Consider the following 222,352-nt stretch of genomic DNA (forward strand, 5'->3'; position numbering starts at 1 on the left):
GTCGGCGACCTCGTTGCGCAGGCGATCCATCGCCATCAGCAGGAAGCCGAAATTGAGCGTCATGGACAGGAACAACAGTCCGAGCACCAGGAAGCCATGGACCTGACCCGCGCCCCGCGCCGAGAAGTCGTAGCCGAACAGATTGCCCGCCGTGCGCAGCACGAACATGGCGATAATGGCGAGGATGACGGTGCCTGATAGCCGCGCCCCCGGACTGACGCGGCCTTCGGGCGGCGACAGCAACAGGGGCAGCGCCACCACCAGCGGGACGGCCTGCCCGAGCGTATAACTCAACATGCGCAGCAGCATGTGATCGGAGACGAACAGGAACGCCACGATGCCGGCGAAGCTCGACGCGGTCGTCGCGACCATGAGGCGCCACGACACCGGCTGGTCGTAGAAGCGCTGGATGCCCATGGCGGCCAGGCAGCACGCCGTAATGATGCCGACAGCGCCGGCCGCGGTCGGCACGGGGGAATCGACGAGCAGACGGATCAGCGCGGTCATCGCGCCGCCGGCGCCTACAAACGCTGATGCCATCCAGAATCGCGCCGCCGCGAATTTGGGATAGGAGCGCGCCACATAAGCCCAGATCAGGCCGAGCGCGAGAAAGTTGATGATGAACACGGTCCAGAGTGTCGGCACGCTCAACATGACGACGTCGGGACATGCCGCGTCCCGCCTCTTCCGATTGGCAAACGTCCGTCCATCACCGCCCCCGTGTTCTTGCGGTGAACCATGCGCGAGTTGCACTTAACGGAACCTCACTGCGACCGGCGAAAACGCGCCCTTGGTTTTGGATTCATGAATGCGGCCAACTCGATTATCGGATCGTTAGGCACGCCGCCGGCGGCGATGCACGCACATGGCGGCGCGCCGCGAAGCGGATTCGCGGCCCAAAATCACCTGAAAATGCATCTGAGCTGTGGATAAGGGCATGACACAGATGTGACGAGGCGGGGCAGCGAGGCGCGAATCTGCTGAGTTTGTCATCGAGGATGTTGCGAGGCTGGCCCTCCGCCGAGCGTTCCTCGTGTCGCGTTTCACCATTAACCCTTAAGAGGATCCTATGGCTAAGAAAGCGAAGAAGGCGACGAAGAAGAAGGCGAAAAAGGCCAAGAAGGCGAAGAAGAAGTAACGCGGCTTCTTTTTCTTTGCCCGGGTGGAGCACGCTCCGCCCGGGCGTCGGGTCGAACAGATTGAAGGTGGCGGGCGAGAGGCCCGCTTTTTTATTGGCTAGCGCTCGGCGAAGGCGAGCTTGGCGCCTAGCAGGGCAAAGCCGGTGGCAAAGGAGCGGCGCAGCCAGGCCATCACACCGGGGCGGGAGATGACGCGCTCCCGCACCGACGCCGCGCAGAGGCCGTAGACGACGAACACCGCAAAGGTCATCGCCATGAAGGCGCCGCTCAGCTCCATCATCCGCGCCAGCACATGCGCCTCGTCCGCCGCGATGAACTGCGGCAGAAAGGCGAGGAAGAAGATCGAGAGCTTCGGGTTGAGGATGTTGATCAGGAAGCCGGTGACGATGACACGGGCGCTCGAGCGCTCCTTGAAATCAGCCTCGACCGCGAGCGCCCCGCTCTCGCGCAGCGCCTGCCAGGACATATAGAGCAGATAGGCCACGCCGCACCATTTCAGCGCGGCGAAGGCGAGCGCGCTGGTGTGGAGCACGGCGGCAAGCCCGAGCATCGCAGCACACATGTGCGGCACGATTCCCAGCGTGCAGCCGAAGGCCGCCGCGACACTGGCGCGCGAGCCCCGCGTCAATGCGGCGGCCAGGGTATAGAGAACGCCGGTACCCGGTGAGGCAACGACGATCAGCGAGGTGAGCAGGAAGGACCAGGACATGTCGTGATCGTACCACCCCTGAGACGGACGGAGAAGTCACGACGCGGTCAGCGCAGCGCGCTCGCGCCTCAGTTCAGCTGGGCGATCTCGGCTTCCCGCAATACGTCGAGCGGCGCCCATGGCTTGGCCCAGAACTTTGCGCCGGCGGGCAAGGGCTGCATCAGGGGGCGGCCGGAGGTCACGACGACGTCGAGCTTCGGGTTGCGATCCTTGGCGACGTGCGCAAGCTCGACACCGCTCATCTGCCCGGCGAGCTGGACGTCGGTCAGCATCAGGCAGAGCGCGCCGGCATTCTTCTCCAGCACGCGCTCGGCGGCCTCCGCGCTTTCGCACTGGATCACCTCATAGCCACTTTCCTCAAGGAGGAGACACAGCATCTCCCGCTGCATGAGGTCGTCCTCAACGATGAGTGCCGTCGCCGTGAATGGCTTTGATTGTCCCATTGGTTGCTCCCAATGCTTGGCCTTGCCGAAGTAATTCATGTTAAGACGGGAACCGGACGACAGTTCTGTTCCAATCTGAAAAAATGTAAACTCTTGTTCCCCGCTCGGGGCTTGACGGGAGGTCTCATGACGGCGATTCGCGGCGCGGCCGCTATCACGGGAGCGGCGAGCGGCATCGGTCGTGCGCTTGCAATCGAGCTTGCAGAGCGCGGCTGCGATCTCGCGCTCGCCGATCGCGACGAAGCGGGATTGAAATCGCTCGCCGCCGAGATCGGCACGCAACGCAAGATCAGCGTGCATCGCGTCGACGTCGGCGAGCCCACCGAGATCGCGCAATTCGCGCGCGAGTCGGTCGCGGCGCATCCCGCGCTCAACATCCTCGTCAACAATGCCGGCGTGGCGCTGATGGGGACATTCGAGGAGATCGACCAGGCGCAGATGGACTGGCTGTTCGACATCAATTTCTGGGGCGTGGTGCACGGCACGCGCGCCTTCCTGCCGCACCTGAAGACGCGGAGCGAGGCGCATATCGTCAACCTCTCCTCGATCTTCGGCATCATCGCGCCGCCGGGACAATCGGCCTATGCGGCGGCCAAGTTCGCGGTGCGCGGCTTTTCCGAGAGCGTGCGCCACGAGCTCGCGGCCGCGGGCAGCCCGGTCAAGCTGTCGGTGGTGCATCCCGGCGGCGTCGCCACCAGCATCGCGCGCGCCTCGCGCACCGGCGTTGGCGTCACCGACAATGCGCGCCGCGCGCAGATGATCGACCGGTTCGAGGCTGCGGCGAAGACCACGCCGAAAGAGGCCGCGCTGCGCATCATCAGGGGCATTGAGAAAAACGAGCCGCGCATCCTGATCGGCAACGACGCAAGGTTCATGGACATCCTGCAGCGCTTCCGCCCGGGGACGTATTGGGCGCCGTTGCAGCGGCGGATCGAGAAGATGGCGAAGGGGACGTGAGAAGCGCGAGAGCTGCGCCTCACATTCCGCTGTCATTCCCCGCGAAAAGCGGGGAATCCAGTACGCCGCGGCTCCTCGGTTCTAGCCACGCCGCCTCTGGAATACTGGATCGCCCGCCTTCGCGGGCGATGACACCGAGTATGGGGCGACCTACTGCCCCACCAGCCGGTCCCCAAAATAGCCGATGGTCTTGCGGTAGATCACCGCCCTGTTCCATTCGCGCATTGCTTCGAAATTGGCTGAGCCTTCGCCATAGGGCTGGCCCATCTTGAAACCGTTCGAGTGCAACAGGTTCGCGGTCGAGGCGAGCACGTCGGGGACGCTGTGGCGGAGGTCGACATGGCCGTCGCCGTCGAAGTCGACACCGTACTTGATGTAGGACGACGGCAGGAACTGGGTCTGGCCGATCTCGCCGGCATAGGCGCCGATCAGGTCGCGCAGCGGCAGGTCGCCGCGCTGCACGATCTTGAGCGCGGCGAGCAGCTCGCCCTGGAACAGCTCGGTGCGGCGGCAGTCATGCGCGAGCGTCGCCAGCGTGCGGATCACCGGCAGCTTGCCCATGTCGCCCTTGCCGAAATCGCTCTCCAGGCCCCAGATCGCGACCAGGATCTGCCGGGGCACGCCGTACTGCTGCTCGATGCGCGAGAGCAGCGCGGCATGACGCTGCAGCAGCGCGCGCCCGCCATTGATGCGCCCGGCGCCGACGCGGGTCGAGACGTACTGCTCGAACGTCTTGTTGAAGGTGTAGCGCTGGCGTCGGTCGAAGGCGAGCACGGCCCCGTCAGGGGTGATGCCGCTGAACGCCGCGCTGGTCACGGCGGCCGAGACGCCCGCGGCCTGCGCTTCCGCCGTCATGGAGGCGATGAAGCCGTTGAAGTCGCCGCCGCAACGGGCGGCCTCGGCCGACCCGCCGGCCAGCGTGATGATGACGGCGGCGGCGAACAGCGATCTCAACATTCGAAAGCATCCTGATGACATGGGCACGAAGCGGAAGGCGATCATGCCCGGGAACGGGATTCGCGTCAAAGCGACACAGAGCTGATCCTGTCCGCTCCTTCCGACGACCTGGGCCAAACCAAAAATCGCAAAACAACCCCATGCACAGTAGCCGCACGGCGATGGCCGATTTTGCTTTTCCGAATTTTTCTTGACCCGTCGGGCAAAACAGGCCTAGGGTGCCAGCATCGCAGACTCCGGACCTCGGCACCCGCCCGCAACGCGCCCGTCGAAAGCGACCAGCGTCAAAGCTGGCAGGTTTGATCCGCATCAACGTGGCTCGCGGCCTCGTTCATAGACTGGGATCAACAGCAGCGCCCGCCCACGTCCGCGCAGGAGACCCACCCATGACCGGAATTACCCTCACCACCGAGCAGATCCGCAACGCGCCCGCACCGGTGCGGCAATGGATCGAGCAGGAGGTGATCACGTCGCTCGGGCTTGCGCCGCGCCCGCCTGTGGCCGCACCTGTTCAGACCGCCCATCTCGTCGCGTGCAGCGTCGACGACGTGGCCGGCGTGCTCGAGCACATCCGCGGCACGTTCCCGGCGGTCAACGTTCTCTTTGAATTCGGCCGGCCCGGCATCAGCTACGGCCAGCCGGCGGTGATGACGTTCCGCCTGATGGATATCCTGCATCACACCCGGCTGCATGAGATCGGCCAGGTGATGACGTGCCTGGAGATGATCAACCAGGCGCTGACCGTCGTGAGGAAAGACCCGTCCGCGCGGTTCTGCGGTTACGACAATGAGGGCCACTGCCTGATCGCGCCGCAGACGCAGGCCAGCATCGCGACGCTCTGGCAGGACATGATGGCGCGCCAGCAGGCGCAGCAGCCCAACGCGAACGACCGCATCGCGCCGGCGGCGTGAGCCGCGGAACGGACGACCGACCACCAAGAGCAGGTTTGCGGAGAAGGGCATGGTGCCGAACACCAGAAGACGGACCGGGCCGCGCTCCTTTCGCCTGCTGCGGGTGCCGCTTTTCCGCCTGCTCGTCATCAACCTCGCGATCGGCGCCTGCGCCGCCACGCTCCTCGTCGGCGGGCTGCTCTGGCTCGACCCCGGACATCTGCGTGAATTGATCTTCGCCGATCGCGCACCTGGCATCGGGCTTGCGTTGCTGCTCGCCTCGTTCGTCATCACCTTCGGCTCCGCCGCGATGGGCAGCGCGATCATGGCGCAGGGCCGCAAGGAGGAAGATGATCGAGACGGCGGCGGCCACACATCGCAAATGGCCGTGCAGGAAGTCCCGCGCCGCGCGCGTCCAACGTGAGGCGTGCAACGCACGAGTGATCCCGATGCTGATACGCCCGAGGTGATCCGGCGCACGCAGCGGGGAAGAGATGCAGGTTCACGCAGCTCCGCAGCAATTGCGCGCGCTCGTTGCGTCGCCAGCGCCGACAAGATGAACAAAGTATTTCGGATATCCAAGCATTTGCTTTTCAAAATCGCGGGAACTTAGATCGATGTTCGCCGCATATCTGATGCGCTCGCTGCGACATCAGCGCCACGATGATTCACCTTGCCATCACGGAGCGCAGGCGATAGCCTTCTATCTCAGGTTGTCGCCCCGCCAGCCCCGGGCGATGCTGTTGACCCAAGATAAACGGCGGGCTCCACCCAGCCCGCCGTTTATCGAGGGAAGGTCATCGCAGACGCCTTCGCGCCGCAGCCAAGCCATACCCGATACACCAGCTCAACCAGACAGTTCCACGCCCAGCTGCGCCGGCCCACTGGTCGGAACGCTGATCTTCATGAGCCGCGCGAAGTCATTTGACTGCGGCGCCCTGATCGACGACAAGCCGCCATGGCCAAAAAACCCGGTACCAATCCGAAGGGCGAATTCGCCTTTTTCAACGTCGTCTACGAAGACGGCTCCCAACGCTCCAACCGCCGCGTACCCACCGAGCTGCTCGGCGGCCTCGACGGCGACGAACCCGCGCGCAACTTCATCATGGAGCAGGACCGCGAGATCGCGGAAAAGAGCGGGAGGCCGGCGTTGGAGATCGAACGGATTGAAAGGGTGGGGGCGAAGAAGAAGTAAGCTTCGGCTTCCTCCACGCAGCGAAGCAACCGGAGATGCGTCCGCCGATATGGGCCCGTACCCAGAAATCAGCGACGTCGGATCTTGGGCAAGGCCGAACAATTTCGCCGGTTGAGAACATTGCCGATTTTCACCCAGGGCCGCCATGGCGGCTTCCGAGGAACTCTGCCAATTTCGATGCGTCTCCTCTGAGGAGGTGACCCATGTCCTACACGCGCTTTTTCGCAATGATTGCGGTCTCGACCGTCGTGATGTTCGTGTTGATGTACTTCAACACCTACGCCCTGGAACACGTGCGCTTCAGTGAGACCCGGGTCTATATGGCCCTGCTCATGGGAGCGGCGATGGCGATAATCATGCTCAGCTTCATGCTCGGCATGTACAAAAGCCGCGGGCTGAATGCCGCAATTCTCGCTGTCGCTCTCCTTGTATTCGGGGCTTCGCTGTGGCTCGTGCGCAGCCAGCAAACGATTGGCGACGTCGCCTATATGGAAGCCATGATCCCCCACCACTCGATAGCGATCATGACGAGCGAGCGGGCGCACATCAAAGACCCGGAAGTGCGGAAACTTGCCGACGGGATCATAGATGCCCAGGTGCGCGAGATCGTCGAAATGAAGCGCGACATTTCCCGACTGGAAGCCAACCCACCATCAGCAAATGCGTCGGATTTGCCATCTTACCGTGAGCGCGGCGAGAAACCTCCTCCCGCGGAGACCGATGAGACCGCCGGGATCGACACGACCAAAGTCCCACGCTGATGTTCGCCTTATGTACGCGGATCGAAGAGAGCGAAGAAGGCTGTTGGTCGATGACGTCCGCAAGGAGGAAACGAAGGATGACGAAGGCGCAAGTAATGGCGGAGACTTTCACGGCCCATTCTGGGCCGACGCAAAGGACCACGTCGCTGGCCTCTCAGACCTACGTATGCAGACCAAGCTTCGAATTGAAAGTAACAAAGCGCGGTCTCGTCTCTACCCTCTGCTCACGGAAAGCTTTCTTAGTTTGTGGAACGAGAAAGTTCGGTGGCGCAACGAGAAGTTCGAAGCTTATCCGACGAGCGTAAAAGCTCAATTCACCGTCGAAGAGTTAAACGCCACGATAAAGATCGAGAACTTGGTTGCGGTGAGAATCCCTGACGGATCTAGCCGGGTGATCTATCCTTATTTCAGCGAGACACCCATTCTCCCCGACGAAGGCGCCAGGCTTGGATTTTGGGCGCTACAACAAGCACTTCCCGATTTTCGCTATGAGGACTTTAGGATTATTGATTTGTTGCGCCGCGCATATTTTAGGCCAGCTGAAGTTGGCAGAGCTGGTGACGAACCGGATCTTTTCATCGCGAAGTACCGCCAAATACTCGATGAGTGGGCAAGAATCCGCGGGGAGCGTTAGGCTGGACTGGCCACCAAAAATAAACGGCGGGCTTTCGGCCCGCCGTTTTCGATTGGATGGATACCCGAGTCGGGCCCGGGCATGACGATCCGAACTAGTTATCCAAGAAGCTCCGCAGCTTCCGCGACCGTGACGGATGCTTCAGCTTCCGCAGCGCCTTGGCTTCGATCTGGCGAATACGCTCTCTCGTCACCGAGAACTGCTGCCCCACCTCTTCCAGCGTGTGGTCGGTGTTCATGCCGATGCCGAAGCGCATGCGCAGGACGCGCTCTTCGCGCGGGGTGAGCGAGGCGAGCACGCGCGTGGTGGTTTCGCGCAGGTTGGACTGGATCGCGGCGTCGATCGGGAGGATCGCGTTCTTGTCCTCGATGAAATCGCCGAGATGCGAATCCTCTTCGTCGCCGACCGGCGTTTCCAGCGAGAGCGGCTCCTTGGCGATCTTGAGGACCTTGCGGACCTTCTCGAGCGGCATGCCGAGCTTCTCGGCGAGCTCTTCCGGGGTCGGCTCGCGGCCGATCTCGTTGAGCATCTGCCTGGACGTGCGCACGATCTTGTTGATCGTCTCGATCATGTGCACGGGGATGCGGATGGTGCGGGCCTGGTCGGCGATCGAGCGGGTGATCGCCTGCCGGATCCACCACGTGGCGTAGGTCGAGAACTTGTAGCCGCGGCGGTATTCGAACTTATCGACCGCCTTCATCAGGCCGATATTGCCTTCCTGGATCAGGTCGAGGAATTGGAGGCCGCGGTTGGTGTATTTCTTGGCGATCGAGATCACGAGGCGAAGGTTGGCTTCCACCATCTCCTTCTTGGCCTGACGTGCCTCGCGCTCGCCCTTCTGCACGGAGTGCACGATCTTGCGGAACTCGACGATCTCGAGGCCGGTCAGCGCGGCGAGCTGATGCACCTCGTGACGGAGGTCCTTGATGCGGTCCTTCTCGTGGTGGACGAAGTTCTTCCAGCCCTTGGCGGAGAGTTTCGACACACGGTTGAGCCAGCGCGGATCCAATTCAGAACCGGTGTAGTTGCGCAGAAAATCCTCGCGCGCGACGCCGTGGCTGTCGGCGAGACGCATCAGGCGGCCCTCATGCGAGACGAGGCGCTTGTTGATGTCGTAGAGCTGCTCGACGAGTGAATCGATACGCGCCTGGTTCAGGCGCAGCGACTTCACCTCGACGATGATCTCGTCCTTGAGCTTGCGGTACTTGCGCTCCTGGTGCGGCGAGAGCGAGGGACCATGCGAGGTGCTCTCGAGCTGGTTCTGGATGTCCTGCTCCTGAAGCTTGCGCAGCTTCTTGTAGCTCTCGGCGATCTTGTCGAAGATCTCGACGACCTTCGGCTTGAGCTCGGCCTCGATCGCCGCGAGCGACATCTGGTTCTCGAACTCGTCGTCCTCGTCCATGTCGGCTTCGGCGGCGGCCTCGCCCGGATCCTTGTCCTCGCCACCGGCGGCGGCGGGCTGCGCCGCGCGGAACGGGGTCGGCGACGGCGGAGCTGCGGGCGGGGCGACATGCGCGGGCGCAGCCGCTGCGGCCGGCTGGCTGCCATCGGCCGCGGCCTCACCGTTTTCGCCGGCAGGACCTGCGATCATCGCAGTGTTCATGCCGCCCTTGGCCTCGGGGCCGGCATAGGTGGCTTCGAGATCGATGATGTCGCGGAGGAAGATCTTGCCTTCGTTGAGCTCGTCGCGCCAGATGATGATGGCCTGGAAGGTCAGCGGGCTTTCGCAGAGGCCCGCGATCATCGCCTCGCGGCCGGCCTCGATGCGCTTGGCGATGGCGATTTCGCCTTCGCGGGACAGCAGCTCGACCGTGCCCATCTCGCGCAGATACATGCGCACGGGATCGTCGGTGCGCTCGCCCGGCTCGCTCTTCTTGACCTCGGTGACGGCCTTCTGGGTGACCTCGACGAGCTCGTTATCGGTCTCGTCGTCACCCTCGTCCTTCTCTTCCTCGCCTTCAGAATCGTCGGCTTCGGTGACGTTGATGCCCATGTCCGAGAGCATGGACATGATGTCCTCGATCTGCTCCGGGGAGGTCTGGTCGGACGGCAAAACTTCGTTGAGCTGATCGAAGGTCACGAAGCCGCGCTTCTTGGCCTGCTTGATCATCTTCTTCACTGCCGCGTCGGACAGATCGAGCAAGGGAGACGGCGCGTCCTGGGAGTCCTTCTCCGGGGCGTCCGCTGCCTTGTCGTCTTTTTCCTTGTCCTTCGCCTGCAGCGTCTTTGCCTTGGTGGCCATCCATTGCTCCTAAACGCGCTTCATGCGGGAGGCGCAGCGGCCTGCCAGCGTGAATCCACTTGAACCTGTTGTTCGACGCTCTCGCTTCGTCAGATCTCGACACGGAAAGGGCGGCGCGCACAATATCTCGCCACCCCGACCTTTCTCTCGCCGGATTTGCCTAACGCTTCGTGAGCCTCTTTGTCGCGGCGGATGCAGGTGAAGTGCCAACAGCTGTTGCGCGGATTCATTCCTGACGCGTCTGTTCTGCCTGCGGCCGCGGGGGCCAAAGTGCTACAAGACCGTTAAGCCTCGATTAACCCTGTTTTTGCCGCCAAACCTTGGATTTGGCGAGTCTTTTAGCGGTTCCGGCCACCGCCGTCCGCATGATTCTTTCATCACACGCTCTTCTGGAACCGGCCGGACAGCTCGCCAAAACCCTCGATCAGGGCCTCGGTGCCGTCGACCTCTCCTATCCGAGCCTTGACGTCACGCAGCCACGCCAAATTGGCCTCGCTGGGGTCCTCCCCCAAGGCCAGCTCGGCGTCTTTCAGCTCTCTAAGTAGTGAATGCCATTGCCGATGCAAGGCAACGAGCTGGTGCCAGGTGGCAAGAACGTCGTCCCGCGCCGCGCCCTCGCGGGCGCCCCACACCGCCGCGGTGGTGATGGCGCTCTCAACCCTTTGAAGAACCTGCGAAAACCCGCCCTTTTCGAGGTCGCCGCGCATCTTCTCCGCCTGCTCCTCGGGGTCCGGGGAGTGGTAATGGTCGTTGACGAAAGCGCTGATAATGGCAGCCCGGAGCTTGTGGGCCTCGGGATGAGCCAGCTCCAGGGCGGCGACCTCCTCGAGGTGGTCATGCAGCAGCCAGGGGTGGTTGATCAGGCATTGCAGGATCAGGGCCTCGCGGCGGGAAATGGCGCTCCGCTGCCCACGCATGATCGGGCTCGCCGCCAGCTGCGGGCTCGCCGCCTGGTAGGGGCCTGAAGGTAGCGGGGTGGGGCCGGGCGGGCCGCCGCGGCGGCCTCCGCCGAACCCTTGGCCGAAGCCCTGGCCGAATCGATTCGCCTGAAAGCCGCGGGGCTGGAACGAGCGGCCGCCGCCGCCTCCCTGGCCTTGGCGGAAATTGCCCCTATTAGCAAAGCCGCCGCGCCCGCCGTCGGGCGAGAAGGTGCGTTGCAGCCGCTCGACGAAATCGTCGCGATAATAGCGACGCACGACTTCGTCACGGATGCCGTTCGTGAGCTCCTTGATGCGCGCTTCCAGTGCGGCGCGCCGCTCAGGCGTTGCGAAATTGCCGCCTTCGAGCTCGCGCGACCAGATCATGTCGGCGAGCGGGCGCGCCGCCGCGATCACCTCCTCGATCGCAGCGCGGCCACCGGAGCGCGCGAGATCGTCGGGGTCCTGCCCTTCCGGCAGCAGCGCAATGCGCAGGCTCTTGCCGGGGCTAAGAAATGGCAGCGCGAGATCCGCCGCGCGATAGGCGGCCTTCTGTCCGGCGCGGTCGCCGTCGAAGCAGAGGATCGGCTCGTCCGCCATCTTCCAGAGCAGCGCGAGCTGGTTTTCGGTGAGCGCGGTGCCGAGCGGCGCCACGGCGCCGGGAAAACCCGCGGTGACCATGGCGATGACGTCGACATAGCCTTCGACCACGATCAGCGCGCTGCCGTCATGGGTGGCTTTGCGCGCGGCCTGGTGATTGTAGAGATTGTCGCCCTTGTGGAAGAGCGGCGTCTCCGGCGAGTTCAGATATTTGGCCGGAACGTCCTTCTCCAGCGCGCGTCCGCCGAAGGCGATGACGCGGCCGCGCAGATCCGTGATCGGAAACATCACGCGATCGCGGAAACGATCGTAGGGCACCGGGATGTCGTTGCCGGCGACCAGAAGACCGGTCTCGATCATGTCCTCGACGGAGACGCCGAGCTTGCCGAGATGCTCCTTCAGCGCGAAGCGCTCGGGCGGCGGCGGCGCATAGCCGAGACGGAACTGCAACTGCGTCGCAGGCGAGATGGCGCGATCGGCAAGATAGCCGCGCGCCTTCGCGCCGACGCGCGAGGCCAGCGTCTCCGAGAAAAACTTGGCCGCGAGCTCCATGACGTCGTGCAGGGTGCGGCGGCGCTGCTCGTGCCGCGCCGCATCCGGCGTCACCACCGGCAGCGGCAGCCCCGCCATGCCGGCGAGCCGCTCGACCGCTTCGGCGAACGGCAGGCCGTCGGTCTCCATCACGAAGGTGATGATGTCGCCGTGCTTGCCGGAGGAGAAGTCGTGGTAAAAGCCCTTCTGGTCGTTGACGTAGAAGGACGGCGTCTTCTCCTGCTGGAACGGCGACAGCCCCTTCCACTCCCGCCCCGCCTTCTTCAGCTTGACGCGCTTGCCCACGACCTCGGAAACCGAAAGCCGGGCACGAAGCTCGTCGAGGAATTGGGGCGTGAAGCGCATGGCGTGGGTGTAGCGCAATCCGGGGTGAGTCGGGCGAAGGATCAGGGATATAGGTGCGGCGGGGCCAGAAGTCAGGTTTGGGCGGGTTATCCTGACTATTCGACCTATGCACAGGGCGTTCTGTCATTCCGGGGCGCGCCAAAGGGGCGAGCCCGGAATTCATCGAGCCGCCGGTATGCTGGGAGAAATGGATTCCGGGCTCGCGCTTCGCGCGCCCCGGAATGACAGAGAGCTTGCCCCCCGCCCGGTTCCACGCTTCGATAGGCCATGTTCAGGACCTTTCGGGGCGGCCAGAGCGGGGGCTGGCGCGTGACCTCGCTATCGCCTGTGACGGGCGAGCCCCTGCCCTTCATGCCGGCGCTGTCGGTGACCGACGGCGAGGCCGTCGCGCTGCCGCTGATCCCCTCGCGCAACGCCTGGCGGCTGGTCGGCGTGCCCAGCCATTTGCGCTACACCGAGCGGGGCGAGAAGCAGCAGCTCGAGAGCGTGCAGGCCGGCCTCGGCCGGCTGGAAGCGACCAGCGCGGCGCTGATCCCGATCCGCAAGTCGCAGGCCTGGTGGGACCTGACGCAGGAGGAGCGGCGCAAGATCTTCGAGGACAAGTCGCACCACATCGCGAGCAGCCTGCGTTTCCTGCCCGCCATCGCGCGCCAGCTCTATCACTGCCGCGACCTCGGCGAGCCCTTCGATTTCCTGACCTGGTTCGAGTTCGCCCCCGCGCACACCCCGCTATTCGAGGAGCTGGTCGGCATGCTGCGGCGGACCGAGGAATGGAGCTATGTCGAGCGCGAGGTCGATTTGCGCGTGGTGAAGGAAGTGCTGTCGGCTTAAAGCGCGATGAGATCGCGCTTTAAGCTCTTATTTGAGCATGATCTTGTCGGAAAACCGCTGCGCACTTTTCCGGATCAGGCTTAATGCTCGAGAAACCTGCCGGACTCGATGTGCGGCAGATCAGTCACCGGCCAATTGTAGACATAGGTCCAGGCCGGCGACGTCGTGCCATCAGCGCCTGTCACGTCGATCAGCCGGCGCAGATATTCGGTCGGCTCCGGAAAGCCCTCGCCGCAGGCCTCGTACATGTCGAGCTCGCGCAGCAGCTCATCGCCTGCCCGCAAGCGGAACAGCTCGCCATGAACGAGGTCAGAGGCCGCGTCCGACAGCAGCAATCCCGGATAATGCTTCACGAGGACGAGCCGGCCACGGCACGTCGCTTCGCCGAGGAAATCCGCATGCTGCGCCAAGAGCCGCGCCATCGGATGGTCGAAGCCGCGCATCAGGGTGCCGTAGACGAAGAGACGATCGAAGCTCATGTTGTCCTGACGTTGCGGCGCCGGTGCAATGGGGTTACTCCGATTAGACAGATTATCGTTTGATAGGCAATCAGGATGGACCTGCACACGGCCGAGACGACCGATCACCTGCTTGGCGAGGGCGATATTCCGCCAGTGCATGAAGTGAATGCGGAGGGCACATCGCCCTTCCTGCTCACGTCGGACCATTACGGCCGCGTCCTGCCGCGCGCGCTCGGTGATCTCGGCATTCCCGAGAGCGAGCTGTCGCGGCACATCGGCTGGGACATCGGCATCGCCGGCGTCGCCGAGCGGATGGCGCAGATGCTGAACGCCCATCTGATCGCGCAGCGCTATTCGCGGCTCGTGATCGACTGCAACCGCCCACCCGGCGTCGCGAGCTCGATCCCCGTCATCTCGGAGGCGACGAGGATCCCGTGCAACGAGGGCATTTCGGACGGCGAGCGCACGCTAAGGCGGCGCGAGATCTTCGAGCCCTATCATCACCGCATCGATGCCGCGATCGACAGCCGCCTTCGCGCGAAGCGGCCGACGGTGCTGGTGGCGCTGCACAGCTTCACGCCGGTCTATGCCGGCGTCGCGCGACCCTGGCACATCGGCGCGCTCTACAACCGCGACACCGTGCTGCCGAAGCTGCTGCTGAAACATCTGCGCAGCGAGAGCGATCTCGTCGTCGGCGACAACGAGCCCTATGCGGCGAGCGATCTCACCGACTACACCATCCCCGTGCACGGCGAGGCGCGCGGCCTCATCAATACCGGCATCGAGATCCGGCAGGACCTGATCGCCGATCAGTCCGGCCAGCAGCAATGGGCCGAGCGGCTGGCGCGGATTTTTGCGGAGATCGAGATCGAGCTGCGGGCGCAGCGGCTCGTCGACTAGCTGCGCCGCAGATCAGGGTTGAACCGGGAGCTCATTTCGCCCGGGTCAGCGCCAGCCAGATGCCGCCGCCGATCATGAAGCCGCCGGAGATGCGCGACATCAGGCGGGTGCGGCGAGCCGAGAAGAATTTTCGGGCGCGGCCGGCGGCGATCGCGTAGAGCGCGTCCGTCATCACGGCGGTGACCATGAAGGTGACGCCCAGCAGCGCCACTTGCGGAACGTGCGGCTGGTTCATGTCCATGAACTGCGGAATGAAGGCGCCGAAGAACACCAGCACCTTGGGGTTGGACAGCAGAACCAGGAAACCCTGGAGAAAGAATCCGCCGCGCGGCGGGGCCGGCGGCTCGTCGACCTTGACGCCTTCGATCGGTGCCCGGATCAGCTTGATGCCGAGCCACACCAGGTAGGCCGCGCCGGCAAAGCGGACCCAGTCGAACCAGTAGCCCATGGTCGACATCAGCGAGGTCAGGCCGATCGCGACGATGCCGATGACGATGGCAAGGCCCGCTTGCGCGCCGGCGACGTTGGTCAGCGCCGCGCGCGTGCCGTGGCGAAGGCCGTTGGCGATGACGAGCGTGACGATGGGCCCCGGCAGCAGCGCGAGCGCAATGCAGGCGGCGACGAAGGCGAAATAGGCTTGCATGGACATCATGGCGAGGACTCGAAGCTCGAAGCGGTTTGCGGCCATTAATGCATGGCACTCACTTGCCGTCCAGCGCGGCCATCGCCCACGATTTGATCTCCGGCGTCTCCAGAAACACGAGCGCCGCCTGCTGCATCGCGCCGGCGTCGCCGCGCCCTTGCGCGGCCGCGACAAAGAGATCGCAGCGCCGGGACACGGCAATGCCGACAGCGGCGTGACCGGCGCCATCATATGTCGCGAGATCATAGGCCCGCGCGCGACCGTGCATCTCACCGACATGCACCAGCTCGCCCGGCGCAGTCGGCCTGAAGCGCGGGGTGATCAGGTCGATATCGGCGACGCGATCGACCTCGTCGTCATCGGCGACGCCGCTGTCGCAATTGCAGAAGCCACGCTTGGCGCGGAGATAGAGCGCGGCGCCGTCGCAGGCCCCGCCCTCACAGCGAAACGCGCGGCCCGCAGGCCAGCCGTCGCGCGGAAACGGCCAGGCGATCTCGCGCCAATGCTCTGAAACTGTCGCTGGCTGCCCCGCGAGCTGATATGCGCCGACACCGGAGGCGCCGAGCATGATCACCGCCACCGCCCTTGTCGCCGCGCGCCGCATCGTCAATTCTTCGGAAGGCCGGCCACGGCGCGCGCGGCCCCGGTCAGTTCGAGAATGTGCAAGCCGGTGTTGGCGCGATCGACGATGTAGATATAGCCGCGGTCGTCGGTCTCGACATTGTTGGTCTGGATCGCGACCTTGCAGCGCTCGCCTCCCTCGACCGGAATGCAGCGCTTGTCGGTCGCCGGCGTGATGGCGGGAATGAAATAGCCGACCTCCTTGGGATGATAGGGGTCGCGGATGTCGAGCGCGCGCACGCCGGCATTGAAGAAGGCGATGAAGGCCATCTTCCTGTAATAGACCGGCGCCATGCTCTCGTTCGAGGAATGCGAACCGAACCGGCCGCCGCGCTGGCAGAACTGCCCGCTTGCCTCGGGCACCGTGTAGCTCGAAATGATCATCGGCCGCGTCTCGGTGGTGACGTCCGCGAACCACACCATCTGCCGCGCCTCGCCGCATTCGTTCAGGATGGCCTCGTCGACGATCATGACGATGTCGCGCGTCTTGCCCTCCTTGTCCTCGGCGAACTCCGCCACGGGCATGTCGAGCATCGGAAAGGTGGTGTGCGCGCCGTTGAACGCCGACATCGGCAGCCGCGAGATTTCGGGATAGCGCAGATTGTCCGGTGTCGGTTCCTTCGGCCCGTGCAGGAGCTTGTCGCGATCGACGATCTGCAGGATGCCGCCCTTGTTGGTGCCGTAGCCGAAATAGACGCGATTGCCATTGGGCCCCGTCGAGATCGGCCCGTGCAGCTCGGTCGGTACCGCGCCGGTCGATCCCGGCTCCTGCCCGGGCAGGCCGAAGTCGCGGATCTTCTGCGGATGCGCGGGATCGGACAGATCATAGACCTGCGTCATGCGGCGCGTGCGCCACTCCGGCGCGCCCGAGACGAGATAGGCGATGCCGGTGTCGCATTCCCACCAGCTCTTGTGCGTGTCCTTCAAGCCGCCGAGGCGCGTGAGCAGCACGGGGTTTGCGGGATCGGCGACGTTCCAGATCTCGTGCGCCTCGCTGCCGAAGGTGCGCAGCATGTAGACCGCGTTGGGATCGCCCTTCGGCACGGTCTTGCCGTCGCAGACCCGCACCATCTGCGCGCCGCCGGATTCGTATTTGCCCTCCTGCCCCGGCAGATGCTTGAGATATTTTGGATGCGCGGGATCGGTGACGTCGACGATCGAGGTCCCGCTCGGCTCCGCTTGCCCCGTCATCGGATTGACGGGAGCAGGCACCTCATCGGTGCCGCCGTGATGGCCGATATAGGCGATCCAGCGGTTGCCCTGATGGTGGATGGTCGGCTGATAGGCACTGCGCGCCTGCAGATCGTTGCTGCCCACCAGCTTCATGTTGGACGCCTCGGGCGGCGCGCCGATCGTTTGCTTCTGGGCGTGAACGGAAGTGCTGCCGGCAAAAAGAACGAGGGCGGCAGCAGTCAGGACGCAACGGAACATCAAAGTCCTCCCGGAACCAATCTGCGTTGGCTGAGCTTCAAGGCTAGCACAGCCACTCCCACGCGCCCAAGACACCATCTTGACATGCAACCATTTGGTTGCCTATTATCGCTTTCATGGATGAGGTCTTCAAAGCGCTTGCCGATGCCTCGCGACGGTCGCTGCTGGACAGGCTTCACGCCAGGAACGGCCAAACACTCAACGAACTCTGCGAAGGCCTCGCGATGACGCGGCAGGCGGTGACCAAGCATCTGGTCATCCTGGAGGAGGCCAATCTGGTCACGACCATCAAGCATGGTCGCGAGAAGCTGCACTATCTCAACCCGGTGCCGATCCATCAGATCGGCGAGCGCTGGATCAGGAAATTCGAGCGCGGCAAGCTCGCCGCACTGAGCGAATTGAAACGACAGCTGGAGAAGCGTGATGAGTAAACCGCAATTCGTCTATGTCACCTACATCGAGACCACGCCGGAAAAGCTGTGGCAGGCGTTGACGTCGAGCGAATTCACCAGGCAATACTGGTTCGGCGCCGAGGTCCGCTCCGACTGGAAGGTCGGCTCGCCCTTCGCGCTCGCACTCGACGGGGAAGTGACCGACTCAGGCGAGATCCTGGAGGCTGATCCGCCGCGGCGCCTGTCCTACAGCTTCAAGCATCACAAATACGAGGAGCTACGCGGCGAACCGATCTCGCGCGTGGTCTTCACCATCGAACCGTTCGGCTCGCTCGTGCGTTTGACCGTGTTGCACGACGGCTTTGTCGAGGGCGGCAAATATCTCGGCGCCGTCTCCAATGGCTGGCCGGCGATCCTGTCCGGACTCAAGAGCCTGTTGGAGCGCGGCCAGGTGCTCGCCATTCCGCGCACGGCGCTCAACAAGGGGTTCGACGCAAAATGAAGCTCGATCAGTTCAGGCCGCTCACGGTCTACACCATCTACATTGCCTCGACGCCGGAGAAGGTCTGGGAAGCGCTGACCTCGGCGGAGTTCAGCAGGCGATATTTCTTCGGCAATGCCGTCGAGGTCGAGCCCCGGCTGGGCGGCGCCTTCGCCGTTCGTACGCCCGACGGCGCATTGCACATCAGCGGAGAAGTGCTCGCCTACGATCCGCCGCGCAAGCTCGCGGTGACCTTCAACGTCAACTGGCCGGAATTGATCGAGAAGCTGGGCCCGACCCTCGTCACCTACGACATCGAGCCGGTCGGCGATGCTGTCAGGCTCACGATGAGCGAAGGCCACGACCGCGAGCTCAGCGACGATATCCTGTCCGGCGGGCGCTCGGGCTGGCCCGCGATCCTCTCGAGCCTCAAGAGCGTGCTGGAAACCGGCAAGCCACTCGCCGTCAGGCTCGGACCGCCGCAGCGCATGCTGGACGCGCTGAAGGCCATGGGCATCAAGACGCCGTAGGTGTTCGTCGTTCCGGCGAAACTATCGTAGGGTGGGCAAAGGCGCACATGCGCCGTGCGGCAACAGGCGCGTGGGCACGCTTCCGCCTTCGCTCTTCGAGCTACGGCGGACAAGTCGCTTTGCCCACCCTGCGGCACTACGGCAGCGGCACCACCAGCCGCCGGTAAAGATGCCACGTCGCGTGCCCGAGCACCGGTAGCGTCACGATCAGCCCGAGGAAATAGGGCAGCGCCGAGACGATCAGCAGCATCACGATCACCGCGGCCCAGCAGATCATCGGCAGCGGGCTGGTCACCACGGCGCGCACGCTCGTCACCATCGCCGTGACGAAATCGACCTCGCGGTCGAGCAGCAGCGGAAACGACACTACGGTCAGCGAGAACAAGATCAGCGACAACACGGCGCCAACCGCGTTGCCGATGGCGAGGAACATCAGCCCCTCATTGGTCGTCAGCACCACCGTGATGAATTCCTGCAGGCTCGAGAACGAGGCGTGCAGGCCGAGCAGCAGGGCGATCAACAGCCGCACCTGATACATCCAGATCACGAAGACGAACAGCGTGACGAAGGCCATCCAGCCGATCTCGCTGCGGGAGCGTATCGCAGACCAGATCGCGGCAAAGGACACCGGCTCGCCGCGCTCGCGGCGGCGGCTCACCTCATAAAGGCCGATCGCCACGAATGGCCCGATCAGCGCGAAGCCGGCTGCCAGCGGATAGACGAGATAAACCATGCCGAAGGCGGTGAGACAGAGCATGATCGTGATACCGCCGGCGGCGTAGAGCGCACCGAAAGCAATGCCATACAGCGGCAGCGCCTGGAAGTCGCGCAGGCCCTCGACCAGCGCTTCGGCGATGTCGGTCGCCGCAACGGGACGGATTACAGGATCGACCTTGCCCGAGATGGACATCAGCTTCCTCCCCATATCGGCGCGATCTCTCGTCGCGCGCAGACTGAGATATTAGCGCCGCCGCGCCCACGTGCAACTTTCCAGCATCGGAAAGATTGTAGCGGGGCTGCAATGCACGCGAGCGCGGAATCTTTGACCTTTGCTGCAATTTGCGCGCGTTGCCTATGGACTGCGCAGACGATCGTGCCGCAAATTGTACCTTCGATCAGACACGCGCGAACAGCGGACCGCCCCAACGATGAGCCTGCGTACCCGGTTACTGATCCTCGTCATCGCGGCGATGCTGGTGCCGGCGTGCCTCGTCGGCTTGCGATTCGTGCAGAACCGGATCAGCGAGATCAACGCGGCGCGGGCTGATCTGACTGCGTCCGCCGACGACATCGCGAGCGATCTGAGCGAGAAGATCCAAGGCACAGCCCAGCTCCACTATGGTCTGGCCCGCGCCCGCGACCTCGACACCCGCGACAAGGCGGCGTGCTCGGCATTTCTGTCTGACGTGCGGGAGGAATATCCGCAGTTCACGGGAATCCTGACCATCGATCCCGACGGCCGCCTGTTCTGCGACTCGCTTCGGACCAATCGCACGCTCGATCTGAATGATCGCGCCTACTTCAAGCAGGCAAAGGTCTCGCAGGGCGCCGTCGCTGTTGAGCCGGTGTTCGGCCGCCTCACCGGAATGTCGGTGCTCCAGATCGCCTATCCCGTGCGATCGGACGCCGGCGCGCTGAAATTCGTGCTGCTCGCCTCGTTCAACCTGAACAAATTCGCGGAATTTCACGACAAGCGCTTGCTTGCCGAGAAGGAGATTCTGCTGACCGACAGCAAGGGGACTGTTCTCGTCGCACCCAAGACGGGCAGCTGGAGTGAGCCCGTTGGTGCCTCGATCGCGGGCTCCGACCTGTTCCGCTTCGCCGTGGCGCCCGATGGCGAGGCGTCGCGCGAGGTGACCGATCGCAGCGGCCGCACCCAGGTCTGGGGCGTCGCCCGCTCGCCTTCGATTCGCGATGCCGGCCTCATCATCCTGGTCGGCCGGTCCAAGGACGGGCTGGTCGCGGCGGCGAACCGCCGGCTCTACGAGGACATGGCGATCCTCGCGGTCGCTTCGCTGCTGCTGCTCGCCGGCATCTGGCTTCTTGCAACCGTCAGCGTCGGGCGCCAGGTGGGACGGCTGGCCACAATGGCGAAGCGGCTCGAACTCGGCGACCTCAGCGCGCGCATTCCGCCGCCGCATCCGAGCGGCGAGCTTGGCGGACTGATGGCCCTGCTCAATGGCACCGCGGAGTCGCTCGAGCAGCAGCGCGCCGCCATCGCGGACCTCAGCCACAAGCTCAGCCAGTCCCAGAAGATGGAGGCCATGGGCCAGCTCACCGGCGGCGTGGCGCACGATTTCAACAATCTCCTCACCGTCATCCTCGGCAATTCGGAGCATCTTGCCGACCGGCTGGCGGGCAACAAGGAATTGAGCAAAATCGCCGGCGACATCGCGACGGCAGCCGAGCGCGGCTCCGATCTGACGCGCAGCCTGCTCGCTTTCGCGCGCAAGCAGCCCTTGAGGCCACGCGAGATCGACATCGCCAAGCAGGTCCTCGGCATGGAGCAATTGTTGCGCCGATCGCTCGGCGAGCACATCGAATGCAGTTTCGCGTTCGGCGCGGATTTGTGGCCCGCCAGCGTCGATCCCGGCCAGCTGGCGACTGCCCTGCTCAACCTCGTGCTCAACGCGCGCGATGCGATGCCGGACGGCGGCAAACTGACTGTCGAAGTCTGCAACAGCTCGCTCGGCGTTTCCGACCTCGACGTCAACGGCGAGCCGCGGCCAGGCGACTACGTCATGGTGGCCGTGACGGATACCGGATGCGGCATGGCGGCCGACGTTGCGGACCGCGCATTCGAGCCGTTCTTCACCACCAAGGAGGTCGGCAAAGGCACGGGACTCGGCCTGAGCATGGTTTACGGGTTCGCGCAACAGTCCGGCGGTCTCGTGCAGATGCAGTCCGCGCAGGGGCAAGGCAGCGTCGTCAGGCTGTTCTTCCCCCGTATCGCCGCGACGCCGAACGAGGATCCGGGCTCGGCGGAACGGAGCACTGCGCCAGACGGAAGCGAGACCATCCTGGTCGTCGAGGACGACGACATGGTCCGAGCCTATGTCGAGAGCGAGTTGAGAACGCTCGGCTACCGCGTGATCGCGACTTCGAACGGGCCTGCGGCGCTGGAAGTCTTGCGCGAGCCCGGCGACGTCCATTTGCTGTTCACCGACGTGGTCATGCCCGGCGGCATGTTCGGGCCGGAACTCGCGCTGCAGGCAACGGCCATACGGCCCGGTCTCAAGGTGCTCTTCACCTCGGGCTATAGCCAAGATCCGGTCAAGATGCCCGACGGGGGCGATGCCCGGGTTCTGACCAAACCGTTCAAGCGGCAGGATCTCGCGGCGACGCTGCGATCCGCTCTGTCGACGTCTAGCGATGTGCGGTGAAGCCTCGCGCTTGAGACGTCGTTGGCATGGTCCGAAGCTAACCTCGCTCCCGCAGCTCGCGCCGGAGCACCTTGCCTGTCGCGGTCATCGGCAGGGTCTCGGCGAATTCGACCAGGCGCGGATATTCGTGCGCCGCGAGCTGCACCTTCACGAACTCCTGGATCTCGCGGGCGAGCGCATCGCTCGCCGCAAACCCCGGACGCAAGACGATCCAGGCCTTGATCGATTCGGTACGGATCGGATCGGGAATGCCGACCACGGCCGCCATCGCCACCGACGGATGCTTCATCAGCGTATGCTCGATCTCGGACGGGCCGACGCGATAGCCCGCGGTGGTGATGACGTCGTCCTCGCGGCTGACGTACCAGAAATAGCCGTCCTCATCCTGCACGCCGAGATCGCCGGTGAGCAGGAATTCGCCGGCGTATTTTTTTGCCGTTGCCTCGGGATTGCGCCAATATTCGAGCATGGTGACGGGGCATGGCTGGCGCACGCCGATGATGCCGCGCTGCCCCCGTGGCTGCTCCTCGCCCTTGTCGTTGACGATGCGGACATCAAATCCCGGCGTCGCCTTGCCCATCGAACCCGGCCGGATCGGAAACAGATTGGAGTTGCTGCCGATCACGAGATTGCACTCGGTCTGGCCGAACACCTCATGCGCGTCGATGCCGAAGGTCTCACGCACCCAGCCGAGCAATTCGCCGCCGAGCGATTCACCGCCGGTGAAGATACTGCGCAGCTTGACGCCGGGATGTTTCACGCCCGCCTGCCGCATCAGCTTGAGCGCGGTCGGCGGCAGGAACACGTTGCGCACGCCGAGATCGGCCATCATCTGCATCGCGGCCTGCGGCTCGAATTTTCGCGCGCGATGACCCACCAGCGGAATGCAGTGATACCAGAACGCAAGCAGGCCGTTGATGAGGCCGCCGATCCAGGCCCAGTCGGCCGGCGTCCACATCAAATCGCCGGGCCGGGGCAAGAAGTTGTGGCACATCTCGACGTTGGGAAGATGGCCGAGCACGACGCGATGCGCATGCAGCGCGCCCTTGGGATTGCCCGTGGTGCCGGAGGTGTAGATGATCAGCGCGGGATCGTCTGCGGAGGTGTCGACATGGGTGAAGTCAGGCGACGCGCTCCTGACCGCGTCCCAGAACGATGCCGTGCCCACGGGCGCACGCTCGCCGACGATGTAGACCTTCTTCAGGTCCGGCAGCCGGTCCCGGATCTTGGCTAGCTTCTCCCAGCCGGCTTGGTCGGTGACAACGGCCTTGGCTTCTGAATTCGACAGCCGAAACTCGAGCGCGTCCTCACCGAACAGCGCAAACAATGGAATCGAGATCATGCCGGAACGAAACGCCGCCATATGCGCAACCGGCAATTCCAGCGACTGCGACAGGAACACCGCGACGCGATCGCCCCGAACTAGTCCGTCCGCCTTCAGCACGTTGGCGAAGCGGCGCGATGCGTCGGCGACCTCATCGAAGGAGGTGCGTGTGATGGCGCCGTTCTCGTCGACATAGACAAGTGCGAGCCGGCCAGCGCCGTCAGCGTGGCGGTCGCAGCAGGCCTCCGCGATGTTGAAGCGCGCGGGGATATCCCAGCGGAAGTTGCGATAGAGCTCGTCGTAGGTTGCAGCTTCGGTCAGCATGGCCTTGGTCGTCTTCCCGGTGTCTTGTTGTTATGGCGCAGTCTAGAGCCGGGAATACGCGGAACAAGCCCCGCGGGGTCATTCCGGGGCGCCCGCAGGGCGAGCCCGGAATGACGGCGGAGCTACCGCACCGTCGCAAAGAATTTCCTGACGTCGCGCACGAACAGCTCCGGCTGCTCGAACGCCGCGAAGTGTCCGCCCTTCTCCATCTCGCTCCAGTGGGTGATCTGGGAGAAGTTGGGCGCCATCCAGCGCCGCACCGGCGTGATGATCTCCTTCGGAAACACCGCCACGCCGGTCGGCACCGCTACCTTTGGCGTCGTCCGGCGCTTGCCGAAGCTTTCCCAATAGAGCCGCGCGGACGACGTCGCCGTCTTCGTGGCCCAGTACAGCATCACGTTGTCGAGCAGTTCGTCTTTGCTGAAGATGTTTTCGGGGTGACCGTTGCAATCGGTCCAGGCCCAGAACTTTTCCAGGATCCAGGCCGCCTGCCCGCTCGGCGAGTCCGTAAGCCCGTAGCCGAGCGTCTGCGGCCGCGTCGACTGCTGTTTCGAATAGCCGGAGTCGAAATCGACGTAGTGCTTGAGGCCGGCGAGTGCGCGCTTTTCTTCCAGCGTCGGCTCGCCCTCGACTTTCGGCGCCGAATTGAAGGCGAGCGTGATGTGGATGCCGGCGCAGTGCTCCGCATCCTGCGCGCCCAGCGAGGTCGTCACCGCCGAGCCCCAGTCGCCGCCTTGCGCGCCGTATCTTGTATAGCCGAGCCGGTCCATCAGCTTGGCCCAGGCCGCGGCGATACGGTCGACGCCCCAGCCGGGAGTCCTGGGTTTGGCGGAGAAGCCGAAGCCCGGCAGCGATGGGCAGATCACATGAAATGCATCCGCAGGATTGCCGCCATGGGCGACGGGATCGGTGAGCGGCGCGATCACCTTCTGGAATTCGACGATCGAGCCGGGCCAGCCATGGGTGATGATCAGAGGCAGCGCGTTCGTTTCCTTCGAACCGACATGCAGGAAGTGAATGTCGAGCCCGTCGATCTCGGTGGTGAACTGGTCGAAGCGGTTGAGCTTTGCCTCGCGCGCGCGCCAGTCGTAGTCATTCGCCCAGTAGGTGCAGATCTGCTGGATCCATTTCAGCGGCGCGCCCTGGCTCCAGTCGTCGACCAGCTCGGCGTCCGGCCAGCGCGTGCGCGCGAGGCGCGACTTGAGGTCGGCGAGAATGTCGTCGCTGATGGCGATGCGAAACGGCTTGATGGCTGTCATCGGCGGCGTCCCGATTTACTTATCGGGAGAGAGTAGACCGGATCGTAGCCGTGACAAGATGCACCTTCTCCTCTTGTGGAAGAAGGTGGCGCGAAGCGCCGGATGAGGGGTATCCATCCGCGAAATCGCTAGCGTTGAATGTGCGAGAGAGACCCCTCACCCGTCCCGCCGCTACGCGGCGAGCCACCCTCTCCCGCAAAGGGCGAGGGTAAGCACCTAGCCCGTCAGCGCAGCCTTCACGAGGCCGCTGGCCTTGCCGAAATCCATCTGTCCCGCGTACTTTCCGCGCAGCACCGCGATCACCTTGCCCATGTCCTTCATGCCGGCAGCGCCGGTCTCGCCGATCGCATCTGCGATCGCCTTCTTGACCTCCTCGTCCGACATCTGCTTCGGCAGGTAGGCCGAGATGACCGCGATCTCCTCGCGCTCCTGCGCGGCAAGCTCGGCGCGGCCGCCCTTGTCGTAGAGCTCGACCGCTTCCTGGCGCTGCTTGATCATCTTCTGCAGCACGGCGAGCAGGTCGGCATCCGACAGCGGCGGCTTGCCGTTGCCGCGGGCGTCGATGTCGGCGTTCTTGATGGTCGAGTTGACCATGCGCAGCGTGGACAGCTTGCGCTCGTCCTTGGCCTTCATGGCCTCCTTGACCGCATTGTTGATGTCGTCGCGCAGCATGGCCGGGGTCCTCTGGTTCGATCTGGCCTGATCTAAGCCGTTCGCCGGAAAGAGGCCATACCGGACCTTCCCCTCGGCGCATTGTTTCCCCATCGGGGTCCCAAACGGCTCAAAATTGCCGGTTCCGGCTCAAGGGCCGGTCAGGCGCCTTGGCCGGCCGTCAAATATGCAAAAACGCATGTGAATCGGTCCTTCTCTGCTTTGACGGGCGCGCGCGGGGGGACTATGAAACGCGCTCATGACACAACATGACAACGATCCCGCCTGGCCGGACCACAAACCGACCGCGCTCTTGGTGCTTGCCGATGGCACGGTGCTGGAAGGCTTCGGTCTCGGCGCCGAGGGCCACGCCGTCGGCGAGGTCTGCTTCAACACCGCGATGACCGGCTATGAGGAGATCCTCACCGATCCCTCCTATGCCGGCCAGCTCATCACCTTCACCTTCCCGCATATCGGCAATGTCGGTACCAACGAGGAAGACATCGAGACGGTGAACATGGCCGCGACGCCGGGTGCGCGCGGGGTGATCCTGCGCACCGCCATCACCGATCCCTCGAACTACCGCGCCACCAAGCATCTCGACGCCTGGCTCAAGGCGCGCGGTATCATCGGTCTCTCCGGCATCGACACGCGCGCGCTGACCGCGCTGATCCGCAGCAAGGGCATGCCCAATGCCGTGATCGCACACGCCAAGGACGGCGAGTTCGACCTGCATGGCCTGAAGGAAGAAGCGCGCGAATGGCCCGGCCTCGAAGGCATGGACCTCGTGCCGATGGTCACCTCCGGCCAGCGCTTCACCTGGGACGAGACGCCCTGGCTGTGGGACAAGGGATTTGGCCGCCAGGACAAGCCCGAGTTCAACGTCGTCGCCATCGACTACGGCATCAAGCGCAACATCCTGCGACTGCTCGCCGGCGTCGGCTGCAAGGTGACGGTGGTGCCGGCGACGACCTCGTCGGAAGACATCCTGGCGATGAAGCCGGACGGCGTCTTCCTGTCGAACGGTCCGGGCGATCCGGCCGCAACAGGCAAATACGCGGTGCCTGTCATCCAGGACGTCATCAAGTCGGGCACGCCGACCTTCGGCATCTGCCTCGGCCATCAGATGCTGGGCCTTGCGGTCGGCGCCAAGACCAAGAAGATGCATCAGGGCCATCACGGCGCCAATCATCCCGTCAAGGACGAGACCACGGGCAAGGTCGAGATCACCTCCATGAACCACGGTTTTGCCGTGGACGAGGCGACGCTGCCAAAGGGCGCAACGCAGACCCACATTTCCTTGTTTGATGGGTCCAACTGCGGCATCCAGCTCGATGGCAAGCCGGTGTTCTCGGTGCAGTACCACCCCGAGGCCTCGCCGGGCCCGCGGGACTCGCACTATCTCTTCCAGCGCTTCGCCGATCTGATGCGGCAGAAGAAGAGCGCGTAGGAGCCAAGGACGCCGGCGGACATGGCCGCCGGCGATTACCCCGTCACGGACGCATGAACATGAAGTCCGTGTCGGGATCGCAGTTCTCGGCGATGAAGCGCAGCTCGGCCTGGATGTCGGCCACGGACCTCGTCTCCAGATATTTCGAGATCACGAGATTGAGCAAGGCGCGGCACACGGCTTCGTGCCCAAGGCCGCTCGTCTCGGCCTCATCGATCGCCGCTGAAAAATGGCGCTGCGCAACATCGGAAGCATACATGGCGTTCCATTCCCTTTCCCGTTGACTTGCTGCCTCCGGCTGCCGGTCTGCGCCTTGATCTCCGTCAAGTCGCGTGCGGGCTCAGGAACAAGGGCGCGCGCGCCGTTTTGATTCCCTGAATTGTTTTCTGCCGGAGTCTCCCATGTCCGTCGTGCGCGACCATGCCGAACCGCTCGCCATCGTCTTCGAGGATGACGGGCTCGTGCCGAACAACATTCTCCCCTTCCTGGTCTACCAGGGGGCGCTGACGCTCGATCCAAAGCAGCCCGAACAGACCATCGAAAACCTGTTCGAAACGAACGATTGGGGCGGCACGTGGCGCAACGGCATTTTCGATTATCTGCACTACCATGCGACCGTGCATGAGGTGCTCGGCGCCGCGCGCGGTCATGCCCGCGTTCGCTTCGGCGGCGATCGCGGTCAGGAGCTGGAGATCAAGGCGGGCGATGTCGCGATCCTCCCCGCAGGCACCGGGCATCAGTGCATCAAGGCGAGTGAGGATTTCTGCGTGATCGGCGCGTATCCGCCGGGCGCGAAGATGGAGATCACGCGGCCGACGCCGGAGAACCACGCCGAGGCGTTGGAGACCATTCCGAAAGTCGCGCGGCCACCCGCCGATCCGGTCACGGGCAAGCACGGCGCATTGATGCGGTTGTGGCGGTAAGCGACAGCCACGGGTGCCGTATGGTGGGCAAAGGCTTGCGCGCCGTGCCCACCACATCTATCGATCGCGAAAAATGCGTGGGCACGCTGCGCTTTGCCCAACGGCAGTGTGCCCCTACGCCTCGTTGCCGCCTTCCTGTCGCGTCGCTTCGAACAGGAACCAGGTCCGACGCTCGGTCTCGTCGATGAAATTCTCCAGGATGCTGGCGCTGGCGACGTCACCGGCGTCGTCACAGACCTCGTGGGCCTTGCGCATGGCCGCCGCCACGTGCTTGTTGTCCTGCATCAGCTCGCGCAACATCTCGCGCGGCGGAACGTAGTCCTCGTTGTTGTCCTTGATGGTCTGGAGCTTGGCGACCTGGCCGATCGACTTCAGCGTGGTGCCGCCGATCTTGCGCACGCGCTCGGCGAGCTGATCGGTGGTGGCGAAGATCTGCTCGGAATGCTCGTCGAGCAGCAGATGATAATCCCGGAAATGCCGGCCGCTGATGTGCCAGTGGAAATTCTTGGTCTTGAGGTACAGCGCGAAGGCATCGGCCAGAAGCACGTTAAGCGCCTCGGAAACCTTGCTGACCGCCTGGGGCTGCAGATCGGTGGGGGTGTCGAGATCGGGCGAGACCTTGCTGGGGGCTTTGCTCACGGGAAACCTTCCTGTTAGGACGCGGACATTGACGGCGCGCCGTCGCAGCCCTAACGCAAGGCGGGCAATGCAGTTCCGTGATCGGAACCGCCGGGCGGGAACACCATGGACGATTGGATCGACTATTACGACTCGACGCATACGATCTATGTCAGCAAGCTGCATCGCGATCTGCACTTCCAGATCATCGCGCGAGACATCATCGGCTACATCACCTCGCCCGACGCGACGGTGCTCGACTATGCCTGCGGCGAAGCGCTGTCGGCGAGCCAGGTGGCGTCCGCCTGCGGCCAGCTGATCCTGGCCGAACCCGCGCCCGGTGTGCGCGGCCGGCTGATCGCGCGGTTTGCGCCCAATACCAAGATCCGCGTCCGCTCCCTCGACGACGTCCGCAAGATGCAGGATCAGTCCATCGACCTCGTCGTGATGAACTCGGTCGCGCAATATATGTCGGCGGAAGAGCTCGATGCCGCGCTGCTCAATATCAGGCGGATCTTGAAGCCATCAGGCAAGCTGGTGCTCGGCGATATCCTCCAGCCGCATGTCGGCATGTTCAGGGACGTGGCGGCACTGCTCTCCTTCGGACTGCGCAACGGCTTCTTCAAGGACGCGCTGATCGGCTTGATCAGCACCGCGCTGTCGGATTACCGCCATCTGCGCACGCGCATCGGGCTCCAGCGCTACAGCGAGGAGGAGATGACGGCCAAACTGAAGGCGGCGGGGTTCGCCAGCCAGCGCGCCGCCACCAATATCGGCCACAATCGCTGGCGCATGACCTTCATCGCCCGGCCGCCGCTGGTGCGTTAAGCATAAGGACCGCCTGTGGTGGCTTGTCGCATTCCGATCGGACATGATCGCTGCGGCCCGGTGGCGGAAGCGTCTACGCGGGAGCGGTGCATCGCTCTTCATCCTGGTTCAAATCCAGGCCGGGCCTCCAGCCTTCGCTGGCTCCGCCAGCTTCGGCTCGGCAAGCCGCATCGTAGCGAAGGCTGCCGCGGCGAAGCCCGAAGGGCGAAGCCGGGCGTGGCGCAGACAGATTAGCCCACCTCAACCACGTCGCACGCCGGCAGCAGCTGCAATCGCTCTGCATCCTTAGCCGCTGACTTCAGCACCGCATCGAGCAGACCTGGAAAGCGCGCCTCGAGATCCTCGCGGCGCAGCCGCATGAAGCGGTTGGTGCCCGCGACGCGCGTCAGCATCAGACCGCATTCACGCAGTTTGGCGAAGTGATAGGCGAGGTTCGACTTGCCGGCGAGCCCATTGAAGTCGCCGCAGCACAGCTCGCTGCTGACACGTTCCTGCTGAGCGAGCTGATACACGATTGCCAACCGGATCGGATCGCTCAGGCAATCCAGAACGAGGGGCAGCTCGATCTGCTCACGCGTGGGGTGGGGAGGCGTGCGGCTCATGATCCGGACATCATAACCGTCCGCTCGAAATGTTCAATAGTTCTTGAACCAATTGACTTCTAAATCGCCACCTTCGATAGTTCAATAAACATTGAACATAAGGATTCCGTCCCATGAGCGTGTTCTGGCTGGCCCTTGGGGCCTTCGCGATCGGCACTGAAAGCTTTGTCATTGCTGGGCTTTTGCCGGAAATCGCCAATGACCTCTCGATTTCGGTCTCGGCCGCCGGTCAGTTGGTCACCGCCTATGCCCTCACCTATGCCGTGGGCTCGCCGATCCTGGCCGTGGCGCTCAACAACATCGACCGTCGCACCGTTCTGGCGCTGGCACTGTCGACCTTCATTGCCGGAAACCTCGCGGCGATGATCGCGTCCAACTACGCCCTGCTGCTGGCCTCGCGCATGCTGATGGCGCTGGGCTCCGGCCTTTGCATGCCGACGGCGCTCGCAGTCTCCGTGGCAGTCGCCTCTCCGGAGCGGCGCGGCCGCGCGGTGGCGCTGGTCACTTCGGGCCTCACGGTCGCGACGGTCGTCGGCGTTCCCTTCGGCAATCTCGTCGGCAGCCTGCTCGGCTGGCGTGCGACCTTCGCCATGGTCGCAATGCTCGGCGCTGTCGCCCTCGCCGGTCTGCTGCTTGGCCTGCCCCGCGGCCTGCCGCGCAATACGGCCTCGCTCGGCGAAAGGCTGGCTGTCGCGCGCCACCACAATGTCCTGGTCGCGCTTGTGATCACCATCTTATGGGCGCTGGGTGGCTTCACCGTGTTCACGTATTTCGCAGTCCCGCTGCGCGGTCTCGGCTTCGACGCCTCGCGGATCAGTCTTGCGCTGCTGGTGTTCGGCGCCGCGGCCGCGATCGGGAACATGCTCGGCGGCATCCTGGCGGACCGGCTCGGCACGGTCGCGACCGCAGCCCTGGGCCTCGCCGGCATGGCAAGCGCCTTGATCCTCCATTCGCTGGTTCTGAAGCTGATGCCGAGCCAGGCGCATTATGCGGTGCTCGGCGCGATCTTCCTCTGGGGCCTCTCGGGCTGGGCGTTCTATCCGGCTCAGATCGCCAGCATCATCAGGGTCGAGCCGCAGGCCTCGATGATCGCGCTCTCGCTCAATGCCTCCGCGATGTACCTGGGCTTCGCCATCGGTGGCGCCTTGGGCGGGGCGGTACTGGCCGCGCTGTCGCCAGACGACCTCGGCTGGATCGGCGGAACGAGTGTTGCAGCCTCACTTCTGGTGCACCTCGCCCGTGGCTGGCAGGCGCGGCCGAAACCGGTCAAAATTGCCGGTTGATGGGCGTTTTTCGGGGTTTCGCCGCCCCGAAAACTGGTCTAAGACCCACCCGCGCGCGAGGGAAGACCCCGCGCTCTCGCACAAGGGGACGCGCGGCAAGCGCGCCCTTTTTTTGTGCCCAGATTCCAGCCCGCGAGCGGTGATGCCTAAACGAACCGACATCTCGACCATCCTTATCATCGGCGCCGGTCCCATCGTGATCGGCCAGGCCTGCGAGTTCGACTATTCGGGCACGCAGGCGGTGAAGACGCTGAAGGAAGAGGGCTATCGCATCGTCCTCGTCAATTCCAACCCGGCCACGATCATGACCGACCCGGAATTGGCCGATGCGACCTATATCGAGCCGATCACGCCCGAGATCGTCGCCAAGATCATCGAGAAGGAACGTCACGTCGTGCCCGGCGGCTTCGCGCTGCTGCCGACCATGGGCGGCCAGACCGCGCTGAACTGCGCGCTGTCGCTGCGCCGGCAGGGCACGCTCGAGAAGTTCGACGTCGAGATGATCGGCGCGACGGCCGACGCCATCGACAAGGCCGAGGATCGCCAGCTGTTCCGCGAGGCCATGACCAAGATCGGGCTCGAGACACCGAAGTCGCGCCTCGCCAATGCCTCCGAGCTGAAGAAGTCCTTCCGCGACAAGTACCACGCCGAACGCGAGAAGCTGTCGGGCGCTGCGCTCGAAGAGCTCGACCGGCAATGGGCGCTCGGCGAGAGCGACCGCCGCAAGCGCTACCAGGAATACGCCTTCGGCCAGGCCATGATGGCGCTGTCCGAGATCGGCCTGCCCGCGATCATCCGCCCCTCCTTCACCATGGGCGGCACCGGCGGCGGCATCGCCTACAACAAGGAAGAGTTCCTGGACATCATCGAGCGCGGCCTTGACGCGTCTCCCACCAACGAAGTGCTGATCGAAGAATCCGTGCTCGGCTGGAAGGAGTACGAGATGGAGGTGGTGCGCGACAAGAACGACAATTGCATCATCGTCTGCTCGATCGAGAACCTCGATCCGATGGGCGTGCACACCGGTGATTCCATCACGGTGGCGCCGGCGCTGACGCTGACTGACAAGGAATATCAGATCATGCGCGACGCCTCACTGGCGGTGCTGCGCGAGATCGGCGTGGAGACCGGCGGCTCCAACGTGCAGTTCGGCGTCAACCCCGAGGACGGCCGCATGGTCGTCATCGAGATGAACCCACGCGTGTCGCGTTCGTCGGCATTGGCCTCGAAAGCCACCGGCTTCCCGATCGCGAAGGTCGCCGCAAAACTCGCGATCGGCTATACGCTCGACGAGATCGCCAACGACATCACCGGCGGGGCGACCCCGGCCTCGTTCGAGCCGACGATCGATTACGTGGTGACCAAGATCCCGCGTTTCGCCTTCGAGAAATTCCCCGGCGCCTCTTCCACACTGACGACCTCGATGAAGTCGGTCGGCGAGGTCATGGCGATCGGCCGCACCTTCCAGGAAAGCCTGCAGAAGGCGCTACGCGGGCTCGAGACCGGGCTGACCGGCCTCGACGAGATCGAGATCGAGGGTCTCGGCCGCGACGACGACAAGAACGCGATCCGCGCTGCGCTCGGAACGCCGACCCCGAACCGCATTCTTCAGGTCGCGCAAGCCATGCGTCTCGGCTGGTCGAACGAGGACATCTTCAACTCCTGCAAGATCGATCCGTGGTTCCTCGGCGAGATGCGCTGCATCGTCGACATGGAAGAGAAGGTCCGGAAGCACGGCCTGCCCGGCAATGCGTTCGGAATGCGCACGCTCAAGACCATGGGCTTCTCGGACGCGCGGCTGGCCGTGCTGGCCGAGACGACGGAAGCCGAGGTCACCGCCAAGCGTCACGCGCTCGGCGTCCGCCCGGTCTACAAGCGCATCGACACCTGCGCGGCCGAATTCGCCTCACCCACCGCCTACATGTACTCGACCTACGAGTCCCCGTTTGCGGGCAGCGCCGCCGACGAGAGCACGCCGTCGGACAAGAAGAAGGTGATCATCCTCGGCGGCGGCCCGAACCGCATCGGCCAGGGCATCGAGTTCGACTATTGCTGCTGCCACGCTTGCTTCGCGCTGCACGACGCCGGCTATGAATCCATCATGGTCAACTGCAATCCGGAAACGGTGTCGACCGACTACGACACCGCCGACCGGCTCTATTTCGAGCCGCTCACCGCCGAAGACGTGCTGGAGATCATCGCGAAGGAGCGCAGCAACGGCACGCTGCATGGCGTGATCGTGCAGTTCGGCGGCCAGACCCCGCTCAAGCTTGCCCGCGCGCTCGAAGCCGCCGAAGTGCCGATCCTCGGCACCTCGCCCGACGCGATCGATCTTGCCGAGGACCGCGACCGCTTCAAGCGCGTGCTCGACAAGCTTCGCCTGAAGCAGCCGAAGAACGGCATCGCCTATTCCGTCGAGCAGGCGAGGCTCGTCTCCGCCGATCTCGGCCTGCCGCTGGTGGTACGCCCGTCCTACGTGCTCGGCGGCCGTGCGATGCAGATCATCCGTGAGGAGAACCAGCTCAACGATTATCTGCTCGGCACGCTGCCCGAGTTGGTGCCGGCCGACGTCAAGGCGCGCTACCCGAACGACAAGACCGGGCAGATCAACACCGTGCTCGGCAAGAACCCGCTGCTGTTCGACCGCTATCTATCCGACGCGACCGAGATCGACGTCGACTGCCTGTGCGACGGCAAGGACACCTTCATCGTCGGCATCATGGAGCACATCGAGGAAGCCGGCATCCATTCCGGCGACAGCGCCTGCTCGTTGCCGCCGCACTCGCTGGACGCCAAAATGATCGAGGAGCTGGAGCGACAGACGCGCGAGCTCGCGCTCGGCCTCGACGTCGTCGGCCTGATGAACGTGCAATATGCGATCAAGGACGGCGAGATCTACGTGCTCGAAGTCAATCCGCGCGCCTCGCGCACGGTGCCGTTCGTCGCCAAGGTGATCGGCACGCCGGTCGCCAAGATCGCCGCGCGCATCATGGCCGGCGAGAAGCTCGCCGACTTCAAATTGAAGAAGGGCGACTTCAAACATGTCGGCGTGAAGGAATCGGTATTCCCGTTCGCCCGCTTCCCCGGCGTCGACACGGTGCTTGGTCCGGAGATGCGCTCGACCGGCGAGGTCATGGGCATCGACCGCTCCTTCGCGGTGGCATTCGCCAAGAGCCAGCTCGGAGGCGGCACGCGAGTACCGCGCAAGGGCACGGTGTTCGTCTCGGTGCGCGAGAGCGACAAGGTCCGCATCGCCGAAGCCGTGCGTCAGCTGCATTCGCTTGGCTTCAAGGTGCTGGCGACCTCGGGTACGGCGCGCTTCCTGACCGATCAGGGCATCCCGGCTGAGAAGGTAAACAAGGTGTTGGAGGGACGGCCCCATATCGTCGACGCCATCACCAATGGGGACGTCCAGCTCGTTCTCAACACCACCGAAGGCCCGCAGGCGCTCGCCGACAGCCGATCGCTGCGGCGCGCGGCCCTCTTGCATAAAGTACCGTATTACACCACTCTTTCCGGGGCCGTGGCGGCCGCGCAGGGCATCCGCGCCTATCTGGGTGGGGACCTTGAGGTTCGGACCCTGCAGAGCTACTTTTCGGGAACCTGATCGCGCGCGGGAGGCCAGCCCCTGAGGGTCAAGCCTTGCGCTAAGTGATTGGCAATGAAGCCACAATGGCCGGAGGAACTGTCCGGCCATGTGGTTGTTCTGTTCCGGCGCCAGACCCACATAACGCCGGCGGCGGCGTTTTCAGCCCCGGACTTACTGACGAATCAAGGTCGCCGCGCCCTTCTGTCGGGACGCGGGGTCCGAAGGACGAGAGAAGAGATGGAAAAGGTTCCGATGACTGCGAGCGGCTTTGCCGCACTCGGGGAAGAATTGAAGAAGCGCCAGTCCGAGGACCGTCCGCGCATTATCGAGCATATCGCCGAGGCGCGCTCGCACGGAGACTTGTCGGAAAACGCGGAATACCACGCCGCGAAGGAAGAGCAGTCCCACAATGAGGGCCGCATCGCCGAGCTCGAGGACAAGCTGGCGCGCGCCGACATCATCGATATCTCCAAGCTTTCCGGCGACACCATCAAGTTCGGCGCCACCGTGACGCTGGTCGACGAGGATACCGAGAAGAAGACGGTGTGGCAGATCGTCGGCGAGGTCGAGGCCGACGCCAAGAAGGGCCGCATCTCGATCACCTCGCCGCTGGCGCGCGCGCTGATCGGCAAGAAGAAGGGCTCGACCGTCGAGGTCAACGCCCCCGGCGGCGCCAAGGCGTACGAGATCACCAAGGTGGAGTGGCGGTAACACGCCGCTCACGAATAAGCGATCGGGGCCGCGCCTTGCGCGGCCTTTTTCGTGTCGCCCGCGCGAGGACCTTCAGCCGCCATTCACCACGGAACCGCCAGGGTGCGGGCGTGATCCGCGCGATGCGCGGCTGGAATTGGAATTGCGCCGATGCGGCGAGCAAGTCCACATACGGTGACGGGTTCTTCGGGGCACGCATCAAGATCGCCGACATCAAGGGTCTCAACAACGCCGTCTGGCTCACGACTGCCGACAATTTCGAGATCGACATCGCCGAAGCCCGTTATCCGAGCTACGTCCATCTCGGTCTGCAGTACTGGCCACCCGCAAACGCGGGTCAGCACGCCGGGATGGGCTGGGGTGCAACCTTCAAGGAAAATCTCGCAGCCGGTTTTCATGACGTCGGGCTGCTGCGGACGCCGGCCGATTTGGTTTACGAGATCGATGGTGCGCCGATCGCCGCCGTCCGCACCCTGGCGCCGTGAACGGAGCCGCAACCATCCGCCTCTCCACCGCACTCGGCGACTGGGCGGGCGGGACAGTGCCGGATCATCCCGAAACCCACGACATGCTGGTGCAGTCGCTCCGCGTGGTCGCGCCGTGAAAACCAACTGCGAATGCACGCGATGAACAGAATGCGCGTTCCCCACGTCGCTCTTTTCGCGGCCCTGGGCCTATTCCTGAGTACCGACATCCAGGCGGCCGCCGCTCAGGCGCGCGACGTGCTCCGCGGCGTCGATTTCGTCCGTCCGATCCAGTTCAGCGTGGAGGAGCAGAACGCGAAGCTGAGCGAGCTGCAGTCTGCCGGCGTACAAATCATCCGCTTCGGCATGTATGCGCAGGATGAGGACAAGAACCTCGACTTCATCAAGCGCGCCCAGGCTCATCGGATCTCAGCGGTTCTCATCCTCCACGGCCTCTACACGCCCGGCGCGCCCGAGCGGCCGTTTCGGCCGAAGGAGTTTCCGGGCATGTGGCCGGGGCCGCCATTGTCCGCGCTCGATCCCGAGCGTTCGGCCCAGTACTTCCAGGACTTGCTGGGCAAGCTGGACGCGAGCGGCCTAACACTCGCCGGCCTGGAACTGGAGAACGAGATCAACATGGCCGGCAATGATCCGGATTTCCGCCTGCCCGGCGGAGGTCGCGTGCTTGGGCTCGCCGATCTGTCGAGCGATCCCGAAGGGCAGCAGGTCGCCAAAGGCTATCTGCAATATCTGAAGGTGCTCGAGGCGCTGAAGCAGGCGCGGGATCGCTCACGCCTGAACAAGCGAACGCCTCTCCTGCCGACGAGCCTCGTCGACATCGAACAGGAAGGCCCCTGGCCAACGCCGAAGCCCTATGACGGCGTCAGTATCGGAGCGATCATGGCCTTCTTGCGTGCGCATGGTCTCGACCGGCTTGTCGACGCCTACAATCTGCACACCTATCCCTGGGGTGATCATCCCGGCGACAAGGCTTCTGCCGTCCATCGCATGCGCGCTCTGCGGGCACTGGTCGATCCGATCTGCTCCGCCAGCGGCAAACCTTGTTGGATCACGGAATGGGGCTTTGCCTATGCGAGCAGGGCCTGCCCCACTCCCGAGGAGAAAGATCACGCCCTCCTCGTGCAGGAGATGATGGGCGATTTCGCCCAGCTTGCGCGGGAGGGACGTCTGACCGGGTTGATCTACTATTCCTGGACCGGCGATCCGCAATTCGACCTCACCCGCTGCGGCAGCGTGAGCGAGGCCGGCAGGCGGGTGCTGGCACCTTTTTGAGGAGTTTCTCGTGATCGGCTCAAGACGGTTCCGGTTAGGCGCAATCGCAACCAGCTTCGTCTTTGGCATCACGTTGGGACATACGTCGCTAGCCGCCACGCTGCAGAAGCTGACCTGGGGCAATCCCGACCAGCCATGGGGAACGCGACGTCCCGTGACGGAGGCCGACCGAAAGGCGATCGCGCAATTCCGAGAAGGACGCGTCAAGCCTGTCGTCGCGACCGACTTCACAGATCCAGGGGCACTCAATTCCGACTGGCTGCGGCAATCGGACGATTACCTGAAGTCCTGCCGGCGTCCGGACAATGTCGTTGCCACTGCGGCCGGCCTGTTGCTCCGGACCAACGCGAGCACCGGCTGCCATGCGCAATGGTCGACCGGCTTCATGATCAGTCGTCAGCATTTCGGCTACGGCTACTACGAGGCAAGCATCAAGGCGGCCGACATCGACGGACTCAACAACGCCTTCTGGCTGGTCACAGAGGATCATTTCGAGATCGACATCTGCGAGGTGCATTTTCCCAACATCGACCGGATGACCCTGCACAACAACAACAGGATCGACGGCAAATTTCCGATCGCGGTCGGTTTCGACAGCCGTTTCGCCGAGAGCTTCCCCGACGCGTTCCACGACTTCGGCGTGCTGTGGACAGCGAGCGACGTCGTGTTCGCGGTCGACGGCGAGCCGGTCGCCGCGATCCACACCGACGGCTCTATCAAGGGCCGGACCGACATCCGCTTTTCCACGGCGTTGATGGACTATGCCGGCAAGATCCCGGCCGATCCCGCCGGCCATGGCATGGCCGTACGACGACTGCGGGTCTATGCGATGCCGTGACCGTGCGGCAGCCCTACCGTCTTCCCTTCACGTCCAGTGGCACCGCCGCCTCATACTTTGAATTGTGCAGCACCAGCGATGTCCTGACGTTGCGCACGTGAGGCGCGGCGGTCAGATGCGTCACGAAATCCTGGAAGGTCGCCATGTCGGGGGCGACGCATTTCAGAATGAAATCGACCTCGCCCGACAGCATCCAGCATTCCCGCACCAGGGGCTCGGCGCGGACGAACTCCTCGAAGGCGCGCAAATCGGCCTCGGCCTGACTGGAGAGATGCACGGCGGCGAACACCGTGACGTCGAAGCCGAGCTTTCGCGCATCCAAGAGTCCGCGGTAGCCATGGATGTAGCCCTCCTCCTCCAGCGCCCGGACCCGGCGCAGGCACGGCGGGGGCGAAATACCGACCCGTTTGGCGAGCTCCACATTGGTGATTCGGCCGTCGGCCTGGATCTCGGCGAGAATTTTGAGGTCGATCTCGTCTAGGTTCCGCGACACGTGATTGGAACTCCTGGCCTTCATGGCGGTATCGGGTTGGTCTGATGCAATCCTCATAACCAGTCCCGCCCGTCTGCGCAATTTTATTGCGTGTTCAGCCCGACCGACTTTTGTTCCTTGTTGGAAAAATCCGCCGATTGGGAATGCAATTCTTGCATGGCTCACCAGAAGGCTTAGATTAGCTCTGATATTTCAGCGCCTCCGCGAGGCCTCCCGGCACGTTCCGCGCCCGCGCTGCAAATCCCCCGTGAAAGGCGTCCATCGAAATGTCCGCTCCTGTTCATGCAAAGGTCGTCATCATTGGCTCCGGCCCAGCCGGCTACACCGCCGCGATCTACGCCGCGCGCGCGATGCTCGAGCCGATCCTGATCCAGGGCATGCAGGCGGGCGGCCAGCTCACCATCACCACCGACGTCGAGAACTACCCCGGCTTCGCCGACGTGATCCAGGGTCCCTGGCTGATGGAACAGATGGAGAAGCAGGCGGTCCATGTCGGCACCAGGATCGTCACCGACCTTGTCACCAAGCTGGAGACCTCGCAGCGGCCGTTCCGCCTCACCTGTGACTCGGGCGATGTCTATCTCGCCGACACCGTGATCCTCGCAACCGGTGCGCAGGCGCGCTGGCTCGGATTGCCATCGGAAGTGAAATTCCAGGGCGGCGGCGTCTCGGCCTGCGCCACCTGCGACGGCTTCTTCTACCGCAACAAGGAGGTCGTGGTGGTCGGCGGCGGCAATACGGCGGTCGAGGAAGCCCTGTACCTGACCAATCATGCCTCTGAGGTCACCATCGTGCATCGCCGCGACCACTTCCGCGCCGAGCGCATCCTGCAGGAGCGCCTGTTCAAGCACCCGAAGATCAAGGTGGTCTGGGACTCCGCCGTGGACGAGATCTGCGGCACCGAGAACCCGAACAAGGTCACCCATGTCAGGCTGAAGAACGTCAAGACCGGCGCGCTGACGGACCTGAAGACCGACGGCGTCTTCATCGCGATCGGCCATGCGCCGGCGACTGAGCTCGTGAAGGACCAGATCAAGCTGAAACCCTCGGGCTATGTCGAGGTCGCTCCGAACTCGACCGCGACCTCCGTGCCCGGGCTGTTCGCCGCCGGCGACGTCGCTGACGAAACCTACCGCCAGGCCGTGACGGCCGCAGGCCTCGGCTGCATGGCCGCCCTCGAGGCCGAACGATTCTTGGCCCTGCGCGCCAGCGAGCGCGCGGCAGCGGAATAACGATCATGCCTCGAACACGCGACGGATTTACGGACATGGACTGGGACAAGCTGAAGGTGTTTCACGCGGCGGCGGAAGCGGGCAGCTTCACGCATGCGGGAGAGCAGCTCGGCCTGTCGCAATCGGCGGTGTCGCGCCAGGTTTCGGCGCTGGAGCAGGAGCTTTCGGTTTCGCTGTTCCACCGCCACGCCCGCGGCCTGATCCTCACCGAGCAGGGCGACCTGTTGTTCCGCACCGCGCATGACGTGTTCATGCAGCTGCAGGCAGCGCGCGCCAAGCTGACCGACAGCCGCGAGCGCCCGAGCGGCGATCTCAAGATCACCACCACGCCCGGCGTCGGCATCAACTGGCTGATCCCGCGCCTCGGCGAATTCACCGCGCTCTATCCGGAGATCCGGATCTCGCTGATCGTCACCGACGAGGAGCTGGATCTGTCGATGCGCGAGGCCGACGTCGCCATCCGCACCCGCAAGCCGACGCAGCCGGATCTCATCCAGCGCAAGCTGTTCGCGATGGGCTTTCACGCCTATTGCTCGCCGGAGTACATCAAGCGCTTCGGGACGCCCCGCACGCTGGAAGAGCTCGATGCCCACCGCATCATCTCGCTCTCGGACGGCAACTTTGCGCCGCATTTGCAGAACCGCAACTGGCTGGTCGAAGCAGGCCGCAACGGCTCGGGCCCGCGCGAGGCTTACTTCAAGGTCAACAACATTCTCGGTCTCGTGCGCGCCTGTCAGCAGGGCCTCGGGATCGCGGCGCTGCCCGATTATCTGGTCGAGGAGCAGAGCAAGCTCGTGCAACTGTTCGGTGAATCGGATTCGATCCAGCTCGACACGTACTTTGTCTATCCCGAGGAGCTGAAGACGGTCGCGCGCGTGCAAGTGTTCCGCGACTTCGTGGTGAGCAAGGCGCAGCGCTGGCCGTCCTGATTTCCGCATGTCTGACATGCGGCCTCGGCTGTTGCTGCATGGCGCTCGTCAAGCTCATACTGTTTGCACGCTGAGCCTTCGCGTTGCGCATTTGTCCCCCTCCTCCAGTGGCGCGGGAGTTCAGTAATCCCTCTTGGAAGGTGATTGTGTCGGCCTCACGTGGCCAATACCTAAGCCGGGCCCTTCGGGTCCGGCTTTTTTTCTGTCCAATCAGGCTTTCGCCCTCCGCGTGTATTGACAGTTTCGGGTGTACCCCGCATCATTTCCAAATGATCACGAAGTCGTGCGCACTCGTCTCGAAAAAAGGCCCCCATCCGGGGACCACGGATGCTTGCGCGCTGAGCTGACTTCGTCATCGCGAGCCAATCCCGAAAACCCCGCCACCTGGACGGGGTTTTTTCATGTGCCCTCCGTCTCAGGTTCATCTTGAGAAGGAGAAGGAACATGACTGATTTGCGAACCCATCTGCACGGGCTCTGGCTGCCGCTGGTGACGCCGTTTCGCGATGGCCGCCTCGACGAAGTGTCGCTGCGGCGGCTGTCGCGGCACTACTGCACGCAGGCGATCGACGGCTTCATTCTGGGGGCGACCTCCGGCGAAGGCATGACGCTGCGCGATGCCGAGCTCGAGCGCCTCGTCGCCATCGTCCGCGACGAGATCGCGGCCGTCCGCCGCAACGTTCCGATCGGGCTCGGACTCTCGGGAGCGGACACCTCGCGGCTGAAGGACCGTCTCGACGAGACCGCGGACTGGCCGATCGACTTCTATCTGATCGCGAGCCCCTATTACGTGCGACCCTCGCAGCGCGGCATATCAGCCCATTTCGAGGCGCTGGCCGATCATGCCGCCTGGCCGCTCGCGCTCTACAACATTCCCTATCGCTGCGCGGTCGGCATCACCAACCAGACCATGCTGCGGCTCGCGGAGCATCCCAACATCGTCGGCTTGAAGGATTGCGGCGCGAGCCGCGAGCAGTCGATCGCGCTGCTGCGTGACCGGCCGCAGGGCTTCGCCGTGCTCACCGGCGAGGATGCCAATTATTTCGAGGCGCTCAGTGATGGCGCCGATGGCGGCATCTTGCTTTCCGCGCATCTCAAGACCGCGACCTTCGCGGCCGTTCATGCCGAGCTGAAGCGCGGCAACGCCGCAGCGGCAGAGGCGCGCTGGCAGGAGGTCGCGGAGCTGACGCGCCTGCTGTTCACCGAGCCGAGCCCGGCACCGGCGAAGTACTGGTTGTGGCGGTCAGGCCTGATCGACAGCCCCGAGGTGCGCCTGCCCATGGTGGAGGTGAGCAGCGAACTCGCCGCGATGCTCGACCGCGAGATCGAGCGGCGTGTGAAGGTCGCGGCGTAACGCTCGGCCTCACCTCTCTCCGTAACAACGGGGAGAGGCGGTGAGAGCGTCGCCTTGGTTAACCGGTCGCGAACGGGCTTCGCATCCGCCGCATGACGCATCCACGTCTCGTTTACGCAATGGCGCCTATCGTTCCCCCTCGATGTCGATCAAAAGGGGGAATGACCATGGGGCAACGCGTTCGCCCGACCGCGGCGGAAACCTTCGCGCCTTCCGATCTTTGGCAGGGAATCCTGCTGGTGTCGTCGTTCGGCTTCTGGGCCGTGATGCTCGGCCTGATGCCGGCGCTGCTGTTTCGGGTCTGGCTCGCCGGCTGAGCGGATAGTTAAGCCGGCGTCACAAATGCGCTCAAAATGCGAGCGGCGCTGCAAGCCGGAATCTTAAAATATCCTGCGTATCGTTCGTCCCCATAAGCGAAGAAATCGCGGGGGCGATCATGAATAATCAGAATGATATGGCGTCGCATTACGGCGCCACGCAGTACGGCCTTGACGACACCGAGCGGCAGGGCTTCTCCACCGAAGACATCATCTGGGCCGTCGGCATCTGGTCGGTGATCCTGACGCTGTCGCCGGTGATCGTGTTCTACATGCTGATGGTGGCGTAACTCACCGTCAGTCCCTGAAAACGCAAAACGCGCGGGATGCCGCGCGTTTGTCGTCCGGGGAATGATTGAATGAAATTATGCCGCCTGCTTGTGCATTGCGCCGGAAGCCGACGCCGTGCCGCGAATTGCTTTCACTGAACGCTCGATCGCCGCCCACAGTCTTGCAATTTCCTGGGCCGCACGGCTTTCGGCCTGATATTCACGCGCGCCTTCGCCATGGCTGAGTGCCATCAACAAATCCGAACGATTGGTGATCTGACCGCCCCACACCGGAGCGCGGAACTTGGCCAGCGCCTCGCGGGCGATGGTGACGATCGGGCTCTCGGCTTCGTCGCGCTTGGCCGGCGCACCGTTGAGCACCACCGCGTAGGGCTTGCGCGCCGCGCGGCACATCTGGATGGTTTCCTGCACCGCGTTGACGTCGAACACCCCGGGACGTGCGGGGATCACCACCATGGTGGCGTTCTTGATCGCGTCGTCGACGACGGCCGACAGATTCGGCGGCGTGTCGATCAACACCCATTCATAACCGTCGCGCTTGGCCGCGGAGACGATGCCGCTGACCGAGTTCACGGCCGCCTTGATCGGCGGTTCGTTGGTGCCGCGCAGCTTGTGCCACAGCGTGAGCGAGCCCTGCGGATCCGCATCCACCAGCATCACCTGCTTGCTCGCCTTGATCTGCGCGGCGAGATGTGCAGCCAGGGTACTCTTGCCCGAGCCGCCCTTACGCGATGCAAAAACAATAACGTTCATACCTCTGGCCTCCAGATTGACCCCAGGCCGCGAAAATGAATCACCGCGCTGATTCGGGAAAGAAAAATTTGCCGGCGGGTTCCTCGCCCTCACGAAATAACAGGACATGGCGCATTTGAGTCACACTGCTTCGCGCGACGACGGACCTGAACAGTCATCAATCGCTGTGCACGCGGGCAATCTGTAATGTTTTCGATGCAATCGCGCGGAAAAGTCAGGGCTACAACCTCGCCGCGCAAATCCTTACGGCCGCCTTTTTCATCGCAGACGCGCCATCGCTGCGCGCCGCGCGCTAGCGGCGCGAACAAAACGAGTCCGGTGGCTGTCCTGTGGCTGGTGTGCCCCTCTGTCATTTTGACGCAAGGGGCGCGCGGAGGTTTCAGGCAGGGAACGCGGCGCTAGCCGTCGTCGGTCTTTTTCTTCTTGGACTTCGGCTTCGTCTTCTTGGCGGCGACCGGCTTGATATTGGTCGGCCGGCCGGCGCGGACCTCGCCCGGCTCCGGCCCGTGGCGGAAGAACACCGCGCATTGCGGCGACAGCTGCGCCTTCTTCTGGATCATGCAGGCGGTGATGGCATCGACGTTGGGAACGAAGTCGCCGCACAGCCGCATCGCATCAGGCGTGCAGGCCTGCTGCTCCTCGGGCGTGTAGGCAGAAGCCGTCCCCGGCAGGACCAGAGCGGCGAGCGCGAGCGAGAGGCCGGCGGCGGCCAAGGACGTCGTGACGCGAGATACCGGCATCGATCCCCCCAAATGACGAGTCGGAGGCGAGTGTGGGTGAATGGGCGTGCGTTGGCAACGAGGGCGGAGGCGAAAGGTCGGACCTGTGCGGTCTCGGCAACAGGGAGGGGAGCCGCAGGTCCGGCCCAAATCCGCAAAACAACCCCATGCACAGTAGCCAAGCCGCGACGTCAGCCCGGCAATCGGAAAAATTAGGATTTGTCGAATTCGAATTGACTCGTCGGGCAAAACAGGGGCATCATGTCAGCATCAACGACGCGTGGGCGGTCGGCTCGTCTGCTGCGCCGGGTCAAGAAAAATCAGCTGGAGTGGAGGCGATCGCATGGAGGGGAATGGGGCGGAGCTGCCGCTGTCGGGAGTGACGGTGGTCTCGCTGGAGCAAGCGATCGCGGCGCCGCTCGCCAGCCGGCACCTTGCGGACTGGGGAGCCCGGGTCATCAAGATCGAGCGGCCGGGCCCCGGTGATTTCTGCCGCGACTACGACCATGTCATGAACGGCATGTCGAGCCAGTTCGTCTGGACCAACCGGTCGAAGGAGAGTCTGGCCATCGACATCAAGAGCGAGGCGGGCCGCAAGGTGCTCGACGCTCTTTTGCCGCAGGCCGACGTGTTCATCCAGAATTTGGCGCCCGGCGCGGCGGAGCGGCTCGGCCTCGATGCCGCCGCGCTGCTGCGCAAATATCCTGGCATCATCGCCTGCGACGTGTCGGGCTATGGGAGCGGCGGCCCTTACAGCGACAAGAAGGCCTACGACCTGCTGGTGCAATGCGAGGCCGGCGTGCTTGCCGTGAACGGCACCGAGGCCGAGCCCGCCAAGGTCGGGCTTTCCGTGGTCGATATCGCCACCGGCATGTACATCCTCAACGGCGTGCTGATGGCGCTGTATCGCCGCGAGCGGACCGGCAAGGGCACCGCCTTCCAGGCCTCGCTGTTCGACTCCATCACCGACTGGATGAGTTATCCCGCCTTCTACACGCGCAGCACCGGACGGCCGCTGCCGCGAACCGGAGCAAGGCACGCCACCATCGCGCCCTATGGCCCGTTCCAAGTCGGCGACGGCTCTACGATCTTCTTCGGCATCCAGAACGACCGGGAATGGCGCGCGCTGTGCCGCATCGTTCTCGGCGACGAGGGCCTCGCCGACGATCCGAGTTTCCGCACGAATCCGCTGCGCATGCAGAACCGCGACGCGCTGCAGGTCCATATCGAACAGCGCTTTGCTTCCCTGACGGGCGACGAGGTGCTGCGGCTGCTCGATGCGGCCTCGATCGCCAACGCGCATCTGAATTCGGTCGAGGCTTTCCTCGCGCACGAACAGCTCCACGCCCGATCGCGCGTGCAGACGGTCGGCTCGCCCTGCGGGCCGGTGATGAGCTTCCTGCCCGCCCTCACCATTCCGGGGCTCGCCCCAAGGATGGATCCTGTCCCTGATGTCGGAGAGCACAATGACGCCATCCTCGCCGAACTCGGCCTGACGAAAGGAAGCTAGAAATGGTCCGTGCTCGGCCGACGCGGGCTTACCTGGCCGTTCCCGCCCACCGCGCCCGCCTGGTCGAGAAGGCCGCCGCTTCGGCGGCCGACGCGGTGTTCATGGATCTCGAGGATGCCGTGCCGCCGTCCGAGAAGGCCGCCGCACTGGACGAAGCGGTGCGGTCGCTCTCCACGCTCGATTGGGGCACCAAGACCGTCGCCGTCAGGCTCAATGCGATCGACAGCGCCTTCATCGATCAAGAAATCCGCGCGCTCGCGTCGCTGGCGAGGCTGGATGCGGTGATCGTGCCGAAGGCGGAGCGTGCGAGTGATGTCTGCGCGATCGCCGATCGGCTGCGGGCCGCGGGCGCGGATCGGCCCGCGCCGGTCGCGCTGGAATTGCTGATCGAGACGGCGCTGGGGCTCGTCAATGTCGACGCGCTGGCCGCATCGCACGAGAGCGTCCGAGCCTTACATCTCGGCGTCGGCGATTTCGCCGCCTCGATCGGCGCACGCTGCTCCGACGTCGGCATCTCGCCGGATGGCTACCGCCAGACCGGAACGGCGCAAACCGGCTACGCCTCCGCGCCGCTCGACCTGTTCGCCTATCCGATGATGCGCGTGCTGGTGGCGGCGCGCGCGTTTGGCCTCCGCGCCATCGACGGTCCGTGCGGCGCGTTCCGCGATGCCAGATTGACCGAGAGCACCGCGCAGAAGGCCGCCGCGATGGGTTTTGACGGCAAGCAGGTCATCCACCCTGATCAGATCGAACCGACCTTGCATGCATTCATGCCGTCCGACGCCGAACTGGCCCAGGCCCGGCGCATCCTCGAGGCCATGGCGCAGGCCGAAGCGCAGGGACAGGGCGCCGTGACGCTGGACGGCAAGATGATCGACTATGCCAATGTGCGCATGGCGCGCAGGATCATCGAGCTGGGGTCCTAGCGCGCATGGCCACCCTGTTGATCGTCGCGCCGGTGTTTGCGCTGATCGCGGCCGGCTATGCCTCGGTGCTGTTTCGCTTCGTCTCCGAAGGCGCGCACAAGGGCATCTCCGAATTCGCCTTCAGCATCGCGATCCCCGCGCTGCTGTTTCGCACCATCGTCGTGTCGGAATTCCCCGACGTCAGCCCCTACAGGATGTGGGGCGCCTATTACGGCGCGCTGGCGCTGACCTGGATCGCGGCGCTGCTGATTTCGGCAATCCTGCGCGAGGAGCGCGAGGACGGTGTCGTGTTCGCGTGTCGTTCGGCCTGCAATATTGACCCCCTAAGCCGGGGGATCGGCGTCCAAAATTGACCCCCTACAGATTGGTCTGTTGCGTTGCCTGCTTTGGAACGAAGCAGGTGGTGGGGGATGCTGATCGTGGAGACGATTGCCCGGATCCGGCGCGAGCACTTCATCAAGGGCAAGACGATCAAGGAGATCGCCCGTGACCTGAAGGTATCGCGGAACACGGTTCGGAAGGTGCTGAGGTCGGGAGAGACCTCCTTCGAGTACGAGCGGCAGGTGCAGCCGCGGCCAAAGCTGGGACGATGGGCAGCAGAGCTTGATGGATTGCTGGCGGCGAACGCGGCTAAATCGGCTCGCGAACAGCTGACGTTGATCCGGATCTTCGAAGAGCTGCGCGGCCGCGGCTATGACGGCGGTTACGATGCGGTGCGGCGTTACGCCAGGCGGTGGAGCAAAGAACGCGGGCAATCGACCGCGGCCGCTTATGTCCCGCTGAGCTTTGCCCCAGGCGAAGCCTACCAGTTCGACTGGAGCCACGAGGTGGTCTTGCTGAGCGGCACCACGGTGATGGTGAAGGCCGCCCATGTCCGGCTCTGTCACAGCCGCATGCTGTTCGTGCGGGCCTATCCGCGGGAGACGCAGGAGATGGTGTTCGACGCCCACGACCGGGCGTTCGCCCTGTTCAAAGGCACCTGCACCCGCGGCATCTATGACAACATGAAGACCGCCGTGGAGACGATCTTCGTCGGTAAAGGGCGTCTCTACAATCGCCGCTTCCTGCAGATGTGCAGTCACTATCTGGTCGATCCGGTCGCCTGCACGCCAGCGTCGGGCTGGGAGAAGGGGCAGGTCGAGAACCAGGTCGGGCTGGTGCGAGAACGCTTCTTCACGCCGCGGCTGCGGTTCAAAAACCTCGACGAGTTAAACGCCTGGCTGCTCGACAAATGCATCGCCTACGCCAAGGCTCATCGCCATCCGGAGCTGGTCGATCAGACGATCTGGGACGTGTTCGAAGCCGAACGCCCCAATCTCGTTCCCTATGCCGGCCGCTTCGACGGCTTCCATGCGGTGACGGCATCGGTCTCGAAGACCTGCCTGGTGCGCTTCGACAACAACAAGTACTCGGTCGCAGCCAGCGCAGTCGGACGCCCCGTCGAGGTTCAAGCCTATGCCGATCGCATCGTGATCCGTCAGGATGGACGCATCGTTGCCGAGCACCCGCGATCCTTTGGCCGCGGCGATACCGTCTACGACCCCTGGCATTATGTGCCGGTGCTCGCCCGCAAACCCGGCGCCTTGCGTAATGGTGCTCCCTTCAAAGACTGGGTGCTGCCGGCCGCGATCGAGCGGATCCGGCGCAAGCTTGCCAGCACCGACGATGGCAATCGGCAGATGGTCGACATCCTCAACGCGGTGCTGACTGACGGTCTGCCCGCGGTGGAAGCGGCCTGTGCCGAAGCGCTCAGTCACAGCGTCCATTCCGCCGATGTCGTGCTCAATATCCTGGCCCGTCAACGCGAACCCGCCCCACCGGCCAACATCATGACGCCGGCCGCACTGACGCTCCGTCATGCACCGATCGCCGATTGTGCTCGCTACGACAACCTCCGGAGGACCATCTGATGGAACGAACCCAAATCTTCGACCTCATGGGCGAACTCAAGCTCTACGGCATGAAGGCTGCCTTCGACGAGATCATGGCGACTGCCGTCAAGCGCCAGCACGAACCTCAGCGCATTGTCGGCGACCTGCTCAACGCCGAGATCAACGAGAAGCAAGCCAGGTCGATCAAATACCAGCTCACCATTGCCAAGCTGCCGCTCGCCAAGGACATCGCCGACTTCCAGTTCGACGGCACGCCGATCAATCAGACTCTCGTCAATGATGTCGCTGGCGGCGGCTTCATCGCCCAACAACGCAACGTCGTGCTGGTTGGCGGCACTGGCACAGGCAAAACCCACCTGGCCATCGCCATCGCCAGAAGCTGCATCCGATCCGGTGCCCGCGGCCGCTTCTTCAACGTAGTCGACCTCGTCAATCGCCTCGAGACCGAGACCCGCAACGGACGGCAAGGACGGCTCGCCGAGCATCTGACCCGGATGGACTTCATCGTGCTGGATGAACTCGGCTATTTGCCCTTCGCGCAGTCCGGTGGCCAGCTTCTCTTCCACCTCGTCAGCCGGCTCTATGAGCGCGCCTCCGTCATCGTGACCACCAATCTCGCCTTCGGCGAATGGCCGAGCGTGTTCGGCGACGCCAAAATGACCACCGCGCTGCTCGACCGATTGACCCATCACTGCGACATCGTCGAGACCGGCAACGATAGCTGGCGGTTCAAGAGTCGAGACGACGATCACGCCACCCGCGCTCGTCTCGCCTCCGCTATCCCGGCCAGCTCCGACGAGACGAGCGCTACCAGCAAAACCCGCCGCACGAAGGGGTCAAAATTGGACGCCGATGAGGGGTCAAATTTGCAGGCCGATTGACAATCAGCCTCAACAGACACCACCGAGCATTCCTTCCTTTCCTTCGAACACGTCACAACCTGCGTATTGTTTGGATAGGCAACGCCTGCACCCGTCAGCGTACCGGACACCTCTATTAGCTCGGGGCCATCAGAGAACATCTTCGGCGCGAACTTGATCAATCCTTCGGCCGCCTGTGCTGGAAAGGAAAACCCGACAATCAACCCGACGAAAAATATCCGCATTGAAGCCTCACGTTTAAGTCCGCGCGAGCGTACATCCTGACAGCCCGCGACATCTATCCCTAATACATGAACGGAGATGGGACGCTTATCCCTATAAGCATAGTTAGCCCAATAGTGGTCCAGCGAGCAGCTGCTTCGTGGAGTTAACCCCAGCCCTCACGTGAGAGAACGGCCGCACCAAAGGTTTCCGTCAGGACCCCTCGGGTGCGGCCTTCTCTTCCTGAAACGCAGCACATTGTCCGCTTAGAGGTGAACAGCGGTCTACGCGCGGACCCGCTGGAATGATCGCGATGGGCCAGCAGCAGACTCTGGCGCCAAAATGGGACAGTACACTAGTTCATCTTGGATTTTAGCTTTTCAACGAGCTCGCGCTGCTCCTCTATGTCCGCACGGATCATTTCACGCATCTCCTCTTGCGGAGAGAGCTTGTTGTTGTCGGCAATCGGCTTCTTTGGCGGCCGCTTTTCGATCATGGAAAACCCTTTAGGCTTACTTCGCCTTTACGTTCCGAGCCAAGTCGTCCTGGCCTTCCGCTAGCTTGTCATAAGCGTCTGCCATCCGGCTGTATTGAGCACTCGTCTCCGGGTCTTTCATCAGATCGCTCTTGGCTCGGAATTCTTCGGCTTGGTCGCGGTACCGCTTTGCGTTCGCTAAATAGTCCATTTAATCGCGATCTTCCCGGTACGCTTTGATTTCCGTCCGATACATCGCGTTCTCCATCACGCTGAGGCGAAGTGCCTCGCGACGATGCAGCTGTTCGGCCTGCAAGGCGAGCTTTGTCTTTTGAAGAGCTTGGCTCTCCTCGATGGCCAGCTGAGCACGATCAAGCAGCGGATCATTCATCCTGCGATGATGCCTGCGGCAAACTTCCGTTGCTATGTCCTATGTTATCTTCCTTATTTTGTCTCGGAAAAGGCTTGTAGGTCTCACGGCCGAGGAAGGTATCGGGCGTCGACTGCCTCAACACCTCCATAGCCTCGCGAACGGCCTCTCGCGCCATTTCGATGTGCGCGGCATCGCTTTGCAATGGGTAATGAACTCGACGGATCGGCATGGCGTGCTCCCTGTCTTGCAGGCGGGAGCACAGAAGCGTCTCTCAGCCATCGACGCCTACGGGCAGAGCCACGGCCGATGATGGGGAACAATTATCACAGCGGTCTAAAGGTTCCACGGAATCTCTATCCGGCACGGCGGCATCACGGCGTATTCCGCTTGGGGTCACAAGTAGACCTGCCGATCTTCTCAGGTCACGTCCGCTTCTCGCACATCAGCCGACATGGGTTAGATCCTGCCCCTCATGGATTTCCCTTGGGCCCATGCGAGCGCCTCACAGGACCGATGTTCTCACGCGCGACGCTATCCAGCAAACCCCATCAATCGAGCTTGTACCGAGGAAACTTCTTTAGCGCCTCGGCCATAGCGGCCGCGGTAGGCGCACCGTACTTTCTGCCTTCCGTGGCTTGAGTGTGCCCGGTTATCGCATCGTTCATCTTCTCAGGCATTCCAATCTCGTCAGCGCGGCGTTTGAAAGTATGTCGCCACGCATGGTTCGGACTGAGTTCAGGGTCATTGACGCCCAAGCCACGGACCCATTCCCCGAGGTGGGCTCGGGCGGTGTCGGCGCGCGACCGCGAAGGCTTCAACGGATTATCGCTCACTCGCTGCGGTGTCTTGTCGTTGTAGAACAGCGCGCCCTTCCCAACTTGCTTCACCATCTCAATGAAGCCTTGCCTGACGAGGTGCTCGTGAATAGGGACCGTGCGAGCCTTCGCTGTCTTGATCGTGCCTGCATCTGGCGTGAGCTTCATCACGAACAAGCCCTTGCGGTCCTCCACGTCGACGCCCCGCAGCTGCGTGATTTCTCCAGGCCGCGCTCCCGAGTATGCACACAGCCACGGCACCCAGCGGCGCGCCCGCTCAGTAGGCGTGGCTGGCTTCTGAATGGACAGGCTCGCTTTGAGGATAGTGCTTGCCTCTGAATCGGTGAAGCTGCGGCCCTCCTCGCGGGTCTGCACCCTTCGCGGAACATCCACCCGCACCTCCTTGAAGGGATTCTGCGCAATGCGCTTGTGTTCACGAGCCCAGCCAAAGACGCGCCGAGAGGACGACAGCCACACCTCGCGTACCGTGATTGCCTGACGCTCCTCAGTAATCAGGCCGTGCACCCATTTGCGCGCGGCGTCCTCCGTGATCCCATTTGCCCCCACGTCGGCAAACTCTCGCTGCATCTCAAGGAAAACCGCGCGCCATCGAGACACCGTTTTGGGTGCAGGCTTCGTTGCGAGCACAAAGGCCTCGAAAAGCTCCCAGCAACTCACTCCTGATGAGCCAAGCCGGGATCCATCTGTGAACGGCGGGAAGGCGTCTGGGGTGTTATCGCGCGAGTAATCACCTTCCGCCCGTCTCTCAAGGAGCGACAGGGCGGGTAACAGGTTGTCGCTAACGGCGTCCACGAAGAGCGCGTACGCGGTAGCATTCAAAGCCCTACCCTCGCTGGCAAGGAAACTTGCTGTGCGCGCCAGCTCAGCCACATGCGGCCGCACCGCCTCACGAACCTCGGGCGCCTTCTCCCAGTCGCAGTGCGGGTCTGAGCCGGGGTCTTCCTCATAACTTTGAGGGGCCTCATCCCGCAGCACATCCCACACGAAGTAGTTGGCCGTTTCTCGCCAACGGCTCGCCGGCCCGGGATCATCCTCGTACTGCTTCACGAACCAGTTGTACCATCGTCCGGCAAGCGCGATTGCGTTGAGTTTGGTGAGAGGCTGGCCCTTGCCATTGCGCTGGGCTCGGAGTGTGGCAATGCGCGTCTCTACCTCCGCTTCCCACTCGGCCTTGCGCATCTTTGCCTCGTGCCAAGGAGTGTCCGCAGGAAGCTTGAGGTGAGCTTCACGTTTGACGCCGTAGAGGCGGTGGTACTCGACACGAACATCCTAGGGGATGCCTTTGCGGGCAAACCATCGCCCATCCGAAGCACGACTTAACGCAGCCATTCGCAATGCCATTTGTGACGCCTTTTGTATTTTAGGCGGCGCAAATACATCAGGTCTATCAGTAAGATGCCGGGATTGCAGGGCAATTCAACTGTGCTGGTACAGTTGGGTGGGCTCGAACCACCGACCTCCTGTTCCACAGACAGGCGCTCTAACCAACTGAGCTACAACTGCATCCTTGCGAGCCGCGCCTTGGGGCGCCCTTGAAAAGGGGCTGATGCCGAGGGGGCTGGACGGGGCGGAAACTAGGTGCAACGGGGGTTTTTGGCAAGGCCGCAAAGGGCGTTATTTGCCTCCAAAAGCGCGATGAAAATCGCGGGATTCGAGCGGCTGGCGGTGGTTTACCTCGTGGGACCTGAACCCCTCACCCGGATCCCGCCGGACGATGCTTCGCATCACCGGGCGGACGATGCTTCGCATCGCCGGGGCCGTGCCGACCTCTCCCTTTGGGAGGGGTGAAGAAAGAAAAACCCGGGCTGGTGGGCCCGGGTTTCCTGATTGGGTCGATCCGCCGGGTTGATCAGGCGGCGGGATTGTAGAGCTTGGAGGCGCCGGCCTTGATCGGCTCGGCGGTCTCGGCGGCGACGCGCTGGGTCAGCTCGACGAGCTCCTTGGCCTGGGCCTGGAAGGTCTCGAGCTGGGTCTTGGCGTGGCCGGTCCAGAGCTGGAAGGCGTCGGTCGGCGATTTGGTGCCGAGCAGCTCCTGGGCGAAATCGAGATGGGCCGTGGTGTTGGCCTTGGCGAATTCCATCAGCTTGGCGGTGTACTCGCTCACGCCCTTGCTCGCCGAGGCGAACACGGCTTCGACGGTGCCGTTGTGGGTTTCGGCGGCGTCCTTGAACTTGGCGTAGGTCTCGCGGGCCTGCGACACGCCCTTTTCGGCGAACGCACGCATCTGCTCGGGAACCTCGAACGGGATGATCGAGGCAGAAAACGGATCAGTCGCACCTGTCATGGTTGGTCCCTCTCGATAATGAAAAAATGGAGTGAGCCTTCTGGCGCGCCCGCCGGCCCAACCGGGGGCCATTTCTTGTTACGAGGTGGCGGGTACGAAAGACTGGATACGCAAAACAAACGAGATGTCTCGTCCAGCGCCCAGCAATATGGCTGCCTAACATGTCAACATTGTGCAGCGCAATGCGTGCGCGGGGTGCGTTGCGATAATTTAATCTCAAGGCGAGGTTCCTGCGGTGAGGAACCGGGGGTTGCGGATTTCGCCTGCGGGCCCGGACTCCATTGAGCGGCAGCGTTCTCTCGGTTGACCTGCTGCGTTCTATCCATCGACCACGGATACCGATTGCTGGGCCACCCCTCTCCCTAGCCCTCCCCCACAAGGGGGAGGGAACGCACTTTTCTCCGGGTGGCCATTGCGCCCTGGAATGACGGCCAGCGCGTAGGAGAGCCCCGCGGATTCCTGCGGATGCAGCGGTCGCGCGGCTTGCGGGTTCAGCCGCATTAAGGTTATCGCGGCATTAGGACACCCCTCATAGGCTGCGGCCGTGGACCTGCCCGCGCCCACGGGCGATACTAACTCTTTCTTAAGGCTGCCATTCCGGTCAGCCCGGCGTGACGCGTGACAGCGAGACCTGAAGCCTTCCCGATGACCAATTCGGATTTCCAGTTGCGAGGCGTCGGCGATCCCAGGCTGTCCGTGCATGCGACCTCACCCCTGCCGGCCTGGCTGTGGTCGCCCGACGGCACGCGGGTGCTGTGGGCCAATCCGGTCGGCGCGACATTCTTCGGCGCGGCCAATGCGGCTGCGCTTGCGCAAAAGACCTTCGGCCCCGCCGACGTCCATCGCCGCCAGGTCGCCCGGCTCGGTCGCCTTCTGTCCGCGAGCGGCGCCGCCAGGCTGGAGCGGCTGCGCGGCTTCGGTGCGAAGCTTGGTGCGCTGATGACCTGCGCCTGCGCACGGCTCTCCTTTGCCGACGGGAGCGAAGGCGTGCTGGTCACCGCGATGGATGCAGCCGCGCGCAGCATGCCGCTGGTCGAGCGGCTGCATCGCCTGGTCGACGGTGCTGACGTGCCGATGGCGGCGTTCGCGCCAGATGGCATGTTCGCCGGCGCCAGCGAGGCGGCACGCGCCCTGCTCGGCTTTCGCGATCTCGGCGACGCCGGGCTCGAGCAGGCGCGCAGCGACGCACTGAGCAAAGGCCGCGTCGAGATGCCGATCGGCATCGGCAAGATGGTGCTGCAACGGGTCGGCGCCGGCGCCGATGTCGGTCTGGTCGCGCTGATCGAGCCCGCGGTGGCGCAGGCTGCTGAGAGCGTGCCCGAGGCTGCGCCCGATGCGCCGCCCGAGCCGGCGCAACAGGAGATTCCAGCGGCGGACGCGCATGATTCCGGGATCGCGCTGTTCGACCCGTTTGCCGAGCCGGCCGAGACGCCCGCGCCCGCCGAGACGCCGGTCCCCACAGAGACGCCGCCCGAACCGGCAGTCGAAACGGTAGCGGAAACGCCGGTTGAAAACCCGCCTGAAGCCATCGTGCCGCCGCAAGCTGCGCCGATCACCTCACCCATGGTCGAGCCGCAGCCCCGAGCGGAGACACCGCGCCAGCATCCGCTGCGTTTCCTCTGGCAGATGGATGCGGAGGGGCGCTTTATGCTGGCTCCGGGCGAATTCATCCGCCTGATCGGTGCGCATACCGCGGCCCGCTTCGGCCGGCCCTGGCGCGAGATATCGGAGGATTTTTCGCTCGACCCCGACGGGCGCGTCGCGCAGGCGCTGGCGAGCCACGACACCTGGGCTGGCATCACCGTGAACTGGCCGGCCGACGGCGGCGAACATCTGGCGGTCGAGCTGGCCGGCCTGCCGGTCTATGATGTCGAGCGCAACTTTGCCGGCTTCAAGGGTTTTGGCGTCTGCCGCGATCTCGATGCGCTCAACCGGCTCGATGCGCTCCGGCGGTTTGAGCTGCTCGCCGCTGAGCACGGCCCTGCCGCCGATGTGGCCGAGCCTGAAACCGAAGCACCTGCGGTCGAGGCATCGCCGCCGCCGGAGCCTGAACCGCCGACTGCAATTGAGCCCGAACCGCCCGCACTTTTCACCGAAGCGAATTCACACCCAACCGAGCCGGAAACATCAGTGGAAACGCCTCCAAATGTCGTGCCGTTCCGCGCACCCGGTGATCTCAAGTCACAAACCGACCAGAGACCGCCGACGCTGACGCCGGTCGAGAACAGCGCGTTCAACGAGCTGGCGCGGCAATTGTCCGAGCGGCTCGAACGCGAGCGCGAGCAGATGGCCTCCGTTGCGGCCGAGCCGCCGGCGGACGAGATCGCGCCTGAAGCGGTGATGCCGCATGATGCGGTCATCACGGAGCCCGCGATCTCGGAGCTCGCCGCGCCGCCCGCCGCCGCGGCCGAATGGCTGACCGAGCCGGCGCCGCCCGCGCGCGGCGACAGCGCCCGCGACCGGACGCTGCTCGATCTGATGCCGACGGGCATCCTGATCTACCGGCTCGATCGCCTGCTCTACGCCAACCCCGCCTTCCTCGCGCGCATGGGCTATGCCGACCTCGCCGCGCTGGAAGAGGCCGGCGGGCTCGATGCGCTCTATGTCGAGCCGGGTGTTTCCGCGGCCAGCAGCACGTCGCAATCGGGCACGCCGGTGACGATCAGCGCGACTGTCGCTGACGGCGAAGCGCCGCTGGCGACCACGGATGCGCATCTGCACACGATCGACTGGAACGGCGAAAGCGCGCACGCGCTGATCTGCGCGCTGCCGCAAGTAGCGCCCGTCGTCGTGGCGCCGGTGGCTGCGCCGCCCGTCGCCGCCGAGACCGAGGTCGACGAGCCCGTCATCTTCGCGCCCGAGCCGGAGGCGGGCGAAGCCGAGGCGGAAGATCTCGCCGCGATCCTCGACACCACGGCCGAGGGCATCGTGATGTTCGATGCCGAAGGCAACATCCACGCCTGCAACCGCAGCGCCGAGGCGCTGTTCGGCTATGACGGCGAGGCGCTGCTGCAGCAGAATTTACTGACGCTGTTCGCGCCCGAGAGCCAGCAGGTCGTGATGGATTATCTCAACAGCATCAGGAGCCAGGACATCGCGAGCCTGCTCGACCACGGCCGCGAGGTGCTGGGCCGCGAAAAGAAGGGCGGCGTGCTGCCGCTCGCCATGATCATGGGCCGCACGCGGCCCGACGGCCCGAACTTCTTCGCCGTGTTCCGCGACCTGTCACACGCGAAGAAGGGCGAGAGCGAGCTGACGCAGGCGCGACGCCTGGTCGACGGCGCGGCGAATGCCAAGGCCGACATGCTGGCGCGGATCAGCCACGAGATCCGCACGCCGCTCAACGCCATCATCGGCTTTGCCGAGGTGATGATCTCCGAACGCTTCGGCGCGCTCGGCAACGAGCGCTACGGCGAATACATGAAGGACATCCGCGCCTCCGGCGAACGGGTGATCACCATCATCGACGATCTGCTCGAGCTGTCGCGGATCGAGACCGGCAAGCTCGATCTGAATTTTGCCAATGTGAATCTCAACGACCTGGTCGAAGCCTGCGTCACCGTGATGCAGCCGCAGGCCAATCGCGAGCGCATCATCATCCGCACCTCGCTCGCGCATGCGCTGCCGCAGGTGACGGCGGATGCGCGCGCGCTGCGTCAGGTGACGATGAATCTGATCTCCAACTCCATCAAACTGGCGAGTGCCGGCGGCCAGGTCATCGTCTCCACCGCGCTCAACGACCGCGGCGAGATCGCGCTTCGCATCCGCGACACCGGCCACGGCCTCAGCGAGACGGAAGTCGCCGCCGCCATGGAGCCGTTCCGCACCCCGCCGCCGGGGGACGCCGCCGACAGTTCCGCGCTCAGCCTGTCGTTGACCAAGGCGCTGGTCGAAGCCAACCGCGCCCAGTTCAACATCAAGAACGCCGGCCAGGGCACGCTGATCGAGGTGACGTTCGCGCCGGTGACGGCAAGGGCGTAGCAAGAACCTAGCGCTTCGCCGGCGGGCCGCTCTTGTTGCCGGGCAGGCCCTTGATGTTCGACGGGTCCTGCTCCTGCACGGTGGGATTCTGCGTGGCCGCGCCGACGGTTCCCGACTTCGCGGGCGGACCGTTCTTGTTGCCGGGCGCTCCCGCGATTCCGGCGCCTGAATTCTGCGCGCTGGGCGATGTGGCAGCACCACTGGTCTTGTCAGCGCTGCGGTCTCCCGGCATGGACGTCGCCGCACCCGGCTTGTCCTGGTCTCCGACATAGCCCGAGGCGCCGGAATTCTGCGTCTTGATGCCCTTGTCGGCCTCGTTCTGCACGTTCTGGTTCTGCGCCATCGCCGGCCCGGCCAGCAGCGGAGCCGTCAGAAGGATAGCTGCCATTATCGTCCGCATGAGCGTTCTCCTCGACCTCGCCCCGTCGCGCTTAACGCCCGGCGACGCAAAGATTTCCGAGCCGACGCGAATAAGCTTGGCGCCTATGCCGCGCGCACCGTCTCGAGGAACTTGCCGACCTCGAACTTGAGGCGGTTGCTGTCGCCGGACAGGGATTTCGCCGCCGACAGCACCTGCGTCGACGCCGAGCCGGTCTCGACCGCGCCCTGCCTGACATTGCTGATATTGGCGCTGACCTGCGTGGTGCCGGCCGCCGCGCTCTGGACGTTGCGCGAGATCTCGCTGGTCGCGGCGCCCTGCTGTTCGACGGCGGATGCGATGGTGGACGAGATCTCGGACAGGCGCTCGATCGTGCCGCCGATCGTCCTGATCGCACCGACGGACTCGTTGGTGGCGCCCTGGATGCTCGCGATCTGCTGACCGATCTCGCCGGTCGCCTTCGCGGTCTGCTCGGCCAGCGCCTTGACCTCGGACGCGACCACGGCGAAGCCGCGCCCCGCCTCGCCGGCGCGCGCGGCCTCGATGGTGGCGTTGAGCGCCAGAAGGTTGGTCTGGCCGGCGATGGCGTTGATGAGCTCGACCACGTCGCCGATCCGCGCGGCCGCCCTCGACAATTCGCCGACGCGATCGTTGGTCTGGCCCGCCTGGCTGACGGCCTCGCCGGCGATGCGCGCGGACGCCTGCACCTGGCGGCTGATCTCGTTGACGGAAGCGGTCAGCTCTTCCGCCGCCGATGCCACCGACTGCACGTTGGTGGCGGCCTCTTCCGAGGCGGCCTCGACCAGCGTGGCAAGCTCGGTCGACCGGCCCGCGGTCGAGGTCAGCGAGGTCGCCGACGCCTCGAGCTCGGTGGCAGCGGAGGACACAGTCTCGACGATCTCGCCGATTGCGCCCTCGAAATCATCGGCCATCCTGATCATGTCGGCGCGGCGGCGCTCGGCGGCGAGCCTGTCCTGCCTGATCTTCTCTTCGGCTTCCGCGCGTGCCTTCCGCTCGGCGTTGATCTTGAACGTCTCGACGGCCTGCGCGATCTCGCCGATCTCGTCAGGGCGGCCGAGGCCGGGCAGCACGATGGCGAAATTGCCCTTGGCCAGCTCGATCATCGCCGCCCGCATCAAAGCGAGCGGTTGCGAGACCGAGCGGCCGATGAAGACACCGAGACCCAGCACGGCACAGGCAATGAGCGCGATCGCCACCGCGATCCAGAACTGGATGCTGGCGCGCTCGGTCTCGTTGAGCCGGTCGGCCTCGACGCGCATGCCTTCGACCGATTGCGAGACCTGCTCGATGACGGGCTCGACCGCCGCGAACGCTTCCGACATCGCCTTCAATTCCGTCGCGAGCTTGAGCGCCGTCTCCATCCAGGCGGAGAAGTCGCGTTGATAGTCCGACAGCTTCGCGCGCAGCTCGGCCTTGGCGGCCTCGGGAACGGCGGCGGCGTCGACGGTACTTGCGAATTCCGAGGCGCGCTTCTTCATCTCGCCGCCGTATTTGGCATCGCGACGCAGCATGAAATCCTTCTCGTGCCGGCGCATCATCAGCATGATCACCTTGAGCGGCGCATCATGCAGCTGATCCACCTTGCTCTCGATGTCGTGGACGGAAGCGCGCAGGCGCCCCTCGAGGCCTGAATTCTCGTCGAGACCGAGACGCTGCCGCTGCTCCACCACCGCGTCGAAGCGGGCTTGATAGGTCTTCAGCGACGACTTCATCGCGTCGATCTTCTGCACCAGCTCGACGTTGCCGAGGGCCGCAATCCTGTCGCGAAGCTTCTCGATGTCGAGGGCAACCTGCTTGCCGATCTCGATCTGGCGCTGGACCTTGCCTGCATCGTTGCGCAGCAGGAAATCCTTTTCGGCGCGGCGGCCTTCGAGCAGCTCAACCGCGATCCGGCCGTTCAGCTCGGAGATCCCGCGCGCATTCTCGGCGACGGCGCGCGACAGGCCCATCGCCCGCTCGCCGTAGAGATGAATACCGCCGATGAGGAGGACACCGACGAGGCCGATGACGCCGATCGCCGTGATCTTGTGGGTGAGACGAAGAGAGAGGAGCCGCATCTTGGTCGCCAAGCCGGTTGGGATGGATGCGGTCGATGAGACGCTAACCCGTAAAAGCTTCCGTTAATTTGCGGACACGTACTAATACGTGCATTCCGCCACAAATACTCCCTTTATGCACGGCGGCGTGCACAAGAGTGGTCGCAAAAACACGGCGCTCATGGCGCCGTGTTCCCATCTTGAAAGGTCCGGTGAGGCAATCGCCTCAGCTGTAGATCTCGAACAGGCCGGCGCCGCCCTGGCCGCCGCCGATGCACATGGTCACGACGCCCCACTTCGCCTTGCGGCGCGCGCCTTCCTGGAGGAGGTGGCCGGTGAGGCGGGCACCGGTCATGCCGAACGGATGGCCGATCGCGATCGAGCCGCCGTTGACGTTGTACTTGGCCGGATCGATGCCGAGCTTGTCGCGTGAGTAGAGGCACTGGCTGGCGAAGGCTTCGTTGAGCTCCCAGAGGTCGATGTCGTCGATCTTCAGGCCGTGACGCTTGAGCAGCTTCGGCACCGCGAAGATCGGACCGATGCCCATCTCGTCCGGCTCGCAGCCCGCCGCCGCCCAGGCGACGAAGCGGCCCATCGGCTTGAGGCCGCGCTTCTCCGCGTCCTTGGCCTCCATCAGCACCACCGCGGCGGCGCCGTCGGAGAGCTGGCTGGCATTGCCGGCGGTGACGAACTTGCCCGGTCCCTTCACCGGCTCGAGCTTTGCCAAGCCTTCCAGCGTGGTCTCGGGGCGGTTGCATTCGTCGCGATCGACGACATAGTCGACGATGCTCTCGGCCTTGGTCGCCTTGTCGACGACCTTCATCTTGGTCTTCATCGGGACGATTTCGTCCTTGAACTTGCCGGCCTGCTGCGCGGCCGCCATGCGCCGCTGCGATTCCAGCGAATATTCATCCTGGTATTCGCGGCTGAGCTTGTAGCGCTCGGCGACGATGTCGGCGGTGTCGATCATCGCCATGAAGATGTCGGGCGCGGTCTTGAGCAGGTCCGGATCGACAGCTTCCTTGGGCAGAGGCCCGCCCGGAATCGAGATGCTCTCGACGCCGCCGGCAACGATGCAATCGGCGCCGTCGGAACGGATCGAGTTCGCGGCCATCGCGATGGTCTGCAGGCCCGAGGAGCAGAAGCGGTTCACCGAGACGCCACCGGTCGACTTCGGCAGGCCCGCGAGCAGCGCCGCCTGGCGGCCAATGTTCGGCGCGCCATGGGCGCAATTGCCGAGATAGCAGTCCTCGACATAATCCTTCTCGACGCCGGCGCGGTCCACCGCATGATGAATGGCGTGCGCCGCGAGCGACATCGGCGGCGTGATGTTGAACCCGCCGCGGCCGGATTTCGCCAGGCCCGTGCGCGCATAGGAAACGATGACAGCTTCACGCATTGTTTTCTCCCTTGTCGAATGTCTTGAACGGAGCGTTCTGGCGCCATTGGTACACTGAGATAGCCGGCTGCGGAAAACAAAAACGCCGCCTCCGATGAAGGAGACGGCGTTGTTCCGCGGGTCGGAATATATCGGCGACAGGCAATATGGAATCCCGCTCTGCCGGCTCGCTGTGTCACCTCTCCCTTCGGGAGAGGTGAAGGATCAGAACGTCAGCGCCTTGACCTGCTTGACCTGCGGCAGGGTCGCCACCTTGGCGAGCAGGTCGGCCGGCACCGCGCCGTCGACCTCGACCAGGGCAATGGCATCGCTGCCGGGCGCGACGCGGCCGAGATGGAAGGTCGCGATGTTGAGCTTGGCGTCGCCCAAGAGGCTCGCGAACTTTCCGATGAAGCCCGGCTTGTCCTCGTTGGTGACATAGATCATCGACTTGCCGAACTCTGCGTCGACGCGGATGCCCTTGACGTCGACCAGCCGCGGCTTGCCGTCGTGATAGACGGTGCCGGAGACCGAGCGCTCCTGGCGTTCGGTCGCGACCGTGACGGTGATCAGGCTCTCATAGTCACTCTGCGCGGCGCGCGTCACCTCGTCCACCACCATGCCGCGCTCCTTGGCGACGACGGGCGCGGACACGACGTTGACCTCACCCAGCATCGGCCGCAACAGACCGGACAGCACCGCGGAAGTCAGCGCCTTGATCTTCATTTCGGCGACGTGACCCTCATAGGTGATCGTGACCTTCGAGATGCCGGTGTCGGTAAGCTGGCCGGCGAACGAGCCGAGCTTCTCGGCGAGCGTGATGAACGGTTTCAGCTTCGGCGCTTCTTCCGCGGTGATGGACGGGAAGTTGATCGCGTTGGAGATCGCGCCGGAGATGAGATAGTCCGACATCTGCTCGGCGACCTGCAGCGCGACGTTCTCCTGCGCTTCCGTGGTGGAAGCGCCGAGATGCGGCGTGCAGATCACGTTGGGGTGGCCGAACAGCACGTTCGATGTCGCGGGCTCCTCGACGAAGACATCGAAGGCGGCGCCGGCGATGTGCTTGGCGTTGAGCGCATCGACCACGGCCTGCTCGTCGACGAGACCGCCGCGGGCGCAGTTGATCAGGCGCACGCCCTTCTTCATCTTCGCGATCGCGGCCGCATCGATGATGTTCTTGGTCTTCTCGGTCAGCGGGGTGTGCAGCGTGATGAAATCGGCGCGCTTGAGCAGGTCATCGAGCTCGACCTTCTCGACGCCGATGTCCTTGGCGCGCTCCGGCGACAGGAACGGATCGAACGCGATCACCTTCATGCGCAGGCCGAGCGCGCGGTCGGCGACGATCGAGCCGATATTGCCGCAACCGACCACCCCTAACACCTTGCCGGTGATCTCGACGCCCATGAAGCGGTTCTTCTCCCACTTGCCGGCCTGGGTCGAGGCGTCGGCCTGCGGGATCTCGCGGGCGAGCGCCAGCATCAGCGTAATCGCGTGCTCGGCAGTCGTGATCGAATTGCCGAACGGCGTGTTCATCACGATGATGCCCTTGGCCGTGGCAGCCGGGATCTCGACATTGTCGACGCCGATGCCGGCGCGGCCGATCACCTTGAGGTTGGTGGCCTTCTCCAGGATCTTGGCGGTCGCCTTGGTCGCGGAGCGGATCGCAAGGCCGTCGTAATTGCCGATGATTTCGGCGAGCTTGTCCTTGTCCTTGCCGAGGTTGGGCTGGAAGTCGACCTCGATGCCGCGATCCTTGAAGATCTGCACGGCAGCGGGCGAGAGCGCGTCGGAAATGAGAACTTTGGGTTTGGTCATGGGGATGTGTCCTTCACCGTCCCTAGGGGAGGATCGGCCCCAGGGGGAAAACATGAGTGACTTGGAAGCTTGTTGCTCTCCCTCTCCCCGTTGTTACGGGGAGAGGGTTGGGGTGGGGGCAGCCACAGGCGAACTGCTCGTGGAGAGAGCCCCTCACCCGGATCGCTGCGCGACCCGGCCTCTCCCCGTAAGAACGGGGAGAGGCGAAGAACGAAAACTTACGCCGCCTTGGCGAGCTGCGCCTTGGTCTCGGCAAAGGCCCAGTCGATCCACTGCGTCAGCAGCTCGACGTCCTTGGCTTCGACCGTGGCGCCGCACCAGATGCGCAGGCCTGCCGGCGCATCCCGGTAATAGGCGAAGTCGTAGCCGGCGCCTTCCTTCTCGACGAGGGCGACCAGCTTCTTGGAGAACTCGGCCTGCGCGTCGTCCGACAGCGAGGTGATCGCCGGATCGGTGAATTTCAGGCACACCGAGGTGTTGGAGCGGATCGCGGCATCCTTGGCCAGGAAGTCGATCCAGGGCGTCTTCGCCTTCCAGTCGGCCAGCACCTTGGTGTTGGCATCGGCGCGGGCGATCAGCGCCTTGAGGCCGCCGATCGACTTGGCCCAGTTCAACGCGTCGAGATAGTCCTCGACGCAGAGCATCGACGGCGTGTTGATGGTCTCGCCGACGAAGATGCCCTCGTTGAGCTTGCCACCCTTGGTCATGCGGAAGATCTTCGGCAGCGGCCAGGCCGGCTTGTAGGTCTCGAGCCGCTCCACCGCACGGGGCGACAGGATCAGCATACCATGCGCGGCTTCGCCGCCGAGCGCCTTCTGCCAGGAGAAGGTGACCACGTCGAGCTTGGCCCAGTCGAGCGGTTGCGCGAACGCGGCGGAGGTCGCGTCGCAGATGGTCAGGCCTTCGCGGCTCGCGCTGATCCAGTCAGCATTCGGCACGCGCACGCCTGACGTGGTGCCGTTCCAGGTGAAGACCACGTCGCTCTTGGGATCGACCTTGGAGAGATCAGGAATTTCACCGTAGCCGGCGTTCAGCTTGGTGACGTCCTTGAGCTTCAATTCCTTGACGATGTCGCTGACCCAGCCTTCGCCGAAGGATTCCCAGGCGAGTGTGGTGACGGGCCGTGCGCCGAGCAGCGACCACAGCGCCATCTCGACCGCGCCGGTATCGGAGGCCGGTACAATGCCGATGCGATAATCGGCGGGCACTTCAAGCACTTCGCGCGTCAGATCGATCGCGAGCTTGAGCTTGGTCTTGCCGACCTTCGCGCGATGCGAACGGCCGAGCGCTGCGTCTTTGAGATTTTGGGCGTTCCAGCCGGGGCGCTTGGCGCAGGGGCCGGAAGAAAAATGCGGCACGGTCGGCCGCGAAGCGGGCTTCGCTACAGTCATGATCTACCCTTCCAGATAGTAAGCCTCCCGTTGGGGGGAGGTGTCCCGCCGCGGCTGATACGGGAATCGGGTAGACCAGTCAAGAAACTTCCGGCGGCTCACGACGGAGTGAAGGTAATTCCGGCGCGATGTCAGGGCTTTCCACGGCAGCGAGCGCGTTCAGCAAGTCCGTGGCTTCGCTGATCAATTGCGCGGCGCGGCGGCGGCTGCCGACTTTCAAAATGCATTTGTCATTGGCCTGCACAACGTAATCGTTGCCGACCTTGATCATGGAATAGCTTGTCATCGAAATCCCCGAACCGCCCGAGCCGGGTGTCTGACGCTGCGTAGCACCGTTCGTTCCTGGTTCCACATGAAGGTCGAACGGGTAGTTTATCAGCTGTTAAGATGAACGAATGCGCGATCCGAATTCGCTGATGGCGCAACGGCCGCGGCGCACTGCCTCAAAAGCGGACAGTCATGCCGACATGACTCGCTGTGAATCCGAGCCGCTTGTAAAAACGCTGCGCATCCGTTCTCGTCTGATGCGTCAGCAGTTCGACGAGGTTGCAGCCGCGAGCCTTTGCTTCCGCCACCGCCCACCGCACCAGATGTTCGCCGATGCCGCGGCTGCGACAATCGGCGGCAACGCGGACATCCTCGAGCAGACCGCGAAGGCCGCCTTGCGAGCTGATGCCTGCGAGCACCGCGAGTTGCAGGCAGCCGACCACCCTGCCCTCGCTCTCGGCAACCACGAGCGTAAGATTGGGATCGCGCTCGACCCGCTCGAACGCCTGATCATAGACGGCGGGAAGCGGATCCTCGAGGCGCTCGCGCCCGCGCCCGAGGTGATCGTCGGCGAGCATCGCCACGATCGCGGGGACATCCCCGCGGCGCGCGGGGCGGATGGTGACGGACTTATCGTTCATCAGACAACTCCAATGCTCGGCACGAAAGGCTCGGCGCGAAAAGCTCGACGCGAAGGGCTCAGCGCGCCGGCGGCAGGCCGAGAAAGGCCTCGGCTTCGCCGATCCAGCGGCGAACGGCCGGATAGCGGCCGAGATCGAAGCCGCCTTCATGCGCAACGCGGGTATAGGCGAGTAGCGAGACGTCGGCGAGCGAAACCGTCTCGCCAGTGAAGAAACGGCTCGACGCCAGATGCTGCTCCATACGATCGAGCGCCGCATAGCCGCGCTTGACCTTGTCGGGATCGAGTTCGGAGGCATCCTTGCCGAGATAGACCATCTGGAAACGGCATACCGCGATGTAGGGCTCGTGGCTGTACTGCTCCCAGAACAGCCACTCGTCCATCTTGGCGGCGGCAAAGGCGTCGTGCGGGATCAGCGCGCTGTCACGGGCGAGATAGCGGATGATGGCATTGGACTGCGCCAGCGTGCGGCCGTCGTCGAAAGCAATTGTCGGCACCTGGCCGGCGCCGTTCATCTTCAGAAATTGCGGCGTGCGCGTCTCGCCTTTGCGCGTGTCGATCTCGATCCAGCGATAGGGCAATGCGAGATGATCGCAGACCCACTTCACCTTCAGACAATTGCCCGAATTGCTGTCGCCGAAAACCTGCATCGCCGCCGCCCCGCTTTGGGCGCCAGAGCATCAGGACGAAGGGAAGCTGTCAACAGGCAGGGGACGGCTCAGAACTTGTAACCGGCGCCGAGGCGAAAATTGTTCAGTCCGACTTTGATGTTCTTCACGTCCGAGAAGCCGACATGCTCCCATTCACCGCGAAGCAGGAAGTTGCCGCAGATCGCGTATTCGAGACCGATACCGGCGGTCCAACCGTACATGAAGGCGTTCGTGCGCTGCTCGACGCTCGACCAGGCGCCTGTATCGATCGTGTCCTGATGATGGGTCGTTGTGGCGATGCCGCCAACCGAAACCGTAGTGTCGTAGTCGTCGTGCTTGACGTAGGACACGGTCGCGAAACGCGACACTTCGGCGCGCCCAATGGCCAGGCCGCCGAAGGCATAAGGCATGAAGTCGCCGCCATCCCAACCGATCCGACCGCGGAACGTGGCGTAGTCCTTGAGCTTGAGCGAAGCACCGCCGCCGAGCGTGGTGACGTAGGTATAGGTATGGCCCGTCGGGCCCGCTTCGCCGGGGAGGATCCGCGTCATGGAGTCGCTGGCCGTACTAGAGACATCCTGTAAATAGGTGTAATTGGCTTCGACGCCCATCACGGCGTCGTAGAACTGCCAGTTCTTGCCTACAAAGGCGCCGAATCCGGTCGACTGCACGTGGTTCTTCGGCAGCAGCGACCAGCCGCCCACCGGAGCCTGCAGGATGCTATTGCGAAGCATGAAGTCGGTCATCGACTTCGGGGCGCGGCTGAAATCAATGTCGGTCGTGGCGAAGCCGAACTGGCCGCCGACATAGAAGCCGTCCCAATTTTGGGTTGTCTTGGACAGGCCGTCGGTGAAGCCGCCGCGCAGGACGGGCAGATCCGGCATGTCGGCCGCGTGTGCGGCGGACACAGATCCGAACACCACCGCCACCAACCAAAGCCTACGCATTGCAACGCTCCATCGAAACTCGAACTGTCGCGATGATCATGGCTCGTTAACCTTAACCAATGGTTGCGTCCGGCGTTTTCGTCGCCGCTCGCCATGAAAAATATGCAAAGCAAAACGGCGCGGGATGATCCCGCGCCGTTAAGAGAGGTTAAGCGATCAGGCTGCCGATCAGCCCTTGGTGACGAGCGGCGGCGGCGGCGCGTAAACCGGCGGGTTGTCGAGATTCCAGCGCACGCCGAGCTTCAGGTCGTGCGAGGTGATGTCCTTGAACTTGAAGACGTTGCCGGTGGTCCCACCGGTGTAGTCCGACAGAACGCCGGTCTGTCCCGGACCCAGGTCGACGTAGCTGTAGGCGAGTTCGAGGACGAGGTTCTGATTGACCTTGTAGGCAAGACCGGCGTGGGCCGCCCAGGCGAAATTCCACTTCGAGCCGGTGGGTGCGCTCGCGAAGCTCGTGTTTCCAACCGCCAGGTTGTTGATGCCCGTGTCGGTGAAGTTCGCGATCGAAACGCGCGCGCCGCCGACGCCCGCGCCGATGAACGGGGTGATGCACCACCAGGTCCCGAGGTCGACATACGCGTTGGCCAGGACCAGCCATTCGGATTTGCTGGCGCTGTAATTGTCGATGCCGCTGTAAGGCACCCCGCCTGCGGTTCCGGTGAAACGATCCGTTCCCTTGAAATTCGCATTGCCGCGGTATTGCCCGGTCACGTCGGCACGGAACCAGTTGTTGAAACGGTAGCCGGCGCCGACGCCATAGATGCCGCCGGTGTCGAACGACGTTTCCTGGTTGAACGAGGTGAGCTGCGAATAAGCCGACTCGCGGCCGTAGCGCAGTTCGCTCGTCTTCTGATTGCTGAAGCCGATATCGCCGCGCAGATACCAGCCGCCGAAGTCAGCCGGCGGAGCCGGCGGCGCGTACATGGGAGGGGGAGCGGCGATCGGCATATCGGCGGCGAACGCCATCGACGAGATCAGTGATGCCGCACCCGCGGCAAGGAGAGACTTAACGCTACGCATTGGCTTCGTCCTTATGGCCGGTGAGGCAAAATACGGGCGCCTCACGTTCTGGAAACTCACGAGCCGGACGATGGCAGCAAATGCTTAAGCGCCACTTAACCCTAATTTTTAAGGTTGATTTTTTCTCACTCCACACGCGGATGCGGCGCGAGCGTTGCAAAGATGCAGCAGCTGCGCGCCGCAATTCCTAACGATTGATGAAGCCGCAATGCAGCGAAACGGGATTTGTTAACGCGCGTGGCGGGGCAGCTTGGGCAGGAACACCGCCAGCAGCCCGATCGCGGGAAGGTAGGCGCAGACCTGGTAGACGAACTCGATCGAGGTGTGGTCGGCAAGCTTGCCAAGGACCGCGGCACCAAGGCCGCCGATGCCGAACGCGACGCCGAAGAACACGCCGGAGATCATGCCGAAGCGATGCGGCACCAGCTCCTGCGCGAACACGATGATCGACGAGGTTGTCGAGGAAATGATGAGACCGATGATCACCGACAGCACAGCGCTGGCATAGAGTCCGGCAAAGGGCAGCGCCAGCGTGAACGGCAGCGCGCCGAGGATCGAGATCCAGATCACGATCTTGCGGCCGAAGCGATCCCCTAACGGCCCGCCGAAGAACGCGCCGACCGCATTCGCGGCGAGGAAGATGAAGAGATAGATCTGCGCGGTCTGCGTCGACACGCCGAAGCGGTCGATCAGGTAGAAGATGTAATAGCTCGACAGGCTCGAGACGTAGAGCTGCTTCGAGAACAACAGCGCCACCAGCACGAGCAGCGCGATCGCGACGCGGCGCGAGTTCGGCGCATCGGGGTGGACCTCGACGGAGGCGGTCTTCTTCGCCTTGATCTGCGGCGCGTACCAGCGGCCGATGCGCCAGAGGATGACGATCGCAAGGCCCGCGATCGAGGAGAACCAGGCGATGCTGCCCTGCCCGAACGGCACGACGATTAGCGCGGCAAGCACCGGGCCCATCGAGGTGCCGAAACTGCCGCCGAGCTGGAACACCGATTGCGCAAAGCCGTAACGGCCGCCGGAGGCGAGCCGCGCGATGCGCGCCGATTCGGGGTGGAACACCGCCGAGCCGAGACCGACCAGCGCGGCGGCAATCAGGATGACCAGATATTGCTGCGCGATGCTGAGCAGCAACAGGCCGAAGAAGGTCGAGGCCATGCCGATCGCCAGCGAATAAGGCTGCGCCTTCTTGTCGGTGTAGTGCCCGACCAGCGGCTGGAGCAGCGAGGCCGTGAACTGGAAGGCCAGCGTGATCATGCCGATCTGCGCGAAGTCGAGCGCGTAGGTGTCCTTCAGGATCGGATACACCGAGGCGATCAGCGACTGCATGGTGTCGTTGAGAAAGTGCGAGAAGCTGATGCCGGCGAGCACGATATAGGCCGGTCCCGCGATCGTCTTGGCGGTGGCGGGCGCGACGTCGCTGACGACAACGGGCTCGGTCAGCGTTTCCTCTGAGACGACGACTGGCTTGTTCAATGCAGCGATCCCGGCGCGGCAGATTGCCGCGACCCCACAGCTACGATGGGAGCGGCCGCCAAACCAGCGTCAATCGCAAATGGCTGGGATGCACGGGTCTTTCACCTCTCCCCGCTGGGGAGAGGTGAAGGACCGCGTCTGCGGAAGCAGTCTCGGCTTACGCCGCGGCCTGGCCCAGCGCCGAGACGATGGTGTCGACGACGTCCTCGACCAGGATGCGGTCCTCGCCCTCGCCCATGACGCGGATCACGGGCTCGGTGCCGGAGGAGCGGATCAGGAGGCGGCCGTGGCCGTTGAGGCGCTTCTCGCCGTCGGAGATCGCCGACTTGACGTCGGAATCGTCGAGCGGCTTGCCACCCTTGTGGCGGACGTTCTTGAGAATCTGCGGCAGCGGATCGAAGCGATGGCAGACCTCGGAGACCGGGCGGCGCAGCTTCTGCACCACGGCGAGCACCTGCAGCGCGGCGACGAAGCCGTCCCCGGTGGTGGCGTAGTCGGACAGGATGATGTGGCCCGACTGCTCGCCGCCGAGATTGTAGCCGCCGTTCAGCATCTGCTCGAGCACGTAGCGATCGCCGACCGGCGTGCGCACGAGATCGAGTCCCTGCCCCTTCAGGAAGCGCTCGAGCCCGAGATTGGACATCACGGTCGCGACGATGCCCGGACGCGACAGCCGACCGTCGTCCTTCCAGCTCTGCGCGATCACCGCGAGCAGCTGGTCGCCGTCGACCACGTGACCGCGCTCGTCGACCAGGATGACGCGATCGGCATCGCCGTCCAGCGCAATGCCGATGTCGGCGCGCATCTCTCGTACCTTCTTCGACAGTGCTTCCGGCGAGGTCGAGCCGCAATCCTTGTTGATGTTGAAGCCGTCGGGCTCGACGCCGATCGGCACCACGTCGGCGCCCAATTCCCACAGCGCTTCCGGCACCACCTTGTAGGCGGCGCCGTTGGCGCAATCGATCACGACGCGAAGTCCGTCGAGCGAGAGATCGCGCGGCAGCGTGCGCTTGGCGAATTCGATGTAGCGGTCATGCACGCCGTCGATACGGCGGGCGCGGCCGAGGCTCGCGCTCTGTGCGAGCCGCTTCTCGATGGGCTCGTCGAGCAGCTGCTCGATCTGCTTCTCGACGTCGTCGGAGAGCTTGAAGCCCTGCGGGCCGAACAGCTTGATGCCGTTGTCCTCGAACAGATTGTGCGAGGCCGAGATCATGACGCCGAGATCGGCGCGCATCGACTTGGTCAGCATCGCCACCGCCGGCGTCGGCATCGGGCCGACCAGCAGCACGTCCATGCCGACCGAGGTGAAGCCCGCGACCATGGCGTATTCGATCATGTAGCCTGACAGCCGCGTGTCCTTGCCGATCACCACCCGGTGGCGGTGCTCACCGCGCTGGAACGCAAGGCCCGCGGCCTGGCCGACCTTGAGCGCGAGCTCCGGCGTGATCAGTCCGTTGGCGCGGCCCCGGATCCCGTCCGTCCCGAAATATTTGCGGCTCATATCGTCCCCCAGGCAACAACCAGGGATCCCCAACACAACCTGCGGGTGCCTTAGCGGGCCCCGCATCCCCTGATTTGCTAAGGCTCTTATAAAGCCATTGCGGATAAGTTGGCTTCAAAAAATATGATGAATCATTACGGAACCGAGCTGGAGGCCGGCACGGTAAGATATTGTTAATACTATGCTTCCAGCGCGAACCCGGGAAGCCGGGGGAACCGCTGCTAATCCGAGCGCTTCACATGGCTGTCGCCGCGGGTCGGCGCCGGCTGGGTGACGTTGACGGGATCCGAGCCCGGGAACGTCTCTTCCAGGCCCTCCTCCAGCGCGTCCTCGAGGGCCTGCTTCTCCTTGATCTCATCAGGCGAAGGTCCGGCGTGCGGCTTGGTCATGGCGTGCCTCCCGCAAACGATTTGGCTGCGCATCCAACCATGCTAGATGACCCTTCAATCTTCCGATGCAAGACTTCCGATCTGAGACGGGCCGGGGAAAACGTTCATGAAACACATCACCTGTATCGACGATCTTCGCGCGCTGCATAAACGCCGCGTGCCGAAGGCGTTCTTCGATTATTGCGACCGCGGCTCCTATGCCGAGGAAACGCTGCGCGCCAACCGCGAGGACATGCAGGCGATCAAGTTCCGCCAGCGCATCCTGGTGGACGTTTCGAAGCGCGACACCTCGACCACGATTCTCGGCGAGCCATCGACGATGCCGCTGATCCTGGCCCCGGTGGGCCTGCTCGGCATGCAGCACGGCGACGGCGAAATTCACGCCTGCCGCGCGGCCCAGGCTGCCGGCATCCCGTTCACGCAGTCGACCATGTCGATCTGCTCGATCGAGGATATCGCCGCCGCCGTCGACAAGCCGTTCTGGTTCCAGCTCTACGTGATGAAGGACCGCGGCTTCATCAAGGACCTGATCCAGCGCGCCATCGCCGCCAAGTGCAGTGCACTGGTGCTGACGGTCGATTTGCAGGTGATCGGCCAGCGCCATGCCGACATCAAGAACGGCATGACCGTGCCGCCGGAATGGTCGCTGTCGAAGCTGCTGGATTTCGCCAGCAAGCCCGCCTGGGTGTCCGGCGTGCTGCAAGGCAAGCGCCGCACCTTCGGCAACATCGCCGGGCACGTGAAGAACACCGAGGATCTCAACCGCCTCGCCGAATGGACCGCCTCGCAGTTCGACACCTCACTGAACTGGAAGGACGTCGAGTGGGTCCGCAGCATCTGGCCGGGCAAGCTCGTCATCAAGGGCATTCTGGACGTCGAGGACGCCGAAGAAGCGGCCAAGACCGGCGCGCAGGCGCTGGTCGTCTCCAACCATGGCGGCCGTCAGCTCGACGGCGCGCCGTCCTCGATCGAGGTGCTCCCTGAGATCGCCGACGCGGTCGGCGACAGGATGGAGATCATGTTCGACGGCGGCATCCGCTCCGGCCAGGACGTGATGCGCGCGCTCGCACTCGGGGCAAAATCCTGCATGATCGGGCGCGCTTACGCGTACGGACTAGGTGCCGGCGGCCAGGCCGGCGTCGCCAAGGCGATCGACATCATCCAGAAAGAGCTGTTGACGACCATGGGCCTGTGCGGCGTCAACCGGATCGACGAGATCGACGATCATATCATTGCGGAGGCGCCGTAACGACGGCGCCTCACATCGGCGGTGTCAGGCCGTCGCGGCCGACGCTGATGCGATTGGTCTCGAACGATCCGTCCGGCAGTTGCTTCATGAAGGCGATGACCTTGGCGCCGGCCTTCAATTCCGAGATGTCGCCGGGAACGAAAGTCACGACCGGTGTCATATCGGAGACGAACACCTTCTTCTCGCCGTCCTTGTACTTCACCAGCAGCGTATGGCCGTCATTGCCGACCACGCTCTCCGACACCGTGGCATTGGTCATGCTGGAATTGGGCTTGAGATCGTAGGGCCGCGAGCCTTCTCCGGTGCCGCGCATGCTCTCCGGAAACACGTGCACCTCGACGGCGTTGTTGCCGCCATCGGGCCCCGGCACCGTGGTCGCGCCGACGAAGGAGCCGACCTTGATGTCGGCCAGTGCGATCTTGGTGACACCGACGACGCGCGCATCGGAGGCGATATGGAGCTTGACGTCCTCGCCGCTGCGCGACTTGACCTGCATGGTGTCACCATCGACGCTCTCGATCGTGCCGCGCACGCGCGTCGGCACCGGAGCTCTTTGCGCGAGGGCTGCAAAGGTGGACGCAGCCACCATCGCAACAGCGATGAGCGGGCGCGTGAAATTGGCACGTTGGATCGTCATGGATGTCTCCGATTGTCCCCACGAGGGTAGAACGCCGGAGACCGCGCACTATTCTCTCAAGACTTTGTGAGATCGGCCTCGACCAGCGCGCGCAGCTCGGCGGTCACCTCGGGCCGCTGCCCGAACCACAGCTCGAAGCCGCGCACCGCCTGATGCAACAGCATGCCGAGCCCGTCGGCGGTCTTCAGCCCGCGATCCCCGGCCGCCGCGAGCAGCGGCGTCACGAGAGGGACATAGACGAGGTCGGTAACGACGGCGCCTATCGGCAGCCGCGCCACGTCGACATCGAGCGCTCCCTGGCCGTGCATGCCGAGCGAGGTCGTGTTCACGAGAAGTTTTGCCCGCGGCAAAATCCCGTCGATCGCATCCCAAGGCAGCGGGTGCACGTTCGGCCCGAACTGCGCCGCCAGCGCCTCGGCCCGCGCCAAGGTGCGGTTGGCAAGATGGATGCGCTTGACGCCGCGATCGAGCAGGCCGAACACGACCGCGCGCGAGGCGCCGCCGGCTCCCAGCACCAGCGCCTCCTCGGCCTCGTCCCATCCAGGCGTGCTGGCATCGAGATTGCCGAGAAAGCCCTCGACATCGGTGTTGGTCGAGCGCAGCTCACCATCGGCGAACCACAGCGTGTTGCCAGCGCCGACCGCCTTGGCGCGCGTATCGGGCGTCGACAGCGCCAGCACGGCTTCCTTGTGCGGGATCGTGACATTGGCGCCGACGAAGCCGCGCAGCGACAGCCGCAGCACGAAATCGCGCAGGTCCTCGGGCGGAACCGCCTCGATGACATAGCCGCCTTCGATGCCGAGCGTGCGCAGCCAGTAATGATGGATCAGCGGCGAGCGCGAATGCGCGGCCGGCCATCCGATCAAGCAGGCTGCGGGAGTTCTCGGCGCGCTCATCTGTCCCTCGGTGCGTTTCGAGGGCGATCCATTTCGCGTCCTGCCGCTCCTGTCAAGCAGGCCGGCTACAACGCGGATTCGGCTGCGCCCGGGCCTGCCTTGACGTCGGCGACCGCACGCTCGATGGTCTGGCGATAGCGCGCGCGTCGCGGGCTTACGCCATGCGTCAGCAGCGCGCGGCGCACCGCCGGCGAGGCGCCGGTGATGAACAGCCGGATGCCCTGGCGCTGGGCCTTGGCGGCGACGCGCCCCAGTACGTTCGCCGCGGTGGAATCCAGGAACGGCACGGCCGCGAAATCGACCACAAGCGCCTTGCGCTTGTCGTCGACGCCGTCCAGCACGCCGCCGATGACCGAGGCGGCACCAAAGAAGAACGCGCCGGTGATGCGATAGACCAGCACGTCGCGATCGACCGCAAGGGTGGAATCGTAAGGAACGCGCTCGCCATTGGCGTCGTCGGCACGATCGGCGGCGACCAGGGGCGTGCGTTCCTCGATGCCCGTCATCTCCGCCATGCGATGGATGAAAAGCACCGCACCAAGCGCGAAGCCGACCAGGATGCCTTCGGTCAGGTCGCGGAAGATGGTGAGCAGGAAGGTCGCGAGCAGCACGACGGCATCGCCCCAGGACGAGCGCAGGAGCGTTGCGAATTCGTGCTTCTCCGCCATGGTCCAGGACACCACGACCAGCACGGCAGCGAGCGCGGCGAGCGGGATGTAGCTTGCGAGCGGTGCTGCCACCAGCATGAACAGCAGCAGGAAGACGGAGTGCAGCATGCCCGCCAGCGGCCCGCGGGCGCCGGCGCGGATGTTGGTCGCGGTGCGCGCGATCAGGCCGGTGACGCAGATGCCGCCGAACAGCGCCGAGCCGAGATTGGCCGCGCCTTGCGCCACCAGCTCGCAATTGGAGCGGTGACGGCGTCCGGTCATGCCGTCGGCCACCACCGCCGACAGCAGCGATTCGATCGCCGCGAGCAGCGCAAAGGAGATCGCATCCGGCAGCACCGCCTTGGCCTTCTCGAACGAAAACGCCGGCAGCACCGGCGACGGCAGTTCGCGCGGGATGCCGCCGAAGCGGCTGCCCACGGTCTCGATCGGCAGCGACAGCACGGCGGTGGCGACCGCCGCGAGCACGACTGCGATCAGGATGCCGGGCCAGGACGGCCGCCACATCCGTAACGCTGCGATGATCGCGATGCTGACCAGCGCGACCGCGACGGCGGAGGGATTGATGGTATCGAGGCCGCCGGCGAGCGCCACGAGCTTCGGCACGAACTCGCTCGGCTCCTTCCCCGCCAGCGTGATGCCCGAGAGATCGCGAAGCTGGCTCGCAAAGATGATCACCGCGATGCCGGCGGTGAAGCCGACGGTCACCGGATAGGGAATGAACTTGATGTAGGTGCCGACACGCAGCAGGCCCGCGGCGATCAGCATCAGGCCTGCCATCAGGGTGGCGAGAATGACGCCGTCGGCGCCGTGCCGCTCCGCCGTCACTGCGACCAGGACGATGAAGGCACCTGCGGGCCCGCCGATCTGGAAACGACTGCCGCCGAGCAGCGAGGCGATGAAGCCGCCGACCACCGCGGTGTAGAGGCCGCGATCCGGCGTCACGCCGGACGCGATCGCGATCGCCATCGACAGCGGCAGCGCGACGATGGCAACCGTGAGGCCCGCGAAGACATCGGCGCGGAAATCCGCAAGGCCATAGCCCTCGCGCCAGACGGTGACGAGTTTTGGCAGATACAATTCGGCAAAGCTCGGCCGACGCAGCTGGTGCAGCCCGCTTGCTTGATCGCTCGTGATGCTCATTGTCCCACAATGCTCCGGCGCACCGTGCAGCGCGCGCGTGCGACGGTGCGTTAGTTCAGATTGTTCTCGCCCGGGATCACGCTTCCACCCGACGCGGCGGCCCCGGCTCCTTCAGGCGGACACCGCGTCCGCCGCTGTCGCTGCGGACCTGTTCGCCGATCAGCTCGACGCCGGCCCGATCGAACGCCTCGACCACCCTCGTCAGGGTCTCGACCACGCCGCGCACATTGCCGGTCGAGGCCTCCATCCGCTGGATGGTCGGCAACGACACCCCGGCGAGCTCGGCCAGCGTTTTCTGGTCAATGCCAAGCAGCGCGCGGGCCGCCCGCATCTGGTACGACGTGATCACCTCGACCTCATATACGAAGAGTTATAAATGATATTCAGCACGTATACAATTATGTAAAATACATCATATGGAGATGAGTGCAAGAGGGCCCCTGCTGCCTCCTCGGTCATTGCAAGCGCAGCGAAGCGATTCAGAATCCTCCTCGGAAAGACTCTGGATTGCTTCGCTACGCTCGCAATGACGCGTGGAGAGAGCGCGGGCCGCGTACAGCGCCGCAGTCGTGGATGTAGCCCACCCCCTCCCCGTGAAGAAGGGGAGGGCGTGACAGAAGTGCGCGCCTTCTTTGCCGCCGTCCTAGCCGATCACGCCGCGTGCTGATGCGCGGCGATGATCTGGTCGGCGGCGCGGCCCGTGACTTCGGCCATGTGGTCGAACTGGCGCGTGAAGCTGCCGGCGCCGGCCGTGGCGGAACGGAGCTCGACGATCAGTTCGCCGATCTCGGCTTCCGGCATCATCGCCCGCACGCAGTCCCAGCCGCTCCAGCCGTCGCGGGTATCGAAGCCGAGAATCTGGCCGCGCCGCGCCGACAGGATCGCATTGATCTTGGCGGTCGCGTCGGTCGGACAGACGATCTCGACCATGTGGATCGGCTCCAGCAGCACTGATTGGCATTGCGGCAGGCCTTCGTTGAGTCCGATCCGCGCCGCCGTGCGGAAGGCGAGGTCCGAGGAGTCGACGCTGTGATAGGAGCCGTCGGTCAGCGTCACCTCCACGTCGGTGACGGGAAAGCCGAGCGGACCACGGGCGAGCCCGTCGACCACGCCCTCTTCCACCGCGCCGATATAGTTGCGCGGCACCGCGCCGCCGACGACCTTTTCGGCGAATCTGAAACCTTCGCCGCGCGGTAGCGGCTTGATGTCGAGCACGACGTCGCCGAACTGGCCGTGACCGCCGGATTGCTTCTTGTGGCGGCCGCGCTGGACGATCGACTTGCGGATGGTCTCCTGGTAGCCGATCGCCGGCGGATGCGAGGTGATCTTGACGCCGAAGCGATCGCGCAGCCGCTCGCTGGCGACGCGCAGATGCATTTCGCCCTGCCCCCACAGCACGGTGTCGTGGGTCTGGGCGTTCTGCACGACCACCAGCGAGGGGTCCTCCTCGTGCAGCCGCATCAAGGCCTGGCCGAGCTTGACGTCGTCCTTGCGGTCGGTGGCCGCAACCGAAATGGCGAGCACCGGCGGCGTCGGCTCGATGCTAGCGAGTGCGGCGGGCGGGGTCTTGCCGCTGGAGACGGTGTCGCCGGTCTTGACCGGATCGAGCTTGGCAAGCGCGACGGTATCACCGGCTTCGGCCGAGGCACGCTTGCTGTCATAGGCACCGTTGACGGCAAGGATGCCGGAGATGCGGCTGGTTCCGCCGGAGGAGGATTGCAACGTGGCGCCGTCGTCGAGATGGCCGGCGAGCAGCCGGGTCAGCGACAGCTTGCCGCCGTGCTGCGAATGCAGCGTCTTGAAGACGAAACCGAGCGCATCCTTCGTGGAGGGCGCACCGAGACGTTTTGCGGTCTCGGCGATACCAGGCGCCTCGTGGCGCAGCGCCTTCATCAGACGCAGCACGCCGTTTTCGCGCGCGGCAGAGCCCAGCAGCACCGGGCAGATCAGCCCTTCGCGCAATTCGCGGGCGAGGTCGTCGAACACGGCATCGCGCGGCGGCTGGATGTCCTCGAGCAATTGCTCCATCAGCGCATCGTCGTGATCGGCAAGCTTCTCGAGCATCGAGAAGCGAGCCTCCTTTTCACGATCGAGATCGCCGCCTTCGAGCCCGATCACTTCGGAGGCCTTGTGCTCGCGATAGACGAAGGCGCGCTCGAGCGCGAGATCGACGAAGCCCTCGATCAGCTCGCCCTTCCAGATCGGGATCTGGCGCAGCACCAGCGGCACACGCGAGGCGGGCTGGAGCATCGCGAGCGTCTCGCGGATGCGCTTGTTGGCGCGGTCGATCTTGTTGAGGAACAGGAAACGCGGAATCTTCAGCTCCTCCAGCTCGCGCAGGATGATCTGAAGCTGCGGCAGCTTCTTCTCGTCGGCCTCGCAGACCACGATCGCAGCGTCGACGGCGGGAAGCGCGGCGCGCATATCGTGGGCAAATTCGACGGAACCGGGACAATCGAGGAAGGTGTAGCTGTCGCCCATGAAGCTCGCGGTGGCGGCGGTGAGGCCAACGGTCATCTTGTGATGACGGGCCTCGGGCGTGGCGTCGCCGACGGAAGTTCCGGCATCGACACTGCCGGCGCGCGGAATTGCGCCCGTCCGCGCCAAGATCGCTTCGAGAAGTGTAGTTTTACCTGATTGGAAAGGGCCCACCAGCGCGATGCACCGTGGACCTCGGGGACTTCTGACGTCTTGTCCCATTTCGCCGCCTCCTTGGTTGGAGCTCGGCCCATGATTGGGTCGGCAAACGCAGATGCTCTGCCCGTCCCCGAGATTTGGCAAGCATCAAACGTCGCTGCGGTGCGTCGTCAATTAGATCAAGTCTTATAATGCCTGATACGATCAGGTCGCCATCCGCGAGCTGTTCCACCTCTCCCCGACGGGGAGAGGTCGGATTGCCGAGGCGCGCAATTGCGCGCCTGAGCAGTCCGCGTGAGGGTCCGTAGCATACGGTAAGACCTAAACCCCTCACCCGGATCGCATCTTTGGTGCGATCCGACCTCTCCCTTCGGGAGAGGTAAAGCAACGCCTCCACTGGAGCGACTCAACGGCCGGGACGGAGTTCCAGGCTTTCGAGACCGGCGGCGACGTTGAGGCCGACCTGGCCCTGCACGCTGAGCGGCTGGAGCGCGATCGAATTGTTGGAGCCGCCCACCAGCACGTTGCCGCCGAGACCGACGCCGACCGATGCGCTCCCTTGCGCGCCTGCATAGTTGCCGGAGAGATCGCCGGGGCCGAGCCGGTCGACCGGCGCGAACACGCCCCAGGCGAGCGTGGTTTCCTGGGTGATGCCGATATCGAGCCCCATTTTGCGGATCGTCGCGACGTAGCGGTCTTCCGGCAGGCCATCGGCGCGCAGCACGCAGCCGAGATTGGTTACCGACCCCACGATGAATCCGACGCTGGCGCCGCCGCGGCATTCGAGCACGCCGACCCGGACCATCCGCTGCTGCTGTGCGCCGCTGCTTGCGACGGAGGCCACGAGGCTGACGGCGGCGAGCCCGGCAAGGATGAACGAACGGCGCATGAATGTCTCCGGCGATGAATGTGATGCGAGCAGGGAAGGACGCAGCTACCAAGTGGTCCGCGATGGTTTATGCCACAAGAGACGTGGTGGTGCCAGATCGGACGCGACTGCAATCGAACCCGCGGAGAGAGGCCCCTCACCCCACCCTCTCCCCGTAAGAACGGGGCGAGGGAGTGAGAGAGCGGCGCGTCCCTCACGATGCGGGCCTGCTCAACCTCCCCGCTCTTTGCGGGGAGAGGTCGGATTGCGAAGCAATCCGGGTGAGGGGCATGGCACGACATCGGCCCGAGCAATAGTCCATCCGACTCCACTATCGAAGCACGCACAAAAAGGCCCGCGCGAAGCGGGCCTTTTCGATTTGCACTGTCGCGATCAGCTCAGCGCAGATTGCCACAGAAGCGCTGGATGCGCTTGCAGGCGTCTTCGAGGTCCGAGGTCTTGGTCGCGTAGGAGATGCGGAATGCCGGGCCGAGGCCGAAGGCCGAACCCTGCACGACGGCAACGCCTTCGGTCTCGAGCAGCTCGGTGACGAACTGCTCGTCGTTGGAGATCACATTGCCCGACGGCGCCTTCTTGCCGATCGTGCCGGCACAGGACGGATAGACGTAGAATGCGCCTTCGGGACGCGGACACTCGATGCCGTTGGCCTGGTTGAGCATGGAGACGACGAGATCGCGCCGCTCCTTGAACACCTTGTTGTTGGCCGGGATGAAGTCCTGCGGACCGTTCAGCGCCTCCACCGACGCCCATTGCGCAATCGAGCACGGGTTCGAGGTCGACTGCGACTGGATGGTCGACATCGCCTTGATCAGCTGCGCCGGGCCGCCCGCGTAGCCGATGCGCCAGCCGGTCATGCAATAGGCCTTCGACACGCCGTTCACGGTGAGCGTGCGGTCGTAGAGGCTCGGCTCGACCTGCGCGACCGTGGTGAACTGGAAGTCGTCGTAGACGAGATGCTCGTACATGTCGTCGGTCATCACCCAGACATGCGGGTGCTTGACGAGGACGTCGGTGAGCGCCTTCAGCTCGGCCTTGGTGTAGGCGGCGCCCGTCGGGTTCGACGGCGAGCACAGGATGACCCATTTGGTCTTCGGCGTGATCGCGCGCTCGAGCGCCTCGGGCTGCAGCTTGAAACCGTGAGCTGCGGTGCAGACCACCGACACCGGCTCACCGCCGGCCAGCGCCACCATTTCAGGATAGCTGACCCAGTACGGCGCGGGAATGATCACCTCGTCGCCCGGATTGATGGTCGCCATGAGTGCGTTGTAGAGCACCTGCTTGCCGCCGGTGCCAACGATGATCTGGTTCGGCTTGTAAACGACGCCGTTCTCGCGCTGAAACTTCGCGATGATGGCGTCCTTCAACTCGGGGATGCCGTCGACCGCGGTGTACTTGGTCTTGCCGGCCTCGATGGCGCGGATCGCCGCCAGTTTGATGTTGGCGGGCGTGTCGAAGTCGGGCTCGCCGGCGCCGAGGCCGATGACGTTGCGGCCCGCCGCTTTCAGCGCGCGTGCTTTGTCCGTGACCGCGATGGTCGCGGACGGCTTCACACGGTCGAGCGCAGCGGCAAGGAAGGACATCGTCATCTCCTGACAAGCGTCGTGAACCCTTTGGCCACGACTCTGATTGTGGGAATGGAGCCACCCTAAAACGTGTGCCGCTGCACCGCAAGAAACTTCGGCCCGGTCTCGCAAAAGTTTGCGGATTTAGTGCAGCTCGAGGTTCGATTTTCCGCAACTTTGCCCCGCAATCCGCTCATATCCGGCAAGGCTTGTCCTCGGAGCAATCTGAGGCCGCTCAAACGCCGCAGAACCGACGGCCGGCTGAGGTGCGGCCCACCACCGCGCATCAGCCCGTGGCGAGATCACCCAGTCGGCGCTTCGCACACGATCGCGCGACGCGATGCGTCGTGCATGCTGACGCAAGCGTGATCTGATTTGCAGCCTCGCCGCGAACATGATCTTCCCTGGCGCTGCAGTGCAGTAGGGTTTTCGAGTTTTTCTATTGGCCGGACCTTGCGGCGGATTCGCATCGGCATCATTGTTTAGCCGCGGTCCGGGGCAACAAGCATCGCACCTTCCCAATCCTTTCGGAATCGAACTCCCAGAATGTACAAGCTCTATTCGATGCAACGCTCGGGCAACAGCTACAAGGTCCGCCTTGCGCTGGCGCTGTTGAACCAGCCTTACGAAGCGGTCGAGGTGGACATTCTGCGCGGCGAGAGCCGCACGCCCGATTTCCTGACCAAGAACCCGTCGGGCCAGGTGCCGCTGCTCGAGGTCGGCGACAACCGCTATCTCGCGGAGTCCAACGCCATCCTCTGGTATGTCGCCGTCGGCACGCCGCTCGCGCCGGAGAACCGCATCGATCGCGCCGAGGCGCTGCAATGGATGTTCTTCGAGCAGCACGCGCTCGAGCCCAACATCGGCGCCGCCTATTTCTGGCTCTCGCTGGTCAAAGGCGGCCGCGACCTGCAGACCCACGCGCTCGAGGATTGGATGGAGCGCGGCTATGGCGCGCTCCAGGTGATGGAGAACCACCTCAAGACCAATGCCTACTTCGCCGCCCGCCAGCTCACGGTGGCCGACATCGCTCTGTACGGCTACACCCACCTGGCCGATCGCTGCGATTTCGACATCGAACCTTTCCCGGCGATCCGGGACTGGCTGAAACGCGTCGAGGCCGCGCCCGGCTTCGTGGCGATGGACTGGCGCCCCGCCGATATCGAGGATCCCGCCAGCATCGCCGCTGGGGCCTGAAACCGGTGCAGCGTTAAGAAATAGCGGGCATAGCGTTAACCTTTGCCGCAATCCCGCCATTTTCAGCTGATCGCCGCCGCAATATTGCCGGTTGGGATTGTGAAGTTGTTCGACGTCGCGGGTGATTCGCTCGCACGTTGAAGGATTTAGACCATGACTCGGGCGTCCGGCACGGTCGGCTTTCAGGGCCAAACCGATACCGTCTCGTCTTCCCGGCTAACCAACGCGGTCGCGACCTCGCTCGCCGTCGCGGCGCTCTCGCTATGCCTGATCGTCACCCTCACGGTGCTGTCGACCAAGGCGACGATGGCGATGGGCCTGCCGATCTGATCCCCGTTTCATCCCTGACAGCCTTCAAGGTGCCGCGCGGTCCCGCGCCTGACAGTATCGCGACGGGACATCGATGAAATCGCCTGTGGTCATCGTTGCAATCACCCTGACTGCGGCCATCCTGGTCGCGGCATCGCTGTTGATTTTGGTCGGCACCCGCAAGGGACCGGGAACGTCGACGCTGAATGCGCCCGCACCCCAACAGCGCATGATGCTTACACATTTGGTCTAAAATCATCCGAAAGCTTTCAGCGCGCAGGCAAGCGCCGCTTAATCGCGCCGCACGAAACGGCATTGCACTTGTGCAACTATGGGTCAGTCTGGCGGCCTTATCTCGTTCAGGAAGGAACGAGGCCAGGCCCATGCGGTTCGGATGGCGTGCCATCTCCGGTCCCGTACTGACGGCAGCGATCGCATTGCTGGCGATCCTGCTCGACCGTCACGCTCCCGCGCTCTCGCTGGCGCCGCTGTTCGTCTGCGCCGTGGCGCTGGCCGGCTCGATCTCTGGCTTTGCATCCGCACTTGGCAGCACGGCCATCGCCATGATCGGCGCGACGCTGCTCACGCTCGGTCATCGCACCGCGCCCGGCATTGCGGGGGCCGATCTCGCACAGCTCGGCCTGCTCGCGCTGACGACCGTCGGCGCCGCCGCCATCACGGGCCTGATGCGCGAGCGTCTGCTCCACGCTTTCGCAGCCGAGCGGCGCAATCACGCCACGGCCGCCCGCCTGTCCCTCGCGCTCGACCAGGTCGACATCGGCATCGTGCTGCTCGACGCCGAGACCCGCGCCGAATTCATCAACCGCGCCTTCCGCGACTATTTCGCGCTGCCGGACGAAGTGGCCGACAGCAAACCGCCCTTCGTCGCGCTGATGTATCATGGACGCGACACCGGCGCGTTCGAGCTGCCGGAGGACGAACTCGGTGTCTTCATCGCGCAACGCATGGAGATGGTGCGGACCGGCGATGCGACGCCGATCAACATCGCCATGCGTGACGGCGAGGTGTTGCGGTTCGTCTGCACCGCGCTGCCCGACGGCGGCCGCATGCTGAGCTATACGCCGGTGACCGACCTCGTGCGCCACACCGATGCGCCTGAACGCGCCGACCATTATCGCTCGCTGCGCGATTCCGCCGGGCGGAAGCTGATCCGGTATTTGCGCGTCGCGGAGTGATGCGCGACGGCGCGATTGATCCACACCGCACTCATCCCGTATGAAGGACGCTTCATCGTCTCTTCGAACGCGGATTCCCAGATGTCGCTCACCGTTCGCTCCGTCATACGACAGGACTACGATCAATGGCTGACGCTGTGGGACGGCTACAACGCCTTCTACGGCCGCTCCGGTGCGACCGCGCTGGCACCCGAGATCACCAAGATGACCTGGCAGCGCTTCTTCGATGCCTATGAGCCGGTGCATGCGCTGGTGGCCGAAAGCGGCGGCAAGCTGCTCGGGCTCACGCATTACCTGTTCCATCGCAGCACCACGGCGATCGAGCCGTCGTGCTATCTGCAGGACCTGTTCACGAACGAGGCCGCGCGGGGCAAGGGGGTCGGCTCGGCGCTGATCTACGGCGTGTATGAGCGCGCCAGGCTCGCAGGCGCGCCGCGGGTCTACTGGCAGACGCACGAGACCAACACCGTTGCGCAGAGCCTGTACGACAAGGTCGCGGAGCGCTCCGGCTTCATCGTCTATCGCAAGATATTCTAATTCCTCGAGCCAGAGCCCTGTGGATAAGTCCTGATGTCACCGGCGCGTTACACACCTGGACTATGTTGCAGGTGCGTCTGATCAGGCCCCCCGTCACCGATCAAGCGCCCCAAGCGGTCCCCGTCAGTCGCCGCGTCTGACAGGGGCCGCATTTTTTTGTTCGTCTCACCTATCCGCATGGCAGCAGCGCGGCCAGAAGCTTGCCGGTGCAATGCAGCGCCGTCACAATGGACGCTGCTTTGTTGTGACGGGATCTCCCAATGGAAATTCGTAATCTCGGCGGCTCCGGCCTGCGCGTGTCCGCGGTCGGGCTCGGCTGCAACAATTTCGGCCAGCGCATCGACCTCGAGGCCTCGCGCAAGGTGATCCACCGCGCGCTCGATCTCGGCATCACGCTGTTCGACACCGCCGACATCTATTCGAACAAAGGCGGCTCGGAAGATGTGCTCGGCGCCGTGCTGGGCGGCCGCCGCAAGGACATCGTGCTGGCGACGAAATACGCCAAGCCGATGGCCGAAGACGGCACCAAGCAAGGCGCCTCGCGCCGCTACATCATGGAAGCGGTGGAAGCGAGCCTGAAGCGGCTGAAGACCGATTACATCGATCTCTACCAGCAGCACGATTACGACCCGCTGACGCCGATCGAGGAGAGCCTGCGCGCGCTGGACGATCTCGTCCGCCAGGGCAAGGTGCGCTACATCGGCAACTCGAATTTTCCGGCCTGGCGCATCGCGGAAGCGGAATACGTCGCACGCGCGATGAATGTCTCCAGGTTCGTGTCCTGCCAGGACGAATACTCCCTGGTCGTACGCGACATCGAGAAGGACCTGCTGCCCGCGGCAACGGAGTACAAGCTCGGCTTGCTGCCGTTCTTCCCGCTCGCCAGCGGCCTTTTGACCGGCAAGTACAAGAGGGGCGAGGCCGCGCCCGACAACACCCGCTTCGGCCAGACGCCGCGGCTGCGCGACCGCTACGTCACGCCGCGCAACGAGGACATCGTCGAGAAGCTGCAGGCCTTCGCAAAGGCACGCGGCCATTCGATGCTGGAGCTCGCCTTCTCCTGGCTCGCCTCGCGGCCGCAGGTGTCGAGCGTGATCGCGGGCGCCACCCGCGTCGAGCAGGTCGAGCAGAACGTCAAGGCGATCGCCTGGCAGCTTACGGCCGAGGATCTCGTCGAGATCGACAAGATCACGCTGGAATGATCCTGGCGCGCTATTTGGCGCCGCGCCCCACCGTCTGCACCACCTCGAAGCCTTCGAACTGGGGATGGCCGAGATAGAGCGGCTTGTTGTCGCCGGCCTTGTGATGCGCCGCGCGAAACGCCTCCGACTTGGTCCAGGCTTCGAAGGCGGCGTGATTGGCCCACACCGTGTGCGAGGCAAACAGCGTATGGTCCTCGAGCTCGGGCCCGCGCAGCAGATGGAATTCGACGAAGCCCGGCACCTTGTCCAGATGGGTGTCGCGCGACAGCCAGACCTGCTCGAAGGCAGCTTCCGAGCCCTTGGCGACACGGAAGCGGTTCATGGCGATGTACATGGGTGATGGTCTCCTGATTTGAGGGCAATGTCGCTCTCCCCCTCCCTCGCCCCGTTCTTACGGGGAGAGGGTGGGGTGAGGGGCTGCTTCCGCGAGCTCGGTCTCGATTGCACTAAGAACGCCATCGATGTTCCCGAGCACATCATTATTCCAGAAACGAAGCACCTTGTATCCCTTCTCTCTCAGGCGCCCATCACGAACAGCATCCGCCGCCGACTCATTATGTTGCCCGCCATCAACTTCGACGACGAGCCGCTTCTCTCTACAAACGAAATCGCAGATGTACCCGATGATCGGCTCTTGCCTAACGAACTTGTGCCCGTCGATTCGTCGATTGCGGATGCGATTCCAGAGGACCGTCTCCGCGTCTGTTTGATCGGCACGTAGTCGCCGTGCGAGTCGGATGGATTTTTCGTCTTGGCCACGCATTTGCCTTGCCCCTCACCCGGATCGCTGCGCGATCCGACCTCTCCCCGCAAAGAGCGGGGAGAGGTTAAGCCACCAGCCCCTTCATCGGCCTTGCGGCGGCGCTATCCGGGAACACGGTCTGGGCCAATACCTGATCCGAGAGGCCGAACTGCCCCTGCAGCACGCCCTTGATCACGGAGCGCAGGTCGGTGGTCGGCTTGAGGTCGCGCCCCTCGTAGAGATTGGCGGGCTTGAGTCCGGGCCAGTCGGAAATGACGCGGCCGCCCTTCACGGCGCCGCCGGCGAGCAGCGCGATCGTGCCGGTGCCGTGGTCGGTGCCGTCGGTGCCGTTGATGCGCGCGGTGCGGCCGAACTCGGTGGCGACGACGACGGCGGTGTCGCGCCAGCGCTCGCCCAAACCGCTTTCGAATTCGGCGAGCGCGCCGTCGAGACCGCCGAGCAGGAAAGCGAGACGTCCGACCGGGCCGCCTTCATTGGCATGGGTGTCCCAGCCGTCGAAGGCGAGCGCGGCGATGCGTGGACCATCATCGGCCGCCATCAATTTTGCCGCGCCGCGCGCGACCTGCCGCATCTGCGCGACCGCGTTGCCCGGCTTCGGCTTCATGTCGTCGCCGCTCGCGGCCTTCTCGAGCTGGAGGCCTTGCGTCAGCGCCGCGGCCAGCGCGGGATCGCGATGACGATAGAGATCGACCAGCCGCATCGCGGTGTCGTCGTCGGCCTGCGGCAGCGCGACCGGAGCCCAGCCGACGGTCGGCGCGTTGCCGCGCAGCACCAGCGGCGTGGTGGGGCCGACCGCAAGTCCGCTCGACACCCGCTCGCCGCGCGGCAGCGCTTCCAGCGCGCGGTTGAGCCAGCCGGACTGCACGCGGCCGGGACCGGCATAGCCGCTCTCGAGCACGTCCTGGCCGTCGAAATGCGAGCGATCGCGATACGGCGTCGCGACGGCATGGATCACCGCGGCATGCTGGTCGCGGTACATGCGCGCGAATTCCGGCATCGCCGGATGCAGCGCGAAGAAGCCGTCGAGCCTGGTCGCGGGATGCGCGCCATCCGTCGCGAGCGCGATCGAACCGTGCAGGCCGGCATAATCGGGGTCGCCGACCGGCGCGACGGTCGCGAGCCCATCGAGCGCGCCGCGCAGGATCACCACGACGAGGCGCGGGTCGCGCCCATCGGCGGCGCGTGCGAATTTCGGCAAATAGGCCCAGGCCGCGAACGAAGCGCCGCCGAGCAGCAGGCCGCGGCGCGAGGTGAGGAGCCGGTTTTCGACGCAGTCGATCATCTTCATCTCCTCTGTATCTCAGGCGACATCAGCAGCAGCGCCAGCGCCTGCTGGCGCGATTCCGCACGCTCGATGGTCCGCCGTGTTTCGGGCGAGGCCGCATCGCCGGCAGCGAATTCCAGGAGGTCGAGCGGATCGATGTTGGGCCCGAGCCGCGCCCCCATCTGCGAGGCGATGTCGAGCCGGAGCTTCATGCCTTCGGGCGCAGCCCAGGCCGCGGCCGTATCGGGGAAACCGTTCGGCCCGGCCGGCGTCCACAAGGGCTGGCCGAGCAGGTTCAGACTGTTGAGATAGAAGCCGGGATCTTCCGGCACGCGCGCCAGCAGCCGGCCGCTCGCGACCAGGAAATCGTAAGGACTGCGCATCTTGGTCAGCGGCGCCTTCCAGGCTTCGTCGGAATCGACCAAAGCCGTGGCGAGCGCCTTGAGATCGCCGTCGGTCTTGACGAAGACGTCGCGCATCCGCGCCACCAGCGCCGGCGGCGGATCGTCGGCGACGAAATGCCGGACGAATTTGGTCGCGACGAAATTCGCCGTCGACGGATGCCGCGCGATGTCGGCGAGCGCGGCTTCGCCCTGCGCGAGGCCATTCGCCTCATAGGTCTTGCCGAGCAGCACCTGCGGTCCGGGCTGATGCGCATTGGCGTTGAAGGCGAAGGAGCCGGGCAGCCCGATCTGGCCTTTGCGGCCGGCGAAGGTCCAGCCGGTGATGATGCGCGCCAACGAGGTGACGTCCTCCTGCGTATAGCCGCCACCGACGCCGAGCGTATGCAGCTCCATGATCTCGCGCGCGAGATTCTCGTTCAGCCCGCGCTTGCGGTTCTGGCCCGCGCGCGAGTCGGGTCCGAGCGATTGCTGGTTGTCGAGGAAGAACAGCATCGCCGGATGCTGCTCGACCGCCTTCAGCATGTCGGCGAAACGCCCGAGCACGTGCGGACGAATCGCCTCGCGCTCGAACGCGCCGGCCCACATCCGCGCCAGCTCGCCCTTGCTCGCGGAGATACAGAAATGGTTGGACCAGAACGCGACCAGGCGCTCGGTGAAACCGCAATCGACCATCATCGCCCGCTGCAATCGCGCCAGCGCCTCGGTGCGAAAGGTCTTCTGGATGACGTTGAGCGGCTGCGCCGGCTTTGCGGCCGCCGGCGGCGCAGCGCCCGGTTGCATGCCGTCAGGCTTCATCGCGCCGTCGGTCGGCTTCGCCTCGGCCATCGGGCCGGCGATCTCGGCGGTCACGGTGTTCAGCGAGAGGTTACGGCGCAATTTGGTGTCGGGCTTCTGGTCGGCCGGCGCCTGAGGCGGCGCCTCCGTCGGGGCGCCGGCCTTCGCCGCCTCGCGCGCCTGCTTGACCTGATCCTGATAGGCGAACGCGGCCTGCCCGAGCTGCGGCGTCGATTGCAGGCCAGGCGCCTCCAGCAGCACGCCGTAGGGACGGGCCAGCTCCGCCTTCACGAAGCCGCGCGGATCGGAGGCCGCATTGACGAGATCGCCGGACGCACCGCCGCGGGCACCGAGGCCGAAGCGGTTGAGCGCAACGAGGGCGGCTTGCGAGTCGCGAGCCATCGATTTGTTCTCCGCGTGGAACCAGCCGCTTTTCGAGCGTGTCAACGAGGCCTAATATACCGAGGCGGGAGATGAACCCGGCATGAAAATCACGGCGAAGCCTTAGCGCATATCATGACAATTTCGAAAGAATTCGCGTTGCAGGAACCGCCGGCCCGCCGCCTCACCTGCTCCCGCTGCGGCACCGAGTTCGGCTGCGATCTCTCGGGCAATTGCTGGTGCGCGGAGGAGACGGCGCGACTGCCGATGCCGGTCAAGGGCGAGGATTGCCTGTGCCGCGAGTGTTTGCGGAAGGCGGCGAACACTGCTCGTTAAGCGCGAGGCGACGGCCACATCCTCAGTATTGTAGGGTGGGCAAGGGCGCAGTTGCGCCGTGCCCACCGTCCCCATCCAACACGATCAGGTCGTGGCACGCTTCGCTTTGCCCAGCCTACGAAGTCTAAACTGGATGCCCCGGCGATTTCCGCGCCATGCCGTCGAACGCATCGAGCAGCCTGCCGCGCCAGGCATAGACCGGATCGTCAGCCTCGAGCAGCTTGAACGGGCTCACCACGCGCGCCCATTGGAAGCCGCCGAACACGATGTAGTCGGCATAATCAGGCGCGCGGCCGCCGATGAAGGGCTGCGTCTTGAAGGTCTGGCGCAACACCTCCAGCGATTTGCGGAATGCCACCACGCCGCTGTCGCGGTTCGCCATGATCTCTTCCAGCGGCTTGCCGAAGCGCGCTTCCCGCGACTGACGGAAATAGGTGGCGTCGGGCTCGCCGAGGTTGTTCGGAATGTCGGCGATGATGAGCGGAAAGATGCCGCCGACGATGGCGATGTCGCCCCAGGCGTTGATCATGCGCGCCATGGCGCGGCCGCCCTCGCCGCCGAACAGCGAGGGCCGATCCGGAAATTCGTCTTCGAGGTAATTCGCGATCGTCCAGGAATCGACCACCGGCTTGTCGTGATGCAGCAGCACAGGGACCTTCTCCGAGCCGTGCGGCGCGATCGTGCTCTTCTCGGTGAAACGCCAGGGCAACGATTCCGCCGAGAGCCCCTTGTGCGCCAGCGCCATCCGCGTGCGCCAGCAGAACGGGCTGAACGGGCGCGAGGCATCGGTGCCGACGAGTTCGTAGAGTTTGAGCGACATGGTGTTGTTCCGTCATTGCGAGCGCCAGCGAAGCAACCCAGACTGCCTCCGCAGTCACATTCTGGATTGCTTCGCTGGCGCTCGCAATGACGATGTCGAGGCAGAAGCGCCCTGCGTCTACCGCCCGTTGGTGCGCAGCAGCTTCTCGCCCGCTTCCGTCACCGCGATGACGAGGCCGATGCCGGGCAGCGTCTCGCGGGCGACGAAGCCGCGGTCGGCGGCGTCTTCCCAGATGGTGAGGCGCGGGCACGAGGTTTTCCAGGTCGCGATCACCTCGGCATAGGCGCGCGGCTCGCGCGCGACCCATTCGACGAAGTCCAGCACCAGCGGGTCGGCCTGACTGCTCATTGCAAACCTCCCTTGTCGATGGCGGCGAGCACCGGCGTGCGAACCAAGAGCCAGCCGCCATAGGCGATGTAGTAACAGGCGATGGTGGTGATCAGCTTGTACGACCAGGTGACGAATTGCTGGTCGGTCATGGCTTCGAGCAGGCGCCGCGCCAGCGTGGTGCCGAGCATCGAGGCGAGGATCGCGACGCCGGCGAGCACGGGATCGAGGCTCGCCGCCTGGTCGATGATGCCGCCGAAATAGATCAGCTTGGTGAAATGGCTGACGACCTGGCACATCGACTTCGTCGCCACCTTCTCGCGCCGGCCGAAATTGCCGCCGAGGAAGAACGTGTCGAGCAGCGGACCGGAGACGCCGGTCATCAGCATCAAGCCCATGCAGATCGTGCCGTAGACGGTGCCCTGCCAAAGGCTGTCAGGGTCGGGCTTGATGTTGGTCGGCAGCAGCCGGGCCATGAACGGCGTGGCGCCCAGCATCAACAGCGCGATCGGCTTGTCAGGCACGTAGCGGGTGACCGACCAGGCCGCGAGCGCGATCGCCGCGCCGACCAGATAGTTCGCCACCGCCCGCCAGCGGATATGCTGGCGCCAGAGCAAGGCACGCCAGCCATTCGAGGCCATCTGCGTGATCGCATGCAGCACCATCGCGGTCGGCAGCGGCATCAGCGCCAGCAGCACGCCGATCAGGATCAGCCCGCCCGCCATGCCGAACAGCCCCGACAGGAACGCGGTGGCCACCATCAGCAATCCGAGGGCAGCGATCATGATGGGCGTCAAGGGACGGTTCTCCTGTTCGGCAGCTAGGGACGCTTGATTCCCTCGTCTCCGCAAGCGGGGAGAGGCGAAGGAGAAGGTGCCTCGCTTGCGCCTGCTTCGCAAACTGAGTTATCTTGCCCTGGCATCAGCTTTCCTGAGGGTAGACTTTGCGCCGCCTGCTCTTTCTCAACGGCATCAAGGCATTCGAGGCGGCGGCGCGGACCGGCAGCTTTGCTGGGGCCGGCGTCGAGCTGAGCGTGTCGGCGGCCGCCGTCAGCCGCATGGTGCATCTCCTGGAGGAGCGGCTCGGCGTCGCGCTGTTCGAGCGCAAGGCCAACAGGCTGGTGCTGACACAGGCGGGCCGCGCCTATCAGAGCGGCCTGACGCCGATCTTCGATGCGCTCGCCAGCCTCACCGCGCAGGTGACGGCGCCCGCGAGCGTGCGCGTGCTCACCATCGGCGTCGGACATACGTTTGCGATGCGCTGGCTGATCCCGCGCCTGTCGGAGTTTCGCAGCGAGGAGCCCGACATCGAGGTGCGCTTCACCACCGGCGGCGCGTCGGTGCCGTTCGGCGAGGACTGGAGCTGCGGCATCAAGCTCGGCACCGGCGACTGGCCGGGGCTCGTCGCCGAACCCCTGTTCGCCGGTGATTTGACGCCGGTCTGCGTGCCCCGCCTCGCCACGTCATTGAAGCGCCCGGCCGACCTCAAAGGTCCCAGCCTGATCCGCGTGGAACATTCGCCGGAGGACTGGCCGCTCTGGCTGAGGGCCGCGAACCTGCCCCGCATCAATCCGCGCGGGCCGGAGTTCCAGTTCTACGGCCAGGCACTCCAGGCCGCCGTCGACGGGCTCGGCATCGCCATGGGCATCCGGCCCTATATCGACGACGATCTCGCCGCCGGCCGGCTCGTCGCACCGTTCGACCTTTCCGTTCCCAAGGGGATGCGCTGGTACCTGCTCTACCGCAGCTTCCAGACCGAACAGCGCGACTTCGCCGCGTTCCGCCGCTGGATCATGCGGGCGGCCGCGGAACCCGCGGCCCGTCCGCGCCGATCCGGACGCAGCACTGTGCGGAACTGATCTCAACCGTTCGGCTGAAAAAGCCGGGCGCTTGTGAACCGCTTCACAGTCCCAAACCCGCAACCGTGCTCCTCTAACCCTCCGACACGAGCGCATTTGGGGACTACCAATGACGACCCTTTACGATGGCTTTGACATCGAATCCTTCGAAGCTGGCAAGGGACTGTGGCACGCCCGGATCAGGCGCGCCGATTTGAGCCCGGTCGCCATCGACGGCGTGCTGTTTCCGACCATGGAAGTCGGCTTCGCCTGGCCCGATCCGGACGCGGCGATCGCCGACGCCAAGCATCACATCGACCGGTTCCGCCGGCACGCGGACGACAGCGACGACGAATAGACTCCGCGAGAGAGGACTGAGCGACAGCGCGGCATAACAGGGGGGACACCTGACCATGTCGGTCATCAACTACGAAGACGCTGCGCAGCCGAGAATCTATTCCCGCGAGGTGCTGGCAATATGCCCGGAATGCGACGGCGATCTCACGGTGCTCCGTGTGATCGGCGGCCGCGCCGGGTGCGAGTACTGGACCATGCGCTGCACCGATTGCGGCGGGATTCATCTCGACATCCTCGAGCCGCGCCTGACAGTCGTGGACGGCGACGGACCGCTGCCGGCGGCGTGACCGCGGGGCCTGCTGCCAACCTGCTGTCAGCAGCCTGCGCGGAGACGGCTATTCGCCCTTTTCTGAGGGGCGGACTCGTCCCATATTCGCCTCATGGCGAAGAAAGCTGCTCCCCCAAAATCCCCCAAAACCAAGGCACCGAATTCAAAGGCACATCGGCCTGATGTGCAGCCGATCGGGCCGGCGCTGGCCGAACTGCTGAATCCCGCGATCAACCGCGGCGATGCCGGGCTGGGATCGGGCACCGGGCTGCAGCCGCCGCCGGACAATTCGCGCGACCGCCGCGCAGGAGGCGAAGCTGCCGCGCACCGGGCGCGCGCCTCGACGCCGAAGGAGTTTCCGCAGGATGCGACACGGCCGATGCCGCTGCGGCCCAATCCGCAGCCGGTGGGGGCACGGGCTTCGACCGAGGGCTTCGAGGAGGCCCCTCAGGCCAATTACGGCACGGCTGCCACGATCCCGACGCTCGATCCGGAACTGGCGCGGCAGCTCGGCCTTCCCACCGAGGAGGACGATGCCGAGGCGCTGGCGCGCCCGCCGCGCAGCAAGATGGAGGCGCTCGGCGTCAAAGCGACGGCCGACGCACTGGAATCCCTGATCCGCGAGGGCCGCCCCGAGTTCCGCAAGGGCGACGGCTCGATGAAGGTGTGGACGCCGCACCGGCCGCCGCGCCCGGAAAAGTCCGAAGGCGGCGTGCGCTTCGAGATCAAGTCCGAATACCAGCCGCGCGGCGACCAGCCGACCGCGATCAAGGAGCTGGTCGAGGGCATCGAGCGCAACGACCGTTCGCAGGTGCTGCTCGGCGTCACCGGCTCCGGCAAGACCTACACCATGGCCAAGGTGATCGAGGCGACGCAGCGCCCGGCGCTGATCCTCGCGCCGAACAAGACGCTGGCCGCCCAGCTCTATGGCGAGTTCAAGAACTTCTTCCCCGACAACGCCGTCGAGTACTTCGTCAGCTATTACGACTATTACCAGCCGGAAGCCTACGTTCCGCGCACCGACACCTACATCGAGAAGGATTCGTCGATCAACGAGCAAATCGACCGCATGCGCCACTCGGCGACGCGCGCGCTGCTCGAACGCGACGACGTCATCATCGTCGCCTCGGTATCCTGCATCTACGGTATCGGCTCGGTCGAGACCTATACCGCGATGACCTTCGCGCTGAAGAAGGGCGAGCGCATCGACCAGCGCCAGCTCATCGCCGATCTCGTCGCGCTGCAGTACAAGCGCACCCAGGCCGATTTCACCCGCGGCACCTTCCGCGTCCGCGGCGACGTCATCGACATCTTCCCGGCGCACTATGAAGACCGCGCCTGGCGCGTGAATTTGTTCGGCGACACCATCGAGAACATCGAGGAGTTCGATCCGCTCACCGGCCACAAGCAGGACGAGCTCGAATTCATCAAGATGTACGCCAACTCGCACTACGTGACGCCGCGGCCGACGCTGGTGCAGGCGATCAAGTCGATCAAATCGGAATTGAAGCTGCGGCTCGACCAGCTCAACAACCAGGGGCGCCTGCTGGAGGCACAGCGGCTGGAGCAGCGAACCACCTTCGACCTCGAGATGATGGAGGCGACGGGCAGCTGCGCCGGCATCGAGAACTATTCGCGCTATCTCACCGGGCGCCGCCCCGGCGAGCCGCCGCCGACGCTGTTCGAATACGTCCCCGACAATGCGCTGATCTTCGCCGACGAAAGCCACGTCACCATTCCGCAGATCGGCGCCATGTTCCGCGGCGACTTCCGCCGCAAGGCAACGCTGGCCGAATACGGCTTCCGCCTGCCCTCCTGCATGGACAACCGCCCCTTGCGTTTCGAGGAGTGGGACATGATGCGGCCGCAGACGATCGCGGTGTCGGCGACGCCGGGTGGATGGGAGCTCAACGAGAGCGGCGGCGTGTTCGTCGAGCAGGTCATTCGCCCCACAGGCCTGATCGATCCGCCCGTCGACATCCGCCCGGCCCGCACCCAGGTCGACGATCTCGTCGGCGAGGTGCGCGCCACGGCGCAGGCCGGCTATCGCTCGCTGATCACGGTGCTCACCAAGCGCATGGCGGAGGATCTCACCGAATACCTGCATGAGCAGGGGATTCGCGTCCGCTACATGCACTCTGATATCGACACGATCGAGCGCATCGAGATCATCCGGGATCTTCGGCTCGGCGCGTTCGACGCGCTGGTCGGCATCAACCTGCTGCGCGAAGGCCTCGACATTCCCGAATGCGCCCTCGTCGCGATCCTCGACGCCGACAAGGAAGGTTTTCTGCGCAGCGAGACTTCGCTGATCCAGACCATCGGCCGCGCCGCGCGCAACGTCGACGGCAAGGTGATCCTCTATGCCGACCAGATGACCGGCTCGATGGAGCGCGCCATCGCCGAGACAAACCGCCGCCGCGAGAAGCAGGTCGAGTACAACACCGCCAACGGCATCACGCCTGAGAGCGTGAAGAAGCATATCGGCGACATCCTCAACTCCGTCTACGAGCGCGACCACGTGCTGGTCGAGGTCGGCGGCCACGACATGACCGACGACGTCATCTCGATCGGCCACAATTTCGAAGCGGTGCTGGCCGATCTCGAAACGCGGATGCGCGAGGCCGCGGCCGACCTGAACTTCGAGGAAGCCGCCCGCCTCCGCGACGAGGTCAAGCGCCTGCGCGCCACCGAGCTCGCGGTGGTGGACGATCCCACCGCAAAGCAGCGCACGGTCACGACCAAGGCCGGCGCCTATGCCGGCACGAGGAAATACGGCGACGCCGCGAACCTGCCGGTCAGCGCGATGAAGAACAAGAGCGCCGCGACCGCGCTCAAGGCCGGCGGGGCCAAGGGCTCACGCGTGCACAAGCCGCATCTCGACGAGATGCACGGTCCGGAATCGCTGCCCTATCGCACCAGCCCGACATTGCCGTCGAAGCCGTTCGGCGGAAACAGCCGGATCATCCAGCCGACGGACTCGCGGCAGTCAGGGCCGGAGTTCGGGCCCGCGCCGAAGTCGACGGGCGGGGCACCGGGGCGACGCGGTCGGTGGAAGAAGAGGTAGGTTATTGGCGAAGAGAGCCGGCGATGCTGCACGATAGATCCCGGTCTCGCGAGGTCACACGAGACCGGGATATCGCGTTCGCCAATCACCGCCGGCAGAACACCGCTACTCCCTGAAAGTAATAGCCGCGGTTGGAGCCGTCATAACTGCCTGAGCTCATGCAGCAGGCCTTGAAACCTGCGTCCGGAGCCGCATGGGCAGAGGTCGTTGCGGCCGAGCTTTTCGCTCAGCTCGACGTCGCCGTGAACGACGCGCGCGCCGCGTTTGACGTGGGTTTCCGAGGGGAAAGACTTCCGCCGCTTACGCGTGACGCTGAAAGCCAGGGAGGTTTTCGAGATCGCGGGACTTGCGCATGACGCCCTCCATCGGTTCGGGAAGCGCGGCCGATTGCCGCCGCGCTTCACTATCACGATGTCGGGTGCACGGGAAGACGCAGCGCCTGCGGGCCTACAGCTTGCCCTGCCCGGTCGTCTGGGTCTGTTGCTGCTGCTTCTCCTGCTCCTTGGCATGGTGGCGGCCGTAGAGGCAGCCGGCGGCGGCGCCTAACATGCCGTGATGGCCGGCATAATGGCCGGCGACGCCGCCGACGACGGCGCCCTTGATGCAGCCCTTGGCGTCGGCGGCGGAGGTGGCGCCGAGCATGAGAAGCGCGGCAGCGGCGGCGAGAAGCGGGGATTTCATGATCGATGTCTCCTGCGGGTGTCCGCGTCTCAACGAACACGGGCGGGCTGGGGTTCCACCGCGCGCTGCATGGCGTGAACCACCATGCATGGAAGCGCGACCCATCGCTGGATATCCCTGTGTTTTTGCGGATTGATGAAGCCGGGGGCCGCGCGATAGCGTTTGCAATCCACGGCCGGTGCGGGCGGGACAGCCTATGACGATCGAATCGTTGAACAAGCAACGCGTGCTGCATCTGCTCGACGCTCTTGCGCGCGGCGATCTCGATGACGCGCTGTCGTGCTGCACCGACGACGTCGACTTCCTCACTCACGCCCCGATCGACGTGCTGCCGCATATGGGCCCCCGCCACGGCAAGGCCGAGCTACGCGAGCTCTGGCGAACGGTCTGGTTGCGTTACTCCGAGATTCGTTACAAGGCGCCGCAGATCCTGGCTGATGGCGACGAGGTGGCGACCTACCTGCAGGCCCATTTCAAGAAGCGCAGCAACGGCCGGATCGTCCAGTTCGACATGGCGGTATTCTACAGCTTCCGGAACGGCCAGATCGCACAGATCCGCGAAATCATCGATTCCTACGATCTGGTGCAGCAGGTGCTGGAGAGGGAGATCGGCCCCATGATCGTGGCGGCGGAGGCGGACGGGCTGTAGCCCGACGGGCCGCCCCCCGGGAGATTACGGGGTTCTATTGTAAATCTCACAAAACGCCATCAATTGTGCATTGCAAAAACGTGAATTGCGTTTTGGCCGAAACCGCGTATTTTGTTCGCATACAAATGAGTTGAGCGACCCCGGGGCGCCTTTACGGCGCATGGGGTTGTTTTCCGTTTTTCTTTGCAAGCCAGCTTCAGGACTGCCCAAAATGACAGAGCACAGCCTCTGGCGTTTCTCGCGTGCATTGCATCGCGCGATCAACGACCGGCATTTCGAGGATATCGAGGCCCTGATCGACGAGGACGTCGACTGGGCGGTCTACGGCCCGATCGACATGTTTCCGTTCCTGGGCGCGCGCCAGGGCAAGGCGGCGGTGCTCCAGGTGATCCGCCAGCTCGCCGACAATTTCCACGTCCGCCGTTTCGAGCGGGAGAGCATCATGCTGGGCGTCGATTCCGCCTCGTCGATGCTGCGCTATTCGCTCACCGCCTTGGATTCGGACAAGCCGATCAGCCTGCGCGTCGCGCAATTCGCCCAGTTCAGGGCTGGCAGGCTCATCAACATGCGCGTGCTGATCGACACCTTCGATCTGGTCGAGCAGGCACTCGGCCGCGCGATTCATCTGCCCAAGATGACCCGCGTCGGCTGAGGGGGACACCAACGGGCTCCGCATTCCGGGACCGATCGACTGATGCTCCGGCGACCCGTCCCGGCCTCCAGCCCCGCCGGACGCGCAATCGTGGAGAGGCTCGTCATCGGGCGCGCGCGACTTGCGCGCGGCCCGTTGGTTCGTCATCCCAGGTGCCACAATTTCGCAACGATGGTTCCGCATCTTCCGCGCGAACTGGGCTCGCGGGCAAGGGCAATGGAATTCACGACAGGTTTTGGCTGGATCCGGCTGCCGCTGGCGGCCGCCTTCATTTTCGGCTCGGTTCTGACGGCCCAGGCGCAGATCATTCCGCCCTTCTCCCCGCCTCCCGCCGCCACCGCGCCTGACGACGAGGCGGACGAGGTCGCCGAGACGGCCCCCGACGTCAACGATACCGACGTGCTCAAAGGCATCGACGTCGACAAGCTCGACTGGAGCCAGCTCGCCATCGACGCCGGCACGCTCAACGACATCATCGCCGCCAAGAAGCGCGCGAAGGCTGCCGCCAATGACGGCATGAACTGGTCGTCCAACGCCAATGCCAACGGCTCCTCGGCCGTGACGGTGAAGCAGTCGGTGTCCCCGTTCTGGGATACCCGCATCGGCGCCGACATGACGGTGGCGAAAGAGCCGACCACGATGTCGGAGCTGCTGGCGGAGAAGGCCGCCAACGGCGGCAACCTGCCGCAATCCTCCGGCAGCGCCTGGGCCGCCGCGACCGCGCCGGGCGCGGGCGTGATCTGGGACAAGACCGCCGTTGAAGCCCGCGTCGATCCCGGCTCTGAGCAGAGCAAGCTCGGGGCGTCGCTGACCAAATCGATGCCGCTGTCGAGCGATACTTCGCTGACGCTGCAGAACGGCTACAGCGTCAACCAGCAGGGCACCACGGCGCTGCCCGGCGTCGGCGGCCACGTCATCCGCAATTACGAGACCGACCAGTCCGCCAAGGTTTCCATCGCCGACACCGGCACCAGCATCAGTGCCGGCCGAACGCTGTCGACCACCGACGACAAGTGGCTGGGCAAGGTCGGCGCCGAACAGAAGCTGTTCGACAACGTCACCGTGTCGGGCTCGGTCGGCGAGACCTCGCAAGGGGTGATCAACAAGAGCGTGACGGCCGGCTTCAAGAAGAGCTGGTGAGGCTCCTTCAGACTCTCCTAACCATACGCCACGGCAAAGCCCCCGAATCGTCCGCCCTTGCCGTATCTCGGCCCCGTTGCGGTCAAAATCCGACGCCCTAGTCGGATCACCGACGCCGTCGTGCGGGGGACACTCGCGCTGCGCTCAACGCGAACAGGGGAACCTTGATGAACGCCATTCGTCCGGAAAAGATCGAAGCCACCGAGACCGAGACGGTCGACAGCAACCTTGCCGCCGTGACCGAAGTCGAGGCCGGCATCCGCGATTTCGTCCGCAACGACATCGCATATCTGCGCCGGCCTGCCACTGCCACCACCGACGCGCCGCCGCTCGATCCGAGCGCGGAAGCCACCGTCACCAACGTCAACTCGCTGATCCAGCGCGTCGCCGGCACCTCGCTCGCCGAGATCGAGAACCTGATCTCCGAGCTCGAGAGCCTGCGCGACCTGCTTCATGCCGAAGGCCAGCGCGTCCAGCGCGAGATCTCGGGCTACGCCCAGCTCAGCCAGGCCGCGATGAAGTCGACGCGCATGATCGCCGACAACGTCGCCCAGTGGAAGCGCGCCGCCGACGGTCTGCGCAACAGCTGATCGGGCTATCCAAGCATCACGAACCGTCGCGTTCCGAGAAGGGGCGCGGCGGTTTTGATTCTGGGGGATGGGCTCACGCTGTTTCTCCAGGATAGGTGTCATCGCCCGATTCAATCGGGCGATCCAGTATTCCAGAGACGATAGTGATTGGACCGAGACGCCGCGGCGTACTGGATGCCCCGCTCAAGCCGGGGCATGACAGCGGTAGATATGGCTACGCGCGCGGCATGACAGGACGTGGATTGAACCCACCGCCCTATCCCCGCGACCAAAGCCTAGCGCCCGTGCCACTGACGGCCGGGACTCGGGGGCATTTCAGATGGAAAGCATTCGGCCCGACACCACGGACCCGATCCCGTTGCGGCCGGCGCCGAACCAGTTCGGCACTATCATGCTGCGCTTTGTCGGGCTGCTGGCGGTTGCGATCGCGATTTTGGCGTTCGTCTATAGCCGCTGAGGGCGGAGGCCACGACGCGGCCCCGCGCGGAGGCCAATTCGTGGCCCCGCGGAGTTAACGAGCGCTTAACGGCTCGCGTCGACGGTCGAGGCTTCCAGGGTGTAGGCGCCGTCGGCGTAACCCTTCACCACCATGCCGGCGACGAGCATCACGGCCAGCGTCGCAGTCGCAAAGATGAATCCGACCAACTTGAGTGCGCCGCGGTCTGCCATAGTCCTCGTCCCCTGTACTCTGCCAATTCGTTTCAAATAGACAGCGACAGGTTCATAATTGGTTAGCAACTCGATGGTTCCGGCAGCTGCGTCGTGAGCGGCCAGCCAACTCGCGAGGCTTATGGCAGCCGCCTGGAATCGCGTCCATAGCGCGCGGGCAACACTCGCGCGCTGTTTTGGGCGTTCATCCTGGAACTGGTCTAACCGCCCTTCCGCATCGGCACGAACGCGCTGGCGGTGATGGAATAGACGTCCTCGCCGCGCTGATTGGTCCCAGTGGTGCGGGCCGTCAGGATGCCCCAGCCGGGACGCGAGCCGGAGGCACGCTTGTCGATGACTTCGTTGACGTAAGAGATGGTGTCACCCGCAAGCACCGGCTTGATCCAGCGCAGGTCGCGAAAGCCCGGTGACGGGCCCCACACCGCGACCTCCTCGCCGCGGCTTGCTGCTTCGCGCGCCAGGCGCTGGCCATCGGCGACAAGCAGGCTCATGCAGGCCGAGCCGACATGCCAGCCGGAGGCAGCGAGCCCGCCGAACAGCGAATTCTTGCCCTCCTCCTCGTCGAGGTGGAAGCGCTGCGGATCGAACTTGGCGGCGAATGTCTTGATGGCCTCTGCCGTGAACGTATAGCTGCCAATCTCGCGGCGTTGGCCGATCTCGATATCGTCGAAGAACCGCATCAGACCGCTCCCTCGCGCCGCTCGATCAGGATCGGCGAGGTCATCTCGGCGAGCGCTTCGCCCCTGGCGTTGCGCACGGTGCATTTGAACTTGACGATGCCGAGGTTCGGCCGGCTCTTCGAGGTGCGTGCCTCGACGACATCGACGTCGAGCGTCAGATCGTCTCCCGGCCTGAGCGGCGAGAGCCAGCGCACCTCGTCGACGCCGGGAGATCCCAGCGAAGCGGCGCGGGCAATAAATCCGTCGGCCATCATCCGCATCATCAGCGAGCAGAGATGCCAGCCAGAGCCGGACAGGCCGCGCAGCATGCTCCGGCTAGCTGCCTCCTCGTCCAGATGCATCGGCTGCGGATCGAACTCGGCGGCGAAGGCCAGGATCTCGTCGCGGGTGACATGGCGCGGGCCGAACGTTCCGTAGCGGCCGGTCGGGAAATCTTCGAAGGTCAGGGTCATCTGGGAAAAGCTTTGCGGGAGGACAGATTGTGGCCGCACTTTGCGGCAATCTCAACCCGCCGGCTCGCATGGCTCGTGCTACATTCGGCGAGTCGGGCCAAACCTGCCTCATTGTCCGGATGATACGGTCGGCGGCACGATCTGCCCGGGGGAGAGAAATGTTTTCATTCAGCGATCTGTTTCAATGGGACCGCTTCATTACGCCGACGATCATCAAGACCTTCTACTGGCTGGTGATCGGCGTGATCTGCCTGTTCGGCCTCTCCGGAATCTTTGCCGGTCTCACCGCGATGGCGATCAGCCCGTTCGCCGGTTTCCTGATCGTGCTGGAATCGATCGCGGGCGTCGTCGTCGGGATCGTGTTCTCGCGCATCGCCGCGGAACTGATCCTGATCGTATTCCGCATCAACGAGCATCTCGGCGCGATCAGGGATCAGGGCGGCGGGATGCGGTGAGGCTCCGTCGTTCCGGGGCGCCTCGAAGAGGCGAGCCCGGAATGACAAGACTTACGTATGGAACCTAAAATGCATCACGTCGCCGTCGGCGACGACGTATTCCTTGCCTTCGAGGCGCAGCTTGCCGGCATCGCGAGCGCCGGCTTCGCCGTTGAACGCGACGTAGTCGTCAAAAGCGATCGTCTCGGCGCGAATGAAGCCCTTCTCGAAATCGGTGTGGATCACACCGGCCGCGCCCGGCGCCTTGGTGCCGCGATGGATGGTCCAGGCGCGCGCTTCCTTCGGTCCCACCGTGAAATAGGTGATGAGGTCGAGCAGCTTGTAGCCGGCGCGGATCAGGCGGTCGAGGCCGGCCTCTTCCAGGCCCAGCGTCTCCAGGAAGTCGGCGCGCTCCTCGCGCGAGAGGGTGGCGATCTCGGATTCGATCTTGGCCGAGATGACGACGGCGACGGCGCCCTCCTTGGCCGCCTGCTCCTGCACGGCCTTCGAGAACGCGTTGCCTGTGGCGGCGGAGCCTTCCTCGACGTTGCAGACATACAGTACGGGCTTGGACGACAACAGGCCGAGCATGCCGAAGGCGCGCTCCTCCTCCGGCTTGCGCTCGACGAGGCGCGCGGGCTTGCCGTCGCGCAGCAGCACCAAGGTGCGGTTGACGAGGTCGAGCTGCTCCTTGGCGTCCTTGTCGTTGCCCTTGGCCTTTTTGGTCAGGTTGTCGACGCGCTTCTCGAGGCTGTCGAGGTCCGCGAGCATCAGCTCGGTCTCGATGGTCTCGATGTCGGCGAGCGGGGCGATCTTGCCCTCGACATGGGTGATGTCGGAATCTTCAAAGCAGCGCACCACATGCGCGATGGCGTCGACCTCGCGGATGTTGGCGAGGAACTGGTTGCCGAGACCTTCACCCTTGGAGGCGCCGCGCACGAGACCGGCGATGTCGACGAAGGTCAGCCGGGTCGGAATGATCTGGCCCGATTTGGCGATCGCCGCCAGCTTGTCGAGCCTGGGATCAGGCACGGCGACCTCGCCGACATTCGGCTCGATGGTGCAGAACGGATAGTTGGCCGCCTGCGCCGCGGCGGTCTCGGTCAGGGCGTTGAACAAGGTCGACTTGCCGACATTGGGCAATCCGACGATTCCGCATTTGAATCCCACGAGCCTATTCCTTGCCGTTCTCGTCCTTGGTCAAAAATCCCTTCGCCTGCATCGCAAGATGCACCCTGTTGGCGAAGGTCGCGTCCGTGCCCGTGGCGATCAGGGCGGCGTGCTCGGCGACCGCGTCACACAGCGTCGTCACCCACTCATTGTCGGCCTTGGCGAAGTCCGACAGGACATGGCCGTGCACCAACTCCTTGACGCCGGGATGACCGATGCCGAGCCTGACACGGCGATAGTCGTTGCCGATATGCGCCGAGATCGAGCGCAGGCCGTTATGGCCGGCGATGCCGCCGCCGATCTTCAACCGCACCTTGCCCGGCGGAAGCTCGAGCTCGTCGTGAAACACCGTGGTGTCGCCTGGCGCGATCTTGAAGAAGCCTGCTGCTTCCTGAACGCTGCGGCCGGACTCGTTCATATAGGTCGTCGGCTTGAGCAGGATTACGCGCTCAGGTCCGAGCGTGCCTTCCGAAGTCTCGCCCTGAAACCTGCGGCGCCATGGTGCGAAACCATGACGCCGCGCGATCTCGTCGACGGCCATGAAGCCGATATTGTGCCGGTTACGTGCGTATTTCGCGCCGGGATTGCCGAGCCCAACAAAGAGTCGCATGACGCGGCGCGCCCCTCAGCCAGCGCGCGATCGGGGATCACGCGCCGGCTCTTTCGAGAGATTACTTCTTCTTGTCGCCGCCGGCCGGAGCCTTGGCCGCTGCCGGAGCCGCAGCACCCGCAGCCGGAGCCGCAGCACCTGCCGCCGGAGCAGCCGCGCCAGCCGCCGGAGCCGCGCCACCAGCAGCAGCCGCAGCCGCAGCCTTCTGCTCTTCAGCGTAGCCGGACGGCGGCACGATGGTGACGAGGGTCGCGTCCTCGCGGGTCAGCGCCTTGACGCCGGCGGGAAGCTTGACGTCCGACAGATGCAGCGAGTGACCGATTTCCAGCGCGCCGACGTCGGCTTCGATGTACTGCGGAATGCTCTCGACGCCGCATTCGAGCTCGATGGCATGGGCGACGATGTTGACCGTGCCGCCGCGCTTCACGCCCGGAGACGTTTCCGCCTTCACGACATGCAGGGGAACGCTGATGCGGATGGTGGCGCCTTCGCCGAGACGCATGAAGTCGACGTGGATCGGGAAGTCCTTGACCGGATCGAGGTGGTAGTCGCGCGGAATCACGCGGTGCTTCTTGCCCTCGAGGTCGATGTCCACCAGCGTGGTCAGGAACCGGCCGGCAAGGATGCGCTGGCGCAGTTCACGATCTTCGATCGAGATCGTCAGCGGGGGCTGGTTGTTACCATAGATCACTCCGGGCACTCTGCCGGCGCGACGCTCAGCCCGGGCGGCCCCCTTGCCGCTCTTCGGACGTGCGGTCGCCTTCAATTCCTTGACGGTCGTCGCCATAGTCTAAGTCCTTGTTTTTGCAAAAGTTAATGGGCCGCAAGGCGGCCCATGGCGTACGCCGCAGCAAGCCTCCAGGGGTGCGGGGGCCGCGGACGTGGCGGGCTTTTACCCGGAAGATGCGGAAATGACAAGGAGAATGGGCTGCCCGAGAAGACCGGGTCCTTACCCTCCCTCGGAGGGGGAGGGTAAGATAAAGGGCGCCTACCCGCCGAGCTTGGCCTCGAGCGCGGCGATGCGCGCCTTGAGGGCCTCGTTCTCCTCACGCGCCAGACGGGCCATGTCCTTGACCGCCTCGAATTCCTCGCGCTTGACCAGATCCATGTCGCGCAGGAATTTCTCAGCCTGGTTGCGCATGACGGTGTCGAACTCGCGCTTGACGCCCTGGGCCGCACCGGCGGCATCGTTCATCATGCGGCCGATCTCGTCGAAAAACCGGTTGGTGGTCTGGGTCATGTCGGTCTCCTGATCGGTCTTTTGGCGGCTCAATAAACTTTGCGCGAACGCGCAAAAAGACAATGGCAATCCGCGGTGACAGGTTCAAGGGCCGCGCGGCGGTATCCTTGTCACGCCCCGGTTTCCTTGCAATCGTATTCAACGTCCCTGCATAACAAGAATCACAAGCCGGAAACGCACGACATGATCGAGCAGCAGATCGCAATTCCCACCAAGGACGGCCACACCGCGACCTTCATCGTCCATCCCGAGCGGGGCGGACCGTTCCCGGTCATCCTGTTCTACATGGACGCACCGGCAATTCGCGAGGAGCTGCGCGACATGGCGCGCCGGCTCGCGACGTCAGGCTATTACGTGATGCTGCCGAACCTCTATTACCGCTCCGGCGTGATGGAGCTCGGCGCGCTGCCGGCCGACCCGAACGCGCCGGAGCGCAAGCGCATGTTCGCGCTGATGGGCTCGCTCACGATTCCGATGATCATGGACGACACGCGTGCGCTGCTCACCTATGCCGAGGGCCAGGCTGCCGCGAACACTGAAATCGTCGGCACGGTCGGCTATTGCATGAGCGGCCGCTACGCCATCAACGCCGCTGCGCATTTCCCTGACAGCGTCAAGGCCGCCGCCTCGATCTACGGTGTGCAACTGGCGACCGACCAGGCCGACAGCCCGCATCTCGCGGCAGGCAAGACCAAAGCCGAGCTCTATTTCGCCTGCGCCGAGACCGATGTCTACGCGCCGCCTGAAATCATCGAGAAAGTCAAGGAAGGCATCAAAGGCGCAAAGGCCGAGGTCGAGATCTATCCCGGCACCCATCACGGCTTCGCATTTCCCAAGCGGCCGGTCTATGACCGCGACGCCGCCGAGCGGCATTGGGAGCGACTGCTGGCGCTCTATCGCCGCAATCTCGTCCAGCAATAGCAGGCGCAATGCCCTTACTGCTCATCGACTTCCCGTCCTTCAACCCCATCGCGGTCGCGATCGGGCCGTTCGCGATCCGCTGGTACGCGCTGGCCTATATCGGCGGCATCGTCATCGGCTGGCTTTATGCGCGCTCCCTCCTGAAGAACGAGCGTCTGTGGGGCGGGCCCGCGCCGATGTCGCTGGTGCAGATCGACGATTTCATCCTCTGGGTCACGCTTGGCATCATCCTCGGCGGCCGCACCGGTTACGTGCTGTTCTACAATCTGCCCTTCTTCATCAGTAATCCGGCTGCGATCTTCAAATTATGGGAGGGCGGCATGTCCTTCCACGGCGGCTTTCTCGGTTGCGTCGTCGCGGTGATGTGGTTTGCCTACCGCAACGGCATCTCGATCCTGTCGCTGGGGGACATCACCACCGCGGTCGCTCCGATCGGGCTGCTGCTTGGGCGCATCGCCAATTTCATCAACGGCGAATTGTGGGGCCGCGCCACCGATGCGAGCCTGCCATGGGCCATGATCTTTCCCCACGACCCGTCGCATTTGCCCCGTCATCCAAGCCAGCTCTATGAAGCCGGCATGGAGGGCATCCTGCTGTTCACGGCGCTCGCGGTGATGGTCCGCTTCGGAGCGCTGAAACGGCCGGGCATGATCCTCGGAGCCTTCATTCTGCTCTACGGGCTGACGCGGATCGCCGGCGAGCATTTCCGCGAACCGGACGAGCAGCTCGGATTCCTCTGGGGCGGATTAACCATGGGCATGCTGCTATCGATCCCCATGCTTATTGTCGGCGGTATACTTATTGTATGGGCTGTCAGGCGCGGCTCGCCAAAGCCCACCGAGGCCATTCGTTAATTCACTTCGAGAATACAGCTCGTGACCGAACAGCCATTGCTCAACGAGATCAAGGCCCTGATCAAGTCCTCAGGCCCAATGCCGGTCTGGCGGTACATGGAACTGTGCCTGATGCACCCGCGCTACGGTTATTACGTCTCACGCGATCCGCTCGGGCGTGAAGGCGACTTCACCACCGCGCCCGAAGTCAGCCAGATGTTCGGCGAGCTCTTGGGCCTGTGGACCGCCTCGGTGTGGAAACAGATGGGCTCGCCGCCAATCTTGCGGCTGATCGAGCTCGGGCCCGGCCGCGGCACCATGATGGCTGATGCATTGCGTGCGCTACGCGTATTGCCGCCGCTCTATCAGGCGCTTCAAATCCACATGGTCGAGGTCAATCCCGTCCTGCGCGAGCGGCAGAGTGCGACATTGTCGGGCGTGCGCAACAACATCGCCTGGCACGACAGCATCGACGACGTGCCGGAGGGACCCAGCGTCATCCTCGCCAACGAATATTTCGACGTGCTGCCGATCCACCAGATGGTGAAGCGCGAGGATGGCTGGCACGAGCGGGTGATCGAGATCGATCCCAACGGCAAGCTCCAGTTCGGCGCGGCGGCCGAGCCGACGCCGCGCTTCGACGTGTTGCTGCCGCCCCTGGTGCGCGCGGCGCCTGTCGGCGCAGTGTTCGAGTGGCGGCCCGACACGGAGATCATGAAGCTCGCCACGCGCGTACGCGACCAGGACGGCGCCGCGCTGATCATCGACTACGGCCATTTGCGCAGCGATGCCGGAGATACTTTCCAGGCCATCGCGCGCCACAGCTTCACCGATCCCTTGAAGGCGCCGGGCCAGGCCGACGTCACCGCCCATGTCGACTTCCAGGCGCTCGCGCGTGCAGCCGAGGATGTCGGCGCGCGCGTGCACGGTCCGGTGACGCAAGGCGACTTCCTCAAGCGCGTCGGCATCGACACCCGCGCCGCCGCCTTGATGCAGAAAGCAACGCCTGAGGTCGCCACCGACATTTCCGTGGCGCTGAAGCGGCTGACCGATACGGGACGCAGCGGCATGGGCGCGATGTTCAAGGTGCTCGGCATCTCCGAGCCACGGCTGACGGGCATTGCGGGCCTCAGCGATCTCGAACAGGCCGGAGGCTATTGATGACGCTCACTTCGTCATTGCTGTCGGCGGTACCCGGGCTGCGCCATGCCTTCTTCACCCGCGAGGGGGGCGTCTCCGGCGGCATCTATGCCGCGCTGAACGGCGGGCTCGGCTCCAACGACGATCAGACCCTCGTCGCGGAGAACCGCCGCCGCATGGCCGAGCATGTCGGCGTCGCAGCCGACCGCTTCCTCAGCCTGCATCAGATCCACTCGCCCGACGTGCTCGTCGCCGCAGAGCCATGGCCGAGCGGCCCGCGGCCGAAAGGCGATGCGCTGGTGACCAAGACACCCGGTATCGCGCTCGGCGTCTCCACCGCCGATTGCGGCCCGGTGCTGTTCGTCGACCCCAACGCGCGCGTGATCGGCGGCGCGCATGCCGGCTGGAAGGGCGCGCTGACGGGCGTGCTGGAATCCACCATTGCGGCAATGGAGAAACTCGGCGCCACACGCGATGGCATCATCGCCGCGATCGGCCCCTTGATCCGGCAGGACAGCTACGAGGTCGGCAACGAGTTCGTGGCGCGCTTCATCGACGCCGATGCGGACAACGCGGTGTTCTTCATCCCGTCGGTGCGCGAGGGTCACGCGATGTTCGATCTCGCCGGCTTCATCCGCAAGCGGCTGGAAGCCGCCGGCATCCTGATGATCGACGATCTTGGTCTCGACACCTACGCCGACGAGCGCTTCTTCAGCTATCGCCGCTCGGTGCATCGCAAGGAGCCGGATTACGGTAGGCACGTTCACGCGATTGCGCTGGAAGCGTGAACACAACAGAAACCCCGTGTCATTCCAGGGCGATGCGAAGCATCGAGCCCGGAATCCATCGTGCAACAATGGATGCGGAGAAATGGATTCCGGGCTCGCGCCAAGAGGCGCGCCCCGGAATGACAGTGGCTGTGTCGCCTCTGCCCTAGACCTTAATCGATTTTAACGATATCGCTGCCCCTCAATGAGGGAAGCGTCATCATTTCTGCGCCGCGCGGGCTCCCGTGTGATGGCGGTCGTGCTGCTGGCGGCAGCGACCGTGCTGGCCGGCTGCGCCGGCGGCAACGCGCCCGCCAACTCCTACGCCATGGCAGCGCCGAGCGGCGGCTCCGGCGCGACGGTCGCTTTCGAATCCATCGACGGGCCGCCGCCGCAGGTGTTCGACCGCATGGTCGGCGTGCTCGACAGCGAGTCCAAGCTGCGTAGCCTCTCGATCGTCTCCCGCGAGGGGACGGCTGCCTACCGCGTGCGCAGCTACCTCTCCGCCCAGGTGGTGCGCGGCAAGACCGTGATCGCCTGGGTCTGGGACGTCTACGACGCCAACCAGCAGCGGGCGCTGCGGCTCTCCGGCGAGGAACCGACGGCGGCCAAGGGCGGCCGCGATGCCTGGCAAGCCGCCGACGACCTCGTGCTGCGGAAGATCGCCCAGGCCGGATTCAGCGGGCTTTCCAATATGATCAACGGCACGCCTGATGCGCCGAACGCCGCTCCTGGCCTCCGCGGACCGGCCGTGGCAAGTGCGACGCCGGAGGCTCCGGCGGCCGAGATGCCGGCTTCGGCGCTCGGCTACGCCCAGCAATAACCACCGCTAAACCACGGGCCCAGTTTGCGGCCAAGCCGTTGGCCCGACTCAGGATTTTCAAAGGGAAAACGTAGCATCCCGGGTTGCCAGCGCAGCCCCCGGCCTGATATTTCCTCGCCCGTCGTAACCGTGCTGCCAGTGGGTATCTTGAGATGTTGAACGTCGTATCCAGCAAAGCGCGGGAGGAAGCGTCCATGTCGGCCAAGAACGGCTCCATCAAGCTCGTCGCCGGCAACTCCAATCCGGCTCTCGCGCAGGCCATCGCGCAGGGCTTGGACCTGCCGCTGACCAAAGCGGTCGTCCGGCGCTTCGCCGACATGGAGATCTTCGTCGAGATCCAGGAGAACGTCCGCGGCTCGGATGCCTTCATCATCCAGTCGACCTCGTTTCCCGCGAACGACCATCTGATGGAATTGCTGATCATCACCGACGCGCTGCGCCGCTCCTCGGCGCGCCGCATCACCGCAGTCATCCCCTATTTCGGCTACGCTCGCCAGGATCGCAAATCAGGCTCGCGCACGCCGATCTCCGCCAAGCTCGTCGCCAATCTCATCACCCATGCCGGCGTCGACCGCGTCATGACGCTCGACCTGCATGCGACCCAGATCCAGGGCTTCTTCGATATCCCGACCGACAATCTGTTCGCCGCGCCCCTGATGGTGCGCGACATCCGCGAGCGTTTCGACCTCGGCAAGGTGATGGTGGTCTCGCCCGACGTCGGCGGCGTCGCCCGCGCCCGCGGTCTGGCCAAGCGCATCAACACCCCGCTCGCGATCGTCGACAAGCGCCGCGAGCGTCCGGGCGAATCCGAGGTCATGAACGTGATCGGCGACGTTTCCGGCTATAGCTGCATCCTGGTCGACGACATCGTCGATTCCGGCGGCACGCTGGTGAACGCTGCCGATGCGCTGATCGCCAAGGGTGCCAAGGACGTCTACGCCTATATCACCCACGGCGTGCTCTCCGGCGGCGCGGCCGCCCGCATCAGCGGCTCAAGGCTGAAGGAGCTGGTCATCACCGACTCGATCCTGCCGACCGAGGCGGTGACCAAGGCGCCGAACATCCGCACCCTGCCGATCGCCAGCCTGATCTCGGATGCGATCGCGCGTACCGCGGCTGAAGAGTCGGTCTCGAGCCTGTTCGATTGATTTGCTTTCGCCTCGCCCCGCTTGCGGGGAGAGGCCGGAATCCGTGCGAAGCACGGATTCCGGGTGAGGGGGACTCTCCGCGATTCCAACTCTCACCGTCCGCGCGGAGATTCCCCCTCACCCCAACCCTCTCCCCGCAAGCGGGCAGAGCGAGAGAGCCTACCCCACAATCCCCGCCGCGACCTGGCCCCGCAGGCGCTCGAGACCCAGCAGCGTCTCCGCACAGGCGGCCGCGACCTCGACGCCCTTGATCGCAAAGTGCCTGCGGAAGAAATCGTAGTGCACCTCGGTCTCGTGGAACTGCTGCGGCGTCAGCACGGCCGAGAACACCGGCACTTCGGTGCGCAGCTGCACATCCATCAGCGCCTTGATCACGGTGTCGGCGACGAACTCGTGGCGATAGATGCCGCCATCGACGACGAGGCCGGCCGCGACGATGGCGGTGTAGCGCCGCGTCTTGGCGAGGACCTGCGCATGCAGCGGGATCTCGAACGAGCCCGGCACCTCGAACACATCCACATGATTGAGATGGCGCGCCTCGGCCTCCTTCAGAAAGGCGATGCGGGCCTCCTCGACCACGTCGCGGTGCCAGCAGGCCTGCACGAAGGCCACCCGCTGCGGCTTGGCGAAGCGCGGGTGCTCCTTCATTGGATCCGATGGAACCGGCGGCTTGGTTTCGGAAGTTTGGAGTGGGGGATCTTGCAACATCTGATTCATGGCTTTCCTCTTCGGGACCAGAATCAGGGCATACGGAACGACAAACAGCCGCATCTTGCGATGCGTCTGCCACCGACCGTTCTCTTTCATCCGGACTTTAACCGTCGGCTTCGGAGTTGCACCGAATCTGCTGACCCCTCCCGTCGGAATAAACCCTGGGGAAGGCGCTCGCGGGCTTGGGCCTTTCGACCCTTACCGCCGGTGGGGACTTTCACCCCGCCCTGAGAACATCGGCCGCCCGGGATTGAGCGACCTGACTGGAAATATCCGCCGGTCCGGAGCAGCAAGCAAGCGTGTTCCGCAGGCCAAAACCGCATGGTCCCATGCCGCAGGGGCGGTGCGGCCCCCGCGCGGCGGAATTCACGATCGGCGGCTTTCGGGAATCCGATTCCGATTTGTTCTCGTTCGTTAACGATTGTGGCCGAGATGAGCTGTGGACGAACGAGTCCTGGCTTGTGGACGGACTCGGGACCCGGTTGCGCAGATTCCGCAAATCACATCACTTGATCCGCGACAGGCCGCGCCGGTCGGAAGGAGATCGCGAAAGCGAATCCCGAGATCGACGACGTTAGGGAGCGCGCGCCGGACCCAACCGCGTGCGTATCAAAGACAACAAGAAGGCAAGAGGTCGAGACGGCATGTCCCTGCTCGAAGGCAATATCGATTCCCGAAATCACCCGCTCGCGGTGGTGGAGGATATCGCTGCCAGCAATAACTGGCCGTTCGAACGTTCCGGCGAGGACGAGCTGACCATCGTCTCGAAGGGACAATGGACCGACTACCAGATCTCGTTCACCTGGATGGGCGAGATCGAAGCGCTGCATCTGGCCTGCGCCTTCGACATGAAGATTCCCGTCGCGCGCCGCGGCGAAGTGCAGCGGCTCGTCGCCGCGGTCAACGAGCAATTGTGGATCGGCCATTTCGATCTCTGGACCAACACCGGCATGATCATGCATCGCCAGGCGCTGGTGCTGCCGGGCGGCCTCACCGCCTCCACCGCGCAATGCGAAGCCATGCTCGCCGGCGCCATCCACGCCTGCGAGCGCTACTTCCCGGCGTTCCAGTTCGTGGTGTGGGCCGGCAAGACCACCGCGCAGGCGATGGACGCCGCCATGTTCGATACGGTGGGCGAGGCGTAGCCGCGCCTCACCCACAACTTCATCCCGGACGAGCGCAGCGAAGATCCGGATCCATACCGCGCGATGCCGCTTGTGGCACAACGCTTGTTGCTCTGCCATCCATCCACTAGAACCAGCTGTGGTTATGGGTCCCCGCCCCCCGTGCGCAATTGCGCACTAGGCGGGGACCACAGCGAACGTGTGGCAGCAGCGATGACAACCAATCCCCTCCAAGACATCACCGGCACTATCCTGCTCGCCGGCGCCGGCAAGATGGGCGGCGCGATGCTGAGCGGGTGGCTGGCAGGCGGGCTCGACCCGCGCCGCGTCGCCGTGGTCGAGCCGCATCTGTCACCCGAGATCAGCGCGCTGGCAGCCAAGGGCGTCGCGCTCAATCCGGATGTGACGGCGGCGGGCACCGTCGAGACGATGATCGTCGCGGTGAAGCCGCAGATGTTCCGCGAGGCCGGCGCTAAGCTGAAATCGTTCGTCTCGGAGACGACGTCCGTGGTCTCGATCATGGCGGGAACCACGATTGCTTCGCTCCAAGAGGTCTGCGGCGGCGCCGTGGTGCGGGCGATGCCGAACACGCCGGCGGCGATCGGCCGCGGCATCACGGTGGCCGTCGCCGCGAACAACGTCAGCGCGCGCCAACGTGCGGTGGCCGACGCGCTGCTGCGCGCCACCGGCTCGGTCGAATGGGTCGAGGACGAAGGCCTGATGGACGCGGTGACCGCCGTGTCGGGCTCGGGGCCGGCCTATGTGTTCCTGCTGGCCGAGGAGCTGGCACGCGCCGGCGTGGAAGCGGGATTGCCGGAAGCACTGGCGACCAAGCTCGCGCGCGAGACGGTCGCGGGCTCCGGCGAGCTGCTGCACCAGTCGGATCTTCCCTCGGCGACCCTGCGCCAGAACGTCACCTCGCCGGGCGGCACCACCGCCGCGGCGCTCGCCGTGCTGATGGGCGAGCCGGGCCTGCGCGACCTGATGATCCGCGCGATCGCAGCGGCGACCAAGCGGTCGAAGGAATTGGCCAAGTAGCGGCTATGCACCGAGCCGCTTGTTGAACATCTCGACATTGACGAGCCCGCGCGCATGGCGGCCTTCGCCGAGCTTGCGCGTGCCTTCGTATGCCTCGACCTCGAACCGGATGACCCGCCGCTCGACCGCGATCACTTTCGCAGTGGTCCGCACCGTTGCGCCGACGAGCGCGGCGGCGAGATGGCGGATGTCGACCTCGGTGCCCACAGTGACCCAGCCCGACTGAAGTGCTGGCCGGATGGCATCGCCCGACGTCATCTCCATCTCCAGGATCATCATCGGCGTCGCATAGACCATCGGCATGCCGGGCACGAAGTGCCCGACCGTGCGCTCGGCCGGCACCACCAGCGTGCGCTCGGCGCTCATGCCGATCTTGATGAAATCACGTGCGTCCATGGTACTTGCTCGTCATTCCGGGGCGCGCGAAGCGCGAACCCGGAATCCAGAGATTGTCGATCGAGATTCCCCGATGCGCAGTTGCGCATCGTGGTTCAGCCCTGACGGGCTGCCCCGGAATGACGCTAACGCGTCACTTCTTCGCCGCCGCAGCGCGCTCCACGAAGGTCTTGCCGCCCTTCATCTTGTGGCGAAGCGGGGCTTCGTTGATCTGGATGACGACGGCATCGGCGTCGACGCCGAGATTCTTCACCAGTGCCTGCGTGATGTCGCGCATCATGCCGGCCTTCTGCTCGTCGGTGCGGCCTTCGGCCATGCTGATGGTGATCTCAGGCATTTGTTCCTCCCTCTTCGCTCTCCGTCATGGCCGGGCTCGTCCCGGCCATCCACGTTCTTCGCCATCAAACAAGACGTGGATGCCCGGGACAAGCCCGGGCGTGAGGACGCCAGTGAATGGCTAGCCCCACTTTACGTCATGGCGCGCCAACACCTCGCGCACCTTCGCGACGAGATCGGCTTCGCTGCAGGAAAACTGCGCGGGGCGCGTCTCGCGCCATTCCTGGTTGGAGGCGATCGCAGCGGCGGCCTTGGCGCCCTCGATCAGATCCTTGACCTGCACCTCGCCGCGCGCCTTTTCGTCCGAACCCTGGATGATCACGCAAGGCGAGTTGCGGCGGTCGGCGTATTTGAGCTGGTTGCCCATGTTCTTGGGATTGCCGAGATAGAGCTCGGCGCGGATGCCGGCGCTGCGCAAGCTGGCTACCATCTTCTGATAGTCCGCAACGCGATCGCGATCGAACACAGTGACGACCACTGGGCCGAACTCGGGCTTGGTATTGAGCTTGCCGAGCAGCGTCAGCGCAGCCTGGAGCCGCGACACGCCGATCGAGAAGCCGGTTGCCGGCACCGGCTCGCCGCGGAAACGCGAGACGAGACCGTCGTAGCGCCCACCGCCGCCGACCGAGCCGAACCGCACGGGGCGGCCCTTTTCGTCCTTGGTGTCGAGCAGCAGTTCCACTTCGTAGACGGGGCCGGTGTAATATTCGAGACCGCGCACCACCGACGGATCGATCTTGATGCGGTCCGCGCCGTAACCCGATGCTGTGACCAGCTTGGCAATCTCCTCCAGCTCGCTCACGCCGGCCTGACCAACCTCGCTTCTAGCGAGGTAGGTCTCAGCGGCGGCGATCGCCTCTTTCCAGTCCTCGCGCGGCTTGGTGATGGCGAGAACGACATCGGCCTCCGCCGCACTTAGATTGGCGCCCTTGGTGAAGTCGCCCTTGCCTTCTTCGCCACCGTCCCATCGTCCGGGGCCAAGAAGCTTGCGCACTTCGTCGGCGGAAAACTTGTCGAGCTTGTCGATCGCGCGCAGCACGGTCAGCCTGCGGCCCGCGTTCTCCTCGCCCGCAAGCCCGATGGCTTCGAGAACGCCGTCGAGCACCTTGCGATTGTTCACCTTCACCACATACTGGCCGCGCGCAACACCGAGCGCTTCCATCGTGTCGGCCGCCATCATGCAGATTTCCGCATCCGCCGCCGCCGTCGCCGAGCCGACGGTGTCGGCGTCGAACTGCATGAACTGGCGGAAGCGGCCGGGGCCGGGCTTCTCGTTGCGGAAGACATAGCCGACCCGGTAGCTGCGGTAGGGCAGGACCAAACCATCGGTGCCGTAGCGCTCGCCGACATAGCGCGCGAGCGGCGCGGTCAGGTCGTAGCGCAGGCTGATCCACTGCTCGTCGTCGTCCTGGAACGAGAACACGCCTTCGTTCGGACGGTCCTGGTCGGGCAGGAATTTGCCGAGCGCGTCGGTATATTCCATCGCCGGCGTCTCCACCGGCTCGAACCCGTAGAGCTCGTAGACGGCGCGGATCTTCTCGACCATCTCGCGCGTCGCCCGGATCGCCGCGGGATCGCGATCCTCGAGTCCACGCGGCAGCCGCGCCTTCAGTTTCTGGGGTTTTTTGGGTTTTTCGGCCATGCGGGCGTTTACCAGCCGGGGCACGCGGCGGCAACCATTGCGGCCGTCATTCCGGGGCGATGCGAGGCATCGAACCCGGAATCTCGAGATTCCGGGCCTGGTCCTGCGGACCATCCCGGGATGACTGCATCAGCCTCAAAACACCTTGCGGATCCAGTTGTGCGGATCGTTGGTGCGGCCGTACTGGATGTCGACGAGCTGCTTGCGCAGGCCCATGGCCACGGGACCGGCGGCGCCGCCCGAAATCTCGAAATCACCACTCACCGAGCGCACCTTGCCGATCGGCGAGATCACGGCCGCGGTGCCGCAGGCGAAGGCTTCCTTCAGCCTGCCGGAGGCCGCGTCCTTGCGCCACTGGTCGAGCGAGTACGGCTCCTCGCGCACGGTCTTTCCGGCATCGCGGGCGAGCGCGATGATGGAGTCGCGGGTGATGCCGGGCAGAATCGTGCCGAGCGGCGGCGTCGAGAGCGAGCCGTCGTCGAACACGAAGAAGATGTTCATCCCGCCAAGCTCCTCGATGTAGCGGCGCTCGACGGCATCGAGGAACACGACCTGATCGCAGCCGTGCTGGATGGCTTCGGCCTGGGCGCGCAGGCTCGCTGCGTAATTGCCGCCGCATTTCACGGCGCCGGTGCCGCCGACTGCCGCGCGCGTGTAGTTCTCGGAGACCCAGATCGAGACGGGGGCGGGGCCGCCCTTGAAGTAGGAGCCGACGGGTGAAGCGATCACCGCGAAGATGTATTCCGACGACGGCTTGACGCCGAGGAAGGTCTCGCTCGCGATCATGAAAGGCCGCAGATAAAGGCTGCCCTCGCCGCCCGGCATCCAGGCGCGATCGATGCGCACCAGCTGCTCGACCGCCTCGATGAAGACGTCCTCGGGCAATTGCGCCATCGCCATGCGATCGGCGGAGTCCTTGAAGCGACGTGCGTTGGCATCGGGGCGGAACAGGTTCACGCCGCCGTCGTCACGCTTGTAGGCCTTGAGACCTTCGAAAATTTCCTGGGCGTAGTGCAGGACGGCGCCGGCCGGATCCATCTGGAAGTTGGCCCGCGCCTCGATCTTCGCCTCGTACCAGCCGCCCCTGGCTTGGTTGTAGCGGACCACAGCCATATGATCGGTGAAGACCCGCCCGAAGCCGGGATCCACCAGCTTGGCGACGCGGTCCTTCTCGGGTGTCGGATTGGATGCGGGCTGGATGTCGAATTTCATGCTCATGTCCTTGCCTCCCGCTGCCGATGGCGGCGCCGTTCTGGCGCCCCCTGCCCGTTTTCGGGCCCGGCTGGCTCGATGTGGTTTCTGGCTGGACCGCCGCCAGCCTTGTTACGGCCGGTTTCCGTGGCCAGCATGTCGCCTGAGGACATGCTTTTGCGGAAGGCGGAAGTCCAGTATGTTTTGTCGAAATGCCGCTCGACAATCGCACGGTAGATCTGATCCGGCCGTCGCCGCCTGTCCGGCACCTTCCGGCCGCTCTTGGAAATGCACCCGCCATGAAACGACCTAAAATTTCGTGCGGGTCGATCGTTTTGTAACATTGAACCCAAGATACGTCAATATGCCTGACATAAATTTCGCGACTTCCTCTCAGGACGCTGCCGCGTCACGGCCGGCAGCAGGCGATGGAGGCAATTTGCGCTGGGATATCATCGAGCTGCTGTTCTTCGCCTATCGCGATTTCGTCGGCGATCCCGACCAGGAGCTGGAAGCTTTTGGCTTCGGCCGGGCCCATCATCGGGTCATGCACTTCGTCTATCGCTACCCCGGCCTGAAGGTCGCCGACCTGCTCGATGTCCTGCGCATCACGAAACAGTCGCTCGGCCGGGTGCTCAAGCAGCTCCTGGACGAGGGCTATATCGTGCAGAAGACCGGCGACAACGATCGCCGCCAGCGGCTGCTCTACGCGACGCCGAAGGGCGAAGCGCTGGTGCAGAAGCTCGCCGGTCTCCAGACCACGCGGATCACCAAGGCGCTCGCCGAGATGGCGCCTGGTGACGCCGAGACCGTCAAGCGTTTCCTGCGCGCGATGATCGACCGCGACGATCCCGACAAGGTGCTCGAGACGATCTTCGCCTCCGTCAATGAAGACAAGGAGTGACCGTGCCGCTCGCTGCCACGCTCGCCCGCACGCCGGCGCAACCGGCCGACGACGCCCCGCATCTCTTGCTCGTCGACGACGATCGACGTATCCGCGATCTGCTGTCGCGCTTTCTCGCCGCTGAAGGCTATCGCGTCACCACGGCCGCCAGCGCCGGCGATGCCCGCGCGAAACTGCTCGGGCTGCATTTCGACTTGCTGATTCTCGACGTCATGATGCCCGGCGAGACCGGCTTCGATCTCGCCCGGTTCATCCGCACATCCTCCTCGGTGCCGATCGTGATGCTGACGGCGCGGCACGAAGCGGAGGCCCGCATCGAGGGCCTGCAGATCGGCGCCGACGATTACGTCGCAAAGCCGTTCGAGCCCCGCGAGCTGGCGCTGCGCATCAACAACATCCTCAAGCGCGCCGCGCCGCCGGTCCAGACGGTGGCGGTGGAGAAGATCGCGTTCGGCCCGTACGTCTATCATCTCGATCGCGGCGAATTGCGCCAGGGCGAGGAGGTCATCCACCTCACTGACCGCGAGCGCGAGATGCTGCGCATTCTCTCGGAAACGCCGGGCGAGACCGTGCCGCGTAGCGCGCTCACAGGTAACGGCAGCGTCAACGAGCGCGCCGTCGACGTGCAGATCAATCGCCTCAGGCGCAAGATCGAGACCGATCCAGCCAATCCGCTGTTCCTGCAGGCGGTGCGCGGCATCGGATACCGGCTCGTGGCCTTGCCATAGATCAAGTGAAGCGCGCTAGATGAGCACGATCGATACCGGCCTGACGCTGCTCAAGAGCGCCGCCGGCCGCGTGTCCGCCGCGAATGGCTGGATGGGCAATGCGTTCAAGGGCTGGATGCCGACCGGCCTCTATGCCCGCGCGCTCCTCATCATGATCGTGCCGATGGTGATCCTGCAGTCGGTCGTTGCCTTCGTGTTCATGGAGCGGCACTGGAACACGGTGACACGCCGACTGTCGGCCGCTGTCGTGCAGGACATCGCCGCGCTGATCGACGTCTACAAGGGTTATCCGCAGGACAAGGACCGCGACCAGATCCGCCGCATCGCCCAGCAGCGCCTCGGTCTCGTGGTCGATTTCCTGCCTCCCGGCGACATGCCGCCGCCGGGGCCCAAGCCGTTCTTCTCGCTGCTCGACCAGACCCTGTCGGTGCAGCTCGGTCGCCAGATCGGGCGCTCGTTCTGGATCGACACGGTGGGTCGCTCGAACCTCGTCGAGATCCGCATCCAGCTCGACGATGCCGTAATGCGCGTGTTCGCGCAGCGCAGCGCCGCCTATGCCTCCAACTCGGAGATTTTCCTGTTCTGGATGGTCGGCACGTCCTCGATCCTCCTGATCGTCGCCGTGCTGTTCCTGCGCAACCAGATCAAGCCGATCCTGCGGCTTGCCGACGCCGCCGAAAGCTTCGGCAAGGGTCGCGAGGCACCGAACTTCAGGCCCAGGGGCGCGCGCGAGGTGCGGCGCGCCGCGGTCGCCTTCCTCGAGATGAAGTCGCGCATCGAGCGCACCATGGAGCAGCGCACCGCGATGCTCGCCGGCGTCAGCCACGACCTCCGCACTATCCTCACCCGCTTCAAGCTCGAACTGGCGCTGATCGGCGATAGTCCCGAGCTCGAGGGCATGCGCAAGGACGTCGACGAGATGTCGATGATGCTGGAAGACTATCTCGCCTTCGCGCGCGGCGATTCCGGCGAGCAATCGCAGCCCACCGACATGGCGCAGGCGCTCGAGGAATTGCGCAGCGACGCCGAGCGCCATGGCCATACCGCGACGGTGACATTCACCGGCCTGCCGGTGGTGACGGTCAAGCCGGCCTCGTTCAAGCGCTGCCTCGCCAACCTCGTCACCAACGCCGCGCGCTACGGCAAGGCGATCGCCATCTCCGGCCAGCGCGACCATCGTTATCTGACCGTGACAGTGGACGACGACGGCCCCGGCATCCCCGCGCATTTGCGCGAGGAAGTGTTCAAGCCGTTCCTGCGGCTGGACAACGCCCGCAACCAGGACGAAGGCGGCACGGGCCTTGGCCTTGCCATCGCCCGCGATATCGCCCGCTCCCACGGCGGCGACATCACGCTGAGCGACAGCCCGATGGGGGGCTTGAGGGCGAGCGTGAGGATACCGGTATAAGCGGCGACGGGCGTCAGCCGACCTGCAGCCGGTCAGCGAGCTCAATGAAGCTGGTCGCATAGATGTCGAACCAGCTTTCCGGCGACACATCCGGCGTGGCGTCAGGCCCGAACTCCAATGGGCGCGGCACGAAAGCCGTCTTCATGCCGAATGCGCGCGCAGCTTTCAGATCGTATTTGTGGCAGGCGACCATGAGGATCTGATCCGGCCGATAGCCGAGATAATCGACTGCGAGCTGATAGACCGCCGACGAAGGCTTGTAACTTCTCGCAAGCTCCGCCGTCAGGATCGCATCGAACGGCAGACCGGCGTTCTTCACCAGTGCGATCACGCTGGCCATGCCCGCATTGGAGAGCGTCGCCGTGCAAAATCGCCGGCGCAGTCGGGCCAGGCCCTCGACGGCATCCGGCCAGGGATCGAGCTTGGTCCAGACGTCGTTGAGCTCGTCACGCTCGGCCGTCTTGAAGCGATCAGACAGGCCGCGTATCTCGATGAGCCTGTCCAGCGCTTCCCGATAAATGCGATCGACCCGCAACCAATCGCGACGGCCGGCGATCACGGCGTCCATCGATGCGCGATAGAGCTCGCGCCACTCCGTGGACAGGGCCGCCCAATCGATCTCGAGACCCTTGGCCGCGTTGATCGCGGCGCCCGCGCGCATCACGGGCTGATAGAAATCGACACAGGTGCCCTGGACATCGAAGGCGATGGCCCTGATCTCGGCCGCTCGATCGGAACTCACTGTCGCACCACCTATTTCGGCAGCAACGCCTTCAGCTTGTCGACGTCGCGCACGTTCATCTTGAAGCCGCCGGGCATCACGATGTCGCCGGGTTTCTGCTCCGGCTTGCAGGCGCCGAGCCATTTCGCCTCCAGCGTCATGGTGGTGTCGCGCCCCGCGGCCCCTGCCGCGCCGCCTTGCGCGTGCGAGGAGGTCTTCACCGTATAGGCCGAGTTGAAATCGCCCGTGATCTCGGCGTGCGAGGTGGTGTTGATGCCGGCGACGCTGCACTCGGAATCGCTGACATAGCCAGTCGCCGTCTTCTTGACCTCCTGCTTGGCACAGACCTGCTTGGCCATCGGCGAGATGTTGTTGCTCATTTCCTTGTCGACGCTCTCGTCGGTGCAATGCTGCATGGTCATCTCCGGCATCGCCGAGCCTGATCTGACCATCTTCATTTCCCACAGACCGGCCTTGCGCACCGGCAGATCGTCCGCGAGAGCGCTGCCGACGGACAACACGAGGCAAACGACTGATCCGAGCACAGCAAGCTTGCGCGTCATGGGAGAGCCTCCTGGCTGAGATGGAGCTGTCGTCCCGACAACGCCTCAGTACAGCGTGCGGATCGGCCGGTCGGCGGCGCCGTAGGGCACCCAGCGGCAGGCAAAGGAGATGTAGCCACCCTCATACGCCTGCACCGCGAGGAATTTCGCCACCTTCCCGTAGCGCGCACAATGATCGACGGCGACTTGCCGCGCATCGACCTGCGTCGCCATCGAATAGGCGATGATGCCGCCGGTGTCGTTGCCCTTGATGGGCGGCACCGGAAGGATGTCGGCGCGCGCCGGTTGGCTCGCCATCATCCCCGAAACAACCAGGCTGGCAAGAAGGCCCGCGGCCGCAATGATTCGCATTCCCGTCACTCCGTTGATGGCCGGCAGTTTACGGTGCCTGCGCGGCGGTGAAAAGAACGGAAGGCCGCTCGGCTGCGACGTTGTGATCAACTCCTGGCCAAGTGTTGCCGCGCTGCACTTGACCTCTCCCGACCTTCGCGGCACCGTCCTACCCTCGCAAGACCAGCTCTCCGGATTGCCCATGCGCGCCCCCTTCCTGAAATCGCTCCGCTTTGCCGCCGTTCTCGGCCTCATGTTTGGAGCGCTGTCGCTCGGCGAGGCCAAGGCGGCCAATCCGCTGGAGCTGAACTTCTGGCTGAGCGGACCGCGCTATGACGGCGCCGTTGCCGATTGCGACAAGGCGCTGCCGACGATCGCCACCCAGTTCTGGGAAAAGGAAAGCTCGTTCTGGAATTCGCCGTTGAAGATCACAGGCTTCGCCGCCGTTCACGAAGTCGCGTTCCGGCCCTGGGCATCCGACAACATTCCGCGCCGCTACTGCACCGCTGACGCCATGCTCACCGACGGTAAGGTGCGCAAGGTGCATTTCTCCCTCGTCGAGGACGGCGGCTTTGCCGGCTATGGCAATGGCGTCGAATGGTGTGTGGTCGGGCTCGACCGCAACTGGGCCTACAACCCGTCCTGCCGCGCCGCCAAGCCCTAAGCCGAAGAATTTGATTCGAGGCCGATCCAGCAGCAGATCGCCGATCCGCTCAAATTTTGTTCTTGAAATGTTCTTGTTGGCTGCTAGGCTGATTGCACAGTCTAGTTGAGAGGCGTTGCCATGGTTCATTTTAGATTGCGTTCGTTCTCCCGTCTCGTGACTCTCCCCCTGGTTCTTGCCGCCGGGCTGATCGCGCTGGCTGGCGGCGCGAAGGCGCAGGACAAGCGACAGAACGCGCCCGGCGAATTTGATTTCTACGTCCTGTCGTTGTCATGGTCGCCGTCCTTCTGCGAAGAAGCCGCCGAACGCGGTCGCGGCGGCGGGCGCTCGAACATCCAGTGCGAGGGACGCCCCTATTCCTTCGTGGTGCACGGGCTGTGGCCGCAATATGAGAACGGCTTTCCGGAGTATTGCCAGCGGCCCTCGCCGCGGCTCAACCGCAGCATCGTTTCCTCGATGCTCGATTTGATGCCGGCGCCGGGCCTGATCTTCAATGAATGGGACAAGCACGGCACCTGCTCCGGGCTTACCGATCGCAACTATTTCGAGACCATCCGCAAGGCGCGCGCGGCGATCAAGATCCCGGCCGAATATCTCGACCTGTCGGAGACCAAAACCGTGGCGCCGGGCGAGGTGGAGGAAGCCTTCATCAGGGCCAATCCCGGCCTGAGCAACGCAGCCGTCTCGGTCACCTGCAACCGGACCCGGCTCTCCGAGGTCCGCATCTGCCTCAGCAAGGACCTGCAATTCCGCGCCTGCGAGGAGCTCGAACGTCGCTCCTGCCGCCGCGACCAGGTGACGATGCCGCCGATCAGGGGTGGTTAGCTCCTGCTTCGTCATTGCGAGCGCAGCGAAGCAATCCAGACCGCCTCTGCAGCAAGATTCTGGATTGCTTCGCTGCGCTCGCAATGACAAGGGGATGGGATCGCGCAAGACAACGTGGTCCCCGATCATGAACTACCGCCACGCCTTTCACGCCGGCAATTTCGCCGATGTCATCAAGCACATCGTGCTGGCCCGCATCCTCACTTATCTGCAGGACAAGCCGGCCGCCTTCCGCGTCATCGACACCCATGCAGGCGCCGGCCTCTATGATCTCGACAGCGACGAGGCGCGCCGCGGCGGGGAGTGGCTCACCGGGATCGCCCGGCTGATGCAGGCGCGGCTCTCGAACGAGAGCGTCGCGCTGACCAGGCCGTACATGGATATCGTCCGCGCCTTCAATCCCAAGGGCGAGCTCAAGGCCTATCCGGGCTCGCCGCTGATTGCGCGCGGCCTGATGCGGCCGCAGGACCGGCTGGTCGCCTGCGAGCTCGAGCCGAAGGCGCGCAAGGCGTTGATCGACGTGCTGCGGCGCGACGAACAGGCCCGCGTCGTCGATCTCGACGGCTGGATGGCGCTGCCGGCGTTCGTGCCGCCGAAGGAGCGGCGCGGGCTGGTGCTGATCGATCCGCCTTTCGAAGCCAAGGACGAGTTCGAAAGGCTGGGCGAGGCCTTCTCCACCGCCTTTGCGAAATGGCCGACCGGTATCTATGTAATCTGGTACCCCGCCAAATCCAGGCGCGCCACCGACACGCTGGCGCAACTCGTGGCGCGCGCCGCAGCTGCAGCAAAGCCGCAGGGCAAATGCCTGCGTCTCGAATTCAGCGTGGCGCCGCAAGCCGACGGCGCGGCCCTCACCTCGGCCGGGCTCCTGATCGTCAATCCGCCCTACACGCTGCAAGGCGAGCTCAAGACCATCCTGCCGGAGCTGGAAATGCCGCTCGGCCAGGGAGGTGCTGCCAGATTCCGATTAGAGGTGCCCAAGCCTTAACGTGAGGCCGTAACACTCCGGCATTCTTGGGAAAAATATGCAGGGGCGGTAGTCAATCTGCAAAGAACCGTATTATGCTGTTTCCGTGACTGGCTTTACGTTCCGCTTCCGCGAATGGTTGCGGCGGAGTGAAGGCCTAAGAAAGATCCAGTCGGACCGATGAGGTCTGCCCAAGGATGGCCAGCTCCCGGGCTTCGTAATGCACGGTCATGTCGCGGCGCGCGTCTGCGTTGCGACGGAGGAGCAATGAGGGGGAGTTTCCCGATGGCCATGACGGGAACGGTCAAGTTCTTCAACGGCGAACGCGGCTACGGTTTTATCAAGCCTGACGACGGCGGTCGCGACGTCTTCGTTCACATCACCGCTGTAGAGCGAGCGGGACTGAAGGACCTTGCCGAAGGACAGCGTATCACATTCGAAGTCGAACCGGACAAGAAGGGGAAGGGCCCGAAAGCGGTCAATCTCGTGATCCTTTCCTAGCGGACCTGTCTCCAAACAATCGGCGCAAAAAAGTCCCGGCCGCGAGCGGCCGGGAGGTTGTAGTCCGGTACTTTCTTATTTGGCTATCAGAAGTGATAGTTCACGCCTGCACGCACAATGCTGGCGCTATAGCCGTTTGACACGCCTGTAATCGCGAACTGGCTCGTCGACAGATCGACGTAGAGATATTCGAGCTTGGCGCTCCAGTTCGGCGCAAGGCCGACTTCCGCGCCGACGCCGGCGGTCCAGCCGGCCGTGGTGTGCGACTCCGTCCAGCCGAAGGTCTGCGCGCGCAGCTCGCCGAAAGCGAGGCCCGCGGTGCCGTAGAACAGCACGTTGCTGAAGGCATAGCCGGCGCGGCCGCGCAGGGTGCCGAACCACGGATTGGAGAACTTCCAGGATGCGAACGTATCGTCGGCACCGGCGGCCTGGATATCGCCTTCGACGCCGAAGACCCACGGGCCGTTCTGGAAATTGTAGCCGGCCTGCACGCCGCCGACGAAGCCGGAGGGCCTCACGGACGTATTGCTCACCGAGCCCCATTCATAGCCGACGTTGCCGCCGAGATAGGGACCGGCCCAGCTATAGGCGTTGAGCGGCTGATTGACGGTATAGGGCGCACGCTGCCCGTAATTGAGATCGGCGGCCCCTGCCGAAGCTGTCCAGCCGGCTGCAACCAATGCGGCTGCGCCCACAACGAGCCTCTTCATCACATACTCCAACGCAACTCCCGCAACGCCCTGCGATGCCCGCGCCGCCGCGCCAGGACCGAACGCATGGTTACGGAACCACCATCTTTTCGCGTAGGATTTATCGAGAGTTTTAAGTTAAAGGCCTGTTAAGACCCGTTACCGCGCTGTTAACAGACTTAAGGAAGCGTTACCGGGAACTGCGCGCAGCGTCCTGTGCGCGCGGCACGGCCGGAACTTCAAATCGGTCCCCCCAGCGCCTAAATTCGCTCCATGGTTCACGATTCCTCCGACAATCCGGACGACGCGCGTACCGGCAAATCGCCGCACGCCGCGAAAGCCGATGCCGCCCTCGAAGGGCTGTCCCCGCCCGACCTCGATCCCGCCGCCGGCGGCGAGGAGGAAGACGAAGCGCGGCTGCCGGACATTCTGGAAGAGAGCGGCGCGATCGGTGCAGAGCCGCTGGCGAGCGGTCACGAGGCAATCGAGCGTGCGGTCCGGCTCGCGCCGACCTCGCCCGGCGTCTATCGCATGCTCAGTGCCAACGCCGACGTGCTCTATGTCGGCAAGGCCAAGAACGTCAAAAAGCGGCTGTCCAGCTACGCGCGCCAGAGTGCGCCCCTGCCCGCGCGCATCCTGCGCATGATCGCGGCCACGGTGACCGTGGAGATCGTCTCGACCACGACCGAGACCGAGGCGCTGCTGCTGGAAGCCAATCTCATCAAGCAGCTGCGGCCGCGCTTCAACGTGCAGCTGCGCGACGACAAATCGTTTCCCTACATCCTGATCACCGGCGACCATTGGGCACCGCAGATCCTCAAGCATCGCGGCGCGCAGACCCGCCCCGGTCGCTATTTCGGCCCGTTCGCCTCCGCCGGCGCGGTCAATCGCACCATCACCGCACTTCAGCGCGCGTTCCTGATCCGCTCCTGCACCGACTCCTTCTTCGAGAGTCGCACCCGGCCCTGCCTGCTCTACCAGATCCGCCGCTGCGCCGGCCCCTGCACCCGTGAGATCGACTTCGGCGGCTATACCACGCTGGTGCGCGAGGCCACCGACTTCCTGTCCGGCAAAAGCCATGCGGTGAAGCAGGAGCTTGCCGGCGAGATGGAGAAAGCTTCCGGCGAGCTCGAATTCGAGCGCGCCGCGCTCTACCGCGACCGCCTCGCCGCACTGTCGGCGATCCAGTCGCAGCAGGGCATCAATCCGCGCACGGTCGAGGAAGCCGACGTGTTCGCCATCCACCAGGAGGGCGGCTTCTCCTGCGTCGAAGTGTTCTTCTTCCGCACCGGGCAGAACTGGGGCAACCGCGCCTATTTCCCGCGCGCGGAGAAGAGCTTTACACCCGAGGAAGTGCTGGGGGCCTTCCTCGCCCAATTCTACGACGACAAGCCGCCGCCGAAGTCGATCCTGCTCTCGCACGAGATCGAGGAGATGGAGCTGCTCGCCAACGCACTCTCGATCAAGGCCGGCCACAAGGTGGAGGTCATCGCGCCCAAGCGCGGCGAGAAGAAGGAGCTCGTCACCCACGCGCTGACCAACGCGCGGGAAGCGCTCGGCCGCAAGCTCGCCGATACCGCAACCCAGAGCCGCCTGCTCGAGGCCATGGCCGCGACGCTGAACCTGCCGCATGCGCCCAAGCGCATCGAGGTCTATGACAACAGCCACATCCAGGGCACCAACGCGGTCGGCGCCATGATCGTCGCCGGCCCGGACGGCTTTGTGAAGAACCAGTACCGCAAGTTCAACATCAAGTCGGAAGGGATTACGCCGGGCGACGACTTTGCGATGATGCGCGAGGTGCTGGAGCGCCGCTTCAAGCGCCTGATCAACCCGCCCGAGGAGAGCGCGGCCAAGGCCAAGGACGACGATTTCCCGCAATGGCCCGACCTCGTGATCATCGACGGTGGGCGCGGCCAGCTCAACGCGGTCCGCGAGATCTTCGCCAATCTCGGATTGACCCAGGTGTCGCTGATGTCGGTTGCCAAGGGCCCGGATCGGGATGCCGGCCGCGAGACCCTGTTCATGCCGGAGCGCGAGGCGATCAAGCTGGAGCCACGCGACCCCGTGCTCTATTTCATCCAGCGCCTGCGCGACGAGGCCCACCGCTTCGTCATCGGCTCACACCGCAAGCTGCGCAAGAAGGACATCCGCGAGGCCGGTTTGCAGGAGATTCCGGGTATCGGCCCGTCACGCAAACGTGCCTTGCTGCATCATTTTGGAACCCTGAAGGAGATCGAACGCGCCTCGATCGCCGATCTCGGCAAGGTTCCTGGCGTGAGCGCCGAGAGCGCCCGCAGGATTTTCGACTATTTCCATCCCCAGCCGGGATGAACTAAAGGGGCTGTAGTCATATGGTCGTCGCATGCCGCACCTCAATTGAGGACGGACGGTTGACCTTCTGGCTTGAGCGGTATTGGTAGGACGGATGAACATCGCCACGACACGAGGGACGACCAGCCGCGCGATGTCCCTCCCGAACATCCTGACCTATGGCCGGATCGCGGCGATCCCCGTCGTGGTCGGATGCATCTACGCGCAGTCGATCCTGGATTACCCGTTGTGGCTGCGCTGGGTCGCGGTCGCGATCTTCATCGGCGCGGCGGTAACCGACTATCTCGACGGCTATTACGCCCGGATCTGGAATCAGCAATCGGCGTTCGGCCGGATGCTCGACCCGATCGCCGACAAGCTGCTGGTCGCCTCGTGCCTGCTGATGCTGGCTGCGGACGGCATCATCCATGGCTGGTCGCTGTGGGCCGCCATCGTGATCCTGTGTCGCGAGATCTTGGTCTCGGGCCTGCGCGAATACCTCGCCGCGCTGCGCGTCAGCGTGCCCGTCACCAAGCTCGCCAAATGGAAGACCACGGTGCAGCTCGTCGCCATCGGCTTCCTGCTCGCAGGTCCGGCCGGCGACGAGGTCATTCCCGTGGTTTCGCTGATCGGCCTCGTCCTGCTGTGGGCCTCGGCGATCCTGACCATGTACACCGGCTACGACTATTTCCGCGCCGGCATCCATCACCTCATCAAGGAGGACGAGGGATGAAGGTGAAGTATTTCGCCTGGGTGCGCGAGCGCGTCGGCAAGGCCGAGGAGACCATCGAGCCGCCCGCAAGCGTGCGCACCGTCGAGGAACTGATCGCCTGGTTGTCCGCCCAAGGGGAAGCCTATGCCTATGCCTTCGAGAAGCCGAAGGTGATCCGCACCGCGATCGACCACGCCCATGTCAAGGCGGACGCCGCCATCGCAGGCGCCCGCGAGATCGCGTTCTTCCCGCCGATGACCGGCGGCTAGGCCATGTCTTCCCCTGTCACCACCTGCCCCGTCGCCATCCGCATTCAGGAAGACGATTTCGACATTGCGCGCGAGATCGCGGTGCTGACCAGGAGCCGCACCGATATCGGCGCCGTCGTGAGCTTCTCCGGCATCTGCCGCGCCGATGACGACAGTTCGAAGATCGCGGCACTCACGCTCGAGCATTATCCCGGGATGGCCGAGGAAGAGATCAAGCGGCATGTCGACGAAGCCATGTCGCGCTGGCCGCTCAACGGGATCACCGTCATCCATCGCGTCGGGCGGTTCATGCCGGGGCAGAACATCGTGCTGGTGCTTACCGCCTCGCAACACCGCCGGGCGGCGTTCGAGGCCGCCGAATTCCTGATGGACTATCTCAAGACGAGCGCGCCGTTCTGGAAGAAGGAAGAGAGCGCCACGGGCACCGGCTGGGTCGAGGCCCAGGCCCGCGACGACGAGGCCGCCGCACGCTGGACCAAATCCTGATGGCAAAAGTTTCGAAAAAGACGACGCGCGGCCGCGCCGCACCCAAGCTCGCCAAAGTCGGGCGCGGCGAGCTGCTCACGCTGATCGATTACGTCCGTTATGCGGTCAGCCGGTTCGTCGAGGCAAAGCTTGCCTTCGCCCACGGCACGACCGATCCGGTCGCCGAAGCCGTCTTCCTGGTCTGCGAGGCCCTGCATCTGCATCCCGACCAGTTCGAGAGCTTTGCCCGGGCCCGCGTCACCGCGGCGGAAGGCAAGACGCTGCTCGACCTCATCCATCGGCGCGTGACGACGCGGAAACCCGCGGCCTATCTCGTCAACAAGATCTACATGCGCGGCCTGCCTTTCTATGTCGATGAGCGCGTCATCGTTCCGCGCTCCTTCATCGGCGAGCTGCTGGATTCGCATTTCGGCGGCGACGGCGAGCCGGGCTCGCTGATCGACGATCCCGCTTCCGTCGAGCGCGTACTCGATCTCTGTACGGGATCTGGATGCCTTGCGATCCTCGCCGCGTATCACTTCCCGAACGCGGCGATCGATGCCGTCGACGTCTCCAAGGATGCGCTCGCGGTCGCCGCGCGCAATGTCGGAGAGCATGGGCTGGACGAGCGGATCACGCTCTATCGCGGCGATCTGTTCGCTCCGCTGGGCGACAGCAAATATGATCTGATCATCACCAACCCGCCTTACGTCGACGCGGAAGGCATGGCGGCATTGCCGCCGGAATGCCGGGCCGAGCCCAAGCTCGCCTTCGACGGCGGCGCCGACGGCCTCGACTTGGTCCGCCGCATCCTGCGCGATGCGCCCGATCACCTGACGCCGGATGGCGGCTTGCTCTGCGAGATCGGCCGCGGCCGCGAACTGGTCGACGAGGCCTTCCCGGAACTGCCCCTGCTCTGGCTCGACACCGAGGAGTCCGAGGGCGAGGTGTTCTGGATCGCGGCCGCCGATCTCGGCTGATCGCGCGCGCCCGGCGGAACAAGTCAAATTCGGCCACGTTCATCCCCGGCGAATGTCTCGCTCTCGGAGGATGTCCTCATGCTCGCGCCATCGGGCGAATTGCTGCGCGCCGGCATGGCGCTGAAGCTCAACCACGTCAAACGCGCCGCTCAATCCTATTTGCGCGACCAGACCAGCAAGGCCACCGGCAAGGTGACATCTTACGCGGTAGCCGGCGGGCTATTCGCGGTCGCCGGGCTGTTCCTGATCGCCGCATTTTTCGTTGGACTGATCGCCCTCTACCGCTGGGTAGCGATCACTTACGGACAATTCTGGGGTTTTGGTGCCGTCGCGGCCGTGCTGCTGGTGCTCGCCGGCGCCTGCGCCGGCATCGCGATGGCGCAGATGAAGCGCAAGGCAAAGCCGGTCGTTCCGCTTGCGAGCCGTTTGCGCGTGGCGGTCGCGACGCCGCGGATCCCGCGTGGAACGGTCAAACAGGCTGTAAAAGAGGTCGCGACGACAATTCCCCTGGTGCCGCTTGCGCCGGGCGAACGCGGCCGCGGCAGAGCTTGGCCGGTCAGTGCCAACCGCCCCGTGCAGCTTGGCCTGATGCTCGCGGCAATTGGGCTGGCGGGGTTCACGGCGGCGCGACGAAGGCGTCACAGCCAAAGACTGGACGCCTGAATTGCGGCGCTCCGACCAAATCGACTCCCAAATCGACTCCTGGCTGCTGGTCGCCGCCACGGCTGTCTTCGTGCTGAGCGCCGAGCGCTACTTCCAGGAGGCCGGCTTGATTGCGTCGGGGCCTCCGCAAGACCACCGCAACCGCGAGGCAAATTCGCCTGAAACAAACCCGGCACGTGCGGCGACGCAGCCCGGCCATGGCCGGGCTGCGAAAAGCCCCTTCACGATTCCCTGGGCCGGCTGGAAGGATATTTTCTGGCGCACCTATCAACGCATCGGCGACGATCGCCTGCTCGCGACCGCCGGCGGCGTCGTGTTTTTCGGGCTGCTTGCGATCTTTCCTGCCGTGACGGCACTCGTCTCGTCCTACGGACTGTTCGCCAATCCTGCGACCATCAGCGACAACCTCCAGAAGCTGGCGATGATGCTTCCCGAAGGCACCTTCCAGATCGTCCAGGAGCAGGTCGGACGCGTCGTGTCGAAGGGCAATACGGCGCTCGGCGCCACCTTCCTGTTCGGCCTCGTCCTCGCGATCTGGAGCGCCAATGCGGGCGTCAAGGCGATCTTCGACGCTCTCAACGTCGCCTATGAGGAACGCGAGAAACGCAGCTTCATCAAGCTGAACATGGTGTCACTCGCCTTCACGGTCGGCGGCATCGTGGCACTCCTGTTGATGGTGGGAGCCGTCGTCGCTTTCCCGCTCGCACTGGATCACCTCGGCATGGCCCCCGAAAGCAAGCTGATCGTCGCGCTGGCACGATGGCCGCTGCTGTTCCTCATCCTGCTGGTGGCGCTCGCTATCCTCTACCGCTTTGCCCCGAGCCGTGATGCACCGCGCTGGCAGTGGCTGAGCCTCGGCGCGGTGACGGCCTCCATCCTCTGGATTGCGGGCTCGGCGCTGCTCTCCTGGTATCTCTCGTCCTTTGCCAACTACAACGCGACCTACGGCTCGCTCGGCGCCGCGATCGGCTTGATGATGTGGATGTGGATATCGGCGATCGTCATCATGTTCGGCGCCGAGCTGAATTCGGAGATCGAGCGGCAGACCCTGCGCGACACGACCACCGGACGGCCCAAGCCGCTCGGCAGTCGCGAGGCCGTCTCGGCCGACACGGTGGGCGCCGCTGCACCGTCCTGACCTCGCCGCTATCCCTCCGAATCAACAATGATGTTAAGCTCGCCTTGCTTAGGGGGGCATGAGGCGCGACGGGTGCGAATTGCGGCCCGTGTTTTCCCGGGTGAGGCAGTCAGCTCTTGAGGCATAACGCGCGGCATGATTCGCATTTCGACGATCTTCATCGCCATCTGCATGGTTCTGGTCGCGGCCTCGCTTGGGCTCGTGCTCTACGCGGTCGCCGGCATCAGTGGAACCGAATCCGCGATCGTGGCGCTGACCGCGCTGACCTTCCTGATCCTCTACAACGCGGTATCGATGCGGCTGCGCGACCGCAGCGACGTCGGCGGCCAGATCGCGGACCTGTCGCGCGGCACGGCCGACCTGGCCCGCCAGGTCGCCGAGTTCGGGCGCCGGTTGGCTTCGATCGAGGGCCGCATCGCCTCGTCCAATTCGGCCAATTCCGACCGTGTCCAGTCGGTGGTCGGCGAGATCAACGAGCTCGGCGGATTGGTCAGGCAGCTCGCCGCCACGGTGTCCACGCATGAGGACCTGCTGGCTGGTCATGCGCCGGCGCCCGCTCCGACCGAAAAGCCGGAGCCGGAAGTGCCGGTCGACCTGATTGCACCCTTCGAGGAGCGGCTGGCCGCTCCTCCTCCGCTTCCTGCACCGCCGCGGCCGACAGCGCCGGCGGCCAAGACCGCGAGCGCCGCTCAGACTGTCAACGGTCGTAACCCGACCCAGATGCTGGCGACGCTGCGCAACGCCATCGACGACAACCGCATCGACATCTTCCTCCAGCCCATGGTGACGCTGCCGCAGCGCAAGGTGCGGTTCTACGAGGCTGTGACGCGGGTGCGCGACGAGCGCGACCAGTTGATCGCCGCCGAGGAGTTCATCAGCATCGCCGAGGCGTCCGGACTGATCGGGCGCATCGACAACATGGTGCTGCTGCGCTGTGTCCAGGTGCTGCGCCGGCTGATGGTGCGCAACAAGGATGTCGGCGTCTTCTGTAACGTCGCGGCTTCAACGCTCGGCAATTCCACCAGCTTCGCGCAATGCCTCGACTTCCTCGAGGCCAACCGGGCGCTGGCGCCGTCGCTGGTGCTCGAGTTCAAGCAATCGACCTTCCGCAGTCTCGGCCCGGCCGAGACCGAGAATCTCGCGGCACTCGCGCAGCGCGGCTTCCGCTTCTCGATCGACCATGTCACCGACCTGCGGATCGAGCCGCGCGAACTCGCCGACCGTGGCGTTCGGTTCATCAAGGTTCCAGCCTCTCTCCTGCTCGACCCGAAGCAGGCATCGAGCTCGGACATTCACCCCTCGGATCTGTCTGATCTTTTGGGCCGCTTCGGCATCGACCTGATCGCCGAGCGGATCGAGGGCGAACGCGCGGTGGTCGACCTGCTCGACTATGACGTGCGGTTCGGCCAGGGCTTTCTGTTCGCCCCGCCCCGGCCATTGCGGCCCGAAGGGGCATCTGCTACCGGCGGGGCCGCGCCGCAACAGGCGCAGGACATTCAGGGATCCAATGGCCCCGGCATACCCAGCCAAGGCGCTACAACATCAGGCACGACGCCTGCCACCCCGTCATCACGCCTCACCGGCAACGCAGCGCTCGCGCGGCGCATCTGATCGGCCGCGCGCGTCATGACCACGCTGCATTTCGCACAGAGCCTGCGCGAACTCGTGGGCGGAGTCGAGGTCGTGCTCAGCGACATCTGGGGCGTGGTCCATAACGGTTTGGAATCGTTCCCCGAGGCTTGCGAGGCGCTGCACACCTATCGCAGCCATGGCGGTACGGTGATCCTGATTACCAACGCGCCGCGCCCTGCGGATTCCGTGCAGCGGCAGTTGCGCAAGCTGGGCGTCGCCGACGAAACTTACGACGCGATCGTCTCGTCGGGCGATTTGACGCGGCTCTATGTCGCCGAGCATCCCGGCCGCAAGATGTTCTGGCTCGGCCCCGAGCGCGACAACTCAATCTATCGCGGCCTCGATGCGACGACTGCTCCGCTGGAGGAGGCCGACTACATCGTCTGTACCGGCCTTTATGACGACGAGACCGAGACCGCGGAAGACTACCGCGGCATGATGCTGAAGGCACGCGAGCGCAAGCTCACACTGGTCTGCGCCAACCCCGACATCGTGGTCGAGCGCGGCGACCGGCTGATCTATTGCGCCGGCGCGATCGCGGAGCTCTACCGCGAGCTCGGTGGCGAGGTGATCTTCTACGGCAAGCCGCACCGGCCGATCTACGAACGCGCAATGGCGCTGGCCGGCGAGCGTCAGGGCCATCCGATCGACAGGAAGAAGGTGCTGGCGATCGGCGACTCCGTCCGCACCGACCTGACCGGCGCGCGCGAATTCGGCATCGACTGCCTGTTCGTCACCCGCGGCATCCACGCCGAGGAGTTCGAGGGCCTCGACCAGCTCGATCCCAAGTCGGTGCTGGAATTGTTCGGCCACCCGCCGAAAGCGCTGATGCGCGAATTGAAGTGGTGAACCCCGTCGTTCCAAACCGAACGACGCAGAAAGCAAAAAGCCCGGGACGAGCGCCCGGGCTTTCCAAATTCAGCTGATGGTTTGAAGCGCGCTTACGCGCTCGCCATGTCAGGGAACACAGCCTCGATCTTGGTCTTCAGCGTCGCCGCGTTGAACGGCTTGACGATGTAGTTGTTCACGCCGGCCTTCTTGGCCGCGATCACGTTTTCGGTCTTCGATTCCGCCGTGATCATGATGAAGGGCGTGGTGGCCAGATTGGGATCGGCCCGCACTTCGCGAAGCAGGTCGTACCCCGTCATCGGCTCCATGTTCCAGTCGGAAATCACGAGGCCGTACTTCTTGCCACGCATCTTGTTAAGCGCCGCCGAACCGTCGCTGGCATCATCGATATTATCGAAGCCAAGCTGCTTCAGCAGATTCCTGATGATACGGATCATGGTGCTGTAGTCGTCCACCACCAGAACCGGCATCGACAAATCAACCGCCATCTCGACTCCCCCAACGCATACCCAGGAATATTCAAAAACGGACCTGACAGGCCGGGGCCCCTCAGTTCCACCGTCCAAGCACTTAGCACCAAGGCGTTAAACAGCGCGTTAACTGGGGTACCCCGCGGCAGACCGAAATCCATGTTCCCTGCGGCCCTATCGGCCCGCTTGACTTCGACGGCCGGCTCAAGCCACGGTCCCGGCCGACCCCGCCGGCTCGAGAATTCCCCTGATGGCCCCGCAATTTACCGTTATCCGCGACAGCACGCCGGATTCTGCGATCCCCAAGGGCGCCGTGGTCGCCATGGGCAATTTCGACGGGGTCCATCTCGGCCACCGGGCCGTCATTGCCGCCGCCCTGGAGATGGGCCGGGCGAATGGCCGCCCTGCGCTGGCGCTGACCTTCGAGCCGCATCCACGCCGGTTTTTCAGCCCCAACACCCCGCAGTTTCGCCTGACGGACGAACGGGCAAAACTGCGGCTTCTGGCCGGGACCGGGCTAGCCGGTGCCGTGCTGATGACCTTCGACAAGGCCAGGGCCGGCACCAGCGCGCAAGATTTCATTCACCATGACCTGATCGAGCGCCTCGGCGTCAGCGGGATTGCGGTCGGCTACGACTTCCATTTCGGCAAGGGCCGGGTCGGCTCGCCGAGCCTCCTGGTCAACGAGGCGCCCCGGCTCGGCATCGAAGTCGACGTGCAGCCGCATGTCGATATCGACGAGCGGCCGGTGTCCTCCAGCGCGATCCGGATCGCGCTCGCCGAGGGGCAGCTCGACGAGGCCACGGCCATGCTGAGCGCGCCCTGGTTCATCACCGGCGAGGTCATCCATGGCGAGAAGCGCGGCCGCGACCTCGGCTATCCCACCGCCAACATCCGGCTCGACGCCAATTGCGGGCTCAAGCACGGCATCTATGCAGTGCGGGTCGGCCGCGGGTCCGAGCGTCTGAACGGGGTGGCGAGCTTCGGCCGTCGCCCGACCTTTGATAATGGCGCCCCGCTCCTCGAAATCTTCCTGTTCGACTTCAAGGGCGACCTTTACGGCCAGGTGCTGGACTGCGCCTTTATCGGCTTCATCCGCGAGGAGCTGAAATTCGACGACATCGAAGCCCTGATCCGCCAGATGGACGACGATTCCGCCCGTGCGCGCGCCATGCTGGCCGCCGCCCCGGATGCGTTTCCGCAGCTTGGGACCATCGATTGAGGGCCCAAGCCGGCCCGCCGGACCTTTGCGCTTCCCTTTTGCGCTTCTACCTTTTGCGCTTCCCTTGGCCCCCTGCTATGGAGAGCCATGTTTGCGCGGCGCATCATAGGGATTAGCGGCCCGGCTTCCGCCTGAGCCTAAAGGCTCGGCGCAAGACCGGGATTTGTCGTTCCACCCCGCGATTCCGCATCGCCATTCGTTCCCGCGCCATTCCGAGCCAGTCAGTCTCATGTCCGAAAAGCCGCAGAAGTCCGCAAACTCCGACGTCAAAGACTATTCGAAGACGCTGTTCCTCCCGCAGACCGAATTCCCGATGCGCGCCGGCCTGCCGCAGCGCGAGCCGGAGCTCCTGAAATACTGGAACGACATCGGCCTGTACGACAAGCTGCGCAAGGAAGCGGAGGGCCGCCCCAAATTCGTGCTGCACGATGGCCCGCCCTACGCCAACGGCAACATCCATATCGGGCACGCACTGAACAAGATCCTCAAGGACGTCGTGACCAAGAGCCAGCAGATGCTCGGCTTCGACTCCAACTACGTGCCCGGCTGGGACTGCCACGGGCTGCCGATCGAATGGAAGATCGAGGAGGAGAACTACCGCAAGAAGGGCAAGCAGAAGCCCGACTTCCGCGACTCCGCCGCGATGGTGGCGTTCCGGAAGGAATGCCGTGCCTATGCGACCCACTGGATCAACATCCAGCGCGAGGAGTTCAAGCGGCTCGGCATCATCGGTGATTGGGATCACCCCTATCAGACCATGAGCTATCCCGCCGAAGCCCAGATCGCCCGCGAACTGATGAGGTTCGCGGCCAACGGCACCCTCTATCGCGGCTCCAAGCCGGTGATGTGGAGCGTGGTCGAGAAGACCGCGCTGGCCGAGGCCGAGGTCGAATACGAGGACCATACCTCCGATACGGTCTGGGTGAAATTTCCGGTCACCTCGCCCGCGCACGGCGCACTCGCTTCCGCCAGCGTCGTGATCTGGACCACCACGCCTTGGACGCTGCCCGGCAACCGCGCGATCTCGTTCTCGCCCAAGATCGCCTACGGCCTCTACAAGGTGACGGACGCACCCGCGGACAATTGGGCGAAGACCGGCGATCTCCTGATCCTGGCCGATGCGCTCGCCGCGGACGTGTTCAAGCAGGCGCGCGTCACGGCCTATGAGAAGGTACGCGAGATTCCCGGCGACACGCTGGACGCCGTCGAATGCGCCCATCCGCTGCGCGGCCTCGATGGCGGTTACGAATTCATCGTGCCGTTGCTACCGGGCGATCACGTCACCGACGACACCGGCACTGGCTTCGTCCACACCGCGCCCGGCCATGGCCGCGAGGACTTCGATGTCTGGATGGTCAATGCGCGCGAGCTCGATGCGCGCGGCATTTCGACCGCAATCCCCTACACCGTCGATGAGAACAGCGCCTACACCGCACAGGCCCCCGGCTTCGTCGGCAAGCGCGTGCTCACCGACAAGGGCGAGAAGGGCGACGCCAACGAGGCCGTAATCAAGGCGCTGATCGACGGCGGCAAGCTGCTCGCGCGCGGCCGCCTCAAGCACCAATATCCGCATTCCTGGCGCTCGAAGAAGCCGGTGATCTTCCGCAACACGCCGCAATGGTTCATCGCGATGGACAAGGACATCAGCGAGGACGGCCAAGCGAGGAAGGGCGACACGCTGCGCGCCCGCGCGCTGCATGCGATCTCGGTCACCCAATGGGTGCCGCCGTCGGGCGAAAACCGCATCAACGGCATGATCGCCAATCGTCCGGACTGGGTGATCTCGCGCCAGCGCGCCTGGGGCGTGCCGATCGCCGTGTTCGTGCGCGAGAAGGCCGACGGTTCGGCCGAGATCCTGCAGGATGAGATCGTCAACCAGCGCATCGCCGAAGCCTTCATGGAAGAAGGCGCCGACGCCTGGTACGTGGACGGCGCGCGCGAACGCTTCCTCGGATCGCGTGCCGCCGAGGACTGGAAGAAGGTCGACGACATCTGCGACGTCTGGTTCGATTCCGGCTCCACGCACGCCTTCGTGCTCGAGGATCGCCAGAACTTCCCCCAGCTCGGCAACATCGTCCGCAAGGTCGACGGCGGCAACGACACCGTGATGTATCTGGAAGGCAGCGACCAGCATCGCGGCTGGTTCCACTCCTCCCTGCTGGAGAGCGCCGGCACGCGCGGCCGCGCGCCCTACGACATCGTGCTCACCCACGGCTTCACGCTGGACGAGAACGGCCGCAAGATGTCAAAGTCGCTCGGCAACACCGTCGAGCCGCAGAAGGTGATCAAGGATTCAGGCGCTGACATCCTGCGCCTGTGGGTCTGCGCCACCGACTATGCCGACGACCAGCGCATCGGCCCGGAGATCTTGAAGAACACCATCGAGACCTACCGCAAGCTGCGCAACTCGATCCGCTGGATGCTGGGAACGCTGCATCACTTCAAGGCGAGCGAGAGGGTGGCCCCTGCCGACATGCCCGAGCTCGAGCGGCTGATGCTGCACGAGCTGGCCGGCCATGCCGAAACGGTTCGCAAGGCCTATGCCACGTTCGACTACAAGACCGTGGTCGCAAGCCTTTCGGCCTTCATGAACTCGGAGCTGTCGGCGTTCTACTTCGACATCCGCAAGGACACGCTGTATTGCGATCCGCCGTCGTCGCAGGCGCGCAAGGCGGCGCTGACCACGATCGACATCCTGTGCGACGCGATCCTGAAATGGCTCGCTCCCATCCTGAGCTTCACGACCGACGAAGCCTGGCGGATGTTCCGGCCGGATGCCGCGCCTTCCATCCATTTGACCCTTTTCCCGGAGGGCCTCGAGCAGTTCCGCGACGACAAGCTCGCTGTGAAATGGGAGACGATCCGCAACGTTCGCCGTGTCGTCACCGGTGCGCTCGAGCTCGAACGCGCCGCCAAGAACATCGGCTCCTCGCTGGAGGCCTCGCCGGTGATCTATGTCGCCGAGCGTGACATGCTGGGGACGCTGTTCGACACTGATCTCGCCGAGATCTGCATCACCTCGAATTACGAGGTGCGCGAGGGCGAGGCGCCGGCCAATGCATTCCGTCTCGATGCCGTGCCCGGTGTCGCGGTTGTGGTCGAGAAAGCGGTCGGCACCAAATGCGCCCGCTCCTGGAAGATCTCGCCCTTGGTCGGCGAGGACGCCGAATATCCCGACGTCACCCCGCGCGACGCCCAGGCGCTACGCGAATGGAAGGCGCTCGGGGTAGCGGTCTGATAGGTAGCCATGACCCCGCTCCGCGCCGGCATCCTCGCGGCTGTGGCCACCCTCGTGGCGGACCAGGCCTCAAAACTCTGGCTGCTGAACGGCTTCGACCTCGCCCGTCGCGGCGTGGTGAAGGTGACGCCGTTCTTCGACCTGGTGCTGGCCTGGAACATCGGGATCAGCTTCGGCTGGCTCCAGAACGATAGTCAGGCCGCACAGCTGGCGCTGATGGCGGTGAAGATCGCCGCGGTGGTCGCGCTCGCAATCTGGATGGCGCGGTCTCAGACCCGGCTTGCCACCGTGGCGCTGGGGCTGATCATCGGCGGCGCCATCGGCAACGGTATCGACCGCCTCGCCTACGGCGCGGTGGTCGATTTCGCCCTGTTCCACGTCGAAATCGCCGGAAATACCTATAATTGGTACGTTTTCAACTTGGCGGACGTGGCCATCGTTGCTGGGGTGGCGGCCCTATTGTATGATTCCTTTCTGGGGATACCCGCCGCAAAAGCGCCCTGATCCCGGCTGATACGGGCCGGAGGCGGAACCTCGCTTAGCGAGGGTCGTCGCGCGAGACGCGACACGACTGCCACAATTTGGAACAGGTACAGGTATGCGCAGCTCCGAGACCAGCGGTTCGATGGATCGAAACCCCCGGCGGGGATTTTGGCTGGCGCTCAAATTGTCCGCCGTCGCACTCGGTGTCGGTCTCGTCATGTCGGCAGGCCCGGTCCGCGCCGGTGACGACGACGAAGAAGATGACGGGATGACCTTCGAAGAGAGGATCATCGACAATCTGATGTCCGGCATCGGCGCCAAGAGCATGGAGAAGAAGGGCATCGAATACCGCGAGCGCTCGCCGCTGGTGGTGCCGCCCAAGCTCGACCTGCCGCCGCCCGCCGGCACCGAAGCCAAGAACGCACCGAACTGGCCGAAGGATCCCGACGAGAAGCGCCGCAAGGAGGCCATCGCCGCTCGGAAGAAAGAATCCAAGGCGACGGAGAACTGGCAGGCGGCCCGGCCGCTGACTCCCGCCGAGTTGAACGCCGGCAGGACGGCCGCCCCCGAGCGGACCAGCAACGATCCGATCCAGCCGGGAACCAACAACAACCCGTCGCTGAGCCCGGCCCAGCTGGGATTCACCGGCGGTCTGTGGAACATGATGACGAACAACAAGGGCGAGGCGAAGCAATTCACCAGCGAACCGCCGCGTCAATCCCTGGTCGAGCCGCCGCCGGGCTATCAGACGCCTTCGCCGAACTATGCCTATGGCGCCGGCGAGGACAAGTCGCGGCGGATGTACTACGATATCATGTCCGGCAAGGAGAAGGAGCAATAGGCTCCTTGCCCGTCGCACGCAGGCGCGGACCCGCCGCAGACGTACGGCATAGGCCGGGCGCGGCAGATGACCTATTTTTAAGTACCAGTTGACCGCGTTCTCTGCTTCGTGACCCGAAGCTCATAGCCGCGCGGTGTAGCATGCCGCGCTTTTACGCCCGGACATCAGGGTCTGGGCTTTCACAAGGATCGTGATGCCCTCACCCCGATCGGTTGCCTGCCTTTTCGCCGCGCTGCTCTCGACATCTGGCTTAGACGTCGGTAGCGCATTCGCCCAGACGACGGTCACATCGGCGCCTCCCGCCAGCTTCACGCTCAGCAACGGCCTCCAGGTCGTGGTGATTCCGGACCATCGCACACCCGTGGTCACGGAGATGATCTGGTACAAGGTCGGCTCCGCCGACGAGACGCCGGGCAAGTCGGGTCTCGCCCACTTCCTCGAGCATCTGATGTTCAAGGGCACTTCGAAGCATCCGGTCGGCGAATTCTCCCAGACCGTGCTTCGCGTCGGCGGCAACGAGAACGCCTCGACCTCGGTCGATTACACCAACTATTACCAGCGCGTACCGAAAGAGCAGCTCCCGACCATGATGGAGTTCGAGGCCGATCGCATGACCGGCCTGATCCTCAAGGACGAGAACGTGCTGCCCGAGCGCGACGTCGTGCTCGAAGAGTACAACATGCGCGTCGCCAACAATCCGGATGCGCGGCTCAACGAGCAGATCATGGCCGCGCTCTATCTCAACCATCCCTATGGCCGGCCGGTCATCGGCTGGCACCAGGAGATCGAGAAGCTCGATCGCGAGGATGCGCTGGCCTTCTACCGCCGCTTCTATGCGCCCAACAACGCGATCCTGGTGATCGCAGGCGATGTCGAGGCCGCCGACGTGCGCCAGCTGGTCGAACGCAATTTCGGACCCATTCCGGCCCAGCCCGCGATCCCGGCGCGTCGCATCCGCCCGCAGGAGCCGGAACCGGCGGCGCCGCGCACCGTCACGCTGTCCGACCCGCGCGTCGAGCAGCCGGGCCTGCGCCGTTATTATTTGGTGCCTTCGGCGACAACGGCCGCTGCCGGCGAGAGCGCGGCGCTCGACGTGCTCGCGCAGTTGATGGGCAGCGGCAGCAACTCCTATCTCTACCGCGCGCTCGTGGTCGACAAGCCGCTCGCGGTCTCGGCCAGCGCCAGCTATTCCAGCATCTCGCTCGACCCGACCCAGTTCGCGATCTCGGCTTCGCCGAGGTCCGGTGTCAGCTTCGCTGACGTCGAACAAGTCATCGACGGCGTCATCACCGACGTCGCGCAGAACCCGATCCGCGCCGAGGATCTCGAACGGGTCAAGACCCAACTCATTGCCGAGGCGATCTACGCACAGGACAATCAGGCGGTGCTGGCGCGCTGGTACGGCGGCGCACTGACCACAGGCCTGTCGATCGAGGACATCAGGAGCTGGCCGGATCGCATCCGTGCGGTCACCGCCGAGCAGGTGCGCGCCGCCGCGCAGAAATGGCTCGAGAAGAAGCGCTCGGTGACGGGCTATCTGATCAAGGACACCAGTGCCGCCAAGCGCGAGGAGAAGCGTTCGTGAATAATCCCGTCCTTCGCGCTCGCCATTTCGCCTTGTCGTTCGTCACCGGCGCGACGCTCGCGCTCGCTTCGATCTCGCCGTCGCAAGCCGCAGCCAAGATCCAGCACCTGGTTTCGCCGGGCGGTATCGAGGCCTGGTTCGTTCAAGACGCGACCGTGCCGTTGATCGCCATGGAATATTCATTCGCCGGCGGCTCGGCGCAGGATCCCAAGGACAAGTCCGGCGTCGCCAATCTCGTCGGCGACCTGCTCGACGAGGGCTCTGGCGATCTCGATTCCAAGACATTCCATGAGCGACTCGATCGCCGTGCCATCGAGCTCTCCTTCAGCGCCAGCCGCGACACTTTCCGCGGCAGCCTGCGTATGCTGCGTGACAACAAGGATGAGGCCTTCGACCTGCTGCGCTCGGCACTGACCTCGCCGCATTTCGACACCGCCGATGTCGAACGCATCCGCTCGCAGGTCATTTCGGGCCTGCGCCGCGACACCACCAATCCGACCTCGCTCGCGAGCAAAAAATTCCTGGAGATGGCGTTCGGCGATCATCCCTATGGGCGGCAGACCAACGGCACGCTGGAGAGCGTGCCGACGATCACGGTTGCCGACATGAAGGATTATGTCAGCCGTGTGCTCGCCAAAGACACGCTGAAGATCGCGGTTGTCGGTGATGTCGATCCGGACACGCTCGGCAAGCTGCTCGATCACACCTTTGGGGCCTTGCCTGCCAAGGCCAATCTCGTGCCGGTCCCCGATGTCGAGGCCGCAAAGCCGCCGCAGCGCGCCTTCGTGCCGCTCGACGTGCCGCAGACCGTGATCACCTTCGGCGGCCCCGGCGTGATGCGCAGCGACCCGAATTTCATGGCCTATTACGTCGTCAATCACATCCTCGGCGGCGGCGGCCTGTCCTCGCGGCTCTACCATGAGGTGCGCGAGAAACGCGGCCTGGCCTATTCGGTGTTCGAATCGCTGCTCTGGATGGAGCATTCCGCAGTCTTCATCGGCAACACCGGCACCCGCGCCGACCGGGCCGGCGACACCATGGATGCGATCGAGAAGGAAGTACGCCGCATCGCCGACGAGGGGCCGACCCAGAAGGAGCTCGACGAGGCCAAGTCCTATCTCAAGGGCTCGCAGATGCTGGCGCTCGACACGTCCTCCAAGCTCGCGCAGGCGCTGCTGCAATATCAGCAGGACAAGCTGCCGATCGACTATATCGAAAAGCGCAACGCCATCGTCGATGCCGTGACGCTGGACGACGCCAAGGCCGCCGCCAAGCGGCTGTGGGGCCAAGGGCTCCTCACTGTCGTCGTAGGTCGCGCGCCACAGGCTGCGGCGCAGCCAGCCGCAGCACCGGTGACCAAGTCGAACTGAGATCTCTGACGCTTCCTGAAATGGCCGGGCTCGCCCGGCCATTTGCGCTTCCAGATGTACCATTGCCGAACATGGACGATCCGCGATATGTCGTGACATCGCAATTGGTGCCATCATGCTGCGGATATCCCGCGATCTCGTCATCGACGAGGACGACATCGAGATCGGCTTCGTCCGTGCCTCAGGTCCGGGCGGACAGAACGTCAATAAAGTCGCGACCTCGGCGCAACTGCGCTTTGATACCCGCAAGCTGACCTTGCCGGAGGACGCCGCGTTGCGCCTTGTCCGCCTCGCCGGCCAGCGCATGACCAAGGACGGCGTCATCGTGATCCAGGCGCAACGCTTCCGCACCCAGGAGCGTAACCGGCAGGATGCCATCGACCGCCTCACGGAGATGCTGCGCGAGGCCATGGTTCGCCCCACGCCACGGCGCGCAACGCGACCGACCTTCGCCTCCAAGCAGCGCCGGCTCGAGGGCAAGAAACGCCGCAGCGACGTCAAAGCCGGTCGCGGCGGCCGCTTCGACGACTAGGAGGGACCGACTCGGAACAAACTGAGCATGTGGGTAGCCGGGACTTGCCCCATGCAATTGCGTGTCAGCAGGACTAGATTGGGCGCTGAACGCGCCCTTTGAGTCTTTCCATGCCCGTCCGCCAATTACCAGAACAGGTCGTTAACCGCATCGCCGCCGGCGAGGTGGTCGAGCGGCCGGCGAGTGTGGTCAAGGAACTCGTCGAGAACGCGATCGATGCTGGCGCGAGCCGGATCGACGTCTTTACCGAGGGCGGCGGCCGGCGGCGGATCGGCATCACCGACGACGGCAGCGGCATGACCGCGAAGGATCTCGCGCTCGCGGTCGAGCGCCATGCCACCTCCAAGCTCGACGACGAGGATCTGCTTCAGATCCGCACGCTCGGGTTCCGCGGCGAGGCGCTGCCCTCGATCGGCTCGGTCGCGCGGCTTTCCATCACGACGCGCCATGCGAGCGAGCCGCACGCCTGGGCCCTCACTGTCGAGGGCGGCGAGAAGTCCGAGATCATGCCGGCGGCGCTGGCGCACGGCACCCGCGTCGAGGTCAACGATCTCTTCTACGCAACGCCGGCGCGGCTGAAATTCTTGAAGACCGATCGCACGGAAGCCGAAGCGATCCGCGAGGTGGTGCGGCGCCTCGCCATGGCGCGGCCCGACATCGCCTTCACGCTGGCGGGCGAGGAGCGCGCCCCCGTGACTTGGGCCGCGGCGCTGCCCGGCGCGGCCGGGCGACTGACGCGGCTCGGTGATATTCTGGGCGCGGAGTTCCGCAGCCATGCCTTCGAGGTTCATGCCGAGCGCGAAGGCGTCGTCGTCGCCGGCTATGCCGCGGCGCCGGCACTGACCAAAGCCAACGCGCTCGGCCAATATCTCTTCGTCAACGGCCGCCCGGTGCGCGACAAGCTGATCCTGGGTGCCGTGCGCGGCGCCTATGCCGATTATCTACCGCGCGACCGCCATCCGGTGCTCGCGCTGTTCGTCACGCTCGATCCGCGCGAGGTCGATGCTAATGTGCATCCAGCCAAGACCGAGGTACGCTTCCGCAACGCAGGCCTTGTCCGCGCGCTGATCGTGCACGGGCTGAAGGAAGGTCTTGCGCGCGAGGGCCGCCGCACTGCCGCCAATAGCGGCGAGAGCGCTTTGTCCTCGTTCCGCCCCGCTTTCGCGCCGCCGCGCCCCGCAAGCTGGGACTGGCGTGCTTCGCCAGCCGCCCCGGTTGCGCCGATGCCGTCATTCGAAGGCGCCGCCGCGCCTGCCTTCGCCGAGCGCGCGCAGGCCGCGTTCGATGTCGGCGCGCCGAGCGCCGACGTTCGGATCGAGACACTGCCGGTGGCCGACCTCGTCGACCGCCCACTCGGCGCAGCGCGTACGCAGATCCACGAGACTTACATCGTCTCGCAGACTCGCGACGGCCTCATCATCGTCGATCAGCACGCCGCGCATGAGCGCATCGTCTATGAACGGCTGAAGGCCTCGCTCGCCGAGAACGGCGTGCAGCGGCAGATCCTGTTGATCCCCGAGATCGTCGAGATGGACGAGGCGACGGTAGAGCGGCTGTTGGAGCGCAGCGAAGAACTTGCTTCCTTTGGCCTCGCCATCGAATCCTTCGGTCCCGGCGCGGTCGCGGTGCGCGAGACGCCGTCGCTGCTCGGCAAGACCAACGCGGGCGGCCTGCTGCGCGATCTCTCCGAGCACATGGCCGAATGGGACGAAGCGCTTCCTCTCGAGCGCCGCCTGATGCATGTCGCCGCCACCATGGCCTGCCACGGCTCGGTGCGTGCCGGCCGCAGGCTGCGTCCAGAGGAGATGAACGCGCTCCTTCGCGAGATGGAGGAGACGCCGAACTCCGGCCAGTGCAATCACGGGCGGCCGACTTACGTCGAGCTGAAGCTGTCAGATGTGGAGAAGCTGTTCGGGCGGAGATGAGCCGACAGTCTTGTAGGGTGGGCAAAGGCGCAACGCGCCGTGCCCACGATCTCTTCATGATTGCGAGAGAGGGTGGGCACGCTTCGCTTTGGCCACCCTACGGCGACTACGGCAGCTCGATTATGGCTTCCTCAAAAACACGAACTCCGTATCGTCATAAGCCCGCCGCTCCAGCTCCTCGTACCCCTCCGGCGTCGCGAACTGCGCGGCCTTCGCTTCTTCCACCACGAGCACCGCACCCGGCGTCAGCCAGCCGCCGTCGCGCAGGGACGCAAGCGCCTTCTCCGCAAGACCCTTGCCGTAGGGCGGATCGAGGAACACAAGCGAGAACGGCTCGACGGGATGCGCGGGCCCGAGATCGGTCGCGTCGCGGCGATAGACTTTTGTAACGCCACCCAAGCCCAGCGCCTCGACATTGTTGCGAAGCAGTGCGCGCGCCTCTGCGCCGTTGTCGACGAACAGCGTGAACTTCGCGCCGCGCGAGGATGCCTCGATGCCGAGCGCACCGGTGCCGGCGAAGAGATCGAGCACGCGCGCATCCTCGATCGGGTTGCCATAGGCGTGCACGAGGATGTTGAACACCGACTCGCGCAGGCGATCCGCGGTGGGACGGATGTCACGCGAAGACGGTGAGGCGAGGTTGCGCCCCTTCAAGCGACCGCCGACCACCCGCATGCTATTCGTCCCGCGGCGTCAGATCGCGCTTGCCGTGATAGCCGCGCTTGGGACGACGCGGCGGACCGTAGCCGTTGGCCTCTTCCTCGTTGCGCTCGCGCGCCTCGTCGCTGCCGGTGCGCTGCACCAGCACGCGGCGGCCCTTGCGGTCGGCGATCACCGCGCGCTTGGAGGTCTTCTCGCCCTCGCCAGACGATGACTTCTTCGGCACGTCGAACTGCGCGCCCGACTTCTCGATCACCTTGTCGCCGAGCTGCTCGCGCAGCACGCGCGCGCGGACCTCCTCGACCTGGCCCTCGGGAACCTCGCCGAGCTGGAACGGACCGTAGGAGACGCGGATCAGCCGGTTCACCTCGAGCCCGAGATGAGCGCAGACGTTGCGCACTTCGCGGTTCTTGCCTTCGCGGATCGCGAACACCAGCCAGACATTGGCGCCCTGGTCACGCTCCAGCGTCGCTTCGATCGGACCGTATTTCACGCCGTCGACTTCGATGCCGTTCTTGAGCTGGTCGAGCTGCGCCTGCGTGATGTCGCCATGGGCGCGAACGCGGTAGCGGCGCAGCCAGCCGGTGTCAGGCAGCTCGAGCGTGCGCGCGAGGCCGCCATCGTTGGTGAGCAGCAGGAGGCCTTCGGTGTTGAAGTCGAGCCGGCCGACGCTGATCAGGCGCGGCAGCCCCTCGGGCAGGTTGTCGAATACGGTCGGACGTCCCTCGGGATCGTCATGCGTCGTCATCAGCCCGCGCGGCTTGTGATAGAGGAACAGCCGTGTGCGCTCACGCTCCGGCAACGGCTTGCCGTCGACCAGAACGACGTCGTTCGTGGTGATGTCGAGCGCCGGCGAGTTGATAACGCGACCGTTGACGGTGACGCGGCCCTGCGTGACCATCTCCTCGGCGTCGCGGCGCGAGGCGAGACCTGCGCGCGCCAGAGCCTTGGCGATGCGCTCGCCGGCCTTCTTCGGCTTCGGCGCTTCCTCGCGGCGCGGCCGGCCCTCGAAATCGCGCTCGCGTTCGCGATATGCGCCGCGGCCACCGAAGGCGGGGCGCTTCTCGAAGATCCGGCTGTCGTCCTCGTTGTCGCGGCGGGGGCGGTCGCGGAAGCGGCCCTCGCTGCGCGGATGCTCCTGCCAGTCCATGCGGCCTTCCGGCCGCTCACGCGGCCGATCGAATTTCGGCCGGTCACGGAACGGACGATCGCCGGATGAGCGATCATCGCGGGAGCGCGAGAAACGCGGACGATCTTCACCGCGGCCCCCCTCGCGACGATCATCGCGCTGACGCCAGGGCTTCTCCTCGCTGCGATCGCGACCGCCGAAATCCTTGCCGAAGCTCTTGCGCGGCCGGTCGCTGCGCGGACGGTCCTCGCGCTTCTGCCACGGCTTGGAATCGCTCCGCTCGCCGCGGTCGCGCGAGAACTTCCGCTCGCCCTCGAACTTGCGCTCGGGACGGTCACCGCGCGGGCGCTTGTCGCCGAATTTCTTGTCGCCGAAGCGGCCGGCGGGACGGGCATCGTCGCGATCGCGGCTGCGCGATGGACGGTCGTCGCGGCCATAAGATGGACGATCCCCGCGTGGCTTGAACGAGCGCTTCTCGCCATCGCGCGATCCGCGATCGGAGAACGGACGGTCGCCGCGCGGCTTGAAGCTGCGCTCGCCGCGGCCCTCGCCGCCGCGCTCGTCGCGCTTGAAGCGGGGACGGTCGGAGAAATCGCGGCGCGGCGCATCGCCGTCCTCGCGGCGGCGGAAGGGGCGGCTGTCGCGGTCGCCCCTGCCCTCGCCCCTGGCTTCGAAGCCGCGCTTGGCGAATTTCTTCTCGGGGCCGCGGGGCTTGCCGCTGCGGCCGCCTTTGGGCGGGCCTCGCCTGCCGCGGGACTCGTTGTCTTTGTCGCTGTCGCGAGGCATGAATAATCTCACTTACGGGGGTGGCCGGAAAGCATTGTGCGCGCTCGTTCAGAGCCGCATGCTCAGGCAAAATCGGGTTAGCACTTCTGCTGAAGGCGCAGCTACTAGCAGGTTTCTTCGGATGATACGAGGCTTGAAAGCCCCCTCTTTCATGGATTTGGCGCTCAAAACGGCCGAAAATGCCGGAAAGGCGGGCGAAGTTCCGATCGGGTGCGTGATCGTCCGGAATTACGAGGTCATCGCCACCGCCGCCAACCGGACGCTGACGGATTACGACCCCACCGGCCATGCCGAGATCGTGGCGCTGCGCGAGGCGGCGAAGAAGATCGGCAGCGAGCGCCTGATCGACTGCGACCTCTACGTGACGCTGGAGCCCTGCACGATGTGTGCGGGCGCGATCTCCTTTGCAAGGGTCCGCCGGCTCTATTACGGCGCCGCCGACCCCAAGGGCGGCGCGGTCGAATCCGGCGTGCGGTTCTTTGCATCCCCGACCTGCCACCACGCCCCCGACGTCTATTCCGGCGTCGGCGAGAGCGAGGCGGCGCGGCTGCTCAAGGAGTTCTTTCGCGAGCGGCGCTAGGGGCCGGCGAAGAACGACAGCAGCGCCCGGGCGGTCACCTCGGGGTTCTCCTCGGTGAGGAAGTGGCCGGAATCGACCGGCATGCCCTCGACATTGGTCGCCCACTGCCTCCAGACGTCGAGCGGCGTCGCGGCGGCCTGGGCGATGCCGGCGCCGCCCCACAGCGCCAGCATCGGCACGGTGATCTTCTTGGCCGAGTCGAAATCGGCCTTGTCGAGGTCGTAGTCGATATAGGCGCCGGCGCGGTAGTCCTCGCACATCGCATGAATGCGGGCGGGATCGCGGAACGGGGCGATGTAGTGCTGGAGCGCGCGGGGGTCGATCGCATCGAGCGTCCGCGACTTGGTCTGGCTCGCCATCTTGAAGCGCAGGAAGAACTCGCCCTGGCCTGCGATCAGCGTTTCCGGCAGCGGCGCGGGCTGGGCCAGGAACGTCCAGTGATAGATCTTCAGCGCATAGGCGCGGTTCATCCGCTCCCAGTAATTATAGGTCGGCAGGATATCGAGCACGGCGAGCTTCGACAGCCGGCCGGGATGATCGAGCGCGAGGCGATACGACACGCGGCCGCCGCGGTCGTGGCCGGCGAGCGCGAAGTGGACGTGACCGAGGCGCTCCATCATCTCAACCATGGCCTTGGCCATCGCGCGCTTGGAGTAGGGCATGTGCAGCGCATCGCTCTCGGGCATGTCGGACCAGCCATAGCCCGGCAGGTCGGCGATGATCAGCGTGAACTGCTCGGCCAGCTCGGGCGCGACGCGGTGCCACATCACATGCGTCTCGGAGAAGCCGTGCAGCAGCAGCAGCGGCGGCCCCTTGCCGCCGACGCGGGCGAAGATGCGGCCGAACGAGGTGTTGATCCATTCGGAGGCGAAGCCGGGATAGAGGTCGGCGAGGTCGGACATCTTGTTGCATCCTTGTCTTGGTCAGTCCCGGGCCTGCCCCCGACAAAAAGTCGAAAACAACCCCATGCACAGTAGCGGTATTATCAGCGGGGTGACTAACCCCAACAGCTGATTGCGCATTTCTGGAATGTCGAGATGGCGCCGTGATGACGCCCGCGCATCGCGGCTCCGGACCGGCGCATGCGCGCGCCGGCGGGCATGACGCCCTAGCCCCGCGCCTTCTCCGCCTCCACCGCCTGCCAGCCGATGTCGCGGCGGCAGAAGCCTTCCGGCCAGATGATGCGGTCGACGGCCTGATAGGCGCGCGCCTGCGCTTCCGTCACCGTCGCCCCCAGCGCGCAGACATTGAGCACGCGGCCGCCATTGGCGAGGATGGCGCCGTCCTTGGCGACCGTGCCCGCGTGAAAGATCTCGACGCCGTCGACCTTGGCCGCGTTGTCGAGCCCCTCGATCCGCGTGCCCTTCTGGTAGTCGCCGGGATAGCCCTTCGCGGCCATCACCACGGTCAGCGCAGACTCCGGATACCAGCGGAGGTCAAAATTCTTCAGCTGGCCGTCAACCGAGGCCAGGAACGCCGGCACGATGTCGCTCATCATGCGCAGCATCAGCACCTGGCATTCGGGGTCGCCGAAGCGGACGTTGAACTCGAACAGTTTTGGGCCCTGCGTCGTCAGCATGATGCCGGCATAGAGCACGCCGCGGAACGGCGTGCCGCGCTGCTTCATGCCCGCGACCGTCGGCAGGATGATCTTCGCCATGATGGCGTCGTGGACGGCAGGCGTCACCAGCGGCGTCGGCGAATAGGCGCCCATGCCGCCGGTGTTGGGGCCGACGTCGTGGTCGAACACGCGCTTGTGGTCCTGGGCGGAGGCGAGCGGAATGGCCGTCTCGCCGTCGCAGAGCGCGAAGAAGCTGATCTCGCGGCCGGGCAGAAACTCCTCGATCACGACCTCCGCGCCGGCCTCGCCGAAGGCGCCCTCGAACATCATGGCGATGGCGTCCTCCGCCTCGCGCACTGACTTCGCGACGACGACGCCCTTGCCGGCGGCAAGGCCATCGGCCTTGACCACGATCGGCGCGCCCTGGCTGTGCACGTAAGCGAGCGCGTCCTTCGCCTTGGTGAAGCGCTGGTAGGCGCCGGTCGGAATGCCGAACTCGGTGCACAGCGCCTTGGTGAAGCCCTTGGAGCTCTCGAGCTGCGCCGCCGCCCGGCTCGGCCCGAACGCCTTGATGCCTGCCGCGGTGAGATCATCGACGATGCCGGCCGCCAGCGGCGTCTCCGGGCCGACCACGACCAGCTCGACCTTGTTCTGCTTGCAGAAGGCGATCACCGCGTCATGGTCGGCGACATCGAGCGCCACGCATTCCGCCTCCCGCGCGATGCCGGCATTGCCGGGCGCGCACCAGAATTTGGTCACCAGGGGAGAGGCTGCGATCTTCCACGCCAGCGCATGTTCGCGGCCGCCGGAACCGAGGAGGAGAATGTGCATCGAACGCTCAGAAATGAGGGGTTTTGCTGGGGCCGGAGGTCGCACGAATCGGGGTGGGGCTCAAGGGGGGACGGGGGCGGGCTCCCCGGCATTCCGGACGCAGCCCGCATCGCAACGGCTCCGGCTCAGCGGCGGAGCCATCCAAGAGCGTTGGCGCGCAAGGAGAGCAGCCAATTCCAGAGGCGAGCGAACCACGGCAGCGTGAGCAGCTTCGGGCGGACAATCCTGAACAGTCTTTCGACCAGAAACAGGCTGGCCGCGTAGGCACAAACGATGACGGCGGTACCGGTGATCCAATGCCCTTCACCCGCAATCGCGACGGCACCGAGCTTCAAGGGCTCGACGATACTGGCCGGGATCAGAAGCAGCACCAGGGATTGGTAAGGGCCCAATCCCTCGATGTGGCGACGTAGCCGCGATGGCCGATGTGACGCGGGCTGCGACATCGGACTATCGCCCCAGCCTCTTCTCCACCTGCTTTCTGGTGTTGCCGACTCTTCTGACCGCCATCTGGACGGCGGAGGCCGACCGTCCTGACTTCCGGGCCTCGTACCGGACCTCGTCCTCTTGCCCGCCGGCGACGCGGCTGCGGTCCTGCTTGCGCCCGCGGATGGTCTGTTTCTTTGCCGTCTTGGCCATGACACGCCTCCTCATGGCGCAACGCAGGGATAAGTCGCCAAGTTCCGCGCGCCTTTCCCCGCTTTGATGACCGCGCGCTGCGAATCCGCCGCTCGCGGCGAGACGCTGATAGGAACGACCAGACAGCGGAGGGCTTGATGGCTCGAAGGAGTGCCATCATGAACATCTCCCGTTTTGCCCTCGTCATGGCCGTTGTCATTCCCTGCTCCGCATTCGCTCAAGGCGGCGGTGGCGGAGGAGGTGGCGGCGGAGCTGGTGGTGGAGGCGCAGGCGGAGCATCATCTTCAGCCGGCGGCGCGGCAGGCGCAGCCTCCTCGTCAGGGACGGCGGGTGCAGCCGCAACATCTCCATCCGGTTCAGTCGGGACCGGCGCTGCAGCGACTGGTGTTGCAGGGACTGGTGCAAATGCGAACACGACGACGGCACCCAACCTCAACAATGGATCGGCCACTGGAAACGTTGCGGGCGAGAACGCCAACAGCCCCGCGCCCGCCCAATCAGGTGCAAATCGTCCAACAGGGAACGGCAATGGCCTGACAACGGGAGCGGCGCCCGGCACCAACACGGCCGGCACGGCAGCCCCGTCGGGTTCGCCCGCGAACGCACAAGCTACGGCCCCTGCAGGCGGCATCGGCAGGCCGATGACACAGGACGAAAAAGGCAGCGACGACAAGATCGATCAAGAGAACAACCGCGCCGACAAGATCGTGGGGAAGATTTGCAAAAACTGCTGAATTGCACCCTGTGCATCGCTTTCGTCGCAGCGCTTGCGTTGAACGAGCCTGCCGAGGCCAGACGCCACAGGCAGCATCCGCATCCCGTCGCTGCAGCGACAGGCGAGCCCAACGCGAGGAAGCCTGATGTGGATTCGCCTCGCGATCCCGCCGACAAAGCCCTGGATAAGAAGCTCAAGAGCATCTGCCGCGGCTGCTAGGCGCAATGGCTTTGGCCGAATGAGCTGCCGCGAGCTTAGGGAATTGCCAAAACAGGTTTAGTGCAGTGTCAGCGTCATTTCACGACAGCTCGACCGCATTCTTTTTGCAGAAGTCCATCACGACCGCATGATCGGCAACATCGAGCGCCACGCATTCCGCCTCGTGCGATGCCGGCATTGCCGGGCGCGCACCAGAATTTGGTCACGAGGGGGGAGGCTGCGATCTTCCACGCCAGAGCATGTTCGCGGCCGCCGGAACCAAGCAGGAGAATGTGCATCGAAGGCTCAGGAATGAGGGGTTTTGCTGGCGCGGAGGTCGCACGAATCGGGGTGTGGCTCAAGGGGGAACGCCCCACGCTCCCCGTCATTCCGGGGCGCGGCGAAGCCGCGCGCCCGGAATCCATCGGGCCGCGCCATGCGCAGAGCGGCCGGCACGCTACTGAATCTAGCTCAGCTTTCGCCGGAATGACGAACAATGCCGAAGCTGAACGCTGCAACGACCGTTAGATCAATTTGTAACAGCAGCTAACTTCCCGCTCCACGCACGTTTTGGAATCCGAGCGATTCCGTTTTGCATGGCTCGGCCGGTGGATCGTCGCGACGGATGGGCATGGTAGAATTTCAAGGATTCGGCAGAAGAGAGGCAAACCCAAATGTCAACGCGAGAGAGGGTCAGACTTCACGGCGTGATCTCAGGCCAAGGTCACGAGGCCAAATGCACCGTGTTAGCGACCAAGGTAACGCTGGAACCTAGCGGCCCGGTCGCTTATGCGGCCTATTCCGTGGAACGTGCATCCCAGGCGCTTCCGGAGGGGGACTATCAGCTTTTCATCTCGAATGGCGAGCTCAGCGTTGGCGGCTCCAAGGCGGACACTGGCTGTCTCGCGAATTGAGCTAGGGGTTCGCTCCCTTTGCCTTATGGCGACTACCAATTTGTTCTGAACCACATATTGTCCGGCGTCCTTATCTCACGTGCCATTTAGAGAGTGCTGATGCGTGCAATGATTGGAATAATAATTGGGTTCGCCGATTAAGTGCAGTCGGCGCGCGCGCAGCGCGCGAGCCCGGAATCCATTGAGCCGCAGCGTCAGTAGATGAATGGATTCCGGGCTCGTCGCTTCGCGACGCCCCGGAATGACGGGGGAGAGATGGGTGCGCCCCGGAATGACGGGCAGAGATGGGTGCGCGGCGGCACGACGGCCCGCGGCTAAACCTGCTTCCCCGCAATGATCTCCTGCAACGTCGCCACATGCTGTGCGAATGCGCCACGGCCGGTCGCGGTGGCGGTGACTGTCGTCTGCGGCTTCTTGCCGACGAAGGCCTTGTCAACAGAGACGTAACCCGCCTTCGCCAGCGTCTCGATATGCGCCCCGAGATTGCCGTCGGTAGCGCCGGTGAGTTTCTTCAGGCGGGCGAATTCGAGGCCTGAGGCCGCCGGCAATGCATTCAGGGCCGCCATGATCTTCAGCCGCAGCGGCTGGTGGATGATGTCGTCGAGCTCGGCCATCAGATCCGCCGCATCCACAGGCCGCCGACGATCAGGCCGCCGCCGTTGACGAAGGCCATCCAGAGCGGGAACGGCTCGCCGATAAAGAAATAGCCGATCAGGGTTAGCGCGGTGATGACGAGGCCGATGGCGACGAAGGCCGTGCCGAACCAGAGACCGGCGAGCGTGTAGAACAGCATGAAATAGATCGGCCAGAACGCGCCGAGCTCGCGCGGGCCGAAATGGCCGAGCACGCTGGTGCAGAGATTGCCGAAGGCGAAGAACAGCACGAACACCAGCACGAGCCTGACGTCGAAGCTTGGCGCATGCGGCTGCGACGGCGTGAGCAACCGGATCGCGATCAGGCCGCCGACACCGAGGATGTCGACGGCGGGCCAGGCGTAGCGTGCGTAGAACGGCCACAGCCACGTGACGAGATTGCCGGCGAAGACCAGCACGCCCCACCAGATGGCAGCAAGGCTGGCGAGCTCATAGAGCTGCGATTGCCGCAGGCGCTGGACGATGTCGTCGATGTCGGCGAGGGCTTCGGCGGCCTGCTTGCTGTCGATCATGTCAGGGCTCGTGCTGAGAGGGTTGGGGAGAGGGTGTGTCCGCAACGGGACAATCCCCGGTTGGAAAGAACCCTCACCCGCCACGCGCGGGTCGATGCTGGCGCATCGCCCGCGGCGTGTCGGCCTCTCCCGCAAGCGGGAGAGGCGGAGCAAGCCGACGGACCACCCTCGTGAAAACCATATGCGATTGCCCCGCCGCCAGCGGGTCGCATCATGACTGGCCGCTCCCGCGCGTGGCGACGTCCTCGGCGATGGCGTTGACCGCCTTCGGATTGGTGACGATGCCCATGTGGTTGATGCCCTCGATCAGCTTGACGTCGATATCAGGTTTGATCGCCTGCACCGCCGCGGCATAGTTTTCGGAGATCATCATCTCGTCGTCGGTGCCGCCGAAGATGGTGATCGGGCGCGTCGTGGCCGCGAAATCGAGGCGATAGCCGCGCGTCGCGAAGTTGCGCATCAGACGGTCGGAATAAACCGGCGTCAGGATCGCTTCCGAATTCACGGGAACGGCGAAGGCGAGCGCCGGAAGCTGCGCGCAGCAATCGATGCCGAGCTTGCGCAGCGCCGCGAGGCCGATGAAGCGCGGGACATCGGCATTGGCCCAGCCGCCGGAATGCGGCCGGTTGGTCGGCGCGTCATAGCCGAGATAGGGCGCGAGCAGCACGGTGCGCACGAACAGGTCCTGCACGATCGGCGTCGCGGCGACGCGCAGCGAGAAGCCGGCGCCGGCGGAATGGCCGATCAGGGTCAGCGGCAGGTCCGGCGCGCTCTTGCGGACATGGGCGACGAAGTCGACCAGATCGTCCTCGAGCTGGCCGACATAACCGATGTCGCCGCGGGTGCCGGAGGCGCCATGGCCGCGCATGTCGAGCGCCCAGGTCTCGACGCCGTGCGCCGCCAGCTCCGCGGTCAGGACGAAATTGATGGTCCCGCTCGAGCCGGACGAGCCATGGATGAAGATGGCGCCGCGGCCGGTGGCGGGTCCCTTCGGCTGATAATGGCGGTAGCCGAGCCAGGTGCCGTCACGGGCCTGGAACTGCTCGAGCGCCACCTGGCGCGTGAAGTCGATGCCCTTGACGGAGTCGGAGACCGAACGCAGCTCCGGCGGCCGCTGCAGCGGCGTCGCGATCAGGGCGGTCAGGGCAAGGGCGAGCGCGCCCACCGCGCACAGACCCCATTTCAACAGGCTCAGCGTACCTCGCAGCAACTGGATCGCCATGACGCAAACTCCTCGGGATGTACACTCGATAGAGAACTCTATAGTACAGAGTACTCTTCCGGTCAATCGGCTAGATGGCGCTCCCGGGCGAAAATCCTTAACGTCCCAGGCGACTCCAACATGCCGAATCGTTTGCCGATGCCGCCCGCGGAACCTCTTCACAACGCGCCTGAATTCACCGTCTCCGAGCTCTCGCAGTCCCTGAAGCGGACGGTGGAGGACACCTATGGGCATGTCCGGGTGCGCGGCGAGATCTCCGGCTTCCGCGGCGCCCATTCCTCCGGCCATTGCTATTTCGCGCTGAAGGACGAGAGCGCCAAGATCGAGGCGGTGATCTGGAAGGGCGTGCACGGCCGCATGCGCTTCAAGCCCCAGGAGGGGCTCGAGGTGATCGCGACCGGCAAGCTCACGACCTATCCCGGCTCGTCGAAATACCAGATCGTGATCGAGGCGCTGGAGCCGGCCGGCATCGGCGCGCTGATGGCGCTGATGGAGGAGCGCAAGAAGAAGCTCGCCGCCGAGGGCCTGTTCGACGAGGCGCGCAAGCAGCTCCTGCCCTGGCTGCCCGAGGTGATCGGCGTCGTGACCTCGCCGACCGGCGCGGTGATCCGCGACATCCTGCATCGGCTCGAGGACCGCTTTCCCCGCCGCGTGCTGGTGTGGCCGGTGAAGGTGCAGGGCGAAGGCTCGGCCGAGCAGGTCGCGGCCGCGATCCGCGGCTTCAACGCGCTGCCGGAGGGCGGCAGGATTCCGCGGCCGGACGTCTTGATCGTCGCGCGCGGCGGCGGCTCGCTGGAGGATCTCTGGTCGTTCAACGAGGAGATCGTGGTGCGGGCCGCGGCCGAGAGCATGATCCCGCTGATCTCGGCGGTGGGGCACGAGACCGACATCACGCTGATCGATTTCGTCGCCGACAAGCGCGCGCCGACGCCGACCGCGGCGGCCGAAATGGCGGTGCCGGTGCGCAGCGATCTGTTCGTCGAGGTCGCCGACCTCGCGCGGCGCACGCGCGCCTGCTGGCAGCGCGGCCATGAAAACCGCCGCAACGAACTTCGCGCCGCGGCGCGTGCGCTGCCTGCCGCCGGCGATCTGCTCGCGATCCCCCGGCAGCGGCTGGATTCGGCAGGCAGCGCCCTGCCCCGCGGGCTCAAGGCGAGCACGCATGCGCATTTCCGCAGGTTTACGGCCGCGAGCGCCAAGCTGACGCTGCGGGTGCTGCACGGCCAGATCGCGCAGGCCGATCATCGGCTCACCGTATCAGGCGAACGGCTCGGCCTCTCCGCGCGGTCGCTGCTGCGGCGACGGCGCGATCGCTTCGCTGGATTGGAAGTTCGCTTGCGCGCCTCGAAGCTCTCCAACGCGCAGGCGCAGCGCAACGCGATTCTCCGCCAGCGCGAGCGAACCCATCGCCTCGCCGAGCGCGCCGGCCGCGCGCTGCTCACGCTGCTGCAGCGGCTGGATGCCCGCGTCGAGAACAGCGGCAAGCTGCTCTCCGCGCTGTCCTATCGCGGCGTGCTCGCCCGCGGCTTCGCGCTGGTGCGCGACGAGGCCGGGCACCCCGTGCATTCGGCGGACGCGGTGGGGCCCGGAGCACGTGTCGAGATCGAGTTCGCGGATGGACGCGTCGGCGCGACCACGGATGCGGATCGGCCGGCGCCTGTCGCCAAGCGCGCGCCGAAGGCTGCGCCGCAGGAGACGAAGCCCGCGCCGAAGCGCGTGGCCAAGCCGGTGGATCAGGGCAGCTTGTTCTGAGGTGCGACGGCGGCGCTCCGCTCTCGCTGTCATTCCCCGCGAAAGCGGCGCTAAGGCGGGGAATCCAGTACGCCCCGGCCCATCGGTGAATCACAGCCGTCTCGGCGTACTGGATCGCCCGGTCAAGCCGGGCGATGACACCGAATGTGTGGAGACGGCGGGAAGGCAGCCACGTCCCACCCCCTACCGGCAGGACAAGCCCGCATCGATGGTGGTCCAGAAGCCGCAATGATCGGGTGCGCGCAGGGGCGAGCCGGCGTGGGCTTCGAACAGGAACACCGCGACGGTGAAGACGGCCAGTGCGGAGGAGAAGATGACGATGCGACTACGCATGAAGGATGCGTTTAGCCGACATCATGGTCGAACTAAGGCGCCCGCCTTCGCTTTATAGAGCTACCGCGCCAGCCACTCCGCGACTTCCTTCTGCGACTCCGCGCGCGCTTCCGAATCGGTGCCGAGATGGCCGTGCTCGGGCGAGGCGGCATCGGGGCTGCCGCCGGCGGCGTGCAGCGGCGTGTTGGCGCGGTCGAAATCGTGATAGGCGCCGGGATAGACCACGATGCGCGCGAGCGCACTGCGGCCGTGGGCGCCCTCGACCATCTGGCGGCAGGCCGGCGGCGAGGAGACGTCGTCATTGGCGCCGATCAGGAGCAGCGTCGGCACGCGCGTGCTCCAGCCGAGACCGGCGGAGATCCGGCAATCCGGATAGAATGCGATCGCGGCGCGGTAATCCGGGCCGGCATCGCGCGCCGCGGCCTGCGGACGCACCGCCCAAAGCAGAGCGCTGGCGCCGTTGGCCCAGCCGATCAGGCTGACGCGGTCGCGCTCCACCCAGTTCTGCTTCATCAGCCAGGCGCGCGAGGCCGCGATGTCGGTGACACGCTCGCGCCGCGCCTTGACGTGCATCTCCTTGACGCGGCATTGCGGCCCGAGCTCGCGCGAGCCGTAGCTGTCCGGCAGCAGGACGGCGTTCCCCGCCTTGAGCAGGCGCTCGGCCCAATCGCGATAGCGCGGCAGGACGGAATCGGACCGGCTGCCGAGGCCGCCGCAGCCATGCAGCGCGATCACGGTCGGGAAGGGACCCGCCCCCTCCGGCTTGAACAGCTGCGCGTGCAAGACGCCCGAGGACAGCGGTATCTCCACCTGCGCAGGCGCAGGCGCCTGCGCGGCTTGCGCAGCCGAGATCAAAAGCGTCAGGAACAGGGAGGAAATGACGGGGCGCATCTGACTCTGTCGAAAGGGTGCCGCAGGGCTTCAAGCACTATCATGCGTAAACGGTTGCAAAACATCACAAACCGGTGGGTTTGACGGGCGGACAAGCCTTCCTATCTATGGTACATCCACAGCAACACATCGTGCCCCTCGCGGGCCCTCCACGGAGACTTTCGACCTTGCTGAACAAGTTCGGCCCCTCGGGCCATGGCGAAGCGCAGGTGCAATATCTCGACGGCGATTTCCGCGTGATCTCGCCGGGAACGTTCGTGCGCTGCGCCATCACCGACACGCGGATCCCGCTCGACGAGCTGAAATACTGGAGCGTGGATCTGCAGGAGGCCTACGCCACGCCGGCGGCGGTGCTGCAGCGGCATTTTCCGAACGCGCCGAAGCCGCAGAGTTGATGTTGCGGCGAGATCAGCGCGTGCTGAAACGCCGCTCGCGGGCCTTGTAGAGCTGCTCGCTGATCAGCTGCTTGAGCCTCGCCGGATCGTCGAACTCGAGCTGGACGGCGAACGGCACGATGGCGTCAGGCGCGCCGTCGCTGCCGGAGAGGCGCGCGAGGTCCTTCTCCGTCGTCACCATCGTGAGCTGCTCGCGCTGCGCATCCGCGGCGAGCGCGGCGAGCTCGGCTGACGAAAACACGTGATGGTCGGCGAAGGACCGCGTGCTGATCACCTCGATGCCGCAGGCACGAAGGGTGCGGAAGAAGCGTTCGGGATCGCCGATGCCGGCGAAGGCCAGCACGCGCTTGCCGAACAGTTGCGCGAGCGAGGCCGCATCCGGCTTTAGGCGCGCCCGCAGCACCGGCTTGCCACGCGCGGAGATCTCCGCCGCGACTTGGTCCGCGGCATGGCCGTCGCCGATCAGCACCAGCGCATCGGTGCGCGCGAGCTGCGGCTTAAGCGGCGCGCGCAGGGGACCGGCCGGAAACACCTTGCCATTGCCGAGGCCGCGTTCGCTGTCGATCACGATCAGCGAGGCATCCTTGAGCAGAAGCGGATTCTGGAAGCCGTCATCCATCAGGATCAATGTGGCGCCCTGCGACTTTGCCAGCGCGACGCCGTCGATGCGATCGCGCGCCACCGCAACCTTGACATCGCGCGCCATCATCAGCGGCTCGTCGCCGACATCGGACGCGGTGTGACGTTCGCGGTCGACCATGACCGGGCCGCGCAGGCGCCCGCCATAGCCGCGGCTGAGCACGATCGGGGTCTCGCCGAGCTCGCGCAGCAGCTTGGTCAGCGCCAGCACGGTCGGCGTCTTGCCGGCGCCGCCGACATGGTAATTGCCGACGCAGAGCACGGGGATGCCGGCGTCAAAGCCCTTGCGCGCCATGCGGCGCGCGGTGATGGCGCCATAGATCGCGCCCAGCGGACTGAGCAGGAGCGACGTCGGAGAGCGCGGCCGGTACCAGAAGGCCGGCTCACGCATTGGCGGCTCCCATCTCGATGCGAAGCTGCATCAGATACGGCTCGAGTGCCGCCATGGTGCGATCGAGCGCGCCGCCGAGCTCCTCGACCACGCCGGCGCCCGCGCGCTGCATCTTGTCGCGCACGACGGGATCGGCGAGCAGCAGACCGAGCTGCTTGACCAGCGTCTCCTGCGTGTCGGCCACGCGCGCCCCGCCGCTTTGATCGAGCGCCTGATAGACGTCGGAGAAGTTGAAGACGTTCGGACCATGGACGATGGCGGCCCCTAGCTTGATCGCCTCGATCGGATTCTGGCCGCCATGGCGGATCAGCGAGCCGCCCATGAACACGATGGGCGAGAGACGGTAGAACAGGCCGAGCTCGCCCATCGTGTCGGCGATATAGATGTCGGTCGTCGCCGCCGGCAGCTCGTCGCGCGAGCGCAAGGCCGGCTTCAGGCCGGACGCCGTAATCATCCCTGCGATCGCGGAGCCGCGATCCGGATGCCGCGGCACGATCACGGTCAGAAGCTGCGGGAAGATGCCGACGAGGCTGCGATGCGCCGCGACCAGCATCTCGTCCTCGCCCGGATGGGTCGAGGCCGCGACGATGATCGGCCGTCCCCGCGTCATCGTCATCAGCCGTTCGAGCTTGGCCGGATCGGCCGGCGGCGCCGGCACGTCGAGCTTGAGATTGCCCGTGGTGACGACATCGCGGCCGCCGAGCGTGGCGAAGCGTTCGGCGTCGGTCCTGGACTGCGCCAGACAAATGTCGAAGCGCGACAGCAGCGCCGAGATGGTGCCGTGCATCCGCCGCCAGCGCGGGAAGGAACGCGGCGACATCCGCCCGTTGATCAGCACCATCGGCACCCGGCGCGCCGCGCCCGCGAGAATCAGGTTCGGCCACAGATCGGATTCGATGAACAGCGCCAGCGACGGCTTCCAGTGATCGAGGAAGCGCGCGACGTAGCGCGGGGAATCATACGGCACGTATTGATGGATGACGTCGGGCGGAAAGCGTTTTGCGACCACGGCCGCCGAGGTGACCGTGCCCGAGGTGAGCAGGATGCGCAAATTGAGTTCGCGCAGGCGCTCGATCAGCGCCGCGGCCGCCAGCACCTCGCCGACGCTGGCGCCGTGGATCCAGACCAGCGGGCCGTGCGGCCGCACGTCCTGGGACAGGCCCCGCCGCTCGCCGACGCGGGCGGGGTCTTCCTTGCCCTGCTTGAGCCGCCGCTTAATCAGCGCCGGCGCGAGCGGCACGAGGCCTTTGGCGAGGCGCCGGTACATCCGCAGCGTCATTGGCAGGGACTTCGGCAGCGAATTGGGCAGCGAGCTAGCCATCGGCCGGCCCCGGACGTCCGAGCTGCGCATAGGCGCGGCGCGTGGCTTCGTTCAGCGTCTCTTCCAGCTCCAGCCGCAGCGTTTCCATCATGGCGGCATCGGCATCGGCGGGAACGTGGATTTCCTTGATGCCGACCAGGGCGCCCCGCCCGAACGGCAGGTTGATGGTGGTACGGTCCCAGTTCTTGAGCCTGATGAAGCGACTGGTCGCCATCGCGAAAGGCATGATCGGCCGCCCCGATTCCCGTGCCAGCATGATGATGCCGAGCCCGGCCACGCGCGCGCGCTTGGGGACATCGGCGGTCAACGCGACATTACAACCGTCCTGGAGCGTACGCACCATCTCCTTGAAGGCGCCGACGCCACCTTTGCGGTGGAAAGCGCCGCCATGGTCACCGGAACCTCTGATGGTGCCGATGCCAAGCCGCTCCACTGCGATCGCGTTGAACTCGCCGTCGCGATGGCGCGAGATCAGGACCTTGGCGCGGTAGGAGTCCTTGTTCTTGATGAACGGCGTGAGGAAATGCTGGCCGTGCCAGAAGGCGAAGATGGCGGGGATCTGCGGCTCGACGCGTTCATAGACGTCGGGCGGATCGAAGGTGAATTTGTTGGTCCGCCAGACCAGGCGCAGATATTCGGCCGCCAGAACCCCGACGGCACGCTGAAACCAGCTGCTTCGCAGCGTATTGCGAAGCAGTTTTTTCAACGCGCCGGTTCTTGATTCGGGTCGAGCAGCCGGTGGAGATGGACGATGAAATAGCGCATCTGCGCATTGTCGACCGTGCTCTGCGCCTTGGCGCGCCAGGCGGCGTGCGCCGTCGCATAATTCGGGTACAGGCCGACGATCTCGACGTCGTCGAGATTCTTGAAGACGTTTTGCTCGAGATCGACGAGCTCGCCGCCGATCACGAGATGAAGCAGTTGCTGCGGGGCACTATCTGGCATGAGTTCTGTTCCTAACGGGCTGCCCGGCAAAGCAGTGGTCGACAAGCACGCCGACAAGCGCTTCAGGGCAAGGGACGGTTTCGAAAATGCGCGACAATGCTCGCATGACGATCGCGTCCCGCTGCCACCAGCACCCCGTGCGTCACTTCCCGACGATTATAAAGGATGGGATCTCCGGAGAGGTCGCTCATCCTACCATCCGCTTCCTGCACGATCAAATCGGCCGCCGCAAGGTCCCAATCATGGCTGTTGCCCCCCGCAAAGGCCGCATCCAGCCCGCCATGGGCGACCCGGCACAGGCGGAGCGCCAGCGAGCCGATTCGCGGATGCAGCTTGATCTCGCCCAGCGACGGCTTCAGCCGCTCGACCAGCGGCTTGGGGCCGGCAACGCGCGAGAAATCGAGCGCGGCTCCTTGCGTCGCCTGGACCGGGACGTCGTTGAGCAGCGTGCCCCGACCGCGGACGGCGAAGAAGAACTCGTTGGTGACAGGCGCGAACACCGCGGCAAGCACGGGCGAGCCATCCTCGACCAGCGCCACGCTGACGCACCAATCGTCATGGCCACCGAGATAGTTGCGCGTGCCGTCGATGGGATCGACCACCCAGGTGAGCCGCCGCGACAACCGCGTGGAATCGTCGGCGCTCTCCTCCGACAGCCAGCCATAATCCGGCGTGGCACCGCGCAGGCGTGCCTCGAGGAGATCGTTGACGGCAATGTCGGCCTCGGAGACCGGCGAGGATGCGCCCTTGGTCCACTTCTTCAACTCGGTGCGGAACATCGACTGCGCCAATGCGCCCGCCTCCCGCACCGTGTCTTGCAGCAGCGCTGCGTCGCGCATCAGAACGTTTGCGTCGGAAAAGTCAGCGTCCGCCAAGCGTCAAACCCTCGATGCGCACCGTCGGCGCATTGATACCGTAGCGGAACTCCAGATTGTTGGCCGGCTGCATCGATTTGAAGATCTCGAACAGATGGCCGGCGATCGTCACCTCGCTGACGGGATAGGTGAGCTCGCCATTCTCGATCCAGAAGCCGGAGGCGCCGCGGCTGTAGTCGCCGGTGACGCCATTGACGCCCGAGCCGATCAAATCGGTGACGTAGAATCCCTGGCTGATGTCGGCGATCAGCTCGGCCGGGCTCGGCGTGCCGGGCTCGAGATGCAGATTATACGGCCCGGGCGACGGCGAGGACGAAACGCCGCGATGCGCGTGGCCGGTGGTGGTGAGACCGAGCTCGCGCGCGGTAGCGCAGTCGAGAAGCCAGGTCGTCAGCACGCCTTCATCGACCAGCGCGGTGCGTTTCACCGCAACGCCCTCGGCGTCGAAGGTCTGCGACCGCAGCCCGCGCTTGCGCAGGGGATCGTCGACGATGCGGATGTTCCTGGCGAACAGCTGCTGGCCGAGCCTGTCCTTGAGGAAGCTGGTCTTGCGCGCGATCGAGGCGCCGTTGATCGCGCCGACGAGATGGCCGACCAGCGAGCCCGCGACGCGCGGGTCGAACACGACAGGCACCTTGCAGGTCTCGACCTTGCGCGGATTGTAGCGCGCCACCGTGCGCTCGCCGGCGGATCGGCCGACCGCTTGTGGCGACAGCAGATCGGCGCCGTGCGGCGCCGAGGTGAAGTCGTAGTCGCGCTCCATGCTGGTGCCTTCGCCGGCGATTGCGGTCGCCGAGATGCCCTGGCTGGAGCGCAGGTACGAGCCATGGAAACCTGTCGAGGTGACGAGCACCATGCCGCCGATGCCTGATGAAGCCGAGGCACCGCCGGATTTGGATACGCCCTTCACCGCAAGCGCAGCAGCCTCGGCTTCCAGCGCGCGGCGCTCGAGCTCGGCCGTTGCGGGCACGTTGGGATCGAGAAGATCGAGATCGGGGAAATCGCGCGCGAGCAGCGCGGGATCGGCAAGGCCGACATATTTGTCGGATGGAGCGACGCGTGCCATTGCAACGGCGCGTTCGGCAAGCTTGGTCACGGCATCGCCGCTGACATCGTTGGTCGAGACCACGGCCTGACGCTGGCCGACCAAGACGCGCAGGCCGACGTCATCGCCCTCGGACCGTTCGGATTCCTCGACGCGGCCGTCGCGCACTTCGACACCTTGCGAGATGCCGCGCACCGCGACCGCATCGGCCGCATCCGCGCCCGCGCGCTTCGCCGCCTCGACCAGACGCTGAGCGAGATCCGAGAGCGCGGACTGATCGAACAGGTCGCGGTTGGCTTTGGACGAATCCTGGGGCGAAAGCGTCGAGCTTGGTGAAGGGTTCACAAACGAAATCCTGTTGGGACGCGGGAGGTCTCGGGGCGACCTTGGGCCCTGCACACCAGATGTGCCCAAATGGTGCGGACTTCAAGCGTTTTCAGCCCGCAAAAGGCTCAGATTCGCGAGACCGGCGCAACGTCTCGTCAATCATGCGCGCCAAGGTCTTGTCAATCATGCGGCCCGGTGACGCTGGGTTAACCAGCCTTTTTAAGCGGTTTCGGAAAGGTCTGCGCTAAGGTCCTCGCATCGACCGGGAACATAATCCTGGCGGGGAGAATGAAAGCCGTGAGGCGTCAAACATCAACATGCGGGGTCAACCCCGCCGGGTCGAGCCGCAGCCTGCGGCTCGACCCTCATTCCCTTCCGGTCCGCTTCGATGCGCATGATCCGCGCGCCGACGGCTACACGAGGCAAATCGAGCTTCATCGCGAACGCGTCGTGCTGCGCCGTGCCGTCCGCGGCATGCAGATGGCGATCAACGTGCGCGTCAGCGACTTCACCGGCGTCGCGCTGCGCGGCGCCGACGAGGCGCAGGCCCTCGTGCTGGTCCATCGCGATCCTTCCCTGTCCGTTCCGCTGCTGGTCGGTGCCGATGGCGACGAACTCACGCAAGCCTGGGCGATGTGGAGCGAGATCTTCGCGCTGCCGCAGCTCGACGAAGGCGCCCGCAAGCCCGCGGCCCGCCGCCGCCGCGCCAATGCGATCCGCGCCCGCCGTCCGAAATTCCTGATGCGCCGCCGCACCGCCATGACGCGCGAGCTGCCGGTCCATCGCGAAGAGCGCGAGATCATCGCAAGGAATTGAGCGGATTCCGTAGGGTGGGCAAAGCGAAGCGTGCCCACGTCTTTTATCAATCCTTGAGAGATGGTGGGCACGGCGCAAGAGCGCCTTTGCCAGCCTACGAGAGCTGCGAATTACGCCGCCCGCATCACCGCATCGGCCAGCAATCCCGCAAACAGCAGCGCACCGGCGTGCTTGTTCGAAAAGAACAGGCGTTTGCAAAGTTCGGGATCGTTGATCTTCAAGCGCAAGATCTGTGACGCCAAATGCGCGCCGAACGCGGCAAGGCCGATCCACGCCGGCCAGCGCGCATCGCCTGAGGCAAGCGCGACGCCGATCAGCATCACCGACAGCCCGTAGAACAGGATCAGCGCCTGGTGCGTGTGTGCGCCCAACAGGCGCGCGGTGGACTTGATGCCGATCAGCGCGTCATCATCGGCATCCTGATGCGCATAAATGGTGTCGTAGCCGATCACCCACGAAATCGCGCCGGCATAGAGCACGAGCGCGGTGACATCGATGCGTCCGAAAGTGACGGCAAAGCCCATCAGCGCGCCCCAGGAGAAGGCGAGCCCGAGCACGATCTGCGGCCACCAGGTGATGCGCTTCATGAAGGGATAGATCGCAACGATCAGAAGCGAGGCAATGCCGGTCAGGACCGCGAAGCGATTGAACTGGAGCAGCACAACGAGCCCGATCAGGGCCTGCGCAATCATGAAGGTCAGCGCCTGCTTCGTGGTCACCTGCCCCGACGGCAGCGGTCGCGAGCGGGTGCGCTCGACCTTGTCGTCGAGATCGCGATCGGTGATGTCGTTCCAGGTGCAGCCGGCACCGCGCATCACGAAGGCGCCGATGAAGAACAGCACGAGGGTGAGCGGCAGGCCGCGGACGTCATGTGCCATGCCGCTGGCGAGCGCGGCCGACCACCAGCACGGCATCAACAGCAGCCAGGAGCCGATCGGCCGGTCGAAGCGGGACAGGCGCAGATATGGCCGGGCCCATTGCGGCGCGAGCGTATCGACCCAGTTGCCGGTGGAGTCGGCAACACGGGCTGATGTGTCACTCATCGGGTGAGGACGTTGCCGTTGAGCGTGTCGAAGGTGCTGCCGCCCTTCTTGCCGGCATTGACTTCCGGCGCCGAGCCCGAACCCACCACTTCGCTGAGCGACGGACCGGCCGGACCGCGCGGCTGGTTCGCCATCTGCTGCGCGACGTTACAGACTTTCGTCTGCATGGCCTCGGTGTTCTTGTGACCGTCCTTCATCTGCGCGCCGATCTGCGGCGGGATTCCGCATTTGGCCGCGTTGGCCTCGACATACTTGATCATCTTGGACTCGGCCTGACCGAAGCTCCTGATCAGCTTGCAGGCTTCCTCAGGCGAGGCATGGCGGTCGCTCGCCGCCTTGATCAGCTTGCCGCGCTTCTCGGCCTCCTCGCGGAGCGGGATGAACGCCTTCATGCAATCCTCGCCGGGACCGGCTTGCGTCGGCGGAGCCGCGCTGAAAGCGCCGCCGCCTCCCCCAAGGGGCGCGGCGCCGTTGACCGGGAAGGAAGCCTGCGGCGCGACGCCGACGGAGGCAACCGGCGCCCGGCCGTTCACGGGCGGAAACGCAGAATCGGTTGCGGGCTGATTCGGCAGCGGTGCCGGGAACCCCTGGGCATGCGCACCCGCAGCACCCATGGCGACCATGGCGGCAGTAATCGGAACCATCAAACGACGGATTATCAAGATAATCTCTCCGGCAGGAGCTTACGGGGTTCGGCGTCTTCCAATTGGAGCGCAACCAGCGTGCGCGCGATTTTACGATTCCCGCCGAGCCTTAACAACCCGTTGAATAGGGCAAGAGCGCGGCGCGCCGAGGCAGCATTTCGGCAATATTTACCCCGAAATGGCTGCTTTCGGTTAAGAACGGCGGCAAATCGGACCTTTGACCAATGCCCTCCCACGATTTTCGCGCCGCCCGCCTGTTCGTCGATGCCCCCCTGGCCCAGGACGCCAGGATCGCCCTCGACCGCGACCAGAGCAATTATCTCGGCAATGTGCTGCGGCTTTCCGCGGGCGCCGAGGTGCTGGCCTTCAACGGCCGCGACGGCGAATGGCAGGCGGCCATTGAAGGCCGCAAGCGGCCGGATGGCCTCGTGATCTTGCAGCAGACCCGGCCCCAGGACCGCCTGCTCGACCTCGCCTATGTCTTCGCCCCGCTCAAGCATGCTCGGCTCGACTACATGGTCCAGAAGGCCATCGAGATGGGCGCTGCCAGCCTGCGGCCTGTCCTGACCCGGTTCACCCAGGCCTCCCGCGTCAACACCGAACGGATGCGCGCCAATGTGGTCGAGGCGGCCGAGCAATGCGGGATTCTAAGCATCGCCAGTGTCGCCGAACCGGTGCCGCTGGAGCGTTACCTCAGCCAGCGCCCTGCCGACCGCCTGCTGATCTTCTGCGATGAGGCGGCCGAGCTCGAAAACCCCGTCCAGAGCCTGCAAGCCGCGCGCGAGCCCGGACGAGGTATCGACGTCCTGATCGGACCCGAGGGCGGCTTTGCCGAGGAAGAACGGGCCCTGTTGCTGCGCCAACCGAAGATCCTGCGGCTGGCCCTCGGCCCCCGGATCATGCGGGCCGACACCGCCGCCGTGGCGGCGCTGGCGCTCGTGCAGGCCGTGCTGGGCGATTGGGGCGGGGCGTCGGCCTAGAGACAGATCGAGCTGGGTCAACCGATCGCGCCACGGTTTCCCAAACTCTCCCGCTTGCGGGGGAGGTCGGCGCGAAGCGCCGGGTGGGGGCTCTCTCTACTCGGGATTTCTTCCGTGGGCCTCTGGCGATCCCGACGCGGAGGCACCCCCACCCCAGCCCTCCCCCGCAAGCGGGAGAGGGAGCGCACCGGTTTCGCGGCCGCGCGCCGGCGCCCGGCATTGCCCCGCCGTTAAGCGATTGATCCTTTGGAGGTCGAAACCGGTTTCGGGCCATGCTAAGGGCTGCGCCAACTCGCTTCCCACCTACCCCTGCCCGGCCTGCCGGGACGATGGACCCGTTATGACCGCGACTGCCACCTCAAATGCTGCCGGCTCCACCGCCTGGGCGGATACGCTGCTGTTGTCGTTTGCGCAGGCCGGCTACGTCAGGGCCGAGCCGGCGATCCTGCAGCCGGCCGAGCCGTTCCTCGATCTGTCCGGCGAGGACATCCGCAAGAGCCTCTATCTCACGACCGACCTGTCCGGCGAGGAGCTCTGCCTGCGCCCCGACCTGACGATCCCGGTGGCACGCGACTACCTCGCTTCCGGCCGCGCCGGCCAGCCCGCCGGGTTCAGCTATTTGGGCCCCGTGTTTCGCTACCGCGGCGGGCAGCCGAGCGAATTCCTCCAGGCCGGCATCGAATCGTTCGGCCGGCAGGACCGCGCCGCCGCGGATGCCGAGATGCTGGCGCTGGCGCTGGAGGCGACGGCCGCCTTCGGCGTGCGCGACGTCGAGATCCGCACCGGCGATGTGGCGCTGTTCAATGCGCTGCTTGACGCCCTCAACCTCTACCCGGTCTGGCGCCGCCGCCTGGTCAAGGACTTCAACCGCAAGATCAGCCTGGAGCAGGATCTGGAGCGGCTGGCGGCTGCGACCACCGCGACCCGCAGCGAATACGAGGGCGTGCTGGCCGCGCTCGCCGGCTCGGACCGCAAGGCGGCGCTGGCCTTCGTCACCGATCTGATGTCGATCGCCGGGACCACCAATGTCGGCGGCCGGACCACGGCCGAGATCGCGGACCGCTTCCTCGAGCAGTCGACGCTGAAGGGCGGCGCGTTGCCGCGCGAAGCAATCGCGGTGCTGAAGCGCTTCCTGTCGATTACGGGCAATCCGGACGAGGCCGTCGCGGAGCTGCGTGCGCTCACCGCTGACGCCAAGCTCGATCTTGCCGGCGCGATCGACCAGTTCGAAAGCCGGGTCGGCTTCATGGCCGCGCGCGGCATCGAGGTGAAGACCACGCGCTTCTCGACCGCGTTCGGCCGCGGGCTCGACTACTACACCGGCTTCGAGTTCGAGCTGCATCACAGGGGCAATGGTGCCGAACCGCTGGTCGCCGGCGGCCGCTATGACGGGCTGATGACCCAGCTCGGATCGCCAACTCCGATTGCGGCCGTCGGCTTCTCGGTCTGGGTAGACGCGCTGACCAGGATCGGCCGAAAGGTGGGAGCTTAAGCCATGAGCGCGCCATTCGTTCTGGCCGTTCCCTCCAAGGGCCGCCTTCAGGAAAACGCCGAAGCCTTCTTCGCCCGCGCAGGACTCAAGCTGTCGAAGGCCGGCGGCGCTCGCGACTATCGCGGCACGATCGCGGGACTCGACAATGTCGAGGTCACCTATCTGTCGGCGAGCGAAATCGCCTCGCAACTGTCGCGTGGCTTCGCGCATCTCGGCGTCACCGGCGAAGACCTGGTGCGCGAGAACATCGCGGACGCCGACAAGCACGTCTCGCTGATCGACGGGCTCGGCTTCGGCTATGCCGACGTCGTGGTCGCGGTGCCGCAAGCCTGGATCGATGTCCGCACCATGGCTGACCTCGACGACGTCACCACCGGCTTCCGCGAGCAGCACCACATGCGGATGCGGGTCGCGACCAAGTTCGTCAACCTCACCCGCACCTTCTTCCAGACCCACGGCATCACCGATTACCGCATCGTCGAGAGCGCCGGTGCGACCGAGGGCGCGCCGGCGGCCGGCAGCGCCGAGCTGATCGTCGACATCACCACCACGGGCGCGACGCTCGCCGCCAACGGCTTGCGGGTGCTCGACGACGGCGTGATGCTGCGCAGCCAGGCCAATCTGGTGGCGTCAAAGCACGCCGACTGGTCGCCGCAGGCCCTCGAGACCGCGCGCGTCATCCTCGACCACATCGCGGCACGCGCGCGCGCCAACAAATACCGCGAGGTCCGGACCCGCTTCCGGCAATGCGACGCCGCCCTTCTCGGCGAGGCCCATAGCCGGTTCGGCGTCGAAGCTCCGTTCGGCGGGCCGACCTCATCGGGTATGCTGACGCTGCACTGCCCGCCAGGGCAGCTCTATGCGCTGGCGAGCTTCCTGCGCGAACATGGCGCCGAGACCGTCTCGGTGGTCTCGCTCGACTACGTGTTCGACCGGGAGAACCCGCTGTTCGCCAAGCTCGAGGCTTTCCTGCGGCGGTGAGTCTCATGTTCGTTCAGCGTAGCGACAGCAAGCGGCAGCTACCATATGCTGTTGGATGACCTTGAACGCCTCTGGAACCTTGATCGATGACGCTGGGCTCTGACGTTTCCGCCCTGACCACCACCGCAGCGAATGCCGCTGCGAAGGGGCTGTCGATTGTCGTCCCCGTCTACAACGAGGCGGCAGGCCTCGCCGCCCTGCACCAGCGCATCTGCGATCTCGCCAAGACCTTGCGGCAGCGCTATCGGCTCGCCTGCGAGGTCGTCTATGTCGACGACGGCAGCGCGGACGCGACGCTGTCGATCGCACGCAGCCTGCCGGCCGACGCGATCGACGTTCAGGTGGTGTCGCTGTCGCGCAATTTCGGCAAGGAGGCCGCCCTGATGGCCGGCCTCGATCACGCCCGCCTCGGCGCGGTCATGTTCATGGACGGCGACGGCCAGCATCCGCCTGCGCTGATCGAGCAGCTGGTGCGTCACTGGATCGATGACGGCTATGACGTCGTCTATACCGCCAAGGCTCATCGCGACAACGAGACGTTCCTGCGCCGGGTCGCCGTGCACGGCTTCTACGCGTTGATCAACTGGGGCGCCCGCCAGAAGATTCCGGAAGATGCCGGCGACTTCCGCCTGCTCTCGCCGCGCGCGGTGACGGCGCTGCGGCAACTCCCGGAGCGCAACCGTTTCTTCAAGGGCCTCGCCAGCTGGATCGGCTTCCGCCAGATCCGCGTCGATTACGAGCCTGCGGCGCGCGCCCATGGCGTCACCACCTTCAATGCTGCGCGTCTGCTCGGCCTCTCGATCGAGGGCCTCACGTCGTTCTCGGTGGCGCCGCTGCGCTTCGCCAGCCTGCTCGGAGTCGCGCTCGCCGGAGTCGCCTTCCTGTTCGGCCTCTCCATCCTCTGGGAAGTTTTCACCACAGGAAAGCAGGTCCCTGGCTATCCCTCGCTCGTGGTCGGCCTGATGACGATCGGCGGCGTGCAGCTCATCATGATCGGCATCGTCGGCGAATATATCGGCAAGATCCTCTCGGAGCTGAAGGCGCGTCCGATCTACTTCGTCGCCGAGCACAGCGAAAAGCATTTTGACGCCGACACCGCCGGCGACGCATCCAACAGGACCGCGGCCGAATGAGCGCGGCCGCGAGCCTGCGGCGGATCTGGCTCTGCGCCGACGATTACGGCATCAGCCCCGGGGTCAACCGCGCCATCCGCGACCTGATCGAGCGCGGCCGCCTCAACGCCACCTCGGTGATGATGGTCGGCCCCGCGATCGAGCGCGGCGAGATCGAGGCGCTTCAGGCAGCAGTGAAGGCGAGCCCGCGCTGCGCGATTGGACTGCACGTGACGCTGTCGGCCCCGTTCCGCCCGCTCACCATGCATTTCCGTCCGCTCGACGGCGACATGTTCATGGCCTTTCCAAAACTGTTGCGCGCCGGCTTGATGCGGCGGCTCGACAGCGAGTTCTTCCGCAACGAGGTGAGAGCGCAGCTCGTGGCCTTCGGGGAAGCCTTCGGCCGCGCACCCGACTTCGTCGACGGCCATCAGCACGTGCAGCTGTTTCCGCAGGTGCGCGACGGCTTCGTCGAGGCGGTCAGCGAGGCCGCGCCAAAGGCCTGGGTCCGCCAGGGCGGCCGCAACCTGCCGCTGGCACAGCGGCTGGCTTCGCCAAAAGCGATGGTGCTCGATGTCCTCAGCGCGCAATTCCGCCGCCGCGCAGCGCGCGCCGGTCTCGCATTCAATCCGGCCTTTGCCGGCGCCTATGATTTCACGCGCGCGGCCGATTTCGGCGAGCTGATGCGGCAATTCATCGAAGGCCTTCCAGAGGGCGGCCTGGTGATGTGCCATCCCGGCTTCGTCGACGAGGTCCTGACCGGTCTCGACCCGATGACTGACGTCCGCGAGCGCGAGCACGCCTATCTCGCCAGCGACGCCTTTGCGCGGCTTCTCGCGACCAGCCATGTGACATTGGCATGAAACCGGTGAAAGCCGCCCCACCGGCCAGTCTGTCGCATACCGAAATTTAATCCGGCCGCCACTGTTGGGGCCACAATGGAACCCTACATCCCGCTTGCGCTTGTTTCGCGCGAGGGAGACAGACCATGACGCCGCAGGAACGCCAGCTCGTCGACGATCTTTTCGACCGGCTTTCGAAACTGGAAAATGCACCGCGCGATCCCGACGCGATCGCCGCGATTTCGGACGGTTTGCGCAAGGCGCCGGGCGCCGTCTACGCGCTGGTGCAGACCACGCTGCTGCAGGACGAAGCACTGAAGCGCGCCCACAACCGCATCCAGGAGCTGGAAGCGGCGCAGGCGCCCGAGAAAGCCCAGTCCGGCGGCTTCCTCGACACCATGCGCGACACGCTGTTCGGCGGAAGCCAATCGCGCGGGTCGGTTCCGAACGTGCCGCCGCGTGAGCAGCGGCCGGTCTGGAACAGTGGCCAGGCGATGCAGCAGACCCAGCCGGGCTACGGCCAGCCGCCCTATGGTCAGGCCTACGGGCAAGGCCAGGGTTATGGACAAGGTTATGGCGCACCTCCGGTCGGCGGTGGCGGCTCGTTCCTGGGTACGGCGGCAGCCGCGGCGGCCGGCGTGGTCGGCGGATCGCTGCTGCTCTCCAGCATCCGCGGCATGATGGGCGGCGGCTCGCATCAGGCTTTCGGCGACACCACCATCATCGAGGAGCGCGGCGGCGGCAGCCCTTGGGGCGGTGACCAGTCGAACAGCTCGCTCGCCCGCGATGCCGGCGTCGACGACATCGGCTCGAATCGCGACTCGCGCCAGAGCTTCTTCGATCAAGGCTCGAACGATCGCGACGACAACGATCAGGACTACGACAACAACGACAACGGCAATACGGACATGGCCGACGACAGCGACTTCGGCGGCGGAGATGACGGCGGCAGCGATTTCGCGTGAGGCTGCTCGACAGTGCCAAACAAGAACGGCCGCCGATGAGGCGGCCGTTTCACGTCGAACATCAGACGATCACATCACCACGACCTTGGTGCCGACATTGACACGGCCGTAGAGGTCGATGACGTCTTCGTTGCGCATGCGGATGCAGCCGGAGGAGACGTTGGTGCCGATGGTCCAGGGCTCGTTCGAGCCGTGGATGCGATAGAGCGTGGAGCCGAGATACATCGCACGCGCACCCAGCGGGTTTTCCGGGCCGCCCTCCATGTGCCTGGGCAGATCGGGACGGCGCGCGATCATTTCCGCCGGCGGCGTCCAATCCGGCCATTCGCGCTTGGCCGTGATCGACTTCACGCCGCTCCAGGTGAAGCCCTCGCGACCTACGCCGATGCCGTAACGCAGCGCGCGGCCGTTGCCCTCGACGAGGTAGAGGAACTTGTTGGTGGAATCGACGACGATCGTGCCGGCGCTTTCCTTGCCGGTATAGTCGACAAGCTGTTTCTCGAATTTCGGATCGAACGGACGCTGCCGCGGATCGATCGCCTCCTGCTGATAGCCTGCACCTTGCTGATAGCCGCCCTGCATCTGCGGCTCGCCCATTGGCGGCAGGCGGCGCGGATCGGCGTAAGCCGGCTGCTGCTGGTAGATCGGCTGCTGCGGCGCATAGGCCGGGCCGCGCCCGGGGCCGTCGCCGAACAGGAATTCGATGAAGCCGCCGCCCATATTGCCGTTGGAAGCCACGCGCACCGGGGCCGGAGCGACCTGCGGCTGATAGAGCACCGCGGGCGGATCGTTCGGAACGGTATTGTCGAATGCGCTGGCGCTGGGAGCGCCGACAATGAAGGCGCATGCGCTGCCGAGCAGCGCGACAGACATTTTCTTGAACATCGACGTACTCTGTACTGTTTCGTCTAGTTGCATTCGCCGCCGGACGCGCTGGCTGAATGTTCGCGCCCTCGACGTGGTCAATAAAGAGCAAACTCGGTTTCGTTTGGTAAACGGATCGGGCATTTCGATTCACCACGTCGCGAGCGGCGGCCCAATTCGGCGATCAGCGTTTATTTTCGGTGAAGGCGCGCGCCGCATGGTTAATCGCCCGTTTGCACGCCCTCGCGCGCGGCCGTTTCTCAGTTCCGGCTGTGAACCTCGTGTTAAAGTGCTTCTGCCTACAAAGACCCGTGAATGAGGTGGGGGGGAGTATCCTGATGGCTGTTCACCGCAAACGTTTTCGTGTCGAGGATATCGCCGGCGGCGAGATGCCCATTCTTGACGTGACTGAAGAGGCAGGTCCGATGCACAGCGAGATCATGGCAGAGCTACGCGCGATCCGCGCACAGATGGCGAAGGGCACGGCCCCGCTGTCCGGCAGCGCAGCGATGGCCGCGATCGACGCCTCCACGGCCCACGAGCTTTCCGAAGCACGCACGATGCTCGATACCTATCGGGCCCAGATCGAGCAGTGCGAGAAGCTGAAGGTCGAACTCGACCTCATCCACGACGCCATCGACCGCACCAAGCGCGAGATCGCGACCCTGCACGGCAAGAGCTTCGACGGCGGCGAGATGGCCAAGGTCAATGGCGAGCTCGGCGCGGTGGTCGGCGGCACCGAACAGGCGACCCAGCAGATCCTCGAAGCCGCGGAGTCGATCGACCAGGCCGCGAGCGCGATGTCCAAGGTGGACTCGGTGGATCAGCAGAAGCGGCTCGCCGACGACATTCAGGAACGCGTCATCTCGATCTTCGAGGCCTGCAACTTCCAGGACCTGACCGGTCAGCGCATCAGCAAGGTCATGACCACGATGAAGTTCATCGAGCAGCACATCAACGCGATGATGGAGATCTGGGGCGGCGTCGACGCGATCAAGGCTCACGTGCCGGCGCCGGTCGACAACCGCAGCGAAGACGAGAAGCTCCTCAACGGCCCGAAGCTCGCCGGCGATGCCGGCCACGCCTCGCAGGACGACATCGACGCGCTGTTCGACTGAGAGAGCGCGAATACGGACAAAGCAAAACGCCGGCCTTGGGGCCGGCGTTTTGTTTTGGCGTCATTGCGAGAAGCGAAGCGACGTCCAGGCAACCTCCGCGGAAACGGTCTGGATTGCTTCGCTACGCTCGCAATGACGAGTGGTTGGAGCGAAACCCGCCTCACGCCCGCGGGGCGCAGCGGACATACACCATGTTGCCGTACCGCGTGGCGGCGTCCTTGTCGACGAAGCGGGTGATCATGACGCGGCCGTCGAAGGAGACGATCTCGCGGTCCTGCTCGCCCGGCGTCGGGCCGGGTGGACCGATATAGTTCTTGCCGCTCGGCGAGCCCTTCAGGCGCAGTTCCTGCGGCGTGGCCTGGTCGGCCAGATGCATGATCACGCCGCCGGAGGAACCGGCGCCGATCACGTAGGGATTCTTGCACTGGGCCCGCGCAGCCGCCTCGGTGCGGGCGCGGTCGGCCGGGTTCTGGAACGAGGCAAGGCCCCAGCGGCCGACGATCTCGTCGGCGCGGATCGAGGCCGGCATTTCCGGCGCAGTGCCGGGCTCGGCCTCCGGCGCCGGCTGGGACGACGAAAAGGACGGCAGGCTCATGCCGCCGCCGCAGGCACCCAGCAGCAGCGCCAGGCAAGAGGCCGCCGCCAGATTGGCGACCGTGCGCGCGTGAGCTGAACTGATCATGGCATTCCCCCGAACAAGACCACGGCCGCACCCCACCCGCAGCCAAGCGCAAAACCGCTGCCGGAGCAATGACGTCCTTTGATACGCCGGCGCCCCGAACAAGTTTCCAATGCCACCATCCTATATCCGCCTCACCAATCGCTTAACCACCTTTGCTTGACAGGATCGCAGCCAAGCCATATCCCCTGCGCACTATTAGCACTCGGAAAGACCGATTGCTAAGCGCGCCGTTTGCCCTTCGGGAAGAGGGGGAACGGGAGCGCTGCCCTCATCCACTTCCGCTGCTTTCGGAAAAGCGAGCCTCCAAAGGGAAACGTCATGGCTAAGTCCAAATTTCGTCCGCTGCATGACCGTGTCGTGGTCAAACGTATCGACGCCGAAGAAAAGACCAAGGGCGGCATCATCATCCCCGACACCGCCAAGGAAAAGCCGTCCCAGGGCGAAGTCGTCGCCGTCGGCCCCGGCGGCCGCGACGAGGCCGGCAAGCTGATTCCGATCGACCTCAAGGTCGGCGACCGCGTGCTGTTCGGCAAGTGGTCGGGCACCGAGGTCAAGATCGACAACGAAGAGCTCCTGATCATGAAGGAGTCGGACATCATGGGCGTGATGGCCTAGGGTCATCCGCCTGAACGGCCGCTGAATACCATGCCCGGATCATCAGGTCCGGGCATCCATCATTCCGCCGCACGATAGCAATTACGACACATCACGACACAACAGGGATTGCAGACCATGGCTGCCAAGGACGTCAAGTTTTCCGGAGACGCGCGCGATCGCATGCTGCGCGGCGTCGACATTCTCGCCAACGCCGTCAAGGTGACGCTCGGACCGAAGGGCCGCAACGTCGTCATCGAGAAGTCGTTCGGCGCGCCGCGCATCACCAAGGACGGCGTCACCGTCGCCAAGGAGATCGAGCTCGAGGACAAGTTCGAGAACATGGGCGCCCAGATGGTGCGTGAGGTCGCCTCCAAGACCAACGACCTCGCCGGCGACGGCACCACCACCGCGACCGTGCTGGCGCAGGCCATCGTGCGCGAAGGCGCCAAGGCGGTTGCCGCCGGCATGAATCCGATGGACCTCAAGCGCGGCATCGACACTGCGGTTGCCGCCGTCATCAAGGACATCGAGAAGCGCGCCAAGCCGGTCGCCGCCTCCTCCGAGGTCGCCCAGGTCGGCACCATCTCGGCCAACGGCGATGCCGCCATCGGCAAGATGATCGCCCAGGCGATGCAGAAGGTCGGCAACGAGGGCGTCATCACCGTCGAGGAGAACAAGTCGCTCGAAACCGAGGTCGACATCGTCGAGGGCATGAAGTTCGACCGTGGCTATCTCAGCCCGTACTTCGTTACCAACCCCGAGAAAATGACCGCCGAGCTCGAGGACGCCTACATCCTCCTGCACGAGAAGAAGCTCTCCGGCCTGCAGGCCATGCTGCCGGTGCTCGAAGCCGTGGTGCAGTCGGGCAAGCCGCTCGTCATCATCGCCGAGGACGTCGAGGGTGAGGCGCTCGCCACCCTGGTCGTCAACCGCCTGCGTGGCGGCCTCAAGGTCGCCGCTGTCAAGGCACCGGGCTTCGGCGATCGCCGCAAGGCCATGCTCGAGGACCTCGCGATCCTGACCGGTGGTCAGCTGATCTCCGAAGACCTCGGCATGAAGCTCGAGAACGTCACGGTGAAGATGCTCGGCCGCGCCAAGAAGGTGGTGATCGACAAGGAGAACACCACGATCGTCAACGGCGCCGGCAAGAAGCCCGACATCGAGGCCCGCGTCGGCCAGATCAAGGCCCAGATCGAGGAGACCACCTCGGATTACGACCGCGAGAAGCTGCAGGAGCGTCTGGCCAAGCTCGCCGGCGGCGTCGCGGTGATCCGTGTCGGCGGCGCGACCGAGATCGAGGTCAAGGAGAAGAAGGACCGCGTCGAGGACGCGCTCAACGCCACCCGCGCCGCGGTGCAGGAAGGCATCGTCCCCGGCGGCGGCGTCACGCTGCTGCGCGCCAAGAAGGCGGTCGGCCGTCTCACCAACGCCAACGCCGACGTGCAGGCCGGCATCAACATCGTGCTGAAGGCGCTGGAAGCTCCGATCCGACAGATCTCCGAGAACGCCGGCGTCGAGGGCTCGATCGTGGTCGGCAAGATCCTGGAGAACAAGTCCGAGACCTTCGGCTTCGACGCCCAGAGCGAGGACTATGTCGACATGATCGAGAAGGGCATCATCGATCCCGCCAAGGTGGTGCGCACCGCGCTTCAGGACGCCTCCTCCGTGGCCGGCCTGCTGGTGACCACCGAGGCGATGGTCGCCGAGATGCCGAAGAAGGAAGCCGCGCCCGCCATGCCGGCCGGCGGCGGCATGGGCGGCTTCTAAGCCCGTCCTCACCTGACGATGTTAAGAAGGCCGCCTCCGGGTGGCCTTCTTTTTTGCCGATCATGCCGCACGCTTTCCGATTCAACCGGCGGCCAAAACCCACTACGGTGGCGCGCCGATTCTGATTTGAGGATTTCGTCAATGCGCGCGCTTTTTCCGACGGCTCTTCTGGCGACCCTGCTCGTCATGTCCCCGGGGCTCGTATCCGCCCAGATGAAGCTGTCGCCGAAGGCCACGGCACCCGGCGGCATGGAGACGCGCTATTTCACCTCGATCGACGGGCTGATGGACGGCAATGCCGACGTGATCCTGAAGGAGACGCGGCAGGGCAAGACGGTCACCGCCGCCGTGCTCGACGTCTGCTACCCCGTTGCCAAGAACTCCGACCGCAAGGACCGCTTCGTCGTCAACCTCCAGGTCTCCGGCCAGACGCTGACCGGCACGACCACGAGCATCGGCGCGAAGGCGCCCGTGACGGTCAAGCTCACCCGCAAGCCGACCGGCGACACCTTCGAGTTCCGCGGCCAGATCGGCATCGGCCAGAGCGTCACCGAAGTGACGTCGCCCGACAATGCCGACCTCAGCGAGAAGGAATTTCTGGACAACCAGACCACCGACGACGGCATCACGCCGCAGCCGAAAGATTTCACCGAAGTCTCGCCGGAGGCGATTGCGGTCAAGGTCAAGCTGGAGAACGCGACCGACTTCCTGAAGAGCCTCAAGGGCCAGGACGTCGAGGTGACGCTGGCAAGTCTCTCCGTCGGCTGCGACGCGCTGCGCGCCGGCGAGCAGACCATCAACATGTCGGTCGATCCGGAGCGCGCGGCCGCGCTGCTCGCGAAATTCAAGGCGATGCCGGGTGTCACGGCTGCCGGCTGGACCGCGGGGATCGCGGAGATGGACCGCACCATTCGTCTGCCCGCCGCCGACTGGCGCGACGGCGACAAGATCAACCGCGACAAGCTCGCCACCGCAATTGCCGGCGTGCTGAGCAAGACGCTTGCGGCCAAGCCGGTCTCGCAGAGCTTCAACGCCGCCACCGGCAAGCTCAAGCTGGTGTTCAAGCGGCCGAACCAGGATTTCCCGGCGCTCGAGCTCACCGACACGATCGAGGTCGCGGGCCTCGTCTCCGCCGACAAGCCGGGGGCATCAGACAAGTTGATGGTCTGGATCGGCAGCCCCTCGACCACCACGGCCGACGAGAGCAGCGGCGCAAAGCTCAACGTCTCGGACGAAGCGACCGCCGACGAAGAAGGTGATCAGCCCGACGACAACGGCTCGATCGAGGCACTCGCCAAAGAGCTGAAGGGCCAGCGCTGGGACGCCGACAAGTCGGTGTGGAAGTGAGCTGAGTACTCGTGCCCCGGACGCAGCGCGACAGCGCTGCAGAGCCGGGGCCATAAGCCACACGGTGGATCACGGATCGACTCTGGGTGCCGGCTCTGCGGCGCCGCGCTTGTGCGCTACGCCTTGTCCGGGACACGAGAACAGTGCTTGCCAGACGTTAATTCCCGTTCTCGCGAAACCGCAGCGTCTTCGGGCCGATCAGCGTGAGCACGTCGCCCTGGCGCTTCCAGGTTTCGACGGCGGCGAGCGCGGCGACGAGATCGTCATCGGCCTGAGCCTTTGCCGGCGGACAGGAGCGATCCTGAAGTGGGCCGGGGACGAAGATCACGGTGTTGCCGGCCACCGAGAACTGACCCTTGCCGCCCTTGCACCACAGCTCGAGCACGACCTCGCCATGGTCACCGATCTCGATGTTCGGGATTCGTTTCGAGCCGGGCTGCGGTACGGCCTCCAGCGTCATCTCGGTGCCGAAGGGAAAGCCCTCTTCCGCATGCGCAACGGCACACATCAAAAGCACCGCGGCCGCGGCACACACCACCTGCTTCAACGACACCATCAGACCTCTCGACCGACCGAATTGCCGGGTCTTCTATAAGACGGCAACGCCTTTGAGAAGGTTCGCCGGTTCAAGAGACAAAAATCCCCGCGGGGACGGTCCCGCGGGGATTGGCCTCGAAGCCTGGACTGGCCTCGCTACTTCAGGACGAGCTCCGTGAACGGATAGACATAGGCTTGCAGGGTCACGAGCACACCGACGAGACAGGCAAGCACGATCGAGTGCCAGAACACGAAGCGCAGGATGGATCCTTCGTGGCCGACCCAGTTGGTCGCGGTGGAGGCGACCACGATCGATTGCGCGTCGATCATCTTGCCCATCACACCGCCGGACGAGTTCGCCGCACCCATCAGGATCGGCGACAGGCCGAGCTGCTGGGAGGTGATCTTCTGGAGGTTGCCGAACAGGATGTTCGAGGAGGTATCCGATCCGGTCAGCGCCACGCCCAACCAGCCGAGCAGCGTGCCGAAGAAGGGATAGAGCACGCCGGTTGCGGCGAAGGCGAGACCGAGCGTCGCGTCGACGCCGGACAGCCGCGTCAGCGTACCGATCGCAAGCATCGCCGAGATCGTGATCAGCGAGATCGCGCAGAGCCGGATGGTGCGGCCATATTCGGCCACGAGTTTGCCGGGACCGACGCCCATCAGCAGGCCGGAGATGATCGCCGCGATCAGCATGCCCGTGCCGGTGAACGACAGATAGGTGAAGCTGAACACGGCCGCTTCCTTTGTCGGCCCTGGCGCGACCGGCGGCATCTTGTTGATCATCTGGTGCAGTTCGGGAACGGGATAGTTCCAGGTGAAGATGCCGTTCGCCCAGGTCTTGAAGGCGCCGTTGCCCCAGATCAGCATCACGATACAGACGATGATCCACGGCAGAAGCGCACTGAACAGCTCGCCTTGCGTCAAGGGCGTCTTGTCGAGCGGTTTTGCAGCCGCCATGGTGGCCGCCGATTCATCGCGGCCGCGCAGCGCCGGGGAAAGCCAGAGCTGCTTCGGCTGCCAGACTCGAAGGAACAGGATCAGCGCGCCCATCGAGATCAGCGATGCGCCGATATCGACGATCCAGGGATTGATGTAGTTCGAGATCACGAATTGCGGGATCGCGAACGACACGCCGGTGACGAGGATGGCCGGCCAGACGTCCTTCATTCCACGCCAGCCGGCGAAGGCCCACACGACCCAGAACGGCACGATCAGCGAAAAGAACGGCAATTGCCGGCCGACCATGGCACCCAGGATGTAGGGATCGAGCCCGGTGACCGAGGCAAGGCCCTGGATCGGCGTGCCCAGCGCGCCATAGGCAACGGGTGCGGTGTTGGCGATCAGCGAGAGCCCCGAGGCAGCCAGCGGCGAGAAGCCGAGCCCGATCAGCACGGCGCCGGTGATCGCGACCGGCGTGCCGAAGCCGGAGGCGCCTTCGAAGAACGCTCCGAACGAGAAGGCCACCAGCAGCAATTGCAGCCGCCGATCCTCGGTCACGCTGCCGATCGCACGCTTGAGCAGCTCGAATTTGCCGCATCCAACCGTCACCTGGTAGAGGAAGATGACGTTGAGGACGATCCAGCCGATCGGGAAGAAGCCGGTCACGATGCCGAGGATCGAGGCGCGGATCGACATGTTCGCGGGCATGGTGAAAACGAAGATCGTGATCAGGTTGGTCACGATCATGGCGATGACGGCTGCGATGTGAGCCTGAACGCGCCCGCTCGCGATCAGGACCAGCAGTGTGACGACGGGGACTGCCGCCGCGATCGTCGACAGCACCGGGCTGTGCAGCGGATCATAGATTTGATTCCACATGGTCTTCCTCCCCCACGCATGTGTGCGGCAGGCGGCCCGCGTGGACAGCCGATCCTGCTTGACGCTGAGCGATAACCCCCGAAGGGGACGCGAATTCCTCGCGAATGCAGCGGTTCCCGTCCGCTCACAAGCTCGCGAAATCCCGAAGGCCCCCACCCCGCGCCGTTGAGGCCCATGCTAGGGTTGCAAGCCGCGACAAGCCAACGCAAATTGCACCACTTGCGACTTTAGTCTAAGCGCACTGATTTCCGCCCTTGCCTCAATGGTTTGGCTTGAGACATTTGCGCACAGCCCTGCAGGAGATCCCGCTCTGTGAAGAACATCCGCGCCACGCTCGCGATTGTCTGGCGAATCGCCGGCCCATATTTCCGATCGGAAGACAAATGGGCCGGTCGCGGCCTGCTCGCCGTCGTCGTGGCGATGGAGCTGGCACTCGTCGCCATCAATGTGCTGCTCAATCAGTGGCAGAACCGGTTCTACAGTGCGCTCCAGGCCTACGATCTGAACGAGTTCGTGATGCAGGTCTGGATCTTCCTCGGCCTTGCCTTCACCTATGTCGCGATAGCCGTTTACAAACTTTACCTGAACCAGTGGCTGCAGATCCGCTGGCGGCGCTGGCTGACACAACACTATCTCGGCGAATGGCTGGACGGCGCCACCCATTACCGTATGCAGCTGAAGGGCGATGCCGCCGATAACCCCGACCAGCGTCTCACCGACGACGTCACGAACTTCGTCGAACAAACGCTGGTCCTCGGCCTCGGCCTGCTGTCGTCGATCGTGACGCTGGCCTCGTTCATCGTCATCCTCTGGGGCCTGTCCAACAAGGCGCCGCTGCACATTTACGGCACCGACATCGTCATCCCCGGTTTTCTGGTCTGGTGCGCGCTGGCCTACGCGCTCCTCGGCACCGCGCTGACGCACTGGATCGGTGCGCCGCTCATCAACCTTTATTTCGAGAAGCAGCGCTACGAGGCGGACTTCCGCTTCAACCTGATCCGCGTGCGCGAGAATTCCGAGCAGATTGCACTATTGAAAGGAGAGCGCGCAGAACAAGGCCATCTCCTGCAGCGCTTCGGCTCCGTCATCGCCAACTGGTATGCGATCATGAGCCGGACGAAACGCCTCACCGCCTTCACGGCGAGCTACGGTCAGGCTGCAACCATCTTTCCCTACGTGGTGGTCGCGCCCGCCTACTTTGCCAAGAGCATCCAGCTCGGCGACATGATGCAGACCGGTTCGGCCTTCGGCCAGGTGCAGGATGCGCTGTCCTTTTTCGTCTCGTTCTATCGATCGATCGCGGAATGGCGCGCGATTGTCGCCCGCCTCGACGGCTTCGAAATGTCGGTCGCCACGGCGGCAAACCTGCCGGCGCATGAAGCGACGATCGAGCTCAAGGCGACAGGCGGCAGCCGCAATATCGGCCTGGAAAAGCTCTGCGTGTATCTTCCCAACGGCACGCCACTGGTCGCCGCCGACGGCTTCGCCATCCAGACGCCGGAACGCGTGCTCGTGACCGGACCGTCGGGCTCCGGCAAGTCGACGCTGTTCCGGGCCATCGCCGGCATCTGGCCGTTCGGCACCGGCACCATCGTCGTCCCCGCGCAGGCGAAGCTGATGATGCTGCCGCAACGTCCCTACTTCCCGGTGGGTGCACTGGGTGACGCCGTGGTCTATCCCGCAGCCCCCGGCGCATTCCCGGCAACCCAGATCCGGGACGCGCTCATCGCGGTCGGCTTGCCCGACCTCGCCGAACGGCTCAGCGAGCACGGCCATTGGAACCGGATGCTCTCGCTCGGCGAGCAACAGCGACTGGGGCTTGCCCGCGCGCTGCTGCATGCGCCGGACTACCTGTTCCTCGACGAGGCCACCGCCTCGCTCGACGAATTGTCCGAGGCGAGGCTCTACCGGCTGTTGGCCGAGAGGCTGCCGCAGGCCACCATCGTCTCGATCGGGCACCGCTCGACGCTTGATGCTTTCCACACCCGCAAGGTGGCGCTGGCGGAGAGCGGCGAGATCCATGTGCTGGGCCATGGCGACGTGCCGGCCGAGCCGGAGGCGAGTGCGGCGCGCTGAGGCGAAAAGGCGCGGCCCGCCAACGGGACGGAAGAAGAACCAGACCCGGCTCTCGTTCCCGGACGAGCCGCAACGCCCTTCAGCGTTGCGGCGCAGAGCCGGGACCCTGGTGCTACGCCGCAGAGCGGCTGGGCCCTGGCTTTGCAACGCACCGCTGAAGAAGCGCTGCGCTGCGCCCGGGGCACGAGAAGCTTCTCAAAAACAAAAGGGCGGCAGATTGCTCTGCCGCCCTCGGAAGTACTCTCGGGACAAAACCTATTTCAGGTTGCTCATCGCCGTCAGGTCGAAGGACAGCTTGGCGACACCCGCCGCGCCGCACCAGTTGGAGCCAGCGCCGCCCGGATTGATCGGGGTGACGTTGGTGGTGCCGGTAGCGTTGAAGGCGCTGGTGAAGGCGTTGCAATCACCCTTGTTCAGGTCGGTGTCGGAGTAACGCAGATCCAGCGTGAACACCTTGTAGGTAAAGCCGATCCCGACGTTCCAGGTGTTGTAGTCCTTGTAGGGAATGCCATTGGCGAAGACGGTGCCTGCACCGGTGCCGTAGAAGGCATCCGAGGTGCCGAACCACTGCCGGCCGAACTCTCCCGACACATACATGCCGACGCCCGAAGCGCCGAACGTCGTGCTCGGCGCGATCCACTTCGCGGTCACCGAGGAGTAGTTGCCCCACGCACCCGAGTTCAGGAAGTTCGGCGAGTAGTACTCGTTCACGCCGACCGACCAGTTGTCGTTGATGGTGTAGTTCAGCTTGCCGTAGACTTCGAAGAAGCTGACGTCCTTCTTCATGACGTTGCCGTCGGCAAGGAAGATGGTCGTGGTGCTGACGGGGCAGACGCCGCCGCCGGGAATGCCGCCGGTCAGCACGTTGTCGGCGCAGCTTCCGCCCGGATACAGGTAGCCCCAGACGCCGATATCGAAGGCGAAGGCGCCGAAGGTCGGGCGGATACCGCCGTAGATGTCGACTTCGGCCGCAGCGCGGTTGGCGAAGGAGATGCTCTCAGCGGACACGCCGGCGTACAGCTGGAGGTCCTTGTTGATGTTGTAGCGCGGCTCGAAATAGGCGGCGACCGACGGCTTGTGGTTGGACTGGGTCACGCCGCGGAAGATGTAGTCGTTCATGATCGCGCCGCCGAAGGCGATATCCCAGGGATCAAAGGCGGGTGCCGGGGGAGCCTTCAGGGCCTTCAAGGGCATGTCCGCCGCGAAAGCCGAACCCGTCACCATTGCCAGCGCCGTTGCCAACAAAGTCACTTTCTTCATTTCGATCCCCATCACCAATTCTAGACCCCGGTCGAGCTCCGGAAGCCCCCCGGGGCCGCCCGACCTGATTGCAAATTTCGTAACTGGTCCAATCTGGATGGAGGAACTTAAACCGAGAAGCAAAAAACACGAGCATCTGCCGCCTTTTTGGGCGTTCTGGCGATTCCACGAAAGGTTGTCAGCCGGTGTTGCTTCTCGATCACATTATTTTCACGCCAAGGTGCAGAAAGTGACCCGGGATACTACGTAGCCGCGGGCACCGTGGCGCGCCTGCGACGAATCAAGTGACTCAAAAACGAGCAGCCATCGGCCGCCCATGCAAAAAGGCCGCAGCGTCGCCGCCGCGGCCTTACCGCTGTCGATCTTTATCAGGGGACAGACCCGGCGTTCGGTCTGGGCTTGTCCCCCTGCGGGCCTAACCTTGCCCCTCGGCCGGCGTCGCTTCCGCAGAAGACGAAGGCATCGCCCAGCTCGTCTCAGCCGCCGGCTCCGGCGCCGGCGCCACGGGGGCCGCTGGCTTCGCCGCGGGAGCTGCCTTCGCCTTCTTCGGCGCTGCTTTCTTGGCGGCCTTCTTCGGCGCCGCCTTCTTCACAGCCTTCTTGGCCGCAGCCTTCTTTGCTGACGTCTTGGCAGCTTTCTTCGGCGCGGCCTTCTTTGCAGATTTCCTGGCGGACTTCTTCGCCGACTTCTTGGCCGCCTTCTTCTTCGTCGCCTTCTTCGCGCTTACGACCTTCTTGGCCTTTTTGGCCTTCTTGCTTTTTTTCTTGCTCGCTTTCGCCATCGTGGTCCTCCTGTTGCCGCCGAACAATGGTCGATCGGGCTCTTCAGCCGTCACCTCCGGACGAAAGCTCAGCGCGACGGATTCAATGCCGGCCGCGACCCGCCCGTAGCCCAATCGAGAAGCTCAATCGTGTGTACGACCGGAACTGACGTGCCACTGGCAATCTGCACCATGCAGCCGATATTGCCCGCGGCAATCATGTCCGGCTTGACGCTCGCGATGTTGGCGACCTTGCGATCGCGCAACCGGCCCGCAAGCTCGGGCTGGAGAATGTTGTAAGTCCCCGCCGAACCGCAACACAAATGGCTCTCGGGCACATCTTTCACCACGAATCCATTCTTGGAAAGCAATTCTTTCGGAAGCCCCGTGATTTTCTGTCCGTGCTGCAACGAGCACGCGGAGTGATAGGCGACGACGACATCGCCCTGTTGCGTGCTCGGCGTGAGGGCAAGACCAGCGACGTATTCGGTGATGTCCTTCGCGAGCGCGGACACTTGCGCCGCGTCGGCTGCGAATGCGGCGTCCTCGCGCAGCAGGTAGCCATAGTCCTTGATCACCGTGCCGCAGCCGGAGGTCGTCACCAGGATGGCGTCGAGCCCCTCGCCTGCCGCCTCCTTCTGCCAGGCCCTGACGTTGGCGCGAGCCCGCGCCAGCGCATCATCGTCGTGGCCGAGATGATGGGTGAGCGCGCCGCAGCATTGCTCATCCTTGACCAGCACGACCTCGATGCCGTGGCGGGTGAGCAGATTGATGGCGGCCTGATTGATGCGCGGCGCCAGCACCTGCTGGGCGCAGCCCTGGAGCAGCGCGACGCGGCCGCGCTTCTTGCCGAGCGCTGCGAACACGCTGCCGGGAAGCGCGCCCGGTGACGGCAGCCGGCCAGGCGCCAGCGCCAGCATCGCCTTGAGGCGCTGGATCAGGCCCGGGGTGGCCGAGGGCCGCGGGGTCGGCAGGAAGACAGCGAGCGGCCGGGCAAGCTGCGCCAACCGCATGCTGATACGAAACCGTTGCGGATCCGGCAGCACGAAGGCGAGCACCCGGCGCAGCAGCCGCTCGGCGAGCGGACGCTCATAGCGCTGCTCGATCCTGACCCGGGCCTGATCGACGAGGTGCATGTAGTTCACCCCCGAGGGGCAGGTGGTCATACAGGCGAGGCACGACAGGCAACGGTCGACGTGCTTGACCACCTCTGGCGTCGGCGCCTGGTCCTTTTCCAGCATCTCCTTGATCAGATAGATGCGGCCGCGCGGGCTATCGAGCTCGTCGCCGAGCAGGACATAGGTCGGGCAGGTCGCGGTGCAGAAGCCGCAATGGACGCAAGCGCGCAGGATCTTGTCGGCTTCGGCGATATCAGGGTCGGCGAGCTGTGCCAGTGAGAATTCGGTCTTCATGCCGGAGCGCCTCGCGTCAGCCGTCCCCGGTTCAGAATGGATTTCGGATCGAAGCTGGCGCGGACCCGTTCGCTCAGGGCAGCAACACCTGGTGCTTGCGGGTGGAAGACATCGACTTCGCGCCTGACATCCTCGGCCGCCCGGATCAGCGTGGCATGCCCGCCGAACGCGTTGGTCCGCTGGCGAACGGCCGCGGCGTGCGCATCACCCGCGGGCGGCATCGCCGCCCAAATCAAGCCGCCGCCCCAATCGTAGATGACCTCGCCGCCCGTCTCGCGCGCCAATAGCGCCCCGAGCGCAGCGCCCGAAGCCGGTGGACAGACGATCCGCCACACCGGCCAGGCCCCGAGCGCGCCGCCGGCCGCGAAAGGCAATACGTCGCGAATGGTGGTCCACAGCGCGGAGGAGGCGGCATCCTCGATGACCTCAGCGGTTCCGAACGGCGCCAGCAATTCGCGCAAGGAGCCGGCGCGGTGGCCGGCAGAAGCGGTGATGCCCTCGAGCCGCAGCACCGTCAGCGCCTCGCCCTCGCCGGCGACATCGCCAAGTCCCTCGGTCTTGGCACGGAAAGCCGATTTCGGCAGATGCGCGGCGGCGGAGACGTCGAAGGGCGAGCCGAGCGCCGCTGTCATCGCCTTGTTGGCGGCGGCATCATCCAACCCGCGCAGCAACAGCGTCCGCTCGGCCTCCGGCTTCGGCATCACCTTCAGCGTCACCTCGGTCATGACGGACAGCGTGCCCCAGGACCCTGCCAGCAGCTTGCAGAGATCATAGCCCGTGACGTTCTTGACCACCTTGCCGCCGGTCTTGAAGCTGTCGCCAAAGCCGGAGACGGCATGCGCCCCCAGAAGATGATCGCGTGCGCCGCCCGCCCTGATCCGCCGCGGGCCGGCCAGGCCGGAGGCGATCATGCCGCCGATGGTGCCCGATGCGGACGTGCCGAGCAGCGGCGCGGTGTTGACGGGCTCGAAGGCAAATTGCTGGTTCTTGGCGTCGATCAGGGACAGCACGTCGGCCACCGGCGCGCCGGCCTGCAGCGTGACGATCAGCTCGTTGGGCTCATAGGAGGTGACGGCATTCAGCGCGGAGACGTCGAGCACCGCGTTGGTCGCCATCGCATGCCCGATGCTGCGCTTGCTGCCACGGCCGACGATCTCGAGCGGCTGCTCGCTCGCAATCGCCGCGCGCACCACCTCTTCGACGTCTTTGGCGTCTCTGACCCTGAGCGTATCCACGGGGAAAGGCGGTAGCGAAATTCGCGTCGGAAATCAATTCGCGCGGAGCTTTCGCGGCCTCATTCCAAAGGAGGTGCACGCATCGAACGGTCGCCGATCCGGCGAGCGCGGGCGGCAATCGAGCACGGCTCCTTCGGCACAATCGTGCTTCGATCGCCGTCGAATCATTTCCGAGCAAGCTTCGTTATTGATCGAACTGTTCCCTCTGCAATGGAGTTCCCTCATGAACGAGCACGCAATGACCCAGCAAGCCATCCATCAAGCCGTCGGCGGCGGCGGTCTTCTGGTCGTAGCGCAATGGGAAGCGAAGGCCGAGCAAGTGGACCGCGTGGCCGAGATCCTGCGCGGCTTCCTCCCACAGGCTCAAAGCGAACCCGGCGTGAAGCTGTTCCTGATCAGCCGCGCCAAGGACAACCCGGCCCAGTTCCTGTTCTACGAATTGTTCCGCGACGAGGCGGCGTTCAAGGCGCATCAGGAGAGCGCGCATTTCAAGAGCCACATCACCGGGCAAGCGCTGCCGCTGCTGGCGAGGCGCGAGCGGACGCAATACGCGCTGATGTGAAGAACAATGCCGGCTCGCCCTCTCCCACGAGACAAGGGAGGGCGAGCCAGCCATGGCTTCAGAACCGCGGAATATCCGGAAATGCCAGCTTGCCCGCGTGGACATGCATGCGGCCGAGCTCGGCACAGCGGTGCAGGGTCGGAAATACCTTGCCGGGGTTGAGCAGGCCCTGCGCGTCGAACGCGCATTTCAGCCGCTGCTGCTGGTTGAGATCGATCTCGGTGAACATGTCGGGCATCAGATCGCGCTTCTCGATGCCGACGCCGTGCTCGCCGGTCAGCACGCCGCCGAACTCGACGCAAGCGCGCAGGATGTCGGCGCCGAAAGCTTCGGCGCGCTCGATCTCGCCGGGCTTGTTCGCATCATAGAGGATCAGCGGGTGCAGATTGCCGTCGCCGGCGTGAAACACGTTGGCGCAGCCGAGCTGGTATTTTTCCGAGAGCTCGCGGATGCGCGCCAGCGCCTTCGGCAGTGCGCCGCGCGGGATGGTGCCGTCCATGCAGAGATAATCGGGCGAGATGCGGCCCACGGCGGGGAATGCCGCTTTGCGGCCCGCCCAGAACAGGTTGCGCTCGGCCTCCGACGTCGAGATCTGGCAGGTGGTGGAGCCACAGCCGTTGGCGATGGTCTCGACGCGACTGATCAGCTCGTCGACCTCGATCTTGGGGCCGTCGAGCTCGATGATGAGCAGCGCTTCAACGTCGAGCGGATAGCCGGCATGGACGAAGGCTTCGGCGGCGTGGATCGCGGGCTTGTCCATCATCTCCATGCCGCCGGGAATGATGCCGGCGCCGATGATCCGGGCCACGCATTCGCCGGCGGCCTCGACTTCGGCAAAGCCGACCATGAGGGCGCGCGCCGTCTCCGGCTTCTGCAGGATGCGCACCGTGATTTCGGTGATGACCCCGAGCAGGCCTTCCGAGCCGGTGATGACGCCCATCAGGTCGTAGCCGGGGTTCTCGCACCCCTTGCCGCCGATTCGCAGGATCTCGCCGCTCATCAGCACGATCTCGCAACCGAGCACGTTGTTGGTGGTCATGCCGTATTTCAGACAGTGCACGCCGCCGGAATTCTCGGCGACATTGCCACCGATCGAGCAGGCGATCTGCGAGGACGGATCGGGCGCGTAGTAGAAGCCGGCATGCGCGACCGCCTGGCTGATGGCCAGGTTGGTGACGCCGGGCTCGGTGACGACGACGCGGTTGTCGAAATCGATCTCCCGGATGCGCTTGAACTTGCCGAGCCCCAGCAGCACGCCGTCCTCCAGCGGCAGCGCGCCGCCCGACAGCGAGGTGCCGGAGCCACGCGGCACCACCTTGATGCCGTGCGCGGCACAATATTTCAGGACGAGCGAAACCTGCTCGGTCGTGTCGGGCAACACCACGACCATCGGCGGCTGCCGATAGGCCGTCAGCCCGTCGGATTCGTAGGCGCGCATCTCGGCAGGCGTATCGATCACGCCCTCGCCGGGCAAAATTGCGCGCAATGCAGCAACGATCTCCGCGCGGCGCGCCAGCACCGCCTGGTCGCTCGCGGGCATCATGATGGCCATATCAACAAACCTTCGTCCGGCATTGGAATTTGTTCCAGCAAATCAATCATGTCTCCCGCCGTTTGGGTAGGGTCGTCCAAAGGTCGCATTGCTTTGTTGCAGCGCAAGTTCTCTCTGGGGCAAGTCTGCTAGCAGGAAACCTGTCACAGTTTCGCGGCTTGTCCACTTGCACCGGACCTGCCAAAACGACGACCCACCATCTGACCCCCGGGAAGAGACGAAGAGCATCCTATGACAAAACTGACTTTCGGCGCGCTGGTTGCCCTTGCCATGACTGCCGCAGCGTCCAGTGCGATGGCGCAGGACGTCGCAGCCGGCAAGACGTCGTTCAACAAGTGCCTGGCCTGCCATGCGATCGGCGAAGGCGCCAAGAACAAGGTTGGGCCCGAGCTCAACGGTCTCGACGGCCGCAAATCCGGCACCGCGCCGGATTACAACTATTCCGAGGCCAACAAGAACTCCGGCATCACCTGGAACGAGGCCCAGTTCAAGGAATACATCAAGGACCCGAAGGCCAAGGTCCCCGGCACCAAGATGGCGTTCGCCGGCATCAAGAACGAGACTGAGATCAACAATCTCTGGGCCTATGTGTCGCAGTTCGACAAGGACGGAAAAATCAAGCAGTAACCCGCGCAAGAGCGGCCGCTGGAGCTTCGGTTCTGATCAGAACCGAAGCTCTGGCTTTTCTTCTGGCGCGTTTTAATCGGCGACCGCCTGTGCCGAGGCGATGTGACCGATCATCGTCTCGATCTCCGCCTTCACCAGATCCGGCACCGCGTTCTGCACCATGTGGCCGAGATCGGGCAGCACGATCAGCTTTGCGTTCGGCACCGTCGCGGCAAACGGACGCGCGTGGATGTCCGTTTTCACCGTCTTGTCGGGCTCGCCGGCGATGATGGTGACAGGCAGTCTGATCTCGCCATAGCGGGCAGCCTGGGCGGCCACCGACGCCTTCAGCGTCACCAGGTCAAAGGCATTGGCGATGAATTCGCGCGGGCGCAGCAACAGCGGCGTCGCCGAATCCCTCACGAAACCGTCCGGCATCGTCTGCGGCAGGAAGACGTTGCGCGCACCGGTTTCCGTGACGAAATAGCCCAGCGGCAGCGTGATGGTGTAGGCAAGCAGCGGGCCGATCACCGGCGTGGCGATGATCTCGTTATAGCGGCCGACGCCGCCCCGCCACGGATGGGTCACCGGCGCCAGCATCACGAGCCCGGCGACGCGGCTCGCATGATCGAGCGCCAGCCGCGCGCCAAGCGCACCGCTCCAGGAATGCACGACGAAGATCGCGCGATCGATCCCGAGCTTGCTTAGCGCTGCGTCGATCATGCGCGCCTGCACCTCCGGCGTCGAATCCTGCCGCAATGCGCGCGTGCTCCAGCCGTGGCCGGGACGGTCGATCAGGATGACGCGGTGCTGCCTGGCCAGAAGGTCGCCGAGCGGCCGCCGCATCACTTCGAGATTTGAGCTTGCGCCGTGCAGCATCACGATCGGCAGGCCCGCCTCGCGCGGGCCGATCTCGACGACGTGCAGCGTCGCCCCGTCGACTTCGACCATCCGCCCCTGCGGCGGAAAGGCGCGCTGCAAAGCAACAACGCCGGCCTGCGTGACCAGCGCCAGCAGCACCAGCGCCGTCACGGCTGAGAGCACGATCATGGAGAGGGTCCGGGCCATCCAGGGCACATCGCAGTTACGAGTTACGTGGGCAGCAGTTTCGCCCGGGGCAGCTCGGCGCTTCCACAGGAAATGCCACCCCCTGTGGATATGTGCATAATCGAAAATAAAAAAACCAACAGAAACAAGGCCCCTGCTTGATGCGCACAAGCTTCGGACCAGCTTCATGCGGTCGTCATCGCGCTGTCCATATAATCGCCACGGTCGGTTCCGCCATTTAGACGCGGATGGGCGCCGATCCCTCCTCGCAACCTCAGGGGATGCAGGAAAGACCGGCAGGATTGTCCTGGTTTGAACCGGAGGATTTTTCGATGCGCTTCAGATCGAACGACACCGCAATCGACGAGATCGTCGCCAGCTGCAACGGCGACTTGCGCGGGGCCGTGCGGGCTCTGCTCCTGATCAACGAGCACCTCGAGAGCGAGCTCGCAAAGGCCTACGCCGCAGCCGCCGATCGCGGTCTCGCCGAGCGCGGCACCAGCGCCCTGCACTAGCCCGCGCCGTCCTCGGCCTTTTCCTCGTCCGGCGTGGGCACGGGGCAGGCGCGGATGGTCGAGCGGGCCAGCTTGGCATCGGCCTTGGACTTGTAGGGGCCGTCGCCGAACCAGATGTCGCCGATGATGACCGGATTGCTGGTCACGATGTGGCATTTGCCGGTGGCGCGGTTGCCGACCACCCAGAACAGTCCGTCGGCGAGGCTCATCGTCCCCGACGCCAGCAGCAAGCTGCAAGCAAAGATCAAGCGCTTCATGGCTTTTGCTCCTGCCATGCAGGTAGACCTGCGGCGGCGCCGACAATAGTCGTTGCGGCCCGGTGCTTCCGATCGTGGTTAATCGGTCCGCGCCGCAACTGCTCGAAATATCGACTAGATGTCGCGGCCTTCGACCTTCTCGGTCAGCGCCTTCACCTGGTCGGGGATCTTCTCGAGATGCGGATTGATGGCCAGCGCCTTGCGATAGGCCTCGAGCGCGCGCTTCTCGTCACCGACATCCTGCATGATCATGCCGAGCCCCGCGAGCGCGCCGAAATGCCGGGGCTCGCGAATCAGCACTTCGCGGATGTCCGCGAGCGAACGGGCATAGTCGTTCTGCATGTAGTAGAGCGTCGCACGCCGGTTCCAGGCCTCGATATAATCGGGCCGCAGCTTGATGACGGCATCCAGCAGCTTGATCGCGACGTCGACCTTCTGCGCATCGACCGCGGCCTTGGCCCGCGCCATCAGCAGCGCCGCGGTGTCGCTCGGGGTCTGCAGCCAGATCGCCCAGATCCGCGCCTCGACATGCTTGGCGCTGTCCTCGTCCGGGGCGGCCTTCAGCGCGCCGAACAGGAAATCGAGGTTCTTGGTGCGGTCGGCCTTGGGCAGCTTGGCCGGGGCCTCCGGCAGCTTCTTCTGCTGCTTCGCCGGCGGAGCCGGATCATCCTGCGCCAGCGCCGGGGCGAGGCCGGCGGCTCCCAGAATGAGGGCCAGACACAGGGTGCGCGCGAAACAGAATCTCACGGTCATGGTGAAAGTCTAAACGCGCAAAGCCGCCGTTGCAAAGCAAAGGCGGCGTCAAACTCGTGTGAGCCGTGGTCTTGCGGGGCGCGCGAAGGCAACCGCGAGGGCAAACTCAGCCTTTGACTGATCAGCCCTGGCGAGCCTTGAAGCGGCGCTGCACCTTGTTGATCACGTAGACCCGGCCCTTGCGGCGGACCAGGCGGTTGGCGCGATGGCGACCGCGCAGCGACTTCAGCGAGTTACGGACCTTCATGGCAGAATCCTGGACGTTCGAAAGGCCGTGTTCGGCACACCCGTTTCGGCACGCGCGAATGTGGCAAAATGAGATCTTTCCCGCTGGCGGACCAGCCGCCCGGGACGGGGCGGTTCTTAGGGCATCGCGGGCGGTGGTGTCAATGTTAACTGCCGCCTTCCGCCCAGGCAAAATCGTGAAAACAACCCCATGCACAGTAGATCAGGCCGGATCGGCCCAATCCAGCCTATCCGAGGCCAACCCCGCCAAAGACTTTTGCGGCCTGCGGTTTCCCCTTCAGCAACGCCTTGCCAAATTCGTTATATCCTATAATCAATTTGACAACCCGTCGGGAGGACACAAATGCCGAAGCTGAAGCTGCCTGATATCGACAAAGTCGTCGCCATCGACATCCATACCCATGCCGAGGAGCCCTGCGGCTGCCATCCCGACGACGGCTATGACGACTTCCAGGCCCAGATGGCCGAGTACTTCAAGTCGCCCAACAAACATCCGCCGACCGTGCCGGAGACCGCGGCCTATTACCGCGCCAAGAACATCGCCGCGGTGATCTTCCCTGTTGATGCCGAGCGCGAGACCGGCTTCCGCCGCTACAACAATTACGAGATGATCGAGGCCGCCTCCGACCATCTCGACGTCCTCATCCCGTTCGCCTCGATCGACCCGCACAAGGGCAAGCTCGGCGCACGCGAGGCGCGCAAGCTGATCGAGGAATACGGCGTGCGCGGCTTCAAATTCCACCCGACCATGCAGGGCTTCTACGCCAACGACCGCATGGCCTACCCGCTCTATGAAGAGATCAACAATGGCGGCGCGATCGCGCTGTTCCACACCGGCCAGACCGGCGTCGGTTCAGGCATGCCCGGCGGCATGGGTATGCGGCTGAAATATTCCAACCCGATGTACATGGACGACGTCGCGGCCGATTTCCCCGACCTCAAGATCATCCTTGCCCACCCCTCCTTCCCTTGGCAGGAAGAGGCGCTGTCTGTCGCGACCCACAAGCCGAACGTCTACATCGACCTCTCCGGCTGGTCGCCGAAGTACTTCCCGCCGATCCTGGTGCGCTACATCAACTCGATTTTGCAGGACAAGATGCTGTTCGGCTCGGACTGGCCCGTCATCACGCCGGACCGCTGGCTGTCGGACTTTTCCAAGATCGAGATCCGTGACGAGATCCGGCCGAAGGTGCTGAAGGCCAACGCGCGGAAGATTTTGGGGATCTAGCGGAAGATTCTCGGGATCTCAGAAGTCCCAGCGACCAGCGCTGATGTCCGCCCATCTGCGGACGTCAGCGCGATCAGTTCACGCTTGCCAGATAGCCGGCCAGAATCGTCCGGCTCTGGCTGAGCGTCTCGATGCGCTCGTCGATCAGGCCGACCTGCTCGGTGAGTATTTTTCGCAACTCGTTGCACGGCGTGAAGGTCGGATCATTGTTGCGCACGCAGGGCAGCAATTGCTTGATCGTCTGGAGTGTCATCCCGGCCGCGCCGAGCATCTTGATCCGCCCCACGGTTTCCTCTTCGGCGGGGCCATAGTCGCGATAGCCACTATCGGTGCGCTGCGGCGCAAGCAGTCCTTCGCTTTCGTAATAACGCAGCATTCGAACGCTGACTCCCGTCCTCCGGGAGAGCTCGCCTATTTTCATCTGGAAACCTCTTGACCCTCACAGCGCTGTCAGACCTTACAGACTCTGCTCATCCAGGTGAATGCCACTTGAGAGGGAGCCACCATGAAAGCCTACCATTTGAACAGCCATGCCGGAGCTGCCCGCCTCGAACCCGTTGAGGTCGGCAGACCCGAACCCGGCGAAGGCGAGGTTCGCATCCGCGTCGAAGCGACCAGCTTGAACTACCGCGACCTGATCACCCTCGACCGCGCGGGACAAAGCGGGCTCAACGGCCGCGTGCCGCTCTCCGACGGCGCGGGAATCGTTGACGCGATCGGCTCCAATGTCGCGCAATGGCACGTTGGGGACCGCGTCGCCGCCTCGTTCTTTCGCGATTGGGTTTCGGGGCCGTTCAAGTCCAGCTACGTTTCGTCATCCCTCGGCGGCAACACGACCGATGGAATGCTCGCGGAGTATGTCGTGCTGCCGGCCGCGGCGCTCGTCGCCGTGCCGGCGCATCTGTCTCTGGTCGAGGCGGCAACCTTGCCCTGCGCGGCTGTCACAGCCTGGCACGGCCTGATCGCGCGCGGCGGGATGTGCAGGGGCGACACGCTGCTGGTCCAGGGAACAGGCGGCGTCGCGCTGTTCGGCTTGCAATTTGCGGCTGCGCTGGGCGCACGCGCGATCGTCATCTCATCCTCGGATGAGAAGCTCGCCCGTGCCAAGGCGCTGGGCGGCTCGACCCTGATCAACTATCGCGACACGCCCGACTGGGATGTCGCCCTGATGAAGGCGACGGACGGGAAAGGCGCCAGCCACATTCTCGAACTCGGCGGTCCCGGCACCTATGACAGGTCGCTGCGTTCCGTCGCGTCGGGCGGCAAGATCGTTCAGATTGGCGTCCTGACGGGGTTCGGCCCGAAACCGGACCTTGCCCGTCTGCAATGGGAGAACGCCGACATCATCGGAGTCACCGTCGGATCGGTCGAACATTTCACGGCGATGAGCAGCTTCCTGACTGAACATGCAATCCACCCGGTCGTGGATAGAATCTATGGCTTCGACGACCTCCTTGACGCCTATGAACACCTGCGGAGCGGCTCACGCTTCGGCAAGATCGTCGCGACGCTTTAGAAAACGGACGGCTTTGCGCCGAACCTGGTTCGCATGTTCGCGCCTTCGTAAGCTGGGCGGTGCTGGCCGTGCGAGCGCTTGCTTTGCTCGTCGTGCATGGCTGAACGCGGGACGGTCTAAAAGTGCACGTCAGTTGTGGCTGCCTACTCGGCGGCGTCCTGGAGGGTGCGGATTTGCTCAGCACGCCGTGCCAGTTCATCGTAACTCTTCGCCACCTTGCGCAGGGTATCCTTGGCTTCGCGATGCTCGGCGTTATCCGCCTTGGTTCGGAACTCTTCCGCCCGACTGCGGAAGGGTGTGTAGCTGCGCTCGATGCCCATGGCGCCAATCCGAATTGACTGGTTCATGTCATGAATCGACCGCCGGTCCAGGGGTTCCCGCCACACGCAGCGATACAGCTAAGGTCTAATGTCCGGCAGAGGTGGGCGCGAGGTGGGACAGAACAGAAGAGCCCTGCAGATTCGCGATCCAAGTCCGCCCTGGATCACAAGCCGCGGACCGCGTAGTGGCAGGCTTCCGCTGTGCTTTGGTAAGCTGACGATGATGCGCACTCCTCCCAGCGGAGCTCTTGTGACCACCAGCGCGCGAAAGGACAGCCCATGAGCATCAACGCCGTTGTCTTCGACGCCTACGGGACGCTTTACGACATCCAGTCGGTCGCCGAGATTACCGAGGAGGCGTTTCCCGGCTATGGCGAGATCATCACGCAGGTCTGGCGGATCAAGCAGCTCGAATACACCTGGCTGCGCTCGTTGATGCGGCGCTATCAGGACTTTGCTTCCGTCACCCGCGACTCGCTCGCCTATACGCTGCGCGTGCTCGGGCTTGCCTATGAGAACGAAGCCTTCGAGCGGGTGATCGAGAAATATCTGCATCTCGATCTCTATCCCGACGCGACGGCCGCGCTCGCGGCGCTGAAGCCGCGAAAGCTCGCCATCCTCTCCAATGGCAGCCCGGAGATGCTGAACGCGCTGGTGCGCAATTCCGGGCTCGACCGCCTGCTCGATGCCACCATCAGCGTCGATGCCAGGAAGATCTTCAAGCCGAGCCCGCAAGCCTATGAGCTGATCGGCGAGGTACTCGGCACCGCGCCTGATGAGGTGCTGTTCGTATCGTCCAATCCCTGGGACGTGGCGGGAGCAAAGTCGTTCGGGCTCAACGTCGCCTGGATCGAGCGGGTGACGCCGGAGGCGATGGCACTGGCTTGCGTCGAGACCGAACTCGTGGCACCGCTCACCATGTTCAAGGCGATCCGCACCCAGATGGACGAGCTCGGCTTTTTGCCGGATCATCGCGTCCGTTCGCTCTCGGAGCTGCCGGGGATCATCGCCCGCCCGTAAGTCTGGAATGAGCTGACTGGAATGAGCCTGGAATCCGTTCGCGCCTTCTTTGCCGAGAAAGCCCCCGACATATCAGTGATGGAATCCCCGATCAGCTCGGCGACCGTCGCGCTCGCCGCCGAAGCCTATGGCGTCGAGCCCGGGCGGATTGCCAAGACGCTGTCTTTGCGGATCGGCGAGCGCGTCATCCTGATCGTCGCCGCCGGTACCTCGCGGATGGACAACAAGAAAGTGAAGGCGCAGTTCGGCGGCAAGCCGAAGATGCTGGGGCTGGAAGAGGTCGCCGACATCACCGGCCACGAGGTCGGCGGCGTCTGTCCGTTCGGTCTGAAGTCACCACTGCCGGTCTATTGCGACGTGTCGCTGAAGGCGTTCGACGTCGTGGTGCCGGCCGCGGGCTCGACCCACAGCGCGGTGCGCATCACACCCGAACGAATGGCGGAGCTGACCGCGGCCGAGTGGGTCGATGTTTGCGAGCACAAGCCGTAGACGACGCTAGTCATCCTCGTCGTAAGGCCGCGGCTGCGCAGGTGGCGGCGGTGCGCTGTTATAGCGCGGCGCCGGCGCGGCGCGATTGCGCGGGACCTGCTGTTGTGGCGGCATCTGGTTGTTGGACTCGAACACAGCGCGGCAGCCGGTGGAGAGTTGCGGCGTATTCTGGCGCAGGCAGGCGGTGATTCGGCCGACATCCGGAATCTGATCGCTGCACAGGCGCCAGACGTCAGGCGTGCAGGCCATCTGCTGCTCCATGGTTCCGCGATATTCCTCGGCGGCGGCGCTCTGCGCGACGATGCCGCCGATCGCAAGCGCCACACCCAGCGCAATCCGCTCTGTTCGCATGGTTCTGATCCTTCCCGATGTCCCTCGAATTCTCATCAATCAATGAGACGCGGGCAGGTTCGGAACCAACAAAAAAATGTGAAGGTTGGGCAGGAACCTATTCCACCCGACCGATCTTCTTGACCGCCGCGATCAGCCGCGCGCTGTCGGCCGCAACGAACTCTGAAAATGCCGGCGCATCCTGATAGGCGACGAGGCTGCCCGAGGCCTCGAAGGTCCTGAGCACATCCGGGCTCGTCATCACCTGCGCCATCGCCTCGCGCAGGCGGCTCGCGATCGGGGCTGGCAGCGCGCTCTGTGCAAACAGCCCGGCCCAGATATACATCTCGACGTCCTTGTAGCCGAGCTCCTGGAAGGTCGGCACGTCCGGGAAGCTCGCGATGCGCCGCGCGCCGCAATTGGCGAGCACGCGCAGCTTGCCGTCGTCGACCTGCGGCTTCAGCGTGCCCGGCGCCGCCGCGATCGCCTGCACAGTGCCGCTGAGGATCGCGGTTAGCGCGGGACCTGCGCCGCGAAACGGCACGTGCAACAGCTTGATGCCGGCGCTGGCGGCGAACATTTCCATGGCGACATGCAGCGTGCCGTAGGGGCCGGACGAGCCATAGGTGATCTGGCCCGGACGCTTCTTTGCATCCTCGATGAACTCCTGCGCCGTCGTCCACGGCGCCGAGGCGGGCACCGCGAGCAGCGTGGGATCCGCCAGCACGCGCGCGATCGGCATGAACTGCGAGACTTCATAGGCCGCGGGCCGGTCGAACAGCCGGTCGGCTTCGGGAAGCACTGCCAGCGATGACAGCGTCATCAGCAGCGTGTAGCCGTCCGGCTCGGCGCGCGCCGCAGCGGCGTTGCCGACCGAACCACCGCCGCCGCCGGCGCGGTTGTCGACGATGACGGGCTTGCCGAGAATCCGCTCCAGCGCCTGCGCCACCGGACGCGCCGCGAGATCGGCTTGGCCGCCGGCCGGGAACGGCACGATCATGGTGATATTGCGCACCGGATAGGTTTGCGCGAAGACCTGCTCCGGATACGCCGCCCGCAACAACGGCAATGCGGCAATGGCGCGCAAGACGTCACGTCGATTCATCGCAGCCCCCTCCCCCTGGCTTCTTGCTTCAGCCTCAGCCTAGCGCGACGACCGGCAAGAACAAGCCGTTTACGAAGCGTTAGCCATGTTCGCCCGGCTCAGGAACGCATCCCCGCAGGCTCCGTTGCCCTGCCAAGGAGTGCGCCATGGGAAAATTCGCGACCATCGACACCGCCCTCGACGAGATGCTGGTGAACCTGGCGGCGATCGTCCTTCGGCTTTCGAAGCCCGAAATGACGCGAACGCCGGAGGCACGGCGGGCCCTGACGCAATCCGTCCATCAATACGCTGTATGCGCCGCGCGCTCGACCGATCCGCGCGTGCATGAGTTGAAGACGCAGCTCGAGCAGACGCTGAAGCCGAACCTGCGCATTGTCGCTATCGATGGGATGAAGGTGTCGTAGTCCAACACCGTCCTTGCGAGGAGCGAAGCGACGAAGCAATCCACGCTGCCTTGACGGAAAGATTCTGGGTTGCTTCGCTGCGCTCGCAATGACGGAAGTCGTTGAGGCCGGTCGCTTTACGACGCCTTCGAGCTCTTCCTTCCCCGCCGCTTGCAGGTGCCCGGGAGCTTCGCGGCGAGGAAATCGCCGAGCGCTTCGACGCGTGCGGGGCGCGGGCCGCCGGGCGGGGTGACGAGATGCACGGCGCCTTCGGCCTGCTTCCAGTCCTTCAGGATCACTTCGACGGCGCCCGATGAAATGGCGTCGCCGACGATGAATTCGGGCAGATCGGCGATGCCGAGACCGGCGACCAAAGACGGCATCACCGCTTCGCCGTTGTTGACGCGAAGCTGGCCGCCCGGGCGGACGCTCGCCTGCTCGCCGGCCGCGTTGGTGTAGTGCCAGACGTTCGGCGTGGAGAGATAGGCGTAAGCGAAGCATTTGTGCTGGGCGAGATGCATCGGATGCGTCGGCCGGCCGTATTTCTTCAAGTAGGACGGCGCCGCCACGGTGAAGCGCGGCATGGTGAAGAGCCGGCGCGCGATCAGCGAGGAATCCGGCAGCCGCGCGATCCGCACCGCCATGTCGAAGCCCTCGCCGATGAGATCGACGCTCGCATCGCTCAGATGCAGATCGACCGAAACCTCCGGATAGGCTTCGAAAAACTCGGGGAGCAAAGGCGCCACCGCCTTGATGCCGAACGTCATGGGCACCGCGAGCCGCACCAGCCCGCGCGGCGCCACCGATTGCGCCAGCGCTTCGTTCTCGGCCGCCTCGCCGTCGGCGAGCAGGCGCGCGGCGCGGTCGGCAAGCTTGTGTCCGGCATCGGTCAGCGCGAGCCGGCGCGAGGTGCGGTTGAACAGCCGCGCCCCCAGCCGCTCCTCCAGCCGCGTCACCGCTTTCGAGACGGTCGCCTTGGACATGGTGAGCTCGCTCGCAGCCCCCGCAAACGAACGTAGCTCCACGACCTTGGCGAAAATCGCGAGCGCCTCGAAATCGGGGAGTTTGGCCATGCCGCGGTCCAATCCGGGTATTTAGGGAAACAATGAGTTTCGACAGTTTCTATTTCTATACCACAGGCGGGAGCTTATCCAAGGGGTCATCAGGAACAAGACGCCATCATCCAACCCAAGGAAACACACCCATGATCGAACTCAGACCTTTCGCAAAGCTCGGCGGTGCCGATCACGGCTGGCTCAAGGCCAAGCACCATTTCTCCTTCGCCAGCCATTACGACCCGAACAACATGGGCCATGGCGCGTTGCGGGTATGGAACGACGACGAGATCGCGCCGAACACCGGCTTTCCCGCCCATCCTCACGCCAACATGGAAATCATCACCTATGTGCGCGAGGGCGCGATCACCCATCAGGACAGCCTCGGCAACGAGGGCCGCACCGAAGCGGGCGACGTGCAGGTGATGAGCGCCGGCAGCGGCATCCGCCACTCCGAGTACAATCTCGAGCCGACCAGGACGCGGATCTTCCAGATCTGGATCGAGCCTGTTGCGCGCGGCGGACAGCCCACCTGGGGATCAAAGCCGTTTCCGAAGGCGAACCGCTCCGGCAAGCTCGTCACCATTGCGAGCGGCATCGAGGGTGACACCGACGCGCTGCCGATCCGCGCCGACGCGCGGGTGCTGGCGACCACGCTGAAGGCCGGCGAAAGCGCCGAGTACGAACCGCAGAAGGCGCGACACCTCTATCTCGTGCCGGCGGCTGGCGCGGTCGAGGTCAACGGCGTGCGCGTCAACGCCCGCGACGGCGCCGCGATCCGCGACGAGAGCAAGCTGAAGATCACGGCGCTCGAAGATTCCGAGCTCGTGCTCGTCGACGCGGCATAACGACACTGCAGCAACCAGCAATCAAACTCATCCCAACGGAGACCACCATGACCAAAGTTCTCGTCCTCTATTACTCCGCCTATGGCCATATCGAAGCGATGGCCAATGCCGTCGCCGAAGGTGCGCGCGAAACCGGCGCCACCGTCGACATCAAGCGCGTACCCGAGCTGGTGCCGGCGGAGGTCGCCAAGGCCTCGCATTACAAGGTCGATCAGGCCGCGCCGGTCGCCAAGGTCGAGGACCTCGCCAATTACGACGCGATCATCGTCGGCACCGGCACGCGCTTCGGCCGCATGGCCTCGCAGATGGCGAACTTCCTGGATCAGGCCGGCGGGCTCTGGGCCAAGGGCGCGCTGAACGGCAAGGTCGGCGGCGCCTTCACCTCGACCGCGACCCAGCATGGCGGCCAGGAGACAACGCTGTTCTCCGTCATCACCAATCTGCTGCATTTCGGCATGGTGATCGTCGGCATGAATTACGGCTTCGCCGGCCAGATGAAGCTCGACGAGGTCACGGGCGGCGCGCCCTACGGCGCCACCACGATCACCGGCGGCGACGGCAGCCGCCAGCCCAGCGCCAACGAGCTCGCCGGGGCCCGCTATCAGGGACGAGTGATCGCAGAGACTGCCAAGAAACTTCACGGCTAAGCTGCACGGCTGAGCACGCGCTCGGGCTGCATTTCCTAAGGAAATGCCGCCCGAGCTCTCAGGCTCGCGTGATGTCCGCGTGAGGCGGAATGCTCTCAACCGGCGCAGAGGCAGGCGCGGTCGACAGCCACCAGCCGTCGCCGGCGAACCAGCAGGTGTCGTCGGGCGCGTCGCCTCGCCGCAGCGACTGCACGCGCTCCCACCCCTTGGCGAATGCCTCGGCCAATCGGCGCGCGGCATCGGCATCCTGAAGCCCCGCACATCCGATGAACTGGGCCCGGCTGAGGAATTTGGCCGGCCAGGCCGTCCCCTGCTCCGGCCGCGTGATCATCAACATGCCGCCGAGCATGCCCTCGGGCGCCAGCGGAAACACCAGCCGCCCGCCCGGCCGCAATGCCTCGAGCCATTCCGTGGCCGGCTGCGCGGCGCCCGCACAGACATAGATCACGTCGACCTCAGGGAGATCGGACGCAATGCCCGAGCGCTCGCGCAGCTCGACCGTGGCGATATGTTTCAGATTCTCGCGCGCAAGCGCCGCCAGGCGTTCGTCGATCTCATAGCCGTAGACGCGGCCATTGGGTCCGACGAGCTCGGCGAGGATAGCGGTGTAATAGCCGGTGCCGGCGCCGATCTGGAGCACGGTCTCGCCCTCTTTGACGCCGCCGCCGCTGAGCCAGTAAGCGTGCGCGCCGGGCATGCCGATGTTGATGCCGCGCGCCGGATCCAGCGCCAGCAGCACGTTCTGATACAGAAAGGCGGGATCGTCGTCGGGCGTCACGACATAGGGATGGCCGCCCAGCGTGATCGACCACGGCCCGGGGCCGGCGAAGGGTTCACGCCTGACGGTGCGAAAGGCCTGCTCGAGGCGAGGGTCCGTGGCCTTGGCCGCGGCGCAGATCAACTGCGCAAAGAACGCGCGAAGTTTTCCCGAACGATCGTCCATGTCGCCTCCTGGCTGCGGAGGCGACGATAGCACAATCAATGCGATATGCGAGTGACGCCGGCAACCGGCAGGCGCCGAAGGCTCTAGCGCGCGCCCTTGCCCATCGCATGCGCGACGAAGGCGGCGAGCCGCGGATGGCGACGGAGGCCCTGCGCGGCATGGTCGCGCAGGACATAGGGCAGCCCGCGCCAGGACAGCGCGATGCTGACGTCGGTCAGCGGCACCGGCTCGGCGCCGAAGCGGCGCTTGTAATCGTGGTTGCCGATGCTGAGATCGAAGCGCCGCACGCCCTGCGCATGCAATGCCGCCATGGTGCGCTCGGTCACGAGCAGCCCGGGCGAGCAATTCGCCCATGGCTTGCCGGCATGGCCGATGCGCAGCAGATAATAGGTCGCGCCGTATCTGACGCCGAGCGTGGTGGCGACGATGCCCTCGTCGCAAACGAGCGCCGAGATCACTGCATAACCCTCGGCGACACCCTGCCGCGCCACCTCGCGATAAAACGCGGCATAGGCTTCGTCGTTGAGGACGAACCGCGAGCCGAGCTGCTGCATGCGCTCCTGCTGCTGGACGTCCATCACGTCGAGCAGCTCGCGCGCGCGGGCAACCTCCGTGGCAATCTCGAAACGCGCGCCGGCATGCCGGCTGAACACGCGCCAGCAGCGCGGCATCTGCATGCGCTTGATCGATGCCTGATAGGCCGCATAATCGTCGCCGGTCAGCACGAGATTGCCGTTGAGCGAGCAGGAGCCGAGCCGGCCGAGCGACACCAGCGGGTTCGGCCTCGCGCCGACATAGGCCGGCATCTTCTTCAGGCGCAGCAGGTCGAAGCGGTCAGGCAAGGCGCGCAAGGCATCGACCAGCGCGGCGCTGATCGCCTGTGCACCGGCCGCATCGAAACTCGCATCGGACGCCATGATCGGCGCGTTGTTGTCGGAGACGCCGAGATCGGCAAACTCGACGACACGGATGCCGCGCCGCGTGTGCGTGAACATCGGCACGACAGCGATGTCCCTGCCGGTCGTCGTATCGGTGATGACCGCGATCAATGGCGCGACGCCGTGAAAGGCCTCGTACCAGGCGCCAAGCCAGTACCCATGCTGAAACGCGGTGCGATGGCCGTCGTTCAGGCGCAACGCGGCCTGTCGCCAGTCGCGCAGGAAATCGACCGAGATTCCCCTCGTGCTGGACACCCGGCCGTCTAATTGCTCCACACTGAGAAACGCCATTCGCTGGGCATACGGTTACTGAAGATTTCCTGTTAGATTATGTTTTGCACAGACCACAAGTTACGTTGCTGCTTATCGTTAAGTGGATGCCGTCCGGCCGCGCGCCTGCGACAGTCTGTCAGTGCTCGGGTTCCATTTGTGCGACGCATTGGAACCTGGCCAGGAAATGCAAGCCGGCAACGGCGAGCGCGAACATGAACCAGACCGGATTCTGTCGTTCGAGCAGGAAGGTTTCAGTCGTCCCGAAATACAGGCCGAACAGCCAGATGGTCAGGAACAGCTTGCCGAGCGCGTTGCTGCGGTTGTGCGCCTGGGTCTTCTGGAAATTGCGCAGCGGCGCGAGCACGAAGATGAGGACGACCAGGAGCAGGCCCGGCAAGCCGATGGTGACCGCGAGGTCGAGATAGCTGTTGTGGCTGTGGGCCGCGGTCACCGCCCATTCGGAGCCCTTGGCGGTCTGCCGCGCGGTGACGTCGTCCCAGAACGCCGCATAGCCATGGCCGACGATCGGCTTTTCCGCCACCGCCGCGAGCGCGAACTCCCAGATGTCGGATCGGCCGGTGAAGGTCGGATCGACCGGAAGCATGCGCGTGACGCTGCCGAGCGCCGGGCTCATCACGCTGCCGACCGTCAGCAAATTCATCACGATCAGCGGCACGAAGCAGATGGTCCGCTTCAGCCACAGGCTTTTCGTGACGTAGACCAGCGAGGCCAGGGCATAGATCGCCAGGCACAGCACCGATGACGTCTTGCCGCCGGTGAAGACCAGGAAGATGCCGGCCAGCAGCGCGATGGCCGGCCCCATCACGAAGGAGCCGACGGCGGAGAGATAGATGCCGACATAGACCAGAATGGTCATCACCGGCGAGGCGACGTTCTTGTGGCCGAAGCTGCCGCGCCAGTCGCCGGCGAGCTGCGGCTCGGTGATGTCGAGCGCGCTGTGGATCGAATATTGCGGCGCGAGGATAACGCCGAGATAGCACACCCCCAGCAGCACCAGCGCAGCAGCGCCGAGGCAGAGGTTGAAGCTCCGCTGTGTCGGCGGCAGCAGCGGCAGGATCACCGCAAGCGAGGTGACGCTGGCCGCGAGCACGAATCGCTGGATCGAGACCTCGCGGCTCTCGGACAGGAGGACGTTGATCAGCATCCAGCCGACGAGACAGAGATGCAGCGGCGTCACCAGCGTCCTCAGCGAGGGTGCATCGGTGACGAGAACGAACAGCATGCCGACCGCAGCGAGCAGGCCGAAGGTGATGTAGTTCAGCGCCATGCGCCCGCCGACGACGTTGGCGACGTCCTCGCTGCGCAAATCGGGGAACGGATCGAGCGTGATCATGACCAGCAGCACGGCCGCCACCACGATCAGGCAGCGCGCCACCTGCACCACGTTCAGCCCGGCAAGCTCATCGCGGAGCGCATGGCCGAACGAGCGGGCCTCGACGTCAGTCATGTCTGCGGCGCTGCGATCCATGCCTGAAGGCCTGACCGGACGATGGGGAACCTTCTCTCGGTCTAGCCCATCCCCGTTAACCATCCGTCAACCAGCATGCCGGAGGCGGCAGGAGCCTGGCTCTGCCGCGCGACGCTGCGCGCGATCTCGTAATATTGCAGCGCGCGCTGCTCCAGCGTCAGATTGTCCAGGATGTAGCTGCGCGGATCGAATTTGCCGGCGCTGCAGCCGGCCCAGAAATCGGACCAGCTGTCCTCGAAGCCATTGCGGTCCGTGAATGTGAGGCCGCAGCGATCGTCCCAATAGGGCACCGACGACACCGGCTCGAACCGGACCCGGTGCGGATAATAGTCGGGATCCGGCCACGGGCCGCCGGGGTTCCAGGCGAACACCGGCACGCCGCAGGACAGCGCCTGCTGATAGGCGATGCCCTGGCTTTCGTTCTGGCACAGGAAGATCATCGCGCGCGAACGCGCCAACGCGGCTAGATAATCCTCCTCCTTGTAGCTGCCGTAACGCAGCTCGGTGAACGAGCGGCCTTCCTTGATCAGTCGCGCACGCACCGGCTCGACCAACTCGGAGACGTGCCGGTCGCGATCCCAACTCACCTTGTCGTAGAGCAGCACATCGACGGTCTTGTCGCGCGGTCGCGACGGCGCCCACAGATCGGTGTCGATGCCCACCGGCCAGGCCTCCGTGTCCGGCCAATGCGGCCGGTACATCTCGGCGTACCACGGGCCGGGCACCAGGAATTTCTTCACCGGCAGCCGCTTGAACAGGTCGGGATCGTCGAACGGATGGTTGTAGGCGGCAACGCCGAGCAGGATCGGATTCTTCCATGCGAATTTGTTCAGCAGGAAGGCACGGCCGATGATGCACGCCACCTCTTCCGGATGCTGCGCGATATAGCGGTAGTCGTTGACGCGGTAGCGGATGCCGAGGCGGTCCAGCCCTGCGCAGAGGTTGAGGAACACGCGCAGCTGGCCGCTCATGCGCGGCTCGCCGAACAACATCCTGCGCGCCATGCGGCGCAGGTGCCGGTCACCCGGAAACCAGCGATCGTCCTTGTCCTCGTAGAACAGGTTGAGGACCATGTCGTCGGGATCGTAGTCGAACGTCTTTGCGGGCACTTGCATCCATCCGGGGCATCAGGGCTCCGCATTCTCGCATGAGACCGACCGCCGCACTCCTCGAAAGCTGCGACAGACTTAACGCCGCAGGGTTTAACGCTAATCTACGAAAGCGACGGCGCGACGGCCTTCGCAACAACGATTTGAGCGTTATGTGAGTATCATTGCTGGCGGGATCGCGAAGCGGTCCGGTTAACGAACTCTTAACACGACGAGCCATCCGCTTGCCCCTCGACGAGGCCATGCTCGACGCTCCGACCGCCGCGCCCGCGGCGACGGAAGCGCGCGCGACATCACCTCGGGTATCGGTCATCATCCCTGCGAAGAATGCCGCGGCCTATATCGGCGAGACCATCGCCAGTGCGCTGGCGCAAGACGGCGTCACCGAGGTGATCGTCGTCGACGACGGCTCGACCGACCACACGCTTGCCATCGTCGGCGCCGTCCACGATCCACGGCTGCGCGTGATGAAGAACGACGCCAGCGGCGTATCCGCGGCGCGAAATCTCGGCGCCCAACGCGCGCACGGCGACTGGCTGATGTTCCTGGATGCGGACGATCGCCTGCGGAGCGACGCGGTGGCATCGCTGCTGGCGGCAGCGAAGGCCGCGCCGCGTGCGGTTCTGGTCTATGGCGATTACAACACGATCGACAGCGCGGGACGGTCGATCGGCCGGCGCGATCTGCTGAAGCGGCGCCTCAAGCCCTCGGGCGACGTGCTGGCGCGTCTCGCCGGGGGCAATTTCATCGTCAATGGTGGCATCATGCTGATCCGCTTCGCGGCCTTCCGGGCCAGCGGCGGCTTCGACGTCTCGCTGCGCTATTGCGAGGACTGGCATTGCTGGTGCCGCCTGGCCGCGCTCGGCGAGTTCGCCTATATACCGAAACTCCTGCTCGACTATCGCCTGCATACGGCCAACACGATGAACGCGGCGGTGCGGACCCCGCAGGATTTCTTCCCGGCCGTCGCACGCGTGTTCGACGATGAATTGATCCTTGCGAAGCTCCCCGCCGGGGCGGCGCCCAGGCTGCGGCAGGCGGCTGAAATCCATCTCGTCACCTATGCGGCGATGCAGGCAATCCGCTTCGGCCGGTATCGCCAGGCGCTGTTCTATCTCGGCATGGTCGGCCAGCGGTCGCTCAAGGCGATGCCGCGGTCCGCGATCAGGATCGTGTTGTCCTATTTTGGACTCTAGCGGCGGACGCGTCAGGCGACGATCTTCGAGGCCTCATAGGGCTTCGGATCGTAGCCGAACGCCGCGAGTGCGGAACCGACGGCCACCAGCACCGGATGCATCGCGACCACGGCTTTCGATGACGTCAACAGACGGGCGGAGCGCACCAGTGATAGCGGCAGCCGCACCAAGGTCTGTGCAAACACGCGAAGGCGCGCCGCCGCGCCCTGCGCGGCCTTGAACTGCACACGGTAGTTGATCACCCCGATGCGCAGACCGCGCCTGGCGATCCAGCCGAGGCTGGTGCGGCTTTGCGGCACGGTTTCGGTAATGACGGCCTCCGCGGTCCAGTGGAAGATCATGCCGGCGTCCCGGCAGCGCGTGAAGAAATCGCAATCACCGCCGCCGAGGAAATTGAAGCGCAGATCGAAGGCGGGACTGCCGAGCCGGTCGAACGCCGCACGCGTGATCAGGCAATTGCCGCAGCCATAGATCATCGGCACCGGACCGGTGTAGTCATAGGCAGGGCAGAAGGCGGGATGGCGCGCAAGCCACGGCTGGCTGTCGTCGTCGAAATCCGGTTGCACCGGCCCGCCGACCACGTCGGCCCCCGTCGCCTCCGCGGTACGAACCATCAGCTCGAGCCAGTCCGGCGAAGCGATCTCGTCGTCGTCGATCATCAGGAAGCGGGTGGCGGCGGGAAACAGCGCCTGCGCCGTCTCGAACGCGGCATTGATCGCCTGGCAATTGCCCTGCCGCTTCTCGACGATGCAGATGCCCTGGAGCTTGCCGGCAGCGAGGTATTGGGCCGCGACTGGCGCGCTCGCGCGCCCCGTCGCGTCATTCTCGACCATGACCACCGCGAAGGAGCGAGGCGTGCGCTGGTTGACGAGAGAATCCAGTGTCAGCCGCAGATGGGCGGGGCGGCGGAAGCAGGGAATGCAAACGACGATCCCGACCGACAAATCGATGACGCGCGAGCTCGCAGCGATCTCCCTGTTGGGATCGCGTACTGCATCTGAGATCCGCGCGGCGGACAGGTCGGTCGGGATCAGGGTCATGACGTTCTAGATGTCCGAGATTGATTGAGAAAGCCCTGCCCCGATCGCATACATCGACGCCGTCCCGCGACGGCACAGCCCGTCAGGACAAGTCCGTCCCAGAATGAGCAAGCAGCCAAGGCGCCGGATGCGCGCCCCGCTGCCGCTGTGTCGCAATACAGACCGATCGCCACGCGTTTAACCGCTTTCCCGTATTTTTCCCGGGTCGTGCTACGCATGTGGTACTGCAATTCGCAGTCCATGACCCGCGAACGACCCGACATGGACAATGCTGTAGTTAACGCATGACCGCATTAACCCAGCCGTAAGCACCACGACCGGTGACACGGCGCGGCATCGGTTTTGCTCTTCGGGCATGAGAGCCTCCTCTTGTAATTTAGGTCGAACAAGCGCGGTCCAAGAAAAATGAACAAGTCAGCCACGATCGATTTCGCAACGGCTTCCAATATTCCCGTGCAAACCCAGGCCCTGCTCCAGCTGGTCCCTGGCGAGGCCCGCGACAGCCTGCTCGCCATTCACGAGGTGCTGCGCCAGGAGTTGCCGCAAGGCCGGCTTGCGATCTACGAGGCAGGAGGCGGCTCTTCGAGCTTCCTTCCCATGGACGTGCTCGGCCGCAGCCACGTCACCGTCGTCGACATCGACGAAGACCAGGTCCGCAACAACACCTACGCCGACGACGCCATCCTCGGCGACGTCCAGACCTATCGCTTCGCCCCCGAAAGCTTCGATGTCGTGATCTGCTACAACGTGATCGAGCACCTGCCCGACGTCGGGGCGGCGCTGCTGAACTTCCGCGATGCGCTCAAGCGCGGCGGCATGATCCTGATCGGCGCGCCCAATCCGCGCTCGCTTTCGGGCGTCGTCACAAAATACTCGCCGCACTGGTTCCACGTCTGGTTCTACCGGAACATTCGCGGCATCAAGACCGCGGGCCTGCCCGGCGAAGCGCCGTTCCCGACTTTCTTCCATCCGCTGGTGACTCTGCCGAAGCTCGAGGCGTTCGCCGCCGTCCATGGTCTCGAGACGATCTACCGCCGCGAGGTCGAGAGCCCGCGCTATCCCGAGATGCGCAAGCGCAAGCCGCTGTTCGCCACTCTCGTCGACGCCGGTGCCATGCTGTTGAACGCCGTGCTGCCTGGGGGCACCGACGTCCGCCGCGGCGACTATCACATCATCCTGCGGAAGCGCTGACGGTCATGCGCGCGCAGCCCGGCCATCAAGCCACGATGCCGAACGCGCGCGTGCCAATGGGCACGCAGGGTAACGAACCGTTAATCACTGAGGGATTGCTGCCGCCGAAGCGTCACAACGACGCGGCACACGACAAGCCGCGCTTAAACGCTTTGTTTGCCATTTCGGTGAATAGTCCCTCAATGAGTATGGTTAATTTTCCCTGTTGCGTTGATTGCGCGCCTATATCCCAGGTGCAAGGCGTAAAGCGAAGAGTAACCCCTCAGCCCGCGGCCGTTGGAATGAAAGCTGGGGACGATGCTTGACTATAGCCAGCCGATTGATCGGGCCAGAAATCCGACCGTCTCGGAGGCCCCGCGGCAGAAATCAGAGGCCAGCTTCAACGTGCTGGAGCTCGTCAGCCTGCTATGGCGGCGCAAGATTGCGATCGCATCGGCGGCACTGATCGGCGCGTGCCTCGCCGTCACAATCGGCAAGAGCCTGACGCCCCGCTATACCGCGACCGCCCAGCTTTATGTCGACCCGCGCGAGCTTCAGCTCGTCGATCGCGAGCTCACGCCGCGCGCGCAGGACGTCTCCGGCATGTCCATGGTGGTGGAGAGCCAGGCACGCCTGATCACCTCCAACAGCGTGCTGCTGCAGGTGATCCAGCAGGCCGGCCTCGACAAGGATCCGGAATTCGGCGGGGGCGACGGCAAGACCCTGACTTCGTCCCTGCTCGGCTTGATCGGTCTCCATCTCCGCGCGCCCTCGGCTGCGGAGACCAGGGAGGTGCAGCTCGCCGCCCTCGATGCGCTGAACAAGCACATCACCATTCGCAAGACCGAGAAGAGCTTCATCGTCGATATCGAGGTCTGGTCGATCGATCCGGCGAAAGCGGCGATGCTCGCCAATACCCTGACCAACGCCTACCTCTCGGAATCCCGCAACTCCCAGGCCCTGGCGGCGCGGCGCGCCACCAGCGAATTGTCGGGTCGACTGAAGGAGCTCCGCGAGCGGCTGCGCAATGCCGAAACTGCCCTTGCCACCTACAAGGCCCAGAACAATTTCGTCGGCACCCAGGACTCGCTGATCTCCGATCAGCAGCTCTCCTCCAGCAACCAGCGGCTATCCGCGGCCCGCGCGGCGACGATGGACGCACAAGCGCGGCTTGACCAGATCGAGGCGAACAAGCGGACCGCGGCGGACGCCGGCGCGATCCCCGAAGCGCTGCAATCCCCGACGATCGCCAACCTGCGCGCGCAATATGCCGATGCCCGCAAGAAATATGCGGAGCAGACCGCCGAGCTCGGCCCGCGGCACCCGGCCCTACGCCAGACCGAAAAGCAGGTAGAGGACCTCAAGCGCACCATCAACGAAGAGATCGAGCGCTTCGCGCTGTCCGCCAAGAACGATTTGACCCGCGCCCGCGACTACGAGGCCTCGCTCAACCGTGCGCTGGAAGTGCAGAAGCGGCAGAGCGTGCAGCTCAGCCAGGCCGCCGTGCGCCTGCGCGAGCTCGAGCGCGAGGCCGACGCCAGCCGCGACGTCTATCAATCCTTCCTCAAGCGCTCGCGCGAGACCGAGGAGCAGGAAACCCTGAACACCTCGGCCGCCCGCGTGATCGGCGAGGCCACGGTGCCGCAGCGGCGCTCGTTCCCGCCGGCCATGAGCCTGTTCGCGATGATCGGCTTCATCTTCGGCGCGCTGGCTGCCGCCTCCTGGTTTGTCGCAGCCGAGCATCTGTTCAACGGCGCGAGCGCGCCTGAGCCGAGCCGCCGCGACCGCACACCGGCGCCTGAGGTTACGAAAGCTGAGGGGGAAGCCGCAGCACCGCCACCGGCGCTTGCGTTGGTGGAGAAACCGCTGATCGCCCGACTCCAGGAGGCCGACGTGATCCGCACGCTCGGCGCCATTCTCGCGACCGGCGGCGGTGTCGACCTGACCCGCATCGGCTGGCCCACGCTGCGCCCCGGATTTCCGCTGACGACGCTGCTCAATGCCTTGCGCGACATGCGCGCGGCGATGGCCCGCCGCGCCGGCGGCAAGACCATGCCCGTGATGGCCCTGGTCGGCGCCGGCGACACCACCGGACGCAGCGTGACCGCGCTGAATTTCGCGCTCGCAGCCGCCCGTGACGGCAGCCGCGTCCTGATGATCGATGCCGACCATCAGGCGCACACGATCACCAACAAGGTCAATCGTCCGGGCAAGAGCGAGCCGGCCAAGCTCGGCTGGCTCTCGATCGGCAGCAAGGCCGCGCGCGAGATCAAGACCCTCAACGGCATCTCGGTGCTGCCGGCGACCGAGAGCGATGCCGGCAAGGCCGCCGACGCCATCCGCAAAGCCATCGCGCAGGCGCGCTCGGCCGGCGGCTACGACCTCGTTATTCTCGACGGCCCGGCAATGCCGCTCTCCGCGGCCGGCCGCAAGCTGCTCGATGGCGTCGATGCGCTGGTGGCGGTGCTGCCGACCAGCCTCGACATCAACGACAGCATGGAAGAGATCCTGACCGCGCTCGGCGGCGCCGAGCGCAAGCTCGTCGGCGTCGTGCTCGACGAGCTCACCCCCGCAACTCAAACGCGCCAGCGAGGCAAACAATATGCTTGAGCGCCGCGTCAATCTTGACGGTCGGGCCGCAACCGCCGAGGTGCCACGGATCACCGTCGGCGGCCTTCGCATGGCCGCACTCGACCTGGAAGCGACCGCCGACTTCATGATCGAGGCGACCGATCGGAGCCACCGCATCGGCCGGCCGCTGTACCTGACCTCGGCCAATGGCGAAGTGCTGGCGCGCTGCTCGACGGAGCCGCAGACCGAGCGCCTGTTTCGCGCCGCCGATCTGATCAATGCCGACGGCCAGCCGCTGGTGGCGGCCTCGAAGCTTCAATCCTGGTTTCCGCTGCCCGAGCGCGTCGCCACCACCGACCTGTTCCACGTCGTGGCGCGCAAGGCGGAAGCCGCCGGCCGCACCTTCTACATGTTCGGCGCCAGCGAGGCGGAGAACGAAGCGGCCGTCAAACGCGTACAGAACCTGTATCCGAAGCTCAGGATCGTCGGGCACAGCCACGGTTATCTTCGTGGCGAAGCGTTGCGCGCCAAGGTCGAGGAGATCAACGCCCTCGCTCCCGATTTCCTGTGGGTCGCGCTCGGCGTGCCCAACGAGCAGGCTTTCGTCGAGGAATACACACCGCTGCTGACCAATGTCGGCGTCATCAAGACGTCAGGCGGCCTGTTCAACTTCCTGTCGGGCAGCCGCGCGCGCGCGCCGCAATGGATGCAGAGGCTCGGGCTCGAATGGGCATGGCGCACCTGGCTCGAGCCGCGCCGCCTGTTCTGGCGCTACCTGACCACCAATCCCCGCGCCATCTATCTTCTCTTTAGCCGAAACCGCGCCCTCAATCGCTGAGTAGAAGAACGACATGAGCGACCGACCGACAGTCCTGGTCACCGGGGGCGCGGGCTATATCGGCTCGCACGCCTGCCGCGCCCTGACCGCTGCCGGCTATCGGCCCGTCGTTTACGACAATCTATCGACAGGTCATCGCAACTTCGTCGCCGGTGAGCTGATCACGGGCGATCTGCTCGACGGCGCAGCGCTGGCGCGCGCCTTTGCCGACCACAGGATCGCGGCGGTGATGCATTTCGCCGCCGCGAGCCTCGTCGGCGAATCCATGACCGACCCGCAGAAATATTACTTCAACAATGTCCAGGGGACGTTGTCGCTGCTGCAAGCGATGCGCAACGCCGGCTGTCAACGCATCGTGTTCTCTTCGACGGGCGCCGTCTATGGCAACGCCGATTCCAGGAAATTGCCGGAAGATTTTCCCTGCGCGCCGATCAACCCCTACGGGGCTTCGAAGTGGATCATCGAGCGCATGCTCGCCGACTACCGCACCGCTTACGGCTTCGGTGCGTTCTGCCTGCGCTATTTCAATGCCAGCGGCGCCGATCCGGCCGGCGGCATCGGCGAATTGCGCGACAATGAGACCCATCTCATTCCGCGCGCCATGATGGCGTTGCAGGGTCACGCCGATTTCGCCGTGTTCGGCGACGATTACGACACCCCCGACGGCACCGCGATCCGTGACTACATCCACGTCACCGACCTCGCCGCTGCACATGTCGCGGCGTTGAAGCTGCTCGAAGCAGGACATGCCGGCGGCAGCTTCAATCTCGGGACCGGTTCAGGCTTCTCGGTGCGCGAGATTCTCGACGCCATCAGGCAGGAGACCGGGCGCGAGGTGCCGCACACGGTCAAGCCGCGCCGCGCCGGCGATCCCACCTATCTGGTCGCCGACGTCTCTGCGGCACGAAAGGTTCTCAACTTCGAGCCGCGTTATTCCGACCTGCCGACCGTCATCCGGACCGCCTGGGCCTGGCACCAGAAAGCGCATCCGCTCAAGGTCCGTTAGGACGCGATCAACTCCTGCGCGCCAGCCCCTCAGACGGCCGCGCGTTTCAGCCGTAGCGCGACGGCCTCCACCAGCGCCGGGTCCGTTTCCGGCTGGAGCGGCGGCGCGACGGGCACGATCATCGGCCGCAGCAGCTCGGCCATCTCCTTCGCCGGCAGCGGCTTGGCGATCAGGAAGCCCTGCATCTCGTCACAGCCATGGGTGCGCAGGAACGCCTCCTGCTCGGCGTTCTCGACACCCTCGGCGACCACGGTCATGCCGAGCGCCTTGCCCATGCTGATGATCGCCTGCGCGATCGCCTGATCCTCAGAATCCTGCGGCAGGTCGCGCACGAAAGAGCGGTCGATCTTGATGGTGTCGATCGGGAAATGCTTCATGAGCGACATCGACGAATAGCCGGTGCCGAAATCGTCGATGGCAAGCCGGATGCCGCGGCTCTGGATGGCGTCGAGCACCTTCAGCGCGCGACCGACGTTGCGCATCATCATGCTCTCGGTCACTTCGAGCTGGAGCAGGACCGGTGACATGCCGGAAGCTGCCAAGGCCTCGTCCACGTCCTGAAGCAGATGCTCGTCGGCAAACTGCCGCGGTGACAGGTTGACCGCCATCGACAGCGGCAGAAGGCCACGGCGCTGCCAGGCCATGGCTTGCGCGCAGGCCTCCTTCAACACCCAGCGGCCGATCGGCACGATCAGGCCGGTCTCCTCCGCCAGCGGAATGAATTGCGCCGGCGAGACGCTGCCGAGATCGGGATGGTTCCAGCGGAGCAGCGCCTCCACGCCGGTGATCTGGCCGCTCTCCATGTCGACCTTGGGCTGGTAGTTCAACGAGAACTGCTCGCGCTCGAGCGCCCGCCGCAGCGCGCTTTCGAGCGACAGCCGCTCGATCGACTGGGTCTTCACTTCCTTGGAGAAGAAGCGATAGCCGTTCTTGCCGTCTTCCTTGGCGAGATACATCGCCATGTCGGCGTTCTTGGTCAGGGTCTGCGCATCGGCGCCGTTGGCCGGATACATCGCGATGCCGATCGAGGCGGTGGTGTGGCATTCGTGGCCGGCAAGCTCCATGGGCTGGGCGAGCGCCGCGAGCAACTCGGAGGCGATGCGCTGAACGTCGTCGATCTCGCCGCACTGGTCGAGGATCACGACGAACTCGTCGCCGCCGAGCCGCGCCACCACGTCGCTGGCACGCAGAGCGTTGCGCAGGCGAGCGGCGACCTCGAGCAGCAGCAGATCGCCCGCTTCGTGGCCCAGCGAATCGTTGATGACCTTGAAGCGATCGAGGTCGATGAACAGCACCGCAAAGCGGTGGTCGTCGCGCTGCGCCACAGCGATCGCCTCGCGCAGCAGGCTGTTGAAGGTCTCGCGATTCGGCAGGTTGGTCAGGCTGTCGTGGGACGCGAGATACTCGATCCGCTCGTCGGCTTTGTTCTTCTCCTCGGCGCGATCGAAATTCTCCATGGCGAAGGCGACGTTGTCGGAAAGGCGCTGCAACAGCTCGACGAATTCACTGGTGAAGATGTCCTTTTCCGTCGACATGTAGATCATGACGCCAACAGGTTGATCGTGCACAATCAGCGGGAATGCCGCACCGGCTCGGGCGCGGTCGCCGCGAACGATGGCGTGGAAGGCACTGACGCGCGGGTCGTTGAGATAGTCATTGCTGATGCAGGGTTGCCGGGTCCGGAACGCAGTACCGGCCATCCCGCGGCCCTCGGGGCGCTCGGGATCGACCGAGAGGCGGACCGTGCGAGTTGTGTTGGACGACGGTCCGGCGGTCGCGACGATCTCGATCTGATCGCTGTCGGCCCTCGCCAGCGCAATCGTGGTCGAGGTGAACTTGGCGCCGTTCGAGGCGGCGAGGCAGACGAGGCCGAACAGCTCGGCGCGCGATTTTGCCCGCATGATCGCTTCATTGGTCGCGCTCAGCGCGGCGAACATGCGGGTCAGCCGCTCCTTCTGCGCCTCGGTGCGGGCCTTTTCGTCGGCGCGATCGAAATTGTCGAGCGCGAAGGACACATTCTCGGCGAGACGCCCGAGCAGTTCGACCAGATCGGGCGTGAACGTGTTCTGTTCGGGCGCAAGAAAAAGCAGGATGCCGATCGGCTGCCGACCAGCTCTCAGGAGCGGAAAGCTGGCGGCCGCCCGCGTCCCGTCCTCGATCGCCTTTGCCCGCCAGTAGGCGGAGCGCGGCTCGCTCAGATAGTCGTTCATGACGCAGGGACTGCAGGTCCGGAGCGAGGTGCCGATGATGCCCTGGCCTTCGGGATGCTCGGCGGAAATGACACAGGTCCGCCCGACCATCTGGCCTTGCATGCGTCCCTTGGCCGCGACGACGCGAAGGAGCTCACTATCCTTGTCGATAAGGCCGATGGTCGCCGAAGCGAACACGTCGCCGAGGACGGCGGCGCGGCACGCTGCCTCGAACAGCTCTTCGCGCGTCTTGGCGCGCATGATGGCTTCATTGGTCGCGCTGAGCGCTTCGAACATTCCACTGAGGCGATTGCGCTGCCTGTCGGCCTGCGCCTTTTCTTCGGCGCGGTCGAAGTTTTCCAGCGCGAAAGCGACATTGGCCTGGAGCTTGCGCAGCAGCTCGACCAGCTCAGGCGTGAAAGTGCCGCACTCCGGAGAGTTGAACAGGAACACGCCCTCGAGGCGATCGCCGTTGAACAGCGGCAGCGCCGCGGAGGACGCAATGCGGTTACGACGCGCGCTGGCGTGCCAGGGCGCGATGCGGTCGTCGGCCAGCACGTCGTTGCTGACGGCCGGCAGGCGCGTGCGGAATGCGGTACCGGTCAGGCCACGGCCTTCCGGCACCCGGTCGGAGGTGGAGAACGTGAAGTTGCGCACCTGGTCCGCGTTGGGCCCGTAGCAGGAAACGACCCGCAGGCGCTCGGCCGGAGGGTCGGCCAGCGCGATGGTGGCCGAGGTGAACTTGGCGCCCTGCGCCGTGGCCTCGCAGACGAGGTCGAACAGCTCGGTCCGCGAGCGCGCGCGCAGGATCGCCTCGTTGGTGGCGCTGAGCGCCGCATACATGCGGGCCAGGCGCTCCTCTTCCGCCGCGATCCTCGCCTTCTCGGCCTCGCGGTCGAAATTCTCGATGGCAAACGAGACGTTCTCCGCCATCCGCAGCAGCAGCGAGACGATCTCCTCGTCCTTGGCCCATGACTTGCTGATGAAGAACAGGATGACGCCGACACTCTCGCCATGCTTGATCAAGGGAGCCGCCACGCAAGCAGCGACCCCCGTATTGATGTTGGCCTGCTCCCAGGGCGTTCCCTTGGTGCGGCTGACGAGATCGTCCTCGACGAAAGGCTTTTGGGTGCGGAAGGTTTGCCCGGAAATCCCTTGACCGTAGGGGTTATCCGGGTCGACGGAATATCTGGTCTGGGTGACGAGATGAAGGTTCTGGCCGGTGCCGGCAACCGGCTTGAGCCAATGGGAGTCCCGCTCCTTGAGCAGAACGAAGGTTGCCAACGACTTGCCGCCGTTGACCGCCGCGTCGCAGACGAGCTGATAAAGCTCCTGCTCGGTCTTGGCGCGGAGGATGGCTTCATTGGTGGCGCTGATGGCGCCGAACATGCGGTTCAGCCGCCGCGTTGTCCGCTCGCTGGTCTGCCGCGCGGTCTCGCGTGCGAAATTGTCCAGGGCATAGGAAATATTCGCCGACATGCGCTCGAACAGCGACACCATCTGCTCGTTCAGCGAATTGGGCTCGCTGCGGGTCACATACAGCACGCCGACGCTGCGTCCATCGCACAGCAGCGGAAGCGCCGCCGCCGCGCCGATATGGGCCGTGGTCGCGCCAGCGCGCCAAGCCAGCGAGCGCGGATCGTTCAGATAATCGTTGCTGATGCACAGCTTCTGATCGCGAAAGGCCTCGCCACCGACGCCGGAGCCTTCGGGTGTGCCGGCCTCCGTCGTGATCAGGAGTGAACGCAGGCGCGGAACGTCGTCGCCGCAGCCGGCCGCGAACTGCAGGCGATTGCCATCCGGTTCGACCAGAAACACGGCAACAGCCAGGAAATCCCCGCTCGAAAACCCGGCGTCGCAGACCTTCTGGTACAGCTCATCCGGCGATTTCGCGTAGAGGATCGCCTCATTAATGGCGCTCAACGCCGCAAAGGTGCGCGCGAGTGTCGTCGACACGATCTCAGCTCCCGGGCATTTCTGCCTTTCTTTCCCGGGTGACTTTATCGGCGGCGATCACCTAAGTGGTCGTTATTGCGCAGCGTAAACCATCGATCAAAGTGAACGAGCCGCGAATATGGGTCGCCAAACTGTCGAAAATACCGCTGCGCGGAAGGCTTTTTCGGCCAAAGCGCGCTGTCTTTACGAATTTGCAGCCCTGTATTGGTTTACGGGAGATTGATATCGCAGCTCCGCTTTGAGACGATGGCTTCCAACAAAGCAGCCCGTCAAGGGCACGAAAGCCGAGGGAACGCCATGCCCGTCGTCAAGGCCGACCGCCTCACGCGCATCGGTGCTGCGCTGCTCCGCGCCGCCGGCGCTTCCGAGGAAGAGGCCGACGCCGTGGCCATCGGCTGTGTGAACGCCAATCTCGCCGGTCATGACTCCCACGGCGTGATCGCGATTCCGACTTACATCGACCGCATCAAGGCCGGACACATCGTCCCCGGCGCCGCCTGGACGATCGTCCAGGAATCGCCGACCACGACCGTGATCGACGGTCATTGGGGTTTCGGCTTCCACGTCAACGCCAAGGCGATGGCGCTGACGATCGAAAAGGCGAAGACGGCGAATGTCGCGGCCTGCACCGTGTTCCGGCAAAGCCATGTCGGCCGCCTTGCCGCCTATCCGCTGATGGCGATGCGCGAGGGCATGATCGGGATCGCGACCGCGGATTCCGGCCGCTCACCGAAGCACGTCGCGCCGTTCGGCGGCAAGGAGGCCCGGCTCGGCACCAATCCGATCTCGATCGCGGTGCCATCCGATCTCGAAGCGCCGTTCTATCTGGACATGGCGACGTCGGCGGTCGCCGCCGGCAAGATTCAGCTCGCGGTCGCCCGCGGCGAGGAGATCCCGACCGGTTGGATCATCGATGCCGACGGACGGCACACCACCGATCCCACGCAATACCGCAAGGGCGGCGCGCTGCTGCCGCTCGGCGGCACCGAGGGCTACAAGGGCAGCGGGCTGGCCGCGATGGTCGAGGTGCTGTGCGGCCTGCTCACCGGCCTCGGCTTCGGCGTCGAGCCGACGGGACGGCATAATGACGGCTGCTTCATGGCGGTGTTCAACGTCGCCGCATTCCGGCCGCTGCAGGAGTTCAAGCGCGAGGTCGCGGAGTTCGCGCGCTACCTGAAATCGACGCCGCCGTCCGAGGGCAGCAAGGGTGTCTATTA

At 64.8% G+C, this 222,352-nt stretch carries 227 protein-coding genes, 2 tRNA genes, 2 pseudogenes and 1 riboswitch (2 of these 232 cut by a window edge); of the genes and pseudogenes, 115 read left to right on the plus strand and 116 right to left on the minus strand.

The genetic code is table 11. From position 1 onward, the window contains the following. The 3 genes from X265_RS30955 to X265_RS30965 all read right to left on the minus strand — a co-directional run. On the minus strand, window positions 1-654 hold the 5' portion of the coding sequence (locus X265_RS30955) for a GGDEF domain-containing protein (RefSeq protein ID WP_128968257.1). The gene continues 549 nt to the left of window position 1, outside the view; only the first 654 of its 1,203 coding nucleotides appear in the window; the start codon lies at window positions 652-654; its stop codon lies beyond the left edge, outside the window. A gap of 582 nt (window positions 655-1,236) precedes the next feature. Continuing rightward, window positions 1,237-1,848: a LysE family translocator gene (locus X265_RS30960; protein WP_128968258.1), complete on the minus strand. Its 612-nt coding sequence runs from the start codon at window positions 1,846-1,848 to the stop codon at window positions 1,237-1,239. A gap of 68 nt (window positions 1,849-1,916) precedes the next feature. Continuing rightward, complete coding sequence (locus X265_RS30965) at window positions 1,917-2,291, minus strand: response regulator (RefSeq protein ID WP_128968259.1); 375 nt, start codon at window positions 2,289-2,291, stop codon at window positions 1,917-1,919. A gap of 126 nt (window positions 2,292-2,417) precedes the next feature. Here X265_RS30965 and X265_RS30970 point away from each other — a divergent pair, with 126 nt between their 5' ends. After that, complete coding sequence (locus X265_RS30970; RefSeq protein WP_128968260.1) at window positions 2,418-3,248, plus strand: SDR family NAD(P)-dependent oxidoreductase; 831 nt, start codon at window positions 2,418-2,420, stop codon at window positions 3,246-3,248. Between the two features lie 150 nt (window positions 3,249-3,398). Here X265_RS30970 and X265_RS30975 read toward each other — a convergent pair whose 3' ends face one another. Next, complete coding sequence (locus X265_RS30975; protein ID WP_128968261.1) at window positions 3,399-4,205, minus strand: lytic murein transglycosylase; 807 nt, start codon at window positions 4,203-4,205, stop codon at window positions 3,399-3,401. Window positions 4,206-4,591: 386 nt separating this feature from the next. Between X265_RS30975 and X265_RS30980 the strand changes: the two genes are divergently transcribed. From X265_RS30980 to X265_RS31000, 5 genes are all read left to right on the plus strand, one after another. Next, window positions 4,592-5,116, plus strand: a complete 525-nt coding sequence (locus tag X265_RS30980; RefSeq protein WP_128968262.1) for a hypothetical protein — start codon at window positions 4,592-4,594, stop codon at window positions 5,114-5,116. A 49-nt stretch (window positions 5,117-5,165) separates the two neighbouring features. Next, window positions 5,166-5,519, plus strand: a complete 354-nt coding sequence (locus X265_RS30985) for a hypothetical protein (protein WP_128968263.1) — start codon at window positions 5,166-5,168, stop codon at window positions 5,517-5,519. A 534-nt stretch (window positions 5,520-6,053) separates the two neighbouring features. Continuing rightward, entirely contained in the window at window positions 6,054-6,290 is a 237-nt protein-coding gene (locus X265_RS30990; protein ID WP_128968264.1) for a hypothetical protein, read from the plus strand. 203 nt (window positions 6,291-6,493) lie between these two features. Continuing rightward, window positions 6,494-7,051 carry a DUF305 domain-containing protein gene (locus tag X265_RS30995; protein WP_128968265.1) on the plus strand — a complete coding sequence of 186 codons (558 nt, stop codon included), beginning with the start codon at window positions 6,494-6,496 and terminating at the stop codon, window positions 7,049-7,051. A gap of 43 nt (window positions 7,052-7,094) precedes the next feature. Further along, window positions 7,095-7,685, plus strand: coding sequence for a hypothetical protein (locus tag X265_RS31000; protein WP_128968266.1), 591 nt, complete (start codon window positions 7,095-7,097; stop codon window positions 7,683-7,685). Between the two features lie 94 nt (window positions 7,686-7,779). On the opposite strand, the gene rpoD is transcribed toward X265_RS31000, so the two are convergent. After that, complete coding sequence (gene rpoD, locus X265_RS31005) at window positions 7,780-9,927, minus strand: RNA polymerase sigma factor RpoD (protein WP_128968267.1); 2,148 nt, start codon at window positions 9,925-9,927, stop codon at window positions 7,780-7,782. A gap of 377 nt (window positions 9,928-10,304) precedes the next feature. After that, window positions 10,305-12,341 carry a DNA primase gene (gene dnaG / locus X265_RS31010; protein ID WP_128969479.1) on the minus strand — a complete coding sequence of 679 codons (2,037 nt, stop codon included), beginning with the start codon at window positions 12,339-12,341 and terminating at the stop codon, window positions 10,305-10,307. A 267-nt stretch (window positions 12,342-12,608) separates the two neighbouring features. Between dnaG and X265_RS31015 the strand changes: the two genes are divergently transcribed. Further along, on the plus strand, window positions 12,609-13,172 hold the full coding sequence (locus tag X265_RS31015; RefSeq protein WP_128968268.1) for a chlorite dismutase family protein: 564 nt from the start codon (window positions 12,609-12,611) through the stop codon (window positions 13,170-13,172). Window positions 13,173-13,252: 80 nt separating this feature from the next. Here the strand turns inward: X265_RS31015 and X265_RS31020 are convergent, their stop codons facing one another. Next, window positions 13,253-13,651: a gamma-glutamylcyclotransferase family protein gene (locus X265_RS31020; protein WP_128968269.1), complete on the minus strand. Its 399-nt coding sequence runs from the start codon at window positions 13,649-13,651 to the stop codon at window positions 13,253-13,255. A 75-nt stretch (window positions 13,652-13,726) separates the two neighbouring features. Here X265_RS31020 and X265_RS31025 point away from each other — a divergent pair, with 75 nt between their 5' ends. Continuing rightward, window positions 13,727-14,533, plus strand: a complete 807-nt coding sequence (locus X265_RS31025; RefSeq protein ID WP_128968270.1) for an N-formylglutamate amidohydrolase — start codon at window positions 13,727-13,729, stop codon at window positions 14,531-14,533. Between the two features lie 31 nt (window positions 14,534-14,564). Here the strand turns inward: X265_RS31025 and X265_RS31030 are convergent, their stop codons facing one another. Genes X265_RS31030 through X265_RS31040 form a run of 3 tightly spaced genes read right to left on the minus strand, consistent with a single transcriptional unit; the run spans window position 14,565 to window position 17,228 of the window. Further along, window positions 14,565-15,185, minus strand: coding sequence for a LysE family translocator (locus tag X265_RS31030; protein ID WP_188637449.1), 621 nt, complete (start codon window positions 15,183-15,185; stop codon window positions 14,565-14,567). Window positions 15,186-15,234: 49 nt separating this feature from the next. Next, on the minus strand, window positions 15,235-15,780 hold the full coding sequence (locus X265_RS31035) for a hypothetical protein (RefSeq protein ID WP_128968271.1): 546 nt from the start codon (window positions 15,778-15,780) through the stop codon (window positions 15,235-15,237). A gap of 2 nt (window positions 15,781-15,782) precedes the next feature. Beyond that, window positions 15,783-17,228, minus strand: coding sequence for an LVIVD repeat-containing protein (locus tag X265_RS31040; RefSeq protein ID WP_128968272.1), 1,446 nt, complete (start codon window positions 17,226-17,228; stop codon window positions 15,783-15,785). Between the two features lie 116 nt (window positions 17,229-17,344). Between X265_RS31040 and X265_RS31045 the strand changes: the two genes are divergently transcribed. Genes X265_RS31045 through X265_RS31055 form a run of 3 tightly spaced genes read left to right on the plus strand, consistent with a single transcriptional unit; the run spans window position 17,345 to window position 18,631 of the window. Continuing rightward, window positions 17,345-17,659, plus strand: a complete 315-nt coding sequence (locus X265_RS31045; protein WP_128968273.1) for an ArsR/SmtB family transcription factor — start codon at window positions 17,345-17,347, stop codon at window positions 17,657-17,659. After that, window positions 17,652-18,122, plus strand: coding sequence for an SRPBCC family protein (locus X265_RS31050; protein ID WP_128968274.1), 471 nt, complete (start codon window positions 17,652-17,654; stop codon window positions 18,120-18,122). The genes X265_RS31045 and X265_RS31050 overlap by 8 nt, the downstream gene beginning before the upstream one ends. Further along, complete coding sequence (locus X265_RS31055; RefSeq protein ID WP_128968275.1) at window positions 18,119-18,631, plus strand: SRPBCC family protein; 513 nt, start codon at window positions 18,119-18,121, stop codon at window positions 18,629-18,631. Before X265_RS31050 ends, X265_RS31055 begins: the two co-directional genes overlap by 4 nt. 136 nt (window positions 18,632-18,767) lie before the next feature. Here the strand turns inward: X265_RS31055 and X265_RS31060 are convergent, their stop codons facing one another. Beyond that, on the minus strand, window positions 18,768-19,541 hold the full coding sequence (locus X265_RS31060; RefSeq protein WP_128968276.1) for a DUF2189 domain-containing protein: 774 nt from the start codon (window positions 19,539-19,541) through the stop codon (window positions 18,768-18,770). Between the two features lie 238 nt (window positions 19,542-19,779). Here X265_RS31060 and X265_RS31065 point away from each other — a divergent pair, with 238 nt between their 5' ends. Further along, window positions 19,780-22,014, plus strand: coding sequence for an ATP-binding protein (locus tag X265_RS31065; RefSeq protein WP_128968277.1), 2,235 nt, complete (start codon window positions 19,780-19,782; stop codon window positions 22,012-22,014). A 37-nt stretch (window positions 22,015-22,051) separates the two neighbouring features. Here X265_RS31065 and X265_RS31070 read toward each other — a convergent pair whose 3' ends face one another. The 3 genes from X265_RS31070 to X265_RS31080 form a co-directional block, all read right to left on the minus strand. Next, window positions 22,052-23,662, minus strand: a complete 1,611-nt coding sequence (locus X265_RS31070; protein ID WP_128968278.1) for an acyl-CoA synthetase — start codon at window positions 23,660-23,662, stop codon at window positions 22,052-22,054. Between the two features lie 122 nt (window positions 23,663-23,784). Then, entirely contained in the window at window positions 23,785-24,921 is a 1,137-nt protein-coding gene (locus X265_RS31075; RefSeq protein ID WP_128968279.1) for an epoxide hydrolase family protein, read from the minus strand. 216 nt (window positions 24,922-25,137) lie between these two features. Next, entirely contained in the window at window positions 25,138-25,593 is a 456-nt protein-coding gene (locus tag X265_RS31080) for a GatB/YqeY domain-containing protein (protein ID WP_128968280.1), read from the minus strand. A 238-nt stretch (window positions 25,594-25,831) separates the two neighbouring features. On the opposite strand from X265_RS31080, the gene carA reads away from it, so the two are divergent. Beyond that, window positions 25,832-27,022, plus strand: coding sequence for a glutamine-hydrolyzing carbamoyl-phosphate synthase small subunit (carA, locus tag X265_RS31085; protein ID WP_128968281.1), 1,191 nt, complete (start codon window positions 25,832-25,834; stop codon window positions 27,020-27,022). A gap of 43 nt (window positions 27,023-27,065) precedes the next feature. Here the strand turns inward: carA and X265_RS31090 are convergent, their stop codons facing one another. Next, the gene (locus X265_RS31090) at window positions 27,066-27,281 is read right to left on the minus strand and encodes a hypothetical protein (RefSeq protein ID WP_128968282.1); all 216 of its coding nucleotides are present in this window, start codon (window positions 27,279-27,281) and stop codon (window positions 27,066-27,068) included. A gap of 142 nt (window positions 27,282-27,423) precedes the next feature. Between X265_RS31090 and X265_RS31095 the strand changes: the two genes are divergently transcribed. Beyond that, window positions 27,424-27,945 (plus strand): hypothetical protein, encoded by a 522-nt coding sequence (locus X265_RS31095; RefSeq protein WP_128968283.1) that lies wholly within the window; start codon window positions 27,424-27,426, stop codon window positions 27,943-27,945. 114 nt (window positions 27,946-28,059) lie between these two features. Here X265_RS31095 and X265_RS31100 read toward each other — a convergent pair whose 3' ends face one another. After that, a complete protein-coding gene (locus X265_RS31100) occupies window positions 28,060-28,584 on the minus strand; it encodes a Dps family protein (protein WP_128968284.1) in 525 nt (174 codons plus the stop codon). A gap of 105 nt (window positions 28,585-28,689) precedes the next feature. Here X265_RS31100 and X265_RS31105 point away from each other — a divergent pair, with 105 nt between their 5' ends. Further along, complete coding sequence (locus tag X265_RS31105) at window positions 28,690-29,391, plus strand: class I SAM-dependent methyltransferase (RefSeq protein ID WP_128968285.1); 702 nt, start codon at window positions 28,690-28,692, stop codon at window positions 29,389-29,391. 54 nt (window positions 29,392-29,445) lie between these two features. Continuing rightward, a tRNA-His gene (locus X265_RS40805) sits at window positions 29,446-29,521 on the plus strand. A gap of 100 nt (window positions 29,522-29,621) precedes the next feature. Here the strand turns inward: X265_RS40805 and X265_RS31110 are convergent. Beyond that, window positions 29,622-29,993 carry an ArsR/SmtB family transcription factor gene (locus tag X265_RS31110; protein WP_128968286.1) on the minus strand — a complete coding sequence of 124 codons (372 nt, stop codon included), beginning with the start codon at window positions 29,991-29,993 and terminating at the stop codon, window positions 29,622-29,624. A 113-nt stretch (window positions 29,994-30,106) separates the two neighbouring features. Between X265_RS31110 and X265_RS31115 the strand changes: the two genes are divergently transcribed. The 7 genes from X265_RS31115 (at window position 30,107) to X265_RS31140 (ending at window position 38,171) form a co-directional block, all read left to right on the plus strand. After that, window positions 30,107-31,276, plus strand: coding sequence for an MFS transporter (locus X265_RS31115; protein WP_128968287.1), 1,170 nt, complete (start codon window positions 30,107-30,109; stop codon window positions 31,274-31,276). Between the two features lie 142 nt (window positions 31,277-31,418). Beyond that, entirely contained in the window at window positions 31,419-34,883 is a 3,465-nt protein-coding gene (gene carB, locus X265_RS31120) for a carbamoyl-phosphate synthase large subunit (RefSeq protein ID WP_128968288.1), read from the plus strand. A 219-nt stretch (window positions 34,884-35,102) separates the two neighbouring features. Beyond that, window positions 35,103-35,576, plus strand: coding sequence for a transcription elongation factor GreA (gene greA, locus X265_RS31125; protein ID WP_018318257.1), 474 nt, complete (start codon window positions 35,103-35,105; stop codon window positions 35,574-35,576). 110 nt (window positions 35,577-35,686) lie between these two features. Then, window positions 35,687-36,061: a family 16 glycosylhydrolase gene (locus tag X265_RS31130; protein ID WP_128968289.1), complete on the plus strand. Its 375-nt coding sequence runs from the start codon at window positions 35,687-35,689 to the stop codon at window positions 36,059-36,061. Next, window positions 36,058-36,180, plus strand: coding sequence for a hypothetical protein (locus tag X265_RS41990; protein ID WP_283815012.1), 123 nt, complete (start codon window positions 36,058-36,060; stop codon window positions 36,178-36,180). Before X265_RS31130 ends, X265_RS41990 begins: the two co-directional genes overlap by 4 nt. A 31-nt stretch (window positions 36,181-36,211) precedes the next feature. Continuing rightward, complete coding sequence (locus tag X265_RS31135; protein WP_128968290.1) at window positions 36,212-37,333, plus strand: hypothetical protein; 1,122 nt, start codon at window positions 36,212-36,214, stop codon at window positions 37,331-37,333. A 10-nt stretch (window positions 37,334-37,343) separates the two neighbouring features. Continuing rightward, window positions 37,344-38,171, plus strand: a complete 828-nt coding sequence (locus X265_RS31140) for a glycoside hydrolase family 16 protein (protein WP_128968291.1) — start codon at window positions 37,344-37,346, stop codon at window positions 38,169-38,171. Window positions 38,172-38,184: 13 nt separating this feature from the next. Here X265_RS31140 and X265_RS31145 read toward each other — a convergent pair whose 3' ends face one another. Then, on the minus strand, window positions 38,185-38,664 hold the full coding sequence (locus X265_RS31145; protein ID WP_027534298.1) for an Lrp/AsnC family transcriptional regulator: 480 nt from the start codon (window positions 38,662-38,664) through the stop codon (window positions 38,185-38,187). Between the two features lie 266 nt (window positions 38,665-38,930). Between X265_RS31145 and trxB the strand changes: the two genes are divergently transcribed. The 5 genes from trxB (at window position 38,931) to X265_RS40815 (ending at window position 42,785) form a co-directional block, all read left to right on the plus strand. Then, window positions 38,931-39,896 carry a thioredoxin-disulfide reductase gene (trxB, locus tag X265_RS31150; RefSeq protein WP_128968293.1) on the plus strand — a complete coding sequence of 322 codons (966 nt, stop codon included), beginning with the start codon at window positions 38,931-38,933 and terminating at the stop codon, window positions 39,894-39,896. 5 nt (window positions 39,897-39,901) lie between these two features. After that, window positions 39,902-40,825, plus strand: coding sequence for a LysR family transcriptional regulator (locus tag X265_RS31155; protein WP_164938875.1), 924 nt, complete (start codon window positions 39,902-39,904; stop codon window positions 40,823-40,825). A 444-nt stretch (window positions 40,826-41,269) separates the two neighbouring features. Next, entirely contained in the window at window positions 41,270-42,178 is a 909-nt protein-coding gene (locus tag X265_RS31160) for a 4-hydroxy-tetrahydrodipicolinate synthase family protein (RefSeq protein WP_128968294.1), read from the plus strand. A 167-nt stretch (window positions 42,179-42,345) separates the two neighbouring features. Continuing rightward, entirely contained in the window at window positions 42,346-42,495 is a 150-nt protein-coding gene (locus X265_RS40810) for a hypothetical protein (RefSeq protein ID WP_164938876.1), read from the plus strand. Between the two features lie 119 nt (window positions 42,496-42,614). Then, a complete protein-coding gene (locus X265_RS40815; protein WP_164938344.1) occupies window positions 42,615-42,785 on the plus strand; it encodes a hypothetical protein in 171 nt (56 codons plus the stop codon). A 75-nt stretch (window positions 42,786-42,860) separates the two neighbouring features. Here X265_RS40815 and X265_RS31165 read toward each other — a convergent pair whose 3' ends face one another. Continuing rightward, window positions 42,861-43,538, minus strand: a complete 678-nt coding sequence (locus tag X265_RS31165; RefSeq protein ID WP_025032179.1) for a ParA family protein — start codon at window positions 43,536-43,538, stop codon at window positions 42,861-42,863. Between the two features lie 398 nt (window positions 43,539-43,936). Next, window positions 43,937-44,278: a hypothetical protein gene (locus tag X265_RS31170; protein ID WP_128968295.1), complete on the minus strand. Its 342-nt coding sequence runs from the start codon at window positions 44,276-44,278 to the stop codon at window positions 43,937-43,939. A 322-nt stretch (window positions 44,279-44,600) separates the two neighbouring features. Between X265_RS31170 and X265_RS31175 the strand changes: the two genes are divergently transcribed. From X265_RS31175 to istB, 5 genes and pseudogenes are all read left to right on the plus strand, one after another. Further along, window positions 44,601-45,767, plus strand: a complete 1,167-nt coding sequence (locus tag X265_RS31175) for a CaiB/BaiF CoA transferase family protein (RefSeq protein WP_128968296.1) — start codon at window positions 44,601-44,603, stop codon at window positions 45,765-45,767. Window positions 45,768-45,769: 2 nt separating this feature from the next. Next, window positions 45,770-46,693, plus strand: a complete 924-nt coding sequence (locus X265_RS31180; protein WP_128968297.1) for an HpcH/HpaI aldolase/citrate lyase family protein — start codon at window positions 45,770-45,772, stop codon at window positions 46,691-46,693. A 5-nt stretch (window positions 46,694-46,698) separates the two neighbouring features. Continuing rightward, entirely contained in the window at window positions 46,699-47,046 is a 348-nt protein-coding gene (locus X265_RS31185; protein WP_244659488.1) for an AEC family transporter, read from the plus strand. Between the two features lie 57 nt (window positions 47,047-47,103). Next, window positions 47,104-48,594 (plus strand): annotated as a pseudogene (gene istA, locus X265_RS31190) (IS21 family transposase); the annotation flags it as partial. An 8-nt stretch (window positions 48,595-48,602) separates the two neighbouring features. Continuing rightward, complete coding sequence (gene istB / locus X265_RS31195) at window positions 48,603-49,466, plus strand: IS21-like element helper ATPase IstB (protein WP_128963210.1); 864 nt, start codon at window positions 48,603-48,605, stop codon at window positions 49,464-49,466. 556 nt (window positions 49,467-50,022) lie between these two features. Here the strand turns inward: istB and X265_RS40820 are convergent. The 6 genes from X265_RS40820 to X265_RS31220 all read right to left on the minus strand — a co-directional run bounded on the left by X265_RS40820 (window position 50,023) and on the right by X265_RS31220 (window position 53,635). Beyond that, window positions 50,023-50,163: a hypothetical protein gene (locus X265_RS40820; RefSeq protein WP_164938877.1), complete on the minus strand. Its 141-nt coding sequence runs from the start codon at window positions 50,161-50,163 to the stop codon at window positions 50,023-50,025. A 190-nt stretch (window positions 50,164-50,353) separates the two neighbouring features. Beyond that, complete coding sequence (locus X265_RS31200) at window positions 50,354-50,533, minus strand: hypothetical protein (protein WP_128968298.1); 180 nt, start codon at window positions 50,531-50,533, stop codon at window positions 50,354-50,356. Beyond that, complete coding sequence (locus X265_RS31205; RefSeq protein WP_128968299.1) at window positions 50,526-50,744, minus strand: hypothetical protein; 219 nt, start codon at window positions 50,742-50,744, stop codon at window positions 50,526-50,528. Before X265_RS31205 ends, X265_RS31200 begins: the two co-directional genes overlap by 8 nt. Window positions 50,745-51,063: 319 nt before the next feature. Then, entirely contained in the window at window positions 51,064-52,530 is a 1,467-nt protein-coding gene (locus tag X265_RS31210) for a tyrosine-type recombinase/integrase (RefSeq protein ID WP_128968300.1), read from the minus strand. Window positions 52,531-52,777: 247 nt separating this feature from the next. Continuing rightward, a tRNA-His gene (locus X265_RS31215) sits at window positions 52,778-52,854 on the minus strand. A gap of 346 nt (window positions 52,855-53,200) precedes the next feature. Beyond that, entirely contained in the window at window positions 53,201-53,635 is a 435-nt protein-coding gene (locus tag X265_RS31220) for a phasin (RefSeq protein ID WP_128968301.1), read from the minus strand. A 645-nt stretch (window positions 53,636-54,280) separates the two neighbouring features. Between X265_RS31220 and X265_RS31225 the strand changes: the two genes are divergently transcribed. Beyond that, entirely contained in the window at window positions 54,281-57,616 is a 3,336-nt protein-coding gene (locus X265_RS31225) for a PAS domain-containing protein (RefSeq protein ID WP_164938878.1), read from the plus strand. Between the two features lie 7 nt (window positions 57,617-57,623). On the opposite strand, the gene X265_RS41570 is transcribed toward X265_RS31225, so the two are convergent. The 13 genes from X265_RS41570 to X265_RS40825 all read right to left on the minus strand — a co-directional run bounded on the left by X265_RS41570 (window position 57,624) and on the right by X265_RS40825 (window position 71,532). Beyond that, the gene (locus X265_RS41570) at window positions 57,624-57,848 is read right to left on the minus strand and encodes a hypothetical protein (protein ID WP_244659350.1); all 225 of its coding nucleotides are present in this window, start codon (window positions 57,846-57,848) and stop codon (window positions 57,624-57,626) included. 251 nt (window positions 57,849-58,099) lie between these two features. Then, window positions 58,100-60,073, minus strand: coding sequence for a methyl-accepting chemotaxis protein (locus tag X265_RS31235; RefSeq protein WP_128968304.1), 1,974 nt, complete (start codon window positions 60,071-60,073; stop codon window positions 58,100-58,102). Window positions 60,074-60,278: 205 nt separating this feature from the next. Further along, window positions 60,279-61,451: a thiolase family protein gene (locus X265_RS31240; RefSeq protein ID WP_128968305.1), complete on the minus strand. Its 1,173-nt coding sequence runs from the start codon at window positions 61,449-61,451 to the stop codon at window positions 60,279-60,281. 204 nt (window positions 61,452-61,655) lie between these two features. After that, window positions 61,656-63,245: a phosphoglycerate dehydrogenase gene (serA, locus tag X265_RS31245; RefSeq protein ID WP_128968306.1), complete on the minus strand. Its 1,590-nt coding sequence runs from the start codon at window positions 63,243-63,245 to the stop codon at window positions 61,656-61,658. A 218-nt stretch (window positions 63,246-63,463) separates the two neighbouring features. Continuing rightward, a complete protein-coding gene (locus tag X265_RS31250; protein WP_128968307.1) occupies window positions 63,464-64,636 on the minus strand; it encodes a phosphoserine transaminase in 1,173 nt (390 codons plus the stop codon). A 79-nt stretch (window positions 64,637-64,715) separates the two neighbouring features. After that, window positions 64,716-64,907 carry a hypothetical protein gene (locus tag X265_RS31255; protein ID WP_244659348.1) on the minus strand — a complete coding sequence of 64 codons (192 nt, stop codon included), beginning with the start codon at window positions 64,905-64,907 and terminating at the stop codon, window positions 64,716-64,718. 172 nt (window positions 64,908-65,079) lie between these two features. Then, window positions 65,080-65,544: a GNAT family N-acetyltransferase gene (locus X265_RS31260; protein WP_128968308.1), complete on the minus strand. Its 465-nt coding sequence runs from the start codon at window positions 65,542-65,544 to the stop codon at window positions 65,080-65,082. Between the two features lie 58 nt (window positions 65,545-65,602). Further along, a complete protein-coding gene (locus X265_RS31265) occupies window positions 65,603-66,193 on the minus strand; it encodes a glutathione S-transferase family protein (RefSeq protein ID WP_128968309.1) in 591 nt (196 codons plus the stop codon). Between the two features lie 68 nt (window positions 66,194-66,261). Continuing rightward, window positions 66,262-67,140 (minus strand): outer membrane protein, encoded by an 879-nt coding sequence (locus X265_RS31270; RefSeq protein WP_128968310.1) that lies wholly within the window; start codon window positions 67,138-67,140, stop codon window positions 66,262-66,264. A 168-nt stretch (window positions 67,141-67,308) separates the two neighbouring features. Further along, window positions 67,309-68,160 (minus strand): outer membrane protein, encoded by an 852-nt coding sequence (locus X265_RS31275; RefSeq protein ID WP_244659347.1) that lies wholly within the window; start codon window positions 68,158-68,160, stop codon window positions 67,309-67,311. Window positions 68,161-68,388: 228 nt separating this feature from the next. Continuing rightward, window positions 68,389-69,642 carry an MFS transporter gene (locus tag X265_RS31280; RefSeq protein ID WP_164938879.1) on the minus strand — a complete coding sequence of 418 codons (1,254 nt, stop codon included), beginning with the start codon at window positions 69,640-69,642 and terminating at the stop codon, window positions 68,389-68,391. Window positions 69,643-69,799: 157 nt separating this feature from the next. Further along, window positions 69,800-71,143: a phosphoglucosamine mutase gene (gene glmM, locus X265_RS31285; protein ID WP_128968312.1), complete on the minus strand. Its 1,344-nt coding sequence runs from the start codon at window positions 71,141-71,143 to the stop codon at window positions 69,800-69,802. 221 nt (window positions 71,144-71,364) lie between these two features. Then, a complete protein-coding gene (locus X265_RS40825) occupies window positions 71,365-71,532 on the minus strand; it encodes a hypothetical protein (RefSeq protein ID WP_164938880.1) in 168 nt (55 codons plus the stop codon). 106 nt (window positions 71,533-71,638) lie between these two features. On the opposite strand from X265_RS40825, the gene X265_RS31290 reads away from it, so the two are divergent. Beyond that, the gene (locus X265_RS31290; protein WP_128968313.1) at window positions 71,639-72,781 is read left to right on the plus strand and encodes an alpha-hydroxy acid oxidase; all 1,143 of its coding nucleotides are present in this window, start codon (window positions 71,639-71,641) and stop codon (window positions 72,779-72,781) included. Window positions 72,782-72,791: 10 nt separating this feature from the next. Here X265_RS31290 and X265_RS31295 read toward each other — a convergent pair whose 3' ends face one another. The 7 genes from X265_RS31295 to X265_RS31325 all read right to left on the minus strand — a co-directional run bounded on the left by X265_RS31295 (window position 72,792) and on the right by X265_RS31325 (window position 81,228). After that, complete coding sequence (locus X265_RS31295; RefSeq protein ID WP_128968314.1) at window positions 72,792-73,418, minus strand: hypothetical protein; 627 nt, start codon at window positions 73,416-73,418, stop codon at window positions 72,792-72,794. 56 nt (window positions 73,419-73,474) lie between these two features. Then, the gene (locus X265_RS31300) at window positions 73,475-74,314 is read right to left on the minus strand and encodes a shikimate dehydrogenase (RefSeq protein WP_128968315.1); all 840 of its coding nucleotides are present in this window, start codon (window positions 74,312-74,314) and stop codon (window positions 73,475-73,477) included. Window positions 74,315-74,379: 65 nt separating this feature from the next. Further along, a complete protein-coding gene (locus tag X265_RS31305) occupies window positions 74,380-76,122 on the minus strand; it encodes a SulP family inorganic anion transporter (protein WP_128968316.1) in 1,743 nt (580 codons plus the stop codon). A gap of 76 nt (window positions 76,123-76,198) precedes the next feature. Next, window positions 76,199-76,471, minus strand: a complete 273-nt coding sequence (locus X265_RS31310) for a helix-turn-helix domain-containing protein (protein ID WP_128968317.1) — start codon at window positions 76,469-76,471, stop codon at window positions 76,199-76,201. Window positions 76,472-76,773: 302 nt separating this feature from the next. Beyond that, complete coding sequence (locus tag X265_RS31315) at window positions 76,774-78,822, minus strand: elongation factor G (protein ID WP_128968318.1); 2,049 nt, start codon at window positions 78,820-78,822, stop codon at window positions 76,774-76,776. A 343-nt stretch (window positions 78,823-79,165) separates the two neighbouring features. After that, complete coding sequence (locus X265_RS31320) at window positions 79,166-79,648, minus strand: DUF992 domain-containing protein (RefSeq protein ID WP_128968319.1); 483 nt, start codon at window positions 79,646-79,648, stop codon at window positions 79,166-79,168. Between the two features lie 377 nt (window positions 79,649-80,025). Beyond that, window positions 80,026-81,228, minus strand: coding sequence for a pyridoxal phosphate-dependent aminotransferase (locus tag X265_RS31325; protein WP_128968320.1), 1,203 nt, complete (start codon window positions 81,226-81,228; stop codon window positions 80,026-80,028). 528 nt (window positions 81,229-81,756) lie between these two features. Here X265_RS31325 and X265_RS31330 point away from each other — a divergent pair. From X265_RS31330 to X265_RS31345, 6 genes are all read left to right on the plus strand, one after another. Further along, window positions 81,757-82,407, plus strand: coding sequence for a glutathione S-transferase family protein (locus X265_RS31330; RefSeq protein ID WP_128968321.1), 651 nt, complete (start codon window positions 81,757-81,759; stop codon window positions 82,405-82,407). A gap of 153 nt (window positions 82,408-82,560) precedes the next feature. Next, on the plus strand, window positions 82,561-82,737 hold the full coding sequence (locus tag X265_RS40830) for a hypothetical protein (protein WP_164938881.1): 177 nt from the start codon (window positions 82,561-82,563) through the stop codon (window positions 82,735-82,737). A gap of 73 nt (window positions 82,738-82,810) precedes the next feature. Further along, the gene (locus X265_RS40835) at window positions 82,811-82,969 is read left to right on the plus strand and encodes a hypothetical protein (RefSeq protein ID WP_164938882.1); all 159 of its coding nucleotides are present in this window, start codon (window positions 82,811-82,813) and stop codon (window positions 82,967-82,969) included. Between the two features lie 130 nt (window positions 82,970-83,099). Further along, window positions 83,100-83,912 carry a PAS domain-containing protein gene (locus tag X265_RS31335; RefSeq protein WP_128968322.1) on the plus strand — a complete coding sequence of 271 codons (813 nt, stop codon included), beginning with the start codon at window positions 83,100-83,102 and terminating at the stop codon, window positions 83,910-83,912. Between the two features lie 81 nt (window positions 83,913-83,993). After that, the gene (locus X265_RS31340; RefSeq protein ID WP_128968323.1) at window positions 83,994-84,449 is read left to right on the plus strand and encodes a GNAT family N-acetyltransferase; all 456 of its coding nucleotides are present in this window, start codon (window positions 83,994-83,996) and stop codon (window positions 84,447-84,449) included. A 260-nt stretch (window positions 84,450-84,709) separates the two neighbouring features. Then, window positions 84,710-85,651, plus strand: coding sequence for an aldo/keto reductase (locus tag X265_RS31345; RefSeq protein WP_128968324.1), 942 nt, complete (start codon window positions 84,710-84,712; stop codon window positions 85,649-85,651). Between the two features lie 10 nt (window positions 85,652-85,661). Here X265_RS31345 and hmuQ read toward each other — a convergent pair whose 3' ends face one another. The 4 genes from hmuQ to X265_RS31365 form a co-directional block, all read right to left on the minus strand. Beyond that, on the minus strand, window positions 85,662-85,985 hold the full coding sequence (gene hmuQ / locus X265_RS31350; RefSeq protein WP_128968325.1) for a heme-degrading protein HmuQ: 324 nt from the start codon (window positions 85,983-85,985) through the stop codon (window positions 85,662-85,664). A gap of 57 nt (window positions 85,986-86,042) precedes the next feature. After that, on the minus strand, window positions 86,043-86,414 hold the full coding sequence (locus tag X265_RS31355; protein WP_128968326.1) for an endonuclease domain-containing protein: 372 nt from the start codon (window positions 86,412-86,414) through the stop codon (window positions 86,043-86,045). A 64-nt stretch (window positions 86,415-86,478) separates the two neighbouring features. Further along, window positions 86,479-87,696, minus strand: a complete 1,218-nt coding sequence (locus X265_RS31360; RefSeq protein ID WP_164938883.1) for a DUF1501 domain-containing protein — start codon at window positions 87,694-87,696, stop codon at window positions 86,479-86,481. 2 nt (window positions 87,697-87,698) lie between these two features. Further along, window positions 87,699-89,258, minus strand: coding sequence for a DUF1800 domain-containing protein (locus X265_RS31365; RefSeq protein ID WP_128968328.1), 1,560 nt, complete (start codon window positions 89,256-89,258; stop codon window positions 87,699-87,701). Window positions 89,259-89,372: 114 nt separating this feature from the next. On the opposite strand from X265_RS31365, the gene X265_RS31370 reads away from it, so the two are divergent. Then, window positions 89,373-89,573, plus strand: a complete 201-nt coding sequence (locus X265_RS31370) for a cysteine-rich CWC family protein (protein WP_128968329.1) — start codon at window positions 89,373-89,375, stop codon at window positions 89,571-89,573. Between the two features lie 124 nt (window positions 89,574-89,697). Here the strand turns inward: X265_RS31370 and X265_RS31375 are convergent, their stop codons facing one another. The 3 genes from X265_RS31375 to X265_RS31385 all read right to left on the minus strand — a co-directional run bounded on the left by X265_RS31375 (window position 89,698) and on the right by X265_RS31385 (window position 91,517). Beyond that, complete coding sequence (locus X265_RS31375; protein WP_128968330.1) at window positions 89,698-90,393, minus strand: glutathione S-transferase family protein; 696 nt, start codon at window positions 90,391-90,393, stop codon at window positions 89,698-89,700. Between the two features lie 117 nt (window positions 90,394-90,510). Next, complete coding sequence (locus X265_RS31380) at window positions 90,511-90,741, minus strand: hypothetical protein (RefSeq protein WP_128968331.1); 231 nt, start codon at window positions 90,739-90,741, stop codon at window positions 90,511-90,513. Then, window positions 90,738-91,517: a sulfite exporter TauE/SafE family protein gene (locus X265_RS31385; RefSeq protein WP_128968332.1), complete on the minus strand. Its 780-nt coding sequence runs from the start codon at window positions 91,515-91,517 to the stop codon at window positions 90,738-90,740. Before X265_RS31385 ends, X265_RS31380 begins: the two co-directional genes overlap by 4 nt. A 146-nt stretch (window positions 91,518-91,663) precedes the next feature. On the opposite strand from X265_RS31385, the gene X265_RS31390 reads away from it, so the two are divergent. The 4 genes from X265_RS31390 to uvrB all read left to right on the plus strand — a co-directional run bounded on the left by X265_RS31390 (window position 91,664) and on the right by uvrB (window position 96,249). Further along, on the plus strand, window positions 91,664-92,578 hold the full coding sequence (locus tag X265_RS31390) for a LysR substrate-binding domain-containing protein (RefSeq protein WP_128968333.1): 915 nt from the start codon (window positions 91,664-91,666) through the stop codon (window positions 92,576-92,578). Between the two features lie 109 nt (window positions 92,579-92,687). Further along, a complete protein-coding gene (locus X265_RS31395) occupies window positions 92,688-92,915 on the plus strand; it encodes a hypothetical protein (RefSeq protein ID WP_128968334.1) in 228 nt (75 codons plus the stop codon). A gap of 55 nt (window positions 92,916-92,970) precedes the next feature. After that, window positions 92,971-93,201: a hypothetical protein gene (locus X265_RS31400; RefSeq protein ID WP_128968335.1), complete on the plus strand. Its 231-nt coding sequence runs from the start codon at window positions 92,971-92,973 to the stop codon at window positions 93,199-93,201. A 93-nt stretch (window positions 93,202-93,294) separates the two neighbouring features. Further along, on the plus strand, window positions 93,295-96,249 hold the full coding sequence (gene uvrB, locus X265_RS31405; RefSeq protein WP_128968336.1) for an excinuclease ABC subunit UvrB: 2,955 nt from the start codon (window positions 93,295-93,297) through the stop codon (window positions 96,247-96,249). Window positions 96,250-96,389: 140 nt separating this feature from the next. On the opposite strand, the gene X265_RS42360 is transcribed toward uvrB, so the two are convergent. Together X265_RS42360 and X265_RS31415 are read right to left on the minus strand one after the other, a co-directional pair. Then, a complete protein-coding gene (locus X265_RS42360) occupies window positions 96,390-96,758 on the minus strand; it encodes an SEC-C metal-binding domain-containing protein (RefSeq protein WP_128968337.1) in 369 nt (122 codons plus the stop codon). Next, entirely contained in the window at window positions 96,697-96,930 is a 234-nt protein-coding gene (locus tag X265_RS31415) for a hypothetical protein (RefSeq protein ID WP_128968338.1), read from the minus strand. Before X265_RS31415 ends, X265_RS42360 begins: the two co-directional genes overlap by 62 nt. 196 nt (window positions 96,931-97,126) lie before the next feature. Between X265_RS31415 and X265_RS31420 the strand changes: the two genes are divergently transcribed. The 5 genes from X265_RS31420 to X265_RS40840 all read left to right on the plus strand — a co-directional run bounded on the left by X265_RS31420 (window position 97,127) and on the right by X265_RS40840 (window position 100,418). Further along, a complete protein-coding gene (locus tag X265_RS31420) occupies window positions 97,127-97,579 on the plus strand; it encodes a nuclear transport factor 2 family protein (RefSeq protein ID WP_128968339.1) in 453 nt (150 codons plus the stop codon). 211 nt (window positions 97,580-97,790) lie between these two features. Continuing rightward, window positions 97,791-98,231: a nuclear transport factor 2 family protein gene (locus tag X265_RS31425; protein WP_128968340.1), complete on the plus strand. Its 441-nt coding sequence runs from the start codon at window positions 97,791-97,793 to the stop codon at window positions 98,229-98,231. A 216-nt stretch (window positions 98,232-98,447) separates the two neighbouring features. Continuing rightward, window positions 98,448-99,371: a hypothetical protein gene (locus tag X265_RS31430; protein WP_128968341.1), complete on the plus strand. Its 924-nt coding sequence runs from the start codon at window positions 98,448-98,450 to the stop codon at window positions 99,369-99,371. Window positions 99,372-99,538: 167 nt separating this feature from the next. Beyond that, window positions 99,539-99,961 carry a hypothetical protein gene (locus X265_RS31435; protein ID WP_128968342.1) on the plus strand — a complete coding sequence of 141 codons (423 nt, stop codon included), beginning with the start codon at window positions 99,539-99,541 and terminating at the stop codon, window positions 99,959-99,961. A 319-nt stretch (window positions 99,962-100,280) separates the two neighbouring features. Next, window positions 100,281-100,418, plus strand: coding sequence for a hypothetical protein (locus X265_RS40840; protein ID WP_007614812.1), 138 nt, complete (start codon window positions 100,281-100,283; stop codon window positions 100,416-100,418). A gap of 65 nt (window positions 100,419-100,483) precedes the next feature. On the opposite strand, the gene X265_RS40845 is transcribed toward X265_RS40840, so the two are convergent. The 3 genes from X265_RS40845 to X265_RS31445 form a co-directional block, all read right to left on the minus strand. Further along, window positions 100,484-100,630, minus strand: a complete 147-nt coding sequence (locus X265_RS40845) for a hypothetical protein (protein ID WP_164938884.1) — start codon at window positions 100,628-100,630, stop codon at window positions 100,484-100,486. 200 nt (window positions 100,631-100,830) lie between these two features. Beyond that, on the minus strand, window positions 100,831-101,310 hold the full coding sequence (locus X265_RS31440) for a MaoC family dehydratase (protein ID WP_128968343.1): 480 nt from the start codon (window positions 101,308-101,310) through the stop codon (window positions 100,831-100,833). After that, window positions 101,310-101,762, minus strand: a complete 453-nt coding sequence (locus X265_RS31445; RefSeq protein ID WP_164938885.1) for a MaoC family dehydratase — start codon at window positions 101,760-101,762, stop codon at window positions 101,310-101,312. Before X265_RS31445 ends, X265_RS31440 begins: the two co-directional genes overlap by 1 nt. A gap of 158 nt (window positions 101,763-101,920) precedes the next feature. Between X265_RS31445 and X265_RS31450 the strand changes: the two genes are divergently transcribed. Beyond that, window positions 101,921-102,217 carry a DUF4282 domain-containing protein gene (locus tag X265_RS31450; protein ID WP_128968345.1) on the plus strand — a complete coding sequence of 99 codons (297 nt, stop codon included), beginning with the start codon at window positions 101,921-101,923 and terminating at the stop codon, window positions 102,215-102,217. A gap of 51 nt (window positions 102,218-102,268) precedes the next feature. Here X265_RS31450 and ychF read toward each other — a convergent pair whose 3' ends face one another. The 4 genes from ychF to X265_RS31470 all read right to left on the minus strand — a co-directional run bounded on the left by ychF (window position 102,269) and on the right by X265_RS31470 (window position 105,216). After that, window positions 102,269-103,366 carry a redox-regulated ATPase YchF gene (gene ychF, locus X265_RS31455; RefSeq protein ID WP_128968346.1) on the minus strand — a complete coding sequence of 366 codons (1,098 nt, stop codon included), beginning with the start codon at window positions 103,364-103,366 and terminating at the stop codon, window positions 102,269-102,271. A 4-nt stretch (window positions 103,367-103,370) separates the two neighbouring features. Further along, window positions 103,371-103,976, minus strand: coding sequence for an aminoacyl-tRNA hydrolase (gene pth, locus X265_RS31460; RefSeq protein ID WP_128968347.1), 606 nt, complete (start codon window positions 103,974-103,976; stop codon window positions 103,371-103,373). A gap of 61 nt (window positions 103,977-104,037) precedes the next feature. Beyond that, the gene (locus X265_RS31465; RefSeq protein ID WP_128968348.1) at window positions 104,038-104,763 is read right to left on the minus strand and encodes a 50S ribosomal protein L25/general stress protein Ctc; all 726 of its coding nucleotides are present in this window, start codon (window positions 104,761-104,763) and stop codon (window positions 104,038-104,040) included. 201 nt (window positions 104,764-104,964) lie between these two features. After that, a complete protein-coding gene (locus tag X265_RS31470; protein WP_057741966.1) occupies window positions 104,965-105,216 on the minus strand; it encodes an accessory factor UbiK family protein in 252 nt (83 codons plus the stop codon). Window positions 105,217-105,399: 183 nt separating this feature from the next. On the opposite strand from X265_RS31470, the gene X265_RS31475 reads away from it, so the two are divergent. The 6 genes from X265_RS31475 to X265_RS31500 all read left to right on the plus strand — a co-directional run bounded on the left by X265_RS31475 (window position 105,400) and on the right by X265_RS31500 (window position 110,848). Further along, a complete protein-coding gene (locus X265_RS31475) occupies window positions 105,400-106,137 on the plus strand; it encodes a dienelactone hydrolase family protein (protein WP_128968349.1) in 738 nt (245 codons plus the stop codon). Between the two features lie 8 nt (window positions 106,138-106,145). Next, window positions 106,146-106,991 (plus strand): prolipoprotein diacylglyceryl transferase, encoded by an 846-nt coding sequence (gene lgt, locus X265_RS31480; RefSeq protein ID WP_128968350.1) that lies wholly within the window; start codon window positions 106,146-106,148, stop codon window positions 106,989-106,991. Between the two features lie 21 nt (window positions 106,992-107,012). Then, window positions 107,013-108,131, plus strand: a complete 1,119-nt coding sequence (locus X265_RS31485; RefSeq protein ID WP_128968351.1) for a class I SAM-dependent methyltransferase — start codon at window positions 107,013-107,015, stop codon at window positions 108,129-108,131. Beyond that, entirely contained in the window at window positions 108,131-108,898 is a 768-nt protein-coding gene (pgeF, locus tag X265_RS31490) for a peptidoglycan editing factor PgeF (RefSeq protein WP_128968352.1), read from the plus strand. The genes X265_RS31485 and pgeF overlap by 1 nt, the downstream gene beginning before the upstream one ends. 184 nt (window positions 108,899-109,082) lie before the next feature. Next, entirely contained in the window at window positions 109,083-109,700 is a 618-nt protein-coding gene (locus tag X265_RS31495) for a hypothetical protein (RefSeq protein ID WP_128968353.1), read from the plus strand. A 194-nt stretch (window positions 109,701-109,894) separates the two neighbouring features. After that, window positions 109,895-110,848, plus strand: coding sequence for a ribose-phosphate pyrophosphokinase (locus X265_RS31500; RefSeq protein ID WP_164938886.1), 954 nt, complete (start codon window positions 109,895-109,897; stop codon window positions 110,846-110,848). Window positions 110,849-111,007: 159 nt separating this feature from the next. Here the strand turns inward: X265_RS31500 and X265_RS31505 are convergent, their stop codons facing one another. Further along, a complete protein-coding gene (locus tag X265_RS31505; RefSeq protein WP_128968355.1) occupies window positions 111,008-111,565 on the minus strand; it encodes a 6,7-dimethyl-8-ribityllumazine synthase in 558 nt (185 codons plus the stop codon). A gap of 74 nt (window positions 111,566-111,639) precedes the next feature. Beyond that, a riboswitch (FMN riboswitch) is annotated at window positions 111,640-111,798 on the minus strand. 405 nt (window positions 111,799-112,203) lie between these two features. Between X265_RS31505 and X265_RS31510 the strand changes: the two genes are divergently transcribed. Then, entirely contained in the window at window positions 112,204-112,704 is a 501-nt protein-coding gene (locus tag X265_RS31510; protein ID WP_128968356.1) for a type III secretion system chaperone family protein, read from the plus strand. A 192-nt stretch (window positions 112,705-112,896) separates the two neighbouring features. Continuing rightward, entirely contained in the window at window positions 112,897-113,721 is an 825-nt protein-coding gene (gene proC / locus X265_RS31515) for a pyrroline-5-carboxylate reductase (protein ID WP_128968357.1), read from the plus strand. A 3-nt stretch (window positions 113,722-113,724) separates the two neighbouring features. On the opposite strand, the gene X265_RS31520 is transcribed toward proC, so the two are convergent. The 4 genes from X265_RS31520 to X265_RS31535 form a co-directional block, all read right to left on the minus strand. Then, window positions 113,725-114,117, minus strand: coding sequence for a thioesterase family protein (locus X265_RS31520; protein WP_128968358.1), 393 nt, complete (start codon window positions 114,115-114,117; stop codon window positions 113,725-113,727). A 133-nt stretch (window positions 114,118-114,250) separates the two neighbouring features. Next, window positions 114,251-114,454 carry a tautomerase family protein gene (locus tag X265_RS31525; RefSeq protein WP_025033847.1) on the minus strand — a complete coding sequence of 68 codons (204 nt, stop codon included), beginning with the start codon at window positions 114,452-114,454 and terminating at the stop codon, window positions 114,251-114,253. Between the two features lie 120 nt (window positions 114,455-114,574). Further along, on the minus strand, window positions 114,575-116,095 hold the full coding sequence (hisS, locus tag X265_RS31530) for a histidine--tRNA ligase (protein ID WP_128968359.1): 1,521 nt from the start codon (window positions 116,093-116,095) through the stop codon (window positions 114,575-114,577). A 135-nt stretch (window positions 116,096-116,230) separates the two neighbouring features. Further along, on the minus strand, window positions 116,231-117,313 hold the full coding sequence (locus X265_RS31535; protein ID WP_128968360.1) for a branched-chain amino acid aminotransferase: 1,083 nt from the start codon (window positions 117,311-117,313) through the stop codon (window positions 116,231-116,233). A 337-nt stretch (window positions 117,314-117,650) separates the two neighbouring features. Between X265_RS31535 and X265_RS31540 the strand changes: the two genes are divergently transcribed. The 3 genes from X265_RS31540 to X265_RS31550 are packed head-to-tail and all read left to right on the plus strand — an operon-like array spanning window position 117,651 to window position 120,326. Beyond that, a complete protein-coding gene (locus X265_RS31540; RefSeq protein ID WP_244659346.1) occupies window positions 117,651-118,190 on the plus strand; it encodes a MarR family winged helix-turn-helix transcriptional regulator in 540 nt (179 codons plus the stop codon). Then, window positions 118,187-118,918 carry a response regulator gene (locus tag X265_RS31545; protein WP_128968362.1) on the plus strand — a complete coding sequence of 244 codons (732 nt, stop codon included), beginning with the start codon at window positions 118,187-118,189 and terminating at the stop codon, window positions 118,916-118,918. Before X265_RS31540 ends, X265_RS31545 begins: the two co-directional genes overlap by 4 nt. A gap of 19 nt (window positions 118,919-118,937) precedes the next feature. Beyond that, window positions 118,938-120,326 (plus strand): ATP-binding protein, encoded by a 1,389-nt coding sequence (locus tag X265_RS31550; RefSeq protein WP_128968363.1) that lies wholly within the window; start codon window positions 118,938-118,940, stop codon window positions 120,324-120,326. A gap of 13 nt (window positions 120,327-120,339) precedes the next feature. Here X265_RS31550 and X265_RS31555 read toward each other — a convergent pair whose 3' ends face one another. Genes X265_RS31555 through X265_RS31565 form a run of 3 tightly spaced genes read right to left on the minus strand, consistent with a single transcriptional unit; the run spans window position 120,340 to window position 121,961 of the window. Next, window positions 120,340-121,068 (minus strand): haloacid dehalogenase type II, encoded by a 729-nt coding sequence (locus X265_RS31555; RefSeq protein ID WP_244659345.1) that lies wholly within the window; start codon window positions 121,066-121,068, stop codon window positions 120,340-120,342. A gap of 11 nt (window positions 121,069-121,079) precedes the next feature. Beyond that, window positions 121,080-121,610 (minus strand): DUF3617 domain-containing protein, encoded by a 531-nt coding sequence (locus X265_RS31560; RefSeq protein ID WP_128968365.1) that lies wholly within the window; start codon window positions 121,608-121,610, stop codon window positions 121,080-121,082. A gap of 45 nt (window positions 121,611-121,655) precedes the next feature. Then, window positions 121,656-121,961, minus strand: coding sequence for a hypothetical protein (locus X265_RS31565; protein WP_128968366.1), 306 nt, complete (start codon window positions 121,959-121,961; stop codon window positions 121,656-121,658). Window positions 121,962-122,142: 181 nt separating this feature from the next. Here X265_RS31565 and X265_RS31570 point away from each other — a divergent pair, with 181 nt between their 5' ends. The 4 genes from X265_RS31570 (at window position 122,143) to X265_RS31585 (ending at window position 124,897) form a co-directional block, all read left to right on the plus strand. Further along, window positions 122,143-122,604, plus strand: coding sequence for a hypothetical protein (locus X265_RS31570; protein WP_128968367.1), 462 nt, complete (start codon window positions 122,143-122,145; stop codon window positions 122,602-122,604). 120 nt (window positions 122,605-122,724) lie between these two features. Continuing rightward, window positions 122,725-123,429 (plus strand): ribonuclease T2 family protein, encoded by a 705-nt coding sequence (locus X265_RS31575; RefSeq protein WP_128968368.1) that lies wholly within the window; start codon window positions 122,725-122,727, stop codon window positions 123,427-123,429. Window positions 123,430-123,556: 127 nt separating this feature from the next. Continuing rightward, window positions 123,557-124,417, plus strand: a complete 861-nt coding sequence (locus X265_RS31580; protein WP_128968369.1) for a 23S rRNA (adenine(2030)-N(6))-methyltransferase RlmJ — start codon at window positions 123,557-123,559, stop codon at window positions 124,415-124,417. Window positions 124,418-124,681: 264 nt separating this feature from the next. Then, the gene (locus tag X265_RS31585) at window positions 124,682-124,897 is read left to right on the plus strand and encodes a cold-shock protein (RefSeq protein ID WP_008544396.1); all 216 of its coding nucleotides are present in this window, start codon (window positions 124,682-124,684) and stop codon (window positions 124,895-124,897) included. An 86-nt stretch (window positions 124,898-124,983) separates the two neighbouring features. On the opposite strand, the gene X265_RS31590 is transcribed toward X265_RS31585, so the two are convergent. After that, a complete protein-coding gene (locus tag X265_RS31590) occupies window positions 124,984-125,607 on the minus strand; it encodes an outer membrane protein (RefSeq protein WP_164938889.1) in 624 nt (207 codons plus the stop codon). A gap of 252 nt (window positions 125,608-125,859) precedes the next feature. Between X265_RS31590 and uvrC the strand changes: the two genes are divergently transcribed. From uvrC to X265_RS31635, 9 genes are all read left to right on the plus strand, one after another. Continuing rightward, on the plus strand, window positions 125,860-127,920 hold the full coding sequence (uvrC, locus tag X265_RS31595; RefSeq protein WP_128968371.1) for an excinuclease ABC subunit UvrC: 2,061 nt from the start codon (window positions 125,860-125,862) through the stop codon (window positions 127,918-127,920). Between the two features lie 94 nt (window positions 127,921-128,014). Continuing rightward, window positions 128,015-128,632, plus strand: a complete 618-nt coding sequence (gene pgsA / locus X265_RS31600) for a CDP-diacylglycerol--glycerol-3-phosphate 3-phosphatidyltransferase (protein ID WP_128968372.1) — start codon at window positions 128,015-128,017, stop codon at window positions 128,630-128,632. After that, complete coding sequence (gene moaD / locus X265_RS31605; RefSeq protein ID WP_128968373.1) at window positions 128,629-128,880, plus strand: molybdopterin converting factor subunit 1; 252 nt, start codon at window positions 128,629-128,631, stop codon at window positions 128,878-128,880. The genes pgsA and moaD overlap by 4 nt, the downstream gene beginning before the upstream one ends. Window positions 128,881-128,883: 3 nt before the next feature. After that, entirely contained in the window at window positions 128,884-129,366 is a 483-nt protein-coding gene (locus tag X265_RS31610; protein WP_128968374.1) for a molybdenum cofactor biosynthesis protein MoaE, read from the plus strand. Continuing rightward, window positions 129,366-130,325 carry a 50S ribosomal protein L3 N(5)-glutamine methyltransferase gene (gene prmB, locus X265_RS31615; RefSeq protein ID WP_128968375.1) on the plus strand — a complete coding sequence of 320 codons (960 nt, stop codon included), beginning with the start codon at window positions 129,366-129,368 and terminating at the stop codon, window positions 130,323-130,325. The genes X265_RS31610 and prmB overlap by 1 nt, the downstream gene beginning before the upstream one ends. A gap of 78 nt (window positions 130,326-130,403) precedes the next feature. Continuing rightward, window positions 130,404-130,988: a phage holin family protein gene (locus X265_RS31620; protein WP_128968376.1), complete on the plus strand. Its 585-nt coding sequence runs from the start codon at window positions 130,404-130,406 to the stop codon at window positions 130,986-130,988. Between the two features lies 1 nt (window position 130,989). Beyond that, entirely contained in the window at window positions 130,990-132,126 is a 1,137-nt protein-coding gene (locus tag X265_RS31625) for a YihY/virulence factor BrkB family protein (protein ID WP_188637385.1), read from the plus strand. 135 nt (window positions 132,127-132,261) lie between these two features. Then, on the plus strand, window positions 132,262-133,737 hold the full coding sequence (locus X265_RS31630; RefSeq protein WP_128968377.1) for an EAL domain-containing protein: 1,476 nt from the start codon (window positions 132,262-132,264) through the stop codon (window positions 133,735-133,737). Between the two features lie 15 nt (window positions 133,738-133,752). After that, a complete protein-coding gene (locus X265_RS31635) occupies window positions 133,753-134,607 on the plus strand; it encodes a TIGR01459 family HAD-type hydrolase (RefSeq protein ID WP_128968378.1) in 855 nt (284 codons plus the stop codon). Window positions 134,608-134,699: 92 nt separating this feature from the next. Here X265_RS31635 and X265_RS31640 read toward each other — a convergent pair whose 3' ends face one another. Then, on the minus strand, window positions 134,700-135,095 hold the full coding sequence (locus X265_RS31640; RefSeq protein WP_027551917.1) for a response regulator: 396 nt from the start codon (window positions 135,093-135,095) through the stop codon (window positions 134,700-134,702). 232 nt (window positions 135,096-135,327) lie between these two features. Here X265_RS31640 and X265_RS31645 point away from each other — a divergent pair, with 232 nt between their 5' ends. From X265_RS31645 to mutL, 8 genes are all read left to right on the plus strand, one after another. Beyond that, window positions 135,328-136,299, plus strand: coding sequence for a bifunctional riboflavin kinase/FAD synthetase (locus tag X265_RS31645; RefSeq protein WP_128968379.1), 972 nt, complete (start codon window positions 135,328-135,330; stop codon window positions 136,297-136,299). Window positions 136,300-136,528: 229 nt separating this feature from the next. Beyond that, on the plus strand, window positions 136,529-139,537 hold the full coding sequence (gene ileS / locus X265_RS31650; RefSeq protein ID WP_128968380.1) for an isoleucine--tRNA ligase: 3,009 nt from the start codon (window positions 136,529-136,531) through the stop codon (window positions 139,535-139,537). Between the two features lie 9 nt (window positions 139,538-139,546). Then, window positions 139,547-140,041, plus strand: coding sequence for a signal peptidase II (gene lspA, locus X265_RS31655; protein ID WP_128968381.1), 495 nt, complete (start codon window positions 139,547-139,549; stop codon window positions 140,039-140,041). A gap of 94 nt (window positions 140,042-140,135) precedes the next feature. Next, window positions 140,136-140,861, plus strand: coding sequence for a hypothetical protein (locus X265_RS31660; protein WP_128968382.1), 726 nt, complete (start codon window positions 140,136-140,138; stop codon window positions 140,859-140,861). A 193-nt stretch (window positions 140,862-141,054) separates the two neighbouring features. Then, a complete protein-coding gene (locus X265_RS31665; RefSeq protein WP_128968383.1) occupies window positions 141,055-142,446 on the plus strand; it encodes a M16 family metallopeptidase in 1,392 nt (463 codons plus the stop codon). Continuing rightward, window positions 142,365-143,816, plus strand: a complete 1,452-nt coding sequence (locus tag X265_RS31670; RefSeq protein WP_128968384.1) for a M16 family metallopeptidase — start codon at window positions 142,365-142,367, stop codon at window positions 143,814-143,816. Before X265_RS31665 ends, X265_RS31670 begins: the two co-directional genes overlap by 82 nt. Window positions 143,817-143,931: 115 nt before the next feature. Beyond that, window positions 143,932-144,348: an alternative ribosome rescue aminoacyl-tRNA hydrolase ArfB gene (gene arfB / locus X265_RS31675; RefSeq protein WP_128968385.1), complete on the plus strand. Its 417-nt coding sequence runs from the start codon at window positions 143,932-143,934 to the stop codon at window positions 144,346-144,348. A 110-nt stretch (window positions 144,349-144,458) separates the two neighbouring features. Next, window positions 144,459-146,273: a DNA mismatch repair endonuclease MutL gene (gene mutL / locus X265_RS31680; protein WP_128968386.1), complete on the plus strand. Its 1,815-nt coding sequence runs from the start codon at window positions 144,459-144,461 to the stop codon at window positions 146,271-146,273. Between the two features lie 120 nt (window positions 146,274-146,393). Here mutL and rsmD read toward each other — a convergent pair whose 3' ends face one another. Next, entirely contained in the window at window positions 146,394-146,948 is a 555-nt protein-coding gene (gene rsmD, locus X265_RS31685; protein WP_128968387.1) for a 16S rRNA (guanine(966)-N(2))-methyltransferase RsmD, read from the minus strand. 1 nt (window position 146,949) lies between these two features. Continuing rightward, a complete protein-coding gene (locus X265_RS31690) occupies window positions 146,950-148,848 on the minus strand; it encodes a pseudouridine synthase (RefSeq protein ID WP_164938890.1) in 1,899 nt (632 codons plus the stop codon). 121 nt (window positions 148,849-148,969) lie between these two features. On the opposite strand from X265_RS31690, the gene X265_RS31695 reads away from it, so the two are divergent. Next, window positions 148,970-149,428 (plus strand): nucleoside deaminase, encoded by a 459-nt coding sequence (locus X265_RS31695; protein ID WP_097657518.1) that lies wholly within the window; start codon window positions 148,970-148,972, stop codon window positions 149,426-149,428. Here X265_RS31695 and X265_RS31700 read toward each other — a convergent pair. The 8 genes and pseudogenes from X265_RS31700 to X265_RS31740 all read right to left on the minus strand — a co-directional run bounded on the left by X265_RS31700 (window position 149,425) and on the right by X265_RS31740 (window position 156,673). Next, the gene (locus X265_RS31700; protein WP_128968389.1) at window positions 149,425-150,330 is read right to left on the minus strand and encodes an alpha/beta fold hydrolase; all 906 of its coding nucleotides are present in this window, start codon (window positions 150,328-150,330) and stop codon (window positions 149,425-149,427) included. The two genes, X265_RS31695 and X265_RS31700, sit on opposite strands and share 4 nt — an antisense overlap. 206 nt (window positions 150,331-150,536) lie before the next feature. Next, complete coding sequence (gene purD / locus X265_RS31705) at window positions 150,537-151,820, minus strand: phosphoribosylamine--glycine ligase (protein ID WP_128968390.1); 1,284 nt, start codon at window positions 151,818-151,820, stop codon at window positions 150,537-150,539. Window positions 151,821-151,945: 125 nt separating this feature from the next. Beyond that, window positions 151,946-152,266 carry a hypothetical protein gene (locus X265_RS31710; RefSeq protein ID WP_244659344.1) on the minus strand — a complete coding sequence of 107 codons (321 nt, stop codon included), beginning with the start codon at window positions 152,264-152,266 and terminating at the stop codon, window positions 151,946-151,948. 4 nt (window positions 152,267-152,270) lie between these two features. Beyond that, window positions 152,271-152,459, minus strand: coding sequence for a DUF3606 domain-containing protein (locus X265_RS31715; RefSeq protein ID WP_128968391.1), 189 nt, complete (start codon window positions 152,457-152,459; stop codon window positions 152,271-152,273). A 1,019-nt stretch (window positions 152,460-153,478) separates the two neighbouring features. Further along, a pseudogene (locus tag X265_RS31725) lies at window positions 153,479-153,671 on the minus strand (phosphoribosylamine--glycine ligase); the annotation flags it as partial. Window positions 153,672-154,600: 929 nt separating this feature from the next. Then, the gene (locus tag X265_RS31730; RefSeq protein WP_128968392.1) at window positions 154,601-154,900 is read right to left on the minus strand and encodes a winged helix-turn-helix domain-containing protein; all 300 of its coding nucleotides are present in this window, start codon (window positions 154,898-154,900) and stop codon (window positions 154,601-154,603) included. After that, window positions 154,900-155,451 (minus strand): hypothetical protein, encoded by a 552-nt coding sequence (locus X265_RS31735; protein WP_128968393.1) that lies wholly within the window; start codon window positions 155,449-155,451, stop codon window positions 154,900-154,902. Before X265_RS31735 ends, X265_RS31730 begins: the two co-directional genes overlap by 1 nt. 211 nt (window positions 155,452-155,662) lie before the next feature. Further along, window positions 155,663-156,673, minus strand: coding sequence for an alpha/beta hydrolase (locus tag X265_RS31740; RefSeq protein ID WP_128968394.1), 1,011 nt, complete (start codon window positions 156,671-156,673; stop codon window positions 155,663-155,665). Between the two features lie 120 nt (window positions 156,674-156,793). Between X265_RS31740 and xseA the strand changes: the two genes are divergently transcribed. Beyond that, the gene (gene xseA, locus X265_RS31745; protein ID WP_128968395.1) at window positions 156,794-158,425 is read left to right on the plus strand and encodes an exodeoxyribonuclease VII large subunit; all 1,632 of its coding nucleotides are present in this window, start codon (window positions 156,794-156,796) and stop codon (window positions 158,423-158,425) included. 183 nt (window positions 158,426-158,608) lie between these two features. Here the strand turns inward: xseA and X265_RS31750 are convergent, their stop codons facing one another. Both X265_RS31750 and X265_RS31755 read right to left on the minus strand, forming a co-directional pair. Beyond that, on the minus strand, window positions 158,609-158,758 hold the full coding sequence (locus X265_RS31750; RefSeq protein WP_128968396.1) for a hypothetical protein: 150 nt from the start codon (window positions 158,756-158,758) through the stop codon (window positions 158,609-158,611). Window positions 158,759-158,818: 60 nt separating this feature from the next. Next, window positions 158,819-159,649 (minus strand): dienelactone hydrolase family protein, encoded by an 831-nt coding sequence (locus tag X265_RS31755; RefSeq protein WP_128968397.1) that lies wholly within the window; start codon window positions 159,647-159,649, stop codon window positions 158,819-158,821. Between the two features lie 167 nt (window positions 159,650-159,816). Between X265_RS31755 and X265_RS31760 the strand changes: the two genes are divergently transcribed. Continuing rightward, window positions 159,817-160,044: a DUF2093 domain-containing protein gene (locus X265_RS31760; protein ID WP_128968398.1), complete on the plus strand. Its 228-nt coding sequence runs from the start codon at window positions 159,817-159,819 to the stop codon at window positions 160,042-160,044. A gap of 13 nt (window positions 160,045-160,057) precedes the next feature. Here X265_RS31760 and lpxK read toward each other — a convergent pair whose 3' ends face one another. The 6 genes from lpxK to X265_RS31790 all read right to left on the minus strand — a co-directional run bounded on the left by lpxK (window position 160,058) and on the right by X265_RS31790 (window position 165,605). Continuing rightward, a complete protein-coding gene (gene lpxK / locus X265_RS31765; protein WP_128968399.1) occupies window positions 160,058-161,074 on the minus strand; it encodes a tetraacyldisaccharide 4'-kinase in 1,017 nt (338 codons plus the stop codon). Further along, window positions 161,067-162,425 carry a 3-deoxy-D-manno-octulosonic acid transferase gene (locus tag X265_RS31770; protein ID WP_128968400.1) on the minus strand — a complete coding sequence of 453 codons (1,359 nt, stop codon included), beginning with the start codon at window positions 162,423-162,425 and terminating at the stop codon, window positions 161,067-161,069. Before X265_RS31770 ends, lpxK begins: the two co-directional genes overlap by 8 nt. Beyond that, on the minus strand, window positions 162,388-163,101 hold the full coding sequence (locus X265_RS31775; protein ID WP_128968401.1) for a lysophospholipid acyltransferase family protein: 714 nt from the start codon (window positions 163,099-163,101) through the stop codon (window positions 162,388-162,390). The genes X265_RS31770 and X265_RS31775 overlap by 38 nt, the downstream gene beginning before the upstream one ends. Further along, on the minus strand, window positions 163,098-163,340 hold the full coding sequence (locus X265_RS31780) for a DUF4170 domain-containing protein (protein WP_028134338.1): 243 nt from the start codon (window positions 163,338-163,340) through the stop codon (window positions 163,098-163,100). Before X265_RS31780 ends, X265_RS31775 begins: the two co-directional genes overlap by 4 nt. A 62-nt stretch (window positions 163,341-163,402) precedes the next feature. Continuing rightward, window positions 163,403-164,215: a 3'(2'),5'-bisphosphate nucleotidase CysQ gene (locus tag X265_RS31785; RefSeq protein WP_128968402.1), complete on the minus strand. Its 813-nt coding sequence runs from the start codon at window positions 164,213-164,215 to the stop codon at window positions 163,403-163,405. Further along, window positions 164,202-165,605 (minus strand): TldD/PmbA family protein, encoded by a 1,404-nt coding sequence (locus tag X265_RS31790; RefSeq protein ID WP_128968403.1) that lies wholly within the window; start codon window positions 165,603-165,605, stop codon window positions 164,202-164,204. The genes X265_RS31785 and X265_RS31790 overlap by 14 nt, the downstream gene beginning before the upstream one ends. 279 nt (window positions 165,606-165,884) lie before the next feature. Between X265_RS31790 and X265_RS31795 the strand changes: the two genes are divergently transcribed. Further along, a complete protein-coding gene (locus tag X265_RS31795) occupies window positions 165,885-166,403 on the plus strand; it encodes a DUF6101 family protein (protein ID WP_128968404.1) in 519 nt (172 codons plus the stop codon). 110 nt (window positions 166,404-166,513) lie between these two features. Here the strand turns inward: X265_RS31795 and ubiA are convergent, their stop codons facing one another. Together ubiA and X265_RS31805 are read right to left on the minus strand one after the other, a co-directional pair. Further along, on the minus strand, window positions 166,514-167,446 hold the full coding sequence (ubiA, locus tag X265_RS31800; protein ID WP_128968405.1) for a 4-hydroxybenzoate octaprenyltransferase: 933 nt from the start codon (window positions 167,444-167,446) through the stop codon (window positions 166,514-166,516). Continuing rightward, complete coding sequence (locus X265_RS31805; protein ID WP_128969484.1) at window positions 167,443-168,105, minus strand: hypothetical protein; 663 nt, start codon at window positions 168,103-168,105, stop codon at window positions 167,443-167,445. Before X265_RS31805 ends, ubiA begins: the two co-directional genes overlap by 4 nt. Window positions 168,106-168,314: 209 nt before the next feature. Here X265_RS31805 and X265_RS31810 point away from each other — a divergent pair, with 209 nt between their 5' ends. The 6 genes from X265_RS31810 to X265_RS31840 all read left to right on the plus strand — a co-directional run bounded on the left by X265_RS31810 (window position 168,315) and on the right by X265_RS31840 (window position 174,462). Then, complete coding sequence (locus X265_RS31810; RefSeq protein WP_128968406.1) at window positions 168,315-169,070, plus strand: 16S rRNA (uracil(1498)-N(3))-methyltransferase; 756 nt, start codon at window positions 168,315-168,317, stop codon at window positions 169,068-169,070. Window positions 169,071-169,410: 340 nt separating this feature from the next. Beyond that, on the plus strand, window positions 169,411-170,562 hold the full coding sequence (locus tag X265_RS31820; RefSeq protein ID WP_128968407.1) for an ATP phosphoribosyltransferase regulatory subunit: 1,152 nt from the start codon (window positions 169,411-169,413) through the stop codon (window positions 170,560-170,562). Window positions 170,563-170,565: 3 nt separating this feature from the next. After that, the gene (gene hisG, locus X265_RS31825; RefSeq protein ID WP_128968408.1) at window positions 170,566-171,543 is read left to right on the plus strand and encodes an ATP phosphoribosyltransferase; all 978 of its coding nucleotides are present in this window, start codon (window positions 170,566-170,568) and stop codon (window positions 171,541-171,543) included. Between the two features lie 86 nt (window positions 171,544-171,629). After that, complete coding sequence (locus X265_RS31830) at window positions 171,630-172,676, plus strand: glycosyltransferase family 2 protein (RefSeq protein WP_128968409.1); 1,047 nt, start codon at window positions 171,630-171,632, stop codon at window positions 172,674-172,676. Continuing rightward, a complete protein-coding gene (locus tag X265_RS31835) occupies window positions 172,673-173,518 on the plus strand; it encodes a ChbG/HpnK family deacetylase (protein ID WP_128968410.1) in 846 nt (281 codons plus the stop codon). The genes X265_RS31830 and X265_RS31835 overlap by 4 nt, the downstream gene beginning before the upstream one ends. A 125-nt stretch (window positions 173,519-173,643) precedes the next feature. Then, complete coding sequence (locus tag X265_RS31840) at window positions 173,644-174,462, plus strand: DUF2076 domain-containing protein (RefSeq protein ID WP_128968411.1); 819 nt, start codon at window positions 173,644-173,646, stop codon at window positions 174,460-174,462. A gap of 69 nt (window positions 174,463-174,531) precedes the next feature. Here X265_RS31840 and X265_RS31845 read toward each other — a convergent pair whose 3' ends face one another. Then, on the minus strand, window positions 174,532-175,347 hold the full coding sequence (locus X265_RS31845; protein WP_128968412.1) for a L,D-transpeptidase: 816 nt from the start codon (window positions 175,345-175,347) through the stop codon (window positions 174,532-174,534). Between the two features lie 317 nt (window positions 175,348-175,664). Between X265_RS31845 and X265_RS31850 the strand changes: the two genes are divergently transcribed. Continuing rightward, window positions 175,665-176,444, plus strand: a complete 780-nt coding sequence (locus X265_RS31850; protein ID WP_128968413.1) for a protein phosphatase CheZ — start codon at window positions 175,665-175,667, stop codon at window positions 176,442-176,444. 160 nt (window positions 176,445-176,604) lie between these two features. Here the strand turns inward: X265_RS31850 and X265_RS31855 are convergent, their stop codons facing one another. Next, a complete protein-coding gene (locus X265_RS31855; protein ID WP_164938891.1) occupies window positions 176,605-177,126 on the minus strand; it encodes a hypothetical protein in 522 nt (173 codons plus the stop codon). A gap of 318 nt (window positions 177,127-177,444) precedes the next feature. On the opposite strand from X265_RS31855, the gene X265_RS31860 reads away from it, so the two are divergent. From X265_RS31860 to X265_RS31870, 3 genes are all read left to right on the plus strand, one after another. Next, a complete protein-coding gene (locus tag X265_RS31860) occupies window positions 177,445-177,741 on the plus strand; it encodes a co-chaperone GroES (RefSeq protein ID WP_014491914.1) in 297 nt (98 codons plus the stop codon). A gap of 117 nt (window positions 177,742-177,858) precedes the next feature. Next, the gene (gene groL, locus X265_RS31865) at window positions 177,859-179,490 is read left to right on the plus strand and encodes a chaperonin GroEL (protein ID WP_128968415.1); all 1,632 of its coding nucleotides are present in this window, start codon (window positions 177,859-177,861) and stop codon (window positions 179,488-179,490) included. Window positions 179,491-179,631: 141 nt separating this feature from the next. Then, a complete protein-coding gene (locus X265_RS31870; protein WP_128968416.1) occupies window positions 179,632-180,837 on the plus strand; it encodes a hypothetical protein in 1,206 nt (401 codons plus the stop codon). 157 nt (window positions 180,838-180,994) lie between these two features. On the opposite strand, the gene X265_RS31875 is transcribed toward X265_RS31870, so the two are convergent. Beyond that, window positions 180,995-181,393 carry an META domain-containing protein gene (locus tag X265_RS31875; protein WP_128968417.1) on the minus strand — a complete coding sequence of 133 codons (399 nt, stop codon included), beginning with the start codon at window positions 181,391-181,393 and terminating at the stop codon, window positions 180,995-180,997. 137 nt (window positions 181,394-181,530) lie between these two features. After that, a complete protein-coding gene (locus tag X265_RS31880; RefSeq protein WP_128968418.1) occupies window positions 181,531-183,195 on the minus strand; it encodes an L-lactate permease in 1,665 nt (554 codons plus the stop codon). A gap of 312 nt (window positions 183,196-183,507) precedes the next feature. Between X265_RS31880 and X265_RS31885 the strand changes: the two genes are divergently transcribed. Then, window positions 183,508-185,271, plus strand: coding sequence for an ABC transporter ATP-binding protein/permease (locus tag X265_RS31885; protein WP_128968419.1), 1,764 nt, complete (start codon window positions 183,508-183,510; stop codon window positions 185,269-185,271). A 255-nt stretch (window positions 185,272-185,526) separates the two neighbouring features. On the opposite strand, the gene X265_RS31890 is transcribed toward X265_RS31885, so the two are convergent. From X265_RS31890 to X265_RS31905, 4 genes are all read right to left on the minus strand, one after another. Continuing rightward, window positions 185,527-186,531, minus strand: coding sequence for a TorF family putative porin (locus X265_RS31890; RefSeq protein WP_164938892.1), 1,005 nt, complete (start codon window positions 186,529-186,531; stop codon window positions 185,527-185,529). Window positions 186,532-186,946: 415 nt separating this feature from the next. Further along, window positions 186,947-187,312 carry a histone gene (locus tag X265_RS31895; RefSeq protein ID WP_128968421.1) on the minus strand — a complete coding sequence of 122 codons (366 nt, stop codon included), beginning with the start codon at window positions 187,310-187,312 and terminating at the stop codon, window positions 186,947-186,949. Between the two features lie 68 nt (window positions 187,313-187,380). Continuing rightward, window positions 187,381-188,703 (minus strand): glycolate oxidase subunit GlcF, encoded by a 1,323-nt coding sequence (gene glcF, locus X265_RS31900; RefSeq protein WP_128968422.1) that lies wholly within the window; start codon window positions 188,701-188,703, stop codon window positions 187,381-187,383. After that, window positions 188,700-189,938, minus strand: a complete 1,239-nt coding sequence (locus tag X265_RS31905) for an FAD-binding protein (RefSeq protein ID WP_128968423.1) — start codon at window positions 189,936-189,938, stop codon at window positions 188,700-188,702. The genes glcF and X265_RS31905 overlap by 4 nt, the downstream gene beginning before the upstream one ends. Before the next feature lie 223 nt (window positions 189,939-190,161). Between X265_RS31905 and X265_RS31910 the strand changes: the two genes are divergently transcribed. Then, a complete protein-coding gene (locus tag X265_RS31910) occupies window positions 190,162-190,500 on the plus strand; it encodes a putative quinol monooxygenase (protein WP_128968424.1) in 339 nt (112 codons plus the stop codon). Between the two features lie 58 nt (window positions 190,501-190,558). Here X265_RS31910 and X265_RS31915 read toward each other — a convergent pair whose 3' ends face one another. Then, window positions 190,559-192,052, minus strand: a complete 1,494-nt coding sequence (locus X265_RS31915; protein WP_128968425.1) for an FAD-linked oxidase C-terminal domain-containing protein — start codon at window positions 192,050-192,052, stop codon at window positions 190,559-190,561. A gap of 231 nt (window positions 192,053-192,283) precedes the next feature. Between X265_RS31915 and cycA the strand changes: the two genes are divergently transcribed. After that, the gene (gene cycA, locus X265_RS31920) at window positions 192,284-192,679 is read left to right on the plus strand and encodes a cytochrome c-550 CycA (RefSeq protein ID WP_128968426.1); all 396 of its coding nucleotides are present in this window, start codon (window positions 192,284-192,286) and stop codon (window positions 192,677-192,679) included. A 72-nt stretch (window positions 192,680-192,751) separates the two neighbouring features. On the opposite strand, the gene X265_RS31925 is transcribed toward cycA, so the two are convergent. Then, window positions 192,752-193,708: an alpha/beta fold hydrolase gene (locus X265_RS31925; RefSeq protein WP_164938893.1), complete on the minus strand. Its 957-nt coding sequence runs from the start codon at window positions 193,706-193,708 to the stop codon at window positions 192,752-192,754. Window positions 193,709-194,037: 329 nt separating this feature from the next. On the opposite strand from X265_RS31925, the gene X265_RS31930 reads away from it, so the two are divergent. Further along, window positions 194,038-194,220 (plus strand): hypothetical protein, encoded by a 183-nt coding sequence (locus X265_RS31930; RefSeq protein WP_128968428.1) that lies wholly within the window; start codon window positions 194,038-194,040, stop codon window positions 194,218-194,220. Here the strand turns inward: X265_RS31930 and X265_RS31935 are convergent. The 3 genes from X265_RS31935 to ykgO all read right to left on the minus strand — a co-directional run bounded on the left by X265_RS31935 (window position 194,217) and on the right by ykgO (window position 195,477). Next, window positions 194,217-194,477 (minus strand): hypothetical protein, encoded by a 261-nt coding sequence (locus X265_RS31935; RefSeq protein ID WP_128968429.1) that lies wholly within the window; start codon window positions 194,475-194,477, stop codon window positions 194,217-194,219. The two genes, X265_RS31930 and X265_RS31935, sit on opposite strands and share 4 nt — an antisense overlap. 114 nt (window positions 194,478-194,591) lie before the next feature. Continuing rightward, the gene (locus X265_RS31940; RefSeq protein WP_128968430.1) at window positions 194,592-195,230 is read right to left on the minus strand and encodes a tetratricopeptide repeat protein; all 639 of its coding nucleotides are present in this window, start codon (window positions 195,228-195,230) and stop codon (window positions 194,592-194,594) included. 121 nt (window positions 195,231-195,351) lie between these two features. Continuing rightward, complete coding sequence (gene ykgO, locus X265_RS31945; RefSeq protein WP_006611362.1) at window positions 195,352-195,477, minus strand: type B 50S ribosomal protein L36; 126 nt, start codon at window positions 195,475-195,477, stop codon at window positions 195,352-195,354. Window positions 195,478-195,819: 342 nt separating this feature from the next. On the opposite strand from ykgO, the gene X265_RS31950 reads away from it, so the two are divergent. Continuing rightward, the gene (locus X265_RS31950; RefSeq protein WP_092288720.1) at window positions 195,820-196,704 is read left to right on the plus strand and encodes an amidohydrolase family protein; all 885 of its coding nucleotides are present in this window, start codon (window positions 195,820-195,822) and stop codon (window positions 196,702-196,704) included. A 73-nt stretch (window positions 196,705-196,777) separates the two neighbouring features. On the opposite strand, the gene X265_RS31955 is transcribed toward X265_RS31950, so the two are convergent. Continuing rightward, window positions 196,778-197,125: a MerR family transcriptional regulator gene (locus tag X265_RS31955; protein WP_128968431.1), complete on the minus strand. Its 348-nt coding sequence runs from the start codon at window positions 197,123-197,125 to the stop codon at window positions 196,778-196,780. Between the two features lie 84 nt (window positions 197,126-197,209). On the opposite strand from X265_RS31955, the gene X265_RS31960 reads away from it, so the two are divergent. Continuing rightward, on the plus strand, window positions 197,210-198,220 hold the full coding sequence (locus tag X265_RS31960; protein WP_128968432.1) for a zinc-dependent alcohol dehydrogenase family protein: 1,011 nt from the start codon (window positions 197,210-197,212) through the stop codon (window positions 198,218-198,220). Between the two features lie 143 nt (window positions 198,221-198,363). Here the strand turns inward: X265_RS31960 and X265_RS31965 are convergent, their stop codons facing one another. Then, window positions 198,364-198,567, minus strand: coding sequence for a hypothetical protein (locus X265_RS31965; protein WP_128968433.1), 204 nt, complete (start codon window positions 198,565-198,567; stop codon window positions 198,364-198,366). A gap of 252 nt (window positions 198,568-198,819) precedes the next feature. On the opposite strand from X265_RS31965, the gene X265_RS31970 reads away from it, so the two are divergent. Together X265_RS31970 and X265_RS31975 are read left to right on the plus strand one after the other, a co-directional pair. After that, window positions 198,820-199,560, plus strand: coding sequence for a haloacid dehalogenase type II (locus X265_RS31970; protein ID WP_128968434.1), 741 nt, complete (start codon window positions 198,820-198,822; stop codon window positions 199,558-199,560). Between the two features lie 21 nt (window positions 199,561-199,581). Beyond that, a complete protein-coding gene (locus tag X265_RS31975) occupies window positions 199,582-200,049 on the plus strand; it encodes a YbaK/EbsC family protein (protein ID WP_128968435.1) in 468 nt (155 codons plus the stop codon). Window positions 200,050-200,055: 6 nt separating this feature from the next. On the opposite strand, the gene X265_RS31980 is transcribed toward X265_RS31975, so the two are convergent. Together X265_RS31980 and X265_RS31985 are read right to left on the minus strand one after the other, a co-directional pair. After that, complete coding sequence (locus X265_RS31980) at window positions 200,056-200,400, minus strand: hypothetical protein (RefSeq protein WP_128968436.1); 345 nt, start codon at window positions 200,398-200,400, stop codon at window positions 200,056-200,058. A gap of 97 nt (window positions 200,401-200,497) precedes the next feature. Further along, window positions 200,498-201,484, minus strand: coding sequence for a tripartite tricarboxylate transporter substrate binding protein (locus tag X265_RS31985; protein WP_128968437.1), 987 nt, complete (start codon window positions 201,482-201,484; stop codon window positions 200,498-200,500). A gap of 146 nt (window positions 201,485-201,630) precedes the next feature. Here X265_RS31985 and X265_RS31990 point away from each other — a divergent pair, with 146 nt between their 5' ends. After that, a complete protein-coding gene (locus tag X265_RS31990) occupies window positions 201,631-201,888 on the plus strand; it encodes a hypothetical protein (RefSeq protein ID WP_128968438.1) in 258 nt (85 codons plus the stop codon). Between the two features lie 116 nt (window positions 201,889-202,004). On the opposite strand, the gene X265_RS31995 is transcribed toward X265_RS31990, so the two are convergent. Continuing rightward, the gene (locus X265_RS31995) at window positions 202,005-202,940 is read right to left on the minus strand and encodes a LysR family transcriptional regulator (protein ID WP_128968439.1); all 936 of its coding nucleotides are present in this window, start codon (window positions 202,938-202,940) and stop codon (window positions 202,005-202,007) included. Between the two features lie 131 nt (window positions 202,941-203,071). Here X265_RS31995 and X265_RS32000 point away from each other — a divergent pair, with 131 nt between their 5' ends. After that, the gene (locus tag X265_RS32000) at window positions 203,072-203,770 is read left to right on the plus strand and encodes a pirin family protein (protein WP_128968440.1); all 699 of its coding nucleotides are present in this window, start codon (window positions 203,072-203,074) and stop codon (window positions 203,768-203,770) included. A 47-nt stretch (window positions 203,771-203,817) separates the two neighbouring features. Then, on the plus strand, window positions 203,818-204,417 hold the full coding sequence (gene wrbA, locus X265_RS32005) for an NAD(P)H:quinone oxidoreductase (RefSeq protein WP_128968441.1): 600 nt from the start codon (window positions 203,818-203,820) through the stop codon (window positions 204,415-204,417). Window positions 204,418-204,475: 58 nt separating this feature from the next. On the opposite strand, the gene X265_RS32010 is transcribed toward wrbA, so the two are convergent. From X265_RS32010 to X265_RS32025, 4 genes are all read right to left on the minus strand, one after another. Next, the gene (locus X265_RS32010) at window positions 204,476-205,360 is read right to left on the minus strand and encodes a protein-L-isoaspartate O-methyltransferase family protein (RefSeq protein WP_164938894.1); all 885 of its coding nucleotides are present in this window, start codon (window positions 205,358-205,360) and stop codon (window positions 204,476-204,478) included. Between the two features lie 83 nt (window positions 205,361-205,443). After that, complete coding sequence (locus X265_RS40850) at window positions 205,444-206,589, minus strand: GNAT family N-acetyltransferase (protein ID WP_164938895.1); 1,146 nt, start codon at window positions 206,587-206,589, stop codon at window positions 205,444-205,446. A gap of 118 nt (window positions 206,590-206,707) precedes the next feature. Then, entirely contained in the window at window positions 206,708-208,060 is a 1,353-nt protein-coding gene (locus X265_RS32020; RefSeq protein ID WP_128968442.1) for an O-antigen ligase family protein, read from the minus strand. A 41-nt stretch (window positions 208,061-208,101) separates the two neighbouring features. After that, window positions 208,102-209,169 carry a glycosyltransferase gene (locus X265_RS32025; protein WP_164938896.1) on the minus strand — a complete coding sequence of 356 codons (1,068 nt, stop codon included), beginning with the start codon at window positions 209,167-209,169 and terminating at the stop codon, window positions 208,102-208,104. Window positions 209,170-209,411: 242 nt separating this feature from the next. On the opposite strand from X265_RS32025, the gene X265_RS32030 reads away from it, so the two are divergent. Further along, window positions 209,412-210,365 carry a glycosyltransferase gene (locus tag X265_RS32030; protein WP_128969487.1) on the plus strand — a complete coding sequence of 318 codons (954 nt, stop codon included), beginning with the start codon at window positions 209,412-209,414 and terminating at the stop codon, window positions 210,363-210,365. An 11-nt stretch (window positions 210,366-210,376) separates the two neighbouring features. Here X265_RS32030 and X265_RS32035 read toward each other — a convergent pair whose 3' ends face one another. After that, complete coding sequence (locus tag X265_RS32035) at window positions 210,377-211,405, minus strand: glycosyltransferase family 2 protein (RefSeq protein ID WP_128968444.1); 1,029 nt, start codon at window positions 211,403-211,405, stop codon at window positions 210,377-210,379. Window positions 211,406-211,810: 405 nt separating this feature from the next. On the opposite strand from X265_RS32035, the gene X265_RS32040 reads away from it, so the two are divergent. The 4 genes from X265_RS32040 to galE all read left to right on the plus strand — a co-directional run bounded on the left by X265_RS32040 (window position 211,811) and on the right by galE (window position 216,990). Continuing rightward, on the plus strand, window positions 211,811-212,596 hold the full coding sequence (locus X265_RS32040) for a class I SAM-dependent methyltransferase (protein WP_128968445.1): 786 nt from the start codon (window positions 211,811-211,813) through the stop codon (window positions 212,594-212,596). A 297-nt stretch (window positions 212,597-212,893) separates the two neighbouring features. Continuing rightward, complete coding sequence (locus X265_RS32045) at window positions 212,894-215,185, plus strand: GumC family protein (RefSeq protein WP_128968446.1); 2,292 nt, start codon at window positions 212,894-212,896, stop codon at window positions 215,183-215,185. Further along, window positions 215,178-215,984: a WecB/TagA/CpsF family glycosyltransferase gene (locus tag X265_RS32050; RefSeq protein WP_128968447.1), complete on the plus strand. Its 807-nt coding sequence runs from the start codon at window positions 215,178-215,180 to the stop codon at window positions 215,982-215,984. The genes X265_RS32045 and X265_RS32050 overlap by 8 nt, the downstream gene beginning before the upstream one ends. Before the next feature lie 13 nt (window positions 215,985-215,997). After that, the gene (gene galE / locus X265_RS32055) at window positions 215,998-216,990 is read left to right on the plus strand and encodes a UDP-glucose 4-epimerase GalE (RefSeq protein ID WP_128968448.1); all 993 of its coding nucleotides are present in this window, start codon (window positions 215,998-216,000) and stop codon (window positions 216,988-216,990) included. A gap of 29 nt (window positions 216,991-217,019) precedes the next feature. On the opposite strand, the gene X265_RS32060 is transcribed toward galE, so the two are convergent. Then, window positions 217,020-221,135, minus strand: a complete 4,116-nt coding sequence (locus tag X265_RS32060) for a bifunctional diguanylate cyclase/phosphodiesterase (protein WP_128968449.1) — start codon at window positions 221,133-221,135, stop codon at window positions 217,020-217,022. Window positions 221,136-221,432: 297 nt separating this feature from the next. Between X265_RS32060 and X265_RS32065 the strand changes: the two genes are divergently transcribed. Continuing rightward, on the plus strand, window positions 221,433-222,352 hold the 5' portion of the coding sequence (locus X265_RS32065; protein WP_128968450.1) for an Ldh family oxidoreductase. 133 nt of this gene lie beyond the right edge of the window; only the first 920 of its 1,053 coding nucleotides appear in the window; it begins with the start codon at window positions 221,433-221,435; its stop codon lies beyond the right edge, outside the window.

The organism is Bradyrhizobium guangdongense, from assembly GCF_004114975.1.
Lineage (GTDB): Bacteria > Pseudomonadota > Alphaproteobacteria > Rhizobiales > Xanthobacteraceae > Bradyrhizobium > Bradyrhizobium guangdongense.

What these genes read in the sequence shown, in the direction of transcription:
- X265_RS30960 (WP_128968258.1), bottom strand. Translation starts at nt 1,848, where the DNA reads ATGTCCTGGTCCTTCCTGCTCACCTCGCTGATCGTCGTTGCCTCACCG.
- X265_RS30965 (WP_128968259.1), bottom strand. Translation starts at nt 2,291, where the DNA reads ATGGGACAATCAAAGCCATTCACGGCGACGGCACTCATCGTTGAGGAC.
- X265_RS30970 (WP_128968260.1), top strand. Translation starts at nt 2,418, where the DNA reads ATGACGGCGATTCGCGGCGCGGCCGCTATCACGGGAGCGGCGAGCGGC.
- X265_RS30975 (WP_128968261.1), bottom strand. Translation starts at nt 4,205, where the DNA reads ATGTTGAGATCGCTGTTCGCCGCCGCCGTCATCATCACGCTGGCCGGC.
- X265_RS30980 (WP_128968262.1), top strand. Translation starts at nt 4,592, where the DNA reads ATGACCGGAATTACCCTCACCACCGAGCAGATCCGCAACGCGCCCGCA.
- X265_RS30985 (WP_128968263.1), top strand. Translation starts at nt 5,166, where the DNA reads ATGGTGCCGAACACCAGAAGACGGACCGGGCCGCGCTCCTTTCGCCTG.
- X265_RS30990 (WP_128968264.1), top strand. Translation starts at nt 6,054, where the DNA reads ATGGCCAAAAAACCCGGTACCAATCCGAAGGGCGAATTCGCCTTTTTC.
- X265_RS30995 (WP_128968265.1), top strand. Translation starts at nt 6,494, where the DNA reads ATGTCCTACACGCGCTTTTTCGCAATGATTGCGGTCTCGACCGTCGTG.
- rpoD (WP_128968267.1), bottom strand. Translation starts at nt 9,927, where the DNA reads ATGGCCACCAAGGCAAAGACGCTGCAGGCGAAGGACAAGGAAAAAGAC.
- dnaG (WP_128969479.1), bottom strand. Translation starts at nt 12,341, where the DNA reads ATGCGCTTCACGCCCCAATTCCTCGACGAGCTTCGTGCCCGGCTTTCG.
- X265_RS31015 (WP_128968268.1), top strand. Translation starts at nt 12,609, where the DNA reads ATGTTCAGGACCTTTCGGGGCGGCCAGAGCGGGGGCTGGCGCGTGACC.
- X265_RS31020 (WP_128968269.1), bottom strand. Translation starts at nt 13,651, where the DNA reads ATGAGCTTCGATCGTCTCTTCGTCTACGGCACCCTGATGCGCGGCTTC.
- X265_RS31025 (WP_128968270.1), top strand. Translation starts at nt 13,727, where the DNA reads ATGGACCTGCACACGGCCGAGACGACCGATCACCTGCTTGGCGAGGGC.
- X265_RS31030 (WP_188637449.1), bottom strand. Translation starts at nt 15,185, where the DNA reads ATGATGTCCATGCAAGCCTATTTCGCCTTCGTCGCCGCCTGCATTGCG.
- X265_RS31035 (WP_128968271.1), bottom strand. Translation starts at nt 15,780, where the DNA reads ATGCGGCGCGCGGCGACAAGGGCGGTGGCGGTGATCATGCTCGGCGCC.
- X265_RS31040 (WP_128968272.1), bottom strand. Translation starts at nt 17,228, where the DNA reads ATGTTCCGTTGCGTCCTGACTGCTGCCGCCCTCGTTCTTTTTGCCGGC.
- X265_RS31045 (WP_128968273.1), top strand. Translation starts at nt 17,345, where the DNA reads ATGGATGAGGTCTTCAAAGCGCTTGCCGATGCCTCGCGACGGTCGCTG.
- X265_RS31050 (WP_128968274.1), top strand. Translation starts at nt 17,652, where the DNA reads ATGAGTAAACCGCAATTCGTCTATGTCACCTACATCGAGACCACGCCG.
- X265_RS31055 (WP_128968275.1), top strand. Translation starts at nt 18,119, where the DNA reads ATGAAGCTCGATCAGTTCAGGCCGCTCACGGTCTACACCATCTACATT.
- X265_RS31060 (WP_128968276.1), bottom strand. Translation starts at nt 19,541, where the DNA reads ATGTCCATCTCGGGCAAGGTCGATCCTGTAATCCGTCCCGTTGCGGCG.
- X265_RS31065 (WP_128968277.1), top strand. Translation starts at nt 19,780, where the DNA reads ATGAGCCTGCGTACCCGGTTACTGATCCTCGTCATCGCGGCGATGCTG.
- X265_RS31070 (WP_128968278.1), bottom strand. Translation starts at nt 23,662, where the DNA reads ATGCTGACCGAAGCTGCAACCTACGACGAGCTCTATCGCAACTTCCGC.
- X265_RS31075 (WP_128968279.1), bottom strand. Translation starts at nt 24,921, where the DNA reads ATGACAGCCATCAAGCCGTTTCGCATCGCCATCAGCGACGACATTCTC.
- X265_RS31080 (WP_128968280.1), bottom strand. Translation starts at nt 25,593, where the DNA reads ATGCTGCGCGACGACATCAACAATGCGGTCAAGGAGGCCATGAAGGCC.
- carA (WP_128968281.1), top strand. Translation starts at nt 25,832, where the DNA reads ATGACACAACATGACAACGATCCCGCCTGGCCGGACCACAAACCGACC.
- X265_RS31090 (WP_128968282.1), bottom strand. Translation starts at nt 27,281, where the DNA reads ATGTATGCTTCCGATGTTGCGCAGCGCCATTTTTCAGCGGCGATCGAT.
- X265_RS31095 (WP_128968283.1), top strand. Translation starts at nt 27,424, where the DNA reads ATGTCCGTCGTGCGCGACCATGCCGAACCGCTCGCCATCGTCTTCGAG.
- X265_RS31105 (WP_128968285.1), top strand. Translation starts at nt 28,690, where the DNA reads ATGGACGATTGGATCGACTATTACGACTCGACGCATACGATCTATGTC.
- X265_RS31110 (WP_128968286.1), bottom strand. Translation starts at nt 29,993, where the DNA reads ATGAGCCGCACGCCTCCCCACCCCACGCGTGAGCAGATCGAGCTGCCC.
- X265_RS31115 (WP_128968287.1), top strand. Translation starts at nt 30,107, where the DNA reads ATGAGCGTGTTCTGGCTGGCCCTTGGGGCCTTCGCGATCGGCACTGAA.
- carB (WP_128968288.1), top strand. Translation starts at nt 31,419, where the DNA reads ATGCCTAAACGAACCGACATCTCGACCATCCTTATCATCGGCGCCGGT.
- greA (WP_018318257.1), top strand. Translation starts at nt 35,103, where the DNA reads ATGGAAAAGGTTCCGATGACTGCGAGCGGCTTTGCCGCACTCGGGGAA.
- X265_RS31135 (WP_128968290.1), top strand. Translation starts at nt 36,212, where the DNA reads ATGCGCGTTCCCCACGTCGCTCTTTTCGCGGCCCTGGGCCTATTCCTG.
- trxB (WP_128968293.1), top strand. Translation starts at nt 38,931, where the DNA reads ATGTCCGCTCCTGTTCATGCAAAGGTCGTCATCATTGGCTCCGGCCCA.
- X265_RS31155 (WP_164938875.1), top strand. Translation starts at nt 39,902, where the DNA reads ATGCCTCGAACACGCGACGGATTTACGGACATGGACTGGGACAAGCTG.
- X265_RS31160 (WP_128968294.1), top strand. Translation starts at nt 41,270, where the DNA reads ATGACTGATTTGCGAACCCATCTGCACGGGCTCTGGCTGCCGCTGGTG.
- X265_RS40810 (WP_164938876.1), top strand. Translation starts at nt 42,346, where the DNA reads ATGGGGCAACGCGTTCGCCCGACCGCGGCGGAAACCTTCGCGCCTTCC.
- X265_RS40815 (WP_164938344.1), top strand. Translation starts at nt 42,615, where the DNA reads ATGAATAATCAGAATGATATGGCGTCGCATTACGGCGCCACGCAGTAC.
- X265_RS31165 (WP_025032179.1), bottom strand. Translation starts at nt 43,538, where the DNA reads ATGAACGTTATTGTTTTTGCATCGCGTAAGGGCGGCTCGGGCAAGAGT.
- X265_RS31170 (WP_128968295.1), bottom strand. Translation starts at nt 44,278, where the DNA reads ATGCCGGTATCTCGCGTCACGACGTCCTTGGCCGCCGCCGGCCTCTCG.
- X265_RS31175 (WP_128968296.1), top strand. Translation starts at nt 44,601, where the DNA reads ATGGAGGGGAATGGGGCGGAGCTGCCGCTGTCGGGAGTGACGGTGGTC.
- X265_RS31180 (WP_128968297.1), top strand. Translation starts at nt 45,770, where the DNA reads ATGGTCCGTGCTCGGCCGACGCGGGCTTACCTGGCCGTTCCCGCCCAC.
- X265_RS31185 (WP_244659488.1), top strand. Translation starts at nt 46,699, where the DNA reads ATGGCCACCCTGTTGATCGTCGCGCCGGTGTTTGCGCTGATCGCGGCC.
- istB (WP_128963210.1), top strand. Translation starts at nt 48,603, where the DNA reads ATGGAACGAACCCAAATCTTCGACCTCATGGGCGAACTCAAGCTCTAC.
- X265_RS40820 (WP_164938877.1), bottom strand. Translation starts at nt 50,163, where the DNA reads ATGATCGAAAAGCGGCCGCCAAAGAAGCCGATTGCCGACAACAACAAG.
- X265_RS31200 (WP_128968298.1), bottom strand. Translation starts at nt 50,533, where the DNA reads ATGAATGATCCGCTGCTTGATCGTGCTCAGCTGGCCATCGAGGAGAGC.
- X265_RS31205 (WP_128968299.1), bottom strand. Translation starts at nt 50,744, where the DNA reads ATGCCGATCCGTCGAGTTCATTACCCATTGCAAAGCGATGCCGCGCAC.
- X265_RS31210 (WP_128968300.1), bottom strand. Translation starts at nt 52,530, where the DNA reads ATGCGCAAGGCCGAGTGGGAAGCGGAGGTAGAGACGCGCATTGCCACA.
- X265_RS31220 (WP_128968301.1), bottom strand. Translation starts at nt 53,635, where the DNA reads ATGACAGGTGCGACTGATCCGTTTTCTGCCTCGATCATCCCGTTCGAG.
- X265_RS31225 (WP_164938878.1), top strand. Translation starts at nt 54,281, where the DNA reads ATGACCAATTCGGATTTCCAGTTGCGAGGCGTCGGCGATCCCAGGCTG.
- X265_RS41570 (WP_244659350.1), bottom strand. Translation starts at nt 57,848, where the DNA reads ATGCCGGGAGACCGCAGCGCTGACAAGACCAGTGGTGCTGCCACATCG.
- X265_RS31235 (WP_128968304.1), bottom strand. Translation starts at nt 60,073, where the DNA reads ATGCGGCTCCTCTCTCTTCGTCTCACCCACAAGATCACGGCGATCGGC.
- X265_RS31240 (WP_128968305.1), bottom strand. Translation starts at nt 61,451, where the DNA reads ATGCGTGAAGCTGTCATCGTTTCCTATGCGCGCACGGGCCTGGCGAAA.
- serA (WP_128968306.1), bottom strand. Translation starts at nt 63,245, where the DNA reads ATGACCAAACCCAAAGTTCTCATTTCCGACGCGCTCTCGCCCGCTGCC.
- X265_RS31250 (WP_128968307.1), bottom strand. Translation starts at nt 64,636, where the DNA reads ATGACTGTAGCGAAGCCCGCTTCGCGGCCGACCGTGCCGCATTTTTCT.
- X265_RS31255 (WP_244659348.1), bottom strand. Translation starts at nt 64,907, where the DNA reads ATGATCAAGGTCGGCAACGATTACGTTGTGCAGGCCAATGACAAATGC.
- X265_RS31260 (WP_128968308.1), bottom strand. Translation starts at nt 65,544, where the DNA reads ATGAACGATAAGTCCGTCACCATCCGCCCCGCGCGCCGCGGGGATGTC.
- X265_RS31265 (WP_128968309.1), bottom strand. Translation starts at nt 66,193, where the DNA reads ATGCAGGTTTTCGGCGACAGCAATTCGGGCAATTGTCTGAAGGTGAAG.
- X265_RS31270 (WP_128968310.1), bottom strand. Translation starts at nt 67,140, where the DNA reads ATGCGTAGGCTTTGGTTGGTGGCGGTGGTGTTCGGATCTGTGTCCGCC.
- X265_RS31275 (WP_244659347.1), bottom strand. Translation starts at nt 68,160, where the DNA reads ATGCGTAGCGTTAAGTCTCTCCTTGCCGCGGGTGCGGCATCACTGATC.
- glmM (WP_128968312.1), bottom strand. Translation starts at nt 71,143, where the DNA reads ATGAGCCGCAAATATTTCGGGACGGACGGGATCCGGGGCCGCGCCAAC.
- X265_RS40825 (WP_164938880.1), bottom strand. Translation starts at nt 71,532, where the DNA reads ATGACCAAGCCGCACGCCGGACCTTCGCCTGATGAGATCAAGGAGAAG.
- X265_RS31290 (WP_128968313.1), top strand. Translation starts at nt 71,639, where the DNA reads ATGAAACACATCACCTGTATCGACGATCTTCGCGCGCTGCATAAACGC.
- X265_RS31295 (WP_128968314.1), bottom strand. Translation starts at nt 73,418, where the DNA reads ATGACGATCCAACGTGCCAATTTCACGCGCCCGCTCATCGCTGTTGCG.
- X265_RS31300 (WP_128968315.1), bottom strand. Translation starts at nt 74,314, where the DNA reads ATGAGCGCGCCGAGAACTCCCGCAGCCTGCTTGATCGGATGGCCGGCC.
- X265_RS31305 (WP_128968316.1), bottom strand. Translation starts at nt 76,122, where the DNA reads ATGAGCATCACGAGCGATCAAGCAAGCGGGCTGCACCAGCTGCGTCGG.
- X265_RS31315 (WP_128968318.1), bottom strand. Translation starts at nt 78,822, where the DNA reads ATGGGACAAGACGTCAGAAGTCCCCGAGGTCCACGGTGCATCGCGCTG.
- X265_RS31320 (WP_128968319.1), bottom strand. Translation starts at nt 79,648, where the DNA reads ATGCGCCGTTCGTTCATCCTTGCCGGGCTCGCCGCCGTCAGCCTCGTG.
- X265_RS31325 (WP_128968320.1), bottom strand. Translation starts at nt 81,228, where the DNA reads ATGTCCTTCCTTGCCGCTGCGCTCGACCGTGTGAAGCCGTCCGCGACC.
- X265_RS31330 (WP_128968321.1), top strand. Translation starts at nt 81,757, where the DNA reads ATGTACAAGCTCTATTCGATGCAACGCTCGGGCAACAGCTACAAGGTC.
- X265_RS40830 (WP_164938881.1), top strand. Translation starts at nt 82,561, where the DNA reads ATGACTCGGGCGTCCGGCACGGTCGGCTTTCAGGGCCAAACCGATACC.
- X265_RS40835 (WP_164938882.1), top strand. Translation starts at nt 82,811, where the DNA reads ATGAAATCGCCTGTGGTCATCGTTGCAATCACCCTGACTGCGGCCATC.
- X265_RS31335 (WP_128968322.1), top strand. Translation starts at nt 83,100, where the DNA reads ATGCGGTTCGGATGGCGTGCCATCTCCGGTCCCGTACTGACGGCAGCG.
- X265_RS31340 (WP_128968323.1), top strand. Translation starts at nt 83,994, where the DNA reads ATGTCGCTCACCGTTCGCTCCGTCATACGACAGGACTACGATCAATGG.
- X265_RS31345 (WP_128968324.1), top strand. Translation starts at nt 84,710, where the DNA reads ATGGAAATTCGTAATCTCGGCGGCTCCGGCCTGCGCGTGTCCGCGGTC.
- hmuQ (WP_128968325.1), bottom strand. Translation starts at nt 85,985, where the DNA reads ATGTACATCGCCATGAACCGCTTCCGTGTCGCCAAGGGCTCGGAAGCT.
- X265_RS31355 (WP_128968326.1), bottom strand. Translation starts at nt 86,414, where the DNA reads ATGCGTGGCCAAGACGAAAAATCCATCCGACTCGCACGGCGACTACGT.
- X265_RS31360 (WP_164938883.1), bottom strand. Translation starts at nt 87,696, where the DNA reads ATGATCGACTGCGTCGAAAACCGGCTCCTCACCTCGCGCCGCGGCCTG.
- X265_RS31365 (WP_128968328.1), bottom strand. Translation starts at nt 89,258, where the DNA reads ATGGCTCGCGACTCGCAAGCCGCCCTCGTTGCGCTCAACCGCTTCGGC.
- X265_RS31370 (WP_128968329.1), top strand. Translation starts at nt 89,373, where the DNA reads ATGACAATTTCGAAAGAATTCGCGTTGCAGGAACCGCCGGCCCGCCGC.
- X265_RS31375 (WP_128968330.1), bottom strand. Translation starts at nt 90,393, where the DNA reads ATGTCGCTCAAACTCTACGAACTCGTCGGCACCGATGCCTCGCGCCCG.
- X265_RS31380 (WP_128968331.1), bottom strand. Translation starts at nt 90,741, where the DNA reads ATGAGCAGTCAGGCCGACCCGCTGGTGCTGGACTTCGTCGAATGGGTC.
- X265_RS31395 (WP_128968334.1), top strand. Translation starts at nt 92,688, where the DNA reads ATGACGACCCTTTACGATGGCTTTGACATCGAATCCTTCGAAGCTGGC.
- X265_RS31400 (WP_128968335.1), top strand. Translation starts at nt 92,971, where the DNA reads ATGTCGGTCATCAACTACGAAGACGCTGCGCAGCCGAGAATCTATTCC.
- uvrB (WP_128968336.1), top strand. Translation starts at nt 93,295, where the DNA reads ATGGCGAAGAAAGCTGCTCCCCCAAAATCCCCCAAAACCAAGGCACCG.
- X265_RS42360 (WP_128968337.1), bottom strand. Translation starts at nt 96,758, where the DNA reads ATGCCAAGGAGCAGGAGAAGCAGCAGCAACAGACCCAGACGACCGGGC.
- X265_RS31415 (WP_128968338.1), bottom strand. Translation starts at nt 96,930, where the DNA reads ATGAAATCCCCGCTTCTCGCCGCCGCTGCCGCGCTTCTCATGCTCGGC.
- X265_RS31420 (WP_128968339.1), top strand. Translation starts at nt 97,127, where the DNA reads ATGACGATCGAATCGTTGAACAAGCAACGCGTGCTGCATCTGCTCGAC.
- X265_RS31425 (WP_128968340.1), top strand. Translation starts at nt 97,791, where the DNA reads ATGACAGAGCACAGCCTCTGGCGTTTCTCGCGTGCATTGCATCGCGCG.
- X265_RS31430 (WP_128968341.1), top strand. Translation starts at nt 98,448, where the DNA reads ATGGAATTCACGACAGGTTTTGGCTGGATCCGGCTGCCGCTGGCGGCC.
- X265_RS31435 (WP_128968342.1), top strand. Translation starts at nt 99,539, where the DNA reads ATGAACGCCATTCGTCCGGAAAAGATCGAAGCCACCGAGACCGAGACG.
- X265_RS40840 (WP_007614812.1), top strand. Translation starts at nt 100,281, where the DNA reads ATGGAAAGCATTCGGCCCGACACCACGGACCCGATCCCGTTGCGGCCG.
- X265_RS40845 (WP_164938884.1), bottom strand. Translation starts at nt 100,630, where the DNA reads ATGGCAGACCGCGGCGCACTCAAGTTGGTCGGATTCATCTTTGCGACT.
- X265_RS31440 (WP_128968343.1), bottom strand. Translation starts at nt 101,310, where the DNA reads ATGCGGTTCTTCGACGATATCGAGATCGGCCAACGCCGCGAGATTGGC.
- X265_RS31445 (WP_164938885.1), bottom strand. Translation starts at nt 101,762, where the DNA reads ATGACCCTGACCTTCGAAGATTTCCCGACCGGCCGCTACGGAACGTTC.
- X265_RS31450 (WP_128968345.1), top strand. Translation starts at nt 101,921, where the DNA reads ATGTTTTCATTCAGCGATCTGTTTCAATGGGACCGCTTCATTACGCCG.
- pth (WP_128968347.1), bottom strand. Translation starts at nt 103,976, where the DNA reads ATGCGACTCTTTGTTGGGCTCGGCAATCCCGGCGCGAAATACGCACGT.
- X265_RS31465 (WP_128968348.1), bottom strand. Translation starts at nt 104,763, where the DNA reads ATGGCGACGACCGTCAAGGAATTGAAGGCGACCGCACGTCCGAAGAGC.
- X265_RS31470 (WP_057741966.1), bottom strand. Translation starts at nt 105,216, where the DNA reads ATGACCCAGACCACCAACCGGTTTTTCGACGAGATCGGCCGCATGATG.
- X265_RS31475 (WP_128968349.1), top strand. Translation starts at nt 105,400, where the DNA reads ATGATCGAGCAGCAGATCGCAATTCCCACCAAGGACGGCCACACCGCG.
- lgt (WP_128968350.1), top strand. Translation starts at nt 106,146, where the DNA reads ATGCCCTTACTGCTCATCGACTTCCCGTCCTTCAACCCCATCGCGGTC.
- pgeF (WP_128968352.1), top strand. Translation starts at nt 108,131, where the DNA reads ATGACGCTCACTTCGTCATTGCTGTCGGCGGTACCCGGGCTGCGCCAT.
- X265_RS31495 (WP_128968353.1), top strand. Translation starts at nt 109,083, where the DNA reads ATGAGGGAAGCGTCATCATTTCTGCGCCGCGCGGGCTCCCGTGTGATG.
- X265_RS31500 (WP_164938886.1), top strand. Translation starts at nt 109,895, where the DNA reads ATGTCGGCCAAGAACGGCTCCATCAAGCTCGTCGCCGGCAACTCCAAT.
- X265_RS31505 (WP_128968355.1), bottom strand. Translation starts at nt 111,565, where the DNA reads ATGAATCAGATGTTGCAAGATCCCCCACTCCAAACTTCCGAAACCAAG.
- X265_RS31510 (WP_128968356.1), top strand. Translation starts at nt 112,204, where the DNA reads ATGTCCCTGCTCGAAGGCAATATCGATTCCCGAAATCACCCGCTCGCG.
- proC (WP_128968357.1), top strand. Translation starts at nt 112,897, where the DNA reads ATGACAACCAATCCCCTCCAAGACATCACCGGCACTATCCTGCTCGCC.
- X265_RS31520 (WP_128968358.1), bottom strand. Translation starts at nt 114,117, where the DNA reads ATGGACGCACGTGATTTCATCAAGATCGGCATGAGCGCCGAGCGCACG.
- X265_RS31525 (WP_025033847.1), bottom strand. Translation starts at nt 114,454, where the DNA reads ATGCCTGAGATCACCATCAGCATGGCCGAAGGCCGCACCGACGAGCAG.
- hisS (WP_128968359.1), bottom strand. Translation starts at nt 116,095, where the DNA reads ATGGCCGAAAAACCCAAAAAACCCCAGAAACTGAAGGCGCGGCTGCCG.
- X265_RS31535 (WP_128968360.1), bottom strand. Translation starts at nt 117,313, where the DNA reads ATGAGCATGAAATTCGACATCCAGCCCGCATCCAATCCGACACCCGAG.
- X265_RS31540 (WP_244659346.1), top strand. Translation starts at nt 117,651, where the DNA reads ATGCCTGACATAAATTTCGCGACTTCCTCTCAGGACGCTGCCGCGTCA.
- X265_RS31550 (WP_128968363.1), top strand. Translation starts at nt 118,938, where the DNA reads ATGAGCACGATCGATACCGGCCTGACGCTGCTCAAGAGCGCCGCCGGC.
- X265_RS31560 (WP_128968365.1), bottom strand. Translation starts at nt 121,610, where the DNA reads ATGACGCGCAAGCTTGCTGTGCTCGGATCAGTCGTTTGCCTCGTGTTG.
- X265_RS31565 (WP_128968366.1), bottom strand. Translation starts at nt 121,961, where the DNA reads ATGCGAATCATTGCGGCCGCGGGCCTTCTTGCCAGCCTGGTTGTTTCG.
- X265_RS31570 (WP_128968367.1), top strand. Translation starts at nt 122,143, where the DNA reads ATGCGCGCCCCCTTCCTGAAATCGCTCCGCTTTGCCGCCGTTCTCGGC.
- X265_RS31575 (WP_128968368.1), top strand. Translation starts at nt 122,725, where the DNA reads ATGGTTCATTTTAGATTGCGTTCGTTCTCCCGTCTCGTGACTCTCCCC.
- X265_RS31580 (WP_128968369.1), top strand. Translation starts at nt 123,557, where the DNA reads ATGAACTACCGCCACGCCTTTCACGCCGGCAATTTCGCCGATGTCATC.
- X265_RS31585 (WP_008544396.1), top strand. Translation starts at nt 124,682, where the DNA reads ATGGCCATGACGGGAACGGTCAAGTTCTTCAACGGCGAACGCGGCTAC.
- X265_RS31590 (WP_164938889.1), bottom strand. Translation starts at nt 125,607, where the DNA reads ATGAAGAGGCTCGTTGTGGGCGCAGCCGCATTGGTTGCAGCCGGCTGG.
- uvrC (WP_128968371.1), top strand. Translation starts at nt 125,860, where the DNA reads ATGGTTCACGATTCCTCCGACAATCCGGACGACGCGCGTACCGGCAAA.
- pgsA (WP_128968372.1), top strand. Translation starts at nt 128,015, where the DNA reads ATGAACATCGCCACGACACGAGGGACGACCAGCCGCGCGATGTCCCTC.
- moaD (WP_128968373.1), top strand. Translation starts at nt 128,629, where the DNA reads ATGAAGGTGAAGTATTTCGCCTGGGTGCGCGAGCGCGTCGGCAAGGCC.
- X265_RS31610 (WP_128968374.1), top strand. Translation starts at nt 128,884, where the DNA reads ATGTCTTCCCCTGTCACCACCTGCCCCGTCGCCATCCGCATTCAGGAA.
- prmB (WP_128968375.1), top strand. Translation starts at nt 129,366, where the DNA reads ATGGCAAAAGTTTCGAAAAAGACGACGCGCGGCCGCGCCGCACCCAAG.
- X265_RS31620 (WP_128968376.1), top strand. Translation starts at nt 130,404, where the DNA reads ATGCTCGCGCCATCGGGCGAATTGCTGCGCGCCGGCATGGCGCTGAAG.
- X265_RS31630 (WP_128968377.1), top strand. Translation starts at nt 132,262, where the DNA reads ATGATTCGCATTTCGACGATCTTCATCGCCATCTGCATGGTTCTGGTC.
- X265_RS31635 (WP_128968378.1), top strand. Translation starts at nt 133,753, where the DNA reads ATGACCACGCTGCATTTCGCACAGAGCCTGCGCGAACTCGTGGGCGGA.
- X265_RS31640 (WP_027551917.1), bottom strand. Translation starts at nt 135,095, where the DNA reads ATGGCGGTTGATTTGTCGATGCCGGTTCTGGTGGTGGACGACTACAGC.
- X265_RS31645 (WP_128968379.1), top strand. Translation starts at nt 135,328, where the DNA reads ATGGCCCCGCAATTTACCGTTATCCGCGACAGCACGCCGGATTCTGCG.
- ileS (WP_128968380.1), top strand. Translation starts at nt 136,529, where the DNA reads ATGTCCGAAAAGCCGCAGAAGTCCGCAAACTCCGACGTCAAAGACTAT.
- lspA (WP_128968381.1), top strand. Translation starts at nt 139,547, where the DNA reads ATGACCCCGCTCCGCGCCGGCATCCTCGCGGCTGTGGCCACCCTCGTG.
- X265_RS31660 (WP_128968382.1), top strand. Translation starts at nt 140,136, where the DNA reads ATGCGCAGCTCCGAGACCAGCGGTTCGATGGATCGAAACCCCCGGCGG.
- X265_RS31665 (WP_128968383.1), top strand. Translation starts at nt 141,055, where the DNA reads ATGCCCTCACCCCGATCGGTTGCCTGCCTTTTCGCCGCGCTGCTCTCG.
- X265_RS31670 (WP_128968384.1), top strand. Translation starts at nt 142,365, where the DNA reads ATGGCTCGAGAAGAAGCGCTCGGTGACGGGCTATCTGATCAAGGACAC.
- arfB (WP_128968385.1), top strand. Translation starts at nt 143,932, where the DNA reads ATGCTGCGGATATCCCGCGATCTCGTCATCGACGAGGACGACATCGAG.
- mutL (WP_128968386.1), top strand. Translation starts at nt 144,459, where the DNA reads ATGCCCGTCCGCCAATTACCAGAACAGGTCGTTAACCGCATCGCCGCC.
- rsmD (WP_128968387.1), bottom strand. Translation starts at nt 146,948, where the DNA reads ATGCGGGTGGTCGGCGGTCGCTTGAAGGGGCGCAACCTCGCCTCACCG.
- X265_RS31690 (WP_164938890.1), bottom strand. Translation starts at nt 148,848, where the DNA reads ATGCCTCGCGACAGCGACAAAGACAACGAGTCCCGCGGCAGGCGAGGC.
- X265_RS31695 (WP_097657518.1), top strand. Translation starts at nt 148,970, where the DNA reads ATGATACGAGGCTTGAAAGCCCCCTCTTTCATGGATTTGGCGCTCAAA.
- X265_RS31700 (WP_128968389.1), bottom strand. Translation starts at nt 150,330, where the DNA reads ATGTCCGACCTCGCCGACCTCTATCCCGGCTTCGCCTCCGAATGGATC.
- purD (WP_128968390.1), bottom strand. Translation starts at nt 151,820, where the DNA reads ATGCACATTCTCCTCCTCGGTTCCGGCGGCCGCGAACATGCGCTGGCG.
- X265_RS31710 (WP_244659344.1), bottom strand. Translation starts at nt 152,266, where the DNA reads ATGTCGCAGCCCGCGTCACATCGGCCATCGCGGCTACGTCGCCACATC.
- X265_RS31715 (WP_128968391.1), bottom strand. Translation starts at nt 152,459, where the DNA reads ATGGCCAAGACGGCAAAGAAACAGACCATCCGCGGGCGCAAGCAGGAC.
- X265_RS31730 (WP_128968392.1), bottom strand. Translation starts at nt 154,900, where the DNA reads ATGGCCGAGCTCGACGACATCATCCACCAGCCGCTGCGGCTGAAGATC.
- X265_RS31735 (WP_128968393.1), bottom strand. Translation starts at nt 155,451, where the DNA reads ATGATCGACAGCAAGCAGGCCGCCGAAGCCCTCGCCGACATCGACGAC.
- X265_RS31740 (WP_128968394.1), bottom strand. Translation starts at nt 156,673, where the DNA reads ATGGCGATCCAGTTGCTGCGAGGTACGCTGAGCCTGTTGAAATGGGGT.
- xseA (WP_128968395.1), top strand. Translation starts at nt 156,794, where the DNA reads ATGCCGAATCGTTTGCCGATGCCGCCCGCGGAACCTCTTCACAACGCG.
- X265_RS31750 (WP_128968396.1), bottom strand. Translation starts at nt 158,758, where the DNA reads ATGCGTAGTCGCATCGTCATCTTCTCCTCCGCACTGGCCGTCTTCACC.
- X265_RS31755 (WP_128968397.1), bottom strand. Translation starts at nt 159,649, where the DNA reads ATGCGCCCCGTCATTTCCTCCCTGTTCCTGACGCTTTTGATCTCGGCT.
- lpxK (WP_128968399.1), bottom strand. Translation starts at nt 161,074, where the DNA reads ATGCGTGAGCCGGCCTTCTGGTACCGGCCGCGCTCTCCGACGTCGCTC.
- X265_RS31770 (WP_128968400.1), bottom strand. Translation starts at nt 162,425, where the DNA reads ATGCGCAGCTCGGACGTCCGGGGCCGGCCGATGGCTAGCTCGCTGCCC.
- X265_RS31780 (WP_028134338.1), bottom strand. Translation starts at nt 163,340, where the DNA reads ATGCCAGATAGTGCCCCGCAGCAACTGCTTCATCTCGTGATCGGCGGC.
- ubiA (WP_128968405.1), bottom strand. Translation starts at nt 167,446, where the DNA reads ATGAGTGACACATCAGCCCGTGTTGCCGACTCCACCGGCAACTGGGTC.
- X265_RS31810 (WP_128968406.1), top strand. Translation starts at nt 168,315, where the DNA reads ATGCCCTCCCACGATTTTCGCGCCGCCCGCCTGTTCGTCGATGCCCCC.
- X265_RS31820 (WP_128968407.1), top strand. Translation starts at nt 169,411, where the DNA reads ATGACCGCGACTGCCACCTCAAATGCTGCCGGCTCCACCGCCTGGGCG.
- hisG (WP_128968408.1), top strand. Translation starts at nt 170,566, where the DNA reads ATGAGCGCGCCATTCGTTCTGGCCGTTCCCTCCAAGGGCCGCCTTCAG.
- X265_RS31830 (WP_128968409.1), top strand. Translation starts at nt 171,630, where the DNA reads ATGACGCTGGGCTCTGACGTTTCCGCCCTGACCACCACCGCAGCGAAT.
- X265_RS31835 (WP_128968410.1), top strand. Translation starts at nt 172,673, where the DNA reads ATGAGCGCGGCCGCGAGCCTGCGGCGGATCTGGCTCTGCGCCGACGAT.
- X265_RS31840 (WP_128968411.1), top strand. Translation starts at nt 173,644, where the DNA reads ATGACGCCGCAGGAACGCCAGCTCGTCGACGATCTTTTCGACCGGCTT.
- X265_RS31845 (WP_128968412.1), bottom strand. Translation starts at nt 175,347, where the DNA reads ATGTTCAAGAAAATGTCTGTCGCGCTGCTCGGCAGCGCATGCGCCTTC.
- X265_RS31850 (WP_128968413.1), top strand. Translation starts at nt 175,665, where the DNA reads ATGGCTGTTCACCGCAAACGTTTTCGTGTCGAGGATATCGCCGGCGGC.
- X265_RS31855 (WP_164938891.1), bottom strand. Translation starts at nt 177,126, where the DNA reads ATGATCAGTTCAGCTCACGCGCGCACGGTCGCCAATCTGGCGGCGGCC.
- X265_RS31860 (WP_014491914.1), top strand. Translation starts at nt 177,445, where the DNA reads ATGGCTAAGTCCAAATTTCGTCCGCTGCATGACCGTGTCGTGGTCAAA.
- groL (WP_128968415.1), top strand. Translation starts at nt 177,859, where the DNA reads ATGGCTGCCAAGGACGTCAAGTTTTCCGGAGACGCGCGCGATCGCATG.
- X265_RS31870 (WP_128968416.1), top strand. Translation starts at nt 179,632, where the DNA reads ATGCGCGCGCTTTTTCCGACGGCTCTTCTGGCGACCCTGCTCGTCATG.
- X265_RS31875 (WP_128968417.1), bottom strand. Translation starts at nt 181,393, where the DNA reads ATGGTGTCGTTGAAGCAGGTGGTGTGTGCCGCGGCCGCGGTGCTTTTG.
- X265_RS31880 (WP_128968418.1), bottom strand. Translation starts at nt 183,195, where the DNA reads ATGTGGAATCAAATCTATGATCCGCTGCACAGCCCGGTGCTGTCGACG.
- X265_RS31890 (WP_164938892.1), bottom strand. Translation starts at nt 186,531, where the DNA reads ATGAAGAAAGTGACTTTGTTGGCAACGGCGCTGGCAATGGTGACGGGT.
- X265_RS31895 (WP_128968421.1), bottom strand. Translation starts at nt 187,312, where the DNA reads ATGGCGAAAGCGAGCAAGAAAAAAAGCAAGAAGGCCAAAAAGGCCAAG.
- glcF (WP_128968422.1), bottom strand. Translation starts at nt 188,703, where the DNA reads ATGAAGACCGAATTCTCACTGGCACAGCTCGCCGACCCTGATATCGCC.
- X265_RS31910 (WP_128968424.1), top strand. Translation starts at nt 190,162, where the DNA reads ATGAACGAGCACGCAATGACCCAGCAAGCCATCCATCAAGCCGTCGGC.
- X265_RS31915 (WP_128968425.1), bottom strand. Translation starts at nt 192,052, where the DNA reads ATGGCCATCATGATGCCCGCGAGCGACCAGGCGGTGCTGGCGCGCCGC.
- cycA (WP_128968426.1), top strand. Translation starts at nt 192,284, where the DNA reads ATGACAAAACTGACTTTCGGCGCGCTGGTTGCCCTTGCCATGACTGCC.
- X265_RS31925 (WP_164938893.1), bottom strand. Translation starts at nt 193,708, where the DNA reads ATGATCGTGCTCTCAGCCGTGACGGCGCTGGTGCTGCTGGCGCTGGTC.
- X265_RS31930 (WP_128968428.1), top strand. Translation starts at nt 194,038, where the DNA reads ATGCGCTTCAGATCGAACGACACCGCAATCGACGAGATCGTCGCCAGC.
- X265_RS31935 (WP_128968429.1), bottom strand. Translation starts at nt 194,477, where the DNA reads ATGAAGCGCTTGATCTTTGCTTGCAGCTTGCTGCTGGCGTCGGGGACG.
- X265_RS31940 (WP_128968430.1), bottom strand. Translation starts at nt 195,230, where the DNA reads ATGACCGTGAGATTCTGTTTCGCGCGCACCCTGTGTCTGGCCCTCATT.
- ykgO (WP_006611362.1), bottom strand. Translation starts at nt 195,477, where the DNA reads ATGAAGGTCCGTAACTCGCTGAAGTCGCTGCGCGGTCGCCATCGCGCC.
- X265_RS31950 (WP_092288720.1), top strand. Translation starts at nt 195,820, where the DNA reads ATGCCGAAGCTGAAGCTGCCTGATATCGACAAAGTCGTCGCCATCGAC.
- X265_RS31955 (WP_128968431.1), bottom strand. Translation starts at nt 197,125, where the DNA reads ATGAAAATAGGCGAGCTCTCCCGGAGGACGGGAGTCAGCGTTCGAATG.
- X265_RS31960 (WP_128968432.1), top strand. Translation starts at nt 197,210, where the DNA reads ATGAAAGCCTACCATTTGAACAGCCATGCCGGAGCTGCCCGCCTCGAA.
- X265_RS31965 (WP_128968433.1), bottom strand. Translation starts at nt 198,567, where the DNA reads ATGAACCAGTCAATTCGGATTGGCGCCATGGGCATCGAGCGCAGCTAC.
- X265_RS31970 (WP_128968434.1), top strand. Translation starts at nt 198,820, where the DNA reads ATGAGCATCAACGCCGTTGTCTTCGACGCCTACGGGACGCTTTACGAC.
- X265_RS31975 (WP_128968435.1), top strand. Translation starts at nt 199,582, where the DNA reads ATGAGCCTGGAATCCGTTCGCGCCTTCTTTGCCGAGAAAGCCCCCGAC.
- X265_RS31980 (WP_128968436.1), bottom strand. Translation starts at nt 200,400, where the DNA reads ATGCGAACAGAGCGGATTGCGCTGGGTGTGGCGCTTGCGATCGGCGGC.
- X265_RS31985 (WP_128968437.1), bottom strand. Translation starts at nt 201,484, where the DNA reads ATGAATCGACGTGACGTCTTGCGCGCCATTGCCGCATTGCCGTTGTTG.
- X265_RS31990 (WP_128968438.1), top strand. Translation starts at nt 201,631, where the DNA reads ATGGGAAAATTCGCGACCATCGACACCGCCCTCGACGAGATGCTGGTG.
- X265_RS31995 (WP_128968439.1), bottom strand. Translation starts at nt 202,940, where the DNA reads ATGGCCAAACTCCCCGATTTCGAGGCGCTCGCGATTTTCGCCAAGGTC.
- X265_RS32000 (WP_128968440.1), top strand. Translation starts at nt 203,072, where the DNA reads ATGATCGAACTCAGACCTTTCGCAAAGCTCGGCGGTGCCGATCACGGC.
- wrbA (WP_128968441.1), top strand. Translation starts at nt 203,818, where the DNA reads ATGACCAAAGTTCTCGTCCTCTATTACTCCGCCTATGGCCATATCGAA.
- X265_RS32010 (WP_164938894.1), bottom strand. Translation starts at nt 205,360, where the DNA reads ATGGACGATCGTTCGGGAAAACTTCGCGCGTTCTTTGCGCAGTTGATC.
- X265_RS40850 (WP_164938895.1), bottom strand. Translation starts at nt 206,589, where the DNA reads ATGGCGTTTCTCAGTGTGGAGCAATTAGACGGCCGGGTGTCCAGCACG.
- X265_RS32020 (WP_128968442.1), bottom strand. Translation starts at nt 208,060, where the DNA reads ATGGATCGCAGCGCCGCAGACATGACTGACGTCGAGGCCCGCTCGTTC.
- X265_RS32030 (WP_128969487.1), top strand. Translation starts at nt 209,412, where the DNA reads ATGCTCGACGCTCCGACCGCCGCGCCCGCGGCGACGGAAGCGCGCGCG.
- X265_RS32035 (WP_128968444.1), bottom strand. Translation starts at nt 211,405, where the DNA reads ATGACCCTGATCCCGACCGACCTGTCCGCCGCGCGGATCTCAGATGCA.
- X265_RS32040 (WP_128968445.1), top strand. Translation starts at nt 211,811, where the DNA reads ATGAACAAGTCAGCCACGATCGATTTCGCAACGGCTTCCAATATTCCC.
- X265_RS32045 (WP_128968446.1), top strand. Translation starts at nt 212,894, where the DNA reads ATGCTTGACTATAGCCAGCCGATTGATCGGGCCAGAAATCCGACCGTC.
- X265_RS32050 (WP_128968447.1), top strand. Translation starts at nt 215,178, where the DNA reads ATGCTTGAGCGCCGCGTCAATCTTGACGGTCGGGCCGCAACCGCCGAG.
- galE (WP_128968448.1), top strand. Translation starts at nt 215,998, where the DNA reads ATGAGCGACCGACCGACAGTCCTGGTCACCGGGGGCGCGGGCTATATC.